Here is a 224,145-nt window from a genome sequence, read left to right on the forward strand (position 1 = left end):
CGCGCCGGCCGCCGATATCGGCCTCGACCTGGCGCCAGCCTGATTGGCGGCGCGACCGCGCGCGGCTATCGTGCCCGAAACCAAAGGGGATTCGGGCACATGCGACCACCGTCGATCATCTGGTTCGAACGGCTATTTCTTGCCGCGCTGCTGATCGGGCTCGTCAACTCGACGCTCGTCTATGGTCAGCTCGGCGCGGCGGGCGGGGCGCAGCCGCTCGGCGCCGGCGTGCTGATCTTCTCGATCGGCATCGGCCTCGTCATCAACGTCGCGCTCTGGTATTTCGTCGCCCGCCGCGCGAGCAATGCCGCGCGCTGGATCCTGGTCGTCCTGTTCGTCCTCGGGCTCGCTTCGTTGCTGTTCTCGGTGGCGATGGGGACCTTCCCGCCCGGCGCGGCTGGGGCGCTCGGCGCGCTCGGCTGGGTGCTCCAGACCGCGTCGATCGTGATGCTGTTCCGCCGAGATGCCGCCGCCTGGTTCCGCGGCTCGCGGGTCGACGATCTCGACGAGACCTTCCGGTGAAGCTTGCCGTGCTCGCCGCCGCCGCGGCGGCGCTGGTCGTGCCCGCCGCCGCCTCGGCCCAGGCGTATCGCTGCGCGATCCCGGGCGACCTCCCCGACCCGCGCGTCGAGGGACCGACCGCGCGCGAGCCCCGCCGCGTGGTGCCGATCGGCAGCTATACGCTCGCGCTCAGCTGGAGCCCGCAATTCTGCAAAGGCGCCGGCGACCGTGCTTCCGCCCGGCTGCAATGCGGCGGCGGCAACGGGTTCGGCTTCACGCTCCACGGCCTGTGGCCCGACGGGCGTGGGCGCGAATGGCCGCAATATTGCCGCGCCGCCCCCGCGCTGCCCGCGGCGGTGATCCGCCGCAACCTGTGCGCGACCCCATCGGTCCAGCTGCTCCAGCACGAATATGCCAAGCATGGCACGTGCATGGGCATCGCGCCCGCCGCCTATTTCGATCGCTCGACCCGGCTCTATGGCCGCGTCCGCTATCCCGACATGGACGCACTCTCACGCCGCCGCGGGCTGACGACGAGCCAGTTCGAACAGGCGTTCGCGCGCGCCAATCCCGGCCTCACCCCCGCGATGCTGCGCGTCACCGCCGATCGTCAGGGCTGGCTGGACGAGGTGTGGCTCTGCATGGACACGCGGTTCCGCTACACCACCTGTCCCACGCACCAGCGCGGCCGCGCCGCCGGTCAGCCGCTCCGCATCTGGCGCGGGCGCTGATCGATACACCAGCGTGTGTAATTGTTTGTTTCCATAGCGGAACGCCTGGAACGGCTATTCGGATTCGCGCGTACCACCGTTGATCCACATCAACAGGAGGAAACCATGCGGAAACTTCTCGCCACCACCATGCTCGTCGCCGCCGCCACCAGCATCAGCGCCTGCTCGACATTGCGCGGCGCGGCGATCGGCGGCGCGGGCGGCGCCGGTGTCGCGGCGGCGACCGGCGGCGACGTCAGGAAGGGCGCGGCGGTCGGCGGCGTCGGCGGCGCGGTCGTGGGCACCGTCGTCGACTAAGCGACGCCATTCGGGTCGGGCGAAGTCAGGAGCTCAGTCTCGACTTCGCCCGACATGAGGGATCAATCCCCCGTCAGGATCCGGTCGACCAGCTGCTTCACGGTGGGCACGAAGCCGTTCGAATAGAACGGGTCCTGCTTGAACTTGTACGCGGCGTGTCCCGCGAACATCAGATTCTCGTCGACCGGCCCGCCGTGGGCGATGTCCTGAAGCGTCTTCTGGATGCAGAAGCTGCGCGGATCGGCCAGCCGGCCGGTCGAGTTCGTCTCCGTATCCGCCCAGCTCGAAAACGCGCACTGGCTGAGGCAGCCCATGCAGTCGGCCTGATCCTTGCGGATCACCTGTTTCTCAGGGGGCGTCACGAACACCAGCGTGTTGTCGGGCGTCTTCAGCGCCTCGGTAAAGCCGAGCCCGAACCACTCGCGCGCGCGCAGCAGGTCGCCGCGCGTCACCCAGAAATTCTTGCCCTTCACCCCGACGTCGAGCTGGAAGACATGGTCCCCCGCTTCCTGCGTCGAGAAGGGGATCTGCCGCTCCGACCGCGCTTCCAGGCTGCGGAGGAACGGGTTGCGCACCGCCGACGAATAGAAGCCGGTCGGCGAGAAGCGATGGAGCAGCACGTCGCCGGGCTCCAGCTGCGTCAGCCGCGCCTTCCACTCCTCGGGGATCGGGCTTTCCTGCGTCAGCAGCGGCCGGGTGCCGAACTGAAACGCGATCGCGCCGAGCTCGGGATTGTCGATCCAATCGTTCCAGTCGCGCAGGTGCCAGACGCCGCCCGCCATCACGATCGGCACCTCGTCGGAAATGCCGCCCTCGCGCATCACGTCGCGCAGCGCCTTGACGCGCGGATAGGGGTCCTGCGGCGCCAGCGGATCCTCGGCATTGGACAGGCCGTTATGCCCGCCCGCCAGCCACGGATCCTCATAGACGACCGCCGCCAGCCACTCCGACGCCTTGGAATAGGCGCGCTTCCACAGCGCCCGGAACGCCCGGCCCGAGCTCACGATCGGCAGATAGTTGACGCCGTAGGAGGCGGCGATCTCGCTGAGCTTATAGGGCATACCCGCGCCGCAGGTGACGCCCGCCACCATGCCGCGCGTCCGCTCCAGCACGCCATGCAGCACCCGCTGCGCGCCGCCCATCTCCCATAGTACGTTGATGTTGATCGCGCCCTTGCCGCCGGCGATCTCCCACGCGCGCTTGACCTGCTGGACCGCGCCCTCGATCGCATACTCGACCAGTTCGTCGTGCCGCTGGCGCCGCGTCAGCGCATGATAGATCTGCGGGATGATCTTGCCTTCGGCGTCATAGCTGTCGGCGTTGACCGCACTGACCGTGCCGATGCCGCCCGCCGCGGCCCAGGCGCCGGCGGATGCGTGGTTGGTCGCGGCGACGCCCTTGCCCCCCTCGATCAGCGGCCAGACTTCCTGGCCGTTATAACGGATGGGTGACAGACCCTTGAACAAGACTTCCTCCGGACAGACTGCAAGCGGTGCGCGCTAGCGGCATTCGTCGCCAAGCGCGAGCATGGATTATGCGTGTAGCACACCCGGTCGTTTCATCGCACCCTCATAAAGGGTTGCGTACGCCTCGATCATGACGCCCTCGTCGAACGTCGCGGCGGCGCGCGCACGATTGGCCGCGCCGACCGCGCCGCGCAGCTTGGCATCGGCGACCAGGGGCGCCAGCCGATCGCGAAGCTCGATCTCCGTCCGCCAGTCGGCCAGATAGGGCAGGTTCTCCGGCGCGACCATCGACGCGATGTCGCCCACGCGCGGCGCGACGACCGGTAGTCCCGCCGCCATCGCCTCCATGACGGAGATCGGCTGCTGCTCGCTCAAGGAGCTCAGCATGAAGATGTCGAACAGCCCGACATAGCGGTGCGGCTCCGCCAGAAAGCCCGGCAGGTGGACGCGGTCGCTCATGAACATCGCCGCCGCCTGGTTCTCGATCGCCTGACGCTCCGGCCCCTCGCCGACGATCACCAGCCGCACATTCTGCGGCACGCCGCCGACCGCGCGGACCATCAGCGGCAGGTCCTTGACCGCGCGCAGCCCCGCCATCGTCCCGATCACCGCCTCGCGACCCTTGGCGAAGCCCGGAATCGCCTTGGGATCGGGCCGCCCCGCATAGAGCGCGGTCGGGATGCCGTTGGAGATGCGGTGGACGCGGCCGCGCGGCTGCTTCCACACCTGAAGCGCCACCTTCTCCAGCCGCTCGGACGGCACCACCACCGCATGCGCCGCCCCCAGCGCCACCCGGCGGTAATAGTTGCGCATCCGGCTCAGCCGCTCGGCCTCGTCGGCGTTGAAGCCGTCTTCGTGGTGGACGATTGGCGGCGCACCCTTGGGAAACACCCGCGTCGCCATCACCCCGTCGACCGCACCCCAGTTATAGGTGAGCACCAAGTCGAAGCGGCGCAGGTACCGCGCGATCGCCTCGTACCGCGCGACCGACGGCTTGCCGGTCAGCGGCGGCGGGTTCTGCGCGATCTCATGGACGACGCCCTTGGCGATCGCCGACCGCGCGCCATACGCCCCCTCCACGCCCGAGACGATCGTGTGCCGCGCGCGCTTGCCGAACGCGTTCATCAGCCGCACCGCGCGCGCTTCCTTGCCCCCCAGGTCGAAGCTGGAATGAAGGTGCAGGATGTTGACGGTCACGGGTGGGTGACGCGCGCCAGCAGTCGATCGATCGCGGCGACCGCGTCGGGTTCGTCCAGCGTCGGCGCGTGCCCGGTGTTCGCCACCGTCACCAGTTCGCCCGCGTCCAGCCGCTCGGTCATGCGATCGGCAACGTCGGCGGCCAGGATGTCCGACCGATCGCCGCGCACGACCAACGTCGGCACCGTCTTCATCGCGTCGAGCGCCAGCCACATATCGACCCCCGCCTCGTTCCCCGGCACGCGGAACGGCTCGGCGATCTTCATGTCATAATCGAGCACGATCCGCCCCGCCGACGTCAGCCGGTGCAGCCGCTTGGCCATGCCCAACCACTCCTCGACACCGTACCCCGGATAGACGTCGCCATTCGCCTCCGCCATCGCGCGCGCCGCGTGCATCCAGGTCGGATATTGCGCGGGCTTGCCGACATAGCCGCGGATCCGCTCCAGCCCGCCCTTGCCGAGCTCCGGCCCCACATCGTTGAGCAGCGCCCCGGCGAGCGGCGGACGTCCCGTCGCCGCCAGGAGCATCGTCAGGATGCCCCCCAGCGAAGTGCCGAACGCGACGATCCGCTCGAGCTTCAGCTCGTCGACCAGCCGCTCGACATCCTGAAGATAGGCGAGCGGGACATAGGTCATCGGATCCTTGGCATAGCCGCTCTCACCGCGCCCGCGCAGCTCGACGACGATGACGCGCCAGTCCGGCGACAGCCGCTCGGCCACGGCCTCGAAATCGCGGGCGTTGCGCGTCAGCCCCGGCAGGCACAGGATCGGCGGCTTGTCCGCCGGTCCCGCATAGTCGCGATAATGCAGGCGGACGCCGTCGCCCGACCACCAATAGCCATCGGAAAACGCGTGCGGGTTGCGGGCGGTGGCCATCGCCACCCATATCGCCGCATGGCCGAACCGACGCAAGCGCCGACCCTTCCCCGCCCCGAACGCGTGATCGAGACGCTGGGCGACGCCTTTTACGACGCGGTCGATCCCGCACGCTTTCCGCAGACGATCCTGCGCTGGCGCAACGACCGCGCCGCTGCGGAGGTGGGGCTGGAGCACCTGACCGACGACGCCTGGATCGCGCATCTCGCCCGGTTCGATCCGCTGCCCGGCAGCCTCCCCCGCCCGCTTGCGCTCCGCTATCACGGCCACCAGTTCCGCGTGTACAATCCCGAGATCGGCGACGGCCGCGGCTTCCTCTACGCCCAGCTTCGCGATCGCGGCGGCCGCCTCATGGACCTCGGCACCAAAGGGTCGGGCCAAACGCCCTACAGCCGCTTCGGCGACGGCCGGCTGACGCTCAAGGGCGCGGTGCGTGAACTGCTCGCGACCGAGATGCTCCAGGCGCTGGGCGTCCCCACCAGCCGCACCTTCTCGATCGTCGAAACGGGCGAGAAGCTGGAGCGCAACGACGAACCCTCTCCCACCCGCGGCGCCGTCCTCGTCCGGCTCAGCCACGGCCACGTCCGCATCGGCACGTTCCAGCGCCTCGCCTATCTTCGCGATGCCGAAAGCATGGCCGCGCTCACCGACTATTGCCTGCGCGAGTTCTACGCCGAGGCGGGCGGCGACGATGCGCCGGAGCGGCTGCTCGCGCACGTCGTCGAGCGAACCGCGACGCTCGCCGCCAGCTACATGGCCGCGGGGTTCGTCCACGGCGTGCTCAACACCGACAACATCAACGTGACCGGCGAGAGCTTCGACTATGGCCCATGGCGGTTCGCGCCGACCTGGGACCCCGGCTTCACCGCCGCCTATTTCGACCATGCCGGCCTCTACGCCTTCGGTCGCCAGCCGGAGGCGATCCACTGGAACTGCATGCAACTTGCCGTGGCGCTCCGCACGCTCTCCGAAGCGCCGCCACTGATCGAGGCGCTGGAGCGGTTCGGCGACCTCTATCCGCCCGCCGTCGCCCGCGCGCTGCTTTGGCGGCTTGGCGTCACCCCGCGCGGCGAAGAGGACGCGGCCCTGATCGAGGCGCTCGAACGCGGCCTGCGGGAATGCAACACCGGCATCGACGACTTCTTCCACGACAGCTTCGGCGGCACGATTCCGCCAAGCTATGGCGACGCCTTCGCGGAGGCACGCGAGCGCCTCGTCGATTATGCGCCGCGCAAGGGCCGTAACCACCCGCACTGGTCCGGCCCGCCCGTCTCGATGCTGATCGACGAGGTCGAGACGCTCTGGTCCGCGATCGACCAGCGCGACGATTGGCAGCCCCTCTACGACAAGGTCGCCGCCATCCGCGCCATGGGAGACGCGCTCGCCTGAACCTCTGTTCGTACCCCGGCGAAGGCCGGGGTCCAGTTGCGACCGGCCAACGAGAGGCGCCACCGTCCCTCAGTTGGACCCCGGCCTTCGCCGGGGTACATCGAACGGCAATGTGTCGGTCACGGTGGGTGGCGTTTGCCCCTGCTTTGATGCAGAACCCGCCGCTTCCGGGGAGCGAGGCAGAAAGCGTCCAGTGTCAGCCAGCGAATTGATCTCGATCGAACCCGCGACCGGGGCCGTCCTTTGGCGGGGTGCGGCGGGCGATGCCGATGCGGAGGTCGCCGCCGCCCGCGCCGGCTGGGCGGGCTGGGCCGCGCGGCCGATGACCTATCGCGTCGAGACGATGCGCCGCTTCGCCAACGTCGTCCGCCAGCGCTATGACGCGTTCGCCGACCTGATCGCGCGCGAGACGGGCAAGCCGCTGTGGGAAGCGCGGACCGAGGTCGATACTGTGATCGGCAAGGTCGACATCTCGATCACCGCCTTTTCCGAACGGACCGGCCAGCGCCGGATCGAAGCGCCGATGAATTCGCGCCTCGCGCTCCGGCACAAGCCGCACGGCGTGCTCGCGGTGCTTGGCCCGTACAACTTCCCCGCGCACCTGCCGAACGGCCACATCGTCCCCGCTTTGCTCGCGGGCAACGCCGTCGTGTTCAAGCCTTCGGAAAAGACGCCCGCCGTCGGCCAGTTTCTCGTCGACTGCTATCGCGCCGCCGGCGTGCCGGAGGATTGCGTCCGCATTCTCCTGGGCGGCCCCGAGGCGGGCCGCGCACTCTCGCAGCACCCCGGCATCGACGGCCTGCTCTTCACCGGATCGGCGCGCACCGGCCTCGCGCTCAACCGCCAATTCGCCGAAACGCCGGAGAAGATCCTCGCGCTCGAAATGGGCGGCAACAACCCGATCGTCGTTTGGGGTGCGCCCGACCTCTATTCGGCGGCAGTCCTCGTCGTGCAATCGGCCTTCACCAGCGCCGGCCAGCGCTGCACCGCCGCGCGCCGCCTGATCGTCGAGGCCCGCCTGTTCGAGCCGCTGGTCGACGAAGTGACCAAGCTCGCCGGCCGCCTCATCCTCGGTGAGCCGCACGCCGACCCGGCCCCGTTCATGGGGCCGGTGATCGACAACGACACCGCCGACATGCTGACGGAAAGCTTCCTCGCGCTGATGAGCCAGGGCGGCCGCCCGATCCGCTACATGGAGCGCCCGGTCGACGGTCGCCCCTTCCTCACCCCCGGCATCGTCGACATGACCGACGCGCGCGAGAAGCCCGATGTCGAGCTGTTCGGTCCCGTGCTCCAGGTGATCCGCGCCGACACCTTCGAAGGCGCGCTCGCCGAGGCGAACGCCACCCGCTACGGCCTGTCCGCCAGCCTCGTCAGTCAGGACCCGCGCCTCTACGACCAGTTCTGGGCAGGCATCCGCGCGGGCATCGTCAACTGGAACAAGCCGACCAACGGCGCCAGTTCGTCGGCGCCGTTCGGCGGCGTCGGCTGGTCCGGCAACCACCGCCCCAGCGCCTATTACGCCGCCGATTACTGCGCCTTCCCGGTGGTCTCCAGCGAGGCGGAGTCTGCCCGCGCCTCGATCGGCGTGGGGTTGCGGGAGGGCTAGAGGATCAGGGCGCCCGGAGGCATGTCGCCGCCACCGGGAACGCCGATCGTCATGTCGGCATACCGGTCGCCATCCATGTCAATCTCGACCGACTTCACCTTCCGCCCGTCACCGATATCGAGATACAGCGTCAGAACCTCGCCGCGCCCGCCGGTGAACGCGTTGCCCTGGACGAAGCGAAACGCCTGGTCGCCGGCAATGTCGGGCCGCGCGTCGATCGCCGAAAGGTCGATCCGGTCACCCTCCGCATAGGAGAAGTCGAGGATGTTCTCGACCGCGCCATATGCGTCCTTGGGGATCTCCTGATAGACGAAGCGATCGGCGCCCTCGCCGCCGGTAAGGTAGTCGGCCCCCGGCCCGCCGATCAGCACATCGTTGCCCTTGCCGCCATACAGCTCGTCCTGTCCGACCCCGCCGACCAGTCGATCGTTGCCGTCCTGCCCGTGCAGGTCGTCATTGCCCTCGTTGCCATAGATGATGTCGTTGCCCGCGCGCCCGAACGCCAAATCGTCGCCGCGAAACAGGTTGATGACGTCGTTGCCGAGCGTACCTTCGCGGCGATCATTGCCGCTGGTACCGTTGATCTGGGCCATGGACGGTGTCCTTTGTCGTCATTGCTGCCGCGTTCTACTATCGCTCGACCCGGTTGTTGCCCGATCTTCGATGATTGGTGCCGCCCGGACGGCAGACGGAAGATGCCTCAACTCGCTTCGCGCCGGCCTTGTCTGAACCCGGGGCGAACGGCAGGGACCGCGCCTACCACCGCAAAAGCTCCACTACCCCGCACCCAAGCATCCGTCGGTTGTGACCCGGCCGCCCCCGGCCCACATCGGCGGCCATGGCAAGCCTTCTCGATCCCGATGCGCGCGGGCGCGTCATCCTCGTCGGTGCCGGCCCCGGCGATCCCGGCCTCCTGACCGTCCGCGCGGTCGAGGCGCTCAGGATCGCCGACGTGATCGTCCATGACGGGCTGATCGACCCGCGCGTCCTCGATCTCGCTCCCGCGACCGCGCAGCGCATCTCGGTCGCCAAGAAGCGCGCTCGCCACACCGTGCCGCAGGAGGGGATCAACGCCCTGATCGTCGCGCATGTGAAGGCCGGCTCCATCGTCGTGCGGCTGAAGGGCGGCGACCCCTTCATCTTCGGCCGCGGCGGCGAAGAGGTCGAGGCGGTCCGCGCCGCCGGCCTCGCGGTCGAGGTGATCCCCGGCGTCTCCGCGGCGCTCGGCTGCGCGGCCGAAGCGATGCTGCCGCTCACCCACCGCGATCATTCGAGCGCGGTCAGTTTCGTCGCGGGCCAGTGCAAGGGGCTGTCCGAACAGGACTGGTCGGGCCTTGCCGGCCGCGGCCGCACGCTCGTCATCTACATGGGCGTCGCCACCGCCGCCGCCATCGCCGAAAAGCTGATGATGGACGGCGTCGCCCCCGACATGCCCGTCGCCGTGCTCGAAAAGGGCACGCAGCCCGGCCACCGCGCGCTCAAGACGCTGCTCGCGGACCTCGGCGCGATGGTGGAGCGCGAGCGCGTCGAGAGCCCCGCGATCATCGTCGTCGGCGAGGTCGTCGAACTCTCGGATGCCGAGGACAAGCTGGCGCGCTGGGCGCGCGTCGCAGAAGGAATGGCGGCATGAAGATCCTGACCGGCAACGACCTCGTCACCGGCGACGTCGTCTGGTGGACGGGCAGCGACTGGTCGCGCCATGTCGAGGACGCGGCCGACGTCGGCGAAGCCGGCGAGCGCATCGGTCGCGAGGAGGAGGCGACGCGCCGCGTCAACGTCCCCTACGTCATCGACGCGACCGCCACGCCCGCAGGACCCCGCCCCGCGCACATCAAGGACCGCATCCGCGCGCTCGGTCCCACCGTGCGTACCGACCTGACGCTCAAGCCCGCCGATCCGGGCGCGGGAAGCTGGGTGATATGACCTTTCCGTTCGTGTCGAGCGAAGTCGAGACACATCGCCGAGCGCAGCGAGGTGCCTCGCTACGCTCGGCAGTCGTCCTCGACTGCGCTCGGACCGAACGGCGCTGGAGCTGATTTAATGTACCGCTACGACCAATATGACCAGGCCATCGTCGACGCCCGCGTCGCGGAGTTCCGCGACCAGGTCGAGCGCCGCCTGTCGGGCGCGCTGAGCGAGGATCAGTTCAAGCCGCTCAGGCTGATGAACGGCCTCTATCTTCAGCTTCACGCCTATATGCTGCGCGTCGCCATCCCCTATGGCACGCTCAATGCCGCGCAGCTTCGCGTGCTCGCCGACATCGCGCGTCGCTACGACCGCGGCTATGGCCATTTCACCACGCGCCAGAACCTCCAGTACAACTGGATCCAGCTGAAGGACGCGCCGGAGATCCTCGCCGAGCTCGCCAAGGTCGAGATGCACGCCATCCAGACCAGCGGCAATTGCATCCGCAATATCAGTTCCGACCAATATGCCGGCGCCGCCGCGGACGAGATCACCGACCCGCGCCCCTGGGCCGAGCTGCTTCGCCAATGGAGCACCTTCCACCCCGAATTCAGCTACCTGCCGCGCAAGTTCAAGATCGCTGTCATCGCCGCGCCCGAGGATCGCGCGGCGATGCGCCTCCACGACATCGGCATCGAGATCGTGTCGAAGGATAGCGAGCAGGGTGCGCGCATCTTCGTCGGCGGCGGCATGGGTCGCACGCCGATGATCGCCCACGAAGTGCGCGAGTTCGTCGCCATCGACGACCTGCTGAGCTATCTCGAGGCGTGCCTGCGCGTCTACAATCGTTACGGCCGGCGCGACAACATCTACAAGGCGCGGATCAAGATCCTGCTGCACGAGATCGGCGTCGACGAATATCGCCGCCAGGTCGAGGAGGAGTTCGTTGCGGTCAAAGAGCTCGGCCTCGACCCGCCAAAGGCTGAGTTCGACCGCATCGCCGCCTTCTTCGCCGATCCGCCGTTCCAGGCGGATGCGCCCGACGCCGTCGATCGCAGCGATCCCGACTTCGCTTTGTGGCTCGACCAGAACGTCGCCGCGCACAAGGCGCCGGGCTATGCGATCGCGACGATCAGCCTGAAGCCCGCGGGCGGCATCCCCGGCGACGCCACTGCCGAGCAGATGGACCTGATCGCCGACTTGGCCGAGCGCTACAGTTTCGATGAGCTTCGCGTCACCCACGCGCAGAACCTCGTCCTGCCGCACGTCCGCAAGGCCGATCTCTACACGCTTTGGCAGGCGCTGGACGCGGCCGGGCTGGGCGAGGCGAACCTCGACCTGATCGGCGACATCATCGCCTGCCCCGGCCTCGATTATTGCAGCCTCGCCAACGCGCGTTCGATCCCGCTGGCGCAGAAGATCTCGAGCCGCTTCGCCGATCCACAGCGCCAGCGCGACCTGGGCGAGCTCAAGCTCAAGATCTCGGGCTGCATCAACGCGTGCGGCCACCACCATGCTGGCCACATCGGCATCCTGGGCGTCGACCGTAAGGGAACGGAGAACTACCAGCTCCTCCTCGGCGGATCGGGCGCGGAGGACGTCAGCCTGGGCCGCATCACCGGCCCCGGCTTCGACGAGGACGGCGTTGTCGACGCGATCGAGCGCGTGACCGACCTCTACAAGGCGCGCCGGGAACCCGGCGAGCGCTTCGTCGACACCTATCGCCGGATCGGCATGGAGCCGTTCAAGGAGGTCATCTATGTCCGGTCGTGACACCGTCTGGCCCGCCAACCCGCACGCGCTCTATCGTGAGCACGGCTATTCGCCCGCGGTCCGCGCAAACGGTTTCCTGTTCGCGTCAGGCCAGGTCGGCGCGCGCGCCGACGGCACCCCGCCCGAGGATCTGGGCGAGGAAGTCACGCTCGCCTTCGACAATCTCGCCGCCATCCTGGAGGCGGCGGGCGCGAGCTTCGACGACGTGGTCGACATTACTTTGTTCATGATCGATCCCGACGCGGCGATCCCGTTCGTCCTCGAACAGGTCGCCGCGCGCTTCGGTGACGGCCCCCGCCCCGCGCTGACCGCGCCGGGCTCGACCTGGCTCGCGGGGTTCCGGTTCGAGATCAAGGCGATCGTCAAGCTGCCGGAGAGCGCGGCATGACGGGCTCCCCCCTCCGCTTCCGCGACGAGCCCGCGCATGACGAGCCGGCGGTGACGCTCGACGCCTTCCTCGGCCAGTCCAACGCCACCGCCGTCCGCATCGAGGCGGGCGAGGATGCGCGCGTGCTGCTCCCGCATCTCGACCGCCTGGCGCTGGTCGAGGTGAGCTTTCCCGCGTTTCGTGACGGGCGCGGCTATTCCGCCGCGTCGATCCTGCGCGAGGCGGGCTATACCGGCGAGCTTCGCGCCGAGGGCGACGTGCTGGTCGACCAAATCCCGCTGATGCGTCGCTGCGGCTTCGACAGCTTCGCGCCGGCCAAGCCCGTCGACGAGAGCGCGCTCGCCCGCGCGCTCGATCGCCACGAACATGTCTATCAGGGCGCGGCCGACCGCCGCACGCCCGTCTGGAGGCTCCGCCATGGCTGACGCCGCCCTTCGCCGCATCGACCGTATCGACGTGGCCCCGCGCTTCACCGCCGCCGATGCGCTGCGGCTCAACAACCTGTTCCGCGGCCGCGACACCGCCGAGATGCTGCGCGTCGTGCTGGGCGAGCAGATGGTCGGCGACGTCGCCGTCGTCTCCTCCTTCGGCGCGGAATCGGCGGTGCTGCTGCACCTCGTCGCACAGGCCGACCGCTCGACGCCGGTCCTGTTCCTCGACACCGGCAAGCATTTCGCCGAGACGCTGGCCTATCGCGACGACCTCGTCGCACGGCTCGGCCTCACTGACCTGCGCATCCTGACGCCCGATGCCGAGATGCTGGAAAAGCGCGACGGCACCGGCCTTCGCTGGTCCTACGACCCCGATGGCTGCTGCGAGATCCGAAAGGTCGCGCCGCTCGACAAGGCGATGGTCGGCTTCGACGCGAGCATCACCGGCCGCAAGGCGTTTCAGGCGGCGACCCGCGCCAACCTGCCGCGGTTTGAGCTCGACGGGGATCGCCTCAAGATCAACCCGCTCATCACCTGGACGCGCGAGGATCTGGAGGCGTATTTTGCCCGGCACGACCTCCCCGCGCACCCGCTGGTGGCCCAGGGCTATCCCTCGATCGGCTGCGCCCCCTGCACCAGCCGCGTCGCGCCCGGCGAAGACCCGCGCTCGGGGCGCTGGAAGGGCTGGGACAAGACCGAATGCGGCATCCACGTCGACCCGAACGACGGCGACCCCGACCAGCCGAGCTTCTGAAGTTCCGTCATCCCGGACCTGATCCGGGATCCCACTTCTTCTCCGTCACCGCAAGAAAGCCCACCCTCAACCGTCACCCCGGACTTGTTCCGGGGTCCACCGTTCCGCGTACTCAGCAGCGGCTTGGTTGGCGGACAGGTGGACCCCGGAACATGTCCGGGGTGACGAGTAATCGGGATCGCGCCGGCTAAGCCGCCGCCTCCAGCGGCACCTCGCGCAGGTGGCGCACGAACCGATCCGCCGACCCGCGCAGTTCGTGCGCGTTGCGCGACAAGGCCCGCGTCGATCCCCGCAGGTCCGCGGCCAGCGATCCCGCCGTCGCCACCCGCTCCGCCAGCGCCTCGATCCGCTGCTCGATCAGGTCGGCGTTGCTCGCCGCCCGCGCCACGCTGTCCTCGATCGCGGTGGCGAGCCTGCGCTGGTCCGCCGCCTCCGCCGCGATCCCGTGCGCGGCGTCCGACACCTCCAGCACCGCCTCGCACATCAGTTCGGCATCGCTGCCGGAGGCGACCGCCGTCCGGCGCACGTCGTTGAGGATGTCGACGATCCGCCCGCTCGCGCGCTCGGTCTCGGCCGCCAGGCCCTTCACCTCGCCCGCGACCACGGCAAAGCCGCGCCCGGCGTCACCCGCCCGCGCCGCCTCGATCGTCGCATTGAGCGCCAGCAAGTTGGTCTTGGCCGCGATCGCGCGGATCTGGTCGATGAAGCCGCCGATCTCCTGCGCGCAGTCTGTGAGCGCCGCGATCGTCGCGCTGCTCTGCTCGCTCTTGGAGCGCCCCACCTCGGTCAGTTCGCGCTGCTGCTCGGCCGCCGCCGCGATCGATCCGATCGAATGGCCGAGCGTCGCGATCGCCCCCGCCACGCGCCGGATCTGACCCGTCGCGTCGACCGCGTTCGCCGCGACCTCGCCCGCCTCGCGCCCTGCCGCCCCGAACATCGTGTCGAGGTACGCGGCCGATGAATCGAGGCCGCTCGCCGCCCCCTCGATCGCGACCGCGATCCCCGCCACCGACCGCTCGAAATCGGCGGCGAAGGCGAGGAGTTCGTCGCGGCGCTCGGCGGCATGGCGCTGCTCGACCTCGCGGCGCTCCGCCCGCGCGCGTTCGGCCTGCGCCTCGGCGGCGCGTGCGAGCTTGAGCGCCGCTTCCGCCCGCGCCCGCTCCGCCTCGGCTGCGGCGGCGAGCCGGCCGCTGTCGGCGACGGCGCGATCCTGATCGTCGACCAGCTTGGCCAGCCGCGTGGTGATATAGGCGAGCACCGCGAACTGCATGATGACCGCCGCAGCGTGGAACAGCACGCGGCCCAGATTGCCCTCGCCCGCGAACACGAAATCGGGCGCGATCCATTCGAGCGCCAGGTGATGGAGCGCGATCAGCCCCGACGCCAGCGCGATCGGCCGCCAGTCGCACAGCACCGTCAGCAGCGCGAGCGCCACGAAGAAATACATGTGCGCGTCCATCTGCCACTCATGGCCGGCCAGCGCATAGACGAGGAGCGCGGGCATCGCCGCCGCGAGCGTTCCCGCCAGCAGCCGCGCCTGCCCATCGTGGCGCCCGGTCGCCGCCGCCCAGCTCGGCAGCAGGTTGACGAGCGCGCCGACCGCGAACACCGTCAGCGCCGGCTGTCCCGCGATGAACGCGACCAGCGTCACCGCCAGGACGCTCGCCCAGCCGAGCATCGCGATCATCAAGAGCCCGCGTCGGCGAAGCGCCGACACGCTGCACGGATCGTTGGCGGCGGCGATCATGCGCGTCGCTCCAGCTTGCCGCAAAGGACCGGGCGCGCGGCCACGACCAACGCGTCGGCCGCCAGCACCGCCCCCGCGATCGCCTCGCGCCGGCCGGTCACCACCAGGCTTCCGGGCAACCGGCCTGCCCCCAGCAACCGCGCGCCCGCCCCCGTCGCGGCATTGAGCGCGGCGACGCTCGCGCCCGGTGCCGGCACCAGCAGCATCGCGCCCTCCGCCGGCGGCGCCAGCCACAATGTCGCGGCACCGCCGATCACGGCCAGGGATTGAACCACCGCGATCGGCGGCCGGGGCGGGCAGAAGCGCTTAACCATGCGTTGCCGTTACCGCCGCAATGGTGAAGACGACGTTAGAGATGGCACTGGACCTTGATCGGTACGAAGCCAGTCAAATGCCGTGCTCCCGCGAAGGCGGGAGCCCAGAGCCACCAACGCCGTCGCCCGCCGCCGTAGGCTTCCGCCTTCGCGGGAGCACGGACGCCGTAGCTCGTACCCCGGCGAAGGCCAGGGTCCAGTTGGGAAGGCTGCTGTGAGGACACGCAGCGTCCTACCGGCCAAGTCCCCCACCTGGACCCCGGCCTTCGCCGGGGTACGACCGAGAGAAACGCCACCACTCCGTCACCCCGGACTTGATCCGGGGTCCCGCTTCTTGCCCGCGGGCTGGCGAGAGAAGCGTAATCCCGGATCAGGTCCGGGATGACGAGAAAGAAGCCCCTACTCCAGCGGCCCCGAATATTGCGGCCCCGCATAATCGCTGAACCGCGTGATCTCCGGCTCGAACTTCAGCGTCACCTTGCCCGTGGCACCGTGACGCTGCTTGGCGATGATGAGCTCGGCCAGGCCGAACACGCGCTCCATGTCCTGGTGCCACTTCTGGTGGTCCTCGAACACCTTGGAATCATCGCCCTCGACGGGCCGCTTCGGCTCCTTGGCGGCGACGTAATAGTCCTCGCGGTACACGAACCAGACCATGTCGGCGTCCTGCTCGATCGAGCCGGATTCGCGAAGGTCGGACAGCTGCGGCCGTTTGTCCTCGCGGCTTTCGACCTGTCGGCTGAGCTGCGACAGCGCCATCACCGCCACGTCCATGTCCTTGGCCAACGTCTTCAACCCGCGGCTGATCTCGGAGATTTCCTGCACGCGATTGTCGCTCGACCGCGCGCCCGATCCCGACAGGAGCTGGAGATAGTCGACGACGATGAACTTGAGGTCGTCGCCCAGCGTCCGCTTCAACCGCCGCACGCGCGTGTGCAGCGCGCTGATCGAGATGCCCGCGGTATCGTCGATATAGAGCGGCAGGTTCTGAAGGTCGGTGGCCGCGTCGGCCAACTGGCGGAACTCCTGCTTGCTGATCCGGCCCATGCGCAGCGCTTCGGAAGAGATGCGCGACTGTTCGGCCAGGATACGCGTGGCCAGCTGGTCGGCCGACATTTCCAGGCTGAAGAACGCGACCTTGCCGCCGATCGATTCCTTGGGGCTCAGGCCCAGCGCCATGTCGTCGTTCCACCGGCGCGCGGTGTTGAACGCGATGTTGGTGGCCAGCGACGTCTTGCCCATGCCGGGACGGCCGGCGAGGATGATGAGGTCGGAATGGTGAAGGCCGCCGATCCGCTGGTTGATGCTCTCGAACCCGGTGGTCGATCCCGACAGGCCGCCGCCCGCGTTCAGCGCCTTGGCCGCCATGTCGACTGCGGCGGTCGCCGCCTGCGCGAAGGACTTGATCGACTTGGTGGTGGTGCCGCCAGCGGCGACCGCGAACAGCGCCTCTTCCGCCGCCTCGATCTGGGCCGACGGATCGATCTTCTCCGACGTATCCATCGCCTTGTCGACCAGCTCGCGGCCCACCTCGATCAGCGTGCGAAGCTGGGCGAGGTCATAGATCTGCCGCGCGAACTGGCGCGCACCGATCAGGCCCGCGCCCGATCCCGTCAGCTGCGCCAGATACGCCGGCCCGCCCAGCGCCGCCATGCCTGTGTCGGTCTCGAACATCGGCTTCAGCGTCAGCGGGTTGGCGAGCAGATCCTCGCCGCGCAGCTTGGTGATCGCGCCGAAGATGCGCGCATGGACCGGCTCGTGGAAATGATCGGGCTTCAGCATGTCGACGATGTCGTCGGCCAGCCGGTTGTCGATCATCATCGCGCCGAGCAGCGCCGCCTCGGCCTCGACATTCTGGGGCAGGCGGATGGGCGCGGCGGGCGCGGCAGGAATCAGTTGGGTGGCCATTCCGCCTCATCCCGGATCGGACGGGCGCACGCAACCGCCCGCCCCTGTGGAAAACGGGAGCCGTTGTAATCGCGGGCCGAACGCGGCAAGCGGGCGAGCATGGCCGACACGCGCATCATCGACGTGACGCTGGACGAACGCACGATCCTGTGGCGGTCGGCCGATATCGAGCAGGAACGGCGGATCGCCATCTTCGACCTGCTCGAAGGCAATCATTTCCGTCCCTTGCGCGATCATGCCGACGGCTATGCCGGCCCGTACAAGCTGGCGCTCAGCGTTGAGGAAGGGCGCCTCGCGCTGGCACTGGCGCGGGAGGACGGGACGCCGCTCGAGACATTGGTGCTCGCGCTCGGTCGCTTTCGCCGGCCGATCAAGGACTATTTCGCGATCTGCGACAGCTATTACCAGGCGATCCGCAGCGCGACTGCCGCCCAGATCGAGACCGTCGACATGGCGCGCCGCGGCATCCACAACGAGGCCGCCGAACTCCTTCGCGAGCGGCTGGACGGCAAGATCGAGATCGATTTCGACACCGCGCGGCGGTTGTTCACGCTCATCTGCGTGCTGCACATCAAGGGATAATCGGGAGCTTTCATGTGGGGTTTGGGGCGCTGGGTCGGCGCCGTCATCGTTCTTGGCCTGCTCGCGCTCGTGGGCTGGCGGTTCGCGGCGCAATGGGCGCCATCGGCCGAGGATTTCCCGATCCAGGGCGTCGACGTCAGCGCGGCGACCCGTGCGGTCGACTGGGGCACGGCCAAGGCGCAGGGCGTCGACTTCGCCTATGCGCTGGCGACGACGGGCGACAAGGGACGCGATCCGTCGTTCGAGGGGCATTGGGCGGCGCTGGCGGAAACGGGCATCCGCCGCGGGGCGATGCACGGCTACAGTCTCTGCCGCCTGGCCGCCGATCAGGCCGATCACTTCAACGCGGTCGTGCCGCGCATGCCCGACGCGCTGCCAGCGGTCGTCGCGTTCGACTTCGCCCCCGACTGCACGGACCGCCCCGCGCGTGACGTGCTGCTGCGCGAGGTCGCGATCTTCCTCGAACGGGTGGAGCGGCACACCGGCGAGCGCGTGCTCATCCGGGTCGCCCCCGATTTCGAGAAGCAGTACCGGCTGAGCGACGGCGTCGCCCGCACCTTCTGGGCGACGGGCAACTGGTTCGCGCCCGACTATCTGGCACGTCCCTGGCGGATGTGGCAGGCGAACGCGGCAAGGCGGGTCGAGGGGTTCGAGGCGCCGGTGGGCTGGGACGTGGTGGCACGGTGAGCATGATCGACGAAGCCGCACTGATCGCCGCCGCCCGCGCCGCCGCCGTCAACGCCCACGCCCCCTATTCGCGCTTCCGCGTCGGCGCCGCGCTGCTCCTGACCGATGGCACGGTCGTGACCGGCGCCAATGTCGAGAATGCGAGCTACGGCCTGTCGCTCTGTGCGGAGACCGTGGCGGTCGCGACCGCCAGCGCGGCCGGGCGCCTCAGGGACATCGTCGCCGTCGCGGTGATCGGCGGCATGGACCGCGACGGCCGCGCGACCGGCACCGATCCCGTCCGACCCTGCGGCCGTTGCCGCCAGGTGCTGAACGAGGCCGCCGGGATGGGCCGCCGCGACCTCACCGTGCTGTGCGCAGGCGCGGAGGGCGACGCGGTCGAGCGCCACCGCCTCTCCGACCTTCTCCCCCACGCCTTTGGCCCCAGTGACTTAGGCATTGATCCTTAACGAGTGAGCGCTACCATCCCCGGCAAAAGGGGATGAGGATGCGTGAAGACACCGCCGCGGCGACGCGTGCGATCGTGGGGCATGTCGGGCGCAAGGGCGTGCGGTTCGCATTGGTCGACGGCGCCGGCCGGATCGAGCCGGGCAGCATCCGCTTCCACGAGGCCGCCGCGACGCCCAGCATCGCCGGCGCGATCACCGGCTTCCAGCGCGAGATGCAGCTGCCCCCCGGCGCGATCCGCTCGGCGATCGCGGTCGCCGGCCTCGTCCGCGGCGATTCGATCTCGGTCACGCGGACGCGCTGGTTCGTGTCGCGCTCCGGGCTGCACGCGATGCTCGGCCACCCGCCGATCATCCTCAACGATTTCGAGGCGGAGGCCTGGGCGCTCGCCGCGCGAGAGGGCGGCGGCCAATTCGCCACCACCCACTGCATCGCCGGCGCGACCTCCGGCCTGGGCGTCGCGGTGCTGCGCCGCGATCCCGTGCGCGGCGTCACCGTGCTCGCGACCGAGGCGGGGCACGCCGCCTTCGCCCCCCCGGACCAGGCGCTGGCCGAGCATGTCGCCGCGCTCTTCCCCGGCCGGCTGTCGGTCACCGCGGAGGAGTTCGTCTCCGCCTCCGGCCTCGTCACGCTCTATACGCACCTGGCGCGCGCCGCCGGCGTTTCTCCCCGCTTCACCACGCCCGAAGCAGTCACCGCCGGCGCGATCCGCGATGCGCAGGCAGAGGCGGCGTGCGAGGCGATCGCCGCCGCCTTCGCCGCGCATCTCGGCAACCTCGTCCTCAGCTATGGCGCGTGGGACGGCGTGATCGTCAGCGGCGGGCTGGGCGCGGCGCTCCGCCCGATGTTCGCCCGCGCGCGCGTCACCGCCGCGTTCCAGGGCACGCACCGCTTCGCCCGCCAGCTGGCCCAGGTGCCGATCCGCTTCGACACCGTGCCGCAGGGCGAGCTCCTGGGCGCCGCCGAGGCCCTGCGCGCCGCGGCCTGACGCTTTGCCGCGCTCCCGCCGCCGCGGGAGCCTCCCCTCAATGCCCCTTGCGCGGCACCAGCTTGAGCAGCCCCACCACGACCAGCCCGACCGCGATCCCGACCACGCCCGAGCCGAGCGCCGTCACCAGCCAGCTCACGAACCCGCCCTCGCCGCCGACCGCGACCGCCGCGCCGTGGATGACATGCTCCGGCCCCGCGATGCCGAAGCCCGCCAGCCCGTGGACGATGATCCCGCCGCCGACCCACAGCATCGCCGCCGTCCCGACCCAGGCGAGCACTTTCAGCAGCACCGGCATCGCCTTGAGCAGCCCGCGGCCCAGCCCCACCGCGCGCCCCGACTTGACCAGCGCCAGGCCGATATCGTCCATCTTCACGATGATCGCGACCGCGCCATAGACGGCGATCGTGATCCCCACGCCCACCACCGCCAGCACGACCGCCTGCATCCACAGGCTCTGCTGCGGCAGCTCGGCCAGCGCGATCGCCATGATCTCGGCCGACAGGATCAGGTCGGTGCGGATCGCCCCCGACACCTGCCGCGCCTCCAGCTCGGCCGGATCGGTGATCGCCGCCGCATCGTCGGCATGCGCGTCGCCGGTGAACTTGTGGAGAAGCTTCTCGACCCCCTCATAGGAGAGGAAGGCGCCGCCCAGCATCAGGATCGGCGTGATCGCCCATGGGAGCAGCGCCGACAGGATCAGCGCCGCAGGCAACAGGATGAGGAGCTTGTTGCGAAGCGACCCCACGCCGATCTTGGCGATGATCGGCAGCTCGCGCTCGGGCGCCAGCCCCACGACATAGCCCGGCGTCACCGCCGCATCGTCGATGACCACGCCCGCCGCCTTGGTCCCCGCCCGAGCCGCCGCCACCCCGACATCGTCCACCGAGGCGGCGGCCAGCTTGGCGATAGCGGCGATGTCGTCGAGTAGCGCGATTAAGCCGCCGGCCATAAGGTTCCTATTTCAATCAAGCTAGGTGTCAAACATTCTCTACTCGGCTTCTGATCTTGGAGTAACCTTCTTTCTACGAGAGCGCGGCTTTGCCGTCTGAGGCCTACTTTCGCGTTCTTCGTCGGCGTTCGCCTTTTCCACCAGCTTTAACAACTTCTCAATGTCCTGGCGCGTCAAGGTTGAGTCCTCCCCCTCCTGACGGCCCTCAACATCTGTTGTTTGTGGGATCGGATTAGCATCAGGTTCGCTTGGCTCATCCTTCGCATCGCGGACCATAGCTGCGGGGTTGGACGTCAATAACTTATGCTGCGGCCGCATGGTTAACGCAGGACTTTCTTGCTGAACTTTCATCTCAGGAATGTAAGCTCCAGTATTTGCAAACCTTTCAAGTCCAACAAAAATTCCGTGCTTCATCCGTGCGGAACTTTCCGCATCAAGCTGACCATCAGCCTCCATTTTGGATATCTTTTGAATAACCCCCAGTGTCTCGCCTGTCACCTGAAGGTTTTTGATCGTTACATTATGCTTATGAAACCAAATAGTGTTATAAACCCATTGAAGCGTTTCTCTAAGTTCGAGCATAAGCTTAGCCACGCCCAAAAAGTCAAAAGACTTTTCGCTGCCGGAATCAAGACCTACGACGGCGATAGAGTTCTCGGAAACACCCTCAATTTTCGCGAGAACTTGGTAAATGGTACTTATAGATGATAATAGTTCGATAACCCTCTCTGGAGTAGACAGCGCGTCACCTTCGTCGGTTAAAATAACCGTTTGCAGCTCCAGACCGTCACTGCGCCCTCCCCCCGATGATTTTATGTCTTCATAATCTCTCTCAAGAAGACTTAACACCCTAGGTAGAAAGGTCATCGTTTGCCTTATTTTGCCTACATTACTGAAGACAAAACTAGGATCAAAAGATTGCAAATGAGGCTGCCAGGTTGAAGGGCTAGATAGGCTTTCCAATCCCATGATTGCCAAAATAGTCTTTTCGGCTGCGCCATATTCAGCGCTGCGATGAAAATAGTCTGCCAGGATAGAGATACTGACGAAATCAATTTTTGTTTCTGACTTGGTGTTACGCTGGTAGTTTTCTACCGCCTCTTCGAAGCTGGCCGCTAACCCGCTTTCCTCGAGGTCCAAAACTATCCTCTCGAGAGCACGTTGCAATACCTCACGCCTCATCCCATTGCCCCTAAGTCGCCGCAAAATTCGCTGTTACAAGTGCTTAAACACCGGCACAAAAGCAACATACCGCATCGAATTTGAATTGCTTTTGAGGTTCCCGAGTAACTCACCCCCGCTTCCCCGCCTTCTCCCACTCGACCACCAGATCCAGCGGCGCGATCGTCGGCCCCGCCCCCTCCGGCCGGCCCACTATCTTGTCGAGCGCCATGCCCAGTTTCCACTCGACATGGCTCCGCAGGATCGCGTCGGCCTGGCGCGCACGATCCTCGACATATTGCGCGGCGCGGACTTCGGCGGGCTTGTTGAGGCGGCTATAGCGGCCCAGGCTGTCATATTTGATCGCACGCGGTTCGGGATCGCGGATGCGCTTGTCGTGCAGGTACAACAGCGCCATCGCCTGATAGGTCGTCATCGCCGGCATCGCCGGCCGCTCGTTATGCGACCATTCGGCATGCTCATGGTCCCATGGCTGAAACCCCTCGATCAGCGCCGCCTCCAGCCGTTCATAGCCCTCCTTCTCCGCCGCCTCCCATTCGCGGGCAAAGCCGGGGTCGCAGCGTCTGCGGCGATAGAAGGGGGCTTCCGCCGCGCCCGCCGCCGCCGCCGACAGCCGGACATTGCACGTCGCGGCCAGCGCCAGCAGGAACGCCTGCTCGGCCGCGCGCGTCAGCTTGCCGGCTTGCGACGCGCGCAGTTGCAGTTTGCCGTTGGCGAGGGACACGATGACCGGCTCGCCGCCCTGCGTCCGGTGCTCGCGGGCGGCGCGGGCGGCGCGGCCGCTCGGCGGCTTCGCCTCCGGCCGGTGCGGGCCCTGGCGGTTCAGCCGCGCCTGTGCCGCCACCAGCGCCGCATCCCACTTGGTCGCGAACACCGGATGCTCTCGCCGCCGACGGTGCATCGTGGCATCGGCGATGCCCACGGCGCGCGCCGCCAGCCGGACATTGCCGCCCTTGGCCAGTTCGGTCAGGAACCGCCGGTTCTGTGCCGCCTGCTCGGCGGTGAACAATCGTGCCATGTTCCGCATCTGTTCACATGAAATCCTACATTGCAAGTGGGATCGCTTTGCGCTAGGCGCGCGGCTTCCTTCGAGACATCGCAGGGAGTTGCGGGAGGCGCCGGTTCCGGCCGCGCCGTTCGACCGCTCAACTTGATCCGCTCTCGGCCTCGGCCGCGGCGGGAACAGAGTGAGAGACATGGCAAAGAAGATCACCGGCTATATCAAGCTGCAGGTGCCGGCCGGCAAGGCCAACCCGTCGCCGCCGATCGGCCCGGCGCTGGGTCAGCGCGGCGTCAACATCATGGAATTCTGCAAGGCGTTCAACGCCTCGACGGGCGACCAGGAAGTCGGCACGCCGCTTCCCACCGTCATCACCGTCTATGCGGACCGTTCCTTCTCGTTCGAGACCAAGACGCCGCCGGCGACCTATCTCATCAAGAAGGCCGCGGGCCTGAAGTCGGGCTCGAAGGAGCCGGGCAAGGTGTCGGCGGGAACGATCAAGCGCTCGGCGCTGTCGGAGATCGCGACCGCGAAGATGAAGGATCTGAACGCGAACGACATCGACGCCGCGACCAAGATCATCGAAGGTTCGGCCCGCGCGATGGGCCTCGAAGTGGTGGAGGGCTGATCTGATGGCCAAGCTGACCAAGAAGGCAAAGGCCCTCGCGACCGCCGTCGACCGCGAGAAGCTGTACGGCATCGACGAGGCGATCGGCCTCGCCCGCACCCACGCCACCTCGAAGTTCGACGAGACGATCGAGGTCGCGCTGAACCTCGGCGTCGACCCCCGCCACGCCGACCAGATGGTCCGCGGCGTCGTCACCCTGCCCAAGGGCACCGGCAAGACGGTCCGCGTCGGCGTGTTCGCCAAGGGTGCGAAGGCCGATGAGGCGCGGGAAGCCGGCGCCGACGTCGTCGGGGCCGAGGACCTGATGGAGATCGTTCAGGGCGGCAAGATCGACTTCGATCGCTGCATCGCGACCCCGGACATGATGGGTGTCGTCGGTCGCCTGGGTAAGATCCTGGGCCCCAAGGGCCTGATGCCCAACCCCAAGCTCGGCACCGTGACGATGAACGTCGCCGCGGCGGTCGAGGCGGCCAAGGGCGGCCAGGTCGAGTACCGCGTCGAGAAGGCGGGCATCATCCATTCGGGCATCGGCAAGGCGTCGTTCGCCGCCGAGGACCTTCGCGCGAACTTCGATGCGCTGGTCGACGCGGTGGTCAAGGCCAAGCCGTCGGGCGCCAAGGGCAAGTATCTGCGCAAGATCGCGGTCAGCTCCTCGATGGGTCCGGGCATCAAGGTCGATGTCGCCGAGGTCTCGGCCGCTTAAGCACGGTTCGACCGATGTAGGACAGGGCCGGGAGAGCAATCTCCCGGCCCTTTCTTTATGTATGGGTGCGGCAAGGCCTGCGTCCAGCGCACGTCCTTCGACAAGCTCAGGACAAACGGATCATGTTCGGCGAGCAAACCGAGCTATTGGCCTTCGCATTGTGCGCTAAACCCGTTCGTGCTGAGCCTGTCGAAGCACGTGCGCCGCCCCCTCCCCGTTCGTGCCGAGTAGAGACTGAGTAGCGCCCGCCAGGGCGCTTATCGAAAGCTCATATCGAGGTACCGTCGCACAAGGTCTCCCTCGATAAGCGACTTCGATACGCCGGCTTGCGCCGGCTACTCAGCCGCTACTCGGGACGAACGGAGTTGGTGCGGTCGAGCGTGAGCCGCGCCCCATCCGCCACCGCCCGGAACGCCGCCAGATCCCGCTCGAAATACAGGATCGCCGGCGCCTCATACGTCAAAAGGTAAAGCCGCCCCGCGACCACCGCCCCCCGCGCCTCGCCTCGCCGGCGAACCTCGTCGCCCGGCAGCGTGTAGCGATAGCGCATCACGAACCCCTCGCGCCCCGCGAGCCGCGCTGGCGCGAGCGCATTCATCTCGAACAGCGTCGTCCCCGTCGCCACCCGATAGCTCCGCTCGACCAGCTCCGCGATGTCACTCGCCAGCATGGTCGCGGCGAACCGCGGCAAGGGCGCCTCACGCTTGTCGACTTCGCGGAACAACGGCTCGCCATCCTCGATCCCGCCATAGAAGGTGAGGTCGTTGAGCAGCGGCCCGTCCAGCGTCCAGCTTTCCGCCCGCTTGCCCGGCCTCAGCCCCGCATTGCGGTTCCAGGCGCGGTCCGGCGTGACTGTCAGCCCCGACCGCGCCACCGCGATCGGCCGCCCTGCCGGCACGAGCACATAGTCCGAGCACCCCGCCAGCATCAGCGCCAGCGCCAGCGCGCGCCTCATGGCGCGACCATCGCGCGCAGCATCGCCGCGTCGGCAGCATCGGGCCGCTCCGCCAGATAACGCGACAGCGCCGCGCGCCCGGCCGCCCGATCGCCCTTGCGGATCAGCGCCAGGCCCATGCCACGGCTCGCCTCCGCCAGCGGCAGCGCCGCGCGATAGGCCGCCACCGCACCGTCCAGATCACCCGCCGCTCGCGCCATCTCACCTTTGCCCAGGGCGATCCAATCGGCCGGGCCGCCACTCCGCGCCATCCGGTCGAGCAGCCACCGCGTGCCGCCCGGATCGTTGAGCCGCAGCTGATCCTCGATCAGCCAGCGCCAATGCGGCCCGAGCGCGCGCGAGTAACTCGCCGCCCCATCCGAACCGACGCCGCTACCCGCCAGCCCGGCCAGGACCGCTTCACGCTCGGCGCTGGCAGGATGGCTCGCGAACAACCCGCCGTCCCCGCGCGGTCGCCGCCCGCGCGCCGTTGCCGCGGCGAGGCGCTCGGCCCGCACCGCCGCCCAGATCGCCGACGCTGCGCGCGGATCATAGCCGGCGCCCCGCAGCATCCCGATCGACGCCGCGTCCGCCTCCCGCTCCATCTCACGCGAATAGGCCGAGAGCGACGCGACCAGTCCGACCTGCGCCGCCGAGTAGCCGAGATTGCCGGTCAGCAACCCGACCGGCAGGCCAAGCAGCGCCCAGCCATCGGACTTCCGCCGATAGTCGCGGAATGCCCGGAGCGAGTGCCGCGCGCGATAGTGCGCGATCTCGTGCGCCAGCACCGCCGCCAGCTCCGCCTCGTTCGCGGTGCGCAGGAACAGCCCGCTCCACACGATCATCGCGCCGTTCGGCGCCATCGACGCGTTGAGGTACGGCGTGCGCACGACATAGACGCGGATCGCGCCGCAGTCCGGTCCCGCCAGCCGACACGTCAGCGCGCGGACATACTCGTTGAGTGCCGGATCGGCGACGATGAACGGCGACGTCCGCAACGTCCGCTCCGCCTCGTCCGTCTGCATCCTGAGGCCGGCCTCGTCGGCGGGCATTGCCTGTGCGAGCATCAGCGCGGCGGCGATCGCCTTCATCGCCGCCCCCGCATCGTCGACAGCAGCCGCTCGACCAGCGCCTTCGCGCCTTCCGCGGTCGCCGGATCGCCGACGCCGCCGGTCATGACGTTGAACCAGACGACGTTGCCGCTCTTCAGGTCGACGAGCGAGGCATACGCGATGTGCTCGCCGCCGCCCGGCAACAGGCACAGGCCGACGACGCAGCCGACCGCGCCCGCCACGGCCATCGCCTTGCGAGCATCGTCCGAGCGGTAGCTTCGCACGCTCAGGAACAGCGCGTGATCGCCCTGCGCGCCGATCGCCCCCCGCAGTCCCGGTCCCAGCGTCCAGTCGAAACGGCGCTTCTTGGTCGGCAGCGGCACCTCACCATATTTATGGAGCGCGATCGCGGTGGCGACCGTGCGGTGCAGCGCCTCGTAATCGGCAGGCACCGGCTCGGGGAGCGGCACCGCGCGATCGCCCTGCGCCCTGAGATAAGCCGCCAGCGCCGCCGACAGTGCCGCGCGCGCCGCCGCGGTGCGCTCGGCATCGTGCTGCGCGACGCCGCCCATGCTGATCCGGCCAAGCTCGACATCGCCGCGCGGCACGACGATCGCCACCGGGCCGGTCAGCCGGTAGCCCGGCGCCGCCATGTCCTGCGTCGCCGTACAGCCGGCCAGCGCCACCGCCAAAAGGAATGCCATGCCCCGCATCGCGCGCGACCATGGCGCAAAAAGCTTAATGCCGCGCGACCCTATCGCGCTCCGGCGCGTTCATGGTGTGAAAGGAGCCTTTGCCATGACCGATCGCGATCGCGACGCCAATCCCGACAGCCCGCCCACCGGCGAGCCCACCGACCTCGAACGCGCCGTCAACGAGGACCGCGGCGGCCGCGACATCGAGAATGTTCGCGAAGACGATGAGACGCCACTCGAACCCACCGTCTCGCCCGACAGCGCCGGCGGCGCCGGCGGCGTGGTCCGCAACCAGGACGACACGGCGCAGTGAACCATCGTCATCCCGGACTTGATCCGAGATCCCGCTTCTTCTGACTTGGCATTTGGAGAGAAGAAGCGGGACGCCGGATCAGGTCCGAAGTGACGCTTTCAACCTCAAGCTACTTGTACCCCGGCGAAGGCCGGGGCCCAGTTGGGAAAGCCAGACCGGCGTAGCCCAACGCTTGTCATCAGCGGCTCGCAACTGGACCCCGGCCTTCGCCGGGGTACAAGCTTACGGTGCTGGCCTCGTCATAGCACAGTCTCACCCGTCCAGCGCCTTTTTCAGCAGTTCGTTGACGACGCCCGGGTTGGCCTTGCCCGCCATCGCCTTCATCGTCTGGCCGACGAAGAAGCCGAACAGCTTGTCCTTGCCGCCGCGATAATCGGCGACCTTGTCCTCGTTCGCCGCCAGCACCTTGGCGATCTCGGCCTCGATCGCGCCGGTGTCGCTGGTCTGCTTGAGGCCGCGCGCCTCAACGATCGCCTCGGCACCTTCGCCCGTCTCCAGCATGATCTCGAACACCTGCTTGCCCAGCGTGTTCGAGATGGTGCCGTTGGCGATCAGCGCGAGCAATTCGGCACTCTGGGCAGGCGACACCGGCGAGTTGGCGATGCTCCTGCCCAGCCGGTTCAGCGCGCCGAAAAGGTCCGATATAAGCCAATTCGCTGCCTGCTTAGCCGCCGCCTGAACATCGTCGGGGACATTTTCGGTCCACGTCGTCGCCATTTCGGGCACGAACGCCCCGATCGTCTTGCGGTAGACCATGAGCTTTACGAGAAGCGCTTCGAACCACTGAGCCGTCTCGACTTCGGCCGTCAGCACTGCCGCATTGTAGGGCGAAAGCCCAAGCGCACCCTCGTACCGCGCGCGCTTGGCGTCGGGCAGCTCGGGCAGGCTCGCCCGGCATTCCTCGAGGAACGCGTCGTCGAGCTCCAGCGGCAGCAGGTCGGGATCGGGGAAATAGCGGTAATCGTGCGCATCTTCCTTCGACCGCATCGAGCGGGTGACGCCCTTGTCTGGGTCGAACAGCCGCGTTTCCTGGACGATGCGCCCGCCGCTTTCCAGCACGTCGACCTGGCGCTGCGCCTCATACTCGATCGTCGCCATGACGAAGCGCACCGAGTTGACGTTCTTCGTCTCCGTCCGGGTGCCGAACGCGTCGCCCGGCTTGCGCACGCTGACATTGACGTCGGCGCGCATCGATCCTTCTTCCATATTGCCGTCGCACGACCCGACATAGCGCAGGATGGTGCGCAGCTTGCGGACATACGCCCCCGCCTCAGCCGGCGAGCGCATGTCGGGCTTCGACACGATCTCCATCAGCGCCACGCCGGACCGATTGAGGTCGACATAGGAGCGCGTCGGGTGCTGGTCGTGCATCAGCTTGCCGGCATCCTGCTCGACATGGATGCGCTCGACGCCGATCGCCTTCGTGCCCGCGTCGGGGTTCTTCTCGTCGACCGCGATCTCGATCCGCCCCTCGCCCACCAGCGGGTGATAGAGCTGGCTGATCTGATATCCCTGCGGCAGGTCGGCGTAGAAGTAATTCTTGCGGTCGAACCGCGACCAGCGATTGATCTCGGCGTCGATCGCCATGCCCGTGCGCACCGCCTGGCGAATGCACTCGCGGTTCGGCACCGGCAGCATTCCCGGCATCGCCGCATCGACCAGGCTGACCTGCGTGTTGGGCTCCGCCCCGAACGCCGTCGCCGCGCCTGAGAAGAGCTTGGCGTTCGACGTCACCTGGGCATGGACCTCCAGCCCGATCACGACTTCCCAGTCGCCGGTTGCGCCGTGAATGCGGTAGGTCGATTCCATCTTCACCAAATCCGTTCGTGTCGAGCGAAGTCGAGACACGTTGCCACTGCCGACCGCTTCTCGACGATGCTCGAAGCGAACGGACGCGAGATCACCACCACTTGTCGGCCCGAGCGACGAACCCCGCGCGCTGCTCGATCGCGAGCCCGGCGTTCAGCACACCCTGCTCGTCCAGCGGCCTGCCGATCACCTGCAGGCCCAACGGCAGCCCGCTCGCGTCCGACCCACCCGGCACGCTCATCGCGGGCAGCCCGGCCAGCGACGCCGGCACCGTGAACACGTCGTTCAGGTACATCGCCAGCGGATCGGCCTGCTTCTCGCCGAGCGCGAACGCCGCCGACGGCGCGGTCGGCGTCAAGAGCACGTCGCACTGCGCCCAGGCCCGCTCGAAATCCTGCGCGATCAGCGCACGGACCTTCTGAGCCTGCGTGTAATAAGCGTCGTAGAAACCGGCCGACAGCACATAGGTGCCGATTAGAATCCGCCGCTTGACCTCGTCGCCAAAGCCCGCCGCGCGGGTTGCGGCGTACATGTCCTGAAGGTTGGCGCCCTCTGGCAGTTCGCGCTGGCCGTACCGCACGCCGTCATAGCGCGCGAGGTTGGACGACGCCTCGGCTGGCGCGACGATGTAATAGGCCGGCAGCGCGTATTTGGTGTGCGGGAGCGAGACCTCGACGATCTCCGCGCCGGCATCGCGCATCCATTCGATGCCCTGCGTCCACAGCGCCTCGATCTCGGCGGGCATGCCGTCGACGCGATACTCCTTGGGAATGCCGACGCGCTTGCCGCTCATGTCGGGCGAAAGCCCCGCTTCCCATGCCGGCACGGGCAGGTCGAGCGAAGTCGCGTCTTTCGCGTCGAAGCCCGACATCGCCTCCAGCATGATCGCACAGTCGCGCACGTCGCGCGCCATCGGCCCCGCCTGGTCGAGCGACGAGGCGAAAGCGACCGTGCCCCAGCGCGAGCAGCGGCCATAGGTCGGCTTGATGCCCGAGATGCCAACGAACGCCGCCGGCTGGCGGATCGAGCCGCCGGTGTCGGTGCCGGTCGCCGCCGGGCACAGTCGCGCCGCGATCGCCGACGCGCTGCCGCCCGACGATCCGCCAGGAGTCAGCGCGGCATTGCCGCCATCCCGGCGCCGCCAGGGAGAAATGACGTTGCCGAACGCGCTCGTCTCGTTCGACGATCCCATCGCGAACTGGTCGAGGTTGAGCTTGCCCAGCATCCCCGCGCCCGCGTCCCACAGCTTCTGCGAGACGGTGGATTCGTAGGTGGGGGTGAACCCTTCGAGGATGTGGCTGGCCGCGGTGGTCTGCACGCCCTTCGTCGCGAACAAGTCCTTCATGCCGATCGGCACGCCCGCCAGCGGCTTGGCCGTCTCGCCCGCGGCGCGCGCCCGGTCGGCGGCATCGGCGGCGGCAAGCGCGTGGTCGGGGGTGTCGACGATGAACGCGTTGAGCACCTTGGCCCCCGCCACCGCCGCGTTGAACGCCTCGGCCGCCTCGCGCGCGGTGAAGTCGCCCGCACGAAACCCGTCGCGAAGGGCGGCGACGCCCAGATCGGTCAACTCGGTCATTCGATCACCTTCGGCACCGCGAAGAAGCCATGCTCCGCCTGCGGCGCGTTTGCCAGCACCGCTTCGCGAACGCCGCCGTCGGTGACGACATCGTCGCGCAGCCGCAGCGTATTGGGGATGACCGCGGTCATTGGCGCGACGCCGCTGGTATCGACCTCGCCCAATTGCTCGATCCAGCCCAAGATGTTGCCGAGCTCGGGTGCGAGGCGGTCGGCCTCGGCATCGGTGATCGCGATCCGGGCAAGCCCCGCGATGCGTTTGACGGTGTTTGTGTCGACGGACATGAAGGCGCGGCTAGCATCCGGGTTGCCCCTCATCAAGCACCGCCACGGTTGCAGCTTTCGCAAACAAGCGGCATCGGATCGGAATTGCCGCTCGGCGGTTCATGCTGCATTGCACAATGGAGGCCCAAGCTGGCCCGTAAATTCCTCTATCTGGTTGCTGTCCTGATCGTGCTCGCCATCGCCGCCACCTTTGCCTATCGCCTGTTCGGCGTGCAGCTACTGCGCCAGACGATGGTGCCGACGACTGCGTTCCAGGCGCTGCCCGCGACCGCCAGCGATGCCTATGCCAAGGCCGACATGTGGATCGCGCGGCCCGACAAGCCCGGCAATCCTGCGCTCTGGACGCCGCCGGGCGTGCAGCCGGGTGCGAACCCGCGCGCGGCGGTGTTCTTCATCCACCCGACCTCGTACCTCGATCGCGCGCAGTGGAACGCGCCGCTCGACAACCGCGACGCGAACAATCGCGCCGCGCTGTTCCTTCGTGGCCAGGCGTCCGCCTTCAACGAGGTCGGGGCGATCTGGGCACCGCGCTATCGCCAGGCGACGTTCGGCGCGTTCCTCACCAATGCCGATGCCGCGAACAAGGCGCTCGACCTCGCCTATGGCGACGTGCTCGCCGCCTTCGATCGCTTCGTGGCGGAGGCGGGCGATCGCCCGATCATCCTCGCCGGCCACAGCCAGGGCGCGCTTCACCTCACCCGCCTGCTCAAGGATCGCATCGCCGGCAAGCCGCTCGCCCGCCGGATCGTCGCGGCCTATGTCGTCGGCTGGCCCGTCTCGCGCACCGCCGACCTGCCGGAGATGGGCCTGCCGGAATGCCGCACCGCCGATCAGGCAGGCTGCATCCTCTCCTGGCAGAGCTTCGCCGAGCCCGCCGACCCGTCGCTGATCCTCGACACCTTCGATGCGACGACGGGCTTCAACGGCACGCGCCGCGCGGGCACGCCGATGGTCTGCACCAATCCGCTGACCGGCAACGCCGGCGACGCCGCGCCCGCCAGCGCCAATCTCGGCACGCTGTTCCCGTCCGCCGACCTCACCAGCGCGACCCTTGAAAAGGGCCGCGTGCCGGCACGGTGCGAGGGGCGCGGTCTCCTGATGATCGGCAGCGGCCCGGACCTCGGCAATTACGTGCTGCCGGGCAACAACTATCACGTGTTCGACTACAGCCTGTTCTGGGGCAACGTCCGCGCCGACGCCGCCCGCCGCCTTCAGGCGTTCGGCGCTTGATCGCGACGCTTGCGGCCGATTTCGCCGACGCGCTGCCGGATGGCGGGCGGCTGATCGGGCTCGACGTCGGCACCAAGACGATCGGCACCGCACTCTGCGACGCAGGCTGGAGCTTCGCCAGCGCCGCCCCCCTCGTCCGCAGAACCAAGTTCACCGCAGACAAGGCCGCGCTCGTAGAGCTCGTCGCGAGGCAGTCGGTCAAGGGCATCGTCATCGGCCTCCCCCTCAACATGGACGGCACCGACAGCCCGCGCACCCAGTCCACGCGGGCGTTCGCGCGCAACCTTCTCGATCTCGGCCTGCCGATCCTCCTCTGGGACGAGCGCTGGTCGACCGTCGCGGTCGAGCGGCTGATGATCGAACAGGATCTCAGCCGCGCCAAGCGCGCCGAACGCGTCGATTCGCTCGCGGCGGCGCACATCCTCCAGGCCGCGATCGACGCCCTCGCAAACGTGCCCCACCCATAAAGCCCCTCTCGCTTGCGGGAGGGGTTGGGGAGGGTCTTCCTCCTTCTTCAGTCCGCAGGCTTGGCAAGCTCCGCACGCAAAACCGCGATAACGCCCTCAAGATTCTGAAGAACATCGTTGTTCCAGAAGCGGATGACGCGAAAGCCTCGCGCTTTTAGGAACTCTGTTCGGCGCCTATCCACTTCAGGATCATGCTGCCCTCCATCAATCTCGACGACCAGCATTGCTTCGAGACACGCGAAGTCGACGACATACGGCGCCAGCGTATGCTGGAAGCGAAACTTGAACCCGTCGGCCTGGCGATTCCGCACCGCTTGCCAGAAACGATGCTCGGCCTCGGTCCGCTCGCGGCGTAGCCGGGCCGCATGCGGGCTGATCTGGCGGCGGACCAAAGCCATCGTTCGACTATGCCCTTCGCGTAGCAGAAGAAGAAGGCCCTCTCCCAACCCTCTCCCGCAAGCGGGAGAGGGCTAAACGCGGCTTGCCAACGCCATCGCCACCGCGCGCCACACCTCCGGGTTGAACTGCACCCAGATGTGGCTCGATCGCACCTCGACCGCGTCGCAATCCTCGCCGCGGCAGATCGCGCCGCCGACCAGGCCGTCGCTCGCGCTCCAGATCGCGGTGATCGGCACCGGCAGCGGCCGCGCCGCTTCCTCGACCAGCGCGCGCACCGCCGGATCCTCGACCCGCGCGCCCGACAGCGCCTGATAGGCGCGCCACACCCGCGTCGCGGTGGGCGGGCCGGCAAAGGGCGAGCTGATCGTCACCACCCGCGCCACCAGATCGGGCATCCGCTGCGCCGCGATCCGCGCCATCAGCCCGCCCAGACTGACACCCACCAGCGTCACCGGCGCCCCATGCCGCACCGCCATCGCCTCGACCCGCGCGAACAGCCGCGCGCCGTCATGCCCGATCGCCCGCTGCCCCAGATTGCGCCCCAACCCCCAGCCCTCGACCGCATAGCCAAGCGAGGCGAGGTACCGCCATAGCGCCACGTTCGATCGGTCGGAGTTGAACAGCCCCGGCAACAGCATCACCGGCTGCCCGCGCCCGCGCGGCGCCTGCCTCAAGCTGGGATACGCCGCCGCCAGCCGTGCGACGCCGGCCGCACCGCGCGGCACCTCGGTCAGCGTATAGCGCCAAGGCGGCGGCGTCAGAGCCACCGCATCACCCCGCCCGGAAACGGCGTCCACCGTCCCATCCTGACCCCCGCCGCGCGCAGAGCCTCGCCCGTCCAGGCGTTGCACGTGCGGATCGCGCTGTAATGTCCTCGCGCCGGATAGAACGCGTCCCAGCCGCCATAGCCATGCACCGCCGTCCCCTCTCCCACGCTCGCGCGGACGAAGCCGACCAGCCGCGCGACCTGATCGGGCCGAAGCAGCACCCGACGTACCGAAGCACCCCCACGCGGCGGCGGCACATGCTCGACATGCAGCACCGTCGCGTCGCTTCCCACCGCCGCCGCCGCAACGGTCGAGAGGCTGAGGTCACTCCAGGTCGGGGTGCCCAGATAGAAGGCCCGGTCGCCCCATCCGATCGCCAGCCAGCCATGCCGGGCATAGCGCGGATCGGCCAGGTCCTCGCCCGCGAACCGCGCCAGCAGGTCGGCCGGCAGCACCGCCTTCGGCAACACAATGCCCGTGTGGATGCCGTTATCCTCGACATAGACGGCGATGCCCTCCACCGCCCGCGCCTCCGCCCCCGGCGCCGCGATCGCACCGCCGACCCAGCCCGCGACCAGATAGCTTTGCGCCACGATGGCGACGAGCAGCAGCAGTCCGGCGAGCGTGCCGAGGAGCTTTCCTTTCAAGCTGTTCAGTTTGCGCGGCATGCGCTTATATTTCCCTCATGACCGCCGAAACCCACATCCACGCCGCACCGCCAGAGGGCGCCGCCGCCGACTGGACCATCTCACAAAACTGGGACGCGTTCACCGCCGAAGAACATGGCGTCTGGGACACGCTGTTCGAGCGGCAGGCAAAGCTGCTGCCCGGCCGCGCGTCGAGCGCCTATCTTCGCGGGCTGGAGGCGCTGCGCCTGTCCGAAAGCGGCATTCCCAATTTCGAGGATCTGTCCGAACGGCTGATGAAGCTCACCGGGTGGCAGGTCGTGGCCGTGCCCGGCCTCGTCCCCGACGATGTGTTCTTCGAACACATGGCCAATCGCCGCTTCGTCTCTGGCAACTTCATCCGCCGACGCGACCAGCTCGACTACCTTCAGGAGCCCGACGTCTTCCACGACGTGTTCGGTCATGTGCCGATGCTCGCCGATCCGGTGTTCGCCGACTATCTCGCCGCCTATGGCCGTGGTGGCCTTCGCGCGCTGGAGCTCGGCGCGCTGCCGCAGCTCGCGCGCCTCTACTGGTACACGGTCGAGTTCGGGCTGGTGCAGGAAGAGGACGGCCTGCGCATCTTTGGCGCGGGCATCGTCTCATCCTCGGCCGAAAGCATCTTCGCGCTCGACGATCCCAGCCCCCACCGCATCGGCTTCGACCTGGAGCGGGTGATGCGCACCGAATATCGCATCGACGATTTCCAGCAGAACTACTTCGTCGTGCCAAGCTTCGAGGAACTGCGGCGCGTGACCGTCGAGACCGACTTCGCGCCGCTCTACGACCGTATCCTGCCACTCCCCTCGATCCCGGTCGCCAAGCTCATCGACAGCGACCACGTCATTCACCGCGGCACCCAGGCCTATGCGGGGGCTCAAGCGGCGGCCGACTGACGCGGGGCGGCGGGCAGCGTCAGGATCGCGCGCGCGCCCTGCCCCGGCCCGTCGCTCTCCAGCGCCAGCGTCCCGCCCATCGCGTTGGCGGCGTTGGCGCACCAGTGGAGCCCCAGCCCGCCCGCCTTGTCCGACCGTGTCGAAAAGCCGCGCTGGAACAACTGACGCGCGCTTTCGCGATCGAACCCCTCACCCGTATCGGCGATGGTCATCACGATCCGCTCGCCGCCATCCTCGATCGAGACTGTGATCCGCCCCTCGCGGCCGCCCGCGACGATCGCCTCGACCGCGTTGACCAGCAGGTTGCCGATGATCTGGCTCAGCACCACGCGATTGGCGATCGCCCAATGCGCCTGTGTCGGCAGCTCGACCGCGGTCGGCATCTCGCCGGCAAATTGCGCGATTGCCGCGGTCTGGGTCACCAGTTCGGTCAACTCGCATGGTGCCAGATGCGGCCGTTCCTGTGCCTCCGATTGCTGCCGCCCGATGATCGCCAGCGCATGCCGCATCGAGTCGCGCCCGACCTCCAGCCGCGCCAACCGCTCCTCCCGCGCCTGATCCTCGCTTGCGAGCGCCGCGGCGACGAACGCGGACAGCTTGCGTCGCCTTGCGACCGGGATCGCGTCGCCCGCCAGCTCCGCCAGCGCCCGCCGGACCAGCGCGCGATCGACCGACGCCGGCTGTGCCAGCCCCTGCGACAGGATCGTGCTGATCGGCGTCAGCGCGTTGCGGACATTGTGGATCATCGCCGCCGCGCTTTCCGACTGGCCCAGGCGATAGGATTGCGCCTCGACCCGCTCGCGAAGATCGGCAAGCTGGCCGATCATCGCGTTGAAGCTGCGCGTCACCCCGCCGATCTCGTCCGCGCGCGGTTCGCCTGGCAGCGGTGTCATCGTCCCCGACGCGCGCACCGCCTGGATATGCGCCTCCAGCCGGCTGAGCGGCTGCAGCACCAGCGCGGTGATCGACCGCCGCAGCACCGCCAGCACGATCAGCAGCAGGAGGGTCGACCCGCCCACCGCCAGCAACAGCATCCGCTGCCCCAGGTTCGACAGGTCGCGCGGAACGCCCAAGCGCAGATGGCCCATAACCCGCCCGTCGCTGTCGATCAGTGGCAGTGCGGCGTCCAGCCGCCCTTCGGACCGCTGCAGCGAGGGGAGCGCGCCGGTCCGTCGATCATAGCCGATGGTCAGCCCCGTCTCTCGCGCGATCGTCGCCGCGGGCAGGATGCGGACCGCGATCATCCGGTCGCCGCGCGCGACGATGGCGACCCGGTTGCCCCACGCCACGAAACGCAGCGTCGTCATCGCCGGGGATGGCAGCGGCAGCGGTGCCACGCCCTTCCGCCAGATCGTCGCGTGGGTGGCAGTGTCGATCAGCGCGTCGACACCGTGCGATCCGGGCGCGTCCCCCGGGCCCGCGGCCCAGGCGGCGCCGATCGTGCGCCCGCCTAGTTCGGACAGCGTCGCCGCCACCCGCCCGCGCTGCGCAATCGCGGCTTCCTCTTCCAACCGGTCGAAGCTCGGCGTGATGATGAGCGCCAGCAGCAGCGTGATCGCCACCGACCCGAGCAGGCCGACGCCCGTCAGGATGGTGACGAGCTGCGCCCCGAGCGATTCGCCGATCCAACGTCCACGCGCGACCCGCGCGAGCATTATCCGTAGGTTCCGCTTCCGGGCAGCGTCTCCGCCACGGGATCGCTCTCCCCGAAGAAGCGAGAGGTCGCGATCTCCAGCGACCGCGCCGCCTCGACCGGCCGCGACAGATGATATCCCTGCAAATGACTGGCGCCCGCGACGCGCAGCGCCTGCACCTGGGCGTCGGTCTCGACGCCCTCCGCCACGACCTCCAGGCCGAGCGCGCGGCCCAGATGCACGATCGAATGGACGATCGCCGCCGACTCGCGCTCGCGACCCATGCCGTCGATGAAGCTCTTGTCGATCTTCAGGCAATCGAGCGCGAACTTGCGGATGTTGTAGAGGCTGGAATAGCCCGTCCCGAAATCGTCGAGAGCGATGCGGAAGCCCATCTGGCGGAGGCGATACAGCGTCTCTGCCGCGCGTTCGGCGTCGTCGAAGATCGCCGTCTCAGTGATCTCGATCTGAAGGCGCGAGGGCGAAATGCCGGCTCTGTCGACCCGCTCGACGATATGGCCGACGAAATTGGGACGGCGGAACTGGCGCGGGCTGAAATTGACCGAGACATACTGCCCCGGCCACTTCTCCAGCATCGTCAGCGCCTCGGCCAGCACCCAGTCGCCGAGCTCGTGGATCAGGTTCGATTCCTCGGCAATCGGGATGAACATCGCCGGGCTGATCGTGCCGTATTCGGCGCTTTCCCAGCGCATCAGCGCCTCGAACGCGACGACCTCCAGCGTGTCGCGGGAAACGATCGGCTGATAGACGAGCCGCAACTCGCCCTGCTCGATCGCGCGCGACAGGCCGCTTTCGATCGCACGGCGGAAACGAATCGATTCGTCCATGCTCTCGTCGAACACGCGCACGCCGCCGCGGGCGTTCTTCTTGGCGTCGTTGAGCGCCAGGTCGGCGCGGCGCATGACGTCGATCGGATCGGCATGGCTCTCGGCCTCGACCACCACCAGGCCGACCGAGGCACTGCCCTGCACCGAATGGCCGAAGATGCGGAAATTGGCGGAACAGGCGTGGATCATCCGCTCCGCTTCCATCACCGCGGCGTCGATGCCGCCGGTCGGATAGAGCATCGCGAACTCGTCGCCGCCCAGCCGCGCGACCATGCCGCCATCGGGCACCTGCTGCTGGAGGATGTCGCAGACGCGGCGGATCAGCTCGTCGCCGGCCAGATGGCCGAACGTGTCGTTGACCAGCTTGAAGCGGTCGAGGTCGAGCATCGCCATCGCGAAACACTCGTCGGCGCGCACCCAGCCCGACAGCGAGCGGATGAAGGCGAGCCGGTTGGGCGCGTCCGTCAGCGAATCGTGGTTGGCAAGGTGCAGCGCCTTCATCTCGTTGGCGGCCAGCTCGTGCGTCTGCTCCTCGAGGATCAGCACCTTTTCCGCCAGCGCGGCGCGCGTCTCGGCAAGCTCGCGGTCGACGTGCCAGCGCTGGGTCAGCGCGGTCGCGGTCTGGACGATCTCCTCGACCTCGAACGGCTTGGCGATGAAGAACAGCTTGTCGACCGATCCCGCGACGCGCCCGATCTCGATCGGGGCGTAGTCGGAATAGCCTGTCACGATAACGAGGTTGATGTCGGGATCGATCGCGCGGATGCGCCGCGCGGTTTCGCGTCCGTCGATGCCGGGGGGCATCCGCACGTCGATGAAGGCGACGGCGAAGCGATCCTCGCCCGCCGCGGCGACCAGGTCGACCGCTTCCTGTCCCTGATGCGCGTGAACCAGGTCGAAGACGGGTGCCGCCGGCTCCGCGCCATCGTGCGTGCCGAACAGCTCACTCGCCATCTGGCGAAGCGTGCCGTCACCCTCGCCGGCCGACAGGCACTGGCGATAGCTGTCGTGCATTCCCGCTTCGTCGTCGACAATCAGAATGCGCACCCGCCGCTCCCCCTATGCTCGAACTTGCACGGGGGTAAGCGGACAGGGTTAACGGATGCCTACTGCGGCGCTTGTCCGTTGAACAACTTGCGCAAAAAGACGGTTTCGACTTCGCGGCGAAGGTCGTTGTTCTCCTTCTTCTGGAAACCATGGCCCTCGTCGCTGAACAGGACGTACCAGGTATCGACGCCCTGCCCGCGCAACTTGGCGACGACCTGATCGCTTTCGAACTGCGGCACGCGCGGGTCCTGCGCACCCTGCATGACCAGCATCGGCTTGGTGATCCTGGGCAGGTTCGCCATCGGCGCGATGCGCGCGAACACCTTGGCCATCGCGGGATCGCGCTCGTCGCCATATTCGGCGCGGCGATTGTCGCGGCGATACGCCTCGGTCCGCTCCAGGAAGGTGCGGAAGTCGCTGATCCCGTATCGCTCGACCCCGCCGACCAGCCGCTCGCTGTAATGCGTCATGACGGCCAGGCTCATATAGCCGCCATAGGACTGGCCATAGACCGCAACCTTGCCCGCATCGAGGCTCGGCTGAGCCCTGATCCAGTCGAGCAGCGCGCCGATGTCCTTGACCGAATCCTCGCGCTTCTCGGCATTGTCGAGGTTGAGGTAGCGCTTGCCGTATCCGTCGGAACCGCGGACGTTGGGCAGGATCACCGTCGCGCCCAGCACATCGGCGAAGTATTGCGCGCCGTAATTCCAGATCGGCCGCGTCTGCGCTTCCGGCCCGCCATGGATGTCGATGATGACGGGCGTCCGCGTGCCCGCGGCGACGTTCTTGGGGCGATAGACGAAGGCGGGGACCGACAGACCGTCGAACGACTTGAAACGGATCAGTTCGGGCTCGGCAAGCGCTGCGGGATCGAGGTCGCCAAGCTCGCTGAACGTCCAGCGTGCGATCGGTCCGCCCGCCACCGCGTCGAAGCTCCAGACGTCGCCCGCCGATGTGGCGCTCGTCAGCCCCACCGCGATCCGGCGATCGTCGGGCGCGAACTTGAGCGCGGTGACGACGCCCTTCGGCAGCTCGGGCTGCGGCAACGCGCGGCGCGTGACGCGGTCCTGCACGACGACGCGGCTGAACCCGTCCTCGTTGACGGCATAGGCGAGGATCCGACCGTCGCCCGAGAGGTCATAGCTTTCGACGTCCCACTTGAGGCCGGGCGCCAGCACCCGCTCCGCGCCGGTCGCCAGGTCGATCTCGACCAGCCGGCGCACGTCGCTGTCGCGATCCGAAATGGCGATCAGACTCTTGCCTCCGGGTAGGAAGCGCGGATCCTCGTAGCGGGCGGTGGGCGCCTTGGGCGCGATCCGCGTCGCCTGTCCGCTCGCCAGGTCGAGGAGGAAAAGCTGGCTCTCCCGGTTCGAGATCGAGCGCTGGAAAACGAGCTTCGACTTGTCCTCACTGAGGTCAGCAGGGGCCACCGCGCCCTCTGCCTTGTAGAGCTCGCGCCGGGCGCCCGGCTGGTTCGGATCGGCGGCCAGGATCGTGTAGCCCGCCGCGCCCTTGGTCGCGCGTGCCCACACCGCCAGGCTGCCGTCCTTCGACAGCACCAGCGACCCGTTGCGCGTCCCTGGCTCGGTCAGCAGCGCCTCCGGCCCGGTCAGCCCCTTGACCGCGAGCTGGAACCACTCGTCGCCGTCCGTATCGCGCGTCAGGATGAAGCGGCGGTCGGCGCCGGGCAGCGCGGTCGCACCGGCGACCGGGCTGTCATAATAGGTCAGCTGCCGCCGCGTCGCGCCCGCCGCCGCCACCTGATGCAACTGCGCGGTGCTCCCGAACCGCGTGGTGATGAGCATCGTGCCGTCGGGCAGCCAGTCCTGGAACTCCGCCGACCGGCTGTTCTGGTACCGCTGCACCGCCGCGCGCACGTCGTCGGGGATTTCGGGCACGTTCTGAAGCGTCGCGGTCCCCACCTGCCGCGTCTGGACCCCCGCGGGCGGCTGCGCCTGCTGGGCGGCGAGCGGCGAGGCGAGCATCGTGGCGGCAAGGAACAACGGCATCAGACGCATCGGCAACCCTTCGGCTTTGAGGATGCGCAGGGTTGTAGGAGGCCGGGCCACGGCGCCGCAAGCTTGCTTTTGTCGGCGATGTCCGGCCCTTGTGGGCAGTCGGGAAGCCGGAGAGGATCGAGATGAAACTAGCGGCCATGTCTGTCCTTGCGGCCTTGGCCGTTGCGGGCGCCGAGGAGCGAACGCTCGTCAATCCGATCCTGCCGTCCGGCGCGGATCCGTGGGTCGTCGAGGCGAATGGCACCTTCTACTTCATGGCGACGCGCGGCGATCGGCTGGCGATCCGGGCGACGCGCGACCTCGCCCGGCTGGCCGCCGCGCCAGAGCAGGTGGTTTGGCGTGCGCCGGCGAGCGGGCCCAACAGCGCCTCGATCTGGGCGCCCGAGCTGCATCGCATCGATGGCCGCTGGTTCATCTACTATACCGCCAGCGACAAGGCGGCCGACGACGATGCGCACCGCGGCATCTGGGTGCTGGAGAACCGCTCGCCCGATCCGCTGAAGGGGCAGTGGATCGACCGCGGGCGCATCAACACACAGCGTGCCGGCATCGACGGGACCATTTTCGTCGCGAACGGCCGGCGATACTTCGCCTATTCGCCCTATGTCGGTCCCGACAGCGTCATCGCGATCGCGCGCATGGCCAACCCCTGGACGCTGGCCGGGCCGGAAGCGATCATCGCGCGTCCGGACCAGCCCTGGGAGCGGCAGGGCGGCCGTCAGATCCTGGAGGGCCCGGCCTTTCTCGCCGCCCCGGATGGCACGCTGCACCTGGCCTATTCCGGCAGTGCCTGCTGGTCGGACGACTATGCGCTGGGGCTGCTGACCGCAAAGCGCGGCAGCGATCCGATGAAGCCAGATAGCTGGCGAAAGGCGCCGCGACCCGTCCTCGCCAAGTCACCCGCCACGAACGTCTGGGCGCCCGGGCACAACGGCTTCTTCACGGCGCGCGGGCGCAGCTGGATCATCTATCACGCCAATGCCGCCGCCGATCAGGGCTGCGGCGCGCGCCGCGCCCCGCACGTCCAGGAGATCCGCTGGACCGCCGACGGCAAGCCGGTCTTTCCGGTGCCCTCCAGCGGTCCCGCACCTGCGCCCTGAGCGTCGTTCAGTCCGCCCGCGCGCTCGTCATCGGCGGCACCACACCCTTCGGCGCGGCCGTCAGTCGCCGGATCAGATCGACCTCGGCCTGGCGATAGGGCTTGCCGTCGGCGCGGAACACCTCGTGGAACCAGATCGTCGGCTCGGCCAGGACATAGGGCTTTTGCCAGCTGTCCCACGGGTATCGCGTCTGCGTCTTACCATCGACGAAGCCCCAGTTCATCATCGCGACGTTGTATCGCTTGCCGATCGGCAGCGACCCGTCGAACGTCGACCCGTTACCGCGCGCCATGTATTCGGTACACAGGATCGGGCGGTTGTACGGCAGGAGCTGGCGGATGCGCCGCTCGAACGTCTCCGGCCAGTTATAGTCGTGGAAGGTGATGACGTCCGACTGGCCGAGCTGCAGCCGCTCCATCGGCGACGCCTTGCCGCCCGGCGTCCAGTCCTCGCCGATCCACACGCCGGAGGTGATGGGCTGCGTCGGGTTCGCGTCGCGCGCCCATTCGAACACCTGCGCCAGCAGCGCACGGACCAGCGGCTCCTTGCCCTCCTGCCCCTTATACTGGTCCGCGCCGTTGTCGGGCTCGTTCCACAGGTCCCAGCCGAGCACGCGCTCGTCGCGCGCGAACGCGCCGATCACGCCCTGGACATACGCCTTGTAGGCCGGATAGCGGCTCTTGTCGCGAAGCCCCGCCATGCCCGGACCCTGCACCCAGCCCGAATTGTGGACGCCGGGGATCGGCGGATGCTGCGGCCCGAGCTTCGGATTGGGGTCCCAGCAGCTGTCGAACAGGACGAACAGCGGCTTGATCTTGTGCCGCGCGGCGATCGTCAGGAACTCGTCGATCCGCCGCTTGAACCCCTCGGCATCCTGCGCCCAGAGCTGGTCGTGGAGGAACACGCGCATCGTGTTCATGCCGATCCCCTCGGCCAGGGCGAACTCCCGATCGATCTCGGCAGGGTTCCAGGTGTCCGCCTGCCACATCTCCAGCTGGTTGATCGCGCTGGCGGGCGCGTAGTTCGCGCCGACCAGCCAGGGCTGGCGATCGTACCACGCCTTGGCCTGTGCCGGAGTCCAGCGGTCGCGCGCCTCTGCGGGCATGGCGAGGATGGTGAGCGAGGCGAGCAGCCCCGCGACGATGCGCTTCATCTGTTTCTCCCTGGTCGCGCGTTCAGCGTTCGACGAACAGCCGATAGGTCATGACGTTGCGATAGGTCTGTCCGGGTGTCAGCCGGACCGACGGAAAGCCCCTCTGGTTGGGCGCATCGGGAAAGATTTGCGGCTCCATGACGATCGCGTCCCCCATGCGCAGGATCGCGTTCTTCTTGGCCTTGATCGTCCCGTCGAAGAAATTGCCGGAATAGAATTGCAGCCCGGGCTGGTTCGACCACAGCTCGAACCCGCGGCCGGAGCCCGGATCGACGACGCGCGCCATCAGATGCTCGCCCGGCGTCACGCGATCGCCGATCACCCAATTGTGATCGTAGCCGCCGCCATATTCGATCTGCGGATCGCTCGCGTCGCGGACCCGGTCGCCGACCGCGCGGGGACGGCGAAAGTCGAAGGCGGTACCCGCCACCGACTTGTGCCCGCCGGTCGGGATCGACGTCGCATCGGTCGGCGTGAAGCGATCGGCGGGGATCGTCACGACATGCCCCATCGCGCTGCGCGGGCTGCCGACGCCGGCCAGGTTCCAATAGGCGTGGTTCGACAGGTTGACCACGGTCGGCCTGTCGGTGGTCGCGCGATATTCGATCGTCAGGCGATTGTCCTCGCCCAGCGAATAGGTGGCATAGGTCGTCAGCGTGCCCGGATAGCCCATGTCGCCGTCCGGACTGACATAGCGCAGCGTCACCGACGCCGTCGGCCCGCTCTTCACCTCGGCCACGTCCCACAGCACCTTGTCGAAGCCCTTGGTGCCGCCGTGCAGCGAGTTGGGCCCGTTGTTGACGGGCACCGAGTATCGCTTGCCGTCCAGCGTAAAGCGCCCCCGGGCGATGCGATTGGCGACGCGCCCGACCGTGGCGCCGAAGAATTCGGGCTTGGCCAGATAACCGTCGATCGTGTCGTAGCCGATCTGCACGTCCTCGATCGTGCCCTTGCGATCAGGCATCCTCAGCGCCTGGATCGAGGCGCCGAGCGCGATGATCGTGGCCGAAACGCCCTTGCCGTTCGACAGCGTGACCGCGGCGACGGGGCGGCCGTCGGGCATCGCGCCGAACGTCGACCGCTTCGCCTCACCCGCGAACGCGGGATGCGCGACTAGCGCCCATGCCGCCACGCCGATCGCCCAGTGCGTGCGCCTCATCCTGCTCCCCTCACCTTATCCCGACCTCGTAGCCGGTACGGAATCGGATCGTAGCGCGTGGGTTTTTGGTTACACAAGCCGGCTAGATCGAATAAATAAGATAAAAGCATATTGTCGCCGCTTCGAGCTTCAAATATGTCTGAGTTATCCAGGTGGAAAACCGCCGGGCGGCACGAAGGGGAGAGATGATGAAGGCCAAGACGTTCATGCTGGCGACGGCGTCGCTGATCGCCGTTGCGGGTACCCCTGCGCTCGCGCAGAGCGGTGCGCAGGAAACGCCCAAGCCGGAGACCGCGTCCGACCAGAGCGCCAATCCCGCTTCGCCCGCACCCTCCGTTCAGGAAGGCGCGGCAGAGGATGGCGAGATCGTCGTCACCGGCCTTCGCCGCAGCCTCGAATCGGCTCAGGCGGTGAAGCGCAACTCCGACGGGATCGTCGATGCGATTGTCGCCGAGGATATCGGCAAGCTGCCCGACACCTTCGCCTCCGCCGCCCTTGCGCGCGTGACCGGCGTTCAGGTGACGCGTGGCGGCGGCGAGGCGGCGGGCGTGCAGGTGCGCGGCCTTCCCGACATCAGCACCACCTATAACGGGCGCGAGATCTTCACCGCCGAAGGGCGCTTCGTGCAGATCCAGGATTTCCCCGCCGGCACCGTCGCCGCGCTCGAAGTCTACAAGTCCGGCACCGCGAACCTGATCGAGGGCGGCATCGGTGGCCAGATCAACGTGCGCGGCCGTCGCCCGTTCGACTTCAACGGGTTCGAACTGTCGGGCTCGCTCAACGGCGTCGCCTGGCATCAGTCGGGCGACCTGTCCTGGAACGGCAACCTGCTGATCAGCAACCGCTGGGACACCGGGATCGGCGAGATGGGCCTGCTGGTGAACGCCAGCTATGTCGGCATCAACTTCCTCGATTCGACGCGCGAGCAGTCGCTCGTCATCGGTACGACCAATGAGGGCAATGCGCCCGGCGCCGCCAACGTCCGTTTCCCCGACGCGCAGGGCCTGTTCTATGGCTATGGCGACCGCTTCCGCCCGTCGGCCAACGCGGCCTTTCAGTGGAAGCCGACGCCCGAGCTCGAAATCTATGTCGACGGGCTGTTCCAGGGCTATCGCGGCAAGGACGAGAACCGGTTCCTGTTCTTTCCGATCTTCGGCGGTCCCGATTTTCGCCTCAGCAACGTGACGACGCGGCCGGGTACCAACATCGCCCAGAGCGCGACGGTGACGGGCGCCAATGCGCCCGACGGCTATTATGGCGCGGCGCAGGGCCACACCGACACCTATCAGGTCGGCGGCGGCGCGACGTGGAAGAAGGGCGGGCTGCAATTGTCGGCGGACGTCGCCTATACCGACAGCAAGTACACATTCGACCTCAACAACATCGACCACGCCTTCCGCACGTCGCCAGTGCGCGACGTGATCTTCGAAGTTGACGGCAACGACGGCGGCCCCAGCCTCAGCTTCCGCGATTTCGACGTGACGGACCCGAACAATTTCCTCAGCCGCGGCTTCTTCCAGGAAAACCTGGTCGTGACCGGCAAGGACATTCAGGCGCGCGCTGACGCGCAGTATGATTTCGACGGCGGCTTCATCAAGCGCATCCAGGCAGGCGTGCGCTACAACGACCGCGACGCGACGCGCGACCGCGGCTCGCTCTACATCTTCAACCTGCCGGCCGGCATCCCGCTGACCGCGCTACCCGTCGACATCCAGTCGACGCGGCCGGGCTTCGACTACAACAACGCCTTCCCGATCCGGACCTTCGCGGCGATCCCGGCGGACAGCATCCGCGACAATCTGGCCGCGCTCCGCGCCTTTTATGGCGCGCCGGAGGGCCAGCCGCCGTTCAACCCCACCGAAAACTTCGTCGCCAACGAACGGTCCTATGCCGCCTATGCGCAGGTGAAGTACGGCTTCGATCTCAGCAGCGACATCAGCCTCGACGGCCTGATCGGTCTGCGCGCGGTCAAGACCGAGACGACGATCAGCGGCTTCGTTCAGAACAATACCGACAACCCGCCGACCTTCTCGCCGATCACGGCCGAGAACGACTATACCGACTATCTTCCGAACGCGAGCGCGCGCTTCAACATCGGCGGTGAGGTGCAGTTTCGCCTCAACTATACGCAGACGCGCACGCGGCCGAACTTCTTCGACCTCAACCCGACGCTCACCGTCGGCCCGCCGCCGACGATCGACCCCAACAACCCGCCCAACCCCAACGATCCCAACAGCAACCTGCGCTTCATCAGCGGCGGCAATCCCAATCTTCGTCCGCTGACGTCGGACAATTACGACATCAGCCTCGAATGGTATTTCTCGCGGTCGGGGTCGCTGACGGGCGCGCTGTTCCGGCGCGATGCGAACGGCTTCATCAGCCGCATCCAGCTTGCGCCGGTCGATGTCGGCTATGGGCCTTCGCGCCTCGACCTGCCCGAAAATACCGGCAGCACGCGCTTCCAGGGTGCCGAGATCGGGTTCACCAGCTTCCTCGACATCGAGGGCATTCCCGATTGGGCGCGCGGCTTCGGCATTCAGGCGAACGCGACGTACATCGATTCGAAGGGCGACCTGAACACCACGCTCGCCAGCGCGCCGAACATCGACGGGCGCCAGGTGCGCTTCAACGGCGTTTCGGAATGGGCGGGCAACCTCGTCGGCCTGTACGAGAAGCCCTTCTTCTCGGCTCGCCTCGCCTACAACTACCGCTCCGACTTCGTGCAATTCTACAGCCAGGAGCCGCTCGACGTCGGGGCCGACGGCAGCCCGCGCACGCGCGGCGTGATCGAGCGCGGGCGCGGCCAGCTCGACTTCTCGACGACCGTGACGCCGATCCCCAACGTCACGTTCGCCTTCGACGTGGTCAACCTGCTCGGCAATCCGCTCCGCCGCTATCGCGAGTTCAACGACGCGGGCGACGACTATACCCGGCAGGTTCTGTATCTCGAGCGGACCTATTCGTTCGGCGTGAGGTTCCGGTTCTGATGATGAAGAAGCTCGTGCTCGCCTCCGTCGTGATGCTCCTGGGGGCCGCCGCGCCGGCGCCCCAGGGCAACCCGCAGTTCCAGGGCGCCGATCCGCACGCGCTGATGATCGGCGGCGAATTGTGGGTCTTTCCCACCGGCGGCCCGGTCGGCGCGTGGGATGCCGACCGCTTCCACGCCTTCTCCTCGCGCGATCTGAAAAGCTGGCGCGACCGGGGCGAGCTTCTCAACCGCAAGTCGATCCGCTGGGTCCGCGACGACGGCGCGCCCGAGCGGTTCCTCTGGGCGCCTGGCGTCGCTCAGGCCAACGGCAAATGGTACCTCTACTACTCGCTCGGCCCCAACACGCCCAAGTTCAGCCATATCGGCGTCGCCGTCTCCGACCGGCCCGAAGGACCCTATCGCGACAGCGGCAAGCCGCTGCTGACCGGACGCCAGGGGTTCGAGGCGATCGATCCGATGGTCTATGTCGATCCGAAGACCGGCACGCCCTATTTCTATGCCGGCGGCAGCGCGGGCTCGACGCTGCGCGTGTTCGAGCTCAATCGCGACATGGTCTCGATCAAGCGCGAGATCGCCGTCGCCAACCCGCCCCAATTCACCGAGGGCGCGTTCATGCACGAGCGCGGCGGCACCTATTATCTTTCCTACAGCCACGGCCGCTTCAACGGCGCGAGCTATTCGGTACACTACGCCACCGGCCCGTCGCCGACCGGACCCTTCACCTATCGCGGCGCGATCCTGACCAGCGATGCGACGCACAAGGGGCCGGGCCATCACAGCTTCGTGACCACGCCAAAGGGCGAGACGCTGATCGTCTATCATCGGTGGGAGAATCCGCCCGGGCCTGAACCCTTCAAGGGCGAGCGCCAGATCGCGATCGATCGCGTCACCTATGCGCCCGACGGCAGCATCCGGCCGATCCGGATGACCGACGGCGCGGCGGCACCGACCCTGCCCGCGCGGCGTTAACCCCTTCGACCGGGCGGGCCCCTTCCCCCTAAACCCGCCTCAGCCTCGACCGGCCCGGCAGTTTCGCGCTGCCGGGTCTTTTTCGTTTCAGGCAAGCGGGCCGTTGGCGACCGGCGGATCGAACAGCGGCACCCCCTTGGCATCATAGCGGACCGGCTGGACCCGCGTGTGCCGGTTGGGGTCGAACAGCGGATCGCCCGTGATCTTCTCATAATCGCGCGCGTGGAAGACGAGCATGTCGCGCCCGCGCTCGTCGACGGTGAAGCTGTTGTGGCCGGGACCGTAGATCCGGTGCACGGGCGAGGTCTTCATCACCGGCACCGGCGACTTGGTCCAGGCCGCCGGGTCCATGATGTCGGCATCGTCGCGCGCCGTCAGCATCCCCAGGCAATAGCGCGCATCGGTCGCGCTTGCCGAATAGGTCACGAACAGGCGCCCGTTGCGCACGAGCAGCGCCGGCGCCTCCGCCACCTTGAACCCCTGCACCTCCCAGGGCAGCTCCGGAACCGTCAGCCGCGCGGGCTTGGCGGCGAGCGTCAGCGGCGTCGCCAGCGGCGCGAGATAGAGGTTGGAGTTCGTCTCGATCCCCGGCTCGCGCTGTGCCCAGGCAAGATAGCGGGTGCCGCGGTGGACGAAGCTCGTCGAATCGAGGTTGAAGCTGTCCCACGGCGTCTGCAGCTGGCCCAGCACCGACCAGCCGCCCGTCATCGGGTCGGGTCCGTCGCAGACAACGGCATAGGTGCGGATGCGGAACACGTCCTCGCCCCCGCCGCTTGGTCCCGCGGCGAAGTACATGATCCAGCGCCCGTCGATCCTGTGCAGCTCGGGCGCCCAGAGGAAGCCCGACATCGGCCCCTTCGCCTCGTGCCGCCACAACACCTTCTCCGGCGCGGTGGTCAGCCCGCCGATCGTGCGCGACCTGCGCAGGACCAGCCGGTCATATTCGGGCACCGACCCGGTCATGTAGTACCAGCCGTCGTCGTGCCGAAAGACCTGCGCATCGGCTCGGTTCCTGACGAGCGGATTGACGATGCGGGCTTGCCGCTTCTGCGCGAATGCCGCGGATGCGGCGGTCGCGGCGATGCCGCCGATCATCAGGCGGCGCGAGATCGTGATCGTCATGGCTTCTCTCCCACGCCGGCGATCGCCGGCCATCCATCCGCGCTCCAGCGAAGCGCCGCCACGCGCAGCGTCGGCGCGCCTTTGTTGTCCCGGTCATAGGCGTGATAGACGAGGCGATCGACGCCGTCCCTGCCGCGATGATGGCCCGCATGGCCGGGACCGCGAAACCGGCCCTTCTCCTCCAGATCCGCGCGCAGCAGGACCGTACCGCCGCCCTCCAGCATCGAGCTGCCGTCCTTGCCCCGGTACGGCCCGGTGATCGCCTTCGATCGGCCGATCACGGTGTAGTAGGTGCTGCTGACGCCCTTGCAGCAATAGTCGTAGCTCGCGACCAGATAGTACCAGCCGCCGCGCTCGAAGAGGTAAGGCGCCTCGATCGCCGAGGGCGCGCCCGCCGGGACCGGACGGCTGGCGAGCGCCAGCGGCCTTCGCGACGGATCGAGTGGCTTGCCCGTGCGGCGATCGAGCTCGACCAGCTTTAGCCCGCTCCAGAAGCTGCCGAACGCCAGCCAGTGCCGCCCGTCTCGATCGGCGATGAACGCCGGATCGATCGCGTTGTAATCGTCGCCCGGTCGCGACGCGAGCACCAGCCCCTCGTCACGCCAGCCATAACCACGCTTGGCAGGATCGAGCGTCGTGCTTGTCGCCAGCCCGATCGCCGAGCGGTTCGATCCGAAGGTCGAGACCGAGTAATAAAGCCGATATCGCCCGTTCACGAACGAGATATCGGGCGCCCAGAGATTGCGCGCGCCGGGGACCGCCTGCGTCGCCCATTCGGGCAGGCTGGCGAAGGGCGGCGTTCCTGTGCGCCACTGCGCCAGGTCGCTCGACACGCGCTCGGCGAGCAGGCCTTGCCCCTCCTTGCCGATCCCCGTCGAGAAGACGTGCCACTCGCCGTCCTCCTGGATCAGCACCGGATCGTGGACGGGTCGGACGTCGCTCTCGACCACCGGTGTCTGCGCCGCGCTGGCGGATGCCAGCAACACGCCGAGGCAAAGGCATCCGGCAGTTTGGCGTGATCGATGCGGCGACGGTCGGGATGAACGAACTCGCTTCGACACCATGACCTCCCCAACGCCGCCTTTGATTACTCCTACTGTTTGCAAGTTTGCCGCACGCGCAAGGGTGCGGTTTGAGCGTTATCGCTACCATCGCATTTATCCGAACGTTGGTCCGAAACAGCGCACAGGAGCCCAAGAAATATCGAGACGACGAACCGGCCGGCGCGCTTGCGCCGGCTCGGTGTGGCCGTGTTAAAGGACATTGAAAAGCTGACAGATGCAGCCGCTTCACAAGGTGGTAGCGAGGAAAACGGCTTCCGGCGCAAATGACCTATTAGTTGACACTCCGCGTCCGGAAGGATGGGATCAGGGTCTTTCGACCGGTGCAATCATTATCTGACAGCTCCGCGTGCGTTCGAGTGCCCGGATTCATATTGTCGCCTGTGCGCGCTTCAGCTTTTTACCCAGCGGTGGAGCCGGAGGTTTCACCTCGCCCTGAACCTTCGTAGTACCGCTTCCATTCAGACCTGACCAGATCCCGGTCGATGAAGAGCCGCCGGCCTAGCAGCTTGCTGAGGCTGATGACCTCGCCGCGGCGGTCGGCTTCCTCGAACATCCAGCGGAGCTTGCGCGGCGTGAACGTCGCGTGTGTCTCGGCTTCCTCAATCAGCGCGGCGCGTGTGCGTGGGAGCGGGTAAGTCTTGAGCATCGACTGCAGCCCGGGAACACCTCGCGTCAGCATGCCCTGGGTAAAGCCCTTGCGTCGGGCAAGTGCCTTGAAGTCGGTCTCCGGCGACCAGCCGTCTCGATGGTCCTGGCTGCCGAGCATCGAGTGACCGTAGGTGGTGATGTCGCGGTATCGCATCATCGCCTCGCCGCTGAATGGGAAGGCGATCGCCTGCGCGTCGCCCCTGTGATCGGAGGCTGGCCTGTAGGTCATGTCGCGACCCCAGGTGACGTCGACATCGCTGGCGAGCAGGATTCCGCCATGTTCGAGGCAGATGAGACTGGTGACAAGCTGATGCCTACGAAGCCAGATCGGTGTTCCGTAGAGCCGCCGGCTCACGTCGTCGCATTCGGGGCAGTAGCGCAGGCGGTCAGGCCAGGGCAGAACCGCACGCGTGCCCTTCAACGTCCGCTGGATATTCTCCCCCGCAACCATCCGCCTTGCCAGTTCGTCATACTCCCCTCGCTCCCGAAGGGCCGTGTGGAAAGGCAGCAGGGTGTGATCCCTGACTATTTCGCTGACGGTGAGCGGAAGATCCGCACCGACAGTATCAGCAAGGCGCCCAATCTGCAGCGGCAAGTCGTAGGAAAACTTGATCGACTTCGTGCCGAACAGGTTCTCGTTCACGCGCCCCGTCCGGAGGCGACCCCAGCGCCCGTATCTCGCTACGATCGAATAGAGCAGCTCGTCCGGGTGGAACTGTGGGAGGAAGGCCAGCGGCAAGGCATCTCATCGCGAATCGGGGCGCACCATCCTTGACCACCGATCCTGAATTTTTCGTCCAGCCAAAACGCCGTCCGTTCCGCTACTCCTTCGACTGAACGGCCCTTCCAACCACAGAGTTACTTTTCATGCGGTGCCCACCTTCCGTGCGATGACGTTCCCGACCAGACGGACGGCCGCGTTCCGGGCGGACAGGGCCACGACGACATAGGCGAGCAGCATGCCGCCGCCGAGCATCAGGATGCGATCGAGGCCGTCGGGTGTCCATGCGAGCAGCACCGGCGTGACCAGCGCGAGGAGCGCCAGGAGGACGGCGCAATCACGAAGGATTAGAAAGCGCCGGTGGTTGTCGGCGATCGCGGGGTCGCTCTCGGTCGCCTTCAACCACTTATACCAGAGCGCGTTCTGCTCGGTCGGGTTCATCGGCGTGGAGGGAAGGAGGACAGCAAGGTCCGTCGGGTCCACGCGGGCGTCCTTAGGGGCGATGACGGTGAAAGCCCGGCAGCCTGGAGGCCGGTCGCGCAGCCGCCAGAAGACGAGCACCTCCTTCACTGATCGCGGAAACAGTTCCTGCAGGACGATCATCACGATCCCGGCCAGGCCGGCAAAGCCCGCGTGCTGCAGCAGGGTCTGGGCCTGCGTCACGCGATCGAGGCCTAGCAGCCCGGCCGCGGTGGCGTAGGCCACCACGATGGGGACGAGGTATTTCGTGTTGATGCCGGTCTTGAGCAGGTCAGCCATCACGGTAGCCTCAGATGCGCTTGGATGTCGTCCTGCGCGACGATGATCATCAGCGTGGGCCGCAGGTCCGGTGCGTCCTTCTCAGCGTGTGCGGTCATGGCGCGATCATCGCGGCCCGACATGTGCGCCGATCCGTCCGGGTGGCTGTGCCATGTGCCGCACAGATAGACGCGGCCGCGGGCAAGGCGGGTCAGTCGCCGCTCGGCGAGGGTGCCGCCCGCCTTGCCGAGCTCGAGCCTGGTCTCGGTCGCCGCCGACCCCGGCGGAAGGGATGAGGCGTGAATGACCGTGATCACCCGGCGCGTCGGATCCCAGCTGCCGTAGAGGTAGCCACCGGTCTCGGCCGGAAGCGCGGCCGTGCGCTCGGCTTCCAAGGCTGCGATCGCGGAAGCGGAGACGCGAATCTGCCAGTCGTCCGCGCTGGCGGGTCGCAGGACCGTGAACGGCGCGATCGGGACCCAACGCGCACCTTTCGGCCGTAGTCGTTCATCGAGCGGGTTTAGCAGGACGCCGGCTTCGCTCCTGTCGCCGAGGATGGCGGTGCAGGCCACCGAGGCCTGCTGCTCGACCGCATGCTTGGGCAGATGCACGGTCATGGACGTGCAGCCGAAGCCGTAGAGCAGCGGATCGGGGCCGAGCGGATGCCGATCCTCGTAGTTGAGCCAGGCCGCAACGTCGGGGTTGTCGGGCGCAAGCCCGATCGTCGCAAGCATCATGTCCGACAGTGTGGGCCCGCCGGGCGGCGAGACGAACGTCATTCCGAGGCGCCCCTCATGGTACATCTCGGTCCGGACGATGGTAGCCTCGGTCGAGCCCCTCAGTTCGTCCATTCGGAGCCGGACCTGTTCGTCCGCAGTGGCGTCGATGACGAGCCGGCCGCCGGTTCGGGCCTTGAGGACGTCGATTTCGACGGTCGCGATGTCGTCCTTCACCGCCTCGGACCTGCCCTCGTCGTGCCAGAGTGCGTCCGTCAGCCTCTTCGCCTGGTCGGCCTTGTTCGCGTACACGTCTCTGGTGCGAGCGGAATGGCGGGCGAGGTTGTGGGGGTGGATGCGATCCTTGTCCCACACGAACACGTCCTCCATTCCGGAGCGGGCGAGGTTGTCGTGTATCGCGCTGCCCAGCGCGCCGTGCCCAAGCAGCGCGACCGGCGGCAGCGGGTCGACACCGGCCACCCAGCGCATGAGCGATGGTCGTGGCGGATAGTCGCCGACGATCGTCTCGATGCGGGTGTCGGCGTCGAGGATGTCCTTGTTGAGATCCTGCGAGATCAGGAAGGCCCGCAGTTCGAGGCTCCGGGCCGCGGGGTCGTCGGAATAGCCGAAGAGGGCGCTCATGATTGGCGCCGGTCGCCACACTCCTATGATGACCACCATCGCCTTCCCGCCGAGTGGCGGCCGGTGGCACCGAAAGTCCACGTCGTTTTTCCGCAGTTCCAGGATTGCGGAGACGAAGGCAGCGTCAACGCCGATCGCCTTCATGCCCTCCAGCAGCTCGCCGCCGGTCCGCCAATTCTCGAACAGCGCGTCACGTTCGACGGCCAAGGGTTCGCGCCATACGAAGACCCATGGGATCGCGTGCCGCTCACCGCCGAAATTCCCGTTGTGATGGCCAATCGCCTTGGTGACGTCATCAGGCTGGAGGATCTGCGAGAAGACCGACACCTGCTTGCGGTCATCGTCATCGAAGCTGATCGCGACGCCCATCGCGCTGCCCGCATCGGGATAGGCGAACGCATGCTCTTGGAACGTGCGTGGCTCGAGCTGGCCCATCCGCAGCTTCTGGCCGACACCGAACGGGACAGGCTCCCATCCGTCCATCATCAGGGTGCCCGTCTTCGCGTCGCGCAGGAAGTCGCGCAGGCGGGTCATGATCGCCTCTATGCCGGCGCGCTCGTAGATCGGCTGGATGCCGCCGAGCGCCAGGCAGGGGGCCGCTCGGCACCCCGGCTCGCCCGAGCAGAGATGGCCGATCTTGCGCGGGAAGTCCTCGCGGTCGCAGAGCACGTTGTAGGGTGCCGTGCGACCGAAGGCGCGGCCCTCGCGATAGACGAAGTGGATGCGCTCCACCTCGCGCACGTCGGTCGCCGGTTCCTCAACCGTCGGCTCGGTCATGATGTCGAAGGTCAGAATCTCACCTTCGTCCAGGCGGCGCAGTTCGATGGACGATGCGACGACACCGGCGGACTGCGAAATGCGCGCGATCTCCAGCAGCTGGCTTAGGTCTGGCTCAGCGACGATCTCGCCATCGACCGGTTCGTCGCTGCCGTCAGCCATAGGAGCCGCCACCTCCGACCGCCGCGCCGCCGCCGCCGAGACCGACGGCCGCCGGCACCTTCGCGGGCGCGAGCGTCGGGCCGCCGCTGGTCAGGTTGAAGACGACATGGGCCGGAAGGTCCGAAGCTCCGTTGCCTCCGGTGCAGCGGAAGCGGCCTTCGACAGAACCCGTGACCTCGCCGGCATTGGCGAGGATCCGGAGATAGCGGCGCTTCGCGTGCCAAGACGGCGGCGTGTCGCCGCCCCGCACGACGCGCCGGCTGCTCGACACGACGTATCCGTTGCCACGCTGCTCGCCGAGCGCCTTCAACGCCTCGGCCGACTCGGTGAACTCCTCGTCCTTGCAGCCGCCGTTGAGCACCCGCCCGATCGATCGCCGCGAGCAGTGATGAGGAGCCACCAGGACGTGCCAAGCGAGATGGTCGGGGTTCTTGCGGTGAACATCCTTTTCCAATCTCTCGAGCACCTCGACCGAGGTGTCGCCGCAGGTCAGGATCAGGTTCTCGCCTCCGAACCGCCGGATGGTCCATTGGATGACCAGGCTGGTCGGGTTCGAGGAAGCCGGAGGGCAGCCCTCCGCGGTCTTCGGAATGTCCCACTCGGCAGGCGTCGGCGCCAGCAGGCGCCACTCGAAGTCGGTGGCGATGGCGCCGGTGGTGAACCGGCTGGTGTCCATCACCTTGAGCCGGTTATGCCCAGCCTGCCCTTCACGCTTTACGGCCAGCTGCTGCTTGCCAAGCTGGGCGCGTTCGCCGCGATGGTGGGGCTGGCATCCTTGAACAGGTTTCGGCTGACCCCGGCCCTTGGCTCGGTCGCGTCATCGGGGGCGGCGCGACGTGAGATCGGCGCGTTGCGGCTGAGCTTGGCGTTCGAGGCCGCGCTGGGGATCGCGGTGCTGGCGCTCGTCGCGTGGCTTGGCACGCTGGAACCGGTCGCGGCGGCTGGATGACGGTGCGGGCAGCTGCGCGTCGGCTGCCCGCACGGTCCTCACATTCCGCTCATGCCGGTCAGCATCCAGACCGCCATCGCGATCATGCCGAGGTTCTCGGTCAGGCTGACGAAGCCGAGCGGCACGTTCGAGCTGCCACCGACGCACGCGCACTTGAGCTCGCGCTTGTCGATGTAGACCGCCTTGAAGACGGAGACGGCGCCGACCGTGCCGATGAACAGCGCGATCGGGATCGAAAGCCAGTTCAGTGCGCCGGCCACCATGAGGACGCCGGCCAAGCCCTCGGCGAAGGGGTAGACGTAGCCGTAGCGGACCCAGCGCTTGGCGAGCAGGTCGTAGTTGAGGAACATGGTCGAGAACTTCTCGACGTCCTGCAGCTTGAGCAGCGCCAGGACGGCCATGCTGAACCCGCCGAACCATTGCAGCGCGTGGAGCGTGAACGGAGTGCCGAACGCCGCATGGCTGGCCGCCAGAGCGAGCAGTGCGGTCATGGCGAAGAGCGCGATCACCGGGCGGTAGCTGGTGGCACCGGGCTCGGCGACGTGCAGGCCGAAATGCCGTCGCAGGTCGTCGTATCCGCCGACGCGCTCGCCGCCGATGAACACCTGCGGCGTCGTCTTCACGTCGTGCGCGGTCTTGAAGGCGTCGGTCTCGGCGCGGGTGGTGAGATGATGGTCCTCGACCTCGAAGCCCTTGCGCCGGAGCAGGTCCAGCGCCTTGAGGCCATAGGGGCAGGTATGGGTGGGCATCACCATGCGGTGAAGGACGGCGGTGGGACGTTGGGACACGGGGTGCTCCTGTTTGCGGTTCAACTGCACCCGGCCCATATAGGGTCCGTAGTATGGTCCGGAGTCAATAGCCCATGTCGAGGATGACGATCGCACGATTGGCGGAGGCTGGCGGGGTGGGCGTCGAGACGGTGCGTTACTATCAGCGCCGGGGTTTGCTCAGCGAACCCAAGCGGCCGGGCGGCAGCGGGTTCCGCAGCTACGGCGAGCCCGACGTCCGTCGTCTGCGCTTCATCCGGTCGGCGCAGGGTGCTGGGTTCACGCTGGACGAGATCGGCGAACTGCTCGAGCTGGACGCCGTCGATGACCGCGTGCGGGCGCGCGAGCTGGCGAGGTCGCGCGTGGCGGCGCTGGATGCGAGGATCGCAGAGCTGCAGGACGCGCGGTCGGCGCTCGTTCGGCTGGCCGACGCGTGTGGCAGCGGGTCGGCAGGGGCCTGCCCCATCATCACCGCCTTCGAGCCCTGATCACCCGCGCCGCGGAAACGACCGCCACGGCCGCTGCGACGGCGTGAGGGTCAGTCCCAGCACCTGCGCCCGGCCTCGCAGGCCGTCGATCGTCCTTCCCATCTCCCGGGCGATCTGCGCCGTCTGCTGGCGCGCCTCGAGGCGGACGCGGAGTTCGGCGTCGTCCTCGTCCGTCCACCGGCGTGGCCCCCGCGGCGCCGCCGGCGGCTTCCCGTCGTCAGCTATGGAGATGCCCGCTCTCCTCGCACGCCTCGCCCGGTCCCTCGGTCTGGATCGTCGCGTGCTCGATCCCGAACCGCTCGTGAATCAGGTCCGCCACGGCCTTGCGGACGGTGTCGGCATCCGCGCCCGGTGCCAGCGTGACGTGCATCGTGCAGCTGACGTCCTCGTTCGACATCGACCAGACGTGCAGGTCGTGGAGCCCCGCGACGCCGGGGACGGCCGAGACCGCCGCCCGCACCTCGACGAGCCGCAGGCTCGACGGCACGCCCTCGAGCAGCACGTTCGTCGTGTCGCGCAGCAGGACCCACGTCCGCGGCAGCACCCACAGGCCGATCGCCACGGCGACGATCGGATCGATCCAAGTCCAGCCGGTGAAGCGGATCGCCAGCGCGCCGACGATGACGCCGACCGACCCGATCATGTCCGCCCACACCTCGAGATAGGCGCCCTTCACGTTGAAGCTGCCGTCCTTGCCGGCGGTCAGCAGCCGCATCGAGATCAGGTTCACGACGAGGCCGACCGCCGCGACGATCAGCATGCCCCACGATTGCACCGGCTCGGGATCGGTGAAGCGCTGGACCGCCTCGACGAACACGTAGATCGCGATGCCGAACAGCAGGATCGCGTTGAACGCGGCGGCCAGGATCTCGAACCGGCGGTAGCCGAACGTGCGGCGATCGTCGGGCGCACGCTGCCCGATCCGGATGGCCATGAGCGCGATCACCAGCGCGGCGACGTCGGTGAGCATGTGGGCTGCGTCGGACAGCAGCGCGAGGCTGTTGAACACGAAGCCGCCGATGACCTCCGCCACCAGATAGGTGGACGTGAGCGCGAGCGCCCAGCCGAGCATCTTCGCGTTCGCGCCGGCGGTGTGGTCGTGGGAATGGCCCCCGGGGCCGTGGTCATGCGCCATGCGTCTGCACTCCTTCGATGTCGGTGGTTGCGTCCGTCGCGCTCGCCTCGATCCTTCGCTGGCCGAAGCGGGCGTAGAGCGTCGGCAGCACGAACAGCGTCAGCAGCGTGGCCGAGATCAGCCCGCCGATGACGACCGTCGCCAGCGGCTTCTGCACCTCGGCCCCCGCGCCATGGCCCAGCGCCATCGGCACGAAGCCGAGCGAGGCGACGAGCGCCGTCATCGCGACGGGCCGCAGGCGCGCCAGCGCGCCCTCGCGGGCGGCCGCGGCCCGGTCGAGGCCTCGCGCCAGCAGGTCCTGGATCGCGGACAGCATCACCAGTCCGTTGAGCACCGCGACGCCCGACAGCGCGATGAAGCCGACGGCGGCCGAGATCGAGAACGGCATGCCCCTTAGCAGCAGCGCGAGGATGCCCCCGACCAGGGCCAGCGGCACGCCGGTGAAGACGATCAGCGCGTCGCGGACCGAGCCGAGCGCCCCGTAGAGCAGCAGCATGATGACCGCGAAGCAGATCGGCACCACGACCATCAGCCGGTCACGCGCCGACGCCAGGTTCTCGAACTGGCCGCCCCATTCGAGGTAGGTGCCTGGCGGCATCTTCACCCGGGCGCCGATCGCCGCCTGCGCGTCCGCCACGACGCCTGCGACGTCCCGGCCGCGCACGTTCGCCTGCACGACGACGCGGCGCTTGCCGTTCTCGCGGCTGATCTGGTTCGGGCCGTCGACGATCTCGATGTTGGCCACGGTGGAGAGCGGCACGAACCCGCCCTCGGCCGTGGGCACGGGCACCTGCGCGATGGCGGTGAGGTCGGAGCGTGCCGCCTCAGGCAGGCGGATCACGACCGGGAACCGCCGGTCGCCCTCGAAGATCATGCCGGCCTCGCGCCCGCCGATCGCGGCGGCGACCGTGTCCTGCACGTCGCCGGCAGTCACCCCGACCCGCGACATCGCGGTGCGGTTCGGCCGGATGTCGAGCATCGGCAGCCCCTCCGTCTGCTCGACCCGCACGTCCGTCGCGCCCTGCGTCCGGCGCAGCACGCCGGCGATCGCCTCGGCGGTCGCGTTCATCTGCGCGAAGTCGTCGCCGAACACCTTGACCGCGACGTCGCCGCGCACGCCCGCGATGAGCTCGTTGAAGCGCATCTGGATGGGCTGGGTGATCTCGTAGTTGTTGCCCGGCAGGGTCGAGAGGCGCTTCTCGAGCCGCTCGACGAACTCGGCCTTGCCGAGGTTCGGGTCGGGCCACTGCTCCCTCGGCTTCAGGATCACGAAGGTGTCGGTGATGTTCGCAGGCATCGGGTCCGATGCGATCTCGGACGTGCCGGTCCGGGAGAACGCGAACTGGACCTCCGGCTCCTTGGCGATCGCCTTCTCGACCTGCGCCTGCATCGCCTGGCTCTGGTCGACCGACGTGCCGGGGATGCGGATCGCCTGGACCAGCACGTTGCCCTCGTCGAGCTGCGGCAGGAACTCCTGTCCGAGCGTCGTGAAGGCGACGGCCGACAGCGCGAGTGCGCCCACCGCGATGCCGAGCGTGGCGTTGGGGCGGCGCAGGGCGGTGTCGAGTCCCGGCTCGTACCGCCGGCGGAGCGCGGATATGATCCGCCCCTCCCTTTCCTCCACCCGCTTGCTCAGCCAGATCGCGATCGCGGCGGGCACGAAGGTCAGCGACAGGACGAACGCGAAGACCAGCGCGATGATCACCGTTAGCGCCATGGGTTCGAACATCTTGCCCTCGACGCCCGTGAAGGTGAGCAGCGGCGCGTAGACGAGGATGATGATCGCCTGCCCGTAGACGGACGGGCGGATCATCTCGCGGGCGGACGCCGCGACGATGGCGAGCCGTTCCTTCAGCGGCAGCGCGTCGTCGCGTCCGTGCTGCGCCTCGGCCAGCCGCCGCAGCGAGTTCTCGACGATGATCACGGCGCCGTCGACGATCAGCCCGAAGTCGAGCGCCCCCAGGCTCATCAGGTTGGCGGACACGCCGGCCTGCAGCATGCCGATGCTGGTCAGCAGCATGGTGATGGGGATCACCATCGCGGCGATCAGCGCCGCGCGGAAATTGCCCAGCAGAGCGAACAGCACGACGATCACAAGCAGCGCGCCCTCGGCGAGGTTGCGCGCCACGGTGGCGATGGTCGAGTTGACCAGGTCGGTGCGGTTCAGCACCGGCTTGACCACCACGTCGACCGGCAGCGACGGTCCGATCTCCTCCAGGCGCTTCGAAACGCCGGTGGAGACCGTGCGGCTGTTCTCGCCGATCCGCATGACGGCGGTGCCGACGACCACCTCGCGCCCGTTCTCGGACGCCGAGCCCATCCGCAGGCCCTGTCCCGTCCTGACCTCCGCCACCTGGCTCAGCACGATCGCCACGCCCTCGCGGGTGGCGATCACCGTCCGGGCGAGCTCGTCCGCGGTGCGGACGCGGCCATCGGCGCGCACCGACAGTCCCTCGCCGTTGCGATTGACCACGCCAGCACCGGCGCTGGTGTTGTTGCGCTCGAGCGCGGTGGCGAGGTCCTGCAGCGTGATCTTCATCGCGGCCATGCGCTGCACGTCGGGGACGACCAGATATTCCTTGGTGTAGCCGCCCAGCGAGTCGATGCCGGCGAGGCCGGCGGTGCCCTTCAGCTGCGGCGCGACGATCCAGTCCTGCACGGTGCGCAGGTAGGTCGCCTTGTCAGCCTCGCTGACGAGGTGGTCGCCTTCCGGGCTGATGTAGCTGCCGTCGGGCTGCAGCCCGGGCTCGCCGCTCTTGTGGTTGACCTTGTCGAGCTCGCGGTATTCGACGGTCCACATGAAGATGTCGCCGAGGCCGGTGGCGATCGGGCCCATCTCGGGGTTCACGCCCTCTGGCAGGTCCTCCTCGGCCGTGCGCAGGCGCTCGGACACCTGCTGGCGCGCGAAGTAGATGTCGGTGCCCTCGTCGAACACCGCCGTGATCTGGGCGAACCCGTTGCGGCTGAGCGAGCGGGTGTATTCGAGGCCGGGGATGCCGGCGAGCGCGGTCTCTACCGTGAAGGCGACCTGCTTCTCGACCTGGTCGGGTGAGAGCGCTGGTGCGACGACGTTGATCTGGACCTGGTTGTTGGTGATGTCGGGGACGGCATCGATCGGCAGCCGCTGGAGCGCGAGCATGCCGGCGATGGCGGCGACGGCGGTGAGCAGCAGGACGAACCAGCGCCGCTCCACCGAGAAGGTGACGATGCGGGCGATCATGGCTCAGTCCTCATGGCTCGCCTCGCCCTTTCCGAGCTCGGCCTTGAGGGTGAAGGAGTTGGTGGACGCGATGCGTTCGTCACCGTTGAGACCGGCCGTGACTATGACCTGGCCGCCGTTGCGACGGCCGAGCGTCACCGGCACCGCCTTGAAGCCGGTCGCGGTGCGCACGAAGACGTGCGGCTTGTCCTCGATCATCTGGACGGCGGCCGACGGCACGGCGACGGTCCGGTCGCCGCCTGCCGGCACGATGACGGACGCGTTGACGGTCTCGCCCACGCGCCAGGTGTTGCCGCCGTTGTCGAGCGTGGCGATGACCGGCACCAGCCGGGTGGTCTCGTCGAGGACCGGCGACACGAACGTGACCCGTGCGGCCTGCCGACGCCCGGGACCTGTGACCTCGACCTGCGCGCCGGGCTGCACGCGCCCGGCATCCGCCGGCAGCAGCGACATCGCGACCGATACCTTCGACAGGTTGGCGATGCGGAACAGCTCCGCGTCCGCCGCCACGGTCTGGCCGAGGGTGGCCGACCGGGCGATGACCTGCCCGGAGATGGGCGAGCGCACGGTGACGCGGTTGAGCGCCCCTCCGCCGCCGCCGGTTGCGGCGAGCTGCTGCTGCGCGAGGCGGAGCGCGATGTTGGCCTCGGTCGCCGCCGTGCGGGCGGCAATCAGGTCCTGCTCGGGCGAGACGCGCTCGGCGAACAGACGCTGCTCGCGCCGGAGGTTGGACTGTGCCAGTGCCGCCCGGGCGCGCGCCGCCTCGATCTCGCCCTTCAGCGATGCCGCCTCGCGGCTCTCGATCACGGCGAGCACGTCGCCGCGTCCGACGGATTGCCCAAGGTTCCTGGTCAGCGATACGAGCCGCCCGCCGATCGCGGCGGACGCGACCTGCACGCCCTGCGGATCGCCCTCGATCGTGGCGCTCACCTCGATGGCGCCGGCGACGCCGCCGACCGTCGGCCGGACGACCTCGATGCCCGCGTCGGTGATCTGCTGCTGGGTGAGCGTGACCACGCCCTCCTCGGCGTGGCCTTCCTCGGCCGCGTGCTCGCCGGCGGCGTTCTCCGCCGGCGCTTCGGTGCCGCCGCCGCAGCCGGCGAGCGTCAGTGCTAGGGTCGCGGGGACGAGCGCCCGCAGGATGGTCTTCTTCATGGCTGGACTTCCGTGTTGGCTGGCGCGCGGGCGGTGAGCCGCTCCAGGCGCGCCTCGGCGTCGTGATAGGCGGCGAGCGCGTCGATGGCGGCCGAGCGGGTCTGGGCGAGCGTGCGCTCCGCCTCGAGCAGGTCGAGCTGGCCGAACTTGCCCTCGCGGTAACCGATGCGGGCGATGCGGGCGGCCTCCTGAGCCGCCGCGAGCGCCGGGCCGTTTGCCGCTCGCGCGTTCGCCTCCGCGTTGGCGAGGTCGGTCTCCGCCGTGGCGATCGCCCGCTGCGCGTCGAACAGCGCGACCCGCCGCAGCGCCTCGGCCTGGTCCCGTTCTGCGCGGGCGGCGTCGACGCCGGCGCGGCCGTTGTTGAACAACGGGATCGGCACGCTGACGCCGAATACCGCCGCCACGTCGTTGGTGGCCTCCAGCCGGCGGGCACCTGCGCTCAGCGTGAGGTCCGGGACCCGCTGGCTGCGCGCCAACCGCACCTGCGCATTGGCGGTCGCGACCTCCGCCTCCGCCGCGGCCAGGGCAAGCGTCCCTTCCGGACTGATGGGAAGCCGCGGGCCGAGGCCGGCGGCGACCCTGTCGAACCAGCCGAGATCGAGGGCGCCGGGGTCGCGCCCGATCAGCCGTGCCAGGTTGGCGCGCGCGAGTGTCACCGCCCGCTCGGCCTGGGCGAGCGCGGTGTCCGCGTTGATGCGAGCGACGTCGGCGCGCTGCTCCTCCAGTGGGGAGGCCCGGCCGGCGCGGACGCGCACGTTCGCCGCCCTCAGTCCCTCGGTGGCGATGCGCCGCTGGTCGCGCGCGATCAGCAGCCGGCGTTCGGACGCCACCGCCTCGTTGTAGGCCTGGGTGACGCGGAGCCTGAGATCGACACGGGCCGTCACCACCGCCAGTCGGGCACGGGCGGTCTGCGTGTCCGCCACTGCGATCCGCGCGGAGCGCTTGCCGCCGAGCTCCAGCGGCAGCGACATGCCGACGGTCGTCTCGGCGCCGCGGATGCCGCTGTATGCGCCCGTGCCGACGACGTTCTCGACCTCCACGTTGACCGAGGGGTTGGGCCGCTGCCCGGCGACGCGGCGCTGGGCCTCGGCGGCCCTGACCCCGGCGTCCGCTGCCCCGATCCCCGGCGCATTGGCGCCTGCGAGGTCGAGCGCCTGTTCAAGCGTGAGCCCATCCTGCGCGGCTGCCGGTGGACTGGTCTGCGCCTGCGCGGACGATGCGCAGACGGATGCGGCCAGCGCGGCCGCGATGATGCGATGCATGTGTTGCTCCTGACGTGGGATGACGGCCGCCGGGTTCCGGCGGCGCGGCGCACGTCAGGCGATCGGCGGTCTCAGCGTGGAGTCGGCCTGGACCATCGCGAGTTCGGCGCTGTCGCCGGCCATGTGCTCGCCCGCGCTCGCTCGCGGGGCGGCGTGCGCCACCCGGTCGAGCGGGGCGGCGACGTGGTGGCCGTGGCAGCCACCGTGGTGATGCGGGTAGCCCTTCTCGGAATCGGCGGGCACCTGGTCGGCATCGCCATCGACGTGACCGGCGACCGCGGCCGCTTCGACACCCGGGATGCACATCTGCTCGTTCGCGTGCGCGGCCACGCCCAGCCCCATGGAGGCTAGGAGCGCGAGGCCGATCAGGAAGCGCAGCATGCGTGACACGAGGGACCGCATAGCATCGTCTGACCGGCGTGTCAGCGACGGAGCGGTCACGGTTTCGGCTCCGCTTCGATCGTGGCACGCAGGTCTGCGGGGATCGGCATGGGCTGGAACGCGCTGACGTTGGAGCGGCCCGTGTTGCCGACCGGTATCCGACCCGTCAGCGAGCCGATCGGCGCCAGGGCCAGCCGCAGCGTCTGGCCCGCGACTTCGCGCAGGTCGCGCTGGCGAACGGCATAGCCGAGCATGGTCCAGTGCACCCGCAGGTGCAGCGGAAGATCGGGTTGCGAAAGGATGTGGGCACGTTCCAGCGCCCACCAGGCGGCGCCGATGTCGCCGATGGCGGCCGAGGCGTCGTGTCGCTCGAGTTCAAGCCCGACGAGTTCGCGCAGTCTCGACTTGACGAGGTCCGTCATCATGCTGCTCCCCTCTGTAGGATCTGGGCGCGACGCTCGCGGCTCAGCTCGGCGCGCGCCTGCCGGATGATCTGGACGCCGCCCGAGATGCCGAGCGTGGCCATGGTCCCGGCGACGAGCAGGTCCGGCCAGGCAGTGCCGGTGCCGAACACGCCGGCGGCGGCGAGGACGACGGCGACGTTGCCGATGGCGTCGTTGCGCGAGCAGATCCAGACGGAGCGCATGTTCGCGTCGCCCGTCCGGTAGCGGTAGAGCATCATCGCGACGGCGGCGTTGGCGACTAGGGCGGCCACGCCGACCACGCCCATCACCTCGGCCTCGGGCGTGCCGCCGTGCCCGACCGCCCAGGCCGTCGTGGCGAACACGTACATGCCGAGCAGCGCCAGTGTGCCGCCCTTCAGCAGGGCCGCGCGGGCTCGCCAGGCGAGCGCCATGCCCGCGACCCCGAGGCTGATCGCATAGTTCGCGGCGTCGCCCAGGAAGTCGAGCGCGTCCGCCTGCAGCGCCTTCGAGCCGCCCGCGACGCCCGCCGCCATCTCGGCGACGAACATGGTCGCGTTCACGGCGAGCGCGATCCAGAGCGCGCGGCGCCACGACGGGCTGTTGTTGGGGTCGGGCTTCCCCGACGCGCAGCTGCTGCAGGCCATTTCCACCTCGTGCGACTCGACGTGGATGGGTATATGGACCCTGTAGCAACTATAGACTCAAGGGGTTTCGTGGCCGACCTGACGATCGGACGACTGGCCGCCGCGACCGGCGTGAAGGTGGAGACGATTCGCTACTACGAGCGGGCGGGCCTGATCGCACCGCCGGCCAGGACGGGCGGCAACTACCGCTCGTACTCAACGGGCGATCTCGACAGGCTGCGCTTCATCCGGAAGACGCGGGACCTAGGCTTCACGCTCGAGGAGATCAGGGCGATGCTGGACCTGGCGCGCCAACGGGACCGTTCGTGCGACACAATCGATGCCATCGCGTCGAAGCACCTGGCCGACGTGGATCGCAAGATCGCCGACCTGCGCGGCCTGCGACGCGAGCTCTCCGCCATCATCTCGAACTGCGCGGGTGGCACGGTGGGCGACTGCCGCATCCTGGAGGCGTTCGGCGACGAGAGACTTCGCGACAACGCAAGCTAGCTCATCGTTCGTCGGATCAGATGCACCGGCACGACATCCTTGCCGGGTGCGCGACGCCGCCGCTATGCCATGTCGATGGGATTCCACCGCGAGATTCTGGCGCTCGAAGACGAGGACTTGGAACGGTTCGTCCGCGACTGGATCGCGCGGAAGACGTCGGACTATGTCGAGGTCCAACGGTTCTCCGGCGCGGGCGATCTGGGTCGCGACATCGTGGGCTTCCTGACCGATCGACGTCACGAGGGGCCATGGCACAACTATCAGTGCAAGCAGTATGGGCGGACCTTGGCGACGTCGTCAGCGCTGCTCGAGCTGGGCAAGATCCTGTATCATAGCGATAGCGGCGAATTCACGCCGCCGACCGCCTACTTCTTCGTCGCCCCACGCGGGATGGGCCGGGATCTGGAGAAACTGGTCTTCAATCCATCCGAGTTGCGCACGGCGCTGATCGACCGCTGGAACGCGGTTTGCGCCAAGAAGATCGTGACCGGGCAGACCATCGCGCTGGAGGGGTCGCTGCTGGCGCTCGTCAACGCGTTCGACTTCGGCCAGGTCAAGCGGCTGACGGTCGACGACATCCTGGGCGACGAGACTGCGGCGCCCGTGCTGGCGAAGTGGTTCGGCGCAGACCCCGGCCCCGCGCCCCGCGGTATCGTGCCGTTGGACGTGGACGTCCGCGAACAGCTGTATCTCGGCCAGCTCATCGACGCGTATGGCGAGCGCGCCGGATCGCCGTTCGACGATCACGTCGCCGTGGGGGATCATCCCGAATTCGGCGAGCACCTGCAGGATCAGCGCAAGCGGTTCTTCGAAGCCGACGCCTTCAACCGGTTCTACAGGGACAACACGCTGGAGGAGGATCTCGAGGCCCTTCACGACGATGTCTATCACGGCGTCAGCGGCCATTATCGCGGCAATCATGGCGACACGCTCGGGCGGATCGACGCCGTGATGTCGCAGGCGGCCGCCGTGACGCCCGGCGGACTGCTCGCGCGGCACGCGCGGGTCCCGGTGAAGCAGGGCTTCTGCCATCACTTCGCCAACGACGGGAAGTTCGTGTGGAAGAGGTGATCGACCGGTCCGAGGTGATCGGGCTTTTCAACAGCAAGCTCGAGACGGGCACCCGTGCGGTCATCGTGCTGGATGCGGCCTATCCACGGACGCTCGACCTCGCCCGGCTGACCTGGTTCGACCACCTGGTCGTTCACACGGGAGACGCGGGCGGGCCGCCGAGCCTGCACCCTCCGTTGCCTGAGCGGACCGGGGAGCTGCTCGTCCGCCGAAGGCTTGTCGAGGACAGTCTCACGCTCATGCGGCGCGTCCACCTCGTCGACGCTGTCGCAGACGAACATGGCGTCTCGTTCCGCGCGAGCGACGAGGCGGCGCCGTTCGTCAGCCTGATGCGCACCGAATACGCCCAAGCCTTGAAGACTTGCGCGAAGTGGCTCGTCGACCACTTCGCCGATCTGTCCGCCGAGGAATTGGCGCGGCAGGTGGAGCATCGGCTGGACAGGTGGTCGGTCGAGTTCAGCTCGGACGGCGCCCAACCTGGCGGTGGATCCTGATGACGATCGTGATCCGCAAGATCGCCTTCTCGGGTCCGGGCATCGTCTCCGAACTCGACTTCGCCGATGGGCTCAACCTCGTCTACGGCGCTTCGAACACGGGCAAGTCCTTCGCCACCAAGGCGATTGACTACATGCTGGGCGGCTCGCGGCTGCTGCCGGACATCAGCGAGCGACGCCCGTATGAGCGAGTCTGGCTAGGCCTGTCGACACCAGACGGCGACGAGATGCTGTCGCGCGCACTGGCTGGCGGGAACTTCGCCGTCCGCCCAGGCCTGGTCGTTCCGCAGGATGGTGCGGACGATGTCCGCGTCCTCGGCGCCAAGCACGATCACACTGACGACGCGAACCTATCGCAGTTCCTGTTGGGTCAGGTCGGTCTGCGCGGGAAGCGGATCGCGGTCGACGCGAACGGGAAGAAGCGGTCGCTCAGCTTCCGCGACATATCGCGCTTCTGCATCGTCGACGAGACGACAATCCAGAGCGAGGGTTCGCCCATACAGACCGGAAGCCCCGTGACCCAGACGGCGGAGCGCAGTGCCTACAAGCTGCTGCTGACTGGGATCGACGACAGCGCGATCGTCGAGGTGGTGGACAGCCGCACTTTCAAGTCATCCACCTCGGCACAGATCGAGATGCTGGACGACATGCTCGCGGCCGTCGACTCGGAGATCGAGAACGGGTTCGCCGACGCTGGCGAACTGAAGGACCAGAACGACCGTCTTGAGGCGTCCTTTGCCGCTGCCCAGGCCGATCTCGACGCGGCGCAGGGCTCGATCCGGGAATTGCTCGAACGCAAGCGGCGTCTGGGGTTGGAGGTCTCTATGGCCACGGCCCGCCTCGACGACATCGACCTGAGCCTTGAGCGGTTCGCGCAGCTCGATTCGGTCTATGTGTCCGACATCCAGCGCCTTGAGGCGCTGGACGAGGCGGGATTCCTGCTGACGCTTGGCGGCGGGCGGGACTGCCCCCTGTGCGGGGCTGCGCCCGACAGCCAGCATCATCATGAGGAGGTCGGCGACGTCGAGCGAGTGCGCGCCGCGGCAGCCGCCGAAGCCGCGAAGATCGTCAGGCAGCGCGCCGATCTGGCAAGCACCATGGCTCAACTGATCTCGGATCGACGAAGGCTTGTTGACCATCTGCCTACCGTTCAGGGAAGCCTCCAGGAAACTGAGGCGCAGCTGGAGCGTCTGACGCCGGGCGCCACCGAGGCGCGGCGCGCCATCTCCGAGATCATGGAGGTCCGGGATCAAGTCAGGCGCGGCCTAGCGCTGATCGATCAGCGGACGTCGCTTCTGGAACGTCGCGCCGAGATCGCGGCACGCAGGCCCGCTGCTAAGGCGGATCGTCCGCGGATCGGCGTCGATGGTCCCACGGCGCACGAGTTCGCCCAGGTAGTGAGCCAGGTCCTCACCGCGTGGAACTTCCCAGGCGAGCGCCATGTGTCGTTCGATGAGCCCAGCTACGATCTGCGTATCGACGGGAAGCTGCGCGGTCATAACGGCAAGGGCGTCCGTGCCATCACGCACGCCGCGTTCAAGGTCGCGTTGCTGATATTCTGCAAGGACCGCGGACTGCCGCATCCCGGCTTCCTGGTGCTCGATACGCCGCTGCTCACCTACCGCGATCCGATCGGCGACGACGCGTTGACGGAGGACGAGCGTGCGCTGGTCGCCTCGTCGCTGAAGCAGCACTTCTTCAGCCATCTCGCGTCGTTGAAGGACGTGGGTCAGTTCATCGTCGTCGAGAACGTGGATCCGCCGGCTGGCCTTGAAGCGGACGCTAACGTCATCGTGTTCCGAGGTGGGTCGAGCGGACGCGCGGGCCTGCTCTAGCAGTGCTTGCTACAAGACCGCCCGGGGTTCGGCGGCGATCGCCACCGCCGAGTGATCCTCGGCCTCGACGCGCCGGCCCGCCGACTTCCGCTCCGAATATCGGTCGACGAGCTGGGCCGAATGGGGCCGCATGAGGACGGTGAACCGCACCAGCTCCTCCATCACGTCGACGATGCGGTCGTAGTAGCTGGATGGCCGCATGCGCCCGGCCTCGTCGAACTCCTTGTAGGCCATGGCGACCGACGACTGGTTGGGGATCGTGAACATCCGCATCCACCGCCCGAGCAGGCGGAGCGTGTTGACGGCGTTGAACGACTGCGAGCCGCCTGAGACCTGCATGACCGCGAGCGTGCGGCCCTGCGTCGGGCGCATGCCCTTCATCTCCAGCGGCAGGTGGTCGATCTGCGCCTTCATGATCCCGGTGATCTGGCCGTGGCGCTCGGGGCTGCACCACACCATGCCCTCGGACCAGAACGCATGCTCGCGCAGCTCGTGCACGGCTGGGTGATCGTCGCCCTCCGCCTGATCGGGCAGAGGAAGGTCGAACGGGTCGAAGATGCGGGTCTCCGCGCCGAACAGTTGCAGAAGGCGGGCGGCTTCCTCGACTGCGAGCCGTGAGAAGGACCGCTCGCGCAGCGAGCCGTAGAGCAGCAGGATGCGGGGCGGCGGCATGTCGTCGCCAAGGCCTTGCGCCGGGTGGCGGAGGACATACTCCTGATCGAGGGCAGGCAGCAGGTCCGCGTCTGACAGTCGGCGCAGCCGGTTCATGCGAGATCCTTGACGAGATACGTGGCACTTGCCGGGCAGAGCGACGCGAACTGGGCGCTTGACGCGATCGCCGGCGGTGCCTGGCCGCGATCCGCATCGATGTAGCCGAGGCTGCGGAAGAACGGTGCGGCGCCCGTTGTCAGCAGGTGGAGGCGCTCGACCGCGTCTTCGCAGACCTGCTCCAGGCGCCGAACGAGTTCGCGCCCATGACCCTGGCCTCTGCGGCTCCGCATCACCACCAGCGACCTGAGCAGCCGGTCGGGACCTTCTCCCTCCAACCCCACGTAGCCGATGGGACCATCATCGTCGGAAAGACGGAAGAACAGTCTGCCGGCCTGGTCGAGGTCATCGACGGGAAGGCCGGCAACCTCCAACTGGAGGCGCAGGACGTCGCGGCCGCCGGGCGGAACGTCGGTGAACACCATGCCTGTCATGCGTGCGCACCGGACTCGTACCATCCGCGTGTCCGCTTCACGATCGACACCACCGAGAGCATCACGGGCACCTCCACCAGCACGCCCACGACTGTGGCCAGCGCGGCGCCGCTGTTCAGGCCGAAGAGGCTGATCGCCGCCGCAACCGCGAGCTCGAAGAAGTTGGACGCGCCGATCAACGCGGCGGGTGCGGCAACGCACCAGGCGACCCCGAACCGGCGGGACAGCCAATAGGCGAGGCCGGCGTTGAGGTAGACTTGGATCAGGATGGGCACGGCGAGCAGCGCGATCACGGCGGGTTGCGCCAGGATCTGCTCGCCCTGGAAGCCGAACAGCAGCACCAGGGTTGTGAGCAGGGCGAGAAGCGAAACCGGACCAAGCCGCGCGAGCGCTCGATCCAGGGATTCCTGGCCACCGCTGGTCAGCACGGCGCGTCGGACGATCTGCGCCACGACCACCGGCACGACGATGTAGAGCGCGACGGAGATGAGCAGCGTGTCCCAAGGGACGGTGATCGCGGCGACGCCGAGCAGCAGCGACACCAGCGGCGCGAACAGGAACACCATCAGGATGTCGTTCAGCGCGACCTGGCTAAGCGTGTAGGTGGGCTCACCGTCGCACAGGTTCGACCAGACGAAGACCATCGCCGTGCACGGCGCGGCGGCGAGCAGTATAAGGCCGGCGATGTAGGATGGACCTTGCCCCGCCGGCAGCAGGTCGGCGAACAGCCATCCGATGAAGAAGGCGCCCAGCGCCGCCATGCTGAACGGCTTGACGGCCCAATTGATGAAAAGGGTGACGCCGACGCCGCGCCAGTGCTGGCGCACCGACCCGAGCGAGCCGAAGTCGATCTTGAGCAGCATGGGAATGATCATCAGCCAGATGAGCACGGCGACGACGAGGTTCACCCGCGCGACTTCGGCAGCGGCGATCGCCGCGAAGGCGCCGGGCAGCAGATGCCCGAGGCCGATGCCGGCCACGATGCAGAGCGCCACCCAGAGCGTCAGGTATCGCTCGAATGTGCTCATGCCGGGCTGTTGAACCTCTGAAGCCAGCGACGTCATCAGGCGACGCGCTGGCCGGCGGAGTCGACGACCTGCTCGCCGTCCTCCTTCGCGAAGGCGCCCCGCTGCGGCTCGGGCAGAAGGTCTAGCACGGCTTCGGACGGCCGACAGAGACGAACGCCGAGCGGCGTGACGACGAGCGGCCGGTTGATCAGCACGGGGTGCTCCATCATGGCGTCGATCAGCTCCTCGTCGCTGATGCTCTCATCGCCCAGGCCGAGTTCGGCATAGGGGGTGCCCTTCTCGCGCAGCAGCTGACGCGGCGTCAGGCCGGCGCGGCCGATCAGGTCAACGAGCAGCGCGCGGGCAGGCGGTGTCTTCAGATACTCGACGACATGCGGCTCGATGCCGGCGTTTCGGATCATGGCGAGCGTGTTGCGGGACGTGCCGCAGTCGGGGTTGTGGTAGATGACGACGTCGGTCACGCGGATCTCCAGGTCAGCAGCAGGCGAGTTCGGTAAGGAGCGGCTCGCACAGTTCGGCTCGCCCCTGGCAGCAGTCCTTGGCGAGAAAGAGCATCAGCGCGCGCAGCGCGGCGATGTCGGCGCGCTGGACGAAGTTGCGCCCGCGCTTCTCGGATGTGACGAGGCCTGCCTTGGCGAGAACCGCGAGGTGGGTCGAAAAGGTGCTTTGCGTCAGTCCGGTGCGTGTCACCAGCTGGCCGGTCGTCAGGCCATCCGGCTCATGCGCGACGAGAATCCTGAATGCCTCAAGCCGTGTCGGGTGGGCCAGCGCGGCTAAAGCAGCGAGGGCTTCATGATTGGTCATTCATCGGGATTACCCGATGATACTGCTCTGATCAAGAAGGATCGGTTTTCACCGATTGATCACTGCGCCTGCTCCTCTACACGCCGCGCGAACGAGCGGCCGTGAGCCGACCGTCAGCCTTATCGCGCCCGCAGTCCTTCTTGCGGCGCAATACTGGAAGCTGCTCGATGACCAGCATCGGGGAGGCGCTGGAACGGGTGGCGAAGGTGCTGGAGGGTAGCGGGGCGAGCCAGACCAACGCATGGCCGAACACCCGGTGATGGAACCTGTCGCGAACGCCTGCGAGCAGCCGGCCCTTCCTCCCACCTAGATGCGGCGGTGCGTCGCCGCCGTGAGCGGCTAGGTTCACGCCGAGGCGGATGGTCGAGACTTCGCCAGCTTCGGTTTTCGGCAGGCGTTGAGGTCTCCTTCGAGATCGTCGCAGATGGCCGCGCAGCCATCGCAGCAGTCCTTGATGAGGAAGACGGTGAGCTGCCTGATCGCGTCAGGCAGCGCCCGGTAGAAGATGTTGCGTCCGGCTCGCCGGGACGTCGCCAGCCCGGCGTGCGACAGGATCGTCAGGTGGCTGCTCATCGTGTTTGACGGGGTGCCGGTCCGCTCGGCGAGGTCGCCGGCGGTCATCCCTTCCTCCCCTGCCCGCGCCAGCAGCGAGAACACGGCTAGCCGGGTCGGTTGGGCCAGCGCGCTCATTACGGTGATCGCCTTCATCTTTTCCATTCCTCCAGACTAGACGAACCATCGTCAGCCGCAACGCCCGATGCTTGGCCGCCTCGAGGTGTGATTCAGATCGGGACAGCACAGCCGCATATTTCGATATATCTCGAAAGGTTGAACTGTTATGACCCTGTAGTTACTTCAGGGTTGCGCAGGTCCCGCCGCCGGGCCGCGTCCCGGTGCAGCAGCTGGCGGCATGGAGATGACGAATGGAAGCGACATTCACGGGCCGTGGTTACCGCGCCGCCGTCCCCGCCGCGCCCTTCTCCTATGAGGACCCGCTCGACCCCGACTCCCCCGCAGACATCGCAACCCGCACGACGCGGCGCGCGCTAATCCGGCTGGCGCTCGTGGCGGCCGAGACCGGGGCACGGTTCCAGCGTGATGGCGTCGCCCACGACCCGATGAGCTGGCTCCTGGCACCTCGTGCCCTGTTCCACGGGGCAAGCGCGATCGATGCGTGCCTGCACCGGGAGGGCTGTCTGCGCGGCCTGCTCGTGCACGCACTGTCGCTCGGGCTCGACGCCGACCCACACGCGGTGGATGCCCTCGCTCCCGCCGATGATTGCGGCGCGAGGCGCCCGCAAATGCCGGACGACGACGATGCCGGCGATAGCGGCGAGGATGGGGACAAGGCCAGTGTGGCGCGGCTGTTCACCGCCACGGTGGTGGCGAACCGCGGTGCGGAGACGGTGCAGGCGTTCCACGCGTCGATCGCCACCGGCGAGGCCGAGGTGGCTGAGCGCCTGCACCAGCGCCTGGGCCCTGACGCCATCGAAGCGCGCATCGCCGCAGGCTTCGACGCCACCGATCCGCTCGTCGAGGCGCTGCTGTCGCCGGCGATCAGCGACACGCTGACGCTGATCGCCGCCGATCCGATCTCGCCGCTCGCCGCCGGCCTCGACCTCAACGTCGAGCAGCGGTTCGTCGGCTGATGCTCCCGGGCACCGCAAAGACCAGCGAAGGGGAGCTCCGCATGCTGAAGCAGCATTCAGACGCCGAACTTGATGTGGCCGGCGAGTTTCGCCTGCTTCGCCGTCTCGATGTGCGTGAGGGCGAGACTGGCGTCGGCGGTCGCGTCAACACCACGATCGGCGTGGTCGTCGACGTCGAGACCAGCGGCCTCGGCGCTGACGACGTCATTGTCGAGCTCGCGCTGCGCCGGTTTCGGTGCGACCCCGATGGGCTGATCGTGAAGATCGATCGCAGCTACTCGTGGCTCGAGGATCCCGGTCGCGAGCTGCCCGCGGACATCGTCAGGCTGACCGGCATCACCGACGCCGATCTCGCCGGCCAGGCGATCGACGACGACGCGGTGGTGCGCCTGCTCTCTTCGGCCGACTTCGTCTGCGCGCATAATGCCGCCTTCGATCGCGGTCACATCGAGCGCCGCCTGCCCGCGGCCGCCGGCCTGAACTGGGCGTGCTCATGCGCGGACATCGATTGGCGAGCGAGCGGATTCGATGGTCGCTCGCTTGGCTGGCTGCTCGCGCAGGCCGGGTTCTTCCACGGAGCGCACCGCGCCCGCGACGACGTCGACGCGGTCATTGCCCTGCTGGCGCACCAGCTGCCAAGCGGGGGGACAGCGCTGTCTGAGATGCTGGCCACCGCCCGTTCGCCCAGCTGGCGCTTCCGGGCCATCGGCGCCGCCTTCGAGCTGAAGGACGTGCTGCGGGGGCGTGGTTACCGCTGGGACGGCGAGCGAGAGCCGAAGTGCTGGTGGCGCGACGTGCCGGACGCGCGCCGCACCGAAGAGGAGTGGTGGCTGGCGGGCCACATCTACTCGGTTGACGCGAGGCCGAAGGCGCTCGGCCCGATGATCGAGAAGGTGACGTGGCGCGAGCGGTATGCGCCCGCCCCCCGCCCCGCCGGACGGCCCTGACATCACGCACAACCCCGAGACCCAACTTCGAAGGAGAAGACGATGGCAAGGAAGCCGAGCAAGTCGAAGTCGATCGTGCCCAGCCGCGGGCGGAAGGCGACGGCAGCGAAACCCGAGAGCATCGGCACGGGCACGGCGCTCGCGCCGATCCTCGGTTCTGAGCGGGCGGTCACGAAGCTGCCGGGGACCGGCGGCTCCATCGCCCGCGAAGAGGGAACCGTGCTCGTCACGGGCCGCGCCTATGCCACTCGCGACCGGACGGTTCTCGCGGACGAGATCTTCTACGTGCACGGCGCGAAGCCCAGCGGCGATGGCCCGTGGCTCGGCGAGGCCGACAAGGTGGCATGGCGGGACGAGGCAAGCGGCTACGACTGCATCATGCTGCGCGACACCGATGGCGCCTTCCTGTCGGGCTTTGTGGGCGTCCCGGGCGATCACCCGCTTTGGGGTTGGGACCATGAGGCCATCTCGCCCGAACTCGGCATCGAGGTGCATGGCGGCCTGACCTATTCGGAGATCTGCCAGGATGGCCCGAGTCCCCAGCGGCGTATCGTGGCGGAGGCGCGGCGGATCTGCCACGTGTCGCTGGAGCCTCTGCGGTATGAGCCGCTGAAGCACGCGACCGACTACCGGGCGGCCGATGCGCATGCGTGGTGGTTCGGTTTCAGCTGCAACCACCTCTACGATGTCGTTCCAGGCAGCCGCACTCACGGCAATCGCTTCATGGCGGCCGAGACCAGCGCCGAGTACCGCGACGACGCCTACGTCGTCCGCGAGGTAGTCAACCTCGCCGCCCAGCTGCGCGCGATTGCCGATGGCGAGCCGGTGCCCCCGCGCGAGGGGCCCCCGCTTCCCGCGATCGGCCTTGATCCCCAGAGGGGCGGCTGAGCATGGCGGGATCGGCTCGCCATGTTGGCGATCTGCCTTGGGGCTGGTGGCTGCGCGCCGGCGAGAGCGCGCTGGAGGATGAGGACGGCCGCACGTGGCGCACCGTGCGCGACGCGTTCTGGCAGGGCCGCCTCGGCTTCCCCGACATCCATTTCGCGGAAGAGCAGCACGAGCTGCTCCTCCGCGTCCTCACCGGGATCGACGCCCGGTGGCTCGCGGGCGACGAACGGAAGCACGACCTGTTCGCCGGCGACATGATGACCTGGCGCTTTTACCAGTGCTGGCTTTCGTCAATCGGAATGCTGGAGACCGGTGGTCGTGTGAGCGCGCTGGAGGCGCCGCTCAGCGCCGAGGGCCGCTCGGTGATGCTCATGCTGCAGGCGACCCGCCAGCCGGAATGGGAGGACGTCCCACTGGCCGATGTCGTCGATGCAATCGCGTCCGCGGGGGCCGATGCCGCTAGCGAGGCGCGTGAGCGCGCGTTGCGCGCATTCGAGCGGAAAATCGGGCTGCGGCGGCACGTCTTCGCGCGCGAGCGCGTCGGGCGCCAACATCTGATCACGCTGACGGGGATCAGCACCTCGGCGCGCATGCCCGCCAGATGCGCCGCCGGTCACGCACGCGCCGTCCGACGCCGAGGGGGAGGTGCTTCTCCGCCTTGCGCGCGCTAGCGCCGCGCTTCTCGACCGCGGCGACGTCGGACCCGTCGATTTTGATGAGGTGACCGCCTTCTATCGCGGCGAGCTTCGACTTCGGGGTCTGATGCGGTCGCGTCTGAAGGTAGACCAAGTCGCTCTTGGGGAAGCGTTCGCTGCCCGGTTCGGCACGATTCTCGGCCGCTTCCCCGGGCTCGCGAAGGCTGGCCGGGGACAGGGAGAATGGCTCGCCACGCTGGCCCGGCGTCAGCGCAAGGCGGCACATCCGCTGGAGCATCTGCTGATGCGGGATCTGCTCGGCTCCCGGGAGAGGCAGGCCGATCCATGCGGACCAGGGCCCTGGCTGTGCCGCAACCCGCTTGCGGATCATCATGGTCAGCTGGTGGTCAACGATCTCAGGATCTATCGCAACAGGCAGGCGTCGGTCGCTGTCTTTTCGTGTGGCTGCGGCTATCGCTACACCCGATCGATCAGCGCCGCCGGCGAACTCGGCCGATGCCGCTTCAAGGAGTTCGGGCCGCTGCTGCGCCCGGCACTCGCCGATCTCGTGGCGGCAGGGGCGACGTTAAGGAGCGTGGCGAACCGACTCGGTGTTGATCCGAAGACTGTGGCCTCGCTCGCCGCAGAGTTGTCGATCGACACTACGTGGAGCATCCGGCCGTCGACGCGGGCGAACCGACCGCTTGCCGCTGCGGCGTCGCCTCCCGCCAAGTCACGCTCCACGCGGCGAACGAAGCCCGGTCCTCGCCGCGACTGGCGACGGCTCGACGATGACCTTGCTGAACGCGTCGGACGCGCTGCGGCCAGGGTCCGTTCGTTCGCGCCGCCCGCGCAGGTAACGGCAGCGTCGCTCGAGCGTGAGCTGCTCGGCCGCCGCGGCTGGATCGGCAAGCGGCGTGACAAGCTGCCGCGCACCATTGCCGCGATCGATGGGCATGCCGAGGCGCTCGGCGCTTTCCAGCTCCGCCGCGTCGACTACTCAATTGCGCGGATGGTCGCCGACCGTCAGCCATTGAAGCCTTGGGCGGTGATGCGAAGCGCGGGTGTCAGATCTGACATGCTCGTTATGATCCAACAGCGCATCGCCGCATACGATCAGTTGGATGCCGCTCGACAGTCAGCCTAGGCACCGACTCCGCACTGGCGACTTCATCAAAGCCAGCCTCTGCCAATGCCGTTCAGGTGTCACACAATAATTAGCTTTGTCAGCTAATGATTATACTGTCAGGCAATCATTAACCCTCGACAGGCCGATCGAAGTGAGAAGCGCCGCTACTCGACGGTGACGCTCTTCGCCAGGTTGCGCGGCTGATCGACGTCGGTGCCCTTCGCCACCGCCACGTGATAGGCGAGGAGTTGGACCGGCACCGCATAGACGATCGGCGCGATCAGCGGGTGGACCTTGGGCATGGTGATCGTCGCGATACAGCCCTCGCTCGCCGCCTCGATCCCGTCATAGTCGGAGATCAGCACGACCTTGCCGCCGCGCGCCTGAACCTCCTGCATGTTCGAGACGGTCTTCTCGAACAGCGGCCCCGACGGCGCGATGACGATGACGGGCACGGCGTCGTCGATCAGCGCGATCGGCCCATGCTTCATCTCGCCCGCCGCGTAACCTTCGGCGTGGATGTAGCTGATTTCCTTGAGCTTCAGCGCGCCTTCCAGTGCCAGCGGATAGTCGGTACCGCGGCCGAGATACAGCACGTCGCGCGCGCCCGCGATCAGCGGCGCCATCGCCTCGATCGCCTCGTCATAGGCGAGCGCGCCGTTGATCGACGCCGGCGCCTCGGCCAGGTGGCGCACCAGCGCGCGCTCGTCCTCGGTCGACAGGCGGCCCTTGGCCTTGGCAAGGTTGGCGGCGAGCGCCGACAGCACCGCCAGCTGACAGGTGAACGCCTTGGTCGAGGCGACGCCGATCTCGGGCCCGGCATGGGTGGGGAGCAGCAGGTCCGCCTCGCGCGCCATCGTGCTGGTGGGCACGTTGACCACCGCGGCGATCGTCTGCCCCTCCTGTTTGGCATGGCGCAGCGCCGCCAGCGTGTCGGCGGTCTCGCCCGACTGGCTGATGACGATCATCAGCCCGCCCGGCTCCATCACCGGCGCGCGATAGCGGAACTCGGACGCGACATCGATGTCGACGGGCACGCGCGCGAACTGCTCGAACCAGTATTTGGCGACCATGCCGGCATAGAAGCTCGTGCCGCACGCGACGATCGTCACGCGCTTGATCCCCGACAGGTCGAATTCGGGGATCGGAAGGACGATCTGCCCCTCCAGCCGCTGAAGGTACGAGCGCAGCGTCTGGGCGACGACGATCGGCTGCTCGAAGATCTCCTTCTGCATGAAGTGGCGGTGATTGCCCTTGTCGATCAGCGCGCCGGTGACGCCGCTGATCGTGACCGGCCGTTCGACGGGCGTGTTGTCGCTGTCATAGACCTGAGCGCCGTCGCGCCCGATCACCACCCAGTCGCCCTCGTCCAGGTAGGCGATCCGCTGCGTCAGCGGCGCCAGTGCCAGCGCGTCGGAGCCGAGGAACGTCTCGCCATCGCCATGCCCGACGACCAGCGGCGACCCGAGCCGCGCGCCGATCAGAAGTTCGGGATGATCGCGGAACAGGATCGCCAGCGCAAACGCCCCGTGCAACCGCGGGAGCACCTCGCGGACCGCTGCGACGGGGTCGCCGGTCCGCTCCAGCGCCTGGTCGATCAGGTGCGCGACGACTTCAGTGTCGGTCTGGCTGTTAAACGAGCGGCCAGCCGCGATCAGCTCGTCGCGCAGCGGCTTGAAGTTCTCGATGATGCCGTTGTGGACGACGCTGACCGCGCCCGCGACATGCGGGTGCGCATTGTCCTCGGTCGGCGCGCCATGCGTCGCCCAGCGGGTGTGAGCGATGCCGACATGACCGGGCAGCGGTTCCTCGGCCAGCCGCTTGCCGAGATTGGCAAGCTTGCCCTGCGCGCGCCGGCGCTCGATCACGCCATCGTGCAGCGTCGCGATGCCCGCCGAGTCATAGCCGCGATATTCGAGCCGCTTGAGCCCGTCGAACAACCGGTCGGCGACGTCCGTCGTGCCGAGAATCCCTACGATGCCGCACATGTTACTTCGCCGCCTTTCGCGCCTTCATCATCGAACGGAACCGGGCCGCCCATCCCTCGCGCACTTCCTGCCGCCCGCGCGCCAGTGCCAGCGCATCGGCGGGCACGTCGGCGGTCACCACCGAGCCTGCGCCGACGATCGCGCCGTCGCCGATCGTCACCGGCGCGACGAGCGCGCTGTTCGATCCCACGAACGCGCCCGCGCCGATCACCGTCCGGTACTTGCCGAAGCCGTCATAATTGCAGGTGATCGTCCCCGCGCCCAGATTGGCGTCGGGCCCCACATCGGCGTCGCCGATATAGGACAGGTGGTTCGCCTTGGCGCCTTCGCCCAGCACCGCCTTCTTGAGCTCGACGAAATTGCCGACCTTGGCGCCCTGACGGATGTCTGCACCGGGACGTAGGCGGGCATAGGGGCCGATCTCCGCCCCGCTCGCGACCTGCGCGCCCTCCAGGTGCGAGAAGCCGTGGATCGTCACGTCATCGGCGACCGTCACGCCCGGCCCGAACCAGACGTTGGGCTCGACCGTCACGTCGCGGCCGAGCACCGTGTCGTGCGAGAACCACACCGTCTCCGGCGCGATCAGCGTCGCGCCACCGACCATCGCCTGCGCGCGCCGGGCGGCCTGCCACTTGGCCTCCAGCCACGCGAGTTCGGTCCGGCTGTTGACGCCGTCGACCTCATCCGCAACCGTCTCGATCACCGCAGAAGCGCGCCCGTCGGTCGCCGCCAGCATGACGATGTCGGGCAGGTAATATTCCCCCGCCGCATTGTCGTTGCCGACCCGCGACAAAAGGCCGAACAGGTCCTCGCCCCGCACCGCCATGAGCCCCGAATTGCACAGGTCGACTGCGCGCTCCTCCGGCGAGGCGTCCTTGAACTCGACCATGCGCAGGATGCGGTCGCCCTCGACGATCACGCGGCCATAGGCGCCCGGATCGGCGGGCCTAAAGCCGAGCACGACGCACGCCGGCGCATCGGCGGCGTTGAGGCGATCGAGCATCGCGCGCATCGTCTCGGCCCGGACCAGCGGCACGTCGCCATAGAGGATCAGAACGTCGCCCGCGAAGCCCGCCAGCGCTGCTCCGGCCTGTGCGACGGCATGGCCGGTGCCGAGCTGCTCGGCCTGATGCGCGGTCGCCACCCCAAGCGGTGCTACCGCCGCCTCCACCTGCTCGCGGCGGTCGCCGACGACGACGACTTGCCGCTCGGCGCCGAGCGCCGCGACGCTGCCCAGCAGATGGTGCAGCATCGGCTTGCCGGCGATCGGATGCAGCACCTTGTGCAGGTCTGACTTCATGCGCGTCCCCCGCCCGGCGGCGAGGACGATGGCGGCGATCGGCCGCGCTGATCTGGATTGTTCGGTCATTGCGGCGACCGGTGCCACGAAAGCCTTGCCATTTCCATAGCCGAGGCGGCATCGCGGCTTCATGGCCACTTTTCCCTTCGACATCGTCGGCTTCGACCTCGACGGTACGCTATTCGACACGTCCGCCGACCTCACCCGCGCGGTCAACCACGCGCTGTCGCTCGCCGGCCGCCCGCCGCTCCATGTCGACACGGTCAAGCCGATGATCGGCCGCGGCGCCCGCCACATGCTCGCCGAGGGGCTGAAGGCCTCGGGCGGTTGCGACGAAGCCACGCTTTCCCAACTGCATCCAGAGCTGCTCACCTTCTACGAGGCAAACATCTCAGCGGGCACGGTCCCCTATCCCGGCATGCTCGCCGCGCTCGACGATCTCAAGGCCAGGGGCGTGCGCGTCGGCATCGTCACCAACAAGCTCCACGCCCTCGCCGACAAGCTGCTGCGCGAGATCGGCCTTCTAGATCGGTTCGAGCTGCTGCTCGGTGGCGATTCGCTCGGGCGGGGCAACGCCAAGCCCAGCCCCGCGCTGATCCACGCGATGGTCGAGCGGATGGGCGGCGGCCGCGCGGCGTTCGTTGGCGATTCAATCTACGACATCGGCGCCGCGCATGCGGCGGGCATCCCCGCGGTCGCGGTCAGCTTCGGCTTTCTGATGCAGCCGGTCGAGGAACTCGGCGCCGATGCGGTGATCGACCATTTCAACGAGCTCGTCCCCGCGCTCGAGCGGCTGGGATGATCCGCGCCTTCGAGGCCGCCGACCTGCCCGGCGTCGAGGCGCTGTGGCACGCCTGCTTCCCCGACGACCCGCCGCGCATCGCCGCCGCGCTGTCGATCCCCGAGAAGCTGCGGGTCGAGCCCGGCTCGGTGCTCATCGCTAAAGAGGACGACCTGATCGTCGGCAGCATCATGCACGGCTATGACGGTCATCGCGGCTGGTTGTGGAGCGTTGCCGTCGCATCGACGCATCGCGGCCGCGGCATCGGCGCCGCCCTGGTCCGCGCCGCCGAAGCCGCGCTCGCTGCGCGTGGCTGTCCCATGATCAACCTCCAGATCCGCGAAGGCAATGCGGCGGTCACCACCTTCTACGAACGCCTGGGCTACGCGGTCGAACCGCGCGTCAGCATGGGCAAGCTGCTCTAGCCGGGCGGCCGGTACCCCTTGCGCCACTTGGTCCACAGGTGTCGTGCCAGCATCGCTGGCGGCATGCGGAGCAGGTGTCCGCGTAAATAGAAGCCGAACTCCGTGGCCTTAAGCCGCTGCCGCCCCCAGCTGTCGCGCCCGAGAAGCCGCCGCGCGAACAGCCGGTCGGCCAGCGTCAGCGGCGCGCCCGCGCCGTACAGCCACTGGCTGAGCCGCAGCGACCGGTCGACCGCGGACAGCAACCCGTGAAGCTTTGCGCGCGCCCGCAGCCGATCGACGAAGCCCGGCTCGTCGAACTCCTCGATCAGGCAATGGACGTCCCACAGGTTGCGGAGCCCTCCCGCCAGCTCGCCATCGGCGAACAGGTGTGCGGCGGCGTGGACGATCACGTCCTCGCGCCCCAGCATCGACAGCCCGCCGCCGATCTCGACCGCACCTGCAACCAGCGCCGCCGCATCCGGCCGCGGCCGCGCGGTCAGCGGCAGGATCGTGTGGTGAACATCGATCATCTTGTCGCGGTCGCGGTGGATCAGCGGCGGCAGCTCGTGCATCCAGCGCCGGTAATAGGCGTCGTCATAGGGATCGGGCTTTACCCACTCCCATCCCGCGCCGATCAGCGCCGCCTCAGCATCGTCGATCCGGTCCTGCGGCACGAGGATGTCGAGGTCGCCGATATGCCGCCCCTGCCCCGCCTTCAGCCCCGCGGCGACGAACGCGGTGCCCTTCAGCAGGATCACCGGCATCCCGAGCGGCGCCAGCGCCCGCCGCGCCATCTCCGCCTCCCACAGGGCGGCGATGCGCCCCTGCTCGGCGGAAACTCGCGCATCCTCCAGGATGCGCGCCGCGGCGTCCGGCATCGGCAGCCCGGCCAGCCGGTGCGCCAGCGTCCCGATCATCTGCTCGCCCCGCGCCGCGGAGATCAGCGCGGTCCAGCCGCTCGCGTTGAACTCGGCCGTGCTGGCAGGGTCGCGCAGCGCCGCGACGAGCAGCCGCGCGGTCACGCCAGCGCCTCGACCTGCGCGATCGCCGTCGCCGCATCGGGATAGTCGATCGCCGTCGCCGGCACGCCGCCGACCAGCCGGGTCAGCGCGTCGAAGCCGCGTTCACCCAGCGCCACATAGTTGGTCGACGCCTGGGTCAGCCGCACGAACGTCTCGGCGGGGGGCACCTCGCGCACCGCCGCCTCGAACCCGAAGCGAGGAAAGATGATGTGTGCCGCCACCGCCGGCTCCGCCATCGCCGCGATCGACCGCGCATCAGGGACGAGGTGGCGGATATCGCCCTTGGGCGTTGCCAGTTGCGGCGGGCCGAAGCGCGCATCGGGCAGCGCCGCCTGCATGACGCCCACGCTCTCGTTCTTCAGGCTGATGAGCCGCGGAAACCCATGGATCAGCCCGGTCGCCGGATCGACCAGCGCGAACTCGTCACCCATCAGCCGCCAGCCACGCGCCATCAACAGCGCCGCCAGCGTCGACTTGCCCGCGCCGCTCTCCCCAGTCATCAAGATCGCCCGCCCGTCCCGCTCGACGCACGAGGCGTGGAGCAACAGGTAGCGGCGCTGCGCCAGCGCCATCTGGAGGTTCATCCCCATCTCGGCCGCAAGCAGCCCGAGCGCGAGCGGCAACGGCGCGGCGTCGGGGATGGTGAAGTCGCCGCCGATCATCACCGCCGGCCGGACGAACCGCCGCCACGGCCGCGCCGCGAACAGCCGCACGGTGAAATCGGGAATGTCGTCGTCGGGCTTCGGATAATCCCGGTAAAGGTCTTCGAGCTCGGCGATCGGCTGACGCCAGTCGCTGCCCACGCGAAAGCCCGCGGGGCCGATGCGAACCGAGAAGACGTGCCTCATGCCCGAGCGACTAACCCGACCGCCACCAGTTCCTCAAGCCGATCGGTCAGCGCCGCGACGTCGGGGTCGACCAGCGCATAGTCGCGCTCGAGCCGCGACAGCAGCGCGGCGGATTCGAGCGCCTCGTCGCCCAGCGCCTCGATCAGCTCGGGCACGGGTGCCTCGACCAGATGCGTCTGGCCGGACGGGCGATGATAGATGGCGGTGAGGACGTCGAGTGGCACGATGCGCAGGCTCGCCCGGTCGGCGGCGCGGTATCGCATTACGGGCGCCGTCAGGCGCGCGGCATCTGGAGCGATGCGAAGCAGGTGAAGCCGCTCGTCCCCTGCTGCAACCGGCGAATGTAATTGGTGTAAGCGCGGCTGCGCTGATAATCGGCGCCGGGCAGCGTCCCGCCGCGAAGCGCGCGCTTGACCTCTTCGCCGGTGAAGGGACGGCCAGCGGGCGGGAAGGCGCCCTGCGTGCCGGCGGGAACCAGCTTGCCGTCTGCGGCGACATACTGTCCGGCCCGCGCGGGATCGGGCACCGGGATCTGGCAGTTCGAGATCGACGCCGCGGTCTGCGCCAGCGCCGGGCGGATCGACAGCACCGCCGACGCGCCGACCGCCCCCAGCATCAGCGCGCGCCGGCCCATCTCGGGACCGGGCTGCGCCGCCGGCTCGGCCGGCTGCAATTCGGGCGTGTCGTCGCTCATGCTCGCACTCATCCTCGCGCACGCTAGATTGCGCAATGGTTAAAGTGCCGCAGAAAGCGTGCAATTCGGGACATGTGCTCATTCCTCCCCTGCAAGGGGAGGGGGACCAGCGAAGCTGGTGGAGGGGTGTGGTCGCTATCGGCATGTCAGCGATCGAAGCGACCCCGAACTCATCGCCTGTCGCGAATACCCCTCCACCAGCCTTCGGCTGGTTCCCCTCCCCTCCAGCGGAAGATTTTAGGGCGCTTCATCCCATCTGCGACTCCGCCTATGTCCGGGGACAATGCCCGTCCGCCTCCTCCTCGCTGCGCTCGCGCTTGCGCTCGCCGGTCCTGCCGCGCCGCCGCCGCCCGTGCCGGCCGACCCGCCGCTCTGGGTCGTGCGCGATGCCGACACGACGATCTACCTGTTCGGCAGCGTGCACTGGCTGAAGCCCGATATCGGCTGGTTCGACGACGAGGTGCGCCGTGCCTTCGATGCGGCCGACACGCTCGTCCTGGAAACGCCGCCCGTCGAGGCCGCAGAGGCGCAGCGGACGCAGGATGCGATCGGCAAGACGGCGAGCGGCCCTACCCTGCCCGACCGCCTGCCCGCCGCCTATCGCCCGAAACTCGCCGCCGCGCTGGCCGAGCTCGGCTATCCGGCGGGGGCGTTCGATCGGGTGAAGCCGTGGCTCGCCGCGACGACGCTGTCGATCCTGCCGCTCAAACGCCGCGGCTATGACGCGGGCGCCGGGGTCGAGGCGGTGCTCACCGCCGCGGCGCGCCGATCGGACAAGCCGATCCTCGGCCTCGAACCGCGGGTCCAGCAGCTCGGCTATTTCGACGCGCTGCCCGACGCGGCACAGATGGCGATGCTGACGCGCCAGCTCGACAACATGGACAAGACCGGCGACTCGACCGACGCGGTGCTCGCCGCCTGGACGAAGGGCGATGCCGCCGCGCTCGGCCGCATCGTCGACGCCGATCAGCGCGCGAGTTCGGCCGCGTTCGGCAAGGCGATCCTCTCCGATCGCAACCGCCGCTGGGCCGCGTGGATCGCCAGGCGGCTGGAGCAGCCCGGCACCATGTTCATGGCGGTCGGCGTCGGCCACCTGACCGGCAGCGACACCGTGCAGCGCGCGCTGTCCGAACGCGGGCTCGCCGCGCGGCGGATCAGACCTGGGGCTTCCAGGTAAAGACGCGGTAGACGTAGAGCAGGACGACCGCGACGATCAGCACGATCGCGACCGGGCCGTAATAATGCTCGAACTGGCCGAACTCGTTCTTGAGGATGTATCCCGCGCCGATCAGCACCGCGTTCCAGATGCCTGAGCCCAGCGTCGTCCAGAACAGGAACTGGACCTGGCTCATCTTGAGCATGCCCGACGGCAGCGAGATCATCGTGCGCACGGTCGGCAGGAACCGCGCCCAGAACACGATCGCCTTGTCATAGCGGGTGAAGATGCCGACGATCTTCTCGACCTCCGGCCAGTCGAGCGTCAGCCAGCGGCCGAACCGGTCGATCAGCGGCTTGAACCGCGCATAGCCGACGACGCGACCGATCCAGTACCACACCCAGTTGCCGAGCACCGCACCGATGGTCCCCGCCGCCACCGCTTCGGCGAAACCGAGCTTGCCGTCGGCGACCGCCATGCCGGTCAGTCCCATGATGACCTCCGACGGGATCGGCGGGAACACATTCTCCAGGAACATCGCGATTGCGATCCCCAGATAGCCCCAGGCGCCGACGAGTTCGATCAGGCGGTCGGTCATTCACGGTCCCTTGCTGCGTTGCGGCGCCCTCTAAGCGGGCGGTGGGGTTGTGGCAAATGGGCTCGCCGCCAACCACCCTCGTCACCCCGGACTTGTTCCGGGGTCCACCGTGCCGCAAACCAAGCGGCCGCTGAGGACGCGGTAAGGTGGACCCCGGAACAGGTCCGGGGTGACGAAAAGATGCTAAGCCCGCACCTTCAATCGCGCATCGATCGCGTCCCAGATCGCGCCAGCCGTATCCGTCCCATTGAACCGGTCGATCGCGACGATCCCCGTCGGCGACGTCACGTTGATCTCCGTCAGCCACTCGCCGCCGATCACGTCGATGCCGACGAAGATCAGGCCGCGGGCCTTGAGCTCAGGCCCCAATGCCGCACAGATCTCCCGCTCGCGCGGCGTCAGGTCCGCCGCCTCGGCCCGCCCGCCGACAGCCAGGTTGGAGCGGATCTCGCCCTCCCCAGGCAACCGGTTGATCGCGCCCGCGACCTCGCCGTCGACGAGGACGATGCGCTTGTCGCCCTTCGCGACGCCGGGCAGGAACGCCTGCACCATGTGCGGCTCGCGCCAGGTCATGTTGAACACCTCGATCAGCGAGGAGAGGTTCTGCCCCCCTTCGTCGATCTTGAAGATCGCCTTGCCGCCATTGCCGTGCAGCGGCTTGACCACCACCGATCCGTGCGTGGCCAGGAACGCCCGCGCCTCGTCCAGCTCGCGCGTGACCAGCGTCGGCGGCATGAAGCGGGCATAGTCGAGCACCCAGACCTTTTCGGGCGCATTGCGGACGCTGGTCGGATCGTTGACGATCAGCGTGCGGTCCTTGATCCGCTCGAGCAGATGCGTCGCGGTGATGTAGCCAAGGTCGAAGGGCGGGTCCTGTCGCATCAGCACGACATCGGCTTCGTCGCCCAGATCGAGCGGCACCGGCTCGCCCAATGTGAAATGGTCGCCCTTGACCGGCCGCACCTCGACCGGCCGCGCATTGACCCACAGCCGCCCGTCCGACCAGTTGAGCTGGTCGGCGGTGTAGTGGAACAGCCGGTGCCCGCGCGCCTGCCCCGCCAGCATCAGCGCAAAGGTCGAATCGCCCGCGATGTTGATGCCGGCGATCGGGTCCATCTGCACGGCGACGTTGAGGGGCATGCGGATCTCCTGCTCGGCTGTGGTGGCCAGCGTGCGGGTGCAAGTGCCTTAGAGCGGGCGGTTCGACAAGGTCGGAGCGATCTGCGCTTCGACCCTGGCGATCCATCAATCCCGTTCGTGCTGAGCCTGTCGAAGCACGTGCCAGAAACGCTGGTGCCGGCGGCACGTCCTTCGACAAGCTCCGGACGAACGGGGAACTAAGTGTTTCTCGACTTCGCTCGAAACGAACGCTGGTCTTTTGGCCTTGTCCTTACCTCTCCCGTTCGCTTCGAGCGTAGTCGAGAAGCCGCCAAGCAGCGCCAAAGTCCGCGGATGCGGACCAAGCATGCTCACCCCATCCAAGCATTCTCGATATGCCGCGGCAGGCACCCCGGCGCGAGAAGCACCACATCGATCCGGATCGCCTCGCCGGCCAGCGCATACTCGCCCGCCAGCACCTCCGCCGCCGCCGCGACGCGCGCCAGGCGCCGCTCGTCGATCGCATGATCGAGTTCCGCCGCCGTCGCCCGCGCCTTGACCTCGACGAATGCGACGCAGCCCGGACGGCGCGCGATCAGGTCGACCTCCCCCGCCTTCGTCCGCACACGCTGTGCGACGATCGTCCAGCCCTTGAGCCGGAGGTACCACGCCGCCTGTTCCTCGCCGCGCCGTCCGCGCGCCTCGGCGGCGTGGCGGTCTCTCACCGGTCCTTGAGCTCCATCGCCCGCGTATAGAGCGCCTTGCGATCGAGCCCCAATCGCTTGGCGACCTCTCCCGCCGCCTTCGCGGGCGGCAGCCGGGTCAGCGCCTCGGCCAACGCCGCGTCGCCGTCGTCTGCGCTGGCGGGGGCCGGCGGTTCGGGCGGTGCGACGACGACCACGATCTCGCCCTTGGGCGGCGCGTCGGCATAGCGCTCGACCAGCGCCGACAGACGTCCCGTCACGCATTCCTCGAACCGCTTGGTGATCTCGCGCGCCACGCCCGCCTCGCGGTCGCCCAGCCCCTCGGCGAGCGCCGCCAGGCATGCCGACAGCCGCGGCCCCGATTCGTACAGCACCAGTGTCGCGCGGACCGCCGCCACCTCGGCAATCGCCTCCGCCCGCGCATGCGCCTTGGACGGAAGGAACCCCATGAACAGGAAGCGGTCGGTCGGTAGGCCCGCCAGCGTCAGCGCCGCCACCGCCGCGCACGGCCCGGGCACCGTCACCACCGCATGCCCCGCCGCGCGTGCGTCGCGCACCAGCTTGTAGCCGGGATCGGAGATCAGCGGCGTGCCCGCGTCGCTGACCAGCGCCACCACCTCGGTGGCCATCCGCGCGATCAGGCCGGGGCGGACCGCATCGGCATTGTGGTCGTGATAGGGCAGCATCGACCGCTTGACCCCGATATGCCGCAAAAGTCCGGCGGTTACGCGGCTATCCTCGACAGCGACGACGTCGGCATGCGACAGCACCGCCGCCGCGCGCGGCGACAGGTCGCCGAGATTGCCGATCGGGGTGGCGACGATATAGAGGCCGGGCAGGAGTTCGGCGTTCATCAGGGGAGAGCCATGGCAGAGGCGCACGCGAGACCGCAACCGGGAATGCACCTCCGGCGACTGGCCATATTGGCCATCGGCCTGGCGATCAGCGCCTGCTCGACGATCGTGCCCCGCGGTGCGCCTCCTGGAGAGGCGCCGCCGCCGACCACGCGGCCCACCACGGGACCGGCGCCGGTCGGACCCGGGCTCCCTCAGGATCAGGCACGCCACCGAGTCGCGCTGCTCGTGCCGCTGACCGGCCCCAATGCGCGCGTCGGCCAGAGCCTCGCCAACGCGACGCAACTCGCGCAGCTGGATACGCGCAGCGAGGTGGTGCGCATCACCAACTACGACACCGCGCGCGGTGCCGCCGCCGCGGCGCAGGCCGCGATCCGCGACGGCAATCGCCTGATCCTCGGCCCGCTGCTGGCCGAGGACGTTCGCGCGGTCGCGCCGATCGCGCGGCGCGCGGGCGTGCCGGTGCTCAGCTTCTCCAACGACACCGGCGTCGCAGGCGATGGCGTGTTCATCATGGGCTACACCCCCGCCCAGTCGATCGAGCGCGTCGTCGATCATGCGCGGCGCAGCGGCGTCAGCGACTTTGCCGGCCTCGTCCCCACCGGCCTCTATGGCGAGCGCGCCTCGACCAGCTTCCTGCGCGCGGTCGAGGCGGCGGGCGGGCGCGTCGTCGCGCTCCAGACCTATGACCGGGCGCCGCGTTCGGTCGCGGCCGCGGCGGGTCGCCTGACCGCCGGATATCAGGCGGTGCTGATCGCCGACGGCGCGACCACCGCGGCGGGCGCCGTTCCGGTCCTCCGGCGGGGCACCGGGAAGAGCGCGCGCGTGCTCGGCACCGAGCTGTGGAACACCGATTCGAACGTCGGCAGCAACGCCGCCTTGTCGGGCGCGTGGTACGCGAGCGTGTCGAACAACCTTTATACGCAATATGCCGGCAAGTACCGGGCGCGCTTCGGCGCGGCGCCCTATCGCCTGTCCTCGATGGGCTACGACGCGGTGCTGCTGACCGTCCGGATCGCCCGCGACTGGCGCGTGGGCAGCCCATTCCCGGCGACCCGCCTGACCGACCGCGACGGCTTCGCTGGGCTCGACGGCGCCTTCCGCTTCGACCGCGAAGGCATCGCTGAGCGCGCGCTGGAGGTAAAGGAAGTCCGCGGCGGCTCGACCGTGACGGTCAGCCCCGCCCCGCGCACCTTCCGCTGACCGCGCAGGAGCGGCGCGCAGCCCATCGCTTTTCCGTCACCCCGGGCTCGACCCGGGGTCCCGCTTCTACCTTCCGCCCGGTCGAAAAAAGCAGGACCCCGGATCAAGTCCGGGGTGACGAGGTGTTTGGAGGGGTGCTCAGGGCCGCACCTGCTGGATGATCTTGGCGCGCAGCGTCTCGAGCTGTTCGGGCGTGTCGATGTCGATCAGCTCCGCCGGGTTCGTGACAACATGCTTTCCCTGCATCACCAGTCGCCGCCCGCCCTCGTCGCCGGTCAGCGCCTCCAGCGCATCGAAATGCGCCGCGCCGAACAGCGCCGGCGGCGTGGGATGCTCGCCGTTGCTCGACGCGACGATCGTGTCCTCGCCCTCGGCGGCGTCGAACAGGCGATAGATGTGCGTGGCCGTCACGCGCGGCATGTCGGCCAGCGCGATCAGCACCGCCTTTGCCCCCACCTCCCTCACCGGCGACAGGCAGAGCGCGAGCGAGCGCCCCTGCCCGTCCTCGGCATGCGGGTTGTGGACGACGCGATAGCCGCGCGCGGCGTAGTCGAGCCGGGTTCCGGACACGACCGCGATCCGCGCCGCGAACGGCACCGCCTCCAGCGCAGTGACGACGTGCATCCCGATCGGCTCGGCAAGATAGGGCTGCTCGAGCTTGTCGACATCGCCGAAGCGCTGCGACCGACCCGCCGCCAGCAGCACCAGCGCGGTATTCTCCGGCGCGATCATGCCTCCGCTCCCCGCCATGCGCGGACCATCGCCGCGGCGACCGACAGCGCGATCTCCGCCGGCCCGACCGCGCCGATCGCCAGCCCGGCGGGACCGTCGATCCGCCCCAGCGCCGCCGGATCGACACCCGCCGCCGTCAGCCGCTCCAGCCGCGCCGCATGGCTGCGCTTGCTCCCCAGCGCAGCGACATAGCCAGTCGGCCGCGCGAGCGCCGCGGCGAGCGCGGGATCGTCGATCTTGGGATCATGGCTCAGCGTCACCACCGCGCTCGTCCGCCCCGGCGCCAGCGCCTCGATCGCCTCGTCCGGCCAGCGATCGTCCAGCGTCACGCCGGGGAACCGCTCCTCCGTCAGGAACCGCGCACGCGGGTCGACGACCACCGCCTCGATCCCCAGCGGCTTTGCCAAGCCCACCAGCGCCTGGGCGATCTGGACCGCGCCGACGATGATGAGCCGGCGCGGCGGATCGTACCGGTTGACGAACGCCGCACCCTCGACCGGCCGCAGCGACGACTGGCCGCCGTCGAGGTCGGTGTTCACGACGACGCTGTCGCCGCCCGCCCGCGCCTCGGCGATGCGCTCGAACAGTTCGGGGTCGAAGCCGTGCGCCGCGACGGGCTGCACCAGCACCGCGATCTCGCCGCCGCAGGGCAACCCGACTTCCCACGCTGCGGCATCGGCGACGCCGTAGCGCTTGAGAACCGCCGGCGCGCCGCCGATCACCTCGGCCGCGGTCGCCAGGATGTCGTTCTCCACGCAGCCGCCCGACACCGATCCCTCGAACCGGCCATCGGCGTGGACGAGCATGTGGCTGCCCCGCGGCCGCGGCGCCGAGCCCCAGGTCGACACCACCGTCGCCAGCGCCATCGGGCTGCCCGCCCACTCGCGCGCCTTTGCCAGCACGCCGTCATTGTCGTTCAAGCGCACAACCCTTTCATGTCACCGCGGCGTCATCGCGCCCTCACATAGGCATGGCCGAACCCCGTTGCTAATACCCGATCCCATGAAGAGGCTGCCCGATGCTCCTGATGTTGTTCGCGCTGGCGGTTGCCGGACCGATGGCTGACCCCGGCCCGCGCCCGATCGTGATCGCGCACCGCGGCGCCTCGGGCGAGCGGCCAGAACACACGATCGCCGCATACGAGCGCGCGATCGAGGTGGGTGCCGACTTCATCGAACCCGATCTCGTCCTCACCAAGGACAATGTCTTCGTCGCCCGGCACGAGAACGACATCACCAACACCACCGATGTCGCCGCGCATCCCGAGTTCGCTGGTCGCAAGACCGTGAAGACGATCGACGGCGAGCGGCACGAGGGCTGGTTTACCGAGGATTTCACCCTCGCCGAACTCAAGACGCTGCGCGCCAAAGAACGCCTGCCGCAGCTTCGGCCACAGAACGCCGCCTATGACGGCCGTTTCGAGGTGCCGACGCTGGCCGAGGTGATCGCCCTCGCCAAGAAGCGCTCGGCCAAAACGGGTCGCACGATCGGCATCTATCCAGAGACCAAGCACCCGACCTATTTCGCCTCCATCGGCAAGCCGATGGAACAGCGGCTCGCCGATCAACTCCGCGCCGCGGGGTGGAACAGCACCGATGCGCCCGTCTTCATCCAGTCGTTTGAAGTGAACAACCTCAAGGCGCTGCGCCGGATGACCCGCGTGCGCCTGATCCAGCTCGTCGCCAGCGACGGGGGTCCGGCCGACCGCGCGCAGCCGAGCTATGCGGCGATGCTGACGCCGGAGGGGCTGCGCGCCGTCGCGACCTATGCCGACGGTCTCGGCCCCGAGAAGAAGCTGGTGGTCGCCGACGATGGCGTTGCGACGGCTTTGGTCCGCCACGCGCATGCCGCGGGGCTCAAGGTGCATCCCTGGACGCTGCGTGCCGAGAATTATTTCCTGCCGCCCGCCGACCGCATCGGAACCGATCCGCGCGCGCACGGGCGTCTACGCGACGAGATCGCGCGCCAGCTTGCCGCGGGGATCGATGGATTCTTCACCGACTTCCCCTATGATGGCGTCGCGGCGCGTGATGCGTTCGCGGGGTCGGGGAAGTAGTTGATATGCGTATCGGTTTGGCGCTCGCGGCGCTGTCGTTGCCGCTCCTGAGCGGCGGATGCATCGCCAAGACGGCGTGGGATGTGGCGACGTTGCCGGTCAAGGCGACCGGCCAGGCGGTCGACTGGGCGACGACCAGCCAGGAAGAAGCCGACCGAAATTACGGCCGCAAGATGCGCAAGAAGGAAGCCGCCGAAGGCCGTCGCCTCCGCGAGGAAGAACGCCGCCGCAAGCGCGAGGAGAGGAAGTGGCGCGAGGACGATTGATCGTACTTCGCCCGTCATCCCGGACTTGATCCTGCTAGTCGTCACCCCGGACTTGTTCCGGGGTCCACCTCTCCACTCAGGCTGAGGCGGGTTGCCGGTTTGGCCGGTTCAGCACGCCCCAACGAACGCCGAGGTTCGCGGCCCGGTGGACCCCGGAACGAGTCCGGGGTGACGTAAAGCGTGGATGAGCCACCACCCCCTTGCCCTCGCCGGCCCGCCCCGATAACCCGCGCCCTCGATGCCCGCTTCCGACCACCGCCCCGCCACGCTGCTGCCCGGCGGCGCCGTGTTTCCGCATCGGCATCTGACCGGCATCGCCGGGCTTCAGCCGCACGAGATCACCTTTTTCCTCGACGAAGCCGAGCAGTGGATCGAGGCGAACCGCAGCCGCGCCAAGAGCGACCGGCGGCTGGAGGGCGTGACCCAGATCAACGCCTTCTTCGAGAACTCGACCCGCACGCTCCTGTCGTTCGAGATCGCCGGCAAGCGCCTCGGCGCCGACGTCGTCAACATGACCGTCGCCGCCTCCAGCGTGAAGAAGGGCGAGACGTTGATCGACACCGCGGTCACCTTGAACGCCATGCGTGCCGATGTGATCGTCATCCGCCACATGGCCTCGGGTGCGGTGGGGTTGATCGCCGACAAGGTCGACTGTCCCGTCCTCAATGCCGGGGACGGGTCGCACGAGCATCCGACACAGGCGCTGCTCGACGCGCTGACCATCCGTCGCCGCCGCGGACAGCTGCAGGGCCAGCGTGTCGTCATCTGCGGCGACATCCTGCACAGCCGCGTCGCGCGGTCGAACATCCTCGCGCTCACCGCACTCGCCGCAGAAGTCCGCGTCGTCGCACCGACGACGCTGATGCCGCCTGCGATCGAGGCGATGCACGTCACGCCCTTCACCGACTTCGACGCCGCGCTGGAGGGGGCCGACGTCGTCATGATGCTCCGGCTCCAGAACGAGCGGATGTCGGGCGCCTACATCCCCTCGACCCGCGAATATCACCGCCGCTACGGCCTGACGCCCGAGCGGCTTGCGCGCGCCAAGCCCGATGCGCTCGTCATGCATCCGGGGCCGATGAATCGCGGGGTCGAGATCACCTCGTCGGTCGCCGACCTGCCCGGCCGCTCGGCGATCACCGAACAGGTCGAGATGGGCGTGGCGGTCCGCATGGCGTGCCTGGACGTACTGACGCGGCGTGCACGCGGCGTGGAGGGCTGGGCATGACGACGCTCTATCGCAACGCGCGCCTGATCTGTCCCGAGCGCGGCGAGAGCACGGGCGACCTTCTCGTCGTCGGCGATCGGATCGCGGGGGTCGGCACCGTCGAAGCACCCGCCGGCGCCGCGATCGTCGATTGCCGCGGCAAGTGCCTGGCCCCCGCAATCGTCGACCTCGGCGTCTTCGCGATCGACAAGGCGGCGTGCATAGCCGGCGGCATCGTTCGCGTCGGGCTGATGCCCGACCAGTCGCCGATCCTCGACGATCCGGGCATCGTCCAGCGCGCGGCGGCGGTCGGCAAGCCCGAGCTGTGGGTCCATCCCATTGCCGCCGCCACGCGCGAGCTGAAGGGCGTCGACCTCGCCGAAATGGCGATCAATGCGGAGGCGGGTGCGCGCGCCGTCGCCACCGGCCGCCGCTGGATCGCCGATGCCGGCGTGATGGCGCGCGTGCTGGGCTATGCCCGCGACCTGGGCCTCACCGTCGTCGCCCACGCCGAGGATGCGGGGCTCGCCGCCGACGCCGTCGCGACCGCAGGCGAGACCGCGACGCGCCTCGGCCTCCCCGCCGCGCCCGCCATCGCGGAGGCGCTGGCGATCGCCCGCGACCTGATGCTCGCCGAACAAAGCGGCGCGTCGATCCACTTTCGCCAGGTCACGACCGCGGCCGGCTTCGACCTGATCCGCGCCGCGAAGGCGCGCGGTGTTCGTGCCACCTGTGGCATTACACCCGCGCATCTGTTGCTGTCGGACAAGGCGATCAGCGATTTCCGCACCTTCACCCGCCTCTCGCCGCCGCTTCGCGACGAGGCGGATCGCGCGGCTGCGCTGAAGGCGCTGGGTGACGGGACGATCGACGTGCTCTGCTCGGGCCACGATCCGCGCGGGCCGGAGGAAAAGCGGCTGCCGTTCACCGATGCCGCCCCCGGCATGTCGGGGGCCGAGACGCTGCTGGCGCTCTCGATCAATGCCGCGCGCACGGCGGGGCTCGCGCTCCCGCGGCTGTTCGAGCTGCTGTCGCGGACCCCGGCTCGGCTGATGGCGCTGGACGCCGGCACGCTCACGGTGGGGGCGCCTGCGGACTTGGTGCTGTTCGATGCCGACGCGCCCTGGCAGATCGTCGGCGAGGCGATGGTCGCGCGTGCCGGCAACACGCCGTTCGACGGTCTGCCGGTCGAAGGCCGCGTGCTGCGCACGATCAAGGGCGGCGTCTGGCTGACCGCCTGACGCCGCCCTCCTCTCCTACTCGTTGATCCTCAGCGCGAGGCGACCTGCGGCCCGCGCGCCCAGCTTGCCACCTGCTCGCCGAGCGCTGCGCGCACGAAGCAGCGGCTGCCCTTGGCGCGGACGGTGCGGCACAGCGCATCGGCATCGCCGCGCGTGTAGCCGCCGACCGACAGGCGGTAATAGCTTTCCGACCCCACGGTCGCCGACATGCCGCGCGGCGTCTGCCTGGCGAGTGCGGGCACGGTCCGGCTGAGCCGGCCCCAGGCATCGCGCGCGACCCCGGCATTCTCAAACGCACCGAGCTGGACGAAGTAGTTGCCCTGCGCCGGCGCCCGGAACGCGGCCTTGACGGGTGCGGGCGTCGCAGCGGCGGTGCGGACCTGGCGCATCGGCGAGGCGGGGATCGCCTGAACGATCTCACGACGCTCGGCAAAGACGATGCCGCTCGCGCGCGGTCCCGGCACCGGCTCGGCCGATGCCACCGGCGTGGCTTCGACGGGCGCTTCGGCGACGACCGGCGCGGGCTCGATCGCCGGCGCGAACGCCTCGACCGGCGTCGGCGCGGAGGCGACCGCCACCGCTTCGTTGCGGCCGCGCAGCGCGAGCTGCACAGGCATGCCGCCATCGGCGACTGCGGTCACGCCCAAGAGGCTCGCGACCTGATCCGACTTGCTCGCGGGCCGCGCGAACTGTGCCCATTGCATGATGCGCTGGTCCGCCTCGGCGGGCGGCAGGTCGATCGCGGCGATCGTGCGTGCTTCCTGCCACTTGCCGGCCAGCGCCAGCGAGAGCGCGAGATTCTGGCGGACCTTCGAAGTCGCTGCCGGATCGCGTGCGGCCTCGGCCAGCACCGCGACGGCGGCCATCGGGTCGCCAGCCAATGCAATCGCGAGGCCGCGATCGGCCGGCTGGATCTCGTTGCCGCTGGCGTCAAGCAGCGCGCGCGCGCCCTGCCAGTCGCCCAGCGCCACCTTGGCCAGCGCCAGGTTCAGCGCGCTGCGACCATCCTTATCGCCCAGCGCGCGCGCATCCTCGAACGCCTGCGCTGCAGACGCGAAGCGGCCCGCGACGATGTACGCGCGGCCCAGGAGCGACCGGTGCGCACCATTGTCGGGCGCCAGCAGCACCGCCTGCTCCGCGCGGCCGACCGCCTCGTCGTGGCGGTTCTGGCGGATCGCCTTCTCGGCGAGCTTCGCCTGCTTGTCGGCGGCGCGCGCCTGTGCGGCGGCGTCGCGGTCACCCGCCATCGCCGCCGAGCTGTGCAGCGCCATGCCGCCCAGCGTCCCGCCGATCGCGGTCACCGCGGCCATCCCCAATCCGATCCGCTTGCCCCAATGCATCGTAAATCCCCCCGGTTCAGCGATTGCCGTTGCCGGGGCGGAGCTGCGCGGACAGCGCCTCGACCTCGGCCAGTTTGGTCACATATTCGTCGAGTGCCTGCGTCACGATCGCCTGGGCCGAGCGGCCCTCGATCGCGCTCGCCAGGCGAAGCTTCAGGTGCCGGTCGGCGTCCAGGCGCAGCGTGAACGCCGCCTTGCCCTTGCGCGTCGCCACCGCCGCTCCGATCGCGGCAAGCTCGGCGGTCGCAACGACCGGCGGCGCCACTTCACGCGACAGCGCCTCGCGCTGCACGACCACGGCGGGCGTCGGTGCTTCGACCGGCACCGGCGTTTCGGGCGTCAGCGGCTGGACCGGCGCCGCGGCGCGACCCTCACCCAGGTCGTTCCAGCCCAGATCCTCCAGCGACATGTCGGACCCGACAAAGCCCTGGGGCCGCATCGCCGGCCGTGCCTGACCCTTGCGGGCGAGCAGGCCGGAGGAAAGCGAGGCGAGCGGTTTGGAGTTGCCGAACATAGCCATGATCCTCAGCTCACCACGCGGCGGCCGAAGCCGGCCATCGGCCGCGCGGCAAAGCTCGCGCCGTTGATGACGGGCGCGGCGAAGACCGTGCGGCGGAAATTCTTCTCGAGCCGGTCGGAGATGTAGGTCCACAGCGCCTCGACCTCGGCGGCCGAGCGGCTCTTGGCATCGACCTCCATCACCGTGCGCCCGTCGATCATCGACGCGGCGAAGTCGGTGCGGTGATGGATCGTGATCGGCGCGACGGTGCCATGCTGCGACAGCGCGACCGCCGCCTCGCTGGTGATGCGCGCCTTGGGCGTGGCGGCGTTGACGACGAAGATCAGCGGCTTGCCCGCGCGGTCGCACAGGTCGACGGTGGCGCCGACGGCGCGCAGGTCGTGCGGGCTCGGCCGCGTCGGGATGACGATCAGCTCGGCCACCTGGATCACGCTCTGGATCGCCATGGTGATCGCGGGCGGCGTGTCGATGACCGCCAGCTTGAAGCCCTGCTGGCGCAGCACCTCCAGATCGGCGGCGAGGCGCGCAACCGTGGTCTGGGCAAAGGCGGGATAGTCCGCCTCGCGCTCGTTCCACCAGTCGGCCAGGCTGCCCTGCGGATCGATGTCGATCAGAACGACCGGACCCGCGCCGGAGCGCTGCGCCTGCACGGCGAGATGGCCCGACAACGTGGTCTTGCCGGATCCGCCCTTTTGCGACGCCATCGCCAGAACGCGCATGTGTTCCCCTGAAATTGCCCGCTATTCCACGGCGGGGATGCCACCGGATGGGATAAGAACGGGTTAACGGGGCGCCGTTTTGGCGGGATGGCGCGGGTTAAAGACTAGGAAAGCTTTGCCAACGATGGTTGATGGACGTTATTCATGTGCCGTCCAGGGTGGGGTGTTTTCCATGCGCATGCCGTTGTTTGTCGCCGCCATGATGTCAGGGGCGATCGCCGTCGCTGCTCCGATCCAGACGCAGGCGCCCGCCGCGGCGGTGAAGACCGGGGTCGATTCCTGGTCGCGCGGTGAATACAAGAAGGCCGTAGAACTGTGGCGCGGCCCCGCGGTCGCGGGCGACGCCGATGCTCAGTTCAACCTGGGTCAGGCCTACAAGCTCGGCCGCGGCGTTCCCACCGATCTTGCCATGGCCGAGGAATGGTATCGCAAGGCGGCGCTCCAGGGTCATCGCCAGGCCGAGGACAACTACGGCCTTGCGCTGTTCCAGAACAACAAGCGGTCCGAAGCGGTGAAGTGGCTGGAGAAGTCCGTCGCCCGCGGCGAACCGCGCACGCAGTTCGTGCTCGGCACGATGCTCTTCAACGGCGACGTCGTTCAAAAGGACTGGGTTCGCGCCTATGCGCTGATGGTGCGCGCCAACGCGACCGGCCTGCCCCAGGCGGGCGCAACGCTGGCGCAGATGGATCGCTATATCGGGCTTCAGGAGCGGCAGCAGGGCCTCGCGCTCGCCCGCCGCTACGAAACCGAAGCGGGCCGTGCGCCGATCGCGGTGGCTGAAGCGGACCAGCCGGCACGCGGCACGGTCGCGACAGCCGAGCCTCCGCCCTCGCGCACCACCCCGCCGCCGGCGGCGACCACGCCGCGTCCCGCGCCCGTTCGCGCCGCGCCTGTCGCGGCAGCGCCGAAGCCGGCTACGCCCAAGCTGACTCCTGCGCCCGCCGCCGCGCGCAAGGACGGCGGCTGGCGCATTCAGCTCGGCGCGTTCCGCGAGCCCGGCAACGCGCGCGATCAATGGTCGAAGGTCGCCGGCAGCCTCTCCGGCGCGCAACCCTATTATGTAAAGGCGGGCACCGTCACCCGCCTGCTCGCCGGCCCCTATGGCTCCAGCGCCGAAGCGGCGCGAGCTTGCGCGGTCGCAAAGCGCAGCGGCGTCGCCTGCCTGCCGGTGCGAGGCTGAACTCGTGCTCCCGCCTGCGCGGGAGCACGGAGCCTCAGCCCTCCACCCACTCCGCGCGCTTGATCCCCTGCGCATAGAGCAGCGCGGTCAGGTCGCCATGATCCACCCGCGCGCCCGCTGCCGTGGCGACGATCGGCTTGGCGTGGTAAGCCACCCCCAGCCCCGCCGCGCGGATCATCGGCAGGTCGTTGGCGCCGTCGCCCACCGCCATCGTCTCCGCCAGATCGAGCCCGCGCTCCGCCGCCACCGCTCGCAATGTCGCTTCCTTGGTGGCGGAATCGACGATCGGCCTGGCGACCGCGCCCGTCAGGCGGCCGTCCTCGATCAACAGCGTGTTCGCGATCACCTGGTCGAAGCCGATCTCCGCGCCGACCGGCTCGGCGAAGCGCGTGAACCCGCCCGAGACCAGCACCGCATGCCCGCCCCGCGCGCGCATCGTCCGGATCAGCGTCCGCGCGCCCGGCATCAACGTCACCCGCTCCGCCAGGCACCGCTCGATCGCGCTTTCCTCAAGCCCCTTGAGCAAGGCGACCCGGGCATCGAGCGCCGCGGCAAAGTCGAGCTCGCCGCGCATCGCCCGCTCGGTCACTTCGGCGATCTGCGGCTTGATCCCGGCATAGTCGGCAAGCTCGTCGATGCATTCGACCGGGATCATCGTCGAATCCATGTCGGCGACGATCAGCCGCTTCTCGCGATGGGCGGCGGGCTGAACGAAAACGTCGACGCCCTCGAACACGCCCTCGAGCGCCTGACGCGCGGCAGCCATGTCGCCGGTGAACGGGATGTCGGCGGCGATGCAGTCGTCGAGCCAGACCGCTTCTTCGCACGTCAGGCCTGCGTCGCCGAGACGTGCCAGCGCCGCCAGGAGCATGTCGCTGTCCAGCCAGGTGCCGATCAGCGTTGCGATAGCGTCCATTCTTATCCTCGTTCGTGCTGAGCCCCTCGACGACGCTCGGGACATGCTTGTCGAAGCACCGCCCTTTCTCCAGAGGAAGAAAGGCCCTTCGACAAGCTCAGGGCGAACGGTGGGGACGATGACCGGCAATCCCAAGCTCGCGCTCATTGCAGGGCCCACGGCCAGCGGCAAGTCCGCGCTCGCGATCGCGCTGGCGAGGGCATCGAACGGCACCGTCATCAACGCCGATTCCGCACAGGTCTATCGCGACCTGCGCATCCTTTCCGCCCGCCCCTCGCCGGGGGAGGAGGCGCAGGCGCCGCATCGCCTGTTCGGCTATATCGACGGTGCCGAGAGTTGCTCCGCCGCCCGCTGGGCCGCCGATGCGCGGACGGAGATAGACGCGGCGCACGCTGACGGACGCGTGCCGATCCTCGTCGGCGGCACCGGGCTTTATCTGCGCACGCTGCTCGACGGCATCGCGCCGGTGCCGCCGATCGACCCGGCGATCCGCGCCGAGGTTCGCGCGCTGCCCGTCGCCGAGGCTCACGCCGCGCTCAGCCGAGAGGACCCGGAGGCGGCCGCCCGCCTCGCTGCGGCCGATACAACCCGCGTCGCCCGCGCTTTGGAGGTCGTTCGCTCGACCGGGTGCCCGCTCTGGCGGTGGCAGGCGGCGCGAGAGGGCGGCATCGCCGAGCGGGTCACGCTTCGCCCGCTCATCCTGCTGCCCGATCGCGAGTGGCTGTTCGCGCGCTGCGATGCCCGTCTGGCGACGATGTTCGAGGACGGCGGTGTCGAGGAAGTTCGAGCGCTTCTCGCCCGCGACGACCTGTCCGCGGACGCGCCGATCCGCCGCGCGATCGGCGTGCCCGAGATCGCCGCCTGGTTGGCCGGCGAGACGGATCGCGACACCGCGCTGGAGCGCGCGCGGCTGGCGACTCGCCAATATGCCAAGCGCCAGTTCACCTGGTTCAGGAACCAGCCGCCGGCAGATTGGCCTCGCGCAGCAGGGATGCCGACACCTAATTTGTTAGATTATTTCTCATTTGATGGTTGACGCGTATTTTTCATGCGGCTAGCAGCGCCGCTCCCGCGATGCTATCGCGGCGCAGCATATTGGAAGGAGCAAGGGCCGTGACCGAGAAGAGTGGAGCCGATATCCTTGTCGAGGCGCTGACCGACCTCGGCGTGGAAGTCGTCTTCGGCTATCCGGGCGGGGCGGTGCTTCCGATTTACGACGCGCTGTTCAAGAACGGCCGCGCGAAGGGCGAGCGCGCCATCCGCCACATCCTCGTGCGGCATGAGCAAGCCGCGACCCACGCCGCGGAGGGGTATGCGCGCGCCACGGGCAAGCCCGGCGTGGTGCTCGTGACGTCAGGACCCGGCGCGACCAACGCCGTCACCGGCATCACCGACGCGCTGCTCGACTCGATCCCGATGGTCGTCATCACCGGTCAGGTGCCGACGACGCTGATCGGCTCCGACGCGTTCCAGGAGGCCGACACCGTCGGCATCACGCGCCACTGCACCAAGCACAACTACCTGGTGAAGGACCCCGCGCGGCTGGGCGACGTAGTGCATGAGGCGTTCCACATCGCCACCTCCGGCCGCCCCGGCCCGGTGGTGATCGACATTCCCAAAGACGTGCAGGTCGCGACCGCCAAGTATCGCAAGCCCGGCCCGATCCAGCACAAGACCTATCGCCCGCAGGTGAAGGCCGAGCGTTCGCTGATCGAGGCGGCGGTGGACATGATCGCCGCGGCAGAGCGACCGATCCTCTACACCGGCGGCGGCATCATCAATGCGGGGCCGGGCGCGTCGCAGATGCTGCGCGAACTCGCCCGCATCACCGGCGCGCCCGTCACCTCGACGCTGATGGGCTTGGGCGCCCTTCCCGCCTCCAGCCCGCAATGGCTGGGGATGCTGGGGATGCACGGCACGTACGAGGCCAATCACGCGATGAACCAGGCCGACCTGGTCGTCGCGATCGGCGCGCGCTTCGACGATCGCGTGACCGGCCGCCTCGATGCGTTCGCGCCCAACAGCCGCAAGATCCACATCGACATCGACCGGTCGAGCATCAACAAGATCGTCCGCGTCGACCTGTCGATCGTCGCCGATGCCGGCCGCGCGCTGGAGGACATGGTGCATGTCTGGAAGGCGCGTCAGTATGCCAAGCCCGACCTGTCCGAATGGTGGCGGCGCATCGACGGCTGGCGCGCGGTCCGCTGCCTCGACTTTCCCGAGAATGGCGAAGCGATCATGCCGCAGCGCGCCGTCCGCGCGCTCTATGAAGCGACGAAGCATCGCGCGCCGATCATCACGACCGAGGTCGGCCAGCACCAGATGTGGGCTGCTCAGCATTTCGGGTTCGAGGCGCCGAACAAATGGCTGACCTCCGGCGGGCTCGGCACGATGGGCTATGGCCTGCCCGCCGCGATCGGCGCGCAGATCGGCAATCCGGGCGCGCTCGTCATCGACATCGCCGGCGAAGCGTCGATCCAGATGAACATCCAGGAGCTGGCGACCGCGACCCAGTACCGGCTGCCGGTCAAGATCTTCATCCTCAACAACGAATATATGGGGATGGTCCGCCAGTGGCAGGAGCTCACCTATGAGAGCCGCTATGCCGAAAGCTATTCGGACAGCCTGCCCGACTTCGTGAAGCTGGGCGAAGCCTATGGCTGGAAGGGGATCCGGATCGAGCGGCCCGATCAGCTCGACGCCGGGATCGCCGAGATGCTCGCGCATGACGGCCCCGTGATCGTCGACTGCATGGTGGCAAAGCTCGCCAACTGCTTTCCGATGATCCCGTCGGGTGCGGCGCACACCGACATGATCCTCCAGGCCAACGAAGTGTCGGGCACCATGGACGACGAGGCCAAGGCGCTGGTTTGATCGACTTCTCCCCTCCCGCTTGCGGGAGGGGTCGGGGGTGGGCCTGTTTCTGCGGCACCGCTTCCGACATCCCCACCCCCTGCCCCTCCCGCAAGCGGGAGGGGGGAGTTCGAAGATGCACATCCGCGAGGAACAACGCGAACGCCACACGCTGGCCGTTCTGGTCGACAACGAACCCGGCATCCTGGCGCGGATCGCCGGGCTGTTCTCGGGCCGCGGCTACAATATCGAGAGCCTGACCGTGACCGACGTGTCGGAGGACGAGGCGGTCAGCCGCATCACCATCGTCACCTCGGCCAGCCCCACCACGCTGGAGCAGGTGATCGCCCAGCTCGACCGGCTGGTACCCGTCCACAAGGTCGTCGACCTCACGGCCGCGGGCCCGCATGTCGAGCGCGAACTGGCGCTGGTGAAGGTCAAGGGCACCGGCGATCACCGGATCGAGGCGCTGCGCCTGGCCGACGTGTACCGCGCCCGCGTCGTCGACGCGACCACGACCAGCTTCGTGTTCGAAGTCACCGGCGGCACCGAGAAGATCGACAAGTTCGTCGAGCTGATGCGCGAGGTCGGCCTGATCGAGGTCGCGCGCACCGGCATCGTCGCCATCGCCCGCGGGATCGAGGCGGCCTGATTTGAAGCGCCCTCTCCCCCGCTTGCGGGGGAGAGGGTTGCGAAGACTTGGCGGCTTTGCCGCCTAGTCGCAGCTGGGAGAGGGGGAAGCGCGCCGATGGCGCGCGCGAGGCAGCGCCTCGCATCACCCCTCTCCAACTTCGGCTAAGCGGCGTCGCCGCTAAGCCTTCGTATCCTCTCCCCTCGCCGGGGAGAGGGAAAGGGAAACGGAGAAAAAGAATGCGTGTCTATTACGATCGCGACGCCGACCTGAACCTCGTCACGGGCAAGAAGATCGCCATCCTGGGCTATGGCTCGCAGGGCCACGCCCATGCGCAGAACCTGCGCGATTCGGGCGTCGCCGAGGTCGCGATCGCGCTTCGTCCCGGCTCCGCCTCGGCCGCGAAGGCCGAAGCGGCTGGCTTCAAGGTGCAGCCCAACAAGGAAGCGGCGCAGTGGGCCGACATCCTGATGATCCTCGCCCCCGACGAGCATCAGGCCGCGATCTATGAGAACGACATTAAGGGCAACATGAAGCCCGGCAGCGCGCTCGCCTTCGCGCACGGCCTCAACGTCCATTTCGGCCTGATCGAGCCGCCGGCGGACATCGACGTCATCATGATCGCGCCCAAGGGGCCCGGCCATACCGTCCGTAGCGAGTATCTCCGCGGTGGCGGCGTCCCCTGCCTGATCGCCATCCATCAGGACGCCAGCGGCAACGCGCACGACGTCGCGCTCGCTTATGCCAGCGGCGTCGGCGGCGGCCGCTCGGGCATCATCGAGACCAACTTCCGCGAGGAGTGCGAGACCGACCTGTTCGGCGAGCAGGCGGTCCTGTGCGGTGGCACCACCGCGCTGGTCCAGGCCGGGTTCGAGACGCTGGTCGAGGCGGGCTATGCCCCCGAAATGGCCTATTTCGAGTGCCTGCACGAGCTCAAGCTGATCGTCGACCTGATGTATGAGGGCGGCATCGCCAACATGCGCTACTCGATCTCGAACACCGCCGAGTTCGGCGACATCAAGACCGGCCCGCGCATCATCACCGAAGAGACCAAGAAGGAAATGAAGCGCGTGCTCGCCGACATTCAGTCGGGCCGCTTCGTCCGCGACTTCGTGCTCGACAACCGCGCCGGCCAGCCCGAGCTGAAGGCCAGCCGCGGCGCCGCCAAGCGCCACCAGATCGAGCAGGTCGGCAGCGAGCTGCGCGCGATGATGCCGTGGATCGGCGCCAACAAGCTGGTCGACCAGACCAAGAACTGATCGAACGGCGAACGGTGCGATCGGGAAACGCACCGTTCGCCGTCTTGGCGTTTGACTTCCCCGCCCTGCCGGACGACCAACGGCGCGTCCACAAACGGGGAAGTCACATGCGCAAGACGCTCGCCATTCTCGCCATCGCCATTGCCGCACCGCTCGCGGCCCAGTCGGCCGCGCCGCAGCTTCCGGGTCAGAAGGATGCGTCGCGCATCACCGGCGGCACCTATCAGGCCGACAGCGGCCACTCGCTCATCGAGTGGGAAGTCAACCATTTCGGCTTCAACGACTATTTCGGCCTGTTCGGCGACGTCGCCGGCACGCTGGTGTTGGACCCGAAGAACCCCGCCTCGGCCAAGGTCGACGTGACCATCCCCGTGTCGAAGGTCGTGACCGCCAGCCAGGGCCTGACCTCCCATCTGCTGCGTCCGGGCAAGGACGGCGGCAAGCCCGACTTCTTCGGCGCCAGCCCCGCCGCGGCGCGCTTCGTATCGCAGCATATCGTCGTGAAGGGCACCGAGGCGACGATCCACGGGAACCTGACGCTCAACGGCGTGACCAAGCCGGTCACGGTCGAGGCCGAGTTCGTCGGCGCGGGTGCCAATCCGATGAGCAAGAAGGAAACCGTCGGCTTCCACGGCGAAGCGACGATCAAGCGCAGCGACTTCGGCGTGATGGGCGCGCTGCCCGTCGTGTCGGACGAGGTCAGCCTCGACATCACCATAGCCTTCGAAAAGGCGTGACCCGGGCGCGCGCCGCGCAGCTTAGGGTCTGTACTCGATCAGCACAGGGTCGTGACGGAGCGGATTTTGGCGCAGGGCTAGGAGCAAGGAGGGAGCGATGCCAAAGCATCGTGACCGACGCGCGACGCCGCCCTGCGCCAAAATCCGCCCGCCGCGAAGCGGTCGCCCGTGGAAAACCATCGAGCGTCGTCGCTTGCTTGCGGGTAGCGCAGCTACCCGGCTGCGCCGTGCTCCTCGTCGATGGTCTTCCACGGGCGATCACGATCCCTGTGCTGATCGAGTACAGACCCTAAGCTGCGCGGCGCGCCTCGACGAACCCGGCGAACGTCGCGCGCACCGCGGGCGACGCCGCCGCGGTCAGCGCTTCGACACGGGCGAGCAATGCGTCGCCGTCATGACCGGGCGCGGCATGTGCCATCTCCCATGCGCCGAACTCGCGTTCAGTGACCGCCCGCCGCGACAGCACGACGACGGCGCGGTGGCGCGGGTCGCGCTCGATCCGCTTGAACGCCGCCTCGACATTCGTCGTCTCGCCCTCCAGCACCTGAAGGAAGCGGCGCTGGTCGGCATAGAGCATGCCCGTCAGCCCCTGCGCACGGTTGTTCCGGCGCGACACCTCCAGGATCGAGGCGATATCGCCCGCCGCAGCCCCGCGCGCCGCGCTGCTGACATAGACCAGTTGCTGCATCACTCGCACCTTCACGAACGCCCCCCGGCGCAAAGAACGGCGTAGTCGCAAAATCTTACCGAATGATGCGCGCCCTTGCTTCCCGTCACCCCGGCCGTGAGCCGGGGTGACGGGAGACGAGACACTGGACGCCCCGCCCCCGTCATGGCATGCCGCGCGCGATGTTCGACGCGCGCACCCTGGCCCTGCGACTAGCCCGCCCTTAGGGGCGGCGACGCATTGCGTGCCCCTAAGGGTGAACTCGGCCACCATTTCCTCATGCGGCGCATCGCGGCCTTTGCCCTGCGCCAGCGCGTGAAAGGCGAACCCATGTTGCGCGACCCGTCGACCAAATACCGTCCCTTCCCTGCCGTCCCCCTTCCCGACCGCCAATGGCCGTCGCGAACGATCGACCGCGCGCCGATCTGGCTGTCGACCGACATGCGCGACGGCAATCAGGCGCTGATCGATCCGATGGATGCCGAGAAGAAGCAGCGCTTCTTCGACCTGCTCGTCCAGGTCGGCCTCAAGGAGATCGAGGTCGGCTTCCCCAGCGCCGGCGCGACCGAGTTCGACTTCATCTCGGGGCTCGTCCGGTCGGGCCGCATTCCCGACGATGTGACGGTGCAGGTTCTCACGCAATCGCGCCGCGACCTGATCGAGAAGAGCTTCGAGAGCCTGGAGGGCGCGCCGACCGCGATCGTCCACCTCTACAACGCCGTCAGCCCCGCCTGGCGCCGCATCGTCTTCGGCATGACCCAGGACGAAGTGCGCGAGATCGCGATCACCGGTGCCAAGATCCTGCGCGACGAGGCCGGCAAGCGGCCCGGCACGCACTGGCGCTTCGAATACAGCCCCGAAACCTTCTCGACCGCCGAGCTCGACTTCAGCCTGGAGGTGTGCGCGGCGGTGATGGACGTGCTGCGCCCCACCGCCGAAGACCCAATCATCTTCAACCTGCCCGCCACGGTCGAGGCGGCGACGCCCAACGTCTATGCCGACCAGATCGAATATTTCTGCCGCAACGTCCCCAACCGCGACGCGGTGCTCGTCTCGCTCCACACGCACAACGATCGCGGGACCGGCGTGGCAGCGTCGGAGCTCGGCCTGCTCGCCGGCGCCGACCGGGTTGAGGGCTGCCTGTTCGGCAATGGCGAGCGGACGGGCAATGTCGATCTCGTGACGCTGGGGCTCAACCTCTACACGCAGGGGGTCGATCCCGGCCTCGACTTCTCCGACATCGACCGCGTCATCAAAACGGTCGAATATTGCAACGCGCTCCCCGTCCACCCGCGCCACCCCTATGCCGGCGACCTCGTCTTCACCGCGTTTTCGGGCAGCCATCAGGACGCCATCAAGAAAGGCTTCGCGGCCCAGGCGGCACGCAACGACGACTATTGGGAAGTACCCTACCTCCCGATCGACCCTGCGGACCTGGGTCGCAGCTATGAAGCGGTGATCCGCGTCAACTCGCAGTCGGGCAAGGGCGGCGTCGCCTGGGTGCTGGAGCAGGACAAGGGGCTGAAGCTTCCCAAGCGGCTCCAGGCCGATTTCAGCCGCCACGTCCAGGCGCTCGCCGACGAGACCAGCCGCGAACTCGACGCCGCCGACATCTGGCAGGCGTTCGCCCGCACCTATCGCCTCGACGGCGAGCAGCATTTCGCGCTCCAGGCCTATGAGGAAACGCGTGCGCCCAATGGCGACCGCATCTTCGCGGGCCATGTCGATGCCGGCGGCGAGGCACGTTCGGTCAGCGGGCGCGGCAATGGCCTGATCTCGAGCGTGCTCGCCGCGCTCGAGGGTGGGTTCGGCATTGCGCTGTCGGTGGTCGACTATTCCGAGCACGCGATCGGCACCGGCTCCGACGCCCGCGCCGCCGCCTATGTCGAATGCCGCGACGCCGAGGGGCGGACGCACTGGGGCGTCGGCATCGACGAGGATGTGGCGACCGCGAGCGTACGAGCGGTGCTGTCGGCGGCGAACGGGACGCGTGTACATCCTCTCCCTTGAGGGGAGAGGATAGCGAAGCTTGCCGCGTCAGCGGCTAGCGCAGCTTGGAGAGGGTGAGCGGCGCGAGAGCGCCGCGCGACCGCGGGGCGGTCGCTCACCCTCACCCAGCTTCGACTAGGCGGCAGAGCCGCCAAGTCTGCGCAACCCTCGCCCTTCAAGGGAGAGGGCAGGAAGGTTCCCCCTTCCCGCCTAATCGGATCGCTTATGGGCAGCCTCCACCGACGCTGCCAAACCCGCACCCCACGCAATCACAGCGACAGGAGTGTGCGATGGTGAACGCGATTGATGGTGGCGGCTACTCGTCGGTCAGGCCTATGCCCCCCGCCGCCGCCCCCGCCGCCCGATCCGTGGTCGAGGCGCGGATCGAGGAAACCGCGCTGTTCGCGCAGGAATATCACGGCGACCCCACCTATCCCATTTCCGAAACGATGGCCGACCCGTCGCTCAGCCAGGCGCAGAAGGACGAGTTCCTCGCCCGCGTGACCGACCTCGCGACGGGAACCGACGGCGGCTATTCCACCGATCTCGGCACGCTCGACGACCGAGCGCGTCAGGAACTGGTCACCTCCTTGGAGGAGATCGGCGTGGCCTATACCGGTTCGGCCACACCCGAACTGCGCGATCAGGTGACCGCCGCGATGGGCCGCAACATCGATTCCGGCCGCATCACTGCCGACCAGATCTCGGCGCTGGTGGATCCTTCGGTCAATCCTGCCTCCGACGGTGTGCGCCAGCTGCTGACGACCGCGACCGACGGCGCCGTGCTTCAGAACGTCGCCTATGACCTTTACGGCGCGTCGCTGCGGCTCGGCACCGATCTCGACAGCCAGGATGGTGCCGCGGGCCAGCTTTCGCTCGTCGCCGCGGCCGACATCGCCGGCATGGCGGCCGAGCATGGCTACAGCGCCGCCGCCAATGGCGTTACCGCGCATCTCGCCGACAACCCCGACCTGCTTGAGACGATCGATCGCCTGCCGATGAACGTCTATGGCACCACCCCGCCGGGTCGCGGCGGCTTCGACGCGGTCGCGTCGGCGCTTGCGGGCACCAACAACCTGTTCGCGCAGGACAAGTTCGACACCGTTTTCAGCGCCATGGTGGACAAGGCGGGCGCCGACGGCACGATCAGCACCGGCGAGGGCCTGAACGCACTCGGCGACTATTTCGCGCGTCATACCGGGCGGCTGAACACCGAGGCGGGTTATGCCGGCGGCTGGAATGAAGCGGCCGAGGATGCCAAGCCGCCGACGCCCTATGACGGCCTGTCTGAACGCTTCGTGCGCAACGTCATGCTGGGCGAGGACTTCAGCAACACCGCGGTCAACGACGCGATCGCGGACGAGCTGTCGCGGTCGGGCGCGGTGGTCGGCGCGCCGGACGGCCAATATGCCCCGAACGAGGCGGAGCGGACCGAGGCCGCGCTCCAGTTCGGCACACTCATCGGCTCGCTACAGGGCGCGGCCAACGCCTATGTCGCCGCGGAGAAGAGCGGCGCGGAGGAGACCGCCGGCAATGTCCGCCTCGTCACCGACCTCATCACCGACAAGGCGCTGAGCAAGACCGGCCCGCTTGGCCAGGCGTTCGGCGGCGAACTGATCGACCGAATCGAGTCGGCCTATGTCGACTCGGCGACGACAGCGGCGTCCGACGATGTCGACGCGCAGATCGGCAATCTCAACGAACTGAGCCAGGTCATCAACGACGCGATGGTGGCCGAGCTGCGGGAAAACTTCCCCGCGAATACGGCGAACGAGACGGGCGTGAACGGCCCGGGCATCGTCATCGACTATGAATCGACCGTGGACATCCACCGGACCAACCCGGCGGAGTGACCGGCCGACCAGTCCGTCCCGAGCCGACGCTCGGGACGGACAGGATCAGGCGCCCTTTCGCATCAGCGCCAGCACTTCCTTGCGGCTGCGTTCGTCGTCGCGGAACACCCCCATCATCCGGCTGGTCGTCATGACCACGCCCGGCGTGCGCACGCCGCGCGACGTCATACAGCCATGCGTCGCCTCGATCACCACCGCCACGCCGCGCGGCTTGAGGTGTGTCCAGATGCAGTCGGCGACCTCGGCGGTCAGCCGCTCCTGAACCTGCAGTCGCCGTGCATAGCCGTGCAGCACGCGCGCGAGCTTCGAGATGCCGACAACATGGTCCTGCGGCAGATAGGCGATGTGCGCGCGGCCGATGATCGGCGCCATGTGATGCTCGCAATGCGACTGGAACGGGATGTCGCGCAGCAGCACGATCTCGTCATAGCCGCCCACCTCCTCGAACACGCGCTCCAGGTGCCGGGCGGGATCGTCGCCATAGCCGGCGCAATACTCCCGCCACGCCTTCGCCACCCGCCGCGGCGTGTCGATCAGGCCCTCGCGGGTCGGGTCGTCGCCCGACCAGCGGATCAGCGTGCGGATCGCGTCGGTCACCTCGGTCGGGATCTCAACCTCTGGCAGGCCGGCGATCAGGTCGCCGTCACCGGCAGCATCGGGTTCGTGGGTCATGCTGATCCTTTAGAAGCGCGGCGCCGCAAACGCTACGGCGGCTGTGTCACCGGCAGGGCACAGGCCGGACCCGAACTTGGAAAGATGCGGGTCGTCCGCGAATTTGCGTAACGGCGCCATTGACCCACGTGAAATCCACGCATTACGCTCCGCTCTCAATACCGACGAAGAACCGACCGGCCAAAGCCGGGGGTCGTCGCAAGAGGGGATCAAGATGAAGGCTCGACTGCTCGCCGCCAGTGCGATCGCCATGCTGACCACGGCGCCCGCCTTCGCACAGACCGTCCAGTCCAGCGACCAGGCCGCGAGCGACGCGACCGGCGCCGGCTCGGTCAACCAGTCGGGCGCCAACGACTATCAGTCGGCCAACGATATCGTCATCACCGCCACGCGCCGCAACGAGACGGTACAGGACGTTCCCGTCGCCGTTACCGCGGTCGGCAGCGAGCTGCTCGACAATGCCGGCGTCGTCGACATCCGTGGGCTGGAACAGCTCGCTCCCTCGCTCCAGACGTCGACCGGCCAGTCCTCGGCAACGGGCACCACCATCTATATCCGCGGCATCACGACGGGCGGCGACAATCCCGGGTTCGAGCCCGCGGTCGGCGTGTTCATCGACGGCGTGTTCCGCGCGCGTGCCGGCATCGCCGTCGCCGAGCTGCCCGAGCTGGAGCGGGTCGAGATCCTGCGCGGGCCGCAGGGCACGCTGTTCGGCCGCAACACCTCCGCCGGCGCGCTCAGCATCTTTACCGCCCAGCCGCAGTTCGACCTCAAAGGCTATGTCGAGGGGAGCTACGGCAACTACAACGCCTATGAGGTGAAGGGGGGGCTGACCGGCCCGGTTTCGGACAAGCTCGCGCTGCGTCTGGATGGCGGATATCGCAAGCGCGACGGCTTCATCCGCGACGTCAACAGCGACCGCGCGATCAACGACGTCAATCGCTGGTATGCGCGTGGTCAGGCGCTGTTCGACGGCGGCGCGACCACCTTTCGCCTGATCGGCGACTATTACGAAACGGACGAGAATTGCTGCGGCGCGATCAGCGTCGTGCGCGGCCAGACCGCCGGCGCGATCCAGGCGATCGCCGCGGCGCAGGGCCTGACCGGCCTCTACACCGGCGACCCGTCGGAGCGCCGGCAGGCGATCAGCCCCAACCGCGATTATTCGGAGCGGGTGCGCGACTGGGGCATCTCCGGCGAGCTCAACACCGAGATCGGCGACGCCAAGTTCACCTCGATCACGGCCTATCGCCAGTGGCGCGCGCTTCGGAACCAGGACATCGATTTCTCGGGCATCGATCGCGCCTATCGCGAGGGGTACCGCACCCAGCTCAAGGACTTCACGCAGGAGCTTCGCCTGCAAGGGTCGGCGTTCGGCGGCAAGCTCGACTGGCTGATCGGCGGCTTCTACCTCAATGAATCGAACAGGCTGCGCGACACCGTGCGGGTCGGCAACGAGGCCAATCGCTATGTCGACACGCTGCTCGGCGGCGTGCTCGCCGCGCCGCCGACGGCGGGCGGCATCGGTCGGCGCGCTCAGTTCTTCGGCACCGCGCCCATCCCCACCTTCGGCCAGCTCGCCGCCTCGTTCCAGGGCGGGCCGGCGATCCCGGCGGGTTCGGTCCCGCTGTTCAGCCAGCTCCTCCTTCTGCAAAGCCCGCAGCTTCTTGCTGCGGCGCAGGCGAACCCGGCGCTGTTCGCCTATTTCAACACGCCGCTCGTCGGCAACGCGGCGGGCCAGGGCAACAACGACGACAATTTCGAGGTAAAGACAAACGCCTTCGCGATCTTCACCCACAACATCATCAACGTGACCGACAAGCTGTCGATCACGCTGGGCGCGCGGTACAATTACGAGAAGAAGGAGCTGACCGCCTCGATCAACAACGACCTCGCGGCTTGCGGTTTCTATTCGAGTGCCGACCCGCGCGCGGTGACGCTGCGCAACGCGATCCGCCAGGCGAGCCCGGCGCTGTTCACCAACCTGTTCCTGCTGAGCTGCAACCCGGCGGTGAACCCCGAGTTCAACGGCAACTATACCGACGATCGCGACGAGAGCCGCGTCACCGGCACCGCCAAGATCGCGTACAAGTTCAACCCCGACATACTCGGCTATGCAAGCTATGATCGCGGCTACAAGTCGGGCGGCTACAACCTGGACCAGGCGACGTTCGACTCCGTCGTGCTGGGCGGCAACGGCGCGCAAGGGTCCGACCTCGCGTTCGGCGGCGAGACGGTCGACGCGTTTGAGATCGGCCTCAAGACCAGCCTGACGCGCCAGTTCACCTTCAACGTCGCCGCCTTCTACCAGAAGTTCTACGACCTCCAGTCGCTCGTCTTTGCCGGCAACAACTTCGTCGTCCAGAACGTGCCGAAGACGATCAGCAAGGGCGTCGAGCTCGAATCGATCGTCCAGCCGGTGCGCGAGCTCGTGATGCGGCTGGGCTACAGCTATATCGACGCCGCCTATGCCGACAGCAACGACTTCACCGGCACGCCGCTTCAGGGTCAGGAGGGGCTCCAGATCCAGAACCAGCCGAGGCACACCGTCAGCATCGCGACCACCTGGACGCCGGCGCTGACCGACCGGCTCAACGCGCTGTTCCATGTCGACATGCGCTACAACAGCGAGGTCAGCATCCCGTCCGGGCCGCCGAACCCGGTCACCGGCCGCACCGCGATCTACAACCAGGGCTATCCGCTCATCTCCGCGCGCGTCGGTGTCCAGACCGAGGATCGGACCAAGAGCCTGGAATTCTTCGTCGAGAACCTGACCAACCAGTTCTACTACATCACCGGTTTCGCGGTGCCGGAGCAGACGGGCACCTATGCCGGCTACCCCGGCATGCCGCGCTTCTACGGCGTGCGCGCGCGGGTCGGCTTCTGAGCTTTCCTGTTGCGTGCACGCAACAAGCCCTGTGGATCGGTCGGTTCGCCGCGGCTCGGCATGTCGAAAACCGCTTGATCTTGGGCCGGAAGGTCGGAACAGTCATGACAGATACGACCGCACTGTCGCGGGACGTAGCGTGAATGGGGGGCGTATGGCCAAGGAAGCGACTGCAGCTAAGGGTGGAGCACGCGGCGGGATTGCCACGCCGGTGACGCCGTCGCCCGAGCTGGCCGAGATCGTGGGCAAGGGCCCGCTGCCGCGCAGCGAGGTCGTCAGCAAGATCTGGGAATATATCAAGAAGCATGACCTGCAGAACCCGCAGGACAAGCGCGAAATCCTGGCGGACGACAAGCTCGAGAAGATCTTCGGCAAGAAGAAGGCGAGCATGTTCGAGATGAACAAGCATCTGAGCGCGCACCTGAAGTAATCGGGCGCCGCCGACGCGGAATTCGGAAGGCCCGGCGACCCGATGCGGTCGCCGGGCCGTCTTGCGTTCGGGCACCTTCGACCCGATTTCAGGGACATGGCCAGCCTCCCCCGCCCGATCGCCGATGCCGCCCGTGCCGCGCTGATCGGCCGCGTCCGCGCCACCTTCAACGACCAGAGCCGCGGCGAGAAGCCGGTGCAGCGCAGCCCCGACGCGCTGTTCCCGGCGTACAGCGTGATCGCGCGCGTCCATGGCGACGTCACGACGATGATGGTCGGCGGCATCGCCGCGCTTTTGATGCAAATGCTGCACCCGGCCGCGCTGGCGGGCGTGTGGGACCATTCGAACTTTCGGGACGACATGCTGGGACGGCTCCGCCGGACCGCGCGGTTCATCGCGCTGACCACCTATGCCGATCGGGAGGCGGCAGAGGCGGCGATCGATCGTGTCCGCCGCATCCACGCGGCCGTCACGGGCACGCTACCCGATGGCAGTCCCTATCGCGCCGACGATCCCGCCAGCCTCGCCTGGGTCCATGCGTGTGAGGCGCAATGCTTCCTCGATGCGTGGATCGCGCATGGCGAGCCCGGCATGAGCCGCGCCGACCAGGACCGCTATTTCCTGGAAGCGGCGCATGTCGCACGTGCGCTCGGCGCGGACCCGGTCGCGACGACGCGGGCGGAGAACGACGCGATCCTCGTGGCGATGCGGCCGGTTCTGCGCGTCGACCATCGGACGCGCGACGTCGCGCGCCGCGTCATCAACGCTCCCACAAGCTCGATCGGTGAGCGGCAGGTGCAGAAGCTCGCGGTCCAGGCGGCGATCGACTTGATGCCCGACTGGGCGCGCGCGATGCATGGGCTCAAGCGGTCGGGGATCGCGCGGCCGCTGGTCGCGGGCGGCGTTGATGCGGTCGCAGGTGCGCTGCGATGGGCATTTCGTACTCGAACTGCCTGAACCATCCGCTAGACAGGCCGTTCTTCCGAAAAGGTTATGAGAAGGAACGGTCGATGAAGCAGCGCGACGACGCCCCCGAGATCGAGCCGTTCAAGGGGCCTGCCGGCGGCTGGGGTTCGGTCCGCAGCCTGGCCGAGATCCTGCCGCGCGAGCGCGTCGGTCCGACCGCCGTCGCGCAGCTTGCCCGCCAGAACAAGCCGGAGGGCTTCGCCTGCGTCAGCTGCGCCTGGGCCAAGCCCGCCAAGCCGCTGCCGTTCGAATTCTGCGAAGAGGGCGGCAAGGCGACCGCCTGGGAGCTGACCAGCCTTCGCACCACGCCCGAATTCTTTCGCGAGCATACGCTGACCGATCTGCGCGGCTGGACCGATTACGAGCTGGAGCAGAATGGCCGCCTGACGCACCCGCTCCGCTACGATGCGGCGACCGACAAATATGTCGGCTGCAGCTGGGACGAGGCGTTCGACAGCATCGCCGCCGAGTTGAAGGCGATCGAGCCGAAGGCGGCGGTCTTCTACGCCTCCGGGCGGGCAAGCCTCGAGACCTCGTACATGTGGGCGCTGATGGCGCGAATGTACGGCAACCAGAACCTGCCCGACAGCTCCAACATGTGCCACGAGTCGACTTCGGTCGGCCTCAAGGCGGCAATCGGCGAACCGGTCGGCACGTGCCGGCTGGAGGATTTCGAGCATACCGACGCGATCTTCTTCTTCGGTCAGAATGTCGGCTCCAACGCGCCGCGCATGCTCCATCCCTTGCGCGATGCGCGCAAGCGCGGGTGCGAGATCGTCGTATTCAACCCGCTGCGCGAGCGCGGGCTGGAGCGCTTCACCGACCCGCAGAACCCGCGCGAGATGCTGATGCGCGACGAGACGCGCATCGCCACGCAGTACCATCAGGTCCGCGCCGGCGGCGACATCGCCGCGATGACCGGCATGTGCAAGTTCCTGGTCGAATGGGACGACGCGGCTAAGGCGAGCGGCGGCGAGGCGGTGCTCGACTGGCCGTTCCTCGACCAGCATTGCCACGGTGTCGACACCTTCCTCGACGCAATGCGCGCGGCGAGCTGGGACGACATCGTCGCCGAAAGCGGCCTTGACAAATGGGCGATCGAGCAGGCCGCCCGCGTCTATGCGCGGGCAAAGGCGGTGATGGGCATCTATGGCATGGGCCTGACCCAGCATGTGAAGGGCGTCGACAACGTCCGCATGATCGTCAACCTGCTCCTGCTGCGCGGCAATATCGGCAAGCCGGGCGCCGGCCCCTCGCCCGTGCGCGGCCATTCGAACGTCCAGGGTCAGCGGACGGTCGGGATCACCGAGAAGACCGAGCTTGCCCCGGTCGAGAAGCTCAAGGAGATCTACGGCTTCGATCCCCCGACGGAGAAGGGGCTCGACACGATCGAGACCTGTCGCGGGATCATCGACGGATCGGTGCGCGCGTTCCTGGGCCTGGGCGGCAACTTCATCCGTGCGGTCGCCGATACCGGCCCGATCGAGGCGGCGTGGCACAAGCTTCGCCTCTCGGTCCAGATCGCGACCAAGCTCAACCGAAACCACCTGTTCACGGGCGAGGTCACCTACCTTCTCCCCTGCCTCGGCCGGATCGAGCGCGACGAGCAGGCGAGCGGGCCGCAGTCGGTGACGATCGAGGACTCGACGAGCTGCATCCACGGCTCGATCGGCCGGGTCGATCCCGCGAGCGAGCATCTGATGAGTGAGCCCGCGATCGTCGGCGCCATCGCGGAGCGGCTGTTGCCGCCGAACCCGGCGGCGCCCTGGTCCGAGTGGGTCGGCGATTATTCAAAGGTGCGCGACGCGATCGAGGCGACCTATCCGGAGAAGTTCAAGGACTTCAACGCGCGGATGTGGACGCCGGGCGGCTTCTGGAAGGGCAACAAGGCGGCCGAGCGCGTCTGGCAGACCGAAACCGGCAAGGCCGAGTTCCACGTCCCCGAAACGCTGAGCGCCACCGGCTTCGACGATGCCGACGGCCGCTTCCGGCTGATGACGCTGCGGTCGAACGACCAGTTCAACACTACCGTCTATGGCTATCACGACCGGTTCCGCGGCATCAAAGGCACGCGCGACGTGCTGCTGATGAACCAGGAGGACATCCGCGCCAACGGATTGAAAGAAGGCCAGCGCGTAGCGCTGTCGACCGACGTCGAGGATGGGATCGAGCGGCGTCTGGATGGCCTGCTGGTCACCCCGTACGACATCCCGCGCGGCTGCCTTGGCGCCTATTACCCGGAAGCCAACGTGCTCATCCCGCTGGAGCACCATGCCGACGAGAGCCACGTGCTTGCGGCCAAGTCGGTGCCGGTGCGGATCGTGGCATAGTCGTCATCCCAGCGCAGGCTGGGTTCTCTTGCCGCCGGAGCGCGCTATCGAAAGAGATCCCAGCCGTCGCTGGGATGACGGCCCTCTTTCCGTTCGTGCTGAGTAGAGACCGAGCGTAGTCGAGGGCTCGTATCGAAGCATCGTTTTCGCAGGATGACCTGTCCTTCGATACGCCGCTTCGACACTCTCAGCAGCTACTCAGGACGAACGGAGTGCGGGGCTTCAGCGCGCCGCCGCCAACGCCTCTGCCAGCGGATCGATCTGCGCTTCCGGAATGCGTCGCGCGATGACCGGCATCGTCGCATGCGGCTTGCGTGCGTCGACGATCTTCTCGTCGCCGCGCCAGTTGGTCAGCCGGTCGGCGATGTACGTCGCCTTCTGACCGGCGATCAGCGGATACGCTCGACCGGGCGCATGACAGCTCGCGCACGCCGGCAACTGATCGTCGCGCCGCCCCGCCGTCAGCAGCGGATGGGTCGAGGGGAGCGCGCGATCGCGCAGCCCCGGCATCGCCGCATAATGCCCGGCGAGCAATCGCATCTCCTTCGGACTCAGCGCCGCCGCTGCGGTCGCCATGATCGCGCTCGCACGGTGCCCCGCGGCATAGCGGCGCAACGCGCCCTCCAGATACGCGGCCTTTTGCCCGGCCAGCACGGGAACGTCCGGCCCGCGACCGAGCCCATCATTGCCGTGGCATCCGGCGCAGCTTTCGACCAGCCCCGGACGCAGACCCGCGACCTGCGGGCCCGCCGCAGCCTCGGTCAGCGTGCGATACTGCGCCGGCGTCATCGTCGACAGCCGCCGCACGAACGCCACCATGCGCTTGACCTCGTCCGGCCGCCCCGCCGCGCCCCAGGCGGGCATGCCCGAATATTTGACACCGTGCTCCAGGATCCAGAACAGCTGCCGGTCGGTCCATTGCGTGGCATTGATCGCCAGGTCGGGCGCGGGCGGCATCGCCCTTTGCATCACCGGGTTGGGCCGCTGCCCCGGCGCGCCGTGACAGCTGGCACACGCCTGCTTGAAGTGCCCCCCCGCGCTGACCAGGCCGGTGTTGTCGCGCACGTCTTCGGGCGTCTGCCAATAGCTGTACGTCTTGACCGAGTTGCGCATCACCCAGTGGAGGAACCATTCGGTCGCCTTCCAATGGCCCGACGATGCCGCGACCTGGAACAGCCCGGACCAGGCGAACAGCATGCCCGCCGCAAACAGCGCCGCCAGCACTGCGACGACACGCTTCCACGTGATGCGGATCGTCATGCCGACGCCTCCCGCCCGCTCAGCACCTTGGCAAGCAGCGCCAGGCCGCCCAGCAGATAGCTGGCCGCACCGATCGTCAGCATCACCACCCCGCCCAGCTGCTGGTCGGCGAGCGGATCTAGGCCATGGTCCATCATCGCCATCTCGCCATAAAGCGGCCGCGGCGCGAGGCCGATCAGCGCGCCCAGCAGCGTCATGTGCATCGAGGTGAGCAGCAGCGCGCCGATCCCGCTCGCGCGATTGGGCGCGGCAAAGGCGGCGCTCCACAGCGCTAACCCCGCGCCCAGGTACATCGCCTGCTCCGTCAGCATCGCCGCCCGGGTCGCCATCACCGCTTCACGCGCGGCGGGCAGGTGCCAGCTCCAGACAATGACGAGCTCGGCCAGCATCGCCGCCATCGGCGTCACCACCCGCGGCCAGCGCCGCGCAGGATCGGCGCGCGTCCCCGACAGCCCCGCGGCGATCAGCGGCGCGGCGACCGCGACGGCGAGCATGTGGCCGGCCATGTGCCCGGTCATGCCCAGGCCCCCCGACGACAGCCACCAACCGATCGGCAGCATCAGCGCACCCGCGCCCAAGAGCCAGCGCCTCATCGGCAATCCCCCAGGAACACGACCGGCAGCGCGGTGAAGATCACCGCGAAGAAGCTCAGCCCGGCGAGCAGCAGCGTCGATTTGGCGAGGAAGCGGAGCCGATCGATGTCGGTCGAATCCTCGTGCGGTGCCGAACCGCCGGGCAGCCGGGTCTGTACCCAGGCGATCCAGCCGGACCCCAGGATGACGAGCAGCGCCACCACCGTGCCCGCGACGAACAGCGTGGGAAAGGTCGCGAACTCGCCCACCTTGGCGCAGTTGATCGCTGCCCACAGATAGGAGAACAGAAAGTGCGCGGCCCAGGTCGCCGGCGGGATGATGAGCGTCCACAGGGTGACGCGCAGCCGCTGGGCCCATCCGGGCAGCCCGCGCTTCACGACACCTCCGGGAACAGGCCGATCGTGGCATAGGTGACGATCGCGGTCAGCGCGAAGAAGTGCATGTACACGGTGATGTTGCGCACCTCCGCATCGTATTTGGGCGTCATCCGCCCGGCAATGCTGCGCGCCAGCGTATAGAGCTGCATGATGCCGGCGACGCCCGAATGCGCGGCGGTCCAGATCGCCAGCGTCCAGACGATCGCGGGATAGACATGGCTCTCCGGCGCCATACCCGACAGCCACGGTCCGGCAAGCCCAGCATAGATGCCATAGGCGCTGAACGCCGCCCCTACCGCCAGCAGCGCCCGCGCCGCGCCGACCGCGCCGGCGGCGTTGAGCTGCCGTGCGGCGACCGTCGATGCCCAGCTCATCAGTGCGACCGCCAGCGCGACCATCGGCCAGAACACGCCGGGTGCCGCGGCCAAGTCGTCCGGCGGGAAGTCCGCATGCCGCGTCCAGAAGAAGTAATAGCCGAACACCAGGCCCGAGAACGCGGTCGCGTCCGCCATCATGGTGATGAACATCGCCCACCAGCCCGGCGACGCCGCGCCGGAGATATAGAGCGGCAGCTTCATCCCGTGCCCGATCGGCTTGCATTCCTTTTCCGGGATCTCCGCCGTCCCCGTCCACAGCCACCACAGCACCATGAACAGCGTCGCGAAGGCGCACAGCAGCGCGATGAAATAGAGGTGGAAGGTGGTGAGGATGAACACGCCGCCCAGCGCCGCAGCGGTCATCATCGGCTTGAAGCTCGGCGTGCCCAGCCGGATCACGGATAGCGGCCGGGCGTCGAGCACGGTGGTGATGATCGTCTCGCGCCTGCCCTCTTCCGCATCGGGCAGGAAGAAGCGGCCCTCGTCGACCTTCTTGACGAAATCCTTCTGGTCCCAGAGCGGATAGCGGCTGGAGACGAGCGGGATCGACCGCACGCCCCAGTTGGTGTCGCCATTGGGATCCTCCAGCCACTCGAGCGTCCCGGCGCCCCATGGATTGCGGATCCCCTTCGGCCGCCGCGGCGACAGCGCGAGGTCCACGCAGATCACCGCCACGCCCGCCGCGAACAGATAGGCGCCCAGCGTCGAGGCAAGGTTGAGGCCGCCGATGCCGAGTTCCGCCGGATAGGTGAAGACGCGCCGCGGCATCCCCTCCAGCCCCGAAAAGTGCATCGGGAAGAAGGTGAGGTTGGCGCCCAGGAACAGCATCCAGAACGCCGTGCGCCCCAGCTTGTCGGACAGCTTCTTGCCGGTGATGAGCGGCCAATAGTAATAAAGCCCGGCGAACAACGGCATCAGCGTGCCGCCGATCAGCACGTAATGAAGGTGCGCGACGACGAAATAGGTGTCGTGCGCCTGCCAGTCGAACGGCGCCACCGCGACCATCACGCCAGTCAGCCCGCCGATCACGAAGATGGCAAGGCTTCCCGTCGCATAGAGAAGCGGCGTCGACCAGGTGACGCGGCCCGCCCAAAGCGTCGCGATGAACACGAAGATCTGCACGCCGGTCGGGATCACCACCGCCTCCGACGCGGCGGAGAAAAAGGCCAGGCTGATCTTGGGCAGCCCCGTGGTGAACATGTGGTGGACCCACAGGCCGAAGCTCAGGAACGCCGTCCCCACCGCCGCCAGCACGATCCAAGGATAGCCGAGCAGATGCCGCCGCGCGAAGGTCGGGATCATCATCGCGAACAGCGCGATCGACGGCAGGAAGATGATGTAAACCTCCGGATGCCCGAAGATCCAGAACAGGTGCTGCCACAGGAGCGGGTCGCCGCCGCGGGTCGAGTCGAAAAACGGCCAGTTCAGCAGCCGCTCCATCTCGAACAGGATGTCGCCGGCGATCAGTGGCGGGAACGCGAACAGGATCATCACCGCGACGACCAGGATGTACCAGGCGTAAAGCGGCATCAGGTTGAGCCGCATCCCCGGCGGGCGGCACTTGAGCACGCCGACGATCAGCTCGACCGCGGCGGCCACCGACGACACCTCGATGAAGGAGAGGCCGAGCATCCAGATGTCGGCACCCAGCCCCGACAGGTCGGTGCGCGTGGTGAGCGGCGGGTACATGAACCAACCGCCGTCGGGCGCCTCGTTGAAGAAGATCGACCCGCCGACGAACACGCCGCCCAGGAGGAACGACCAGTATCCGAACGCCGACAGCCGCGGAAACGGCAGGTCGCGCGCGCCGAGCAGCTGCGGCAGGATGAGGATCGACACCGCCTCGAACATCGGCACGGCGAACAGGAACATCATCATCGAGCCGTGAAGCGTGAACAGCTGGTTGAAGCTGTTGGCGCTGACCAGGTCGTTGTCGGGCACCGCCAATTGCGTGCGCATGATGAGCGCCAGCACGCCCGCGAACAGCATGAAGGCGAACGCGGTCAGCGTGTACCACACGCCCACCCGATTGTTGTTGGTGTCGGTCCAGCGCAGGAACAGTCCCTGCGGCGGCGCCCATACCGCTGCCAGCCGCTCGGCCTGTGCGCGCCGCAGCTCGGGATCGTCCTGGGCGTGCAGGCTCATTTGAGGCCCTTCAGATAGGCGGCGATGGCTTGGGCCTCTTGATCGGAGAGTTGCGGATAGGCGGGCATCCGAACGCCTGGCTTGGCCTCTTGCGGTGCGCGGATGAAGGCGGCGGTGCGCTCGACCGTCGGCGGCAGGATGCCCGCGCCCAGCGTCAGGCGATCGCCATAGCGGCTGAGGTCGGGGCCGATCCGCGCATCGTGCGGCGTCCCGCGAACCGCGTGGCAGCCGCCGCATCCATTCGCCTCGAACAGCTGCGCGCCGACACCCTGCCCCGCGGTCGCTGCGGGGCGCGCCTGATCGGCGAGCCATGTGTCGAACGCGGCGGGCTCCATCGCGACGACGTCGAACGCCATCAGGGCGTGGCTGAGCCCGCAGAACTCAGTGCAGACCCCGCGATAGCGCCCCGCCTTGTCCGCGCGCACCACCAGGCTGTTGGTGCGGCCGGGGATCATGTCCATCTTGCCGGCAAGGCCGGGGATCCAGAAGCTGTGGATGACGTCGCGGCCGGTCAGCTCGAACGCCACGGTGCGGCCGACCGGCACGCGAACCTCGTTGGCGGAGACGAGCACGCCGCCGCCCGGCCGCTCATAGCCGACGCGCCACCAGAACTGCTCGCCCTCGACATGGACGGTGAGGTCGCTGGGCGCGACCACGCGCGGGCGCATGGCGGGCAACGCGAAGATCAGCAGCACGGCGAGGATGATGATCGGCCCGACCCCGCCCAGCCACAGCACCATCCGCATGCCCTGCTTGTGGCTGAGCTGCCCTTCCGGCGCGCGCACGGCCCGCCAGTAGATGCCGACCATGAACAACGCGATCGCGACCGCACCGACGACCAGCGCGATGGTGATGGTACGGATCTGGGTGGCTTCGGCGCCGAAGGTGGCGAGGGCGGATTGGTGGCGATTGCACGCGGAAAGCAGCAACGCTGCGCCTGCTATGGCTCCCGCCCGCCTCATTCGCCCCTTTTCCCCCGTCATGGTCCCCATCAACGGAAACCTTCAGCGCCTTGGTGGTTCCCTCTTTTTCGTTTCGCGTACGGAGCGCGCATGACCGAGTGGATCACCGACCTCATCGAGCAAAGTGGCTATCCGGGCATCATGCTGTTGATGTTCCTGGAGAATCTCTTCCCGCCGCTACCGTCTGAGGTCATCATGCCGATGGCGGGCTTCACCGCCAGCAAGGGCGAATTGAGCATCGTCGGCGTGCTGATCGCCGGCACCGCCGGTACGGTCGCGGGCGCGATCTTCTGGTACACGGTCGCGCGTTGGCTCGGCGAGGAGCGGCTCAAGAACTGGGCCGATCGCCACGGCCGCTGGATCACGCTCCACCCGCGCGAGATAGACCGCATCGACGACTGGTTCGATCGCCACAGCCGCTGGGCGGTGCCCCTCGGCCACCTCGTGCCCGGCATCCGCACGCTGATCTCGATCCCGGCGGGCCTGTTCGGGATGAAGCCGCCGACGTTCGTCCTGCTGACGACGCTCGGCGCGGGCGCATGGACAAGCGCGCTGGGCCTTGCCGGCTATATCCTCGGCGCCAAGTTCGACAGTGTCGAGCGCTACATGGGCCCGGCGAGCACCGCGATCATGGCGGGGATCGCGCTTTACTATCTGTACCGCGTCGTCACCTTCCGCCGCGGCGAGGCGGCCTGACGAAGCGTTACGCCGCCTCCGGCTCCTCGGCCGCATCCAGACCGTAGGCGGTGTGAAGGACACGTACCGCGAGCTCGGTATAATCCTCCTCGATCAGCACGCTGACCTTGATCTCGCTGGTCGTGATGGCGAGGATGTTGATGCCCCGCGCGCCCAATGTGTTGAACATCGTTGCGGCGACGCCTGCATGGCTGCGCATGCCGACGCCAACCACCGTCACCTTGGCAACGCGCGTGTCGTGGATCAGCTTGGTATAGCCGATCACCGCCCGCTCCTTCTCCAGCATGTCGATCGCGCGGGCGAGGTCGGCCTTGGGCACGGTAAACGTCACGTCGGTCGAGCCGGTGGCGTGGGCGATGTTCTGGACGATCATGTCGACATTGATGCCGCCGGTCGCCAGCGGGCCGAAGATCGCCGCAACCGCGCCGGGACGGTCGGGCACCTCGACGAGCGTCACCTTCGCCTCGTTCTTGTCGTGGGCGATGCCGGTGATGAGCTGGCGTTCCATGTCGTCGATCTCCTCCTCGCCCACGATCAGCGTGCCGGGGCGCACCACTCCATCCTCACCGACGAAGGACGAGAGCACCTGAACGCGCACCCCTTCCTTCATCGCCAGCCCGACCGACCGCGTCTGGAGCACCTTGGCCCCGACGCTCGCCAGTTCGAGCATTTCCTCGTACGTGACCTTCGCCAGCTTGCGTGCGCGGGGCACGATGCGCGGGTCGGTCGTGTAGACGCCATCGACGTCGGTATAGATGTCGCAGCGGTCCGCCTTCATCGCCGCGGCCATCGCCACCGCCGACGTGTCCGACCCGCCGCGGCCGAGCGTCGTCACGCGATTGCCCTCGGTCGAGCCCTGGAAGCCGGGGATCACCGCGACCTCACCCGCCGCGAGGCTCTTGTCGAGCTCGGTCGTGTCGACATCCTCGATCCGGGCCGAGGCATGGACGTCGCTGGTCCGGATCGGGAGCTGCCAGCCGAGCCAGCTCCTCGCCGGCACGCCCGCCGCCTGGAGCGCGATCGCGAGCAGCCCGCTCGTCACCTGTTCGCCCGAGGAGACGACGACGTCATATTCGCGCGGATCGTAGAGCGCCGAGGCCTCGCGGCAGAAGCCGACGAGCCGGTCGGTGTCGCCCGCCATCGCCGAGACGACGACGGCGATCTGGTTGCCCGCCTCCCACTCGCGCTTGACGAGTTTCGCGACGGTCCGGATGCGCTCGATGCCAGCCATCGAAGTGCCGCCGAACTTCATCACGATGCGCGCCATGGTGCCCTTATCCCCCCTTGGGTCCGCTGGGGGCGGCTGATAGGGGGACGCCATGGCAAAGGCAACGACGATCGATCCGAAGGAGGCCGCGCATTTCGGCGGGCTCGCCGCCGAATGGTGGGATCCGCGCGGCAGCTCGGCAATGCTGCACCGGCTGAACCCGGTGCGGCTGCGCTATATCCGCGCCGCGATTGACGCGCATTGGGATGGCGACGCGGCGACGTTCGATCCGTTGGCGGGCAAGACCGCGCTCGACGTCGGTTGCGGCGCCGGGCTGCTGTGCGAGCCGCTGGCGCGGTTGGGCGCGCGGGTGACGGGCATCGACGCCGCGCCGGAGAACGCCGCCGCCGCCGCCGCGCATGCCGCCGCGGGCGGGCTCGACATCCACTATCTGGCGGGCGAGCTCGACACGCTGGCGGACAAGCGCTTCGACCTCGTCACCGCCATGGAAGTGATCGAGCATGTCACCGATCCGGCGGGGTTCGTCGCGGGGCTGGTCGAGGCGCTGGCGCCCGGGGGCCTGCTCATCCTCTCGACGCCGAACCGCACGTCACTGTCCAAGCTCGCGCTGGTCGGCGTGGCCGAAGCGACGGGGATGATCCCGCGCGGCACCCACGACTGGGACAAGTTCCTAACGCCGGAGGATCTCACCGCGCTGCTGAAGGATGCCGGAATGCGCGTGACCGACGTCACCGGCCTCGCCTTCTCGCCCGCAAAGGGGTTCGTGCTCGGCGAGGATAGGCGGCTCAACTATCTGGTGACGGCGGTGCGAGCCTGATCCCCGGTCCCGCCAGCGATCAGAACAACCGACCCCCGTTCGTCACGTCCTTCGACGGCGCCACCAGCACCACCTTCCCGGCATCGTCCGGGAAGCCGAGCGTCAGCACCTCCGACATCATCGGCCCGATCTGCCGCGGCGGGAAGTTGACCACCGCCGCCACCTGTCGCCCGACGAGTTCCTCCAGCGCGTAATGCTCGGTGATCTGCGCCGAGGATCGCTTGATCCCGATCGTCGGACCGAAATCGATCGTCAGCTTGTAGGCGGGCTTGCGCGCCTCCGGAAACGGCTCGGCCGCGACGATCGTCCCCACGCGGATATCGACCGCGAGAAAGTCGTCGAAGGTAATGGCCGCGGCGGCCGGCGCGGTCGCGTCGTGGGTCATGTGCATGGACGTCCGCTTACCGGCGTCCGCCCCTGCCCTGCAACCGTCAGTCCGCGACGCTCGCCAGCGCCGCCGGATCGAAGCCGCTGGCATCGGCGACATCGAAATAGCGTGTGAGCAGGTCGCGCTCGATGCCTGTCAGGTGCGGGTTCCAGACGTCGAGGATCAACACCACGCGCGGCTGGTCGCTGTCGTTCCACGCCTCGTGCTCGATCGTGTCGTCAAAGGCGAACGCCTCACCCTCGCGCCATTCGCGGGTCTCGCCGCCGACGCGAAAGCCGCAGCTGGGCGGTACGATCAGCGGCAGGTGCACGATCGCGCGCGCGTTGCTGACGCCGGTATGCGCAGGGAGACGCGTGTGAGGCTTGAGGATCGAGAAGAACACATTGGGCGTCCGCCGCCCCATCTGCGCGAGCGGTACGGTCTCCTCGAGCGCCCCCGTCGTCGCCGGGCAGCGCCGACAGTGATCGTCGTCGCGCGCTCCGAAGCGCCACAGATAGAAGACGCTCCAGTCGAACGATCGATCGAGCGGCGACCATTTGTTTTCCGGCGTGCCGCGATCCTGCGCGACATAGGGGACGATGCCCACGACGCCGTCGCGCAGCAGCGCCTCCGCCTCGGCGCGGATCGCGGGCGTGTGCGCCTCGAGCGCTGCCATCCACGGGAAAAGCTCGCGATCAAAGAACTCGTCGGCGGGAAGAAACGGGAAGTGAAGCCCGTGGCACTCGTTCTGGTAGATCTGCCGCCGCCCGAACATGCGGTCGATACAGGCATCGAACCGCCGCCGGTCGCGGCGCGGCAGCGGCTCGCGTACGTCGGCGATCCCGGCCTCGATCGTCGAGGCGATCTGCGCGCCCTTTGCGGAGACATAATCGCGCGCGTGGTCGAGCACCGCGCGAAAGCCGGGGGCGGGATTGTCGATCCCGCGCGCCAGGTCGAGCACGTTCGACCAGCGCAGGATCGCCAGCGCCGTCTCGCTGCGCCGCTCGTGAAGTTCGGCCAGGCGCACCAGGCCGCCGAGATGACGCTGGTCGCAGTCGAGCACACGCATGAGCGCATCGCGCTCACCGGCATCGTCGCCGCGGCGGCGACGCGCTGTCGCGACGTTCATCCAGAGCTCCGGCGCGCCCTGATCGACCGCGGCAGCGTGGAGGAAGTGCGCTTCGGCGTCGTCGAAGCGACCCTCCTCAAGCGCCATCATGCCAAGGCGATTTCGAACCTGTGGCTGGGTCGGATCGACGGAAAGCGCCGCTTCCAGCGCGCGTCGAGCCGCCGCCCGGTCACCCCGCGCGGCGGCTGCATTGCTTTCTTCGATTGACCGGCGGACCGCCCCCGCAGCTTCGCTCATGCAACATAGGTTGCAAACCTAGGCGAGGCAGGCAAGCGGTCGCTCGAACCTTATCCTAATTGGTCACGAAGCCGCCGGCATTGCGCTGGATGATGTCCTCCGACCCCAAACGCGCGGCGTTGGCAAGGTTGTTCCATTCGGCCGCCGTCCGGCACTCGCGCTTGCCCTTCACCAGCGAGCCGGTGTCGACCAGCTTGCGGCAAATGCGACGCTCCTTGGCCGGCGGCGCCGCGGCATCGACGGGCGCGGTTTGCGGCGCGAGCAGAGCAGCAGCGATCAACAGCATGGACATGACACCGAAACCTTTCACCCCAAATATGACAAGTCAGGCATGGACTTGCGGCCGGATGCCGCGCGTGCAGCATAAATGAAGCCAGCGCCCGAGTCGAACGAATAGCTTGGCTCGCATCGCCCCGATATAGCGGCGGTCATGCAATCCTCTTCCGATCTTCATGCGGTCGTTCGCAACACCGACTGGCTCGCACATCGCTTCGATCCCGAGCACGACCTGATCCACTATCTTCCGGCCTCAAGGGAGCGGCGTCGGGCAGCGGTGTTTCTGACCGACGAGTATCTCGCTGCGGCCGGCAAGCCGGTCCCGTTGCCGCGGCAGGCAGCGGTAGCCGTCGCCTCGACAGAGGCACCGCAACGCTACGTCTTCCACTCCGCCTTCTGCTGCTCGACGCTGATCGCCAACGCGTTCGAGCGCCCTGGCCTTGCAATGGCGCTCAAGGAGCCCGTGCTGCTCAACGATCTGAGTGGGTGGCGGCGCCGCGGTGCGGCGATGCGCGATGTTGGGCTGCGGCTCGCCGACGCGCTGACTCTGCTCGGCGCCAACGTGCCAGCGGGAGAGGCGTTGCTGATCAAGCCGTCGAATGTCGTGAACGCCTTTGCACCGGCGATGATGGCGATCCGACCCGAAGCTCGGGCGCTCCTCGTCCATGCGCCGCTCGACACGTTCGTTGCCTCGATCGCGTCGAAGGGGATGTGGGGCCGGCTCTGGGTGCGAGACCTGTGGGGGAAGCTGGACGCCGACGGTCTGTGCCAGCTGGGCTTCGATCTCGGCGCGGCGATGGGGTGGACCGATCTTCAGGTCGCGGCGATGGGCTGGCTCGCACAGCACCGCCTGTTCGCGCAAATGACGGAGCGGTTCGGCGCACGCGTAGCGACGATCGACAGCGTGGCGCTGCTGGCTGACCCCGCGCGCTTCGTCTCGGCGCTCGCGCGTCACTTCGACCTGTCGATGGAACCTCAGACGGCCGCCGACATCGCTGCCGGTCCCGATTTCACGCGTAATGCCAAGACCGGCGAGCGCTTCGGCCGGACCGAGCGCGAGGCGATCCACGCCGCTGCGCGCGCCGCCAATGCGGACGAGGTCGAGAAGGTCGTCGCCTGGACCCACGCGGTGGCTGAGGCAAACGCCATTCCGCTCAGCCTACCGGCGCCGCTCCCCACATAAGAAAAGAGGCGAGGCCTTTCGGCCCCGCCTCCCCTCTTTCGTCGATCGTCCAGCGATCAGAAGCGCACGCGCGCCGCTGCCGCGAAGCGGCGACCAATCGCGTCGTAGCTCGACGGATAGGTGTTACCACTGTTGTACGTGGTCGAACCGATCGTGTTGCCGACCAGGGGCGGCTCCTTGTCGAACAGGTTCTGCACGGTGAAGGTGAACGTGAAGTTCTCCGTCGCGTTGAAGCGCATCGTCAGGTCGAAATAGTCGTACGGCTTGATCGTGTTGAAGTCGTACGTACCCGCCGGCGCCGTGATCGGACCGCTATACGCCTCGTCCTCGGTGCCACGGAACTCATAGTTCACGCGGTCCAGGTGACGCCACAGCAGCGAGACATCGACGTCGTCGAACGTCAGCGTGGTGCGCTGCGACCAGGTGAACTCCGGCAGGATCGAGCCGCAGTTGACCGAGTAGATGCCAACGCAGTCGCGGTTCTCGGACGTCGGGGTCGCCTGGAACTCGTTCCGGTTCGTCCAGTTGCCGTTGAAGCTCAACGACAGGCCGGCAAAGCCGAAATCACGCGTGTAGTTGACGACGAGGTCGATACCATCGGTCTTGATCTTGCCGAGGTTCGACAGACCGATCGGCAGGCCGAGCGTGGTCGTCGGATCGCCCGAGAGCGAGCCGTCCTGCGGATTACGACGGATCGCCAAGCAAGCCGGGTTCGTCACGCTGAGCGCGTCGAAGCAGGCGTTGATGACGTCGCCCGGCGTCGGCTGGCTGACCGCACCGTCGATCTCGATGTGGTAGTAATCGACCGATGCCGAGAAGCCGCGCAGGAAGCTCGGCTGGAAGACGCCGCCGACCGACCAGCTGTTCGAGGTTTCGGGCAGCAGGTTGATGTTGCCACCACCCGTCGTCTGCGCCTGACCCGAGGTCGGCACCGCGATCTGACCGATCGAACCGACCGGCGCACCCTGCGCAAGGCAGACGTCACGCAGAACACCGGTGGGGATCGGTCGGCCGGGGATCAGCTCACCCGCATCGTTCAGGTTGGCGCAGGGATCATCCGACAGGTTGGTCAGCGTGGTGTTCACTGGGCTGAACAGCTCGCTGATGTTCGGCGCACGGACGGCGCGCGAATAGTTGCCGCGAACCTTGAAGCCCTGAGCCGGCTCCCAAGCACCCGCCACCTTCCACGTGGTGGTGTCGTACGACGGGTTGCCCGGCGCATCGACGGTGTAGCTCGAATAGCGGATACCGCCTTCGACCTGCAGGCTGTGGAAGAACGGACGATCGGCCACGAGCGGGACGATGACTTCGCCGATCGCTTCGTAGACGTCATAGCCGCCGCGGATCGACGGCGTTGCGCCGCCGGCACCGCCGAGGTCACCCGACTCTGCAAGCGAATCGGCGCCCTGCTGCGCGGTGTACTTGCGGTACTCGCCGCCGACCGCGAAGCTGATCGCCTCCGATGCGAACGGCGAGGTGACGCCGAAGTCGCCGCTGACCGTGCCGCGGACCTGCGCGAGCGTGGTGCGGACGAACGAGCTGCTGGCGGCCGTCAGGAAGTCGACGCCCTCCGCCGTGATCGAACCAGCCGGGCCGAAGAAGTTGACGGGAACGCAGCCGTTCGCGTCGTTCTGACAGGTCGCGGTGCCGTCAGCCGCACGATTGACGAGCAGCGACTGTGCGACACGCGAGTTCAGCGTATAGCCCGAGATCTGCTGGATGTTCTCGCTCTCGCCATACGAACCGAACAGGTCGTAGCCGATGTTGCCGACGATGTTGCCGCGGACACCCGCGCGATAGTCGAAGAAGGTCGTCGTGTACTCGGAGATACGCGGACCCGCCTCAACCGCGCGGCGGAAAATCTGGACGTTGTTGACCTGGCGATAGTTGGGATCGCCAGGACCAGTCGCGGTAGCAGCAGCGTCACACACCGCCTGCGAGAAGCGCGGAGTGTAGCCGACACCAGGATTGGTATCGAAAGCGCAGAACGCGTTGCGCTGAGCAGCCGACAGGAACGGGTTGTTCAGGCTGATCGAGACTTCGTTGCCGAAGGCACCCGACGGCGCGATGATCGTGCTGACCGAGTTCTTTGAGAAGATCGCGCGGTTATAGACTTCGACCGACTCCGAAATTTCGTAGTTCGCCGCCGCATAGACGTTGTAACGCTCGAACGGCGTCTGGAAGATGTTGTCAGGGTTGAAGTTGAACGGCGTGAACGCAGCCGTCGAGTTGAAGCCAGTGCCCGCGGCATTGACCTGACGCGTGCCCTGAACGGCCGGGCCGCCCGTGAACGAGTCGGCGCCCAGCGGGTTCACGCCCGAGAAGCGCGTCGGGGTCGAGGTGCCCGAACCGCCCAGCGCGCCCGAGAACGAGTCGACCTGCGAACGCGAGATTTCGCGATCGCCCTGGAAGACGGGATCGGCCTGCTGATAGCCGACGCTGAGGACGGCGTTACCGCGGCCATCGGCGAAGTTTGCACCGACGGTCAGGTCGGCACGGAAGATCGCGCCGTCACCGCGCTCGCTGATCTGGTTCGACAGGTTGAGGTCGATACCGGCGAAGTCGGTGCGCGTGATGAAGTTGACGACACCCGAGATCGCGTCGGCACCATAGGTGGTCGAGGCGCCGCCCGTCAGCACGTCGACGCGCTGCACCAGCGCCACCGGGATGTTGTTGAGATCGAACACGCCGCCCAGCGTCGCGGGGACGAGGCGGACGCCGTCGACCAGGACGAGGTTGCGGTTGGTGCCGAGGCCGCGAAGGTCGACGAAAGACGCACCGCCGTTGCCGTTGTTGACCGCCGAACCGATCGACGGGACGACGCCCGGCAGTTCGCGGAGCAGCTGCTCGGCCGTATTGGTCTGGCGCAGGTCGATTTCGTCCGCGCCGACGACGGTGACGGGATTCGACGCGACGAGGTTGGGGTTGCGGATCAGCGAGCCGGTGATGACGATGTCGTCACCCGTGTTCGGCTGGTCCTGGGGGTTGGTCACCGGGCTGGCGGTGGTCGCCTGCTCCGTGACGGTCTCGGTCGTCTGCGGCGCGGCCTGGCCAAAGGCCGGCGCGGCGGCGACGGTCGAGCCGATGATCAGCGTCGAGGCGAGCAGCCTCTGGCGAGTCAGCTTCTTCATAGAGTGCAACTTCCCTTTTTATCCCTGCGCCGCGTTCCGGCACGGCACGGTTTGCCGGTCCCTGAAACCGACATGACACAAATCCTACGTTTAGGGTCGTTCCACGAGCAACGAGATTTCGCACCAGTGTTCGGATTCGCAATCAACGGTGTCATTATAGTCACAGTTCTGTCACTCGCGCCGATCCGCTAAGCGGACTCCAGAGGGACAAAAGCCGGTAGGGGAAGAACCAAATGCGAACGGCGTTGATTTTGGGCATCACCATGGCCGTGGCGGCCCCTGTTCTCGCACAGGAACAGCGCGGCGAGGCCCGCGGCGATGCGCTGGCCGGCGAACTTGCCCGCTGCCGTTCGATCGGCGGCGATGCCGAGCGGCTCGCCTGCTTCGACAAGGCGGCGGCCGAACTGATCGCCGCGCGCGACTCCGGTCAGGTCGTAGTGCTGGATCGCGAAGGCATGCGCCGCGCCAAGCGCCGCGTGTTCGGCTTCCAGCTTCCGCGGCTCGGCCTGTTCGGCGACGGTGACGAGGCCGACGGAAAGGGCGAGCCGGAGGTAAAGGAGATCGAATCGACGCTCTCCCGCGTCACGGCGATCGGCGGCGGGCTCTACATTCTGGGCCTCGCCGACGGGACGCAGTGGCAGACGACCGAGGGCCGCACCAACTTCTCGCCGCGCAAGGACCAGCCGATCAAGATTGAGGCCGGCATCCTCGGCAGCTACAACGCCAAGATCACCGGACAGGGTCGCGGCGTGAAGGTGAAGCGCGTTCGATAAGAGGGCTGTTCGGGCTGAGCCTGTCTCAGTGCCGCTCTTCCTCCACCGAGATCGGTGAAGAAGGACGACACTGTGACGAGCTCAATGCGAACGAAGGCTGGCGATCACCCCGCCAGCTGCCGCTCCAGCTCACCGAGCACGCGGTAGCACGGCAGCACCTGCGCGACGCTCGAGTTCGGTTCGCGGCCCTCGCGGATCGCCGCGACGAACTCGCGGTCCTGGAGCTCGATGCCGTTGGTCGACGCCGCGAGCCGGCTGACGTCGATCGGCTCTTCCTTGCCCGTCACCAGGTCGTCGTAACGCGCGATGTAAGTCGCGCTGTCGCCGATATAGCGGAAGAAGGTGCCGAGCGGCCCGTCATTGTTGAAGCTCAAGGACAGCGTGCAAATCGCGCCGCTCTCCGCCTTCAGCTGGATCGACATGTCCATCGCGATGCCGAGTTCGGGGTGGATCGGCCCCTGCATCGCGTGCGCGGCGACGATCGGGCCCGCCTGATAGGCGAACAGATCGACGGTGTGCGCGGCGTGGTGCCAGAGGAGGTGATCGGTCCACGACCGCGCCTCGCCCTTGGCGTTGATGTTGCGGCGGCGGAAGAAATAGGTCTGGACGTCCATCTGCTGGACGTTGAACTCGCCCGCCCTGATCCGGTCGTGGACATATTGGTGCGACGGATTGAAGCGGCGGGTGTGTCCGACCATGCAGACGAGGCCCGTCTCCGCCTGCTTGGCCATCACCGCCTCGGCATCGGCCCAGCTGTCGGCGAGCGGGATCTCGACCTCGACATGCTTCCCGGCGTTCATGCACTGGATCGCCTGGGCGGCGTGCATCTGCGTCGGCGTGGCGAGGATCACCGCGTCGAGGCCGGGCTGCTCCAGCGCCTCGGCCAAGTCGGTGCAGGCGTGGCCAACGCCGTATTTGGCGGCGACCGCCTGCGTCGGCTCCAGATTGCGGCCGACGATCGAGACGACCTCGACATCGTCGATCTGGCGAAGGGCATCGAGGTGCTTTTCGCCAAAGGCGCCAGCACCGGCGAGAGCGATTTTCATGATCAAATCTCCCTCTCCCCATGGGGGAGAGGGCCGGGGAGAGGGGCAGTCTCCGTCCCGGCCCACAGCATCAAATGTTGAGGACTGCCCCCTCTCCCAACCCTCTCCCCTGAAGGGGAGAGGGCTAAACTTACTCCGCCGCGATCGCGTGACCTGCGTCGCTGCCGGTCATGTCGAAGCCCTCGCCATTGTCCGGGCGAAGCACCGCATGGCCGATCGCGGTGTTCGAGCAGGGAACGTGATAGTGGCGGTGCAACAACCGCGTATTCCGACCCAGCGCCCCGCGCATCACCAGCCACATAACCATCTCGATCCCTTCGGAGCCGGTCTCGCGCAGGTACTCGATGTGCGGGATGCGGCGCAGGTGATCGCTGTCGCCGACCAGGCCGTCGAGGAAGCGGTTGTCCCACTCCTTGTTGATGAGGCCCGCGCGCGGCCCTTGCAGCTGGTGGCTCATGCCGCCGGTGCCCCAGACCTGGACGTTAAGGTCGCCCTCGAAGCTCTCGACCGCGCGGCGGATCGCCTCGCCCAGCGCCCAGCAGCGGTTACCCGACGGCGGCGGATAGGTGACGACGTTGACCGCGAGCGGGATTACCTTGACCGGCCACTTGTCCGTCTTGCCGTACATCATCGTCAGCGGGACGGTCAGGCCGTGGTCGACGTCCATCTCGTTGATGATCGTCATGTCGAATTCGTCGAGGATCAGGCTCTGCGCGATGTGCCAGGCAAGGTCCGGATGCCCCTCGACCTCCGGCACCGCGCGCGGGCCCCAGCCCTCGTCCGCGGGCTTGTAGCGCTCGCCGCAACCGATCGCGAAGGTCGGGATGATCTTCATGTCGAACGCGGAGGCATGGTCGTTATAGACCAGGATGACGACGTCGGGCTTTTCCGACTTCTCCCATTCGCGCGTCCATTCGTAGCCGTCGAAGATCGGCCCGAAATAATCGTCGGCATCCTTGTTGAAGTCGCTCGCGACGCCCAGCAGGGGCACGTGGCTCGAAGCGACGCCTGCGGTGATCCGTGCCATGTCAGCGCTGCTCCTTAATCGAACGCACACCCTCGGGCGAACGGCCGCCCGCCAGCATCATCTGCGTATATTGGTCGAAATCCATGTCGGTCATCGTCGCGACGGCCTTGGCGAAGGGCAGGCCGTCGGTCGAGAACAGCTTGGACAGGAAATAGACGTTGCCGCCGAGGTCCAGGCAGCGATTGTAATCGCGCGCCAGCAGCGCCTGCTTCTGCTCCTCGTCGAGCGGCCACTCGTCCATGTACGCGCGCTCGTCGGCCTTGAACCGCTCGCGGTTCTCGGCCTTCATCAGGCTCATCGCGAACTGGTTCATGTGATAGCCTTGGCGCGCCCGCTTGGCGGTGAAGACGCGGGTGCCGGGAATATCGTCGAACTCGGCCAGATAGGCGTGGATGTCACGCGGCTCGGTCACTGGGTCCTCTCCTCTTTTCGTTCAGGCCGCTTCGGCACGTTTGCGGCCGAGCAGGGTATCGAGTTTGGCGTCCAAACCATCGGGCACCGGCTCGCCGGGTCGAGCGAGCGCGTCCTGTCGCTCGACGGTGCCGCGCGTCATCGCGCTGCCGGTGCCGAGCGCGTCGAGCGTCTTGACGACTTCGCGCATCTCCTCGGCGCGGCGGCGACCGTGGAGCATAATGCGGTCCAGATTATAGTCGGCGGTCGCGGCCCAGCCCTTGGGCGGCGGGCTGGCGTCGAGCGAGGCGATCACTTCGTCCAGCACGCCCGCACTCGCCGCGGCGAGCACGCATTCGGCGGTGAGTGCCTCGATCCCCTTGACGATCACCGATCGGATCATCTTGACCGAAGACGCCGCCCCGACCGGCGCATCGAGCACGCGAACGTCGGTGAAGCCCGCGCTACGCAGCGCCTCCGCGCCGGCAGGCGCGTGCGCGCCGCTCAGCAGCAGCGGCACCGCCAGGCGCTTGGGGAAGACGGGTGCGAGCACGGCGACGTCGACATAGCGCCCCCCTGCCCGCTCGATCGCCGCCTCGGCCGCGCGCTTGGTGTCAGGAGCGACGCTGTTCATGTCGCAGAAGAGCTGACCGGGCACGATCGCCCCGGCGGCAGCCCGCACCGCGTCCATCGCACTGCCCGCCGTGACGAGCGAGAGGATGACACCGGCGCCCTCGACCGCCGCGGTGACGTCGACGGCAGGCTCGACGCCGTGCGCCATCATCCGCGCGCGCATCGCCTCGGCTGCGGCGGGATCGTCGAGCTTCAGGTCATAGGCGGCAGCGGCGAGCTGCCATGCGCCCGCAAAAGCGCCAGCGGCTTCGCCGAACCCGATCGTGGCAATGCGATCAACCATCGCCGCCACCGTGCCGACCGTTTGCGCCGCCTACAAATCGAAAGCCGCCGGCGGCTATTCGATTTGCGGAAGCACGTGTGCAATCGACGATGCGTTACTCCGCCGCTTCCGCAAAGCGAGCTGGGGCCGCGGCGCGAACGCCTTCCTCGACATGCTCCTCGAACTGCGCGAAATTCTCGACGAACAGGTCGACGAGGCGCGCGGCCGCGGCGTCATATTCGGCCGGGTTGGCCCAGGTCGTGCGCGGATCCAGGATCGCCGCATCGACGCCTGGCACCGCGACCGGCACCTGGAAGCCAAAATTGGGATCGGTCCGAAACTCGGCATCGTTGAGGCTGCCGTCGAGCGCGGCGTTGAGCAGCGCGCGCGTCGCCTTGATCGGCATCCGCTTGCCGACGCCGTACTTGCCGCCGGTCCAGCCGGTGTTGACCAGCCAGCAATCGACCCCGCCCCGGGCGATCCGTTCCTTGAGGAGGTTGCCATAGATCGAGGGATGGCGCGGCATGAACGGCGCGCCGAAACAGGTCGAGAAGGTCGCCTCCGGCTCGGTCACGCCGATCTCGGTCCCCGCCACCTTGGCGGTGTAGCCCGACAGGAAGTGGTACATCGCCTGCTCGGGCGTCAGCTTGGCGATCGGCGGCAGCACGCCGAACGCGTCGGCGGTCAGCATGACGATGTTGCGCGGCACCGGCCCCAGATTGTCGGCGCTGGCATTGGGAATGAAGTCGATCGGATAGGCGCCGCGGCTGTTCTCGGCCAGGCTGTTGTCGTCGAGGTCGAGGTCGCGCGTGTCGGCGTCCATGACGACGTTCTCGAGCACGGTGCCGAACCGCTTGGTGGTGGCATAGATTTCCGGCTCGGCCTCGGCCGACAGACGGATCATCTTAGCATAGCAGCCGCCCTCGAAGTTGAAGACGTTGGTGTCCGACCAGCCATGCTCGTCGTCGCCAATCAGCGTGCGGCTGGCATCCGCCGACAGCGTCGTCTTGCCCGTTCCCGACAGGCCGAAGAACACCGCGGTGCCGCCATCGGCGCCGATGTTGGCCGAGCAGTGCATCGGCATCACGCCCTTTTCGGGCAGCAGATAGTTGAGGAGGCCGAACACCGACTTCTTCATCTCGCCGGCATAGCGCGTGCCGCCGATCAGGATCATCTTCTCAGTGATGCTGACCGCGATCACCGTCTCGCTGCGGCAGCCATGCCGCTCGGGATCGGCGCGGAAGTCGGGCAGGTCGATGATCGTAAAATCGGGGACGAAGTCGGCGAGCGCCTGCGCCTCGGGCCGGACGAGCATCGTGCGGATGAACAGATTGTGCCAGGCGAGCGTGTTGATGACGCGCACGTTCACGCGGTGCTCGGGCTGCGATCCGCCATACAGGTCCTGGACGAACAGCGTGCTCTCGCGCGACACCTCCTCGAGGAAGTCGGCCTTGAGCGCCGCGAACGCCTCTGGCGTCATCGGCTTGTTCGACTTGCCCCACCAGACGGTTGCATCGGTTTCGGCATCGCGGACGGTGAACTTGTCCTGCGCCGACCGGCCGGTGTGGCGACCGGTGGTAACGACGAGCGGGCCATCCTTGGCCAGCCGGCCTTCGCCGCGCGCGACGGCGTGCTCGACCAGCGGCGCCGTATCCAGGTTCCAGTGCAGCGTCGCCGTGGTGGCGATCCCCTGGGCATCCAGCCCATGGCGCGGTGTCCGCTCGGTCAATTCGTCTCTCCCGTGGCGCCATGCTGCGCCGCCGCATACGTATGCAGTCGCCAATGCGCATATGCGCGCCGCGGTGAGTCGTCAAATCGGCGGATCAGGATTTGGCGGGGGTGCGCCGCTCGGCGAGGAACTTCTGCATCTCGCCCTGCATCACCGAAAACCAGTCGAGCGCGTCGGCGAAATTGGCCTCAGTCATCCCGCCGACGCTGGTCACGTCCATGTAGAGCGACAGGTCGCCATCCTTGTCGATCGCCGCCTTGATGAACCGCTTCTTCGCGTTCCATTCGTTGGCGAGCGCGGGCGTGAAGTTCGCTTCCTTCTTGAACCAGGTGAAGAACTGGAACGAGGTGCACTCGGTCGGGCCCTTGCAGCCATAGAATTCGACGGTGAAGCTGTCGCCGTTCGCCCCGCTCTTGATGAGCGGCTCGCCCTTGTCGTTCTTGGCAAGCTCGGCCTTGTAGCCGGCGGCCTGCATCGCCTTGGCGATCACCGTCGGGTTGGTCGCGTCGATCACCGTCTCGGGCGCGGCCACCATCGCCGCCGTCGCCAGCATCCATCCGAGCATCTTCGCATCCCCCGTCGGTCGTCCCCGCCCGGACCTTAGCCGACGTCGCGGCCCGAGCAACAATGTTCTTTTTTTGTTCGCGCGCCGGCGGTATGAAATCCGACATGCCAGCGACTCGTCCCACCCGCGGCGCGACGCTCAACGGACCGAGCCGCCGCTTCAACCTGCCCGGGCGGGAGGCGGACGGCGACTGGCTGGACGAGCGCGAGGCCGTCGATGGCGAACTGTCCCCTGCCCGCACCACCGTCACGATCGAACATCCGCGCACGATCCTGGCGCGCAACAGCTCGCCCGATGTGCCGTTCGACCGATCGGTGAACCCCTATCGCGGCTGTGAGCATGGCTGCATCTACTGCTTCGCGCGGCCGACGCATGCATTTCACGACCTGTCGCCCGGCATCGATTTCGAGACGCGGCTGTTCGCCAAGCCGGATGCCGCCACGCTGCTGCGTGCCGAGCTGTCGAAGCCCGGCTATGTCGCCCGGCCGATCGCGTTCGGGACCAACACCGATCCCTATCAGCCGATCGAGCGCGATTGGGGGATCACGCGCGCCTGTATCGAGGTGCTGGCGGAGACCAACCATCCGCTGACGATCACGACCAAGTCGGACCGCATCCTGCGCGACCTGGACCTGATCGCGCCGATGGCCGCGAAGGGGCTGGCGGCGGCGATGATCTCGGTCACCACGCTCGATCCGCGCACCGCAATGACGCTGGAGCCGCGCGCGACCGCGCCCGAACGGCGGCTGCGCGCGATCGCGGCGCTGGCCGCGGCGGGGGTGCCGACCTTCGTCTCGATCTCGCCCGTTATCCCCGCAATCACCGATCACGAGATGGAGCACATCCTCGAGCGGGCAGCGGAAGCGGGCGCGCGTGCCGCCTTCTACATCCCCGTCCGCCTGCCGCACGAGGTCGCGCCGCTGTTCCGCGCCTGGCTCGACACGCATTACCCCGATCGCGCGGGCAAGGTGATGGCAATCATCCAGTCGCTGCGCGGTGGCGGGCGCGACAACGATCCCGGCTTTTTCACGCGCATGCAGGGACAGGGGCCATGGGCCGACCTCCTCCGCACGCGGTTCCACAAGGCGTGCCGCAAATACGGGCTCAACGGCGAGCGGATGAAGCTGCGCAGCGACCTGTTCCGCCGTCCGCCAGGCGCGCAGGGCGAGCTGTTCTAACTCGATCGCCGCTGGTCTAGGCTGCGCCGATGCTCCGCTTCCTCGCTCTGCTGACCCTCCTGGTCGCAGTCCCCGCCACCGCGCAGCCGCCGCAGCCGCTCCGGGTCATGACGTTCAACGTCCGTTATCCCTCGGACGATGACGGCCTCGACCGCTGGAACACGCGTGCCGCGCGGCTGGTCGCGGCCTGGCGGCGCGTCGGCGCCGACATCGTCGGGACGCAGGAGCTGTTCCAGCATCAGGGCGAGGCGATCGTCGCGGCGGACCGACGCTATGCCTGGTTCGGGCGCGACCGCCGCGGCGGCCATGCCGACGAGCATATGGGTGTCTTCTATCGCCGCGACCGATTGAAGCTGATGGCGAGCGGCGACTTCTGGCTGTCCGACACGCCCGACGTTTCGGGTAGCATCAGCTTGGGCCATCCCTTTCCGCGCATGGTCACCTGGGGGCGCTTTCAGCGGGTCGGCGACGGGCGGCGGTTCACGCTCCTCAACACGCACTTCCCGTACCGCGAGGAAGACGGCGCGGCCCGCGCCAAGGCGGCGGAAAAGGTCGCGGCCTTCGTCGCCGCCCTGCCCCCCGGCGAGCCGGTGGTCTTGACCGGCGACTTCAACGACGTGCCCGGCAGCGCCGCGTACCGCGTCCTCACCCGCACGCTCGGCGACGCCTGGACGGCGCTGGGCGCGCCGGAAGCAGGCGCCGGCACCTTCCACGGCTTCACCGGCAAGGCCGACAAGCGCATCGACTGGGTGCTGACGCGCGGCTTCCGCGTGCGCAGCGTCGCGATCGAGCGGCAGCGGGTCGGCGGGCGTTACCCGTCCGACCATTTCCCCGTCGTCGCGACGCTCGCCTTCACGCGGCCTTGAGGCTGTAGCCCCTGAATCGCTCGCGGATCGCGGTCTTCAAGAGCTTGCCCGTGGCGGTATGCGGCAGTTCCTCGACGAAATGGACTTCGTCGGGCAGCCACCATTTGGCGACATGGTTCGACAGATGCGCCAGCACCGCGTCCGCGGTCACCTCGGCGCCGGGCTTCACCACCACGAGCAGGATCGGCCGCTCTTCCCAGCGCGGATGATGGACGCCGATCGCCGCCGCCTCGGCCACGCCGGGACAGCCGACCGCTGCATTTTCCAGATCGACGGAGCTGATCCACTCGCCGCCCGACTTGATGACGTCCTTGGCGCGGTCGGTGATCTGCATGGTGCCGTCGGGATGGATCACCGCGACGTCGCCCGTGTCGAAATAGCCGTCGGCATCGGTGCAGGGCAGGTCTTCCTCGAAATACTGATCGACGACCCACGGCCCCTTCACCATCAGCCGGCCCGAGCTGACGCCGTCGCGGGGCAGGACGTTGCCCTCGTCGTCGACGATGCGCATGTCGATGCCGAACGGCGCACGGCCCTGGCGGCTGACCTGGTCCACCTGTTGCTCGAAGCTCAGCTCGTCCCAGTCGGGGCTGCGCGCGCCGACGGTGCCGATCGGCGATGTCTCGGTCATGCCCCAGGCGTGATTGACGCGGATGCCCATCTTCATCAGCCGCTCGATCATCGAGCGCGGCGCTGCCGATCCGCCGATCGTGACGAGCTCCAAATGCTCGGGCGCCTTGCCACTGGCATCCATGTGCTGGAACATCGCGAACCAGACGGTCGGCACGCCCGCCGAGTGCGTCACCTTCTCGCGGTTCATCAGCTCGCACAGCACCGCGGGATCGTTGACGCACGAAAAGACGAACTTGAGGCCCACCATCGGCGCGGAGAAGGGGATGCCCCATCCGACCGCGTGGAACATCGGCACGATCGGCATCGCCACCGCCCGCGTCGACAGGTCGAATACAGAGGGCTGCACTTCCGACATCGCGTGGATCAGCGACGACCGGTGCGAATAGAGCACGCCCTTCGGATTGCCCGTCGTACCGCTGGTGTAGCACAGCATGCACGGATCACGCTCGGGCCCCTCGACCCAGGCATAGTCGCCGTCCTCGCGGCCGATCCAGTCCTCGAACCCTTCCTCGCCCGGCGCGGGGTCGAAGCAGATGTAATGCTCGATCGTCGTCCAGTGCGGCTTGAGCTTGTCGACGATCGGCTGGAATGCGCGATCGTAGAGCAGCACGCGGTCCTCGGCATGATTGGCGATGAAGGCGAGCTGATCGGGGAATAGCCGCGGGTTGATCGTGTGGAGGATGCCGCCCATTCCCATGACGCCGTACCAGGCGACCAGATGCCGCCCATGGTTCATCGCCATCGTCGCGACGCGGTCGCCGGGCTGCAGGCCGAGCCGCTCCAGCGCCTGGCCCAGCCGCCGCGCATCACGCCCAACAGTGGCCCAGTCCGTCCGCGTCTCGCTGCCGTCGGCCCAGCGGGTGACGATCTCGCGGGTCGGATATTCGCGCTCGGCATGCTCGACCAGCCGCGGCACGCGCAGCTCGAACTCCTGCATCGATCCCAGCATCCGCCTCTCCATTTCCATCTTTGGGTATGGAGAATAGCGGCGGCGCGCCCCGCGTCCAGTGACGAAGTTTTGCTAGCCGGCCAGCTGAAGTCGAGGCGCCATCAGCTCGGCTTCTCGAACACCGGGAATGGCCTGAACCGCCTCCACACGCTCGCCGTCGAGCAGGAAGTCCTCGCCCAGCGACACCTCCGCCTCGCCCCCTTCGATCGGGGTGACCAGGCGCACACGCGCGCGCCCGCCGCGCTCGTCGCGCAGCAGCCGGGCGAGCGGTGCGATCGCCTCGATATCGTCGATCCAGACCGTGAGCACGAGCCGGGCATTGTTCGACAGCGTCTCGAACGCCTGGAGCGACTTGACCGTGACGCGCGGCGTGTCCTCGCCCGCGCGGCGATCGAGTTCGACCTGCATCAGCCCGCACCCGCCCGCGCGCGCCGCATCCTCCAGCGCCTCGGCGGCCATGTCGTCGAAGCAGGTCGCGACGACCTGGCCGCTGGCGTCCGAAAGCGTCGCCATCAGATAGCGATTGCCGCGTGCCGAAGTACGCCAACGCGCATCCTCGACCAGCGCAGCGATCGTCGCGCCGCCGCGCGCGCCTTCGGCGACCTGCACGCCGGCCAGCGCCGCGATCGGGCGGGCAGCATGGACCTTGGCGAGGTGCGCATAGCGGTCGAGCGGATGCGCGGAGAAATAAAAGCCGAACGCCTCCTTCTCGGCATTGATGCGCTCGGCGAGCGTCCAGGTGGCGCTGGCGGGAAGACGGATCGGCGGCTCGCTCGCCTCGCCCTCGCCGAACAGCCCGCCCTGCCCGCTCGCGCGCCCGGCATGGATGCGCTGCGCGGTGGCGAGGATCGTCTCGGCCGCGGCATGCACGCCCGGCCGGTTGTCGTTCATCGCATCGAACGCGCCGGCCGCCGCCAGCGTCTCGACCTGCCGCTTGTTGAGGAGGCGCGGATCGACGCGGCGCGCGAAGTCGTCGAGCGACTTGAACGCCCCCTTCGCCTTCCGCTCGGCAACGACCTGCTCCATCGCGCGCTCACCCACGCCCTTGAGCGCGCCGAGCGCATAGCGAACCGCAAGGCCATCCTCATGCGGCTGGACGTCGAACTCCGCCTCGCTCGCATTCAGGTCGGCGGGCAGGCAGGCGAAGCCCAGCCGCTTCATGTCGTCGACGAAGATCGCCAGCTTGTCGGTCAGCGCCAGGTCGAAGCACATCGAGGCGGCAAAGAACTCGTGCGGATGATGCGCCTTCAGCCACGCGGTCTGATAGGCGAGCAGCGCATAGGCGGCGGCGTGCGACTTGTTGAAGCCATAGCCGGCGAACTTGTCGATCAAATCGAACAGCTCGTTGGCCTTGGCCGCGGGGATCTGATTGTGCTCGGCGCAGCCGGTGACGAAGATCGCGCGCTGCGCGTCCATCTCCGCCTTCACCTTCTTGCCCATCGCGCGGCGGAGCAGATCAGCGCCGCCCAGCGAATAGCCGGCCAGGATCTGCGCGGCCTGCATCACCTGTTCCTGATAGACGAAGATGCCGTAGGTTTCCGCGAGGATCCCCTCGAGCAGCGGGTGCGGGTAGGTCACCGCTTCCCGCCCGTTCTTGCGCGCGCCGAAACTCGGAATGTTGTCCATCGGGCCCGGCCGATAGAGCGACACGAGCGCGATGATATCGCCGAAATTCGATGGCCGGACGGCGGACAGCGTGCGCCTCATCCCCTCCGATTCCAGCTGGAACACGCCCACCGTATCGCCGCGCTGGAGCAGGGCGTAGGTCGCCTCGTCGTTCCAGGCGAGGCCGTCGAGATCGATCGTGACGCCCCGCTTGGCGAGCAGGTCCACCGCCTTGCGCAGCACGCTCAGCGTCTTGAGGCCGAGGAAGTCGAACTTCACCAGGCCCGCGCCCTCGACATATTTCATGTCGAACTGCGTGACGGGCATGTCGGACCGCGGATCGCGATACAGCGGGACGAGCTCGGCGAGCGGCCGGTCGCCGATGACCACGCCCGCCGCGTGGGTCGAGCTGTGGCGCGGCAACCCCTCCAGGTTCATCGCCAGGTCGAGCAGCCGGCGAACGTCGTCCTCGCGCTCATAGGCCTGCGCGAGCTCGCTGACGCCGTTCAGCGCACGCTTGAGGTCCCAGGGGTCGGTGGGGTGGTTGGGGACGAGCTTGGCAAGGCGATCGACCTGGCCATAGCTCATCTGGAGCACGCGGCCGGTATCCTTCAGCACCGCGCGCGCCTTCAGCTTACCGAAGGTGATGATCTGCGCGACGGTGTCGTGGCCGTACTTGGCCTGAACGTATCGGATCACCTCGCCGCGGCGGGTTTCGCAGAAGTCGATGTCGAAGTCGGGCATCGACACGCGTTCCGGGTTGAGGAAGCGCTCGAACAGCAGGCCCAGCTTGATCGGGTCGAGGTCGGTGATGGTGAGCGCCCAGGCGACGGCGGAGCCCGCACCCGAACCACGGCCCGGACCCACCGGAATATCGTGGTCCTTGGCCCATTTGATGAAGTCGGCGACGATCAGGAAGTAGCCCGGGAATCCCATCGCGATGATGATGTCGAGTTCGTAGTCGAGCCGCGTCCAATATTCCTCGAACCGCGCGGCACGGGTGGGGTCATCCACCTCCACTCCGTTCGTTTCGAGCGAAGTCGAGAAACCGGAACCACCCGCATGGCCAGCCTGCTTCTCGTCTTCGCTCGGAGCGGACGGGGCATGGTCCGCCGCTTGCAGTTGCGAGGTGACTTCGCTCGAAACCAGGGCCGGCTGCGTGATCGCGGCCGCCTCGAGCTCCAGGATGCGCTCAAGCCGTGCCTTCAACCCCGCGTGCGCGCTCTCGCGCAGCATACGCGCCTCGCCCTCGCGGTCGCCGGCCAGGCTGGGGAGGATCGGCTTGCGCTTGGGCGCGGCGACGGCGCAGCGCTGCGCGACGACCAGCGTGTTGGCGATCGCCTCGGGCAAGTCGTCGAAGTCGGCCTTCATCACCGGGGCGGGCTTGATCCACGCCTCGGGCGAGGAACGCTTGCGGTCCTCCGACATGACATAGCTCGAATGCGCGATGCACAGCATGGCGTCGTGCGCGGCGTGGAAGTCGGCCTCGGCAAAGCAGCTCGGGTTGGTCGCGACGAGCGGCAGGTCGTTGGCATAGGCGAGGTCGATCAGCGCCGCCTCGGCCGCAACCTCGACCGCGTCGCCGCGGCGGCTGAGCTCGATGAACAGCCGGTCGGGAAACAGGTCCTGGAGCCGGTCGAGATAGGCAGCGGCATCCCCCGCCTGTTCCTCGGCCAGCAGCCGCGTCAGCCCGCCCTCGCCGCCCGCGGTCAGGCAGAGCAGGCCGTCGCTCCGCCCCGCCAGCGCCTCAAGCGGCACGTGTGCATCGAGCTCCACCGGACGGCCGAGATGCGCCTCCGACACCAGCGCGCATAGATTGTCGTAACCGCGCTCGTCCTGCGCATAGAGCGACAGCCAGTCGAGGATCGGCGCGCGCCCGTCGGGCGTCCCCGGCCGCGCGACGCACAGCATCGTGCCGACGATCGGCTGCACCCCCTCGGCTTTGCACGCGTCGGAGAACGCCATCGCCGCATAAAGCCCGTTGCGATCGGTCAGCGCCACCGCCGGAAAGCCGAGCTTGCGCGCCTGCTTGGCAATCGCCTTCGGCTCGATCGCGCCGTCGAGCATCGTGTAGCAGGAGAAGACGCGAAGCGGGACGTAAGCGGCGTGGGACATGGGCGGAGGCTAGGCTTTTGCGAAACGTCGGGGAAGGCGTCGGGGCGGGTTATCCACAGCATTGGCCCCACAATCCGTCGTCATCCCGGACTTGATCCGGGATCCCGCTTCCTTCGCCCGGCCCGGAAAAGAAGCGGTACCCCGGCTCAGAGGCCGGGGTTACGTGATGGAGGAGGGCGCTCGCCCTACCCCCAACCGTCACCCCGGACTTGTTCCGGGGTCCACCTGACCGCGAAGGCGAAGCTCGCCAACAAGCCGAAACGCCCGCCGCCCGGTGGACCCCGGAACAAGTCCGGGGTGACGACCATCGAACCCGTTCGTCCTGAGTAGCTGCTGAGCGAAGCCGAAGCAGCGTATCGAAGGACCACCGCCGATGCTTCGATACGAAGCTCGAGCGGTTCAGGCGACCGGCGCGCCGTACAGGTCATGCTCGTCGGCATCCTCCACCCGCACGCGGATCACGTCGCCGACCTCGCGGCCGATCACGTCGCGCAGGAAGACCTCGCCGTCGATTTCCGGCGCATCCGCCTTCGACCGGCCGGTCGCGCCGCCATCGGCATCGACCGCGTCCAGGATCACGTCGATCTCGCGCCCGACCTTGGCCTGGAGCTTGGCCGCGGAGATCGCCGCGGTCCGCTCCATGATGCGGGCATAGCGTTCTTCCTTGACCGCCTCGGGCACCGGATCGGGCAGCGCGTTCGCCGCGGCGCCCTCGACGGGCTCGAAGCGGAAGGCGCCGACGCGGTCGAGCTGCGCCTCGTCCAGCCAGTCTAGCAAATATTCGAAATCCTCGTCGGTCTCGCCGGGGAAGCCGACGACGAAGGTCGAGCGGATCGTGATGTCCGGCGCTATCGCGCGCCAGCCGCGCAGCCGCTCCAGCACCTTGGCCTCGTTGGCCGGGCGCTTCATGCGCTTCAGCACGTTGGGCGCCGCATGCTGAAACGGAATGTCGAGATAGGGGAGGATCAGCCCCTCGGCCATCAGCGGGATGACCTGATCGACATGCGGATAGGGATAGACATAGTGGAGCCGCACCCAGACTTCGTTTTCTGGCGTGCCGAGCTGCCCCAGCTCGCGCGCCAGATCGGTCATGTGCGGCACGACCTCCCGCCCCTTCCACATCCGCGGTTCGCGGCGGATGTCGATGCCATAGGCGGAGGTATCCTGGCTGATGACCAGCAGCTCGCGCGTTCCCGCCGCGACCAGCTTCTCGGCCTCGCGCAGGATCGCGTCGGGGCGCCGGCTGACGAGATCGCCGCGCAGCGCCGGGATGATGCAGAAGCTGCACCGGTGGTTGCAGCCCTCCGAGATCTTCAGATAGCTGTAGTGGCGCGGCGTGAGCTTGAGGCCGGCCTCCGGCACGAGGTCGACGAACGGCGACGGGATCGGCGGCGCGGCGTCATGCACCGCCTCGACCACCTGCTCATATTCGTGCGCACCGGTGATCGCGAGCACCTGGGGAAAGCGCGCGCGGATCGCCTCGGCCTCCTTGCCCATGCAGCCCGTCACGATGACGCGCCCGTTTTCAGAGATCGCCTCGCCGATCGCCTCCAGTGATTCTTCCTTGGCGCTATCGAGGAAGCCGCAGGTGTTGACGAGCACGACATCGGCGCCGGCATAGTCCGGCGACATCCGATATCCCTCGGATCGCAATTTGGTCAGGATACGCTCGCTGTCGACCAGGTTCTTGGGACAGCCGAGCGACACCATCCCCACCTTGGGGGATTCGGGAAGTCGCGTTGCCATGATCGGGCGCGCAGATAAGGTCTTTGGGGCGAAAAAGCGAGAGGTGCTGGCGCCGCCCTGTGCAACTGCCTAGCTTCGGGCGTGATGACCGACCTCAAGGCGACCCTTTCCCCCGATCGCGGCCAGCCCGCCCGCACCCTCCACCTCGTCGATACCGCCGGTCATGACGAGTGGTTGCGCCATCAGCCGCCGCGCCACCGCGCCGCGCTGATCGCGCAGCGCTTCAAGCCGAACGCGGGCTCGCTGGCGATCCTGCCAGGCGAGGCGGCCGAGGCGTGGTCGGCGGTGATCGGCGTGGCCAGGGCGGGCGCGCTCACCCCCTGGTGCCTGGCGCGGGCGGCGGAGGCGCTGCCCGAGGGCGTGTACCGGCTGGACGGACAGGAACCCGGCGCGGCGATGCTCGGTTGGGCGCTCGCGCAGCACCGCTTCGACCGATATCGCAAGGAGGAGGCGACGTGTGCGCGCACGCTGCTGACCGGCGAGCCCAGCCGCATCGATCCGGTGCTGGCCGAGGCCGCCGCGACGGCGCGCGTCCGCGAGCTCGTCAACACCAGCGCCGGTGATCTCGGCCCGGCCGAGCTGGAGTCGGCGGTGGCGGAGGTGGGCGCGGCACACGGCGCGCGGCTGACCGTCACCAAGGGCGCGGAGCTGGAGCGCGGCTATCCGATGATCCATGCGGTTGGCGCCGCGGCGATCGCGGCACGCGCGCCGCGGCTGATCGAACTCGACTGGGGCCGCGACGATCATCCGCGCGTCGCGATCGTCGGCAAGGGCGTCTGCTTCGACACTGGCGGGCTCGACCTCAAGCCATCCGCGGCAATGCGGCTGATGAAGAAGGACATGGGCGGCGCGGCGCATGCGCTGGCGCTGGCGGAGCTCATCATGGCGGCGCGGCTGCCGGTGCGGCTTCACCTCCTCATCCCCGCCGTCGAGAATGCCGTGTCGGGCGCGGCCTTCCGCCCCGGCGATGTGCTGCGCACGCGCAAGGGCGTGACGGTGGAGAACACCAACACCGATGCCGAGGGGCGCCTGATCCTCGCCGATGCGCTGACGCGGGCGGGCGAGGCGAAGCCGGGGCTGATCCTCGACTTCGCGACGCTGACCGGCGCGGCGCGCGTCGCGCTCGGCCCCGACCTGCCGCCGCTGTTCGCCAACAACGAGGGGTTGGCGGGCGACCTTCTCGCCGCGGGCGAACGGCTCGACGACCCCCTGTGGCGGATGCCGCTGTGGGACGGGTATGACGACATGCTCAAGTCCGACATCGCCGACATGGTCAATGCGCCGGAGGGCGCCTTTGCCGGCGCGATCACCGCCGCCCTGTTCCTGCGCCGCTTCGTGCCGGCCGAGACGCCGTGGGCGCACCTCGACGTGTTCGCCTGGCGGCCCGCGGGCAAGCCGGGACGACCAAAGGGCGGCGATGCCTTCGGCCTGCGCGCGGCGTGGGCGATGCTCAAGGAGCGCTACGCATGAGCCACTGGCTGCTGATCTACGACTTCGCCCCCGACTATCTGGAGCGTCGCGGCGCGTTCCGGAGCGAGCATCTCGCGCTCGGCTGGACGATGGCGGATGCGGGCGAGCTGATCCTGGGCGGCGCGGTCGGCGATCCGCCCGAATCGGGGCTGATCCTGTTCAACGATCGCGATGCCGCCGAGCGGTTCGCGGCGGGCGATCCCTATGTGGCGAACGGCATCGTCCGAAGCTGGCGAGTCGCGCCGTGGACGACCGTCATCGGCGAGAACAGCGCGACGCCGATCCGGGAGTAGCGCTCCTAAGCGCGTCGCCCCGCGAAAAAACCGCGCAGCAACGCCGCCGCCTCGCCTTCGCCGATCCCGGCATAGACGTCCGGCCGATGGTGGCAGGTCGGCTGGCCGAAGAACCGCGGCCCATGCGCGACCGCCCCACCCTTCGGATCGTCCGCCCCGTAATAGAGCCGCCGGATCCGCGCATGCGCAATCGCCCCTGCGCACATCGCGCAGGGCTCCAGCGTCACCCACAGGTCGCAATCCTCCAGCCGGTCGCGCCCGAGCGCCGCGGCGGCTGCGCGGATCGCGACGATCTCGGCATGGGCGGTGGGGTCGGACAGCGCGCGCGGCGCATTGGCACCGACCGCGATCACCTCGCCGCCCCGGACCACGACAGCGCCCACCGGCACCTCCCCCGCTTGCGCCGCAGCGGCCGCCGCATCGAGTGCGGCGCGCATCGGGGCCGGTAGGGGGAAGGCGTCGGCGATGGATCTTACTGCTTGGTGCCGTCGGCCTTCTGGACCTCCAGCGTCGGTACTTCGACCGTCTTGTTGGTGGTGCCGAGCTCGACGCGGCCGACATCGGCCTTGAACTCTGGCGCCTGGACGACGGCGGGACGCGTCTGGTCGATGCTGACCATGCCGAGCGACATGAGCACGACCAGTGCCAGCGCGGCGAGGCCCAGCAGGACGAGGATGGTCTTCATGGCGTCTTCCCCTTATGATCGATTGGTACGTCGTCGCAACAACGCGGCGTCGCCGCATGGGTTGCGCGTCGGCGGTTGACGGCGGGAAGCCAAGCGGGTAGTGGCGCGGCCTTTCCGGGGCGACCCGGACCCAGGCCGAAACTCAGGATTGATCATCATGTCGCGCATTTGCGAGCTGACCGGCAAGGGCCGGCAGGTGGGACACAATGTGTCGCACGCCAACAACAAGACCAAGCGGACCTTCCTGCCCAACCTGCAGAACGTCACGCTGATCTCGGACGCGCTCGAGAAGAGCGTCAAGCTGCGCGTTTCGACGCACGGCCTGCGTTCGGTCGAGCATGTCGGCGGCCTGGACAACTGGCTGACCAAGACCAGCGACACCGACCTGTCGCTGCGCGCGCGTCGCCTGAAGCGCGAAGTCGCCAAGAAGCTGGCGGGCGCTGCCGCCGCCTGATCCCGTTCGGGATTGCGAGTTGCAAGGGCGCTGCTCCTGATGGGAGCGGCGCCCTTTCGCGCGTCTTTCAAAGCCGTATCCTGCTCCGTTCGCCCTGAGCCTGTCGAAGGGCGTGCCCTAGACACGTGCTTCGACAAGCTCAGCACGAACGGGTGGAGTTGGAGCGCGCCCCTACGCTCAGTCCTCCAGCGCGAACTTCAGCAATAGCGTTCGCTGCAGGATGAACTGGTTGTCGTCGCTGACGAGCCACAGGATCGTGCGCCCACCCTCGCGCGTGACCGCCACCCCTTCGAAATTGTCGTGCAGCGCCGGCGCCTCCAGCCGCGCGATCTCGCGCCCGCTGACCTCGGCGCCGGGTCGGATCGCACCGCGGTCGATCACCACCAGCACGTTCCAGAAGCCGTTCGGCAGCCCCACGCCGCGATTGAGCACGACAAGGCGTCCGTCGGGCAGCTCGGCGGCATCGACCGGGTGGGTGCCGGCGGGCGGGCGATAGCTGAAGGCGAACTGGCGCGTCGCGGGCTCGACCGGGTCGCCCATGAAGACGATGCCGTGTCGCAGCCCCGCCTTCCCGTCGCCGCGCGTCTCCGCGATCGTGACGAAGCGCCCGTCGGAGAGCCGCGCCAGGCTCTCCGGCCCGCCATTCTCCTCCCAGCGCCGCATCGCCTCGGGCCGGACATGGCCGGTCGCATGGGCCAGATCGGGCTGGTAGCGCCAGATCGCATTGGCGCGCTCGAACCCCACCCAGTAGCGGCCGGTCTTCGGATCGCGCGCAAGCGACTCGCTGTCGCGGTCCAGCTTGGACCAGCCATGCCCCGGCCCTTCGATCAGCGACGAATACCGGACCCGCGCCAGCCGCTCACCGCCCAGCCAGTCGAACGACACCACGCTGCCGCCGTCGCTGACCATCGTCACACGCCGGCCGACCACCGACAGTGCGGACCAGCCGCCGATGCCGCGGCCCTGCTCGTGCAGGACCACGCCCTCCAGATAGGTCAGCTTGCCCAGATGCCGACGGCCGGGATCATCGGCGAACAATGCGACCGATTCGGCGCGCATCGTGTTCGACAGCGGCGGCTGGAGCGGCAGCGGCAGCTTCGCATCGCCCGAATAATCCTGAACGAAGACAAGGCACATCAGCACCGAGAGCATTTTCCGCATCGTCCCCGGCGCTAGCGGGCGCGGTGGCCCGGCTCAACCGCGCGCTTAGCTGAACATTGGCTAACGGGCGCATTCAGCCACGGCTCAATGCGAATCACCCATAAGCGGATCAACGATAGCGGACCCGATTCGCCCGCCATCGGTTCGGATTGACGAACAGGGACAAGGAGAACGACCATGTTCAAGCAGCTGATGCTCGCCGCGACCGCCGTGACGATGGGGACCACCGCGCTGGTCGTCCCGACGGCGCCCGCCCAGGCGCAGGGCTATTACGGCCAGGATTACGGCTATGCCGGTCAGCGTTATCGCGACCGCGGCTATTACGGCGATCGCCGCTACGATCGTGGCTATGACCGCCGCTATTACGGCAACGATCGCCGCTATTATCGCAACCGCGCGCGGGAGCGCTGCAACGACGGCGATGGCGGCACGATCGTCGGCGCAATCGCGGGTGGCCTGCTCGGCAACCAGATCGCCGGCCGCGGTGACCGCACGCTCGGCACGATCCTCGGCGGCGGCGTCGGCGCCCTTGCCGGCCGCGCGATCGATCGGTCGGACCGGCCGGGTTACTGCCGCCGCTGATCCATATTCTCTCCAGTGGCGTAGCTGAGAGAGTCCCTCGCGTAGCGTATCGAGGGAGGGAGGCCGGTTCCTTTGGGAGCCGGCCTCCTGACGTTTCTGATTGCTAGATCCTCCCCTGGAAGGGGAGGTGGCAGGCCGCAGGCCTGACGGAGGGGTAGGTCTGGGGCGTGAGGCCGCGCCGACTTATCGGGTGTCGCGGCTTGCTGGGCAGCGCCGGCGGCGAAGCCGCCGTCGTCGGTCGGGCCTTGGAGGCCCGCCGGCCGTGCCGGGCGATGCGAACTGCCGTTGGCGGTCGCATCGGCGGCGACGTGGCGCCGCCTTCGCCCGTCAGTACATATGCTGCCCGCCGTTGATGCTCAGCGTCGATCCGGTGACAAAGCCGGCCTCCTCCGCGCACAGGAACGCGACGCCGCGTGCGATCTCCTGCGCCTGGCCCAGCCGGCCGACCGGCACGCGGGCGACGATCTTCTCGAGCACGTCGGCGGGCACCGCGGCGACCATGTCCGTGTCGATATAACCCGGCGCGATCGCGTTGACCGTCACGCCGAAGCGCGCGCCTTCCTGCGCCAGCGCCTTGGTAAAGCCATGGATGCCCGACTTGGCCGCGGCGTAGTTGACCTGGCCGTATTGGCCCGCCTGGCCATTGATCGATCCGATGTTGACGATGCGGCCCCATTTGCGGTCGCGCATGCCGGGGAACACCGCCTTGGCCATGTTGAAGCAACCGCCAAGGTTGGTGTCCATGACCTCCTTCCACATCTGGTACGTCATCTTCAGGATCGTGCCGTCGCGGGTGATGCCGGCATTGTTGACGACGATGTCGACCGGGCCGAGCTCGTCCGCAACCTTCGCCACGCCCGCCTGACAGGCGTCGTAATCGGCGACGTCCCATTTGTAGGCGGCGATGCCCGCGCGCTCGCTGAACGCCTGGGCGCGCTCGTCATTGCCGGCGTAATTGGCGGCAACGGTGACGCCTGCCTCCTTCAATGCAAGGCTGATCGCCTCACCGATCCCGCGCGTACCCCCGGTAACGATCGCGACGCGTGCCATGCATCTCTCTCCTGTTCGTACAGCGGACCGACTGCCGGTCTCGCTTGACCACGATCAGGCCTAGCCGCCGGGGACCCACCCGGCAAGCTCGCGCGCGATCACACTTTTCAGCATTCGCATGCCGTTTTCGGACGCATTGAGGCACGGGAGATAGGCAAAGTGTGTACCTCCCGCTTCCTCGAAGCTTTCGCGTCCGCGGATCGCCAGTTCCTCCAGCGTCTCCAGGCAGTCGGCGGAAAATCCCGGTGCGAAAATCGCGACGCGGCGTGTGCCCTTGGTCGCCAGCTCGACCAAAACCTCGTCGGTCGCCGGCCCCAGCCACTTGGCCGGACCGAAGCGGGACTGGAAGCTGACGATCAGGTCACGCCCCATCGCTTCGGACAACAGCCGCGCGGTTTTCTGGCAATGGCAATGATAAGGATCGCCCAGCATCAGCGTCCGCTGCGGCATGCCGTGAAAGCTCGCGACCAGCGCCTCGGGCTCGAAGTCGAGCGCGGCCACCGCCGCTTCGATGCTCTCGCGCAGCGCGTCGATATAGGTGGGGTCGTCGTAATAGGGCGGCAGCGTCCGCACCGCCGGCTGCCACCGCATCGTCGCCAGATGCGCAAACGCCTTATCGTTGGCGGTCGCGGTCGTCGCCGCACAATATTGCGGGTAGAGCGGCGCGATCAGGATGCGTTCGCACCCGGCATCCTTCATCGCCTGAAACCGGTCGGCGATGGCGGGGCGACCGTACCGCATGGCATAGTCGACGAGGACTCCCGGCCCGAACGCCCCCTCCAGCGCCGCCGCCTGTGCCCGCGTGATCGCGGCGAGCGGCGAGCCGTCCTCGGTCCAGACCTGCTGATAGGCATGCGCCGACTTCTTGGGCCGGGTCGTCAGCACGAAGCCGCGCAGGATCGGCTGCCAGATGAGGCGCGGGATCTCGACCACGCGCGGATCGGACAGGAACTCGGCAAGGTAACGCCGGACCGACGCGACGTCGGAAGCATCGGGCGTCCCCAGGTTGACGAGCAGCACGCCGACCTTGCGGGCGGGGATCGCGGGATGATCGGCGGGGATCGGCATCAGGGGTTCGCCGGATCGAGCGGGAGGCGGCGTAAACGCAGGCCACTGGCGGCCGCGACGGCATTTGCGATCGCGGGCGCGACCGGCGGGACGGCGAGCTCCGACACGCCGCCGGGTTCGGCTTCGCTCCGGATCAGCTCGACGGTGATGTCGGGAAGGTCATCGATCATGGGCAAGCGCAAATCGGCAAGCGTGCGCGCCTCTGCAACCCCATCCTTGTACCGCGTCGCACAACCAAGCGCCTGGGCGAGCCCGAAGACGAGCCCGCCCTCGACCAGTTGCAGCACGATGTCGGGGTGGACCACGCGTCCGCAATCAACCGCCGCGACCAGACGCGAGCAGCGGACGCGGTCGCCCTCCAACGCTGCTTCCGCCAGCACGGCGATATACGAGCCGCGGAACGCGTGCGCGGCGATCCCCTGCCCGCTCCCCATCATGCCCCCCTGCCACCCGCCGATCGAGGCGACGGTGTTGAGGCAATTGGCGAGCCGCGGCTGCTGGCCGAGCATGCGGATCCGAAAATAGCTCGCATCGAACTCGGCGCGGCGCGCGAGTTCGTCGACGAAGCTTTCGGCAAAGAAGCACGTATAGCCATGCGCACCGCCGCGCAGGTGACCGACCGGCGTGCCGATCCCGGCGGCGTGATGGTCGACGCCCCAATTCGCGATGCCATAGGGCGGCTCGGCACCGGCGACCGCCGCGGCGTCACCGGGCCGTGCCGGCAGTGCGAGCGACAGGTCGGCGATCGTCTCCCCAGTCATCAGCCTTCCGGCCAGCTCGCGTCCGACGCTCGGCGCGGCGATCGCGGCATGCCACGCGATCACCCGCCCGTCGCGCTCCATCCGTGCGGTCATCGCTGCGCGCGCGGGCGGGCGAAAGCGATCGCGGATCACGTCCTCGCCCCGACTGTAGCTCAATTGCACGGGTCGCCCCGCCGCGCGCGCGAGCCATGCGGCCTGCTCGGCGACCAACGTCTCCAGCCCTGCGCCGAACGATCCGCCGGCCTGCATCGGGATCACCGTCACCGCATCCTCGCCGATGCCGAGCGCGCGTGCCGCCGCGGCTCGCGCCGCCGCCGGCGCCAGCGTGCCGATCCAGAGGCGCAGCCGCCCGTCCTCGAACAGCGCGGTGGCGGCGGTCGGTTCGAGCGATGCATGGATGCCGGGCGCGGCGGCATAATGAGCGCGGAACAGCCGCCGGCCGGTCAGCATCGCGTCGATCTCGCCCGCGCCGGCGACCCGCCCGCCCGGCTCGGCCAGCGCCGCCGACAGGGCTGCGTCGATGCGCTCGTCGCTGACGGGGTCGCGCGTCTCGAACCGGGGCCGCGTCGCGTCGAGCGCGCGGCGGGCGGCAAAGCTGTCGGTCGCGAGCGCGGCGACCCAGCGCTCGGTGGTGACGATCTTGACCACGCCCGGTACCGCATCGGCCGCGCGTACGTCGGCGCTCAGCAACCGCGTGTCGCCGAGCGGCCCCTGACGGATCGCCGCGAACAGCATGCCCGGCAGCCGCACGTCGCCCGCGAAATTGGCGCTGCCGTCCAGCTTGGCCGGCGTGTCGAGCCGCGTCACCGCGGTACCGGTCAGCCGGTTCTCCTCGTCGCTGCGCAACACCGGCCGCTCGGGGAGCGAGCGCCCCGCCGCTTCCGCCGCCAGCTCGCCGAAGCGCGCGCGACGGTCGCCGGCCACGACGAAGCCCTCGCGGACCGCGCACTGCGTCGCCACGATCCCCCAGCGGCCGGCCGCCGTCTCGATCAGCATCGTCCGCGCCGCCGCCGCCGCCTCGCGCAGCGGCACCTCGAACTGGCGGAGCGACGACGATCCGCCGGTCAGCATCCGCCGCGCACCCTGCTCGCCCGCCAGAGCCGGGATCGTCGGCACGCGCGCATCGATGCCGCCGAACAGTTCGGCCGCGGCGAGCGGATTGGCATAGGCCGGCCCCACCGGCGCAGGCTCGACGCCCACCGTCCGCCAATCGGCGCCGAGCTCGTCGGCCACCACCTGTGCCAGTGTCGTGAACACGCCCTGCCCGTGCTCGGCAACCGGGATCGCGACGGTCAGCCGGCCATCCTCGGCGATGCGCAGCCACGCGCCAAAACCGTGCTCGTCCGCGCGCGCAGGCGCCGGGATCGCGAACTGCCGCGGCCACAAGCCCCAGGCGACGATCAGGCCCAAGCCTGCGCCGCCGCCCGCCAGCAGCGTGCGCCTGCTCACCCCCCCGATGCCGCGCCCTGCCGCCATCCCGCCGCTCTATCGACTCGCCCGCCGCCGCGCCACGGGGATTGTGTCGCGACCCCGCCCGCGCCATGCGACGCGGATGGACGACGCCCTGCCCCCCGCCGCGCAGCTCGCGCAACAGCTCATCGCCGCCGAAAGCGTGACGCCGGCGCGCGGCGCCGTGTTCGACGTGATGGAGGCGATGCTGCGGCCCTTGGGGTTCGAGGTCGACCGCTTCGTCACGGGTGAGGCACCTGACGGTCCCGTCGAGAACCTGCTCGCCGTTCGCGGCAGCGGTGGGCCGCATTTCGCGTTTGCCGGCCATGTCGATGTCGTCCCCGCAGGCATCGGCTGGAGCGCGGGCGCGTTCGAGCCGGTGATCCGCGGCGACCTGCTCCACGGGCGCGGCGCGGTCGACATGAAGGGCGCGATCGCCGCCTTCGTGGCCGCCGCCGACATGGCGCAGCCGCGCGGCACGCTCAGCCTCATCATCACCGGGGACGAGGAAGGGCCGGCGATCCACGGCACCCGCGCGCTGATCGAGCGGATGAACGCGCGGGGCATCCGCCCCGACCTGTGTCTTGTCGGGGAGCCGACCTCCACGCACCGGCTGGGCGACACGATCAAGATCGGGCGGCGCGGATCGGTCAACATCTGGATCGACGTGCCGGGTCAGGCGGGCCACGTCGCCTATCCGCACCTCGCCGACAATCCGATCCCGCGGCTGGTGGCCGCGCTTGCCGAAATCGACGCGCTGGTGCTGGACGAGGGTACCGACTGGTTTCAGCCCTCGAACATCGAGATCACCGACCTGTCGGTGGGCAACCCAGCCACGAACGTCATTCCCCCCGCGGCCGGCGCGCGCCTGAGCATCCGCTTCAACGACCGCCATCGCGGTGCCGAGCTGGGCGAGCGCATCGCGGGACTCGTCCACCGTTATGCGCCCGATGCGGTGGTCCGCCCCATTGTCTCCGGCGAAGCGTTCCTGACCGAGCCGGGGCCACTCTCCACGCTCGTCTCCGATGCGATCGAGGCGCGGCTGGGACTCCGGCCCGAGCTGTCGACCAGCGGCGGCACGTCGGACGCGCGCTTTCTGTCGGCGCTATGTCCGGTGGTCGAGTTCGGCCTCCTCAACGCGACGATGCACAAGGCCGACGAGGCGGTGTCGATCGCGGACCTGGCGGCGCTGACCGACATCTATCGCGACATCATCGCGCGGGCGCTGGCTTAGCCCCTCTAATCCCGTTCGTCCTGAGCCTGTCGAAGCACGTGCCGCGAACGCATTGCCTGTGACACGTCCTTCGACAAGCTCAGGACGAACGGTGTGGAACGTATCGACCCCAAAACCTCCGTTCGTGCTGAGCCTGTCGAAGGGCTCAGGAAGAACTTGGGATGGTCGCGCCTACCGCACCCGGCGCAGCACGATATACAGCGCCCCCGCCCCGCCATGCCGCGGATGCGCGGGCCGGACCGCGGCGATGCGGTCGGCGTGGCGAGAGGCGGCGATCCAGTCGCCCACCGCCGCGCGGATCGCACCGCGCGAATAGGGCCGCTCCGCCTCCGGCCGGGGCGGCTTGCCCGTCACGAGCAAGAGCACCCGGTCACCCCGCGCGATCGCCCGCGCGAGCCCTTGATCCAGCAACGCGTGCGCACCCGCGAGATTATGGCCGTGCAGGTCGATGCTGCTCTCCGGGCTTACCAGGCCGCGAGACAGCCGCTTGTCCCACCCGGCGTCGAGCGTCACGCCGGGCACGACCGGTCGGCGCGGCGGCAGCCTGGGGGGCGCGACCGCCGGTGCCGGCTTTGCCGCGGCGACCGGTACGACCGCCGACACCGGCACCGCCGGCCGGCTCCGCCCCGGCAGCGGCTGCACCGACGCCATCACCCGCGCCCACAGCGCGGATTCTTCAGGGGCGAGCCGGCGTCCGGCCATTCGCCGCCAGCCGCGAGAGCGTGCCACGCGGCACCAGGAGGAACGCCGTGCCGCGAGCGGTCAGACCGCCGGCGAACCCGCGCGCATCCTCGCCCGCACCCCAGAAGGTGTCGAAGCGATTGGTGCCCTTGATCGCGCCGCCGGTGTCCTGCGCGATCCACAGCCCACTCGCCTCCGCGCGATCGAGCGACAGGAACACCGGCGCGCCCAGCGGCACGAAGCGCGGATCGGCGGCGACACTCCCCTTGGCGGTCACCGGCACGCCCATCGCGCCGAGCGGCCCCGGCCCGGTCAGCTCGCGGAAGAAGACATAGCTCTTGTTCTCGCGCATGATCGCGCGGCCTTGCTCGGGATTGGCACGAAGATAGGCCATGATCCCCTGCATCGACGCCTGCCCCGGCTGGACGAGCCCGCGGTCGCGCATCAGCGCGCCGATGCCGGTATAGGCGCGGCCGTTCTGGCTGGCATAGCCGATGCGCATCACCCCGCCGTCGGGCAGCCGCAGGCGGCCGGAGCCTTGGACCTGGAGGAAGAACAGCTCGATCGGATCGGCCGCCCAGCCGATCACCGGCGCCTTGCCGTCCAGCGCCCCCTGCTCGATCGCGGTGCGGTCGGGATAGGGGACGAAGCGATTACCCTCCACCCGCCCGCGGATCTTGCGGCCGGACAGGTCGGTGGCGAACGGCGTCAGGTCGACCTCGACCAGGTCGCTCGGCACGCCATAGATCGGCGTCTCGTACCCGCTGCGCCGCGTGCGGCTGCCCGCGATCTCGGGCTCGTAATAGCCGGTGGCGAAGGCGCGGCCATCGGCGACCTGCACCGTCTCGAAATTGCTGCGGAAGAAGCCGAGCGCGTCGCCGCCGCCCGTTGCCGCGGCACAGGCGGGCGCCCAGTCGGGACCGCGCGTCAACCCGGTCGCATCGGTGCGCTTCTGCACGGAGGCACAGCTCAGCCGGAACGCCGCGCGCGCGCGCTCGGCCGCGGCGGCATCGATCGGGAGCGAGGCGATGGCGGGGCCCGCGACCCAGCCCGCCGCGACGACGCTGGTCGCGTCCGCAGGTGCGGCTTCCGCCGGGATCGCGGGCATCGGCGTGGCCGGCGTGCCCAGGCGAACGCCGGGCGTATATCGGGTGGGCGACGGTGTCGGTGCAGGTGATGAGGGTCGCGATGCGGTGCGCGCCGGCGGCGGTGCGCCGCGCTCGACGCCAGCAGGCACGATCGCGTTCGAACAGGCAGCCGCCATCAGCGGCAATGCCGCGACGCCGATGCGCCGCATCCCCCCAGCGCGCATCGATTCCCCTTACGCTTCGTCTGTCTCGGCCAGCTTCCAGTTCGGATCGTCGCTGCGCAGGCGGCGCGTGAACGTCCAGACGTCGTGCGTCTGCACCGCGTCGGTCAGCGAGCCCGCGACGACATTGCCCTCGCCGTCCCGCGTCACCGCGGCGATGTCGGCATCGAAGCGGACCGTGATGCGCGCGAGCTGTCCCTCAAGCGAGGCGTCGGAAATGACTGCGCGCTCGATCGAAACCAGGCGATTGTCGAGCGTGTGGCCCGCAGCCTCCCGCTCATCGATGGAGGAGACGAACGCGGCCTTGACGTCGGGCTCGGTCAGCCAGTCCAGCGTCTCGCGGTCGCCCTTCCAGAATGCCTCCAGCACCATGCGGTACGCGCCCTTGGCACCCTCCAGGAACTGGACCACGTCGAAATTGCTGTCGGCGTTGACCAGCGCCCGTACGCCCTGCTCCGCCTTGCCCTCGATCGAGCGGCTGGCGGGCTCGCGAGGCTCCGGCACCGCGTCGATCGTGCGCGGCTGCGGCCGGACGATGGCGCCGCCATCCTCCGCGGGCTTCGGCATGGGCTGTTGATGGCCCGTGCGCTTGCCCAGGACCGAATAGAGCCGCAGCGCGAGGAAGCCCGCGATCATGGCCAGGACGATGACGTAGAGAAGCACCGGACCTCCGATTGGTTGACGGCCAACATAGGCGCGTGCGGCGCACGATTCAAATATCGAGCGTGCCCGGTTCAACCCATCGTTGAACTGGTCCGTTCCCGCTGCTACTCGCCGCGCTTCCTGAGCAGCGGCGCCCGATGCCGCGCCGGTTTCTCGACGAGGACGACATGGACGGACAAGACCAGCCCTTCGACGCGGGCGCGCCCCTTCCCAATGGCGAGGATAACGCGCCCAGCGCCAACGTCCTGTCGCAATATGTGAAGGACCTCTCCTTCGAGAACCCGAACGCGCCCGCCATCTATCAGTCGCAGGGTGCGCCCAAGCTGGACGTCCAGTTCAACATCGGCGCCAGCCAGGTTGGCGAGGACGTGCACGAGGTCGTGCTGAAGGTCGAGGCGCGCGGCGAGATCGACGGCCGCGTCATGTATCTGTGCGAGCTGAGCTATGCCGGCCTGTTCGGGCTGAACAACCTGCCCGCCGAGCATCTCCAGCCGTTCCTCCTGGGCGAAGCACCGCGCGTGCTGTTCCCGTTCGCCCGCCGCGTGCTCGCCGATGCGGTCCGCGACGGCGGCTTCCCGCCGCTCCTCCTCGAGCCCATCGACTTCGCCGCGCTCTATTTCGCGCAGGCGCAGGCCGCGGCCGAGCAGGGCCAGATCAGCGGCGACATCGGCAACGCCTGACTATCCTGAGGCGCGCGGACGCGTGACCCAATGAACCTCGTCCGCGCGCTGGGGTCGGTCGGCGGCCTGACGCTGGCCAGCCGCGTGCTCGCGCTCGTCCGCGACACGCTCCAGGCCGCCTATATCGGCGCGAGCTTCGCGTCCGATGCCTTCTTCGTCGCCTTTCGCCTGCCCAACATGTTCCGCGCATTGTTCGCGGAAGGGGCGTTCGCCGCGGCGTTCATCCCGCTGTTCAACCAGAAGGTGGGCGAGGACGGCGACCTTGCCCCCGCGATCGCCTTTGCCGAGCGGGCGCTCGCCTGGCTGTTCCCGATCCTGGCTCTGATGACGGTGCTGATGCTCGCCGCCGCCTGGCCGCTGACCTGGGTGCTGGCGGGCGGGTTCGAGCGGCAGCAGCCCTCGGCCAGCGACTTCGCGTTCGCGGTGACGCTGTCGCGGATCACCATCCCCTATCTCTTCCTGATCTCGCTCGCCTCGCTCTTGGGCGGCATCCTCAATTCGCTCGACCGCTTCTGGGTCAACGCCGCCGCGCCGATCCTGCTTAACGTGTCGATGGTGAGCGCCTTGTGGTTCCTCCACGGCGATCCTTACGAGACCGCGCGCGTGCAGGCTTGGGCGGTGACCGTCGGCGGCGCGTTGCAGCTCGGCTGGCTGGTACTCGCCTGTCGCTCGGCGGGGGTGAAGCTGCGGCTGCGCTTTCCCAAGCTGGACGACGACGTCAAGCGGCTGCTCAAGCTGATCGTCCCCGCCGCCGCCGGCGCGGGCGCCGCGCAGATCAACCTCGCCATCTCGACCGCGCTTGCCGGCTGGCTGCTGGCCGAAGGGTCGATCTCGGCGATCAACTATGCCGACCGCGTCAACCAATTGCCGCTCGGCATGATCGGCATCGGGCTGGGCACCATCCTCCTGCCCACGATCACGCGCCTCCTACGCAAGGGTGACGATGCTCAAGCGATGGACACGCAAAATCGAGGGATCGAGCTGGCGCTGTTCCTCACCCTCCCCGCCGCCGCCGCGTTCATCTTCGCGGCCGAGCCGATCGTGCGCGGCCTGTTCGAGCGCGGCCAGTTCGATCCCGCCGACACGCTCCGGACGAGCTGGGTGCTGTCGGCCTTTTCGATCGGGCTGCCGTCCTATGTCCTGGTCAAGGTGCTGACGCCGGGCTTCTACGCACGCGCCGACACGCGGACGCCCGTGCGCCTCGCGATGATCTCGATCGCGGTGAACATCGCCGGCAACCTGGTGCTGATCCCAACCGTGGGCATCATCGGATCCGCGCTGTCGACGGCGCTGTCGTCCAGCCTGAACGTCGCGATGCTGTATACGACGCTCAAGAAGCGCGGGCATTTCGCCGCCGACGCGCAGCTTCGCCGCCGCATCCCGCGGCTGGCGATCGCGGCGCTGGTGATGGGCGGCGCGCTCTATGCGATCAAGCCGTGGTTCGCGCCCTACACGCAAGGATCGCTGCTGGTGACGCTGCCGGTCCTCGCCGTCCTCGTCGGGATCGGCGTCGCCATCTATGCGGCGGCGAGCTTCGCGACGGGCGCGTTCCGCCCCGCCGACATCAAGGCGCTGCTGCGCCGCCGTTCGACCAACTAGGACCCGTTTTCATGCGCATCGTCTCCGGCATCCAGACCACCGGCAATCTGCACCTCGGCAATTATCTGGGCGCGATCCGCAACTGGGTGGCGATGCAGGACGCGATGGCACCGGGCGACGACTGCCTGTTCTTCCTGGCCGACCTCCACGCGCTGACGGTGCATCAGGAGCCCGCCAGCCTCGCTTCCGCGACGATCGAGATGGCCGCGACGCTGATGGCCGCGGGCATCGACACCGACCGGGCGATCCTGTTCAACCAGGCCCGCGTGCCGGCGCATTCGGAGCTTGCCTGGTTACTCGGCGGCACCGCGCGGATGGGCTGGCTCAACCGCATGACGCAGTGGAAGGACAAGGCGGGCAAGAACCGCGAGGGCGCGAGCGTCGGGCTGTTCACCTATCCCGTGCTCCAGGCCGCCGACGTGCTCGTCTATCAGGCGACCCACGTGCCCGTCGGCGAGGACCAGAAGCAGCATCTGGAGCTTGCCCGCGACATCGCGACCAAGTTCAACCTCGACTTCGGGACCGAGCTGTTCCCGCTCCCAGAGCCGATCATCCCGGCCGAGGCGCCGCGGATCATGTCGCTGCGCGACGGCAGCGCCAAGATGTCGAAGTCCGACCCCAGCGACATGAGCCGCATCAACCTGACCGACGACGACGACGCGATCTCGTCCAAGGTGAAGAAGGCGCGCACCGACCCCGAGCCGTTGCCGGAGGCGATGGCGGCACTCGCCGAGCGGCCCGAGGCGCGGAACCTGGTGACGATCTATGCCGCGCTCGACGGCCGCACGCCGGCCGAGGTGCTCGCCGAGTTCGCAGGCCAGGGCTTCGGCGCGTTCAAGCCGCGGCTGGCGGATCTGACGGTCGCCAAGCTCGGCCCCATCCGCGACCGCCTCAACGCGCTCCTCGCCGATCGCGGCGAAGTGGCCGCACAGCTGCGCAAGGGCGCGGCCAAGGCACAGGCGCTCGCCGCGCCGACGCTCCGCGCGGCGCAGGACGCGATGGGCTTGCAGGTGGATTGAGGCCTCGGCCTCCGGCTTCTTTTTTCCTGTTCCCCGGCGAAGGCCGGGGCCCAGGTGGAAGACGATCGTGACTAGGCGCGGCCTTTCGTCGCGAGGGCTTTCCCAACTGGGCCCCGGCCTTCGCCGGGGAAACAGAAGAGAGCGAACGTCGCGGATATTACGGCGTCTGTCGATCCAACTTGCGGATGTACGCCGCGCGCTGCTGCGGATCGCGCATCGCCTCGAGCTGATCGACGGCCTCCGGGTTGGCCGCGAGGATCGCCTTGAGCCGGGCGAGGCGGCGCTGCTGCCACTCTTTGGGGTCGGCCCCGCGAGCGCCCAGGATATTCGACGTCTCCCTGAACTCACCGGTGCCGGGACCGACCGCGTTGATGCCGGAGATCCCCGGTCCAGTTTGCGCAAAGGCCGCGCCGCCGATCAGGGCCGCTCCCAGGATTGCCGCACGAACGATCATCGACGCCTCCTTTTAATCAACGCGTTACAAGCTCTTCCAGCAAAGCTGTCTGAAGCCTGAACGAAGCCGACGTCGATCGGGATCCGTCGTCAGCCCTCCAGCTGTCGCAGCAGCCCGCGAACGGCGGTGTCGATCTCGCGGTCCTTGTCGCGCAGTTCCTCGATGCGGCGGACGGCGTGGATGACGGTCGAATGGTCGCGGTTGCCGAACTTGCGGCCGATCTCGGGCAGGCTGCGCGTCGTCAGCTTCTTGGCCAGGTACATTGCGATCTGGCGCGGGCGGGCGATCGCCACCGCGCGGCGCTCGGAAACGAGGTCGAGCTGCTTGACCTCGAAATGCGCGGACACCGCCTTCTGGATCTCGTCGATGGTGATGCGCTTCTGCGGACCCTTCAGCACCTCACCGAGCGTCTGGAGCGCGAAGTCCATCGTCACCTCCTCACCGATCAGCTGCGCATAGGCGACGAGGCGGTTGAGCGCGCCTTCCAGCTCGCGGATGTTGGCGGTGATCCGCATCGCCAAGAGCTCGAGCACTTCGTCAGGCACGCTTACCTGCGGCATGTCGGCAAGCTTGGCGGCCAGGATCGCACGGCGCAGCGCATATTCGGGCGGACGGATGTCGGCGACCAGGCCGGAGGCGAGCCGCCCGACCAGCTTCGAATCGATCCCCTCCAGCATCCGCGGGCTCCGATCGGCACAGATCACCAGCCGCTTGCCCATCGTCATGAACTCGTTGACGGTGTGGAAGCATTCCTCCTGCGTAGCATCCTTGCCGGCGATGAACTGGAGGTCGTCGATGACGAGCAGGTCGACGCTGCGCAGCCGCGCCTTGAACGCGAAGGTATCGCGCTCGCGCACCGCCTTCACGAACTCGAACATGAATCGCTCGGCCGGCATGTAGATCGCCGAGGCCGAGGGATGCGTCGCCAGGAACGCGTGGCCGATCGCATGGGCCAGGTGCGTCTTGCCCTGCCCGGTCGCGCCGTGGAGGTAGAGCGGGCTGAACCGCACCGGCCCTTCGGCAGCGACGAGCCGCGCGGCGTTGAACGCGACCTGGTTCGTGGCGTCCGCGACGAACCGGTCGAAGGTGAAGCGCTGGTCGAACGCGAATCGCTCGCCGTCACGCGCGGGGCGCGCGGGCGCGGCCGCGATCGGCCGCTCGGCGCTCAGCACGCGCGGCGGCGTAGGCGCGGGGGCGGTCGCCGTCGCCGGCGATTCGTCGTTGGCGCTCGCGGGCGTCAGCGCCGCGGTCGAGGTCTCGACGATGACGCTGCGGACGCTGGGCAGCACCTGACGGAACTCCAGCCGCAGGCGGTCGCCGAAATGGCTCTTCACGTAATTGGTCATGAATGGCGACGGCAGGCCGATGCGCACCGTCTCCGCATCCGACCCCGTCGCCAGCACGGCAGGCTTCAGCCACTGGTCGAACACCTTGGCGCCCGACTGGCTGCGCAGGTTGCGCCGCACCAGGTCCCAGGCGTCGGCGATCGCCGGCATGGATCGAAGCGGTTCGTTGCCGTGCACGCGCGCAAATCTCCCTCGTTCCGCAAGGCGAGGTGCCTTGCAGCCCAGTTACAAAACCAGCGATCGGTTGCCCCCAACCAGGTTCGCCGAACCCAGAGGCCCGCTTTTCGGCACAGGCCGAAGCGCGTCCGACGACGCAGCGGGACGACCGTTCTGGAAGCGTCGCGCGCGCCGATCAAGCGTCCGGGGTCAACAAAATGAAATATAAAAGGCTTGACGCGCATCCCCGCGGGCTCGCGCAGAAATGCCCTTCAAGGCGCTGTTTTCGTTAAGAAAAATGAAGTTACTCGGCCATTCGGCATCGCCCGACTCGCGGACTTTCCTAGGCTTTCACCGAACGTTCCAAATCGGCCCGTTCGGACACGCAAAAAGCCCCGCCGGCACATGCCGACGGGGCCGTAAGCCGCCGTTGAAGGACGATCAGGCCAGCGCGGAGAGGCGCTTGGTCAGGCGCGAGAACTTGCGCGCCGCCGTGTTCTTGTGGACGACGCCCTTAGCGACGCCGCGCGCCAGCTCGGGCTGCATCGCGGCAACCGCGGCGGTCGCCGCAGCCTTGTCGCCCGACGCCAGCGCCGCTTCCGCCTTCTTCACGAAGGTGCGGATGCGGCTGACCCGCGCGCCGTTCACTTCCGCGCGGCGCTCGTTGCGCCGGATACGCTTCTTCGCTTGCGGCGTATTCGCCATGCCCGTCCTCGAAACCTGTGATGTGGGAGAGCGCCACTGTCGAGGCACTCGGGAAAGCGCGCCCCTTAGCGGCGATGCGCCGGAGCGTCAACGATTATCGCTGGCAGGTCGGGCACCAGAAGGTCGATCGACCGCCCTCCGCGCGCCGGTGAACCGCACCGCCGCAGCCACCGCACGCCTCCCCCTCACGACTATAGACCCGCCACTGCTTGGAGAAATAGCCGAGCTCGCCATCGGGCCGGGCATAGTCGCGCAGCGTCGAGCCCCCCGCCTCGATCGCTGCGAGCAACACCTCGCGCACCGAATCGGCCAGCACCGCCAGCCGCTTCGCGCCGATCCGCCCGCCCGCGCGCGACGGCGCGATGCCCGCCATGTGCAGCGCCTCGCAGACATAGATGTTGCCCAGCCCCGCGACGACGCGCTGGTCGAGCAGCAGCGCCTTGGCCGGCGCGATCCGGTCCTTGAAGGCGGCGGCAAGGTGCCGGCCGTCGAACCCATCGCCCAGCGGCTCCGGGCCGAGCGCCGCGAACGGCCCCCATCCGGGCAGCGCCTCGGTGGGCACGAGATCGACCGACCCGAATCGCCGCGGGTCGTTGAGCGCCAGCGTGCGCCCCTCGCCGGTCTCGATCAGCAGGTGGTCGTGCGTCAGCGCCTCGGTCGGGTCGACGCGCCACCGGCCCGACATGCCGAGATGAAACACCATCGTGTCGCCGCGGTCAGTATGGATCAGTCCGTATTTGGCACGCCGCCCCAGGCCGGTGACACGCGCGCCCGTCATCCGCTGGCCCAGGTCCACCGGCAGCGCGCGGCGCAGGTCCGGGCGATTGGCGACGATCCGTGCGATCCGGCGCCCGGCGAGTACCGGCGTCAGGCCGCGCACCGTCGTCTCGACTTCGGGAAGCTCGGGCATACAGGCTTTGGAGCTAGGTTGGCGCGATGCGGCCTGCAAGGCTTGGCAGCGCCCCGCTTTCCCGCCATGGACCTGACCCATGACCGACACCGTCTCCTTCGGCTACGAAGACGTCGCCCCGGCCGAAAAGACCGCTCGCGTGGGCGAAGTCTTCAAGAGCGTCGCCAGCCGCTACGACCTGATGAACGATGCGATGTCGGGTGGCATGCACCGCGTGTGGAAGGACGTGTTCGTCCGCCGGGTAAAGCCGCGCGGCGGCGAGCACATCCTCGACATGGCGGGCGGCACCGGCGACATTGCGTTCCGCATGGCGCCGACGGGCGCGGCGATCACCGTGGCCGACATCAACCCGGCGATGCTCGAGGTCGGGATGGAGCGCGCGGCCAAGCGCGGCATCGACGGCCTCGTCTGGACCGAGGCCAATGCCGAGACGCTCGTCTTTCCCGATCGCTTCTTCGATGCCTACACCATCGCCTTCGGCATCCGGAACGTCACCGACATTTCGAAGGCGCTTCGTGAGGCGCACCGCGTGCTCCGCCGCGGCGGACGCTTCTTCTGCCTCGAATTCTCGACGACGCTCTGGCCGGGGTTCGCCGAGGTCTATGACGCCTATTCCCACCGGCTCGTGCCCAAGCTGGGTCAGGCGCTGGCGGGCGACGCCGAAAGCTATCGCTACCTGATCGAATCGATCCGCCGCTTCCCCGACATGGCCCGGTTCGAGGGTATGATTGCCGAGGCAGGATTCGTGCGCACCAGGGTCGAGCCGATGCTCGGCGGGCTGGTCGCGATTCACAGCGGGTGGAAGATCTGATGGCGAAAACACCTCCCCGGAACGGGGAGGGGGACCGCTCGCGCAGCGAGTGGTGGAGGGGGGCCACCGCGAACGGCCCGCTTGCCGCATACCCCTCCACCATGCTTCGCATGGTCCCCCTCCCCGTCCCGGGGAGGTGCTTGAGAGCAGTTGGGGCGACAGCCGCATGACCGCGCCCGCCGTCCATCTCTGGCGCCTGATCAAATGGGGTCGCACGCTCGCGCGTCACGGCGCGCTGACGGAGATCGAGCGCAGCCCCAACACGCCGCTTGCCGTTCGCCGCGTCGCGCGGATCGCGCGGATCGGCGCGCGCGTGCCCAGGCGGCCCGCCTATGCCGACGCGTTTCAGGCGATCGGCCCCGCCGCGATCAAGCTCGGCCAGACGCTCGCCACCCGCCCCGACCTCGTCGGGGACGAGGCGACGCACGACCTTCTCCGGCTTCAGGACGCGCTGCCGCCCGTCCCGTTCGAGGATGTCTGCGCGGTCATGCTGGCAAGCTTCGGCAAGCCGCTGGAAACGCTGTTCGCCGAGATCGAGCCCGTGCCGATCGGCGCCGCCTCGATCGCGCAGGTCCACCGCGCGACCACCACCGACGGTCGCCGCGTTGCGATCAAGGTGATCCGCCCCGGTGTCGAGGCCGAGTTCACGCGCGCCATCGACACCTATGAATGGGCAGCAGCCCAGGTCGAGCAGATGGGCGGCGAGGCCGCGCGCCTGCGCCCCCGCCTCGTCATCGACACGTTCAAGCGCTGGACGCTACGCGAGCTCGACCTCAGGCGCGAGGCCGCCTCGGCATCTGAACTCGCGCAGGGGATGGCCGCCGAGCCCGACTTCGTCGTCCCCGCGATCGACTGGCAGCGGACGACGGGCAAGGTGCTGACGCTCGAATGGGTCGACGGCATCAAGCTGTCGAACCGGGAGGCGCTGATCGCTGCGGGCCACGACCTGCCCGCACTCGCCGCCAAGCTCGTCCGCGCCTTCCTGCGACAGGCGATCGCCGACGGATTCTTCCACGCCGACATGCACCAGGGGAACCTGTTCGCGCTCCCCGGCGGTCGGATCGCCGCGATCGATTTCGGCATCATGGGCCGCATCGACCGCCGCGCGCGGGTGTGGCTGGCGGAAATCCTCTACGGCCTCATCACCGGCAATTACCGCCGCGTCGCCGAGATCCATTTTGAGGCGGGGTATGTCCCCGCGCACCACAATGTCGCCGAGTTCGCGACGGCGCTGCGCGCCGTGGGTGAGCCCGTCCGCGGCCTCGCGACCAAGGACATGTCGGTCGGCATGATGCTGGACAGCCTGTTCAACATCACCCGCGACTTCGACATGCAGACGCAGCCCCACCTGCTATTGCTCCAGAAGACGATGGTGATGGTCGAGGGGGTGGCGACCAGCCTCGATCCCGACGTCAATCTCTGGGACGTCGGCGCGCCGTTCATCAGCGAATGGCTGCGCACCGAGCTCGGGCCGGAGGCGGCGGTCGCCGATCGCCTGGTCGAGGACGTGCGCACCCTCGCCCGCCTCCCCCAGCTGATCCGCAACATTGAGCGGCGCTATCCCAATCCGGGCGGCGCGCCCCCGGCCCCGCCGCTCAAGGAGATCGAGGTGATCCGCGTCGGCGGCGGCTGGCGCTATGCCGCGATGGCGATCGCCGGTGCGGGCGCCGGGATCGCCGCGACGCTGCTGCTGACGTGAGGGCATTGCCGCCGCTGTGGCTGGCGCAATCGAGCCGCTATGCCGGCATCGCCCGCCGGCGCGCGCGGCTGACGCTCGCCCTGCTCGCGCTGCTCGTCCTCGTGTCGTTCACGGCATTGCTGCTCGGATCGCCCGAAGGGTCGGCTGGCGATGCGGGGGCGGGCGACCTTGTGCTCTATGAGGGGATCGTCGCGGGGATGCGCTCGGGCGGCGGCTATTACGAGGTCGCCGCCGATCAATTGCGCGCGCTCGACTATCCGCTCCGCCCCTTCCTCACCTTCCGCCTGCCGACGCTCGCGGTGGTACAGGCCGCGCTCCCGCCATTCGGCGTCCTGGCGCTGATGCTGTCACTGTCGATCGCCGCGGGGTTCGCGTGGCTCGCGCGGCTGATGGCGGGCGGGCTTGCGCGGCCGGCGGCACTGGTCGCGGCGGCGGTGCTGCTCGCCGGCGGGCTCGTCGCCTTCGTTCAGTGGCCGCTCTGGCCGTTTCACGAATTCTGGGCCGCGCCGCTCGTCGCGCTGTCGCTCGCGGCGCGGCGACCGGGGCTGTGGCTCACCGCCGCCGCGCTCGGCCTGGCCGCCACGCTGATCCGCGAGACCGCGGCGCTCTACCTCGTCGTCATGGCCGGTTGCGCCTGGTTCGAGGGACAGCGGCGGGAGGCGTTCGGTTGGGGCGCGGCGCTTGGCGTGTTCGCGATCGTGCTCGCCGCGCATGCCTGGGCCGCGAGCCACTCTGCCGGGCCGCTCGATGCGCAGTCGCCGGGTTGGGCCGGCCTCAACGGTCCCGGCCTGTTCGTGCGCGCGATCTGGGACTCGAGCGCGCTCCAGATCCTGCCGCTTGGCCTCGCCGCGCCGATCGTCGCGCTCGCCGCGTTCGGCTGGAGCGCGTGGAACGACCCCACCGGCCTTCGCGTCACCGCGACGATCGCCGCCTATGCATTGGTGATGAGCCTCTTCGCGCGGCTCGACACCTTCTACTGGGGGCTGATGGCGACGCCGCTGATCCTCGTCGGGTTGGCGTTCCTGCCAGACGGGCTGCGCGACCTGACCGCCGCCGCGATGGACACGCGGCGCGTGCGGGTGCAGAGGATCACGCGATGAAGCGCATCCTGCTGATCGTAGGCGGCGGTATCGCCGCGTACAAATCATGCGAGCTGATCCGCCTCTGCCGCCGCGCCGGCATCGAGGTGACGTGCGTCCTGACGGAGGGCGGCACGCATTTCGTGACGCCGATGACGCTCGCGGCCCTTAGCGAGCGGCAAGTCTACACGACGCTCTGGGACCTCAAGGACGAGGCCGAGATGGGACATATCCAGCTCAGCCGACAGGCCGACCTAGTCGTCGTCGCACCCGCCACCGCCGACCTCCTCGCGCGGATGGCCGCCGGGGTCGCCGACGACCTTGCGACGACCCTGCTGCTCGCCACCGACAAGCCCGTACTCGCCGCGCCCGCGATGAACGTGCGCATGTGGCAGCACGCCGCGACGCGCCGCAACGTCGCGACCCTCCGCGCCGACGGCGTCACCGTGCTGGAGCCGGACGAAGGCGCGATGGCGTGCGGCGAATACGGGCCGGGCCGCCTGCCCGAGCCGCCCGCGATCCTCGCCGCGATCGAGGCGGCGCTGGCGCCCGATCGCCGGCTGGAGGGACGCCATATCCTCGTCACCGCCGGGCCGACGCACGAGCCGATCGATCCCGTGCGCTACATCGCCAACCGCTCGTCCGGAAAGCAGGGCTATGCGATCGCCGCCGCCTGCGCCGCGATGGGCGCGCGGGTGACGCTGGTGAGCGGCCCCGTCGCCCTCCCCGCCCCCGCCGGCACGACCCGCATCGAGGTCGAGACCGCACGCGAGATGGCCGCGGCGGTCGAGGCGGCGCTTCCCGCCGATGTCGCGATCATGGTCGCCGCCGTTGCCGACTGGCGCGTCGAGGGCGCCGCCGACCAGAAGCTTAAAAAGAGCCAGGGTGCGCCCGCGCTGTCGCTGGTCGCCAATCCCGACATCCTCGCGAACGTCGCGAGTTCGCCCGCCCGCCCCCGCCTCGTCATCGGCTTCGCGGCCGAGACTGAGCGCGTGGTCGAGCACGCCACCGCCAAGCGCACCGCCAAGCGCGCCGACTGGATCGTCGCCAACGACGTGTCGGGCGACGTGATGGGCGGCGATGCGAACGCCGTCCACCTCGTCACCGATATCGGCGTCGAGACGTGGCCCGCCGCTTCGAAGGCGGCGGTGGCGCGCCGTCTTGCCGAAAGGATCGCCGATGCGCTTTAGCCTGCCCATCGCCGCCGCGCTGCTGCTCGCCGGCTGCGCCTCGACGCGCGAGGCCGCCGGGCCCGCGGCGCCGTCGCTGGCGACCGCCACCTATGGCAAGCTGCGAGCGAGCCAGGTCCAGAACCTCGTCGTCATCCTCCACGACGATCTCGCGCCTGCCGACCCCGTCGATTACGCTGCCTTTGCCGAGCGCGCCGCCGGCGCCGTGCCCGCGGGCGCCGCCGTGGTGCTGCTGCGCCCGGGCTATGCCGACGTCGCCGGCCGCGCCAGCCCCGGGCCGCGCGCGCGCGGGATCGGCGACGGTTATTCGGCCGAGCAGGTCCGCCTCGTCGCGCAAAGCGTCGACGCGCTTCGCAACCGGTACCGCAATGCGCGCGCGATCGTCGTCGGCGATGGCGGCGGCGCGGCGCTCGCGGCCAATCTCGCCGCCAGCCAGCCGAACCTCGTCGATGCGCTGCTCCTCGTCGGCTGTCCCTGCGCGCTGCCCGAATGGCGCCGGCACATGGCACGACAGGATCGTGCGTTCGCCGACAATGTCGACAGCCTCGACCCGCTCCAGACCGTCGGCGGCATCGGCCTCAACGCCCGGGTCGGGATCGTTTCGGGCGGCGAGAAGGCCCGCGTACCGGCCAGGATCGCGCGCCTCTATGCCGAGGCGCTGGCGCTGCGCGGGATCGCCGTCGAGTATCGACAGGTCGACGCCGACGGACAGGCGCTGCTAGCCAACGACGAGATAACGCAGGTGCTTGCGCGGCTTGCCGACAACGCGGCAAGGAGGGAGCCGAGGACATGAGCACCGCCCCGATCTCGATCGCGCTCCAGCGACTGCCGCATGGCGAGGGCCTGCCGCTGCCCGCCTACGCGACGCCGGGCGCCGCCGGGCTGGACGTGATCGCGGCCGAGGACGTGACGCTCGCGCCCGGCGCACGCCACGCCGTCGCCACGGGCTTCGCGATCGCGATCCCGCCGGGGTATGAGGTACAGGTCCGCCCCCGCTCGGGCCTCGCGCTCAAGCACGGCATCACGTGCCTCAACACGCCGGGCACGATCGACAGCGACTATCGCGGCGAGGTGAAGGTCATTCTCGCCAATCTCGGCGCCGACTCGTTCGAGGTGAAGCGCGGCGAACGCATCGCTCAGCTCGTCCCCGCCGCAGTGCAGCCCGCGACCTTTGTCGAGGTCGTGGCGCTCGACGATACCGCCCGCGGTGCCGGCGGCTTCGGATCGACAGGGCGCTGATGCCGGCGATGCCGCTCCTGGCAGTCGCCGGCGCGGCGCTGGCCCAGGTGATCCCGCCGCCCGTCCCGCTGCCGTCCGGGTCGGGTCAGGTGATCGCGTGGGACTCGCTGCCCCCCGTCCCGTACCGCGAGCCGCCGGTGATCCTGCCGGAGATGATGGCCTTCGTCGCGGGCGAGGTGACCGCCGGCCGCTGTCGCCTGAGCGGTGCGACCGCGCGGACGGGCGACGTCACCGTCGACGTGGCAATGCTCGTGACGCCGGAGACGGGCCCCCGCCTGACCATTCCTCGCGCGATCGACTGCCCGACGGTCGAGCAATATGCCGCGGGCCTCGTTCTCGGCTTCGCGCGCGGCAATTTGCCGGCGCGCGCGATGGTGCCGCAATGGTATCGCGCGACGCTCCGCTTCAAATGGCCGGCCTGACCGACGCCCAGCTCGACCGCTATGCCCGCCACATCGTGCTGCACGAGATCGGCGGCGGCGGTCAGGCGCGGCTCCTGTCCGCGCACGTCGTCGTGATCGGCGCCGGCGGGATCGGGTCGCCCGCGATCCAGTATCTTGCAGCGGCCGGTGTCGGCCGGCTGACGATCGTCGACGACGACCATGTCGAGCTTTCGAACCTTCAGCGCCAGACGCTGTTCGATCCCGCCGATCTCGGCGCGCCAAAGGCGGAGCGCGCCGCCGCCACGGCGATGCGCCTCAACCCCGATGTCGTCGCCGAGGCCCGCACGACTCGGATCGATTTGGCCAACGCCGCCGCGCTGATCACTGGCGCCGACGTCGTGCTCGACGGTTGCGACAATTTTGCCACCCGTCTCGCGGTCGCCTCCGCGGCGCTAGACACACGCATCCCGCTGGTGTCCGCGGCGGTGACGCAGTTCGACGGCCAGCTCGCGATCTATCGCGGGTGGGAGCCGGACAAGCCCTGCTACGCCTGTGTCGTCGGCGACGATCCCGAGCGGCCGGGCGTCACCTGTGCCGAGGTCGGCGTGCTCGGCGCGATGGCGGGTGTCGTCGGCAGCATGGCCGCGCTGGAGGCGATTCGCGCGATCGTCCCGTTCGGCGATGACATGGCCGGGCGGTTGCTCGTCGCCGACGCGCTGTCGATGCGCTTTCGCACGCTGGCGGTGCCCAAGGATCCCGGCTGCCGCGTCTGCGGTTAACGCGCGCGAACCAGGATCGAACGCCAGTCGCCGTCGATCGGCTTGTTGCGCGCGGCAAGGATCGCCGGCGAGCCGCTCGCGCTCGCCCGCGGCGCCTCGGTCGCCATCGTCGCCACCCGATCGCGCCAGCCCGGATGCGTCGCCGACCGCAATCCCCCGGCATAGCGCGGCCCGATCCGCTTCCAAACCTGTGCCGCAAGCGCCGGATCGTACCCCGCCCGCGCCAGCAGATGGACGGCGAGGATGTCGGCCTCGACCTCGCTCTGCCGGAACAGCGACGCGTTGCGCCCGAAGTTCGACAGCAGCCCGCGCCGCACCCCCGCCTCGTCCAGCCGACGGCGATGCTCCAGCACATTGTGCGACAGCTCGTGCGCGACGAGCACCGCGACCGCATCGTCGTCGAGTTCGGTCAGAAAACGCGAGCTGATCTGGACGAGCACGCCGTCGGCGCTCGCCTGATTGTCGTCGGCGTCGCGCTGCTCGAATCGGGCTCGGCATGCCGGCCGCGCCTTGAGCGTCGTCGTCCGGTTCGCAGAGTCTCGGCGGAGCGTCAGCGTGACCGGCGCGCCGGGCGGACGCATCGCCACGGCGCGATCGAACGCCGCCAGCCGGGCGGTGGCAGCCGTGTCGGACGAAAGCGTCGGCAGCTCCGCAATCGCTTCCCCCTCCAGCGCGATCAGCGAATCGTCGCGGCGCACGCTGGCCGCGCCTGTGCCGCCCGGCACGATCCCGGCCACGCCAAGTGGACCGTCAAATCGGAAATGCGTGATCGCTGCCGCCCTCGCAGGCCCGAGATATTGATCGGGGCCATGCAGCGCGAGGCCGAGCGCCGGCTGCTGGCGTCGGCACCAGGGCGCCGCCGCCACGGCCAGCCGCTCGCCGATCGTCTGGAGTCGGGTGTCGGCCGTGCGCAGCGCCTCGAAAGTCGGCGCGTAATCCTCGGCGCCGACGGCAGCCATCGGCCCCAGCAGCAGCGCAGCCATGAGGACGATCGTCTTTTGTGCGCGCCGATTGAATCTCATCCGCATGGGCTCTTCCTTATCGCGGCTGAATAACGATCGATACTTCTTCGAAATGCCCGTACCGGACAGACAGGAACCTCAACGCGTCAGGCGGTTTATAAGCGCCGTCTTCCCGATGCTTGGCGGGTTGTCGTATCGGATGTGATACGCTAAGGCGATGCTGCATCACGGCATGAACGCTATTTCGGCGGACTATGCGCGTGGGCAGCCGACGTACGCGACGTTGATTAAAGGGAGTGTTTCAAATGCGTTTGGCCAAGATCCTTGCTACTGCGGCCATGGTCTCGATGACCGCCGCGCCGGCGCTTGCCGCGAACGGGGCTGCGAAGCTTTCGGTTGCGCAGGCGAAGACCGTCCGCGCTTCGACGAAGTCGGACGACGCCAACAAGGCGATCGGCGCGGGCGCCATCGTCGGTGTCGTCGCTGCTGCGGCGATTATCGGCGGCATCATCATCGCCACCGACGGCGACGACGATTCGGACAGCAACTAAGCTCGTCCGGCGCAAGCCAAAAACAGAAGCGGCGGTCCTCACGGGCCGCCGTTTTTGTTTGAGCGCTCGCGTTGGTCGGTTAATGCAATGGTCGATATTGCCGGGCGATTGAAATGGCCGCGCTGATCGTGATTATTGCGGGAACGGACCAAGATCGAACCGCCACGGCTTTTTCATTGGCTGGATCGAATGCTGCCCTCGGCAGCTTTACGCAATTGCACCTCGATGCCGGGGCAACGCCAATGCTGGCGGTTCCAGCGGTGCTTGACGCCTTGATCGAGCTGCGAACGCTGGGCGTAGTCGTTTCGATCTGCCCGACCGGCCTCGCCGATCTGTACGCTGTAGCCTCGCCCCTCCCTGACGCCGAAAGCATCGGGCTCGTCACCCTCCTTGCCGAACTGCCCGACGACGCGCGGCTCGTCGTCGTCTGACCAACGCGATCTTAACCGTTGCGCCGGTATGGAGCGATCATGCGCATGCTCCTGCCCGGGTTTTGTCTTTTGCTCGCCGCGTGCGGGGGTAACCAGCCGACCAACGAGGCGGACCTCGCCGCGCTCGATGCGGAGCTGACGGAGGGTCAGTCGGCGAACGGTGCCGATCCGCAGGTGATGGCCGCGTTGCAGGACCAGATCATGGTCGACCCGCAGCTCGCGGCCAAGAGCAACGCCGACGCCGTTCGCCCTGCCCCGCAACCCTATGCCGCACCGGTGCCGCACCCCGGCATCGCCGCCGGCAGCGCCGCGCGGGACGAGCCGCTGATGAAGGCGCCCGCGCCAAAGCCGTTCGCCGACGCCACCGCGCGTCAGGCGATCACGCTCGGCGCGCTCGCCCGCGCGAAGGGCGGCAAGTCGGCCGCCGCCTGTACGCAGCGGCTCGCCTATTCCGCCGCGTGGGCCGACCGACTGCCCGCCGAGCTGCCGCTCCACCCCGATGCCCGGGTCAGCGAGGCGGCGGGGGTCGAGGGCGATGGCTGCTCGATGCGCGTCGTCAGCTTCTATGTCGGTAAGCCTGCCGCGGGGCTGATCGACTGGTACTATACCCGCGCCGTCAGGGCCGGCTTCTCGGCCGAGCATCAGGCGGACGGCGCGACGCACATGATCGGCGGCACGCGCCGCGACGGGCTTGCGACCGTGATCTTCCTCACCGATCGCGGCGACGGCGGCACCGACATCGACCTGATCGTCGGGCGCTGAGTTCCCAAGCGGGCGCGCCCGCGCTAACGGGGCACATGGCATATCTATTGGTGATGCTGGGCGGCGCGGCCGGCTCGGCGGCGCGGCTGGCGGTGGGGCACGCGGCAACTCTGGTGTTCGGACCCGGCTGGCCCTGGGGCACGCTGATCGTGAACCTCGTCGGCGGATTGTCGATGGGCCTGCTCGCGGGCGGCCTGGCACAGATGGGCGATGACGGGGAGCCGTGGCGGCTGCTGGTCGGCGTCGGCGTCCTGGGCGGCTTCACGACCTTTTCGGCATTCACGCTCGAGCTCGTGAACATGGTCCAGCGCGGCGACTGGGTCCTCGGCCTCGGCTACATGCTCGCCTCGGTGCTCGGCGCGTCGATCGCGCTGGTCGCGGGGCTCGCCGCCGCGAGGGCGCTGGCATGAGCGACGATAAGGGCCAGGTCCGCCAGTTCACCGTCGATGCCGAGGATGACGGCATCCGCCTCGACCGCTGGTTCAAGCGGCATCTGCCGGAGGCGAGCTTCAACCTCGTCTCGCGCTGGGCGCGAACGGGGCAGCTTCGCGTCGATGGCGCGCGCGCCGATCCGGGCGATCGCCTCGCGACCGGCCAGGCGATCCGCGTCCCCCCGGCCGAGCCGGTCGCGGCGACGACGCGCCCGGTGCGCGAGCGGCGCCCGCTGACCGCCGAACAGATCGCGTCGGCCGAGGCGATGGTGATCCATCGCGACGCCCAGGCGCTGGTGCTCAACAAGCCACCCGGCCTCGCGACACAGGGCGGGACGAAGACGCACGACCATGTCGACGGCCTGCTCGACGCGCTGTCGTTCGAGCGCGACGATCGGCCCAAGCTGGTCCACCGCCTCGACAAGGACACGTCCGGTGCGCTGCTGGTGGCGCGCAGCGCACGCGCGGCGGCGTTCTTCTCCAAGCGCTTCTCGGGCCGGTCGGCCAAGAAGATCTATTGGGCGCTGGTCGTCGGTGTGCCGGAGATTGCCGACGGCCTGGTCGACCTGCCGATCGCCAAGCAGCCGGGTACCGGCGGCGAGAAGATGCATGTCGACGAGGAGAACGGCCAGCCCGCGGTCAGCCGCTATCGCGTGATCGAGCGCGCGGGCAACCGCGCCGCTTGGGTCGAGCTCCAGCCGCAGACCGGCCGCACGCACCAGCTTCGCGTCCACATGGCGGCAATCGGGCACCCCATCGTTGGCGACGGCAAATATGGCGGGCAGGAAAGCTTTCTGACCGGCGGGGTCAGCCGCAAGATGCACCTCCATGCGCGCCGCATCCGCATTGACCATCCCGATGGGGGCAAGCTGGAGGTGACGGCCGAGCTGCCGTCGCACTTCGCCGATTCGATGGCGATGCTCGGCTTCGACCTGGCGCTGGGCGACGTCCGCGTCGACGACAGCCCGCCGCCCGCCACGCGGGAGGTCAAGAAGGCCAAGGCACGCGCCCATGCCAAGCAGGTGCGCAAGGAACGTCGCGGCGAACGGCGCGGTCGGGGGCGCGGTTGACCCGGCGCCTCGCGGTCTTCGACTGCGACGGCACGCTGGTCGACAGCCAGGCGAACATCTGCCTGGCGATGGAGCGCTGCTTCGCCGGCCACGGCATCCCCGCGCCCGCCCGCGCCGACATCCGCCGCATCGTTGGACTGAGCCTGGTCGAGGCGATCGCCGCGCTGCTCCCCGATGCGGAGCCCGCGCAGCACCGTGACATGGCCGAGGATTATAAGCGCGCGTTCCAGGCGCTGCGCGGCAATGGCGGCCTGCTGAACGAGCCGCTATTCGACGGCATTGCCGAGGCGATCGACGCGTTCGAGGCGGCGGGCTGGCGGCTGGGTGTCGCGACGGGCAAGTCCGATCGCGGGCTGTCGCTGGTGCTCGCGCATCACGGCCTCTCCCGCCGCTTCGTCACGCTCCAGACCGCCGATCGCCACCCGTCCAAGCCGCACCCCGCCATGCTCCACGCGGCGATGGCGGAGGTTGGCGCGACGCCGGAAACGACGGTGATGATCGGCGATACGAGCTTCGACATGGCGATGGGGCTGGCCGCCGGAACGCGGCCGATCGGCGTCGCCTGGGGCTATCATGCGGCCGACGAATTGCGCGACGCGGGCGCGCTCGCCGTCGCCGACCACGCCAGCGAACTGGTACGGCTGGCACAGGGCACCTATTAGAAGATCATGGCCAAACCCCCTTCCGCAAAGCCGCCGCGCGATCCGGCGATGGGCCGCTATTATCTGATGACGCTGGCGCGGATCGTGCCGGTGGGCGGTGCGCTCCTCGGCCTTGTCATCATGGGTCGATCGAACCAGTTGCCGCAGCAGATTCTGGGCTTCGCGATCGTGCTCGCCGCCTTGTGGGTGATGGCGGTGGTGCCGCGCGCACTCGCCCGCCGCTGGCGGACGCCGCCCGCGCCATGAAGCGCTTCTGGAGCGAAGTCGCGATCGAGGCGGCCGATGGCGGGCATCAGGTCATGCTCGACGCCAGGCCCATCCGCACGCCCGGCCGCACGCCGCTGATCCTGCCGAGCCGCACACTCGCCGACGCGATCGCCGGGGAGTGGCGGGCGGTCGAGGGCGAAATCGACCCGCGCGCGATGCCGCTCACCGGCCTCGCCAACGCCGCAATCGATCGCGTGGCGCCCGATCCCGCGACCTTTGCCACGGGCATCGCACACTATGGCGAGAGCGACCTCACCTGCTACCGCGCCGAAGCCCCGCAGGCGCTGGTCGAGCGTCAGGCGGCCGCCTGGGACCCGCTGCTCGACTGGGCGCGCGGTCGCTACGACGTGCATTTCGAGGTGACGGCGGGCGTGATGCACGTCGCGCAGCCGCCCGCCACGCTGGCGCGGCTTACCCACGCGGTCGCGGCGCGCGATCCGTTCGAACTCGCACCGCTGTCGATCGTGACGTCGATCACCGGATCGCTGGTGATGGCGCTGGCGCTCGCGGAACGGGCGTTCGATGCCGAGGCGATCTGGACGGCAAGCCAGGTCGATGAGGCATGGCAGGTCGAGCAATGGGGCGAAGACGAACTCGCCACCCAGGCCGAGGCGGGGCGCAAGGCCGAGTTCGATGGCGCGGTGCGGTTCCTGGAAGCGCTGGCCTGACCTGAATTTGGCCCTGACTCCAGATCGACGAGGGCATGAAATCTAGGCCGTTCGTGCTGAGCCTGTCGAAGCACGTGTCCCAGGCACGCCCTTCGACAAGCTCAAGGCGAACGGAGAAGGGTCTAATTCGAACTTTCTGGTGGAACCCCCGTTTCGCCGCACCCAAACAATCCTGAATTGCTCGCCCGCGCCTTCTCCGCGAAAGCCGCCTGATGATCCGTCTGTTCCGCCCCCTGCTCGCCGGTGCCACGCTGACCGAGCGGCTGATCGCCTGTGCGGGCGCGGCGATCGGGATCGCACTGACCATCGTGGTCTGCACGCAGCTGCCGCTTGGCGCCGCGGACCTGCCCGTGATCGTCGCGCCGCTCGGCGCCTCGGCAGTGCTGGTCTTTGCGGTGCCGGCCAGCCCGCTGGCTCAGCCCTGGCCGGTGGTGGGCGGCAACGTTATCTCGACGCTAGTGGGCGTCGCGATGTGGCGGCTGGTGCCCGATCCGGTGCTCGCCGCCGGGCTGGCGGTGGGCGGCGCGATCCTCGTCATGTCGCTGCTGCGCTGCCTGCATCCACCGGGCGGGGCGGCGGCGCTGACCGCGGTGATCGGCGGTCCGGCGATCCACGCCGCGGGCTATGGCTTCGCCTTTGCGCCGGTGGCGATCAATTCGATAGCGTTGGTCTCGATCGCGATGTTCGTCCACCGCGCGACCGCCCGCTCCTATCCGCACGTCCCCGCCGCCGCGTCGGCGATGCGCCCGGCACCGCCCGCGCCAGCGATCGAGGCGAGCGACATCGACGCCGCGCTTACGGACATGCACGAAAGCTTCGACATCGCGCGCGAGGATCTCGACCATCTGATCGCGCGCGCACAGGCGCACGCGGCGACGCGCGTCAGTTCTTGAGCATCGAGCGGATGAAGCCGATCAGCCCGGTCTGGCGCGACCGCTTGAGCCGCTCGGCCTTCAGGATCGTGCGCACGCACTCATAGCAATGCTCGACATCGTCGTTGACGAGCACATAGTCATAACCGTCCCAGTGGCTGACCTCGGCCGCGGCGCGTCCCATCCGGGCGTCGATCACGGCCTCGCTGTCGGTCGCGCGCGCGATCAGGCGGCGGTGCAGTTCCTCCATCGAGGGCGGCAGGATGAAGACGCGGACGACGTCGCCGCCGGCGATCTGGAACAGCTGCTGTGCGCCCTGCCAGTCGATGTCGAACAGCACGTCACGGCCGGAGGCGAGGATGTCCTCCACCTGCTCGCGCGGCGTGCCGTAGCGATGGTCGAAGACATGCGCCCATTCGAGGAACTCGTGGTTCGCGACCATGGCGCGAAACCGCTCGAGATCGACGAAGTGATAATCGCGCCCGTCGACTTCGCCTGGCCGCATCGGCCGCGTCGTCGCCGACACCGACATCTGCAGGTCGGCGTCCTCGGCCAGCAGCTTGCGCGCGATCGTCGACTTGCCCGCCCCGGAGGGCGAGGAAAGGACGAACAAAACCCCGCGGCGCTTCATGCCATGGGGATCGGAGTCGGTCGAATGCACCATGGTCGCCTTTGGCGGGCAGAGGCGAGCAAGGTCAAGTACCCCTGCCCGCCCCTCGCCTGTCAGACGACGCTCCGTCAGACGACGCGGCGACCCTTGCGCCGGTCGTACATCTTCTTACCGACATAGGCGGCGCCGAGTGCGGTGCCGAGCGGGCCCATGCGGCGTAGGACGCTACCCGCGGCATAGCCGACCGCCGCACCCTTCATGCCGCCGCGGCCATCCCGGCGATCGATCTCGCGCCCGACCAGCGCACCGATGATTTGCTTGATCATGCCTGTTGCTCCTTGCCCGTGATCGTGTCGAACGCCTGACCCAGTCCGCGCAGCACCGCCCAGCCGACGGCGTAGGTCAGCACGACGGGTACCGCGACCTTCAGGACGTTGGCGGTGATCGCGCCGATTACCGCGCCGTCGCCGACGCCGTCGTCACCGCTCATCCCGTCGATCGCCGCTCCGACGATCGCGCCGATAGTCGTCGCACCCATGGGAAACCCTCTTCGCGTTACGTGAGCGTTCTGAACGGCAGCGGCGCGGCGCGGTTCCGTCAGCGACCGACCATCGTCTCCGGCCGTACCACCCGGTCGAACGTCGCCTCGTCGACCAGGCCAAGCGCCAGTCCGGCTTCCTTGAGCGTCAGCCCTTCGACATGAGCATGCTTGGCGATCTTGGCGGCATTGTCATAGCCGATCTCGGGCGCCAGCGCGGTGACGAGCATCAACGATCGCTCGACCAGTTCGGCGATCCGCCGCTCGTTCGCCTCCAGTCCGTCGACGCAGCGCTCGGCGAAGCCCTCCATCCCGGTCGCGAGCAGGTCGATCGAGCGGAGCACGTTGGCACCGATCAGCGGCTTGAACACGTTGAGCTCCAGATGGCCCTGAAGCCCGCCAATCGTGATCGCCGCATGGTTGCCCATCACCTGCGCCGCGACCATCGTCAGCATCTCGCACTGCGTCGGATTGACCTTGCCGGGCATGATCGAACTGCCGGGCTCGTTGGCGGGCAGGTCGATCTCGCCCAGGCCGGAGCGCGGGCCGGAGCCCAGCAGGCGAATGTCGTTGGCGATCTTGGTCAGCGCGACCGCCAGCGTGTTGAGCGTGCCGGACAGGTGGACGAGCGGATCGTTCGATGCCAGCGCCTCGAACGCGTTCTCAGCCGGCGCAAAGGCGATGCCGGTCAACGCGCGCATCTCCGCACAGAAATCGCGCGCGAAGCCTTGCGGTGCGTTGAGGCCGGTGCCGACCGCGGTGCCGCCCTGCGCCAGCCGGTTGGTGCCATGCTCGATCGCCGGCTCGATCCGTCGCCCTGCCCGATAGAGCTGGTTGGCATAGCCCGAAAACTCCTGCCCCAGCGTCAGCGGCGTCGCGTCCTGAAGATGCGTGCGGCCGATCTTGACGATGTCATCCCACGCCGCCGCCTTCGCCTCGATCGCGCTGCGAAGGCGATCGAGCGCGGGGAACAGCCGCTGGTGCGCCGCCAGGCTCGCGGCGATGTGGAGCGCGGTCGGGAAGCTGTCGTTGGACGACTGGCCGCGGTTCACGTCGTCATTGGGGTGGACGGGCGACTTGCCGCCGCGCGCTCCCGTCAGCGCCTCATTGGCGCGGCCGGCAATCACCTCGTTGACGTTCATGTTGGTCTGGGTGCCGCTTCCCGTCTGCCAGATGACGAGCGGAAACTGGTCGTCCAGTGCGCCCCCCGCGACTTCGGCGGCTGCCGTCTCGATCGCGTCGGCCTTTTCCGCCGCCAGCCCGTGCCGCCGGTTCACCCGCGCCGCCGCCTGCTTCACCAGCGCGAGCGCGTGGACGATGCCGATCGGCATCCGCTCCATCGATCCGAAGGGGAAGTTCTCAATCGAACGCTGCGTTTGCGCCCCCCAATAGGCGGTAGCGGGCACCTCGATCGCACCGATCGAGTCGGTTTCGGTTCGTGTCTCGGTCATCGTCGCTCCTAAAGTCTGGGGCAAGGCACAATTGCGCCCAAAATGAACCGGATATGATTGTTGCTTCGCACCAACCGGCAAAGCGTTTGAAACGCAGGCCGATTTGCGCGAAAACGGACCGTTCGCGCTTGTGCGCCGCGTCGTGTCATGGTGAGGATGAACCGTTCATCCGATTTTCCGAACTTGGAGCCCGTGCTTGTTCGACACCACTCGTGAAGTCGTCGCCTATGGCCTGATCGCCGCGATCGTCGCGGTTGCCGTGCCATGGTTGGTGGTAACGCTGAACCAACGTCGCCGCGAAAAGCTGCGTCGACGCGGGATCAAGCGCTACGGCCACTAACCGCTAGCGCTTTGCCCGGCCCGCCAAACGGTGCATGGGCGCGCGATGGACATCCCGGGCATCTATCACGACTGGATCATCTGGATCGGCGACGGCACCGGTCTGCCCGACGCGATCCTCCACATTCATGCGGGTATGGCGATCCTGCTGATCGTCCGACTGGTGTCGAAGCGCTCGCTCGGCACCTTCATCCCGTTCTGGGCCGTGGTCGCAGCGGAGTTCGGCAACGAGCTGCTCGACTATCTCCACTACGGCCTGCGCGTCCACGACACGCTGACCGACATTGGCAACACCTTGTTCTGGCCGCTCGTCATCAGCCTCGGCGTACGCGTGCGGCCAATGGCACATCGCGACCGTCCACAGGACTGACCGTCACCCCCGCTCCGTCATCGCACTCTGGCGGCGAACCTCCGCCCCGTCTCTATTTCTTCCGCTTGAAGTCCACCGACACGACGTTCGATCCGTCGTCGACCGGCGCCGCGCGCGCCGCGTCGCCGTCGTTCTCGGCCGGCTCGTGCTCGGCGTCCTCGACGACGTCGGAGGCCTGGAAGCGGAGCTCGAAATTGACCGCGGGGTCGTGAAAGCCGGTGATCGCCGAGAAGGGAATGTCGAGGATCGACGGCACCTGGTTGAAGCTCAGGCCCACCGAAAAGCGGCTGTCGGTGACCTTGAGGTCCCAATAGCGGTGCTGGAGGACGATCGTCATTTCGTCCGGGAACCGGTCGATCAGCCGCTGCGGAATATCGACGCCGGGTGCCTGCGTTTTGAAGGTGATATAGAAATGGTGGGTGCCGGGCAGGCCCCCGGTCGACGCGACGGTGCCGAGCACGCGGCCCACCACGGCGCGCAGCGCCTCCTGCACGATTTCGTCGTACGGAATCAGGCTGTCGGGGATGGTGCCGGTCATGCCCCCTAGCTAGCGCCCCTGCCCCCGTGGTCAAGCGCGCGCGTGTGATTGCATGGCCGCGCGGAGCCGTTATGGGGAGCGGCCATGCGCACCGCCACAGTCACCCGCAACACCAGCGAGACGCGGATCGAGGCCGAGATCAATCTCGACGGCACCGGCCGGTACGAGGTCGAGACCGGCATCGGCTTCTTCGATCACATGCTTGAGCAGCTGTCGCGCCACTCGCTGATCGACATCCGCCTGAAATGTCAGGGCGATCTCCACATCGACCAGCATCACACCGTCGAGGATTCGGCGCTGGCGCTGGGCGAGGCGGTGGCCAAGGCGCTGGGCGACAAGCGCGGCATCCGCCGCTATGCCGACGCGCTGTCGCCGATGGACGAGACGCTGACGCGCGTGGCGCTGGACATCTCCGGGCGCCCCTGGCTCGTCTGGAAGACACAGTTCACGCAGACCCGGCTGGGCGAGATGGACACCGAGCTGTTCCAGCACTGGTTCCACAGCTTTGCGCAGACCGCCGGCCTGACGCTCCACGTCGAGACGCTGTACGGCGAGAACAACCACCACATCGCCGAGGCGGCATTCAAGGGCCTCGCCCGGGCGCTTCGCGAGGCGGTCGAGATCGACCCGCGCAAGGCCGACGCCATCCCCTCGACCAAGGGCGTGCTCTGATGATCCGACCCGCCACCCCGATGACGCTGGTGCTGCTCACCTATGTCGACATGGACGCGATCGAGCGGCTGCGTCCCGCGCATGTCGAGTGGATCCGCGAGGCGATCGACGCGGGCGTGATGATCCTGGCGGGGCGGCGCGACGATGCGACGGGCGGCGTCCTCCTGTTCCGCGGCCTGCCCGAGCATGTCGAGCCGGTCGCCAAGAGCGATCCGTTCGTGACCGGCGGCGGCGCGACGTTGGAACTGGTCGGCTTCCCGGCCAACCTGGCGGCGGATGCCCTGGCGGACGTGTTGGGGTGAGAGGCCGCCTCTTCCCCCCTTCCGCTTGCGAAAGGGGTCGGGGGTGGGCCTTCTCTGATGCCGCCGCCCCTGACCTTCCCACCCCCTGCCCCTCCCGCAAGCGGGAGGGGGGACGATGACCCTCGCCCTCATCGATTATGGCGCGGGCAATCTCCATTCCGTCCATAACGCGCTGAAGGCCGCCGGCGCGACCGATATCGCGATCACCGCCGATCCCGACGTCGTCGCCGCGGCCGACCGCATTGTCCTTCCCGGCGTCGGCGCCTTTGCCGCGTGCCGCGATGGCCTTCTCGCGCTCGACGGGATGGTCGAGGCGATGGCCGCGCGGGCGCTCAACGGCGGCGTGCCGTTCCTCGGCATCTGCGTCGGCATGCAGTTGATGGCGACGACCGGCGAGGAAATGGGCGTCCATGCCGGCCTCGGCTGGATCGAGGGGAGCGTCGCGCGGATCCCCGACGCGCCCGGCATCCGCGTGCCGCACATGGGCTGGAACGACGTCGTCCCTGCCCGCCCCCATCCGCTGATCGAGCCAGGCGAGGCCTATTTTCTTCACAGCTATGCGTTCAGCGGTGGCGACGTGCTCGCGACCACCGATCATGGCGGCCAGGTCACCGCGGCGATCGGGCGCGACAATTTTATCGGTATCCAGTTCCACCCCGAAAAGAGCCAGCGATACGGCATCGCGCTGCTCGAAAGGTTCCTCGAATGGCGGCCCTGACGATCTTCCCCGCGATCGACCTCAAGCAGGGGCAGGTCGTGCGGCTGGCCGAGGGCGATATGGACCGCGCCACCGTTTATGGCGACGATCCCGCGGCGCAGGCGCGGCTGTTCGCCGAGGCGGGCGCCGATCACCTCCACGTCGTCGATCTTGATGGCGCGTTCGCGGGCGCGTCGGTCAATGGCGAGGCGGTGCGGGCCGCGGTCGCCGCCTTTCCCGGCCGGGTTCAGGTGGGTGGCGGCATTCGCGACATCGCGGCGGTCGAGGGATGGCTGGCGCTCGGCGTCGCGCGCGTCGTCATCGGCACGGCGGCGCTCAACGATCCCGACTTCGTCAAGGCGGCGGCGCGCGCGCACCCCGGCGCGATCGTCGTCGCAGTCGATGCGCGCGGCGGCATGGTGGCGACGCATGGTTGGGCCGACGTTTCCGACGTCACGGTCGAGGATCTCGCGCGCCGGTTCGAGGATGCGGGCGTCGCCGCGCTTCTCTTCACCGACGTCGGCCGTGACGGGCTGCTCAAGGGCTGTAATGTCGAGGCGACGGTCGCGCTTGCCCGCGCGGTGTCGATCCCGGTCATCGCCTCGGGCGGGGTCGCGGGGATCGAGGACATCCACGCGCTCAAGCCGCATGTCGGCGATGGCGTCACCGGCGTCATCACCGGGCGCGCATTGTATGACGGTCGCCTCGATCTGGCCGAAGCGATCCGGGTCGCCGCCGCATGAGCGTGCGCGCGCGCGTCATTCCCTGCCTCGACGTCGCGGAAGGGCGCGTGGTGAAGGGCGTCAACTTCGTCGATTTGATCGATGCGGGCGATCCGGTCGAACAGGCGCGCGCATACGATGCGGCGGGCGCGGACGAGCTCTGCTTCCTGGACATCACCGCCAGCCATGAGGCGCGCGGCACGATCCTCGACGTCGTGCGGCGCACCGCCGAGGTGTGCTTCATGCCGCTGACCGTCGGCGGCGGGGTGCGGTCGGCGCAGGACGCGCGTGCGCTGCTGCTGGCGGGCGCCGACAAGGTGGCGGTCAATTCGGCGGCGGTCGCACGGCCCGAAGTGGTCGCCGACATCGCCGAGCGCTTCGGCAGCCAGTGCGTCGTCGCGTCGGTCGATGCGCGGCGGGTCGAGGATCGCTGGGAGGTGTTCACCCACGGCGGCCGCCGCGCGACCGGCATCGACGCGGTCGAGCATGCGCTGCGGCTGGTCCAGCTCGGTGCGGGCGAACTGCTCGTCACGTCAATGGACCGCGACGGGACCAAGAGCGGCTACGACCTCGACCTCATCCGCACGATCGCCGACCAGGTGCCGGTGCCCGTCGTGGCGAGCGGCGGCGTCGGGGGGCTGGACGATCTGGTCGCGGGCGTGCGCGACGGTCATGCCAGCGCCGTGCTCGCCGCCTCGATCTTCCACTTTGGCGAGGCGAGCATCGCCGACGCGCACCGCGCGCTGGCCGAGGCAGGCATCGCCGTCCGTTCGCCTGTCGGCTGAGCTTACAATCGCGAACAGGCCGTTGCGCTAAGTTCCTGCGATTGCGGCGATCGCCCATCCGGCATGACGATTGCTTAACGGCATCTTCGTCAACTCTGGGGGATTGTCCATGAAGCTCCGTCATCTCGCCATCGCCGCCGCGATGGGCCTCTCGTCTGCCGCCGCCATCGCTTACGACAAGCCGCCGACGGCGCCGCCGTCGTCCTCGTCGGGCGGCAGCGGCGGCAGCCAGCCGACGCCCGTGCCGGCGCCCGCCGCGCTCGGCCTGTTCGGCCTGGGCGTCGCCGGTCTCGCCATCGCGCGTCGTCGTCGCCGCTGACCGCTTCGCCCGCGCCGCCGGCCTCGTCCGGCGGCGCGGGCGTTGACAACCGACCCCGCGCGCGCCCAGCGAGGGCGCCATGACCGACACCGACACGCTCGACGCGCTCGAAGCCGTCATCCGCAGCCGCCGCGGCGGCGATGCCAAGGCGAGCTACGTCGCCGCCCTGTTCGAGAAGGGCCGTCCCAAGATCGCGCAGAAGGTCGGCGAGGAAGCGGTCGAGGCCGCGATCGCCGCGGTTCAGGGCGACCGCAACGCGCTGAAGGGCGAGGCGGCCGACCTCATCTTCCACCTCATTGTCCTGCTCGTCGATGCGGGCCTTCGCCTGGACGACGTCCGTGCCGAGCTCGCGCGGCGCGAGGGGCTTTCGGGCCTCGCCGAAAGGCCGCACGCACTGCGCCCCCGCCCGAGCCGGTACCCGCTCCGCCCCCCGCCGCCGCCGCCGGTCGCCGACACCAAGCCCGCCGGTCCCGCACCGCTGAAGCCCGACGAGGCGAACCCGGCCGCCCGCGCCCGCTGCCCCCCGCCACCGGAGCCTTCTGACATGCCGATCGACGCGACACAGCCCTATGACGACGGCAACATCTTCGCCCGGATCCTGCGCGGCGAGATCCCGGCGAACCGCGTGTACGAGGACGAGCACGCCCTTGCGTTCCACGACATCGCCCCCCAGGCGCCGGTGCATGTCCTCGTCATTCCCAAGGGGCCCTATGTCAGCTGGGACGATTTCAGCGCGCGGGCGAGCGATGCGGAGATCGCCGGCTTCATCCGCGCCATCGGCCATGTCGCGCGCGAGCACGTGGGGCGGGGCTATCGCCTGCTCGCCAACACCGGCGGCGATGCCGGACAGGAAGTGCCGCACCTACACATGCACGTCTTCGCGGGCGGGCCGCTCGGGCCAATGATCGCGCGTTAGGCAGCGAACAACGAGTTCACGCCGCGCGGCAAACGACCGCCGCGCCCGTACCCCAACGGACAAGCGCACTTTTGGCGGTTGCAAGCGGAACTTTTGCCATTAGGCTCGCGCCTTTCAGATCGCGGCCGGGAACAGGCCGCACCCTAGGGGACCCCTGTATGCTATTCGGGCGCGTGAAGCCTCTCGACGCCATTCTGGCGACCGCCGAAAAGAAATCACTGACACGGTCGCTCGGCGCCTTCCAATTGACGATGCTGGGCGTCGGCGCGGTCATCGGCACCGGCATCTTCGTGCTGACGGCGGAAGCGGCGCAGAAGGCCGGGCCGGGCATGATGATCTCCTTCGTCATCGCTGGCCTGGTCTGCGCGGTCGCCGCGCTCTGCTACGCCGAGATGGCGGCGATGGTCCCCGTTTCGGGCTCCGCCTATACCTATAGCTATGCGGTGATGGGCGAGCTGATCGCCTGGATGGTCGGCTGGGCGCTGATCCTCGAATATGCGGTCGCCGCGGGCGCCGTGTCGGTCGGATGGTCCGGCTACATGATCGGCTATATCGAACACAGTTTCGGGATCGACATCCCGAACACGCTGGTGCTCGGGCCGCTCGACGGCGGCGTCATCAACCTGCCGGCGATGGTGATCGCGGGGCTGGTCACCTGGCTCCTGGTGATCGGAACCAAGGAGTCGGCGACGATCAACGCCATCCTGGTCGGCATCAAGGTCATCGCGCTGACCCTGTTCATCATCCTCGCCATTCCGGTCATGCGGATGGAACAGTTCGAGCCCTTCTCGCCGCTAGGCTTCGGCGGCATTTCGGCCGCCGCCGCATCGATCTTCTTCGCCTATGTCGGATTCGACGCGGTCTCGACCGCGGCGGAGGAAACCAAGAATCCGCAGCGCAACATGCCGATCGGCCTGATCGGCAGCCTGGGCTTCTGCACCATCTTTTACATCCTCGTCTCCGCAGGCGTCATCGGCGCGCCGGGCATCAGCGCGCAGCCGGTGATGAGCGCGCTCGGCGGCATCCTCGAGCCCGGCAGCCCGGGCCTCGCCCAAGAGTGCGCCGCGCGCGCGGCGGAGGGCGCGAAGGACGTGGTCTGTTCGAAGGAAGCGCTGGCGTTCGTGCTGCGCGAGATCGGCTGGCCGCAGATCGGCAACCTGATCGGCCTGGCGGCGATCCTCGCCCTCCCCTCGGTCATCCTGATGATGATGTTCGGCCAGACCCGCATCTTCTTTACGATGAGCCGCGACGGCCTGCTGCCGGCGATGTTCAGCCGCATCCACCCCAAGTTCCACACGCCGCACGTCATCACCATCATCACCGGCATCGCGGTGTCGCTGTTCGCGGCGTTCTTCCCTGTCGGCGCGCTCGCCAACATCTCGAACTCGGGCACGCTGTTCGCCTTTGCGGCGGTGTCGTTCGCGGTGCTGGTGCTCCGCCGCACCGATCCGTCGCGCAAGCGGCCGTTCCGCACCCCAGCGGTGATGATCGTCGCGCCGCTGTCGATCCTCGGCTGCATCTATCTGTTCTGGAGCCTGGATGGGCACAGCAAGCTGTTGTTCGCGGTGTGGGCGGTGATCGGCATCGTCGTGTACTTCGCGTACAGCCGCTCGCGCAGCCATGTCGGTCGCGGCATCATCGACGTGCCGGAGGTCGACAACGACCTCCAGCCGCCGCCGCCGGGCGCCTACACGCCGCGCTGATCGTCCTTCGCGGGCAAGGAAAGGGCCCCCGCCGCAAACCCGCGGCGGGGGCCTTTCCTTTGGTCAGCCGATCAGAAGCGGGCGGTGATCTGCCCGCCATAGAAGCGCGGTTCCGCGGGAATGAAGGTCGGCGTGCCGAAGCTGCCGCCCGTATTGCCCGCGTCGAGCAGATAGTCCTTGTTCGTCGCGTTGCGGATGAACCCGGCCAGCTCGAACCGCTCGTCGGCGAAGCTCACCCCCGCGCGCGCATTGACCAACGTCACCGGCCCCTGCGACAGTGCGATGTTGTTCGGCACTTCGAAGAAGATGCGGCTGCGATAGGTGACGCTGGGCGTCGCGAACAGGCGCATGCCCCCGCCCAGCGGCGCGTCGATCGTGAAGCCGCCCGCGGCCTGCCACTCGGGCTGGAGCCGGAAGCGCGCGCCCGAGAATTGCGGGGCAAAGCTGTTATCCTCGTCGATGCCGCCATCGATATAGCCGACATTGCCGAACAGGCTGAACCAGCGGGTCGGCCGCACCGTCAGCTCGGCCTCGACGCCCAAATTGCTGGCGGTGCCCGCGCTCTGCGTGCGCGCGACGCCGTCGGCGCCGAGCACGCTCACCTGGAAACCGTCATACTTCTGGTAATAGACGCCGACCGAGCCCGAGGCGATGCCGACCGAACCCTTGAGCCCCGCCTCGTAGTTCCAGACATTCTCCTCGTTGACGAGCTGGAGGCGCGGGCTGACGAGGAAGCTGCCGGGGGCCACCGTCGTCCGCTGTGCGTCGAGCTGGACCACCGGCGAGCGGCGACCCTTAGACACCGTGCCGAACACGTTGATGGCGTCGGATAGGCGCAGCAGCGCATTGAAGCGCGGCAGCACCGCGGCGAAGCTCTTCTGCCGCCAGAAGGTCAGGCCCGCGGTGTCGATCTGGCCCGGGACCAGCGAAAAGGCGGTCGGGTTGAGCACCGGCCGCGGCACGCGCGTCGTGTACCCCGACTTGCGCTGCTCGATCAGCACGCGCGCACCCGCGGTCAGCTCGAGCTGCGGCACCGGGATCCAGGTGGTGTCGGCGAACATCGAGTACGCATCGTTCTGGCCGATGTTCTTGAACTCGGAGCTGTACGGGATCTGCGTGACACGGCCGCCGGTCGCGAGCGCCGTCACCCGCGCGGCCTCGACAACGCCGGCCGCATTGATGCAGCCGAGCGTCGGGACCGGACGGCCCTGCCCCAGCAGGGTCGCGGCGCACTGAAGGAACGTCCCCTCCTCGCTCGAGAAGGGCACGCGCTGGAAATTGTCCTCGACGAACACGTTCCAGCCGAACTGCGCGCGCCATTGGGGGTCGCTGTAGCTGAAGCGACCCTCGTGGCTCGCCTGCCAGCCGCGCGCATCCTCGGCGAACTCCAGGAACCAGGCGGCCGAGCCGTCGGCGTCGAACACCTCGTTGCTGTCGAACTTGCGATAGCCGTTTACGGTGGTGAAGTTCCAGCCGTCGGCAAAGTCCCACGACGCGGTCAGGTTGGCGTCATAGACGTCGCGCGTCAGGCCAAGCTGGTCGTCGCCCAGCACCTCGGCCGATAGCGGCGAGCCGCCGAGATTGGCCGCGCCGAACGGATTGCCCGGCCCCGCTTCGGTCGGCAGTCGACGCGAGATGAAGGGCGTGCCGCCGTTCCGCTGCCGGTCATAGGTGCCGATCAGGTCGATCGTGAGATCCTCGGTCGGCGTGAAGCGCAGCGAGGCGCGGACGCCCAGCTGATCCTGCGCGTAGAGCTCCTTTTCCTGGCGCGGCGACAGGTTCTCGACATAGCCGCCGCGGCGCTTCCATTCGAACGCGACTCGGCCCGCGACCTTATCGCTGCCGGCGTTGATGAAGCCGGAGACGAGCGCCTGGTCGAAATTACCGTAGCCGCCGGTGATCGCGCCGGAGAACCCTTCGCGCGGGCGCGTCGAAGTCAGGCTGATCGCGCCGATCGCGCTGGCGGTGCCGAACAGCGTCGCCTGCGGCCCCTTGATGACCTCGACCCGTTCGAGGTCGTAGATCGCCTGATAGCTGCCGCGCGAGCGCGAGATGTCGATGCCGTTGTAATAGAGCGTGACGCGCGGCCCCTGCTGCGCCGACCCCGAATCAGAGGTGATGCCGCGGATGACGATGCCGGGATTGTTGGCGCTCTGCTCCTGGATGTTGAGGCCGGGGATGTAGTTGGATAGCTCGTCCAGGTCGCCGACGCCGAGTTCGCGGATGCGCTCGCCGGAGACGGCCGAGATCGTGATCGGCACGTCCACCGCGCGCTGCTCGATCTTCTGCGCGGTGACGAGGATGTCGTTCGAGGCGTCGGCGCGGCTGTCCGGCGCGGCATCCGCATCCTGAACCGACGACTGGGCGAGCGCCGAGCTCGCGACCGAGGCGAGCAGCATCGCGGCTGCCGAAAGGCGCAATTTCATTGGAGACCCCCTGGTTGAACTGTTGTCGGGGGCGCGTTGCGCGCGCGGCATGAAGCCCGCGCTGCATTATAATGACGTGGGCGTGACGGGTTGGCGGAGGCGTGACTCGGGACTGTCACATCCCCCTTCGCGGTTCGCGCTGAGCCTGTCGAAGCACGTGTTCCAAAGCGCTTCGCCTGCGGCACGTCCTTCGACAAGCTCAGGACGAACGAATCTTGTTAGGCGGCGGTCTCGTCCAACGCCGCCCTCACCGCCCCCACCAACTCGGGCCGCACGATCTTCAGGTCGGGCAGGTACACATCGGCATTGTTGTACGTCAGCGGCGAACCATCCAGGCGCGAGCAGTGCAGCCCATGCGCCAGCGCCACCGCGACCGGCGCCATCGAATCCCACTCATATTGGCCGCCCGAGTGAAGGTAGAGGTCCGCCTCACCCGTCACCACCGCCATCGCCTTGGCGCCGGCCGAGCCCATCGGCACGAGCTCGGCGCCGATCGCCTCCGCCACGCGCAGCGCCTCGGCCGGCGGGCGGCTGCGGCTGACGACCATGCGCGGCGGTCGGCCGAGGGGGCCGAGCGGCTGCGGCCTGTCGGACCGCAGCACTCTCCCTGCCCCGGGAAGTGCCACCGCTCCGACGCTCGGCACGCCGTCGATCGACAGGCCGACATGCACCGCCCAGTCGGCGCGCGCCTCACCGTATTCGCGAGTGCCGTCGACGGGGTCGATGATCCAGACGCGCGACTTGGCGAGCCGGGTGCCGTCGCACTTCATCTCTTCGGATAGCAGCCCGTCGTCGGGGCGCGCCGCACGGACCGCGTGCACGAGGAACTCGTTGGCGGTACGGTCGCCCGCCGCGCCCAGCGCCGCGCCCGCGAACACGCCCGATGCCCGGACCTCGAGCAGCAGCCGCCCGGCGACGTCCGCCAGATGCGCGGCGAGTTCGCCGTCGGTCATCATGGGATCAGTTTCGCGACGATCAGGTCGGCGGCCTCCTCCGGAGAAAGCACGGTCGTATCGATGCGGATCTCGGGCGCGTCGGGCGCCTCATAGGGGCTGTCGATGCCGGTGAAGTTCTTCAGCGCCCCCGATCGCGCCTTGGCATAGAGGCCCTTCACGTCGCGCGCCTCCGCCTCGGCAAGCGGCGTGTCGATGTGGACCTCGACGAACTCGCCCGGCGCCATCATCGCGCGCACCATGTCGCGCTCGGCGCTGAAGGGCGAGATGAAGGCGGTGATGACGATCAACCCGGCATCGGTCATCAGCTTCGCCACCTCGCCGACGCGGCGAATATTCTCCACGCGATCGGCGTCGGTGAAGCCAAGATCCTTGTTGAGCCCGTGCCGCACATTGTCGCCATCGAGGAGGAAGGTGTGGCGGTTCATCCGCGCCAGCTTCTTCTCGACGAGGTTGGCGATCGTCGACTTGCCCGCGCCGGACAGGCCGGTGAACCACAGCACCGCCGGCTGCTGGTTCTTGAGCGCCACGCGGCTCTCGCGCGTCACCTCGGTCGCCTGCCAATGGACGTTCTGCGAGCGGCGGAGCGCGAAGTTGAGCATCCCCGCGGCAACGGTCGCGTTGGTCAGCTTGTCGATCAGGATGAAGCCGCCCAGCGTCTTCGAGTCCGCATAGGGCTCGAACACGATGCGGCGGTCGGTCGACACCGTCGCGACGCCGATCGCGTTAAGTTCCAGCGTCTTGGCAGCAAGGTGCTCCAAGGTATTGACGTTGACCTGGAATTTCGGCGCCTGCACCGTCGCGCTAACGGTCTGCGTGCCGAGCTTCAGCCAATAGGCGCGGCCGGGCAGCAGTTCCTCGTCGGCCATCCAGACGATCGTCGCCTCGAACTGGTCGGCGGTTTCCGGCGGCGCCTCGGCGGCGGCGATGACGTCGCCGCGCGAACAGTCGATCTCGTCGGCAAGCGTCAGCGTCACCGACTGGCCAGCGACCGCGACGTCGAGATCGCCGTCCAGCGTCACGATCCGCGCGATGGTCGACGTGCGACCCGAGGGCAGCACGCGAACCTTGTCGCCCGGCCGCACGGTGCCGCCGGCGATCAGCCCGGCAAAGCCGCGAAAGTCGAGGTCGGGGCGATTGACCCACTGCACCGGCATGCGGAACGGCCGCGCGGCATCGCGCTCACCGTCGATCTCGACGGTTTCCAGATGCTCGATCAGGCTGGGGCCGGTGTACCAGGGCGTGTTGTCGCTGGCGCCCGCGACATTGTCGCCTCTAAAGCCCGAAATCGGTATCGCGGTGAACGCGTCGATGCCGATCTGAGCGGCAAATGCGCCGTAATCCGCGACGATCGCGTCAAAGGTTGCCTGGTCATAACCGACCAGGTCCATCTTGTTCACCGCCAGCACGACATGGCGTATACCGACGAGCTGCGCTAGAAAACTGTGCCGCCGCGTCTGCGTCAGCACGCCCTTGCGCGCGTCGATCAGGATGACGGCGAGGTCGGCGGTCGACGCGCCCGTCACCATGTTGCGCGTGTATTGCTCATGTCCCGGCGTATCGGCGACGATGAACTTGCGCCGCTCGGTCGAGAAGAAGCGATAGGCGACGTCGATGGTAATGCCCTGCTCGCGCTCGGCAGCAAGCCCGTCGACGAGGAGCGCGAAGTCGATCTCCGTCCCCTGCGTGCCGACCCGTTTCGAATCCGCTTCGAGCGCGGCGAGCTGATCCTCGAAGATCGTGCGAGAATCGTAAAGCAAGCGCCCGATCAGCGTGGATTTTCCATCATCGACGCTGCCACAGGTGATGAAGCGCAGCAGCGACTTCGACTGGTGCTGGGCGAGATACGCCTCGATATCCTCGGCGATCAGCGCGTCGGGGGTGTAGATGTGAGATGTCATGAGGTTATCCCGTCACCCCAGCGAAGGCTGGGGTCGGTGGCCGTTCTGGTCGCGTTTGCGGCACGAGACCCCGGCCTGCGCCGGGGTTGACGCTTCGGAAACGCTTTGCATTTCCGTGGCGCATCAAAAATACCCCTCCTGCTTCTTCTTCTCCATGCCCGCGCCGCCGGCATCCTTGTCGATCGCGCGGCCCTGCCGCTCGCTGGTGGTGGTGAGCAGCGTCTCGCGGATCACGTCGGTAATGCTCGCCGCCTCGCTTTCCACCGCGCCGGTCAGCGGGTAGCAGCCGAGCGTGCGAAAGCGGATCGAGCGATCCACGGGCACCTCGCCATCGCGGAGCGGGAAGCGATCGTCGTCGACCATCAGCAGCATGCCGTCACGCTCGACGGTCGGGCGCGGCGCCGCATAATAGAGCGGCACGATCGGCACGTCGTTGAGCTGGATATACTGCCACACGTCGAGCTCGGTCCAGTTCGAGATCGGGAAGACGCGAATGCTCTCCCCCTTGGACTTCATCGCGTTATAGAGGTTCCACAGCTCAGGCCGTTGATTTTTCGGGTCCCAGCGGTGGTTGGCCGAGCGGAAGCTGAACACGCGCTCCTTGGCGCGGCTCTTCTCCTCGTCACGGCGCGCGCCGCCGAAGGCGACGTCGAAGCCGTATTTGTCGAGCGCCTGCTTCAACCCCTCGGTCTTCCAGAGGTCGGTGTGGATCGCGCCATGATCGAACGGATTGATCCCTCGCGCCTCCGCGTCCGGATTGCGGTGGACGATCAGCTCCATCCCGCTCTCGCGCGCCATGCGATCGCGAAGCTCGTACATCGCCCGGAATTTCCAGGTTGTGTCGACATGGAGCAGCGGGAACGGCGGCGGCGCGGGGTAAAAGGCCTTGCGCGCCAGATGCAGCATCACCGCCGAATCCTTGCCGACGGAATAGAGCATCACCGGCCGCTCGGCCTCGGCGGCCACTTCGCGAAGGATGTGGATGCTCTCGGCTTCGAGCCGCTGGAGATGGGTCAGGCTGTGGGGTTCGCGCGGCGACATGCCCGCGAGATAGGCGCGGGGTCGCAGCGGCGGGAGCAAGGAATTGTTGGGTCGGGCGAAGCGGGCTCGGCGGGCCGGCGCCTCAGGCCGCCGCCTTGCGCCCGTAGCGGCCCCAGGTGAAGCGCGACGACAGCGCAAAGTTCCAGACCGCGCCCACCACGATCCCCGCGATGGCTGACAGCGCCCAATAGCCCGATCGGACATCGTGGAGGAACGCCGCGACGCCGACATTGGCGACTGCGCCCACCGAGCAGACGACGCAGAACGACACCCAGCCGTTGACCAGCGCCTTCGCCCCCCTCAGCCGCCGATCGCGATAGGTGAGCGCGTTGTTGAGGAAGAAGTTGAACGTCATCGCGACCACGGTCGCGACGATCGTCCCGGCGATAAAGCTGGCTCCCAGCCCGACATAGAGCGCCGACAGCACGGTCATGTGCACCCCGGCCCCCAGCGCCCCGATCGCCGAGAACATCGCGAAACGGATGGGCACGATCTTGCCGAACATGCGGTCGTAAAGCGCGATCAGATATTCCATGGCGACCACGTGATCGAGCTTGCTCTCGCCTTCGGTCCGGATGCGAAAGACATAGGGCAACTCCTTGAACCGCAATGGCCGATCGCTCGCCGTCATGATGTCGAGCAGGATCTTGAAGCCGATCCCCGACAGCTTTGGCACCAGGTTACGCAACAGGTCTGTGCGGATCATGAAGAAGCCGCTCATCGGGTCGGACAGCTCGGCATTGAGGACGCGGCGTGACAGGCGGGTGGCGAATTCTGACTTCGCCACGCGGTCGCGGTCCCAGTCGCCGGTGCCGCCGCCCGGCACGAAGCGCGAGCCGATGACGAGGTCGAGCGACGGGTCGCCGGCCATCGCATCGGCCATGCCGGCCAGCAGCGCCTCGTCATGCTGCATGTCGCCGTCGATCACCGCGACCAGCGGCGCGGCGGTGGCGCACATCCCCTCGATGCACGCGGTCGAAAGCCCGCGCCGGCCGATCCGCTGGATGACGCGGACGCGCGGATCGACCTGGCCGAGCTCGCGCGCGATCTGCGCGGTGCCGTCCGGGCTGTCGTCATCGACGAAGATGACTTCCCAAGCGCGGCCCGCCAGCACCTGATCCAGCCGCGCGACCATCGTCGCCACGTTCCGCGCCTCGTTGAAGACGGGGACGACGACGGCGAGTTCGAGCATCAGAGGCCAGCGAGGATGCGGTCGGCCATTTCGCGGGTCGACAGGCTGCCGCCCAGGTCCGCCGTGCGTCCGCCGCCGGCGATCGCCGCCGCCACCGCCGCCTCGATACGGTCGGCCGCATCGGCCTCGCCCAGCGAGTGGCGGAGCAGCATCGCCGCCGACAGGATCGCCGCGCAAGGGTTGGCCTTGCCCTGGCCGGCGATATCCGGCGCCGAGCCGTGGATCGGCTCGTACAGGCCGTGCCCCGTGGCGCCGAGCGCGGCCGAGGGGAGCATGCCGATCGAGCCCGCGCACATCGACGCCTGGTCCGACAGGATGTCGCCGAACAGATTGCCGGTGACGATCACGTCGAACTGGCCGGGGTCGCGAACGAGCTGCATCGCGGCGTTGTCGACATACATGTGGGTCAGCGCGACGTCGGGGTAATCCGCCGCCACCTCGATCACCACGTCGCGCCACAATTGCGAGGTTTCGAGGACGTTGGCCTTGTCCACCGAGCAGAGGCGCGACTGGCGGGTGCGCGCGGTCTCGAACCCGACGCGGGCGATGCGCGCGACCTCTGCCTCGTCATAGCGCATCAGGTCGCGGCCCTCGCGCAGCCCCTCGGCACTGGTGCCGCGCGATTTCAGGCCGAAATAGACGTCGCCGGTCAGCTCGCGGATGATAACGAGGTCGATCGCGGCGGCGACCTCGGGCCGGAGCGCCGAGGCGTCCTCCAGCCCCTTGAACAGCTTGGCCGGACGCAGATTGGCGAACAGACCCAGTTCCTTGCGTAGCCCCAGGATCGCCTGCTCGGGGCGAAGCGCGCGTTCCAGGCTGTCGTAGCGGGTGTCGCCGACGGCACCGAACAGGATCGCGTCGGCGCGGCGCGCGAGCTCCAGCGTTGCAGGGGGCAGCGGATGGCCCGCCGCGTCATAGGCGGCGCCGCCGACGGGCGCTTCCTCAAAGGCGAGGTCCAGGCCCGTTGCTTCCAGCGCGCGGCGCGCCTCGGCGGCGACTTCGGGGCCGATGCCGTCCCCCGGCAACACGGCGATCAGATGCGGCATGAACCCTCCCTTTGACGCGAGCGCCAATGCCCTAGCCGGCTGCGCGCCGCAACCGGTCGATCAGTCGCGTCCGCGCTGCGAGCGTTTCGGCCGCCCGTCCGGTCATCAGGTCGCGTTCGAGGAAATGGCCGGTGATCGCCAGCGCGTCGAAGATCGCCTCCCACCCGGGCGCACCGCCGCCCTCGCGAAGGAAGGGCGGCAACGGGAACAGCCGCGCCTCGTACCCCGCCGCCGCGGCGCGCGCGACCGCACCGCCGCTCTTGGGGCTGACGAATCCGAGATCGTCGCGCGCGCCGGTCGAGACACATTCGTCGAGCGCGAGACCGAAGCCGAGCTCGGCGAGGAGGAGCAGTTCATAGCGAGCGACGAGCCCTGCCCAACCCCGCGCCGCCGGCGCGGCCTCGACCGCGGCGAGCACCGCATCGAGCGCGGCGTGGACGCGGGGGTAAGGCTGTCCCTCGGGCAGGGTCGCGACAGTGAGCGTCGTCAGCCACTCGATCGCAGCGGCGGGGAGCGCCTCTGCAAACAGCGGCGCACGGCTTTCCACCAGCTCGACGGTCAGCGCCGCAAGCTGCGTTTCGGCTCGCGCGCGCCAGTCGCCGCGGATGAGGTTGCCGGGCTGGAGCACGGGCCGGAGCGCGCGCGACCGCCCGCCCCTGACATAGCCGGGCTGCACGCCATCATCGGGCGTCAGCGCCCGCACCACCGCGCCATGCTCGCCATGCGGCCGCACCGACAGGACGATCGCGGTAGCGGCGATGTGCATGGGTCAGGCGCTCGCCCCGATACAGGAAGTGGCGCGCTTCTCCCCTCCCTGGAAGGGAGGGGGCGGGGGTGGGTCGGCCTGCGAGGGACGGTGAAGCCCATCACTGGCAGACCCACCCCAACCCCTCCCTTCCAGGGAGGGGCTAGAAGGTGCCGCTGGGGAACGAGCCATCACCGCAATCCCAGAAGCTTGTGCGTCTGGAGCGACAACCGCCACCGCGGTCGCTCCATCGCGAACGCGGTCGCCGCGTCCCAACTGGCACGACCCGCCGCGTCGTCCAGCGGCTGGACGAGGAAGTGACGAAAGTCCCAGCGCTCGATCTCGGCGACGTCGGTGCCCGGCTGCGGCCAGACCAGCTTCAGTTCGTCGCCGGTGCGCTGGACGACCTCGCTTCCCGCCTTGGGGCTGATGCAGACCCAATCGATGCCGGGGTGGACGGGCAAGGTGCCGTTGCTCTCGATCGCGATGGTGAAATGCGCGTCGTGCAGCGCATGGATCAGCGCGTCGTCGACCTGAAGCATCGGCTCGCCGCCGGTCAGCACGACGAAGCGCCCTTCTTCACCCTCGCCCCACGCCTCGACTACTGCCGCAGCGAGCGCCGCCGCATCGGCGAAGCGCGCGCCGCCGCCGCCGTCCATCCCGACGAAATCGGTATCGCAGAACTTACAGATCGCGCTCGCGCGGTCTTCCTCACGCCCCGACCAGAGGTTGCAGCCGGCAAAGCGCACGAACACCGCGCGGCGACCGGCATGGAATCCCTCGCCCTGAAGCGTCAGGAACAATTCCTTGACGGCGTAGCTCATGGCCGGACGGCGTAACGGGTCGGGTCGGGCAGCCCCGCTTCCTCGAACCCCTTGGAGCGTAGCCGGCAGCTGTCGCACAGCCCGCAATGCAGCCCGCCGGGCGCGGGGTCGTAGCAGGACCAGCTCATGCCGGCGTCCAAGCCTAGTCGCGCGGCCTCGGCGGCGATATCGGCCTTGGTCATGTGCTGGAGGGGGGCGTGGATCTTGAACGGCTCGCCCTCGACACCCGCCTTGGTCGCGATCTCGGCCAGGCCTTCGAACGCAGAGATGAACTCCGGGCGGCAATCGGGATAGCCCGAATAGTCGAGCGCGTTGACGCCGATGAACAGGTCGCGCGCCCCCGCCGCCTCGGCCCAGCCGAGCGCCAAGCTGAGGAAGATGGTGTTGCGCGCGGGCACATAGGTGACGGGAATGTCGGCGCCGACGCCGCCCTTCGGCACGTCGATGTCTGCGGTCAGCGCCGACCCGCCGAACGCCGAGAGGTCGAGCGGCAGGACGACGTGCCGCTCGGCACCCAGCGCGCGGGCAATGCGACGCGCGGCGGCAAGCTCGACCTGATGCCGCTGATTATAGTCGACCGACAGCGCCAGCAGCCGGAACCCCGCTTCCCGCGCCAGCGCCGCCGACACCATCGAATCGAGCCCCCCGGAGACGAGGGCAACGGCAATCGGCGCGGCGGACATGTTCGGTTCTCGAGACTGTGAAAGGGGGCGCCGCCTCTCCTGGCCTGCGCCACTCTTCTTTGGTGACGCCCTGCCCCCGTGTCTAGTCCTCCCCGATCGCGCTGTTGGCCCGCGTGTCGCGCATCCTGAGGTACACGATCAACGACACGCCGATCATCGCGGTCACGTACCAGTAGAAGCCCCGCTCCCAGCCATTGTCCTTGAACGACAGCGCGACGAACTCAGCCGTCCCGCCGAAGATGGTGTTGGCCAGCGCATAGGGAAGCGCGACGCCCAGCGCGCGGACATGCGCCGGGAACAGCTCGGCCTTCACCACCGCGTTGATCGAGGTATAGCCGGTGACGATCACCAGCGCCGCCATCACCAGCGCGCCCGCCGTCCAAACGTCGCGCGTCTGCTCCAGCGCGGCGAAGATCGGATAGGTGAACAGCACGCCGGCGATGCCGAAGCCGATCATCAGCGGCTTGCGCCCCACCCGGTCGGACAGCGCGCCCGCGAACGGCTGAAGGCACATGAAGACGAACAGGGTGACGGCGTTGATCTGGCTCGCAGCCTCTCGGCTGAACCCGCTGGTGTTGACCAGGAACTTCTGCATGTAGATCGAATAGGCATAGAAGGCGAGCGTACCGCCCGCGGTCAGCAGCATGACCAGCCCGAACTCACGCGGGTGGCGCTTCAGCAGCATCAGCGCGCCCGACTTCTCCGCGCCCGCGGCTTTCGCGTTCTTGTAGCTCTCGGTCTCGGCCAGGCCGCGGCGGATGCGGAACACGACGATCGCCAGCACCGCGCCGATCGCGAAGGGGATGCGCCATCCCCACGCCTCCAGCGCCGCCGGCGACATCGTCGCCTGAAGAATCAGGAGCAGCGAGATGGCAAGAAGCTGTCCCGAAATCAGCGTGACGTACTGGAACGAGGAGAAGAAGCCGCGCCGATCGCGCCCGGCCATCTCCGACAGGTACGTCGCCGACGCGCCATATTCGCCGCCGACCGACAGCCCCTGCATCAGTCGCGCGATGACCAACAGCGCTGGCGCCGCCAGCCCGATCGTCTCGTATCCCGGCGTCAGCGCGATGATGAGCGAGCCGGCGCACATCAGCGTCACCGACAGCGTCAGCCCCGCTTTCCGCCCATGCCGGTCGGCATAGATGCCCATGATCCACGCGCCGACCGGCCGCATGATGAAACCCACCGCGAACACCGCGGCGGCGCTCAGAAGCTGCGCGGTGCGATCCCCCTGCGGAAAGAAGTGCGGCGCGAAATAGAGGGTGAAGGCCGAATAGACATACCAGTCGAACCATTCGACCATGTTGCCCGTCGACCCGCCGATGATCGATTTCAGGCGGTGGCGGCGATCGTCGGTCGCATCGGTCATCACACTCTCCATCATCCTGATTAGAAGCGGAAGCTGATCCAGCCCGCAAGGAAGTCCGAGCTCGAATAGCCCGCCTTGGTCAGCGACGGTCCTGCGGCCAGATGCTCGTAGCGGGCGGTCAGCGAGAGCCGCGGCGCGATCGACCACACGGCCTGGAGCCGCGCGACGTCGGCGATCTTGGCGTCGGCGACGTTCTGCGTGCCCGCGAATGGCTGGCCGTTGGCGCGATAGACCGCGTCGCGCACGTCGTCGCGCCAGGCGAGTTGATACTCGGCGGTGACACGCAACTTCCTGGCCGGCGAGAAGGTGAAGTTCGGCGCCACCGTGATGAGGTTCGAAGGCGTTAGATAGAGCTGGTAGCTGTAATAGATGTTGTTGCCGAACGGCGCATAGGCATTGCGAAGCTTGCCCTCGCCATAGCCGCCCCCGCCGCTCGCATAATCGGCGTGGAAGCCGATCCGCGGCGCCGTCGCCTTGTCGCCAAGGCGATAGGTCTGCGCGAAGAAGGCGTGCCAGGCGTCGATGTCCTGGTCGATATACGTCCCCCATTGATGGTTGACCGACCAGTCGACGTTGACCCGACCGACATCGCCCCACAGCCGCGCACCGGCATAGAAACGCTCCGCCGGCCCGATCCGGCCGCCCCACGCGCCTACGTCATTGCGGCGGCGCCAGACAAAGGGATCGAAGTAGAGCGACGACTTGCCGAACCAGTTCTTCGGCAGCACGAACCCGGCGGTCACGCCCGAGAAGCGGCGGGCGGGATCGACGATGTCGTCCTCGGGGCCGAGATCGCCATATTGGGTGGGCTTGAGGTCGAACAGGTCGACGCGCACCTTCGACCCGCGCGCCCACAGCCGCAGGCCGTTCAGCGTATAGCGGATGGTGTTGTTATCGCGCTGGGAGACGAGCAGGTTCGGACCGTCGGTGAACTCCTGCCGGCCATAGCGTGCGCCGACATCGACGCCGCCGACCTCCGCCTTGGCCTCGGCGAAATATTGCTGGAACACGAACTCGTTATCCAGCGTCGCCGCGGGCACGCCCAGGTTGCGGCCCGAGATGCCGCCATGCGCGACCTCGCCGAAGAAGCGCAGGTGCGGCCCGACATGCAGGTCGGCGCCCAGGAACAGCCGGCGAATATCCTGTCGCTGATGGCTGGTCTCGCGAAGGTTCGGGTTGCTCGTCATGTTGACGCGCAGCCGCGCCTCGCCCGACAGTGTCAGATAGACGTCGCCGTCATCGTCGAGCGGTAGAAATTTCAGTCGGTCGAGCGGATCGTCGCGCTTCGTGGGGTCGCGCATCACCCGCCAATCCTCGGCCCAGCGGGAGAGGTTGTAGCCGTTCGTCGTCGCGCCGTCGCCTGTGGCGGCATTGGGATAGCTGCTGACGGTCGGATTGGCCGGGTTGCGGGTCTGCCCCGCTTCGCTCGGCGCCGTCTGAGCGACAGCGGGAACGCCGAGCAGCAGCGTCGCCAGTCCCGTGGCGCCGCGAAGGGCGCGCTTCATGCGGATCATGATCGCCGTCCTTATTCGGCCGGAACGGCGTCGGCGGGCATCTGGTCGACGCGCGGTGCCTTGCCGGAGAGCGCGAGCGCGAGTTGCTCGCGGTCGAGGCGGCCTTCCCAGCGCGAGACGACGACGGTGGCGACGGCGTTGCCGATGAAGTTGGTGAGGCTGCGGCACTCGGACATGAAGCGGTCGACGCCCAGGATCAGCGCCATGCCCGCGACCGGCACCGACGGGACGATCGACAGCGTGGCGGCCAGCGTGATGAACCCAGCGCCCGTCACCCCCGCCGCGCCCTTGGACGACAGCATCGCCACGGCGAGCAGCATCAGCTGCTGCCCCAGGGTGAGCTCGACCCCCACCGCCTGTGCGATGAACAGCGCCGCCAGCGTCATGTAGATGTTGGTGCCGTCCAGGTTGAAGCTGTAGCCGGTCGGCACGACGAGGCCGACGATCGACTTGGGACAGCCGGCGCGCTCCATCTTCTCGATGAGGCTGGGCAGCGCGCTCTCGGACGAGGAGGTGCCGAGGACGAGCAGCAGCTCGGCCTTGAGATAGGCGATCAGCTGGAAGATCGAGAAGCCCGCCCAGGCCGACACCGCACCCAGCACGACCACGACGAACAGGACGCTGGTGAGATAGAAGGTGCCGACCAACGCGGCGAGGTTGGCGAGCGTGCCGACGCCGTACTTGCCGATGGTGAACGCCATCGCGCCGAACGCGCCGATGGGGGCGGCCTTCATCAGGATCGCGACGACCTTGAACACGGCCAGCGACACGTCCTCGAGCGCGTGGAGCAGCTTCTCGCCGCGCTCCCCGATCATCGCGAGACCGATGCCGAACAGGATTGCGACGAACAACGTCTGCAGGATGTTGCCCGCGGCGAGGCCGCTGACGAAGCTGTCGGGGATGATGCCGAGGAGAAAGCCCGTCAGCGTCGTTTCATGCGCCTTGGCGGCATAGTCGGCGACCTTGCCCGCATCGAGCGTCGCCGGATCGATGTTGAGGCTGGCGCCGGGCTGGATGACGTTGCCGACGATCAGCCCGACGATCAGCGCCAGCGTCGAGAAGAACAGGAAGTACGCGAATGCCTTGCCCGCGACGCGGCCGACCGAGGCGAGGTCGCGCATGCCGGCGATGCCGGTGACGATCGTCAGGAAGATGACGGGGGCGATGATCATCTTGACCAGCTTGATGAACCCGTCGCCGATCGGCTTCAGCGCCTCGCCCGTCGCCGGGGCGAAATGGCCCAGGAGCACGCCGGCCGCGATCGCCACCAGCACCTGGACGTAGAGATGCGCGTACCACGGGCGCGGCGCCGTGACGGCGGGGGTGGTGTCGATCGGAACCATCTGACCTCTCCTTCCGCCACTGTCGGGCGGATCGATGAACGTCTTCAAGGTGCGACAGGTAGACATGCGGACCGAACAATTTTTAGCGATCGCCGCTTTTCGCCGGATTACTGCGGTTTTTGCGCCGATCACGATTGTGCCGACTGCATGCGGCATGCGAGAATCTGCATCCGGCCGGAAGGCCGAGTGCAAGGATTTGCACAGCTCCGCCGACGCGCTAGACCCGCGGCATGACTCGCGCCCGCTCAGGCATGATCTGGCTTGCCGCGATCCTGGCGACGGCATCGCTCGCCGCGCTCGCGGCGGGCTGGATCGCAGGCGAGCGATCGACGACAAGCCTGCTCGATGCGACCCAGGCCGATGCGCGGCTGCGCGCCGCGCTGCTCGACAGCGAGCTTGCCCGCTATCGCCTGATGCCGCTCGCGCTTTCCGACGATTCCGATGTCGTCGCCGCGCTCGCGGGCCGCGAGCCCGCACGCCATGCGCTCGACAACAAGCTGGAGGCGCTGGCGCGCGAGACCGGCGCATCGGTGATCTACGTCGTCGATCCCCGCGGGATCGCGATCGCCGCCAGCAACTGGCGCACGCCGGTCAGCTTCGTCGGCAACGATTATGGATTTCGGCGCTATGTCGCGGATGCGCAGCGATCGGGCGCCGCGACGCAATTCGCCCGCGGCACCGTCAGCGGCAAGCCCGGCCTTTTCTTCGCCCAGCGCACCGACGCCGGCGGCACCGTCGTCGTCAAGCTCGAGTTCGACCGTGTCCAGTCCGACTGGGCGCGGGCGGGCGGCGAAACCATCGTCCGCAACGCCGCGGGCATGGTCGTCGTCAGCAGCCGCCCTGAATGGGTGTTCCGGCGCACGCGAGACCTGTCGGCGACCGAACGCGCGGCCCTTGCCGCCGATAGCAGCCTGCCACCGGGTGCGCTCGCCCCCCTCCCCCCGACGCGAGGCAGCGTCGCGAGCACCGTTCCCACCGCGCAGCCCGGCTGGGCGCTGACGCTGCGCCGCCCCACCGCCGCCGCCGTTGCGCCCACCGTCCGCATCGCCGCGACCGGCGCGGCGCTGGCGGTCATCGCGATCGGCGCGCTCGCCTGGGGCCTGCGCCAGCGCGCCGCGCTCGCCCGCCGCCGTACCGCCGAGCTCGAGGATGCCGTCGCCGCCCGCACCGCCGCGCTGACGCGCGAGATGGAGGAGCGCGCGAGCAGCGAAGCGCGCGCCGCCGATCTGCGCGAAGGGCTGCGCCAGGCAAACCGCCTCGCCACGCTGGGCCAGGTCACCGCCAGCGTCGCGCACGAGACCGCGCAGCCCGTCGCGGCGATCCGCACCTATGCCCAGACGAGCGCGATGCTGCTCGATCGCGGTGACGAGGCGGCGGTTCGCGACAATCTCACCGCGATCGCGCGCCTCTCCGACCGCATCGGCACCGTGACCGAGCGGCTGCGTGGCTTCGCGCGGCGGCGTCCGGGCACGCTACGCCCGATCGCGCTGGTCGAGGTTGTCGAGGGCGCAGGCCTGATCCTCAAGGAACAGCTTCGCCGCATCACCTTCGACCAGCCGTCAATCGATCCGGCGCTGACGATCATCGGCGGGCGCGTCCGGCTGGAACAGGTGCTCGTCAACCTCATCCAGAATGCGCTGGAGGCGCTCCGCGACGCCCCCGATCCCCGCATCGTCCTCGCGGTCGAGCCGGGCGCGCGGGAGGTCGTGCTGAGCGTCACCGACAACGGACCCGGCGTGCCTGCCGACGTTGCCGAGCGGCTGTTCACGCCCTTCGTCACCAGCCGTGCGGAAGGTCTTGGCCTCGGCCTCGTCATCGCGCACGACATCATGGTCGAGCTGGGCGGCGCGCTGCGCCACGTGCCCACCGACCGGGGTGCGCGGTTCGAGATCGTAATGGTGCGCGCATGACCCTGGTCGCACTGGTGGACGACGACGAGGATCTGCGCCGCGCGACGACGCAGCTGCTGACGCTGGCCGGCCATCAGGTTCAGACCCATGAAGCGGCCGCACCCGCGCTGGCGGCGATCGGCGCGGACTTCGAAGGCGTCGTCGTCACCGACATCCGGATGCCGGGCATGTCGGGGCTCGAACTCTTCCGCGCGCTCCATGCCCGTGATGCCGAGCTGCCGGTGATCCTCGTCACCGGGCACGGCGATGTCGAGATGGCGGTCGGCGCGCTCCGCGAGGGCGCTTGGGACTTCCTGGCCAAGCCGTTCAGCCCCGACGCACTGCTCGCTGCGGTGACACGCGGTGCCGCGACGCGCGCGCTCGCGCTGGAGAACCGGCGCCTGCGGACGCTGGCGGAGGCGACCGCGGCCGACGAGCTAGTGGGCGAGAGCGCGGCGATCCGCCGCCTGCGCGCCAGCCTGCCCGCGCTCGCCGACGCCGATCTCGACATCGTGGTCGAAGGCGCAACGGGCACCGGCAAGCAGCTGCTCGCGCGGATCATCCACCGGTCTGGGCCCCGCGGGCGGCACCGCTTCGCCGTGATCGACTGCGCGGTCCTGTCGGAGAGCGCGCTGCCCGAGCTGTTTGGCGCGCAGGGGCCGATCGCCCGCGCCGATCGCGGCACGCTGTTCCTCGACAATCTCGACCGCGCGGCGGCGCCGCTCCAGCATCGCCTCGTCCAGCTGGCCGAGCGGCGGGCGGTGGCGCTGGACGCGCGCGATCCCGTCGGCGTCGATCTTCGCATCGTCGGCGCGATCGACGAGGGCGCGCAGGATCGGCTGCTGCCTGCGCTCTACCACCGGCTGGCCGCGGTGACACTGCGCCTACCGCCGCTAGCCGAGCGGCCGGAGGATGTGGCGCTGCTCGCCGCGCATTTCCTCACCGCCCATGCCGCGCGCCGCGGGATGGCGCCGCCGCCGCTCGGCACCGCCGCCGCGCTCGCTGCTCGCCGCGACTGGCCGGGCAATGTCCGCGAGCTGGAGGCGGCAACCGAGCGCCTGCTCCTCGGGCTGGACGAGGCGGCGGGGGAAACGGCGGACCTGCCCCTCCCCGACCGCGTCCGCGCCTTCGAACGCGCCGCCATCGAAGAAGCCGTGACGCGTACCGTCGGCGACGTCGCGCAGGCGATCCGGCTGCTCGGGATCCCGCGCGAGACCTTCTACTATCGGGTGAAGCGCCTGGGCATCGACCTCAAGCGGCTGCGCGGCGACGGGTGACTGTTTGGGACGGGTGAGTTGGTCGGGGAGACAGGATTCGAACCTGCGACATCTTGCTCCCAAAGCAAGCGCGCTACCGGGCTGCGCCACTCCCCGACCGAGTGGGTGCGCCTAGACGAACGTGGGGCGGGACGCAATCGCGGTGCCGCGGGCAGAGGCCGCGTCGTCGAACGCGGCTTTTCGCCGCGCCGGCCGCAGCGCCGCCAGGGCGGGCGCAAGCTTCACTTCCCGCCTGCGCGCGGCGCTGGTGGGCCCGGCAGGATTCGAACCCGCAACCTAGCCGTTATGAGCGGCCAGCTCTAACCGTTGAGCTACAGGCCCCCAGCCCCGCTCGCCTAGCGGAAGTCACGCCGCCTGGGCAAGGCGCGGCGCGGTTGCGGCGGCGACGAGTTCGGCCTCGCCCGCCGGCCGCACACCGCGAGCCTCGAGCCGATCGAGCACCGCGTCCCACCAGGCGTGGAAACGCGCCACGTCGGCGGCATCGCGAACATAGGGGGTCATCCCCGGAACGATCGTCGGCGAGTGGAAGGAGAAGTTGAGAAGCTCGACGCCGTCATCGACCGCGCGGTCGATCGCGCGCAGCGCCTCGGGCAGCGGCATCTCTTCGGGCGTCAGCGCGATCCGGTCGAGCAGGCCGAGGCGAGAAGCGACGCCGCGGCCGCGCGGCAGCCGGCCGAGCAAGTCGTAGAGCCCCGCCCCGCCCCCGCGCAGCGCGCCCAGCCACACCGTCGTCAGCGGCAGCTCCAGCAGCGCTTGGTCCGTGCCGGCGCGGAAGGCGTGGTTGCCGACATGGCGGAAATCGGGGCCGCCTTCGTGGAGATAGCAGAAGCCCGACCGCATCGAGCTGTCGATGACATAGCCGCGCTCGGCGAGCAGCGAGAGCGTCGCCGGGCCCATGCCATAACGACCGGCACGGAAGATGCGCGGCGCGCGGTCGAACGCCGTCTCGATCGCGGCGCCCAGCAGGTCGAGCTTGGCCCCTTCGAGTGCAGGCGGCAGGTTGCCGGCGAAGCTGTTGGTGCGGTTCACCAGCTCTTCGTGCGGCGGATTGACCCACGGATGAAGGTGCGCGCCGATCGCGCTGACGCCGTCCTCCAGAAGCGCGCGCAGCACCGCAATCGACGACGGCGTGGTCGCAACGGGGTGATCGACCAGATAGGTGATTGGCACGCCGCGCTCGGCGAAGCGGCGGTGGAGGTCAGGCAGCGCATCGATGGCGGTTACGCCGCGCGCCTCACGCGAGAAGGGCGCGTTCCAATCGAACTCCTCCTCGGTATCGACGAAGATCGAGAAGCGGGTGCCGAACTCCTGGGGCCAGGCGAAGCGGGGGCCGACGGGCGGGGCAGCGGCGGCGGGCAGCGATGCGGTCGACATGACCGCGGTTGCTACCGCGCCAGCGTCAAGATTTGGTTGCCGCGCGGGCGCCGTCCTGACCCGCGGCCGGCAACCGCACCTCGATCGCCTCTGTGCCGAAGACGATGTCGCCGCCAAGCTCTCTCGCGAGATTGTCGGCCAGGCGGAGCGCGAAGGCGGTGCCGAGCGGCAGCGCGGCGAACGCGGCGTCATCGTGGCTGACCTCGCCGCCGGCCTCTGCCTGTTCGGGCAAGTGGGCAGGACGGGTGATCGACAGAGTCGTGCGCTCGCCGGCCGGGGCCAGCGTCATGGCCAGCCGCTCGCCGCGAGTCGTCGCCGAGAGCAGCGTGGCGAGCAGGCGGCCGAACAGGCGCTCGATCGCGTGCCGGTCGCCCTGCACGCCCGCGTCCTGGTCGGGCAGCGCCAGCGTGGCGCCGCGAAGCTCGGCCAGCGGCGCGAGGTCGTGCGCAACGGAGCCGAGCACCGCGCGCAGCGACACGGCCTCTGGCCGGAGCGTCAGCGCATCGCTCTCGATCCGCGCGGCGAGATCGAGATCGTCGATCGCGCCGAGGAGATCGCGGGCATGGCGATGGATCGACTGCGCACGGTCGCGATAGGGGTCGGAGACCGGTCCCAGCATCTGGAGCGAGATCATCTCCGAGAAGCCGATGATCGCGTTGGTCGGCGTGCGCAGCTCGTGGACGAGCTGGCGCAGCGCGTCGGGCGCGGGTGCCGGGCGCGGCGTTGCCGTCTCGCCCGGATGCGGACGGCGGGCGGTACCGCGATAGCCGATGAAGCGGCCGGAGGCGGGATCGAACGCCGGCATTGCCGACATCAGCCACTCGCCCGCCGCCGCGCCATTGCCGCCGATGACGAGATGCGCGTCGCGGAAGCGTTCGCGCTGGCGGAACGCGCCGGCCGCGACGCCGTCGACACGGGCCATCCCGCCGCCGCCGGCGAGGCGAAGCGACAGGCCGATCAGCGCGGCGCGACCGGGGCCGTCCGCCCAGTGGATCAACCCCTCCGCATCGGTCTCGAACCGGATGCGCGAGGCGGGCGGCACCGGATCGGCGGCGGGGCGATCACGCTCGCGCGAGGCCTGGAACGCGTCGATGCGCGCAACCACGTCAGCGATGCGAAACGGCCCCTCCGGCACGGGCTCGGGTGCGGGCGGCGGTGCGGGCTCGGCCTCGCTGCGGCGCACCGCTTCGGCAACGACGGGCAGCGTGAACGCGGCCGAGCCGAGGCTGGTGAAGTTCGACGGGATCGGAAAGGCGCGGCGAACCGGTTCGGGCGCTGGGTCAGGCTCGACGACCGACAGTGCGGCCACCGGCGCTTCCACCACGACGGGCGCGTCATCCTGGATCACCCGCTCGTCGGCGAGGACGAAGTCGACCGGGCCGAAGCTGTCGAGCGCGCGCCGCACTTCGGCGTCGAGGTCGCGGCGGTGGCGCAGGATCGCGCGGGCGGGCGGCGCGATCTCGCCCAGCAGCGAGCGCCATTCGTCGGGAGCGAGCCGCGCGGTGCGAAGGACGGGCGCTGCGACCGCCAGCTCATCCCGCGCGAACAGGCGAACGAGTGCAAAGGGCGGATTCGCAAAGGCTAGACCCCGTGCCGCCGCCGTCCTATGCGACAGCTCGACCGCGGGTGCGATCGCCTCGAGCGTCTCGATCGCTCGCGCCTCTGCCGCCACCCGGCCCCGACCGATCAGGTCGACCAGCTGGCGATAGACCGACCGACGCGCCATGGGCGTCGAGAGGTCGGCGGCGAGCACGGTGTCGAGAGTATCGTCGAAGCGCAAACTGCCTGGTTCCTGGGTCGCCGGGGGGCGCCGTGAAGGATTCCTTAACGCTTCCGACTCGACGCAGGAACCATTGTTTCGGTCCCAAAATCGACGCGTCGCATTGTGGGACAATTGCGCGGCCAAGCAATTTTCTTCTAAGGAGCGGCCACGCGCCGCGCTGTTTGTACCAGATTTTCCGGAGCCTGCATGAGCCTCGACCGCATCGACCGCCAGATCCTCGCCCTGTTGCAGGAGGACGGGCGCATGACCAATGTCGAGCTCGCAGAGCGCGTCGGCCTGACCGCTCCGCCCTGCCTTCGCCGCGTGCGGGCGCTGGAGGAAGCCGGCGCGATCAAGGGCTATCACGCGGCGCTCGATCCGCTGACGCTCGGCTATGGCATCACCGTCTTCGCGCTGGTCAGCCTGAAGAGCCAGGCGGAGAGCGACCTGGCCGCATTCGAGCGGCATGTGGCGAACATCCCCGAAGTGCGTGAGTGCCACATGCTCAATGGCGAGATCGATTTCATCCTCAAGATCGTCGCCGCCGACCTGAAGGGCTTTCAGGAGATGCTGACGACGCAGCTCACCACGGCGGAGAATGTCGCGAGCGTGAAGACGTCGCTGACGATCCGCACCTCGAAGGCGCTGCCGGGCATCCCTGTCCCCGACGCCTAATCGTCCTTCAGGTCGGCCAGCGGGCCGCTCAGCACGGGGACGATCGACGAATAATCGTCGGTCCAGGCGGGCACGTCCTTGCGATAGCGCAGCGGCTCCCAATTGCCGCCTTCGCTGACCAGCACCGCAAGGCTGACGGGATCGCGGGTGAGCGCGATCCAGTCCGACATCGTCGCTTCCGAATTGTCGGCGACGGTCGGCGCATAGCGGAGCGCCGCGGCATACCAGCCGCGTCCGCGCGCGGTCGCGGTCACGACCGGCTCCAGGTCGAGGAAGCGGTTGGAAACGTGGACGAGGAGCAAGCCCTTCTTGCCCAGCACCCGGCCATAGTCGTCCAGCGCTTCGCGCGTCATCAGGTGCATCGGCACCGCGTCGGACGAGAACGCGTCGAGCGCGAGCAGGTCGAGGCTGTTGGCGGGCTGTGCCGCGATCGACAGCCGCGCGTCCCCAATGACGATGCGCGGATTGGGCAGGCAGCGGCCGAGGAAGCCGAACTTGCCGCTGTCCCGCGCGATCCGCACCACCGTCGGATCGATCTCGTAGAAGCGCCAGTCCTGGCCGGGCTGCGCATAGCAGGCGAGCGTTCCCGTCCCCAGCCCCACCGCGCCAACCCGGGCGTTGGGGCCGAAGAGCGAGGGCAGCACCTGCATCGCCTGTCCGATGCCCGATCCGGGGACGTAATAGCTGGTCGGCTCGCGCGCCTTGACCGGATCGTCGACGAACTGGACGCCGTGGAGCGTCGTGCCATGGGCCAGCGTGCGGGTGCCGTTCGCGGGATAGTCGCGGATCGTATAGACGCCGAAATAGCTGCGCGTGCGGGTGTCGCCTTCCCAGCTGATCTGGAGCGCGCGCCAGCCGCCGAACAGCAGGAGCGAGGCGACGAGCACCGCGACGAACGCCGGCCGCGCGCCGATCACCGCGATGCCGAGCGCGGCGAGGCCGAGAAACGCGGCGCTCTCGTGCCGCTTGCCCAGCAGCCCGCCCGGATCGTTGAGACCGACCAGCATGATCGCGATCGCCAGGGCGGTGACGATGCCGAGGACGAGCGGCCGCCGCCGCTCCCACGCGCCCGACAACAGCGGCAGCAACCAGGTCTGCGGCACCAGCAGTCCTGCGGCGACGATCAGGATCGGGTATTCGTACGTCCAGTCGAACACGACCGGCGCGATCAACCCCGCGAACACGCCGCCGAGCGCGCCGCCGACCGACATGGCGAGATAGAAGCCCGTCAGCCGGTCGGGCTCCGGTCGCAGGCGATAGAGCGCGGTGTGGAGCGCGACCGCGACCATGAACAACAGGCCGAGCGCGATGATCGCGTTGAGGTACGGATATTCGTGCGTCCCGCCGATCATCACGCCGCCGAAGACGAGAATCGTCACCGGCGCGAAGGTCGTCAGGAAGTCGGCGACCCGCCGCCCCGCGGCGAACGCGACGCTGAAGCTCAGGAGATAAAGGCCGAGCGGGAGGACCCAGAGCAGCGGGACCGCGACGATGTCGGTGGTGAGGAAGGTGGAGGTCGCGAGCATCAGCCCTGAGGGGACGAGCGACAGCGCGATCCAGTGGGCGACCCAGCCGCGGGTCGGCGCGGCGCTGGTCGGGCGCTCGCGCGCGGCGGCGGGGCCGCGCGGCAGGCCGAACGCGCAGCCGGCGACGAGCAGTGCGACCAGCGCGTAGCCGCCGCTCCAGAGCCAGCTTTGCGCCGACAGCGCCATGTTGGGCTCGACCAGCAATGGATAGGCGATCAGCCCGGCGAAGCTGCCGATGTTCGAGGCGGCATAGAGCGCATAGGGGTTCACCCCCGGCGCCGAGGCGGCGAACCAGCGCTGAAGCAACGGCGCCTGGGCCGAGACGGCGAGAAACAGCGGCCCGATCGACGCGAACAGCAGCCACGGCACCCAGAGCGCGGGCTCGTCACCGGCGGCGGGCTTGGCGTCGGTGAGGCCGATCGGCAGCCACAAGGCGGCGACCGCGAGCAGCGCCAGGTGGATGCCCGCCTGCCGCTTGACGCCGAACCGCCCCAGCCAGTGCGCATAGCCATAGCCGCCGAGCAGCAGCGCCTGATAGACAAGCATCGCCGAGTTCCAGACCGCGGGCGCGCCGCCCAGTCGCGGCAACGCCATCCGCGCGATCATCGGCTGGACGAGGAACAGGAGGAACGACCCCGACAGGATCGCGGCCACGAACAGGGGGCGGATGGGCCGGATCGCACGAACGGCACCGCCGCCCGCGCCGCCGTCCCCGTCGGGCTCGATACGCATGGCCCGGACCTTAGCGCGCGGGCCTGCGATTGGAAGCGACATCGAGGGCGTAGGCGAGCGCGACCGTCGCGGCGATGCCGATCGCGACCGCGGCGAGATAAGCGCCGTGGCCGCTCCCCAGCCGCAGCACCAGCGTGCCAAGGCCATAGGTGAGCAGCACGCCGCCCGCGAAGGTGTCGAGGCTGCGCCGACCGATGGCGGCGACGGCGGCGTACGGCTGGCGGCGAAGCCAGCCGCCGAGCAGCGTCAGCAGCGAAAGATAGAGAAGGAGGACGAGCACCGCGTGACCGACACGGAGCACCGTCAGGCCATGACGCGCGTCGAGCCAGGCGGGCTCGATCCCCATCGGCTTGACCACCGCGCCCGCCGCGAACAGCAGGACGAGCGGCAAGGCGACGAGCCGGTGCCGGTCGAGCCAGGCGAGCAGGGCCACGTGGATGCGCATCGACCCCAGCGCCATCGGCACGAAAAACATCATCTGCCACGCGAGCCGATCGGGCAGGCCGTCCTTCATCCCGCCCCCCGCGACGCGATCGATCGTCCAGACCTGTGCGCCGATCCAGATCGCGACCGACAGCGCGATCAGCAGCGCGTTCGACCTTCGCTGCACCGCGATCGCGATCGGCGCGGCGAGCATCAGCACGATGTAGAGCTGAAGGATGTCGAGCAGGCGCGGCGCCGACTGAAGCGTCAGGAACCGGACGCCCGCGCGGAGCGGATCGGTGACGAAGGCACCGAGGTTCCAGAAGGCGAGCTCCTCCGCCGGCATCAGCGCCGCGAGCGGCAGCACGCAGGCGAGCAGCGCGAGATTGTAGAGCCACAACCGCCCTGCCCGCTTCCACACCGCGAGCATCGGCGCCGGGCGGCTGAGATAGACGAGCCCGACCATATAGCCCGACAGCATCACGAACAGCTCGGCCGCGGTCGACCAGCCCAATCGCGTCGGTGTCGGGATTAGGCCTTCGCGCAGCCCGCCGAGTTCGGCGACCTGTCCCAGATGATTGATGAGGATGACGAGGATCGCCACCCCCCTGACGATATCGATGCGCGTCTCGCGCGCGGGCGCGTCAGCCGGGGCGGTCGATGGCATAGACGATGTGGATCGACAGCGGATCGTCGGGCGCGAGCGCGGGGTGCGAGAAGTCGAGATCGACCTGGCGCCGCATCCCCAGCCGCTCCATCAGCCCCCAGCTTCGGACGTTGGCGGGCACGGTGATCGCCGCGACCCGATCGATGCCGTTCGCCCACGCCCAGTCAAGGCTGGCCGCCGCCCCTTCGCGCGCGATGCCTTGCCCCCAGGCATGGCGGGCGAGGCGCCAGCCGATCTCGACCGCTTCCTCGATCGGCGTACCCTTGGCACCGGGCTTGAGGCCACAGAAGCCGAGAAACGCGCCGTCTTCGCATCGCTCGATCGCCCAGAAACAATAACCGAACTGCGCCTGAAACCGCTGCTGGCGCTCGATTGCCGCGCGGGTGCCGGCTTCATCGAGGAGCGGCCCTATGAACGCCATGACGTCGGGATCGCGACCCATCGCGGCGAAGGGCGCGACGTCGGTCTCGCGCCAAGGGCGCAGGATCAGGCGATCGGTCTCGATCACTGCGGGCGTGCGAGCGCGTAGGTGACGGTGCGGCGGCGCAGATCGTCGGCGGTGAACGCGGGATGGTCGAAGCTGAGCGCCGGCAAGTGCACCATGCCGAGCCGATCCATCAGCCGGCGGCTGGCACCGTTCAGCTCGGCCGTGATCGCGACGATTCGCGGCGGCGCAACCTCCGTCCAACCCCAACCGAGCGCCGCCCGCATCGCCTCGCCGGCGAGGCCCTGGCCCCAGAAGGGCGGCGCGAACATCCAGCCGGCCTCGACCTCGCCCTCGATCGGCGTGTCGGGCGCACCGGGCTTCAGGCCGGCGAACCCGGCGACCGCCCCGTGCTTCTCGACCAGCCAGAACCCGTATCCATGGTCCCAATAGTCGAGGTGCCGCGTCAGCGTCGCCTCGCTCGCGCGCCGATCCTTGACCGGGCCGAGATCGGCCATCACCGCCGGGTCGCCCCAGATCGCGGCGAGCGCTTCGATGTCGGTCGGCTCGGGCCGCCGCAGCACCAGGCGCTCGGTCCGGATCACGCGCCCAGCAGCCGCGCGGCGTGCGCGGCGTGATAGGTGAGCACGCCCGAGCAGCCCGCGCGCTTGAACGCCATCAGCGTCTCCAGCACCAGCGCGTCGCGATCGCCCGCGCCCGCCGCGGCGGCATGCTCGATCATCGCGTATTCGCCGGACACCTGGTACGCGAAGACGGGCACCTCGAACCGCTCCTTCACACGGCGGACGATGTCGAGATAGGGCAGCCCGGGCTTGACCATCACGCTGTCGGCGCCCTCGTCCAGGTCGGCGGCGACTTCGCGCAGCGCTTCCTCGGCATTGGCGGGGTCCATCTGGTAGGTCTTCTTGTCCCCCTTCAGCCGCCCGCGGCTGCCAACCGCATCGCGGAACGGGCCATAGAAGGCGCTGGCATACTTTGCCGCATAGGCCATGATCTGGACATTGTGGTGCCCGCCGCTTTCCAGCGCGGCGCGGATCAGGCCGACGCGGCCGTCCATCATGTCGCTGGGCGCGACGATGTCGGCGCCCGCCGCGGCCTGGACCAGCGCCTGCTCGGTCAACACCTCGGCGGTGGCGTCGTTGAGGACATAGCCGGCGGCGTCGACCAGCCCGTCATGGCCATGCGCGGTATAGGGGTCGAGCGCGACGTCGGTGAGGATGCCAATGCCGGGCACCGCATCCTTGATCGCGGCGATCGCGCGGCACATCAGATTGTCGGGATTGACCGCTTCTCGCCCATCGTCGCTGCGCAACCGCTCGGGCGTATTCGGAAAGAGCGCGAGCGCCGGAATGCCGAGCACCGCCGCCTCCCGCGCGCGCTCGACGATCTGCGCGACCGACCAGCGCGACACGCCCGGCAGGCTGGCGATCGGCTCCTCCTCCGCCCCCTCGGTCACGAACAGCGGCCAGATGAGGTCGGCGGGCGTCAGCACCGTTTCGGCGTGGAGCGCGCGGCTCCAGGGACTGACGCGCGTGCGGCGCAGGCGAAGCGCGGGATAGGTCGACATGGCCGCCTCTATCGGCCGCGGGCGTCAGCGCATCAAGGGGCGCGGTGCCGGAACCGGCGCACGATCAGCCAGCCGGCGACGCCGATGCCCGCGGCGAGTGCCACCCACTCGACCCCACGCACCAGCCGACCGAGCACCGCCTCGATCGTGTTGCCGAACAGAGTGCCCAGGCTGACGAAGATCGACGCCCACAGGATCGCGGCGCACGCGTTGAGGAGGAGGAAGCGGCTCGCCGGGATGGCGGAGGTACCGATCGCCAGCGGGCTGACGGTCCGCAGGCCATAGAGGAAGCGGAACGCGAAGACGAAGCCGGTCGGATGCCGCTCGAACGTCGTCATTGCCCTGGCAAAGGCGGGGCGTGCCATCAGCCGGGCGACGCGCGGATGATGGCGGAAGCGGCGGCCGGCCAGGAAAAAGCACTGGTCGGCGACGAACGACCCCGCCGCCGCCGCGGCGATCGCGGGGCCCACGCCGAACAATCCGTGATGTGCGGCCACGCCGCCGAGCACGACGACCGTCTCGCCCTCTACCCCCGCGCCGACGAATAGCGCGGGGAGGCCGAACCGGGCGATCAGCGCCTCGACGCTCATGTCAGTCGAGGTTGGGGCGCAGCCAGCGCTCGGCTTGGGTCAGATCGACGCCGCGGCGGCCGGCATAATCCTCGAGCTGGTCGCGGCCGACGCGGGCGACGCCGAAATAGCTCGCGTCCGGATGACCGAAGTAGAAGCCGGACACGGCGGCGGTCGGCAGCATCGCGAAGCTCTCCGTCAGCGTCAGGCCCGCGGTATTGCCGGCATCCAGCAGGTCGAACAGCATCGGCTTGGCCGAATGGTCGGGGCATGCAGGATAACCGGGTGCCGGGCGGATGCCGCGATACTGCTCGCGGATCAGCGCCTCGTTGTCGAGCTGCTCGCCCTCGGCATAGCCCCACAAAGTGGTGCGGACATGCTGGTGCAGCCGCTCCGCAAACGCCTCGGCAAAGCGGTCGGCGAGCGCCTTTAGGAGGATGTCCTGATAGTCGTCATGGCCCGCCTTGAACCGCGCGATATGCTCGTCGATGCCGTGGATGCCGACCGCGAACCCGCCGATCCAGTCGCCCGACGGGTCGACGAAGTCGGCGAGGCACATGTTCGGGCGCCCCTCACGCTTGGCGATCTGCTGGCGCAGGAAGGGGAAGCGAACCTCTTCGCCTCCCTCCCGCTCGCGGGAGGGGCTGGGGGTGGGCGTGACCGCGGGCGCTGCGCTCGGTGAGACCTCATGCCCATCCCCGACCCCTCCCGCGGGCGGGAGGGGGGAGATCACGACATCATCGCCATCCCGACGGCAGGGCCACAGCCCCACCACGCCCTTGGCGGTCAGCCACTTCTCCGCAACGATCGTATCGAGCATCGCCTGCGCGTCGTCATACAGCGCGCGGGCGCTTTCGCCCACCACGTCGTCGTCGAGGATTGCGGGGAAATTGCCCGCGAGTTCCCAGGAGCGGAAGAACGGCGTCCAGTCGATCACCTCGCGCAGGTCGGCGAGGCTCCAGTCGTCGAACACATGAAGCCCCGGCCGGCGCGGCGCGCCGGGCTTGATCGCGAAGTCCGCCTTGAAGCCGTTGGCGCGCGCCTTCTCGATCGGGATCAGGTCGGACTGGCCCTTGCCCTCGCGCGCGCGGCGGACGGTGTCGTATTCGTCGGCGACCTTCGTCACATAATCGTCGCGCTGGGTGTCGGAGACGAGCGTCGTCGCGACGCCTACCGCGCGGCTGGCGTCGAGGACGTGGACGACCGGCCCCTGATAGGCGGGCGCGATACGCAGCGCCGTGTGGACCTTCGACGTCGTCGCGCCGCCGATCAGCAGCGGCATCGCCATGCCCGCGCGCTGCATCTCCTCGGCGACGGTCACCATCTCGTCCAGGCTGGGGGTGATGAGGCCGGACAGGCCGATCATGTCGGCGTCGTTCTCGTTCGCCGCCTCGAGGATCTTGGTCCAGGGGACCATGACGCCCAGGTCCACGACCTCGAAGCCGTTGCACTGGAGGACGACGCCGACGATGTTCTTGCCAATGTCGTGGACGTCGCCTTTGACGGTGGCCATCACGACGCGGCCCTTGCCCTTGGCGCCCGGCTGCTTCTCGGCCTCGATAAAGGGAAGCAGGTGCGCGACCGCCTTCTTCATGACGCGAGCGGACTTCACCACCTGTGGCAGGAACATCTTGCCCGATCCGAACAGGTCGCCGACGACGTTCATGCCGTCCATCAGCGGCCCCTCGATCACCTCAATCGGGCGGCCGCCGCCTGCGGCGATCGCCTGGCGCATCTCCTCGGTATCCTCGACGACATGCGCGTCGATGCCCTTGACCAATGCGTATTCCAGCCGCTTGCGGGGCTCGAAGCCGCGCCATTCCTGCGCGGCCTTCTCCGCCACCGCATCCGTGCCGCGGAAGCGTTCGGCCAGCGCGACGAGGCGCTCGCCCGCCTGCGGATCGCGGTTGAGGATGACGTCCTCGCAGGCGGTGCGCAGTTCGGGGTCGATCGCGTCATAGACATCGAGCTGGCCGGCGTTGACGATCCCCATGTCCATGCCCGCGGGGATCGCGTGATAGAGGAACACGCTGTGCATTGCCCGCCGCACGGGCTCGTTGCCGCGGAAGCTGAAGGAGAGGTTCGAGAGCCCGCCCGAGATGTGGACGTGCGGGCAGCGCGCCTTGATCTCGCGGCACGCTTCGATGAAGTCGACGGCGTAGTTGTCATGCTCCTCGATTCCGGTCGCCACCGCGAACACGTTGGGATCGAAGATGATGTCCTCCGGCGGGAAGCCGATGCCGGTCAGGAGCTTGTAGGCGCGCTCGCAGATCTCGACCTTGCGGTCCTTCGTGTCGGCCTGCCCCACCTCGTCGAAGGCCATGACGACGACCGCGGCGCCGTAAGCCATGCACTTGCGCGCCTGGGCGAGGAAGCCGGCCTCGCCCTCCTTCATGCTGATCGAATTGACGATCGGCTTGCCGCTGACGCACTTCAGCCCCGCCTCGATCACGTCCCATTTGGAGCTGTCGACCATCACCGGCACGCGGGCGATGTCGGGCTCGGCCTGGATCAGCTTCAGGAACGTCGTCATCGCGTGGTGCGCGTCGAGCAGCCCCTCGTCCATGTTGACGTCGATGACCTGCGCGCCGTTCTCGACCTGGTCGCGCGCGACCTCGACCGCGGCGGCATAGTCGCCGGCCATGACCAGCTTCTTGAACTTGGCCGAGCCGGTGACGTTGGTGCGCTCGCCGACATTGACGAAGATGGGGGTGGGGTTGGTGGCCACAAGAATTCCGTTCGCTTCGAGCGAAGTCGAGAAGCGCTGGTGATGCGCCTGGCCCCGTTTCTCGACTTCGCTCGAAACGAACGGGGTGTGTTCAATTAACGCCGATTAGGCCGCCATCGTGAACGGCTCCAGGCCCGCGAGCCGCATCTGTACCGCCACTTCGGGCAGCGCACGCGGGGGCAGGCCCGCCACCGCCTCGCCGATCGCCTGGATATGCGCGGGGGTCGAGCCGCAGCAGCCGCCCAGGATGTTGACCTGGCCATGCTCGGCCCAGTCGCGCACCAGCCCCGCGGTCGTGACCGGCGCCTCGTCATAGGCGCCGAGCTCATTGGGCAGCCCGGCATTCGGATAGACCATGATGAGCGTATCGGCGAGCTTCGACAGCGTCGCCACGTGCGGGCGAAGCTGCTCTGCACCGAAGGAGCAATTAAGCCCGATCGTCACGGGCCGCGCATGGCGGATCGCGTGCCAGAACGCCTCGACCGTGTGGCCCGACAGATTTCGCCCGGAGAGGTCGGTCAGCGTCATCGACAGCATGATCGGCACCTCGCGCCCCAGCGCCTCGCCCGCCTCGATCACCGCCATCACGCCGGCCTTGGCATTGAGCGTGTCGAACACCGTCTCGATCAGGATGAAGTCCGATCCGCCCTCGATCAGCGCATCGACCTGCTCGCGATAGACGTCCTTCAGATAGTCGAAGTCGATCTCGCGAAAGCCGGGATCGTTGACGTCGGGCGACAGCGACAGCGTCTTGTTGGTCGGCCCGATCGCGCCGGCGACGAAGCGCGGGCGGCCGTCCATGGCCTCGAACGCGTCGGCACATTCGCGTGCGATCCGGGCGCTCGCCACGTTGATCTCGCGCACCAGATGCTCGGCGCCGTAGTCGGCCTGGCTGATGCGATTGGCCGAGAAGGTGTTGGTCGAGACGATGTCCGATCCCGCCTTCAGATAGCTTTCGGTGATGAGCCGCGGCACCTCCGGCTTGGTCAGCGCGAGGATGTCGTTGTTGCCCTTCTGGTCATGGGTGAGGCCCAGGTCGCCGGCATAATCGGCCTCGGCCAGCTTCCAGTTCTGGATCTCGGTACCGAACGCGCCGTCGGTCAGCAGGATGCGCTTGGCCGCTTCGGCAAACAGGCGGGTGCGGGCTGTTTCCATCTTCAATCTCCCCCCTCCCGCTTGCGGGAGGGGTCGGGGGTGGGCCTGTCAGCAATCGGAGCGCAGGCGGCCACGCCCACCCCCGGCCCCTCCCGCAAGCGGGAGGGGGGTAAGTTACGCCGCCGCGCGCGCCTCTTCCGCCTTGGGGCGAAGGCCCAGGAGGTGGCAGATCGCGTAGCTCAGTTCGGCGCGGTTGAGCGTGTAGAAGTGGTAGTGGCGCACCCCGCCCGCATAGAGCCGGCGGCACAGCTCGCCCGCGATCGTCGCCGCAACGAGCTGGCGCGCGGCCGGATGCGCGTCGAGCCCGTCGAACAGCCGCCCCATCCAGTCGGGGATCGCCGCGCCGCACAGCCCGGCGAACTTCTGCGTCTGCGCAAAGTTGGAGACGGGCAGGATGCCGGGCACGATTTCCGCCCCGATCCCCGCCGCCGCCGCGCGGTCACGGAAGCGGAAGAAGGTTTCGGGCTCGAAGAAGAACTGCGTCAGCGCGCGGGTGGCGCCGGCATCCAGCTTGCGCTTCAGATTGTCGATGTCTGACGCGGCGCTCGTCGCCTCCGGATGCGCCTCCGGATAGGCGGCGACCGAAATCTCGAACGGGTGCAGGCGCTTCAGCCCCGCGACGAGGTCGGCGGCGCTGGCATAGCCCTCGGGATGCGGCACGAAGCGGTCGCCCATCGTCGGCGGATCGCCGCGCAGCGCGACGACGTGGCGCACGCCCGCCG

General features: G+C 68.5%; 222 protein-coding genes, 2 tRNA genes and 3 pseudogenes (2 of these 227 only partly in view). 101 read left to right on the plus strand and 126 right to left on the minus strand.

Going from position 1 to position 224,145, the window contains the following annotated elements; all coding sequences use genetic code 11:
* From nadC to RS883_RS11890, 4 genes are all read left to right on the plus strand, one after another.
* Positions 1-43: the 3' end of a carboxylating nicotinate-nucleotide diphosphorylase gene (nadC, locus tag RS883_RS11875; protein WP_315760403.1), read on the plus strand. It extends 800 nt beyond the left edge of the window; only the last 43 of its 843 coding nucleotides appear in the window; the start codon falls outside the window, past its left edge; its stop codon occupies positions 41-43.
* 56 nt (positions 44-99) lie between these two features.
* Positions 100-522 (plus strand): hypothetical protein, encoded by a 423-nt coding sequence (locus tag RS883_RS11880; protein WP_315760404.1) that lies wholly within the window; start codon positions 100-102, stop codon positions 520-522.
* Positions 519-1,232, plus strand: coding sequence for a ribonuclease T2 (locus tag RS883_RS11885; RefSeq protein WP_315760405.1), 714 nt, complete (start codon positions 519-521; stop codon positions 1,230-1,232). Before RS883_RS11880 ends, RS883_RS11885 begins: the two co-directional genes overlap by 4 nt.
* 105 nt (positions 1,233-1,337) lie before the next feature.
* On the plus strand, positions 1,338-1,529 hold the full coding sequence (locus RS883_RS11890; protein WP_315760406.1) for a hypothetical protein: 192 nt from the start codon (positions 1,338-1,340) through the stop codon (positions 1,527-1,529).
* Positions 1,530-1,591: 62 nt separating this feature from the next.
* Here the strand turns inward: RS883_RS11890 and RS883_RS11895 are convergent, their stop codons facing one another.
* The 3 genes from RS883_RS11895 to RS883_RS11905 form a co-directional block, all read right to left on the minus strand.
* Complete coding sequence (locus tag RS883_RS11895; protein ID WP_315760407.1) at positions 1,592-2,995, minus strand: NAD(P)H-dependent flavin oxidoreductase; 1,404 nt, start codon at positions 2,993-2,995, stop codon at positions 1,592-1,594.
* 66 nt (positions 2,996-3,061) lie between these two features.
* The gene (locus RS883_RS11900; protein ID WP_315760408.1) at positions 3,062-4,192 is read right to left on the minus strand and encodes a glycosyltransferase; all 1,131 of its coding nucleotides are present in this window, start codon (positions 4,190-4,192) and stop codon (positions 3,062-3,064) included.
* Positions 4,189-5,070, minus strand: coding sequence for an alpha/beta hydrolase (locus RS883_RS11905; protein WP_315760409.1), 882 nt, complete (start codon positions 5,068-5,070; stop codon positions 4,189-4,191). The genes RS883_RS11900 and RS883_RS11905 overlap by 4 nt, the downstream gene beginning before the upstream one ends.
* A gap of 18 nt (positions 5,071-5,088) precedes the next feature.
* Between RS883_RS11905 and RS883_RS11910 the strand changes: the two genes are divergently transcribed.
* Positions 5,089-6,459: a protein adenylyltransferase SelO gene (locus RS883_RS11910; protein WP_315760410.1), complete on the plus strand. Its 1,371-nt coding sequence runs from the start codon at positions 5,089-5,091 to the stop codon at positions 6,457-6,459.
* Positions 6,460-6,652: 193 nt separating this feature from the next.
* Positions 6,653-8,068 carry a succinylglutamate-semialdehyde dehydrogenase gene (astD, locus tag RS883_RS11915; protein ID WP_315760411.1) on the plus strand — a complete coding sequence of 472 codons (1,416 nt, stop codon included), beginning with the start codon at positions 6,653-6,655 and terminating at the stop codon, positions 8,066-8,068.
* Here the strand turns inward: astD and RS883_RS11920 are convergent.
* Complete coding sequence (locus RS883_RS11920; protein WP_315760412.1) at positions 8,065-8,661, minus strand: calcium-binding protein; 597 nt, start codon at positions 8,659-8,661, stop codon at positions 8,065-8,067. The two genes, astD and RS883_RS11920, sit on opposite strands and share 4 nt — an antisense overlap.
* A gap of 245 nt (positions 8,662-8,906) precedes the next feature.
* On the opposite strand from RS883_RS11920, the gene cobA reads away from it, so the two are divergent.
* The 6 genes from cobA to RS883_RS11950 all read left to right on the plus strand — a co-directional run bounded on the left by cobA (position 8,907) and on the right by RS883_RS11950 (position 13,319).
* Positions 8,907-9,698: a uroporphyrinogen-III C-methyltransferase gene (gene cobA / locus RS883_RS11925; RefSeq protein ID WP_315760413.1), complete on the plus strand. Its 792-nt coding sequence runs from the start codon at positions 8,907-8,909 to the stop codon at positions 9,696-9,698.
* Positions 9,695-9,991: a DUF2849 domain-containing protein gene (locus RS883_RS11930; protein ID WP_315760414.1), complete on the plus strand. Its 297-nt coding sequence runs from the start codon at positions 9,695-9,697 to the stop codon at positions 9,989-9,991. The genes cobA and RS883_RS11930 overlap by 4 nt, the downstream gene beginning before the upstream one ends.
* Before the next feature lie 117 nt (positions 9,992-10,108).
* On the plus strand, positions 10,109-11,746 hold the full coding sequence (locus RS883_RS11935; RefSeq protein WP_315760415.1) for a nitrite/sulfite reductase: 1,638 nt from the start codon (positions 10,109-10,111) through the stop codon (positions 11,744-11,746).
* Positions 11,733-12,134, plus strand: a complete 402-nt coding sequence (locus RS883_RS11940) for a Rid family hydrolase (protein ID WP_315760416.1) — start codon at positions 11,733-11,735, stop codon at positions 12,132-12,134. Before RS883_RS11935 ends, RS883_RS11940 begins: the two co-directional genes overlap by 14 nt.
* Complete coding sequence (locus RS883_RS11945; RefSeq protein ID WP_315760417.1) at positions 12,131-12,559, plus strand: DUF934 domain-containing protein; 429 nt, start codon at positions 12,131-12,133, stop codon at positions 12,557-12,559. The genes RS883_RS11940 and RS883_RS11945 overlap by 4 nt, the downstream gene beginning before the upstream one ends.
* Positions 12,552-13,319, plus strand: a complete 768-nt coding sequence (locus tag RS883_RS11950) for a phosphoadenylyl-sulfate reductase (RefSeq protein ID WP_315760418.1) — start codon at positions 12,552-12,554, stop codon at positions 13,317-13,319. Before RS883_RS11945 ends, RS883_RS11950 begins: the two co-directional genes overlap by 8 nt.
* A 187-nt stretch (positions 13,320-13,506) precedes the next feature.
* On the opposite strand, the gene RS883_RS11955 is transcribed toward RS883_RS11950, so the two are convergent.
* The 3 genes from RS883_RS11955 to RS883_RS11965 form a co-directional block, all read right to left on the minus strand.
* Entirely contained in the window at positions 13,507-15,066 is a 1,560-nt protein-coding gene (locus RS883_RS11955; protein ID WP_315760419.1) for a methyl-accepting chemotaxis protein, read from the minus strand.
* The gene (locus tag RS883_RS11960) at positions 15,063-15,380 is read right to left on the minus strand and encodes a hypothetical protein (RefSeq protein WP_315760420.1); all 318 of its coding nucleotides are present in this window, start codon (positions 15,378-15,380) and stop codon (positions 15,063-15,065) included. The genes RS883_RS11955 and RS883_RS11960 overlap by 4 nt, the downstream gene beginning before the upstream one ends.
* A 399-nt stretch (positions 15,381-15,779) precedes the next feature.
* Positions 15,780-17,288: a replicative DNA helicase gene (locus tag RS883_RS11965; RefSeq protein ID WP_315760421.1), complete on the minus strand. Its 1,509-nt coding sequence runs from the start codon at positions 17,286-17,288 to the stop codon at positions 15,780-15,782.
* Positions 17,289-17,387: 99 nt separating this feature from the next.
* Between RS883_RS11965 and RS883_RS11970 the strand changes: the two genes are divergently transcribed.
* Genes RS883_RS11970 through RS883_RS11985 form a run of 4 tightly spaced genes read left to right on the plus strand, consistent with a single transcriptional unit; the run spans position 17,388 to position 19,992 of the window.
* On the plus strand, positions 17,388-17,870 hold the full coding sequence (locus tag RS883_RS11970; RefSeq protein ID WP_315760422.1) for a UPF0262 family protein: 483 nt from the start codon (positions 17,388-17,390) through the stop codon (positions 17,868-17,870).
* A 12-nt stretch (positions 17,871-17,882) separates the two neighbouring features.
* Positions 17,883-18,557: a GH25 family lysozyme gene (locus tag RS883_RS11975; RefSeq protein WP_315760423.1), complete on the plus strand. Its 675-nt coding sequence runs from the start codon at positions 17,883-17,885 to the stop codon at positions 18,555-18,557.
* 2 nt (positions 18,558-18,559) lie between these two features.
* The gene (locus RS883_RS11980; RefSeq protein WP_315760424.1) at positions 18,560-19,006 is read left to right on the plus strand and encodes a cytidine deaminase; all 447 of its coding nucleotides are present in this window, start codon (positions 18,560-18,562) and stop codon (positions 19,004-19,006) included.
* Positions 19,007-19,044: 38 nt separating this feature from the next.
* Entirely contained in the window at positions 19,045-19,992 is a 948-nt protein-coding gene (locus tag RS883_RS11985; RefSeq protein ID WP_315760425.1) for a glucokinase, read from the plus strand.
* Between the two features lie 37 nt (positions 19,993-20,029).
* Here RS883_RS11985 and RS883_RS11990 read toward each other — a convergent pair whose 3' ends face one another.
* The 3 genes from RS883_RS11990 to RS883_RS12000 form a co-directional block, all read right to left on the minus strand.
* On the minus strand, positions 20,030-20,944 hold the full coding sequence (locus tag RS883_RS11990; RefSeq protein WP_315760426.1) for a DUF808 domain-containing protein: 915 nt from the start codon (positions 20,942-20,944) through the stop codon (positions 20,030-20,032).
* Between the two features lie 39 nt (positions 20,945-20,983).
* Positions 20,984-22,084, minus strand: coding sequence for a hypothetical protein (locus tag RS883_RS11995; RefSeq protein ID WP_315760427.1), 1,101 nt, complete (start codon positions 22,082-22,084; stop codon positions 20,984-20,986).
* Positions 22,085-22,235: 151 nt separating this feature from the next.
* Positions 22,236-23,144 carry a hypothetical protein gene (locus tag RS883_RS12000; protein WP_315760428.1) on the minus strand — a complete coding sequence of 303 codons (909 nt, stop codon included), beginning with the start codon at positions 23,142-23,144 and terminating at the stop codon, positions 22,236-22,238.
* 178 nt (positions 23,145-23,322) lie between these two features.
* On the opposite strand from RS883_RS12000, the gene rplK reads away from it, so the two are divergent.
* A complete protein-coding gene (rplK, locus tag RS883_RS12005) occupies positions 23,323-23,754 on the plus strand; it encodes a 50S ribosomal protein L11 (protein WP_315760429.1) in 432 nt (143 codons plus the stop codon).
* 4 nt (positions 23,755-23,758) lie between these two features.
* Positions 23,759-24,457 carry a 50S ribosomal protein L1 gene (rplA, locus tag RS883_RS12010; RefSeq protein WP_315760430.1) on the plus strand — a complete coding sequence of 233 codons (699 nt, stop codon included), beginning with the start codon at positions 23,759-23,761 and terminating at the stop codon, positions 24,455-24,457.
* 346 nt (positions 24,458-24,803) lie between these two features.
* Here the strand turns inward: rplA and RS883_RS12015 are convergent, their stop codons facing one another.
* The 3 genes from RS883_RS12015 to RS883_RS12025 are packed head-to-tail and all read right to left on the minus strand — an operon-like array spanning position 24,804 to position 27,147.
* On the minus strand, positions 24,804-25,412 hold the full coding sequence (locus RS883_RS12015; RefSeq protein ID WP_315760431.1) for a hypothetical protein: 609 nt from the start codon (positions 25,410-25,412) through the stop codon (positions 24,804-24,806).
* Positions 25,409-26,482, minus strand: coding sequence for a M48 family metalloprotease (locus RS883_RS12020; protein WP_315760432.1), 1,074 nt, complete (start codon positions 26,480-26,482; stop codon positions 25,409-25,411). Before RS883_RS12020 ends, RS883_RS12015 begins: the two co-directional genes overlap by 4 nt.
* Positions 26,479-27,147 (minus strand): hypothetical protein, encoded by a 669-nt coding sequence (locus RS883_RS12025; protein ID WP_315760433.1) that lies wholly within the window; start codon positions 27,145-27,147, stop codon positions 26,479-26,481. Before RS883_RS12025 ends, RS883_RS12020 begins: the two co-directional genes overlap by 4 nt.
* A 94-nt stretch (positions 27,148-27,241) precedes the next feature.
* Here RS883_RS12025 and RS883_RS12030 point away from each other — a divergent pair, with 94 nt between their 5' ends.
* A complete protein-coding gene (locus RS883_RS12030; RefSeq protein ID WP_315760434.1) occupies positions 27,242-27,451 on the plus strand; it encodes a hypothetical protein in 210 nt (69 codons plus the stop codon).
* A 252-nt stretch (positions 27,452-27,703) separates the two neighbouring features.
* Here the strand turns inward: RS883_RS12030 and gatB are convergent, their stop codons facing one another.
* The 3 genes from gatB to gatC all read right to left on the minus strand — a co-directional run bounded on the left by gatB (position 27,704) and on the right by gatC (position 31,120).
* Complete coding sequence (gene gatB, locus RS883_RS12035) at positions 27,704-29,260, minus strand: Asp-tRNA(Asn)/Glu-tRNA(Gln) amidotransferase subunit GatB (protein WP_315760435.1); 1,557 nt, start codon at positions 29,258-29,260, stop codon at positions 27,704-27,706.
* Between the two features lie 91 nt (positions 29,261-29,351).
* A complete protein-coding gene (gene gatA / locus RS883_RS12040; RefSeq protein WP_315760436.1) occupies positions 29,352-30,836 on the minus strand; it encodes an Asp-tRNA(Asn)/Glu-tRNA(Gln) amidotransferase subunit GatA in 1,485 nt (494 codons plus the stop codon).
* Positions 30,833-31,120 carry an Asp-tRNA(Asn)/Glu-tRNA(Gln) amidotransferase subunit GatC gene (gene gatC, locus RS883_RS12045; RefSeq protein WP_315760437.1) on the minus strand — a complete coding sequence of 96 codons (288 nt, stop codon included), beginning with the start codon at positions 31,118-31,120 and terminating at the stop codon, positions 30,833-30,835. The genes gatA and gatC overlap by 4 nt, the downstream gene beginning before the upstream one ends.
* Before the next feature lie 129 nt (positions 31,121-31,249).
* Between gatC and RS883_RS12050 the strand changes: the two genes are divergently transcribed.
* Both RS883_RS12050 and ruvX read left to right on the plus strand, forming a co-directional pair.
* Positions 31,250-32,350, plus strand: coding sequence for a DUF3089 domain-containing protein (locus RS883_RS12050; RefSeq protein ID WP_315765102.1), 1,101 nt, complete (start codon positions 31,250-31,252; stop codon positions 32,348-32,350).
* Positions 32,347-32,817, plus strand: a complete 471-nt coding sequence (ruvX, locus tag RS883_RS12055; RefSeq protein ID WP_315760438.1) for a Holliday junction resolvase RuvX — start codon at positions 32,347-32,349, stop codon at positions 32,815-32,817. Before RS883_RS12050 ends, ruvX begins: the two co-directional genes overlap by 4 nt.
* Before the next feature lie 47 nt (positions 32,818-32,864).
* On the opposite strand, the gene RS883_RS12060 is transcribed toward ruvX, so the two are convergent.
* The 3 genes from RS883_RS12060 to RS883_RS12070 all read right to left on the minus strand — a co-directional run bounded on the left by RS883_RS12060 (position 32,865) and on the right by RS883_RS12070 (position 34,630).
* Positions 32,865-33,215: an endonuclease domain-containing protein gene (locus tag RS883_RS12060; RefSeq protein ID WP_315760439.1), complete on the minus strand. Its 351-nt coding sequence runs from the start codon at positions 33,213-33,215 to the stop codon at positions 32,865-32,867.
* A gap of 72 nt (positions 33,216-33,287) precedes the next feature.
* Positions 33,288-34,013: an esterase/lipase family protein gene (locus RS883_RS12065; protein ID WP_315760440.1), complete on the minus strand. Its 726-nt coding sequence runs from the start codon at positions 34,011-34,013 to the stop codon at positions 33,288-33,290.
* On the minus strand, positions 33,974-34,630 hold the full coding sequence (locus RS883_RS12070) for a TIGR02117 family protein (protein ID WP_315760441.1): 657 nt from the start codon (positions 34,628-34,630) through the stop codon (positions 33,974-33,976). The genes RS883_RS12065 and RS883_RS12070 overlap by 40 nt, the downstream gene beginning before the upstream one ends.
* A gap of 38 nt (positions 34,631-34,668) precedes the next feature.
* Between RS883_RS12070 and phhA the strand changes: the two genes are divergently transcribed.
* Positions 34,669-35,544 carry a phenylalanine 4-monooxygenase gene (phhA, locus tag RS883_RS12075; protein WP_315760442.1) on the plus strand — a complete coding sequence of 292 codons (876 nt, stop codon included), beginning with the start codon at positions 34,669-34,671 and terminating at the stop codon, positions 35,542-35,544.
* Here the strand turns inward: phhA and RS883_RS12080 are convergent.
* The 3 genes from RS883_RS12080 to RS883_RS12090 are packed head-to-tail and all read right to left on the minus strand — an operon-like array spanning position 35,526 to position 41,091.
* Complete coding sequence (locus RS883_RS12080; protein ID WP_315760443.1) at positions 35,526-37,199, minus strand: sensor histidine kinase; 1,674 nt, start codon at positions 37,197-37,199, stop codon at positions 35,526-35,528. The two genes, phhA and RS883_RS12080, sit on opposite strands and share 19 nt — an antisense overlap.
* On the minus strand, positions 37,199-39,073 hold the full coding sequence (locus RS883_RS12085) for a putative bifunctional diguanylate cyclase/phosphodiesterase (protein ID WP_315760444.1): 1,875 nt from the start codon (positions 39,071-39,073) through the stop codon (positions 37,199-37,201). Before RS883_RS12085 ends, RS883_RS12080 begins: the two co-directional genes overlap by 1 nt.
* A gap of 59 nt (positions 39,074-39,132) precedes the next feature.
* Entirely contained in the window at positions 39,133-41,091 is a 1,959-nt protein-coding gene (locus RS883_RS12090) for a S9 family peptidase (protein ID WP_315760445.1), read from the minus strand.
* Between the two features lie 137 nt (positions 41,092-41,228).
* Between RS883_RS12090 and RS883_RS12095 the strand changes: the two genes are divergently transcribed.
* Entirely contained in the window at positions 41,229-42,191 is a 963-nt protein-coding gene (locus RS883_RS12095) for a glycoside hydrolase family 43 protein (RefSeq protein ID WP_315760447.1), read from the plus strand.
* A 7-nt stretch (positions 42,192-42,198) separates the two neighbouring features.
* Here the strand turns inward: RS883_RS12095 and RS883_RS12100 are convergent, their stop codons facing one another.
* Both RS883_RS12100 and RS883_RS12105 read right to left on the minus strand, forming a co-directional pair.
* Positions 42,199-43,344 (minus strand): cellulase family glycosylhydrolase, encoded by a 1,146-nt coding sequence (locus tag RS883_RS12100; RefSeq protein WP_315760448.1) that lies wholly within the window; start codon positions 43,342-43,344, stop codon positions 42,199-42,201.
* A 22-nt stretch (positions 43,345-43,366) separates the two neighbouring features.
* Positions 43,367-44,503: an aldose epimerase family protein gene (locus tag RS883_RS12105; RefSeq protein WP_315760449.1), complete on the minus strand. Its 1,137-nt coding sequence runs from the start codon at positions 44,501-44,503 to the stop codon at positions 43,367-43,369.
* A 188-nt stretch (positions 44,504-44,691) separates the two neighbouring features.
* Between RS883_RS12105 and RS883_RS12110 the strand changes: the two genes are divergently transcribed.
* Together RS883_RS12110 and RS883_RS12115 are read left to right on the plus strand one after the other, a co-directional pair.
* Complete coding sequence (locus RS883_RS12110) at positions 44,692-47,490, plus strand: TonB-dependent receptor (RefSeq protein WP_315760450.1); 2,799 nt, start codon at positions 44,692-44,694, stop codon at positions 47,488-47,490.
* The gene (locus RS883_RS12115; RefSeq protein ID WP_315760451.1) at positions 47,490-48,461 is read left to right on the plus strand and encodes a family 43 glycosylhydrolase; all 972 of its coding nucleotides are present in this window, start codon (positions 47,490-47,492) and stop codon (positions 48,459-48,461) included. The genes RS883_RS12110 and RS883_RS12115 overlap by 1 nt, the downstream gene beginning before the upstream one ends.
* A gap of 93 nt (positions 48,462-48,554) precedes the next feature.
* Here RS883_RS12115 and RS883_RS12120 read toward each other — a convergent pair.
* The 6 genes and pseudogenes from RS883_RS12120 to RS883_RS12145 all read right to left on the minus strand — a co-directional run.
* Positions 48,555-49,583 (minus strand): annotated as a pseudogene (locus RS883_RS12120) (glycoside hydrolase family 43 protein); the annotation flags it as partial.
* Positions 49,580-50,647, minus strand: coding sequence for an arabinan endo-1,5-alpha-L-arabinosidase (locus tag RS883_RS12125; protein WP_409977345.1), 1,068 nt, complete (start codon positions 50,645-50,647; stop codon positions 49,580-49,582). The gene RS883_RS12125 and the pseudogene RS883_RS12120, both read right to left, overlap by 4 nt.
* 397 nt (positions 50,648-51,044) lie before the next feature.
* Positions 51,045-52,034 (minus strand): TniQ family protein, encoded by a 990-nt coding sequence (locus RS883_RS12130; RefSeq protein ID WP_315760453.1) that lies wholly within the window; start codon positions 52,032-52,034, stop codon positions 51,045-51,047.
* Between the two features lie 126 nt (positions 52,035-52,160).
* The gene (locus tag RS883_RS12135) at positions 52,161-52,775 is read right to left on the minus strand and encodes a hypothetical protein (RefSeq protein ID WP_315760454.1); all 615 of its coding nucleotides are present in this window, start codon (positions 52,773-52,775) and stop codon (positions 52,161-52,163) included.
* The gene (locus RS883_RS12140) at positions 52,775-55,051 is read right to left on the minus strand and encodes a ThiF family adenylyltransferase (protein ID WP_315760455.1); all 2,277 of its coding nucleotides are present in this window, start codon (positions 55,049-55,051) and stop codon (positions 52,775-52,777) included. The genes RS883_RS12135 and RS883_RS12140 overlap by 1 nt, the downstream gene beginning before the upstream one ends.
* Complete coding sequence (locus RS883_RS12145; protein ID WP_315760456.1) at positions 55,044-55,727, minus strand: hypothetical protein; 684 nt, start codon at positions 55,725-55,727, stop codon at positions 55,044-55,046. Before RS883_RS12145 ends, RS883_RS12140 begins: the two co-directional genes overlap by 8 nt.
* Positions 55,728-55,742: 15 nt before the next feature.
* On the opposite strand from RS883_RS12145, the gene RS883_RS12150 reads away from it, so the two are divergent.
* Positions 55,743-56,000, plus strand: a complete 258-nt coding sequence (locus tag RS883_RS12150) for a CopD family protein (protein WP_315760457.1) — start codon at positions 55,743-55,745, stop codon at positions 55,998-56,000.
* Between the two features lie 38 nt (positions 56,001-56,038).
* Here RS883_RS12150 and RS883_RS12155 read toward each other — a convergent pair whose 3' ends face one another.
* A complete protein-coding gene (locus RS883_RS12155; RefSeq protein ID WP_409977346.1) occupies positions 56,039-56,827 on the minus strand; it encodes a MauE/DoxX family redox-associated membrane protein in 789 nt (262 codons plus the stop codon).
* Positions 56,828-56,862: 35 nt separating this feature from the next.
* Here RS883_RS12155 and RS883_RS12160 point away from each other — a divergent pair, with 35 nt between their 5' ends.
* Positions 56,863-57,255 (plus strand): MerR family transcriptional regulator, encoded by a 393-nt coding sequence (locus RS883_RS12160; RefSeq protein WP_066686826.1) that lies wholly within the window; start codon positions 56,863-56,865, stop codon positions 57,253-57,255.
* A 217-nt stretch (positions 57,256-57,472) separates the two neighbouring features.
* Here the strand turns inward: RS883_RS12160 and RS883_RS12165 are convergent, their stop codons facing one another.
* From RS883_RS12165 to RS883_RS12195, 7 genes are read right to left on the minus strand one after another with little or no spacing between them, the layout of a single operon-like run.
* Positions 57,473-58,390, minus strand: a complete 918-nt coding sequence (locus RS883_RS12165) for a cation diffusion facilitator family transporter (protein ID WP_315760458.1) — start codon at positions 58,388-58,390, stop codon at positions 57,473-57,475.
* Positions 58,380-61,610: a CusA/CzcA family heavy metal efflux RND transporter gene (locus tag RS883_RS12170; RefSeq protein WP_315760459.1), complete on the minus strand. Its 3,231-nt coding sequence runs from the start codon at positions 61,608-61,610 to the stop codon at positions 58,380-58,382. Before RS883_RS12170 ends, RS883_RS12165 begins: the two co-directional genes overlap by 11 nt.
* A gap of 3 nt (positions 61,611-61,613) precedes the next feature.
* Positions 61,614-62,765: an efflux RND transporter periplasmic adaptor subunit gene (locus RS883_RS12175; protein ID WP_066686818.1), complete on the minus strand. Its 1,152-nt coding sequence runs from the start codon at positions 62,763-62,765 to the stop codon at positions 61,614-61,616.
* Positions 62,762-64,027: a TolC family protein gene (locus RS883_RS12180; protein WP_315760460.1), complete on the minus strand. Its 1,266-nt coding sequence runs from the start codon at positions 64,025-64,027 to the stop codon at positions 62,762-62,764. Before RS883_RS12180 ends, RS883_RS12175 begins: the two co-directional genes overlap by 4 nt.
* 54 nt (positions 64,028-64,081) lie before the next feature.
* Complete coding sequence (locus RS883_RS12185; RefSeq protein WP_126012581.1) at positions 64,082-64,408, minus strand: hypothetical protein; 327 nt, start codon at positions 64,406-64,408, stop codon at positions 64,082-64,084.
* 56 nt (positions 64,409-64,464) lie between these two features.
* Entirely contained in the window at positions 64,465-64,830 is a 366-nt protein-coding gene (locus tag RS883_RS12190) for a DUF3703 domain-containing protein (protein WP_315760461.1), read from the minus strand.
* Entirely contained in the window at positions 64,830-65,477 is a 648-nt protein-coding gene (locus RS883_RS12195) for a cation transporter (RefSeq protein ID WP_066686809.1), read from the minus strand. Before RS883_RS12195 ends, RS883_RS12190 begins: the two co-directional genes overlap by 1 nt.
* A gap of 69 nt (positions 65,478-65,546) precedes the next feature.
* Between RS883_RS12195 and RS883_RS12200 the strand changes: the two genes are divergently transcribed.
* The 4 genes from RS883_RS12200 to RS883_RS12215 all read left to right on the plus strand — a co-directional run bounded on the left by RS883_RS12200 (position 65,547) and on the right by RS883_RS12215 (position 69,366).
* The gene (locus RS883_RS12200; protein WP_425475056.1) at positions 65,547-65,966 is read left to right on the plus strand and encodes a MerR family transcriptional regulator; all 420 of its coding nucleotides are present in this window, start codon (positions 65,547-65,549) and stop codon (positions 65,964-65,966) included.
* 69 nt (positions 65,967-66,035) lie between these two features.
* Positions 66,036-67,037 carry an ABC-three component system protein gene (locus tag RS883_RS12205; protein ID WP_164523809.1) on the plus strand — a complete coding sequence of 334 codons (1,002 nt, stop codon included), beginning with the start codon at positions 66,036-66,038 and terminating at the stop codon, positions 67,035-67,037.
* The gene (locus RS883_RS12210) at positions 67,025-67,531 is read left to right on the plus strand and encodes an ABC-three component system middle component 2 (RefSeq protein ID WP_206432935.1); all 507 of its coding nucleotides are present in this window, start codon (positions 67,025-67,027) and stop codon (positions 67,529-67,531) included. Before RS883_RS12205 ends, RS883_RS12210 begins: the two co-directional genes overlap by 13 nt.
* Positions 67,531-69,366, plus strand: coding sequence for a hypothetical protein (locus RS883_RS12215; RefSeq protein WP_315760462.1), 1,836 nt, complete (start codon positions 67,531-67,533; stop codon positions 69,364-69,366). The genes RS883_RS12210 and RS883_RS12215 overlap by 1 nt, the downstream gene beginning before the upstream one ends.
* A gap of 9 nt (positions 69,367-69,375) precedes the next feature.
* Here RS883_RS12215 and arsH read toward each other — a convergent pair whose 3' ends face one another.
* From arsH to RS883_RS12245, 6 genes are all read right to left on the minus strand, one after another.
* Positions 69,376-70,134: an arsenical resistance protein ArsH gene (arsH, locus tag RS883_RS12220; protein ID WP_315760463.1), complete on the minus strand. Its 759-nt coding sequence runs from the start codon at positions 70,132-70,134 to the stop codon at positions 69,376-69,378.
* Positions 70,131-70,568 (minus strand): arsenic resistance N-acetyltransferase ArsN2, encoded by a 438-nt coding sequence (gene arsN2, locus RS883_RS12225; protein ID WP_315760464.1) that lies wholly within the window; start codon positions 70,566-70,568, stop codon positions 70,131-70,133. Before arsN2 ends, arsH begins: the two co-directional genes overlap by 4 nt.
* On the minus strand, positions 70,565-71,632 hold the full coding sequence (gene arsB / locus RS883_RS12230) for an ACR3 family arsenite efflux transporter (protein WP_315760465.1): 1,068 nt from the start codon (positions 71,630-71,632) through the stop codon (positions 70,565-70,567). The genes arsN2 and arsB overlap by 4 nt, the downstream gene beginning before the upstream one ends.
* A complete protein-coding gene (locus tag RS883_RS12235) occupies positions 71,632-71,997 on the minus strand; it encodes an ArsC/Spx/MgsR family protein (protein ID WP_315765111.1) in 366 nt (121 codons plus the stop codon). Before RS883_RS12235 ends, arsB begins: the two co-directional genes overlap by 1 nt.
* 73 nt (positions 71,998-72,070) lie before the next feature.
* Positions 72,071-72,400, minus strand: coding sequence for a metalloregulator ArsR/SmtB family transcription factor (locus RS883_RS12240; protein ID WP_315760466.1), 330 nt, complete (start codon positions 72,398-72,400; stop codon positions 72,071-72,073).
* 345 nt (positions 72,401-72,745) lie between these two features.
* Positions 72,746-73,108, minus strand: a complete 363-nt coding sequence (locus RS883_RS12245; protein WP_315760467.1) for a metalloregulator ArsR/SmtB family transcription factor — start codon at positions 73,106-73,108, stop codon at positions 72,746-72,748.
* A gap of 215 nt (positions 73,109-73,323) precedes the next feature.
* Here RS883_RS12245 and RS883_RS12250 point away from each other — a divergent pair, with 215 nt between their 5' ends.
* From RS883_RS12250 to RS883_RS12270, 5 genes are read left to right on the plus strand one after another with little or no spacing between them, the layout of a single operon-like run.
* Positions 73,324-74,049 (plus strand): hypothetical protein, encoded by a 726-nt coding sequence (locus RS883_RS12250; protein WP_315760468.1) that lies wholly within the window; start codon positions 73,324-73,326, stop codon positions 74,047-74,049.
* A 41-nt stretch (positions 74,050-74,090) separates the two neighbouring features.
* A complete protein-coding gene (locus RS883_RS12255) occupies positions 74,091-74,996 on the plus strand; it encodes a 3'-5' exonuclease (RefSeq protein WP_315760469.1) in 906 nt (301 codons plus the stop codon).
* A 42-nt stretch (positions 74,997-75,038) separates the two neighbouring features.
* Positions 75,039-75,884 (plus strand): hypothetical protein, encoded by an 846-nt coding sequence (locus RS883_RS12260; protein ID WP_315760470.1) that lies wholly within the window; start codon positions 75,039-75,041, stop codon positions 75,882-75,884.
* Between the two features lie 2 nt (positions 75,885-75,886).
* Positions 75,887-76,555: a hypothetical protein gene (locus RS883_RS12265; RefSeq protein ID WP_315760471.1), complete on the plus strand. Its 669-nt coding sequence runs from the start codon at positions 75,887-75,889 to the stop codon at positions 76,553-76,555.
* Positions 76,530-77,666 carry a TnsD family Tn7-like transposition protein gene (locus RS883_RS12270; RefSeq protein ID WP_315760472.1) on the plus strand — a complete coding sequence of 379 codons (1,137 nt, stop codon included), beginning with the start codon at positions 76,530-76,532 and terminating at the stop codon, positions 77,664-77,666. Before RS883_RS12265 ends, RS883_RS12270 begins: the two co-directional genes overlap by 26 nt.
* A 146-nt stretch (positions 77,667-77,812) precedes the next feature.
* Here the strand turns inward: RS883_RS12270 and glmS are convergent, their stop codons facing one another.
* Both glmS and glmU read right to left on the minus strand, forming a co-directional pair.
* Positions 77,813-79,636, minus strand: a complete 1,824-nt coding sequence (glmS, locus tag RS883_RS12275) for a glutamine--fructose-6-phosphate transaminase (isomerizing) (RefSeq protein ID WP_315760473.1) — start codon at positions 79,634-79,636, stop codon at positions 77,813-77,815.
* Between the two features lies 1 nt (position 79,637).
* A complete protein-coding gene (gene glmU, locus RS883_RS12280; protein WP_315765114.1) occupies positions 79,638-81,005 on the minus strand; it encodes a bifunctional UDP-N-acetylglucosamine diphosphorylase/glucosamine-1-phosphate N-acetyltransferase GlmU in 1,368 nt (455 codons plus the stop codon).
* Between the two features lie 61 nt (positions 81,006-81,066).
* Here glmU and RS883_RS12285 point away from each other — a divergent pair, with 61 nt between their 5' ends.
* Positions 81,067-81,738: an HAD-IA family hydrolase gene (locus RS883_RS12285; RefSeq protein ID WP_315760474.1), complete on the plus strand. Its 672-nt coding sequence runs from the start codon at positions 81,067-81,069 to the stop codon at positions 81,736-81,738.
* On the plus strand, positions 81,735-82,142 hold the full coding sequence (locus RS883_RS12290; RefSeq protein WP_315760475.1) for a GNAT family acetyltransferase: 408 nt from the start codon (positions 81,735-81,737) through the stop codon (positions 82,140-82,142). Before RS883_RS12285 ends, RS883_RS12290 begins: the two co-directional genes overlap by 4 nt.
* Here RS883_RS12290 and RS883_RS12295 read toward each other — a convergent pair.
* From RS883_RS12295 to RS883_RS12310, 4 genes are read right to left on the minus strand one after another with little or no spacing between them, the layout of a single operon-like run.
* The gene (locus RS883_RS12295) at positions 82,139-83,143 is read right to left on the minus strand and encodes a nucleotidyltransferase family protein (protein ID WP_315760476.1); all 1,005 of its coding nucleotides are present in this window, start codon (positions 83,141-83,143) and stop codon (positions 82,139-82,141) included. The genes RS883_RS12290 and RS883_RS12295 overlap by 4 nt on opposite strands.
* Positions 83,140-83,991 (minus strand): HprK-related kinase A, encoded by an 852-nt coding sequence (locus RS883_RS12300; protein WP_315760477.1) that lies wholly within the window; start codon positions 83,989-83,991, stop codon positions 83,140-83,142. The genes RS883_RS12295 and RS883_RS12300 overlap by 4 nt, the downstream gene beginning before the upstream one ends.
* Positions 83,988-84,254: an HPr-rel-A system PqqD family peptide chaperone gene (locus RS883_RS12305; protein ID WP_315760478.1), complete on the minus strand. Its 267-nt coding sequence runs from the start codon at positions 84,252-84,254 to the stop codon at positions 83,988-83,990. Before RS883_RS12305 ends, RS883_RS12300 begins: the two co-directional genes overlap by 4 nt.
* Before the next feature lie 11 nt (positions 84,255-84,265).
* Positions 84,266-84,685, minus strand: coding sequence for a hypothetical protein (locus RS883_RS12310; RefSeq protein ID WP_409977347.1), 420 nt, complete (start codon positions 84,683-84,685; stop codon positions 84,266-84,268).
* A 283-nt stretch (positions 84,686-84,968) separates the two neighbouring features.
* Here RS883_RS12310 and RS883_RS12315 point away from each other — a divergent pair, with 283 nt between their 5' ends.
* On the plus strand, positions 84,969-85,862 hold the full coding sequence (locus tag RS883_RS12315; protein ID WP_315760479.1) for a TraB/GumN family protein: 894 nt from the start codon (positions 84,969-84,971) through the stop codon (positions 85,860-85,862).
* Here the strand turns inward: RS883_RS12315 and RS883_RS12320 are convergent.
* The 4 genes from RS883_RS12320 to rsmI all read right to left on the minus strand — a co-directional run bounded on the left by RS883_RS12320 (position 85,840) and on the right by rsmI (position 89,095).
* On the minus strand, positions 85,840-86,439 hold the full coding sequence (locus tag RS883_RS12320; RefSeq protein WP_315760480.1) for a DedA family protein: 600 nt from the start codon (positions 86,437-86,439) through the stop codon (positions 85,840-85,842). The genes RS883_RS12315 and RS883_RS12320 overlap by 23 nt on opposite strands.
* 183 nt (positions 86,440-86,622) lie before the next feature.
* On the minus strand, positions 86,623-87,579 hold the full coding sequence (gshB, locus tag RS883_RS12325; protein ID WP_315760481.1) for a glutathione synthase: 957 nt from the start codon (positions 87,577-87,579) through the stop codon (positions 86,623-86,625).
* A 329-nt stretch (positions 87,580-87,908) separates the two neighbouring features.
* Positions 87,909-88,262, minus strand: a complete 354-nt coding sequence (locus RS883_RS12330; protein WP_315760482.1) for a YraN family protein — start codon at positions 88,260-88,262, stop codon at positions 87,909-87,911.
* Positions 88,259-89,095 (minus strand): 16S rRNA (cytidine(1402)-2'-O)-methyltransferase, encoded by an 837-nt coding sequence (gene rsmI / locus RS883_RS12335; protein ID WP_315760483.1) that lies wholly within the window; start codon positions 89,093-89,095, stop codon positions 88,259-88,261. Before rsmI ends, RS883_RS12330 begins: the two co-directional genes overlap by 4 nt.
* A 12-nt stretch (positions 89,096-89,107) precedes the next feature.
* On the opposite strand from rsmI, the gene RS883_RS12340 reads away from it, so the two are divergent.
* A complete protein-coding gene (locus RS883_RS12340) occupies positions 89,108-90,298 on the plus strand; it encodes a penicillin-binding protein activator (protein WP_315760484.1) in 1,191 nt (396 codons plus the stop codon).
* 138 nt (positions 90,299-90,436) lie between these two features.
* Here the strand turns inward: RS883_RS12340 and RS883_RS12345 are convergent, their stop codons facing one another.
* Positions 90,437-91,030, minus strand: a complete 594-nt coding sequence (locus RS883_RS12345; protein ID WP_315760485.1) for a nucleotidyltransferase family protein — start codon at positions 91,028-91,030, stop codon at positions 90,437-90,439.
* Entirely contained in the window at positions 91,027-91,950 is a 924-nt protein-coding gene (locus RS883_RS12350) for an XdhC family protein (protein ID WP_315760486.1), read from the minus strand. The genes RS883_RS12345 and RS883_RS12350 overlap by 4 nt, the downstream gene beginning before the upstream one ends.
* Positions 91,951-92,048: 98 nt before the next feature.
* Between RS883_RS12350 and RS883_RS12355 the strand changes: the two genes are divergently transcribed.
* The 4 genes from RS883_RS12355 (at position 92,049) to RS883_RS12370 (ending at position 95,800) form a co-directional block, all read left to right on the plus strand.
* Entirely contained in the window at positions 92,049-93,086 is a 1,038-nt protein-coding gene (locus RS883_RS12355; protein WP_315760487.1) for a glycerophosphodiester phosphodiesterase, read from the plus strand.
* Between the two features lie 5 nt (positions 93,087-93,091).
* Positions 93,092-93,352 carry a hypothetical protein gene (locus tag RS883_RS12360; protein WP_315760488.1) on the plus strand — a complete coding sequence of 87 codons (261 nt, stop codon included), beginning with the start codon at positions 93,092-93,094 and terminating at the stop codon, positions 93,350-93,352.
* A gap of 238 nt (positions 93,353-93,590) precedes the next feature.
* Positions 93,591-94,580: an aspartate carbamoyltransferase catalytic subunit gene (locus tag RS883_RS12365; RefSeq protein ID WP_315760489.1), complete on the plus strand. Its 990-nt coding sequence runs from the start codon at positions 93,591-93,593 to the stop codon at positions 94,578-94,580.
* Positions 94,577-95,800: a dihydroorotase gene (locus RS883_RS12370; protein ID WP_315760490.1), complete on the plus strand. Its 1,224-nt coding sequence runs from the start codon at positions 94,577-94,579 to the stop codon at positions 95,798-95,800. Before RS883_RS12365 ends, RS883_RS12370 begins: the two co-directional genes overlap by 4 nt.
* A gap of 29 nt (positions 95,801-95,829) precedes the next feature.
* On the opposite strand, the gene RS883_RS12375 is transcribed toward RS883_RS12370, so the two are convergent.
* From RS883_RS12375 to RS883_RS12385, 3 genes are read right to left on the minus strand one after another with little or no spacing between them, the layout of a single operon-like run.
* Complete coding sequence (locus tag RS883_RS12375) at positions 95,830-97,140, minus strand: SPOR domain-containing protein (RefSeq protein ID WP_315760491.1); 1,311 nt, start codon at positions 97,138-97,140, stop codon at positions 95,830-95,832.
* A 16-nt stretch (positions 97,141-97,156) separates the two neighbouring features.
* On the minus strand, positions 97,157-97,660 hold the full coding sequence (locus RS883_RS12380) for a hypothetical protein (protein WP_315760492.1): 504 nt from the start codon (positions 97,658-97,660) through the stop codon (positions 97,157-97,159).
* A gap of 5 nt (positions 97,661-97,665) precedes the next feature.
* Positions 97,666-98,379, minus strand: coding sequence for a ParA family protein (locus tag RS883_RS12385; RefSeq protein WP_315760493.1), 714 nt, complete (start codon positions 98,377-98,379; stop codon positions 97,666-97,668).
* A 202-nt stretch (positions 98,380-98,581) separates the two neighbouring features.
* Here RS883_RS12385 and RS883_RS12390 point away from each other — a divergent pair, with 202 nt between their 5' ends.
* Complete coding sequence (locus RS883_RS12390; protein WP_315760494.1) at positions 98,582-99,559, plus strand: SPOR domain-containing protein; 978 nt, start codon at positions 98,582-98,584, stop codon at positions 99,557-99,559.
* A 34-nt stretch (positions 99,560-99,593) separates the two neighbouring features.
* Here the strand turns inward: RS883_RS12390 and serB are convergent, their stop codons facing one another.
* The gene (serB, locus tag RS883_RS12395) at positions 99,594-100,475 is read right to left on the minus strand and encodes a phosphoserine phosphatase SerB (RefSeq protein ID WP_409977348.1); all 882 of its coding nucleotides are present in this window, start codon (positions 100,473-100,475) and stop codon (positions 99,594-99,596) included.
* A 118-nt stretch (positions 100,476-100,593) separates the two neighbouring features.
* Between serB and miaA the strand changes: the two genes are divergently transcribed.
* The 5 genes from miaA (at position 100,594) to RS883_RS12420 (ending at position 105,958) form a co-directional block, all read left to right on the plus strand.
* Positions 100,594-101,511 (plus strand): tRNA (adenosine(37)-N6)-dimethylallyltransferase MiaA, encoded by a 918-nt coding sequence (gene miaA / locus RS883_RS12400; RefSeq protein WP_315760495.1) that lies wholly within the window; start codon positions 100,594-100,596, stop codon positions 101,509-101,511.
* A 77-nt stretch (positions 101,512-101,588) separates the two neighbouring features.
* Positions 101,589-103,352, plus strand: coding sequence for an acetolactate synthase 3 large subunit (locus RS883_RS12405; RefSeq protein ID WP_315760496.1), 1,764 nt, complete (start codon positions 101,589-101,591; stop codon positions 103,350-103,352).
* Positions 103,353-103,467: 115 nt separating this feature from the next.
* The gene (ilvN, locus tag RS883_RS12410; RefSeq protein ID WP_315760497.1) at positions 103,468-103,983 is read left to right on the plus strand and encodes an acetolactate synthase small subunit; all 516 of its coding nucleotides are present in this window, start codon (positions 103,468-103,470) and stop codon (positions 103,981-103,983) included.
* A gap of 218 nt (positions 103,984-104,201) precedes the next feature.
* Positions 104,202-105,221 carry a ketol-acid reductoisomerase gene (gene ilvC / locus RS883_RS12415; RefSeq protein WP_315760498.1) on the plus strand — a complete coding sequence of 340 codons (1,020 nt, stop codon included), beginning with the start codon at positions 104,202-104,204 and terminating at the stop codon, positions 105,219-105,221.
* Between the two features lie 107 nt (positions 105,222-105,328).
* Positions 105,329-105,958, plus strand: a complete 630-nt coding sequence (locus tag RS883_RS12420) for a YceI family protein (protein WP_315760499.1) — start codon at positions 105,329-105,331, stop codon at positions 105,956-105,958.
* A gap of 289 nt (positions 105,959-106,247) precedes the next feature.
* On the opposite strand, the gene RS883_RS12425 is transcribed toward RS883_RS12420, so the two are convergent.
* The gene (locus RS883_RS12425) at positions 106,248-106,646 is read right to left on the minus strand and encodes a BLUF domain-containing protein (RefSeq protein ID WP_315760500.1); all 399 of its coding nucleotides are present in this window, start codon (positions 106,644-106,646) and stop codon (positions 106,248-106,250) included.
* A gap of 309 nt (positions 106,647-106,955) precedes the next feature.
* Here RS883_RS12425 and leuA point away from each other — a divergent pair, with 309 nt between their 5' ends.
* Together leuA and RS883_RS12435 are read left to right on the plus strand one after the other, a co-directional pair.
* The gene (leuA, locus tag RS883_RS12430; protein ID WP_315765120.1) at positions 106,956-108,635 is read left to right on the plus strand and encodes a 2-isopropylmalate synthase; all 1,680 of its coding nucleotides are present in this window, start codon (positions 106,956-106,958) and stop codon (positions 108,633-108,635) included.
* Between the two features lie 269 nt (positions 108,636-108,904).
* The gene (locus RS883_RS12435; protein WP_315760501.1) at positions 108,905-110,467 is read left to right on the plus strand and encodes a hypothetical protein; all 1,563 of its coding nucleotides are present in this window, start codon (positions 108,905-108,907) and stop codon (positions 110,465-110,467) included.
* Positions 110,468-110,512: 45 nt separating this feature from the next.
* Here the strand turns inward: RS883_RS12435 and folE are convergent, their stop codons facing one another.
* Complete coding sequence (gene folE, locus RS883_RS12440) at positions 110,513-111,139, minus strand: GTP cyclohydrolase I FolE (RefSeq protein WP_315760502.1); 627 nt, start codon at positions 111,137-111,139, stop codon at positions 110,513-110,515.
* A 214-nt stretch (positions 111,140-111,353) separates the two neighbouring features.
* On the opposite strand from folE, the gene RS883_RS12445 reads away from it, so the two are divergent.
* The 4 genes from RS883_RS12445 (at position 111,354) to RS883_RS12460 (ending at position 117,752) form a co-directional block, all read left to right on the plus strand.
* A complete protein-coding gene (locus RS883_RS12445; protein WP_315760503.1) occupies positions 111,354-114,026 on the plus strand; it encodes a TonB-dependent receptor in 2,673 nt (890 codons plus the stop codon).
* A gap of 154 nt (positions 114,027-114,180) precedes the next feature.
* Positions 114,181-114,456 carry an SWIB/MDM2 domain-containing protein gene (locus RS883_RS12450; protein WP_315760504.1) on the plus strand — a complete coding sequence of 92 codons (276 nt, stop codon included), beginning with the start codon at positions 114,181-114,183 and terminating at the stop codon, positions 114,454-114,456.
* 96 nt (positions 114,457-114,552) lie between these two features.
* A complete protein-coding gene (locus RS883_RS12455) occupies positions 114,553-115,413 on the plus strand; it encodes an oxygenase MpaB family protein (protein WP_315760505.1) in 861 nt (286 codons plus the stop codon).
* Between the two features lie 53 nt (positions 115,414-115,466).
* Complete coding sequence (locus tag RS883_RS12460; RefSeq protein ID WP_315760506.1) at positions 115,467-117,752, plus strand: FdhF/YdeP family oxidoreductase; 2,286 nt, start codon at positions 115,467-115,469, stop codon at positions 117,750-117,752.
* 222 nt (positions 117,753-117,974) lie between these two features.
* Here the strand turns inward: RS883_RS12460 and RS883_RS12465 are convergent, their stop codons facing one another.
* The 5 genes from RS883_RS12465 to coxB are packed head-to-tail and all read right to left on the minus strand — an operon-like array spanning position 117,975 to position 123,466.
* Positions 117,975-119,012, minus strand: coding sequence for a c-type cytochrome (locus RS883_RS12465; RefSeq protein ID WP_315760507.1), 1,038 nt, complete (start codon positions 119,010-119,012; stop codon positions 117,975-117,977).
* The gene (locus RS883_RS12470; RefSeq protein WP_315760508.1) at positions 119,009-119,605 is read right to left on the minus strand and encodes a cytochrome c oxidase assembly protein; all 597 of its coding nucleotides are present in this window, start codon (positions 119,603-119,605) and stop codon (positions 119,009-119,011) included. Before RS883_RS12470 ends, RS883_RS12465 begins: the two co-directional genes overlap by 4 nt.
* The gene (locus tag RS883_RS12475; protein ID WP_315760509.1) at positions 119,602-119,982 is read right to left on the minus strand and encodes a hypothetical protein; all 381 of its coding nucleotides are present in this window, start codon (positions 119,980-119,982) and stop codon (positions 119,602-119,604) included. Before RS883_RS12475 ends, RS883_RS12470 begins: the two co-directional genes overlap by 4 nt.
* Positions 119,979-122,504: a cbb3-type cytochrome c oxidase subunit I gene (locus RS883_RS12480; RefSeq protein WP_315760510.1), complete on the minus strand. Its 2,526-nt coding sequence runs from the start codon at positions 122,502-122,504 to the stop codon at positions 119,979-119,981. Before RS883_RS12480 ends, RS883_RS12475 begins: the two co-directional genes overlap by 4 nt.
* Positions 122,501-123,466 carry a cytochrome c oxidase subunit II gene (gene coxB / locus RS883_RS12485; protein ID WP_315760511.1) on the minus strand — a complete coding sequence of 322 codons (966 nt, stop codon included), beginning with the start codon at positions 123,464-123,466 and terminating at the stop codon, positions 122,501-122,503. Before coxB ends, RS883_RS12480 begins: the two co-directional genes overlap by 4 nt.
* A 90-nt stretch (positions 123,467-123,556) precedes the next feature.
* Between coxB and RS883_RS12490 the strand changes: the two genes are divergently transcribed.
* Positions 123,557-124,162, plus strand: coding sequence for a DedA family protein (locus tag RS883_RS12490; RefSeq protein ID WP_315760512.1), 606 nt, complete (start codon positions 123,557-123,559; stop codon positions 124,160-124,162).
* Positions 124,163-124,169: 7 nt separating this feature from the next.
* On the opposite strand, the gene RS883_RS12495 is transcribed toward RS883_RS12490, so the two are convergent.
* On the minus strand, positions 124,170-125,429 hold the full coding sequence (locus RS883_RS12495; protein ID WP_315760513.1) for an aspartate kinase: 1,260 nt from the start codon (positions 125,427-125,429) through the stop codon (positions 124,170-124,172).
* A 52-nt stretch (positions 125,430-125,481) separates the two neighbouring features.
* Here RS883_RS12495 and ubiG point away from each other — a divergent pair, with 52 nt between their 5' ends.
* Positions 125,482-126,207, plus strand: coding sequence for a bifunctional 2-polyprenyl-6-hydroxyphenol methylase/3-demethylubiquinol 3-O-methyltransferase UbiG (gene ubiG / locus RS883_RS12500; protein ID WP_315760514.1), 726 nt, complete (start codon positions 125,482-125,484; stop codon positions 126,205-126,207).
* A gap of 19 nt (positions 126,208-126,226) precedes the next feature.
* Here ubiG and RS883_RS12505 read toward each other — a convergent pair whose 3' ends face one another.
* From RS883_RS12505 to RS883_RS12520, 4 genes and pseudogenes are all read right to left on the minus strand, one after another.
* Positions 126,227-126,598, minus strand: coding sequence for a tRNA-binding protein (locus tag RS883_RS12505; protein ID WP_315760515.1), 372 nt, complete (start codon positions 126,596-126,598; stop codon positions 126,227-126,229).
* Between the two features lie 40 nt (positions 126,599-126,638).
* The gene (locus RS883_RS12510; protein WP_315765122.1) at positions 126,639-127,601 is read right to left on the minus strand and encodes an aspartyl/asparaginyl beta-hydroxylase domain-containing protein; all 963 of its coding nucleotides are present in this window, start codon (positions 127,599-127,601) and stop codon (positions 126,639-126,641) included.
* 87 nt (positions 127,602-127,688) lie between these two features.
* Positions 127,689-127,940 (minus strand): annotated as a pseudogene (locus RS883_RS12515) (tetratricopeptide repeat protein); the annotation flags it as partial.
* 55 nt (positions 127,941-127,995) lie between these two features.
* A complete protein-coding gene (locus RS883_RS12520) occupies positions 127,996-128,232 on the minus strand; it encodes a hypothetical protein (RefSeq protein ID WP_315760516.1) in 237 nt (78 codons plus the stop codon).
* Positions 128,233-128,370: 138 nt separating this feature from the next.
* Here RS883_RS12520 and RS883_RS12525 point away from each other — a divergent pair, with 138 nt between their 5' ends.
* On the plus strand, positions 128,371-129,399 hold the full coding sequence (locus RS883_RS12525) for a hypothetical protein (RefSeq protein WP_315760517.1): 1,029 nt from the start codon (positions 128,371-128,373) through the stop codon (positions 129,397-129,399).
* Between the two features lie 56 nt (positions 129,400-129,455).
* Here RS883_RS12525 and RS883_RS12530 read toward each other — a convergent pair whose 3' ends face one another.
* Positions 129,456-132,530, minus strand: a complete 3,075-nt coding sequence (locus RS883_RS12530) for a TonB-dependent receptor domain-containing protein (RefSeq protein ID WP_315760518.1) — start codon at positions 132,528-132,530, stop codon at positions 129,456-129,458.
* 269 nt (positions 132,531-132,799) lie between these two features.
* On the opposite strand from RS883_RS12530, the gene RS883_RS12535 reads away from it, so the two are divergent.
* Positions 132,800-133,303, plus strand: a complete 504-nt coding sequence (locus RS883_RS12535) for a hypothetical protein (protein ID WP_315760519.1) — start codon at positions 132,800-132,802, stop codon at positions 133,301-133,303.
* A 104-nt stretch (positions 133,304-133,407) separates the two neighbouring features.
* On the opposite strand, the gene RS883_RS12540 is transcribed toward RS883_RS12535, so the two are convergent.
* The 6 genes from RS883_RS12540 to RS883_RS12565 form a co-directional block, all read right to left on the minus strand.
* Positions 133,408-134,349, minus strand: coding sequence for a Gfo/Idh/MocA family oxidoreductase (locus tag RS883_RS12540; protein WP_315760520.1), 942 nt, complete (start codon positions 134,347-134,349; stop codon positions 133,408-133,410).
* Between the two features lie 130 nt (positions 134,350-134,479).
* On the minus strand, positions 134,480-135,376 hold the full coding sequence (locus tag RS883_RS12545) for a class III extradiol dioxygenase subunit beta (RefSeq protein ID WP_315760521.1): 897 nt from the start codon (positions 135,374-135,376) through the stop codon (positions 134,480-134,482).
* A 1-nt stretch (position 135,377) separates the two neighbouring features.
* Entirely contained in the window at positions 135,378-135,788 is a 411-nt protein-coding gene (gene ligA / locus RS883_RS12550) for a protocatechuate 4,5-dioxygenase subunit alpha (RefSeq protein ID WP_315760522.1), read from the minus strand.
* A gap of 21 nt (positions 135,789-135,809) precedes the next feature.
* Complete coding sequence (locus RS883_RS12555; RefSeq protein WP_315760523.1) at positions 135,810-136,682, minus strand: DUF1932 domain-containing protein; 873 nt, start codon at positions 136,680-136,682, stop codon at positions 135,810-135,812.
* 94 nt (positions 136,683-136,776) lie between these two features.
* Positions 136,777-138,390 carry a phosphoenolpyruvate carboxykinase gene (locus RS883_RS12560; protein WP_315760524.1) on the minus strand — a complete coding sequence of 538 codons (1,614 nt, stop codon included), beginning with the start codon at positions 138,388-138,390 and terminating at the stop codon, positions 136,777-136,779.
* Positions 138,391-138,484: 94 nt separating this feature from the next.
* A complete protein-coding gene (locus RS883_RS12565; RefSeq protein ID WP_315760525.1) occupies positions 138,485-138,955 on the minus strand; it encodes a YbjN domain-containing protein in 471 nt (156 codons plus the stop codon).
* Between the two features lie 104 nt (positions 138,956-139,059).
* Between RS883_RS12565 and RS883_RS12570 the strand changes: the two genes are divergently transcribed.
* Both RS883_RS12570 and RS883_RS12575 read left to right on the plus strand, forming a co-directional pair.
* Positions 139,060-140,133 carry a PA0069 family radical SAM protein gene (locus tag RS883_RS12570; RefSeq protein WP_315760526.1) on the plus strand — a complete coding sequence of 358 codons (1,074 nt, stop codon included), beginning with the start codon at positions 139,060-139,062 and terminating at the stop codon, positions 140,131-140,133.
* 29 nt (positions 140,134-140,162) lie between these two features.
* The gene (locus RS883_RS12575) at positions 140,163-140,999 is read left to right on the plus strand and encodes an endonuclease/exonuclease/phosphatase family protein (protein WP_315760527.1); all 837 of its coding nucleotides are present in this window, start codon (positions 140,163-140,165) and stop codon (positions 140,997-140,999) included.
* Here RS883_RS12575 and RS883_RS12580 read toward each other — a convergent pair.
* The 3 genes from RS883_RS12580 to rimO form a co-directional block, all read right to left on the minus strand.
* On the minus strand, positions 140,986-142,581 hold the full coding sequence (locus RS883_RS12580) for a long-chain fatty acid--CoA ligase (protein ID WP_315760528.1): 1,596 nt from the start codon (positions 142,579-142,581) through the stop codon (positions 140,986-140,988). The genes RS883_RS12575 and RS883_RS12580 overlap by 14 nt on opposite strands.
* Positions 142,582-142,653: 72 nt before the next feature.
* A complete protein-coding gene (dnaE, locus tag RS883_RS12585; RefSeq protein ID WP_315760529.1) occupies positions 142,654-146,301 on the minus strand; it encodes a DNA polymerase III subunit alpha in 3,648 nt (1,215 codons plus the stop codon).
* A gap of 399 nt (positions 146,302-146,700) precedes the next feature.
* Entirely contained in the window at positions 146,701-148,047 is a 1,347-nt protein-coding gene (rimO, locus tag RS883_RS12590) for a 30S ribosomal protein S12 methylthiotransferase RimO (protein ID WP_315760530.1), read from the minus strand.
* A gap of 84 nt (positions 148,048-148,131) precedes the next feature.
* On the opposite strand from rimO, the gene RS883_RS12595 reads away from it, so the two are divergent.
* Positions 148,132-149,517: a leucyl aminopeptidase family protein gene (locus RS883_RS12595; RefSeq protein WP_315760531.1), complete on the plus strand. Its 1,386-nt coding sequence runs from the start codon at positions 148,132-148,134 to the stop codon at positions 149,515-149,517.
* A complete protein-coding gene (locus RS883_RS12600; RefSeq protein ID WP_315760532.1) occupies positions 149,514-149,810 on the plus strand; it encodes a YciI-like protein in 297 nt (98 codons plus the stop codon). Before RS883_RS12595 ends, RS883_RS12600 begins: the two co-directional genes overlap by 4 nt.
* 5 nt (positions 149,811-149,815) lie before the next feature.
* Here RS883_RS12600 and RS883_RS12605 read toward each other — a convergent pair whose 3' ends face one another.
* Positions 149,816-150,247 (minus strand): nucleoside deaminase, encoded by a 432-nt coding sequence (locus RS883_RS12605; RefSeq protein WP_315760533.1) that lies wholly within the window; start codon positions 150,245-150,247, stop codon positions 149,816-149,818.
* Between the two features lie 35 nt (positions 150,248-150,282).
* Positions 150,283-150,495, minus strand: a complete 213-nt coding sequence (locus RS883_RS12610; RefSeq protein ID WP_315760534.1) for a hypothetical protein — start codon at positions 150,493-150,495, stop codon at positions 150,283-150,285.
* Between the two features lie 157 nt (positions 150,496-150,652).
* On the opposite strand from RS883_RS12610, the gene rpmB reads away from it, so the two are divergent.
* Positions 150,653-150,949, plus strand: coding sequence for a 50S ribosomal protein L28 (gene rpmB / locus RS883_RS12615; RefSeq protein WP_315760535.1), 297 nt, complete (start codon positions 150,653-150,655; stop codon positions 150,947-150,949).
* Positions 150,950-151,126: 177 nt separating this feature from the next.
* On the opposite strand, the gene RS883_RS12620 is transcribed toward rpmB, so the two are convergent.
* Positions 151,127-152,110 carry an esterase-like activity of phytase family protein gene (locus RS883_RS12620; protein ID WP_315760536.1) on the minus strand — a complete coding sequence of 328 codons (984 nt, stop codon included), beginning with the start codon at positions 152,108-152,110 and terminating at the stop codon, positions 151,127-151,129.
* Between the two features lie 177 nt (positions 152,111-152,287).
* Between RS883_RS12620 and RS883_RS12625 the strand changes: the two genes are divergently transcribed.
* A complete protein-coding gene (locus RS883_RS12625; RefSeq protein WP_315760537.1) occupies positions 152,288-152,692 on the plus strand; it encodes a glycine zipper 2TM domain-containing protein in 405 nt (134 codons plus the stop codon).
* Positions 152,693-153,019: 327 nt separating this feature from the next.
* Here RS883_RS12625 and phbB read toward each other — a convergent pair whose 3' ends face one another.
* Genes phbB through RS883_RS12640 form a run of 3 tightly spaced genes read right to left on the minus strand, consistent with a single transcriptional unit; the run spans position 153,020 to position 157,020 of the window.
* A complete protein-coding gene (phbB, locus tag RS883_RS12630; RefSeq protein WP_315760538.1) occupies positions 153,020-153,742 on the minus strand; it encodes an acetoacetyl-CoA reductase in 723 nt (240 codons plus the stop codon).
* A 60-nt stretch (positions 153,743-153,802) separates the two neighbouring features.
* Entirely contained in the window at positions 153,803-154,810 is a 1,008-nt protein-coding gene (hemH, locus tag RS883_RS12635) for a ferrochelatase (protein ID WP_315760539.1), read from the minus strand.
* Positions 154,810-157,020 (minus strand): molybdopterin cofactor-binding domain-containing protein, encoded by a 2,211-nt coding sequence (locus RS883_RS12640; RefSeq protein ID WP_315760540.1) that lies wholly within the window; start codon positions 157,018-157,020, stop codon positions 154,810-154,812. Before RS883_RS12640 ends, hemH begins: the two co-directional genes overlap by 1 nt.
* Before the next feature lie 103 nt (positions 157,021-157,123).
* Between RS883_RS12640 and dapE the strand changes: the two genes are divergently transcribed.
* Positions 157,124-158,254, plus strand: coding sequence for a succinyl-diaminopimelate desuccinylase (gene dapE / locus RS883_RS12645; RefSeq protein ID WP_315760541.1), 1,131 nt, complete (start codon positions 157,124-157,126; stop codon positions 158,252-158,254).
* A gap of 171 nt (positions 158,255-158,425) precedes the next feature.
* Here the strand turns inward: dapE and RS883_RS12650 are convergent, their stop codons facing one another.
* From RS883_RS12650 to RS883_RS12660, 3 genes are read right to left on the minus strand one after another with little or no spacing between them, the layout of a single operon-like run.
* Positions 158,426-158,905, minus strand: a complete 480-nt coding sequence (locus RS883_RS12650) for a Smr/MutS family protein (RefSeq protein WP_315760542.1) — start codon at positions 158,903-158,905, stop codon at positions 158,426-158,428.
* 25 nt (positions 158,906-158,930) lie between these two features.
* Positions 158,931-160,247 carry a murein transglycosylase A gene (locus tag RS883_RS12655; protein WP_315760543.1) on the minus strand — a complete coding sequence of 439 codons (1,317 nt, stop codon included), beginning with the start codon at positions 160,245-160,247 and terminating at the stop codon, positions 158,931-158,933.
* Positions 160,248-160,256: 9 nt separating this feature from the next.
* Positions 160,257-160,880, minus strand: a complete 624-nt coding sequence (locus RS883_RS12660) for a Tim44/TimA family putative adaptor protein (RefSeq protein ID WP_315765124.1) — start codon at positions 160,878-160,880, stop codon at positions 160,257-160,259.
* A gap of 194 nt (positions 160,881-161,074) precedes the next feature.
* On the opposite strand from RS883_RS12660, the gene secB reads away from it, so the two are divergent.
* The 3 genes from secB to trpS are packed head-to-tail and all read left to right on the plus strand — an operon-like array spanning position 161,075 to position 164,205.
* Positions 161,075-161,587 carry a protein-export chaperone SecB gene (gene secB, locus RS883_RS12665; RefSeq protein WP_315765126.1) on the plus strand — a complete coding sequence of 171 codons (513 nt, stop codon included), beginning with the start codon at positions 161,075-161,077 and terminating at the stop codon, positions 161,585-161,587.
* 30 nt (positions 161,588-161,617) lie between these two features.
* Positions 161,618-163,186, plus strand: a complete 1,569-nt coding sequence (gene murJ / locus RS883_RS12670) for a murein biosynthesis integral membrane protein MurJ (RefSeq protein ID WP_315760544.1) — start codon at positions 161,618-161,620, stop codon at positions 163,184-163,186.
* 11 nt (positions 163,187-163,197) lie between these two features.
* Positions 163,198-164,205: a tryptophan--tRNA ligase gene (gene trpS / locus RS883_RS12675; protein ID WP_315760545.1), complete on the plus strand. Its 1,008-nt coding sequence runs from the start codon at positions 163,198-163,200 to the stop codon at positions 164,203-164,205.
* A 157-nt stretch (positions 164,206-164,362) separates the two neighbouring features.
* Here the strand turns inward: trpS and RS883_RS12680 are convergent, their stop codons facing one another.
* The 4 genes from RS883_RS12680 to mutM form a co-directional block, all read right to left on the minus strand.
* Positions 164,363-164,659 (minus strand): hypothetical protein, encoded by a 297-nt coding sequence (locus RS883_RS12680; RefSeq protein ID WP_315760546.1) that lies wholly within the window; start codon positions 164,657-164,659, stop codon positions 164,363-164,365.
* A gap of 89 nt (positions 164,660-164,748) precedes the next feature.
* A complete protein-coding gene (gene dnaA / locus RS883_RS12685; RefSeq protein WP_315760547.1) occupies positions 164,749-166,155 on the minus strand; it encodes a chromosomal replication initiator protein DnaA in 1,407 nt (468 codons plus the stop codon).
* A gap of 447 nt (positions 166,156-166,602) precedes the next feature.
* A complete protein-coding gene (gene rpsT, locus RS883_RS12690) occupies positions 166,603-166,866 on the minus strand; it encodes a 30S ribosomal protein S20 (RefSeq protein WP_315760548.1) in 264 nt (87 codons plus the stop codon).
* Positions 166,867-166,960: 94 nt separating this feature from the next.
* Positions 166,961-167,776, minus strand: coding sequence for a bifunctional DNA-formamidopyrimidine glycosylase/DNA-(apurinic or apyrimidinic site) lyase (gene mutM / locus RS883_RS12695; protein ID WP_315760549.1), 816 nt, complete (start codon positions 167,774-167,776; stop codon positions 166,961-166,963).
* 79 nt (positions 167,777-167,855) lie between these two features.
* On the opposite strand from mutM, the gene RS883_RS12700 reads away from it, so the two are divergent.
* The 8 genes from RS883_RS12700 to RS883_RS12735 all read left to right on the plus strand — a co-directional run bounded on the left by RS883_RS12700 (position 167,856) and on the right by RS883_RS12735 (position 174,956).
* A complete protein-coding gene (locus RS883_RS12700; protein ID WP_315760550.1) occupies positions 167,856-168,587 on the plus strand; it encodes a class I SAM-dependent methyltransferase in 732 nt (243 codons plus the stop codon).
* A gap of 166 nt (positions 168,588-168,753) precedes the next feature.
* Positions 168,754-170,286: a 2-polyprenylphenol 6-hydroxylase gene (ubiB, locus tag RS883_RS12705; RefSeq protein WP_315760551.1), complete on the plus strand. Its 1,533-nt coding sequence runs from the start codon at positions 168,754-168,756 to the stop codon at positions 170,284-170,286.
* A complete protein-coding gene (locus tag RS883_RS12710; RefSeq protein ID WP_315760552.1) occupies positions 170,283-171,386 on the plus strand; it encodes a hypothetical protein in 1,104 nt (367 codons plus the stop codon). The genes ubiB and RS883_RS12710 overlap by 4 nt, the downstream gene beginning before the upstream one ends.
* The gene (gene coaBC, locus RS883_RS12715; RefSeq protein WP_315760553.1) at positions 171,383-172,555 is read left to right on the plus strand and encodes a bifunctional phosphopantothenoylcysteine decarboxylase/phosphopantothenate--cysteine ligase CoaBC; all 1,173 of its coding nucleotides are present in this window, start codon (positions 171,383-171,385) and stop codon (positions 172,553-172,555) included. The genes RS883_RS12710 and coaBC overlap by 4 nt, the downstream gene beginning before the upstream one ends.
* Complete coding sequence (locus RS883_RS12720) at positions 172,545-173,348, plus strand: hypothetical protein (protein WP_315760554.1); 804 nt, start codon at positions 172,545-172,547, stop codon at positions 173,346-173,348. The genes coaBC and RS883_RS12720 overlap by 11 nt, the downstream gene beginning before the upstream one ends.
* Positions 173,345-173,794, plus strand: a complete 450-nt coding sequence (dut, locus tag RS883_RS12725) for a dUTP diphosphatase (protein WP_315760555.1) — start codon at positions 173,345-173,347, stop codon at positions 173,792-173,794. Before RS883_RS12720 ends, dut begins: the two co-directional genes overlap by 4 nt.
* Before the next feature lie 8 nt (positions 173,795-173,802).
* Positions 173,803-174,216, plus strand: a complete 414-nt coding sequence (locus RS883_RS12730; RefSeq protein WP_315760556.1) for a hypothetical protein — start codon at positions 173,803-173,805, stop codon at positions 174,214-174,216.
* The gene (locus RS883_RS12735; protein ID WP_315760557.1) at positions 174,204-174,956 is read left to right on the plus strand and encodes a HesA/MoeB/ThiF family protein; all 753 of its coding nucleotides are present in this window, start codon (positions 174,204-174,206) and stop codon (positions 174,954-174,956) included. Before RS883_RS12730 ends, RS883_RS12735 begins: the two co-directional genes overlap by 13 nt.
* Here the strand turns inward: RS883_RS12735 and RS883_RS12740 are convergent.
* Entirely contained in the window at positions 174,953-175,978 is a 1,026-nt protein-coding gene (locus RS883_RS12740; protein ID WP_315760558.1) for a M48 family metallopeptidase, read from the minus strand. The genes RS883_RS12735 and RS883_RS12740 overlap by 4 nt on opposite strands.
* 245 nt (positions 175,979-176,223) lie before the next feature.
* On the opposite strand from RS883_RS12740, the gene RS883_RS12745 reads away from it, so the two are divergent.
* The 9 genes from RS883_RS12745 to RS883_RS12785 all read left to right on the plus strand — a co-directional run bounded on the left by RS883_RS12745 (position 176,224) and on the right by RS883_RS12785 (position 181,653).
* Complete coding sequence (locus tag RS883_RS12745; protein ID WP_315760559.1) at positions 176,224-176,469, plus strand: hypothetical protein; 246 nt, start codon at positions 176,224-176,226, stop codon at positions 176,467-176,469.
* Between the two features lie 113 nt (positions 176,470-176,582).
* Positions 176,583-176,900 (plus strand): hypothetical protein, encoded by a 318-nt coding sequence (locus RS883_RS12750; protein ID WP_315760560.1) that lies wholly within the window; start codon positions 176,583-176,585, stop codon positions 176,898-176,900.
* A gap of 39 nt (positions 176,901-176,939) precedes the next feature.
* The gene (locus RS883_RS12755; protein WP_315760561.1) at positions 176,940-177,662 is read left to right on the plus strand and encodes a hypothetical protein; all 723 of its coding nucleotides are present in this window, start codon (positions 176,940-176,942) and stop codon (positions 177,660-177,662) included.
* Positions 177,663-177,697: 35 nt separating this feature from the next.
* Positions 177,698-178,072 carry a CrcB family protein gene (locus RS883_RS12760; RefSeq protein ID WP_315760562.1) on the plus strand — a complete coding sequence of 125 codons (375 nt, stop codon included), beginning with the start codon at positions 177,698-177,700 and terminating at the stop codon, positions 178,070-178,072.
* Positions 178,069-179,163 (plus strand): RluA family pseudouridine synthase, encoded by a 1,095-nt coding sequence (locus RS883_RS12765; protein ID WP_409977349.1) that lies wholly within the window; start codon positions 178,069-178,071, stop codon positions 179,161-179,163. The genes RS883_RS12760 and RS883_RS12765 overlap by 4 nt, the downstream gene beginning before the upstream one ends.
* On the plus strand, positions 179,160-179,825 hold the full coding sequence (locus tag RS883_RS12770; RefSeq protein ID WP_315760563.1) for an HAD-IA family hydrolase: 666 nt from the start codon (positions 179,160-179,162) through the stop codon (positions 179,823-179,825). Before RS883_RS12765 ends, RS883_RS12770 begins: the two co-directional genes overlap by 4 nt.
* Positions 179,826-179,831: 6 nt before the next feature.
* Entirely contained in the window at positions 179,832-180,071 is a 240-nt protein-coding gene (locus RS883_RS12775; protein ID WP_315760564.1) for a hypothetical protein, read from the plus strand.
* Positions 180,068-180,760: an ATP12 family chaperone protein gene (locus tag RS883_RS12780; RefSeq protein ID WP_315760565.1), complete on the plus strand. Its 693-nt coding sequence runs from the start codon at positions 180,068-180,070 to the stop codon at positions 180,758-180,760. Before RS883_RS12775 ends, RS883_RS12780 begins: the two co-directional genes overlap by 4 nt.
* Positions 180,761-180,975: 215 nt before the next feature.
* Positions 180,976-181,653, plus strand: coding sequence for an HPP family protein (locus tag RS883_RS12785; protein ID WP_315765131.1), 678 nt, complete (start codon positions 180,976-180,978; stop codon positions 181,651-181,653).
* Here the strand turns inward: RS883_RS12785 and gmk are convergent.
* From gmk to fumC, 4 genes are all read right to left on the minus strand, one after another.
* Positions 181,643-182,296: a guanylate kinase gene (gmk, locus tag RS883_RS12790; protein ID WP_315760566.1), complete on the minus strand. Its 654-nt coding sequence runs from the start codon at positions 182,294-182,296 to the stop codon at positions 181,643-181,645. The genes RS883_RS12785 and gmk overlap by 11 nt on opposite strands.
* A 74-nt stretch (positions 182,297-182,370) precedes the next feature.
* Entirely contained in the window at positions 182,371-182,568 is a 198-nt protein-coding gene (locus RS883_RS12795; RefSeq protein ID WP_315760567.1) for a hypothetical protein, read from the minus strand.
* Positions 182,565-182,780: a hypothetical protein gene (locus RS883_RS12800; RefSeq protein ID WP_315760568.1), complete on the minus strand. Its 216-nt coding sequence runs from the start codon at positions 182,778-182,780 to the stop codon at positions 182,565-182,567. The genes RS883_RS12795 and RS883_RS12800 overlap by 4 nt, the downstream gene beginning before the upstream one ends.
* 59 nt (positions 182,781-182,839) lie before the next feature.
* On the minus strand, positions 182,840-184,231 hold the full coding sequence (fumC, locus tag RS883_RS12805) for a class II fumarate hydratase (protein WP_315760569.1): 1,392 nt from the start codon (positions 184,229-184,231) through the stop codon (positions 182,840-182,842).
* Positions 184,232-184,427: 196 nt separating this feature from the next.
* Here fumC and RS883_RS12810 point away from each other — a divergent pair, with 196 nt between their 5' ends.
* Positions 184,428-184,571: a hypothetical protein gene (locus RS883_RS12810; RefSeq protein ID WP_315760570.1), complete on the plus strand. Its 144-nt coding sequence runs from the start codon at positions 184,428-184,430 to the stop codon at positions 184,569-184,571.
* Between the two features lie 45 nt (positions 184,572-184,616).
* Entirely contained in the window at positions 184,617-184,940 is a 324-nt protein-coding gene (locus tag RS883_RS12815; RefSeq protein ID WP_315760571.1) for a hypothetical protein, read from the plus strand.
* Between the two features lie 52 nt (positions 184,941-184,992).
* Here the strand turns inward: RS883_RS12815 and RS883_RS12820 are convergent, their stop codons facing one another.
* Positions 184,993-185,478, minus strand: a complete 486-nt coding sequence (locus RS883_RS12820) for an SspB family protein (RefSeq protein ID WP_315760572.1) — start codon at positions 185,476-185,478, stop codon at positions 184,993-184,995.
* A gap of 84 nt (positions 185,479-185,562) precedes the next feature.
* On the opposite strand from RS883_RS12820, the gene hisB reads away from it, so the two are divergent.
* From hisB to RS883_RS12865, 9 genes and pseudogenes are all read left to right on the plus strand, one after another.
* Positions 185,563-186,150 (plus strand): imidazoleglycerol-phosphate dehydratase HisB, encoded by a 588-nt coding sequence (gene hisB, locus RS883_RS12825; RefSeq protein WP_315760573.1) that lies wholly within the window; start codon positions 185,563-185,565, stop codon positions 186,148-186,150.
* The gene (locus RS883_RS12830; protein ID WP_315760574.1) at positions 186,150-186,452 is read left to right on the plus strand and encodes a hypothetical protein; all 303 of its coding nucleotides are present in this window, start codon (positions 186,150-186,152) and stop codon (positions 186,450-186,452) included. The genes hisB and RS883_RS12830 overlap by 1 nt, the downstream gene beginning before the upstream one ends.
* A gap of 115 nt (positions 186,453-186,567) precedes the next feature.
* Positions 186,568-187,170: an imidazole glycerol phosphate synthase subunit HisH gene (gene hisH, locus RS883_RS12835; RefSeq protein WP_315760575.1), complete on the plus strand. Its 603-nt coding sequence runs from the start codon at positions 186,568-186,570 to the stop codon at positions 187,168-187,170.
* A complete protein-coding gene (gene hisA / locus RS883_RS12840; protein WP_315760576.1) occupies positions 187,158-187,892 on the plus strand; it encodes a 1-(5-phosphoribosyl)-5-[(5-phosphoribosylamino)methylideneamino]imidazole-4-carboxamide isomerase in 735 nt (244 codons plus the stop codon). The genes hisH and hisA overlap by 13 nt, the downstream gene beginning before the upstream one ends.
* Positions 187,889-188,656, plus strand: a complete 768-nt coding sequence (gene hisF / locus RS883_RS12845; protein WP_315760577.1) for an imidazole glycerol phosphate synthase subunit HisF — start codon at positions 187,889-187,891, stop codon at positions 188,654-188,656. Before hisA ends, hisF begins: the two co-directional genes overlap by 4 nt.
* A 109-nt stretch (positions 188,657-188,765) precedes the next feature.
* Positions 188,766-188,975, plus strand: a complete 210-nt coding sequence (locus tag RS883_RS12850) for a PEP-CTERM sorting domain-containing protein (protein ID WP_315760578.1) — start codon at positions 188,766-188,768, stop codon at positions 188,973-188,975.
* A gap of 79 nt (positions 188,976-189,054) precedes the next feature.
* Positions 189,055-189,381: pseudogene (locus RS883_RS12855) on the plus strand (phosphoribosyl-ATP diphosphatase); the annotation flags it as partial.
* Positions 189,382-189,519: 138 nt separating this feature from the next.
* The gene (locus tag RS883_RS12860; protein WP_315765133.1) at positions 189,520-189,891 is read left to right on the plus strand and encodes a histidine triad nucleotide-binding protein; all 372 of its coding nucleotides are present in this window, start codon (positions 189,520-189,522) and stop codon (positions 189,889-189,891) included.
* Positions 189,892-190,049: 158 nt separating this feature from the next.
* The gene (locus RS883_RS12865; protein WP_315760579.1) at positions 190,050-191,594 is read left to right on the plus strand and encodes an amino acid permease; all 1,545 of its coding nucleotides are present in this window, start codon (positions 190,050-190,052) and stop codon (positions 191,592-191,594) included.
* A 71-nt stretch (positions 191,595-191,665) separates the two neighbouring features.
* Here RS883_RS12865 and RS883_RS12870 read toward each other — a convergent pair whose 3' ends face one another.
* The 12 genes from RS883_RS12870 to RS883_RS12925 all read right to left on the minus strand — a co-directional run bounded on the left by RS883_RS12870 (position 191,666) and on the right by RS883_RS12925 (position 206,634).
* Complete coding sequence (locus RS883_RS12870; RefSeq protein WP_315760580.1) at positions 191,666-194,020, minus strand: TonB-dependent receptor; 2,355 nt, start codon at positions 194,018-194,020, stop codon at positions 191,666-191,668.
* A gap of 218 nt (positions 194,021-194,238) precedes the next feature.
* Positions 194,239-194,973, minus strand: a complete 735-nt coding sequence (locus RS883_RS12875; protein WP_315760581.1) for a 3'(2'),5'-bisphosphate nucleotidase CysQ — start codon at positions 194,971-194,973, stop codon at positions 194,239-194,241.
* The gene (gene cysN, locus RS883_RS12880; protein WP_315760582.1) at positions 194,973-196,874 is read right to left on the minus strand and encodes a sulfate adenylyltransferase subunit CysN; all 1,902 of its coding nucleotides are present in this window, start codon (positions 196,872-196,874) and stop codon (positions 194,973-194,975) included. The genes RS883_RS12875 and cysN overlap by 1 nt, the downstream gene beginning before the upstream one ends.
* Before the next feature lie 123 nt (positions 196,875-196,997).
* A complete protein-coding gene (cysD, locus tag RS883_RS12885) occupies positions 196,998-197,915 on the minus strand; it encodes a sulfate adenylyltransferase subunit CysD (protein WP_315760583.1) in 918 nt (305 codons plus the stop codon).
* A gap of 82 nt (positions 197,916-197,997) precedes the next feature.
* Entirely contained in the window at positions 197,998-199,107 is a 1,110-nt protein-coding gene (locus tag RS883_RS12890; protein ID WP_315760584.1) for a glycosyltransferase family 2 protein, read from the minus strand.
* Positions 199,107-200,153, minus strand: coding sequence for a 3-isopropylmalate dehydrogenase (gene leuB / locus RS883_RS12895; RefSeq protein WP_315760585.1), 1,047 nt, complete (start codon positions 200,151-200,153; stop codon positions 199,107-199,109). Before leuB ends, RS883_RS12890 begins: the two co-directional genes overlap by 1 nt.
* A gap of 31 nt (positions 200,154-200,184) precedes the next feature.
* On the minus strand, positions 200,185-200,919 hold the full coding sequence (gene recO, locus RS883_RS12900; protein WP_315760586.1) for a DNA repair protein RecO: 735 nt from the start codon (positions 200,917-200,919) through the stop codon (positions 200,185-200,187).
* A 170-nt stretch (positions 200,920-201,089) separates the two neighbouring features.
* On the minus strand, positions 201,090-201,722 hold the full coding sequence (queE, locus tag RS883_RS12905; protein WP_315760587.1) for a 7-carboxy-7-deazaguanine synthase: 633 nt from the start codon (positions 201,720-201,722) through the stop codon (positions 201,090-201,092).
* Entirely contained in the window at positions 201,719-202,405 is a 687-nt protein-coding gene (queC, locus tag RS883_RS12910; protein WP_315760588.1) for a 7-cyano-7-deazaguanine synthase QueC, read from the minus strand. Before queC ends, queE begins: the two co-directional genes overlap by 4 nt.
* An 82-nt stretch (positions 202,406-202,487) precedes the next feature.
* A complete protein-coding gene (locus tag RS883_RS12915; RefSeq protein ID WP_315760589.1) occupies positions 202,488-203,777 on the minus strand; it encodes an MFS transporter in 1,290 nt (429 codons plus the stop codon).
* 20 nt (positions 203,778-203,797) lie between these two features.
* Positions 203,798-205,282: an alginate export family protein gene (locus RS883_RS12920; RefSeq protein ID WP_409977416.1), complete on the minus strand. Its 1,485-nt coding sequence runs from the start codon at positions 205,280-205,282 to the stop codon at positions 203,798-203,800.
* 20 nt (positions 205,283-205,302) lie between these two features.
* Entirely contained in the window at positions 205,303-206,634 is a 1,332-nt protein-coding gene (locus tag RS883_RS12925; protein WP_315760591.1) for a dicarboxylate/amino acid:cation symporter, read from the minus strand.
* A gap of 230 nt (positions 206,635-206,864) precedes the next feature.
* Between RS883_RS12925 and RS883_RS12930 the strand changes: the two genes are divergently transcribed.
* The gene (locus tag RS883_RS12930) at positions 206,865-208,544 is read left to right on the plus strand and encodes a sensor histidine kinase (RefSeq protein WP_315760592.1); all 1,680 of its coding nucleotides are present in this window, start codon (positions 206,865-206,867) and stop codon (positions 208,542-208,544) included.
* Positions 208,541-209,800 carry a sigma-54 dependent transcriptional regulator gene (locus RS883_RS12935; protein WP_315760593.1) on the plus strand — a complete coding sequence of 420 codons (1,260 nt, stop codon included), beginning with the start codon at positions 208,541-208,543 and terminating at the stop codon, positions 209,798-209,800. The genes RS883_RS12930 and RS883_RS12935 overlap by 4 nt, the downstream gene beginning before the upstream one ends.
* A 19-nt stretch (positions 209,801-209,819) precedes the next feature.
* Here RS883_RS12935 and RS883_RS12940 read toward each other — a convergent pair.
* From RS883_RS12940 to RS883_RS12955, 4 genes are all read right to left on the minus strand, one after another.
* Positions 209,820-209,896: transfer RNA gene (locus tag RS883_RS12940), tRNA-Pro, on the minus strand.
* Between the two features lie 149 nt (positions 209,897-210,045).
* Positions 210,046-210,121, minus strand: a tRNA-Ile gene (locus RS883_RS12945).
* A gap of 24 nt (positions 210,122-210,145) precedes the next feature.
* Positions 210,146-211,174: a polysaccharide deacetylase family protein gene (locus RS883_RS12950; protein WP_315760594.1), complete on the minus strand. Its 1,029-nt coding sequence runs from the start codon at positions 211,172-211,174 to the stop codon at positions 210,146-210,148.
* Positions 211,175-211,199: 25 nt separating this feature from the next.
* Positions 211,200-212,954, minus strand: coding sequence for a HAMP domain-containing sensor histidine kinase (locus RS883_RS12955; protein WP_315760595.1), 1,755 nt, complete (start codon positions 212,952-212,954; stop codon positions 211,200-211,202).
* 189 nt (positions 212,955-213,143) lie between these two features.
* Here RS883_RS12955 and RS883_RS12960 point away from each other — a divergent pair, with 189 nt between their 5' ends.
* The gene (locus RS883_RS12960; protein WP_315760596.1) at positions 213,144-213,611 is read left to right on the plus strand and encodes an Lrp/AsnC family transcriptional regulator; all 468 of its coding nucleotides are present in this window, start codon (positions 213,144-213,146) and stop codon (positions 213,609-213,611) included.
* Here RS883_RS12960 and RS883_RS12965 read toward each other — a convergent pair.
* From RS883_RS12965 to metF, 9 genes are all read right to left on the minus strand, one after another.
* A complete protein-coding gene (locus RS883_RS12965) occupies positions 213,608-215,869 on the minus strand; it encodes a hypothetical protein (protein WP_315760597.1) in 2,262 nt (753 codons plus the stop codon). The two genes, RS883_RS12960 and RS883_RS12965, sit on opposite strands and share 4 nt — an antisense overlap.
* 10 nt (positions 215,870-215,879) lie before the next feature.
* Entirely contained in the window at positions 215,880-216,959 is a 1,080-nt protein-coding gene (opgC, locus tag RS883_RS12970) for an OpgC domain-containing protein (protein WP_315760598.1), read from the minus strand.
* Positions 216,937-217,467 (minus strand): GNAT family N-acetyltransferase, encoded by a 531-nt coding sequence (locus tag RS883_RS12975; protein WP_315760599.1) that lies wholly within the window; start codon positions 217,465-217,467, stop codon positions 216,937-216,939. Before RS883_RS12975 ends, opgC begins: the two co-directional genes overlap by 23 nt.
* Complete coding sequence (locus RS883_RS12980; RefSeq protein WP_315760600.1) at positions 217,464-217,988, minus strand: GNAT family N-acetyltransferase; 525 nt, start codon at positions 217,986-217,988, stop codon at positions 217,464-217,466. Before RS883_RS12980 ends, RS883_RS12975 begins: the two co-directional genes overlap by 4 nt.
* Positions 217,985-218,971 (minus strand): porphobilinogen synthase, encoded by a 987-nt coding sequence (hemB, locus tag RS883_RS12985; protein WP_315760601.1) that lies wholly within the window; start codon positions 218,969-218,971, stop codon positions 217,985-217,987. Before hemB ends, RS883_RS12980 begins: the two co-directional genes overlap by 4 nt.
* A gap of 32 nt (positions 218,972-219,003) precedes the next feature.
* Entirely contained in the window at positions 219,004-219,561 is a 558-nt protein-coding gene (locus RS883_RS12990; protein WP_315760602.1) for a DedA family protein, read from the minus strand.
* A gap of 1 nt (position 219,562) precedes the next feature.
* Entirely contained in the window at positions 219,563-222,268 is a 2,706-nt protein-coding gene (metH, locus tag RS883_RS12995; RefSeq protein ID WP_315760603.1) for a methionine synthase, read from the minus strand.
* Between the two features lie 105 nt (positions 222,269-222,373).
* Positions 222,374-223,423 (minus strand): homocysteine S-methyltransferase family protein, encoded by a 1,050-nt coding sequence (locus RS883_RS13000; protein ID WP_315760604.1) that lies wholly within the window; start codon positions 223,421-223,423, stop codon positions 222,374-222,376.
* Positions 223,424-223,537: 114 nt separating this feature from the next.
* A protein-coding gene (gene metF, locus RS883_RS13005; RefSeq protein ID WP_315760605.1) for a methylenetetrahydrofolate reductase [NAD(P)H] crosses the window boundary here: on the minus strand, positions 223,538-224,145 show its 3' portion. 334 nt of this gene lie beyond the right edge of the window; only the last 608 of its 942 coding nucleotides appear in the window; its start codon lies beyond the right edge, outside the window; its stop codon occupies positions 223,538-223,540.

Origin of the sequence: Sphingomonas sp. Y38-1Y (assembly GCF_032391395.1) — a bacterium.
GTDB lineage: Bacteria > Pseudomonadota > Alphaproteobacteria > Sphingomonadales > Sphingomonadaceae > Sphingomonas.

Coding starts and splice junctions, on each gene's coding strand:
- RS883_RS11880 (WP_315760404.1), top strand. CDS start 100: ATGCGACCACCGTCGATCATCTGGTTCGAACGGCTATTTCTTGCCGCG.
- RS883_RS11890 (WP_315760406.1), top strand. CDS start 1,338: ATGCGGAAACTTCTCGCCACCACCATGCTCGTCGCCGCCGCCACCAGC.
- RS883_RS11905 (WP_315760409.1), bottom strand. CDS start 5,070: ATGGCCACCGCCCGCAACCCGCACGCGTTTTCCGATGGCTATTGGTGG.
- RS883_RS11910 (WP_315760410.1), top strand. CDS start 5,089: ATGGCCGAACCGACGCAAGCGCCGACCCTTCCCCGCCCCGAACGCGTG.
- RS883_RS11920 (WP_315760412.1), bottom strand. CDS start 8,661: ATGGCCCAGATCAACGGTACCAGCGGCAATGATCGCCGCGAAGGTACG.
- cobA (WP_315760413.1), top strand. CDS start 8,907: ATGGCAAGCCTTCTCGATCCCGATGCGCGCGGGCGCGTCATCCTCGTC.
- RS883_RS11930 (WP_315760414.1), top strand. CDS start 9,695: ATGAAGATCCTGACCGGCAACGACCTCGTCACCGGCGACGTCGTCTGG.
- RS883_RS11935 (WP_315760415.1), top strand. CDS start 10,109: ATGTACCGCTACGACCAATATGACCAGGCCATCGTCGACGCCCGCGTC.
- RS883_RS11940 (WP_315760416.1), top strand. CDS start 11,733: ATGTCCGGTCGTGACACCGTCTGGCCCGCCAACCCGCACGCGCTCTAT.
- RS883_RS11945 (WP_315760417.1), top strand. CDS start 12,131: ATGACGGGCTCCCCCCTCCGCTTCCGCGACGAGCCCGCGCATGACGAG.
- RS883_RS11950 (WP_315760418.1), top strand. CDS start 12,552: ATGGCTGACGCCGCCCTTCGCCGCATCGACCGTATCGACGTGGCCCCG.
- RS883_RS11955 (WP_315760419.1), bottom strand. CDS start 15,066: ATGATCGCCGCCGCCAACGATCCGTGCAGCGTGTCGGCGCTTCGCCGA.
- RS883_RS11960 (WP_315760420.1), bottom strand. CDS start 15,380: ATGGTTAAGCGCTTCTGCCCGCCCCGGCCGCCGATCGCGGTGGTTCAA.
- RS883_RS11965 (WP_315760421.1), bottom strand. CDS start 17,288: ATGGCCACCCAACTGATTCCTGCCGCGCCCGCCGCGCCCATCCGCCTG.
- RS883_RS11970 (WP_315760422.1), top strand. CDS start 17,388: ATGGCCGACACGCGCATCATCGACGTGACGCTGGACGAACGCACGATC.
- RS883_RS11975 (WP_315760423.1), top strand. CDS start 17,883: ATGTGGGGTTTGGGGCGCTGGGTCGGCGCCGTCATCGTTCTTGGCCTG.
- RS883_RS11980 (WP_315760424.1), top strand. CDS start 18,560: ATGATCGACGAAGCCGCACTGATCGCCGCCGCCCGCGCCGCCGCCGTC.
- RS883_RS11985 (WP_315760425.1), top strand. CDS start 19,045: ATGCGTGAAGACACCGCCGCGGCGACGCGTGCGATCGTGGGGCATGTC.
- RS883_RS11990 (WP_315760426.1), bottom strand. CDS start 20,944: ATGGCCGGCGGCTTAATCGCGCTACTCGACGACATCGCCGCTATCGCC.
- RS883_RS12000 (WP_315760428.1), bottom strand. CDS start 23,144: ATGGCACGATTGTTCACCGCCGAGCAGGCGGCACAGAACCGGCGGTTC.
- rplK (WP_315760429.1), top strand. CDS start 23,323: ATGGCAAAGAAGATCACCGGCTATATCAAGCTGCAGGTGCCGGCCGGC.
- rplA (WP_315760430.1), top strand. CDS start 23,759: ATGGCCAAGCTGACCAAGAAGGCAAAGGCCCTCGCGACCGCCGTCGAC.
- RS883_RS12015 (WP_315760431.1), bottom strand. CDS start 25,412: ATGAGGCGCGCGCTGGCGCTGGCGCTGATGCTGGCGGGGTGCTCGGAC.
- RS883_RS12020 (WP_315760432.1), bottom strand. CDS start 26,482: ATGAAGGCGATCGCCGCCGCGCTGATGCTCGCACAGGCAATGCCCGCC.
- RS883_RS12025 (WP_315760433.1), bottom strand. CDS start 27,147: ATGGCATTCCTTTTGGCGGTGGCGCTGGCCGGCTGTACGGCGACGCAG.
- RS883_RS12030 (WP_315760434.1), top strand. CDS start 27,242: ATGACCGATCGCGATCGCGACGCCAATCCCGACAGCCCGCCCACCGGC.
- gatB (WP_315760435.1), bottom strand. CDS start 29,260: ATGGAATCGACCTACCGCATTCACGGCGCAACCGGCGACTGGGAAGTC.
- gatA (WP_315760436.1), bottom strand. CDS start 30,836: ATGACCGAGTTGACCGATCTGGGCGTCGCCGCCCTTCGCGACGGGTTT.
- gatC (WP_315760437.1), bottom strand. CDS start 31,120: ATGTCCGTCGACACAAACACCGTCAAACGCATCGCGGGGCTTGCCCGG.
- RS883_RS12060 (WP_315760439.1), bottom strand. CDS start 33,215: ATGGCTTTGGTCCGCCGCCAGATCAGCCCGCATGCGGCCCGGCTACGC.
- phhA (WP_315760442.1), top strand. CDS start 34,669: ATGACCGCCGAAACCCACATCCACGCCGCACCGCCAGAGGGCGCCGCC.
- RS883_RS12080 (WP_315760443.1), bottom strand. CDS start 37,199: ATGCTCGCGCGGGTCGCGCGTGGACGTTGGATCGGCGAATCGCTCGGG.
- RS883_RS12090 (WP_315760445.1), bottom strand. CDS start 41,091: ATGCGTCTGATGCCGTTGTTCCTTGCCGCCACGATGCTCGCCTCGCCG.
- RS883_RS12095 (WP_315760447.1), top strand. CDS start 41,229: ATGTCTGTCCTTGCGGCCTTGGCCGTTGCGGGCGCCGAGGAGCGAACG.
- RS883_RS12100 (WP_315760448.1), bottom strand. CDS start 43,344: ATGAAGCGCATCGTCGCGGGGCTGCTCGCCTCGCTCACCATCCTCGCC.
- RS883_RS12105 (WP_315760449.1), bottom strand. CDS start 44,503: ATGAGGCGCACGCACTGGGCGATCGGCGTGGCGGCATGGGCGCTAGTC.
- RS883_RS12110 (WP_315760450.1), top strand. CDS start 44,692: ATGAAGGCCAAGACGTTCATGCTGGCGACGGCGTCGCTGATCGCCGTT.
- RS883_RS12115 (WP_315760451.1), top strand. CDS start 47,490: ATGATGAAGAAGCTCGTGCTCGCCTCCGTCGTGATGCTCCTGGGGGCC.
- RS883_RS12125 (WP_409977345.1), bottom strand. CDS start 50,647: ATGGTGTCGAAGCGAGTTCGTTCATCCCGACCGTCGCCGCATCGATCA.
- RS883_RS12135 (WP_315760454.1), bottom strand. CDS start 52,775: ATGGCTGACCTGCTCAAGACCGGCATCAACACGAAATACCTCGTCCCC.
- RS883_RS12140 (WP_315760455.1), bottom strand. CDS start 55,051: ATGGCTGACGGCAGCGACGAACCGGTCGATGGCGAGATCGTCGCTGAG.
- RS883_RS12145 (WP_315760456.1), bottom strand. CDS start 55,727: ATGGACACCAGCCGGTTCACCACCGGCGCCATCGCCACCGACTTCGAG.
- RS883_RS12150 (WP_315760457.1), top strand. CDS start 55,743: ATGCCCAGCCTGCCCTTCACGCTTTACGGCCAGCTGCTGCTTGCCAAG.
- RS883_RS12155 (WP_409977346.1), bottom strand. CDS start 56,827: ATGGGCCGGGTGCAGTTGAACCGCAAACAGGAGCACCCCGTGTCCCAA.
- RS883_RS12160 (WP_066686826.1), top strand. CDS start 56,863: ATGTCGAGGATGACGATCGCACGATTGGCGGAGGCTGGCGGGGTGGGC.
- RS883_RS12165 (WP_315760458.1), bottom strand. CDS start 58,390: ATGGCGCATGACCACGGCCCCGGGGGCCATTCCCACGACCACACCGCC.
- RS883_RS12170 (WP_315760459.1), bottom strand. CDS start 61,610: ATGATCGCCCGCATCGTCACCTTCTCGGTGGAGCGGCGCTGGTTCGTC.
- RS883_RS12175 (WP_066686818.1), bottom strand. CDS start 62,765: ATGAAGAAGACCATCCTGCGGGCGCTCGTCCCCGCGACCCTAGCACTG.
- RS883_RS12180 (WP_315760460.1), bottom strand. CDS start 64,027: ATGCATCGCATCATCGCGGCCGCGCTGGCCGCATCCGTCTGCGCATCG.
- RS883_RS12185 (WP_126012581.1), bottom strand. CDS start 64,408: ATGCTGCGCTTCCTGATCGGCCTCGCGCTCCTAGCCTCCATGGGGCTG.
- RS883_RS12190 (WP_315760461.1), bottom strand. CDS start 64,830: ATGACGGACCTCGTCAAGTCGAGACTGCGCGAACTCGTCGGGCTTGAA.
- RS883_RS12195 (WP_066686809.1), bottom strand. CDS start 65,477: ATGGCCTGCAGCAGCTGCGCGTCGGGGAAGCCCGACCCCAACAACAGC.
- RS883_RS12205 (WP_164523809.1), top strand. CDS start 66,036: ATGTCGATGGGATTCCACCGCGAGATTCTGGCGCTCGAAGACGAGGAC.
- RS883_RS12215 (WP_315760462.1), top strand. CDS start 67,531: ATGACGATCGTGATCCGCAAGATCGCCTTCTCGGGTCCGGGCATCGTC.
- arsH (WP_315760463.1), bottom strand. CDS start 70,134: ATGAACCGGCTGCGCCGACTGTCAGACGCGGACCTGCTGCCTGCCCTC.
- arsN2 (WP_315760464.1), bottom strand. CDS start 70,568: ATGACAGGCATGGTGTTCACCGACGTTCCGCCCGGCGGCCGCGACGTC.
- arsB (WP_315760465.1), bottom strand. CDS start 71,632: ATGACGTCGCTGGCTTCAGAGGTTCAACAGCCCGGCATGAGCACATTC.
- RS883_RS12235 (WP_315765111.1), bottom strand. CDS start 71,997: ATGATCCGAAACGCCGGCATCGAGCCGCATGTCGTCGAGTATCTGAAG.
- RS883_RS12240 (WP_315760466.1), bottom strand. CDS start 72,400: ATGACCAATCATGAAGCCCTCGCTGCTTTAGCCGCGCTGGCCCACCCG.
- RS883_RS12245 (WP_315760467.1), bottom strand. CDS start 73,108: ATGAAGGCGATCACCGTAATGAGCGCGCTGGCCCAACCGACCCGGCTA.
- RS883_RS12250 (WP_315760468.1), top strand. CDS start 73,324: ATGGAAGCGACATTCACGGGCCGTGGTTACCGCGCCGCCGTCCCCGCC.
- RS883_RS12255 (WP_315760469.1), top strand. CDS start 74,091: ATGCTGAAGCAGCATTCAGACGCCGAACTTGATGTGGCCGGCGAGTTT.
- RS883_RS12260 (WP_315760470.1), top strand. CDS start 75,039: ATGGCAAGGAAGCCGAGCAAGTCGAAGTCGATCGTGCCCAGCCGCGGG.
- RS883_RS12265 (WP_315760471.1), top strand. CDS start 75,887: ATGGCGGGATCGGCTCGCCATGTTGGCGATCTGCCTTGGGGCTGGTGG.
- glmS (WP_315760473.1), bottom strand. CDS start 79,636: ATGTGCGGCATCGTAGGGATTCTCGGCACGACGGACGTCGCCGACCGG.
- glmU (WP_315765114.1), bottom strand. CDS start 81,005: ATGACCGAACAATCCAGATCAGCGCGGCCGATCGCCGCCATCGTCCTC.
- RS883_RS12285 (WP_315760474.1), top strand. CDS start 81,067: ATGGCCACTTTTCCCTTCGACATCGTCGGCTTCGACCTCGACGGTACG.
- RS883_RS12290 (WP_315760475.1), top strand. CDS start 81,735: ATGATCCGCGCCTTCGAGGCCGCCGACCTGCCCGGCGTCGAGGCGCTG.
- RS883_RS12300 (WP_315760477.1), bottom strand. CDS start 83,991: ATGAGGCACGTCTTCTCGGTTCGCATCGGCCCCGCGGGCTTTCGCGTG.
- RS883_RS12305 (WP_315760478.1), bottom strand. CDS start 84,254: ATGCGATACCGCGCCGCCGACCGGGCGAGCCTGCGCATCGTGCCACTC.
- RS883_RS12310 (WP_409977347.1), bottom strand. CDS start 84,685: ATGAGCGACGACACGCCCGAATTGCAGCCGGCCGAGCCGGCGGCGCAG.
- RS883_RS12315 (WP_315760479.1), top strand. CDS start 84,969: ATGCCCGTCCGCCTCCTCCTCGCTGCGCTCGCGCTTGCGCTCGCCGGT.
- RS883_RS12320 (WP_315760480.1), bottom strand. CDS start 86,439: ATGACCGACCGCCTGATCGAACTCGTCGGCGCCTGGGGCTATCTGGGG.
- gshB (WP_315760481.1), bottom strand. CDS start 87,579: ATGCCCCTCAACGTCGCCGTGCAGATGGACCCGATCGCCGGCATCAAC.
- rsmI (WP_315760483.1), bottom strand. CDS start 89,095: ATGAACGCCGAACTCCTGCCCGGCCTCTATATCGTCGCCACCCCGATC.
- RS883_RS12340 (WP_315760484.1), top strand. CDS start 89,108: ATGGCAGAGGCGCACGCGAGACCGCAACCGGGAATGCACCTCCGGCGA.
- RS883_RS12345 (WP_315760485.1), bottom strand. CDS start 91,030: ATGATCGCGCCGGAGAATACCGCGCTGGTGCTGCTGGCGGCGGGTCGG.
- RS883_RS12355 (WP_315760487.1), top strand. CDS start 92,049: ATGCTCCTGATGTTGTTCGCGCTGGCGGTTGCCGGACCGATGGCTGAC.
- RS883_RS12360 (WP_315760488.1), top strand. CDS start 93,092: ATGCGTATCGGTTTGGCGCTCGCGGCGCTGTCGTTGCCGCTCCTGAGC.
- RS883_RS12365 (WP_315760489.1), top strand. CDS start 93,591: ATGCCCGCTTCCGACCACCGCCCCGCCACGCTGCTGCCCGGCGGCGCC.
- RS883_RS12370 (WP_315760490.1), top strand. CDS start 94,577: ATGACGACGCTCTATCGCAACGCGCGCCTGATCTGTCCCGAGCGCGGC.
- RS883_RS12375 (WP_315760491.1), bottom strand. CDS start 97,140: ATGCATTGGGGCAAGCGGATCGGATTGGGGATGGCCGCGGTGACCGCG.
- RS883_RS12380 (WP_315760492.1), bottom strand. CDS start 97,660: ATGGCTATGTTCGGCAACTCCAAACCGCTCGCCTCGCTTTCCTCCGGC.
- RS883_RS12385 (WP_315760493.1), bottom strand. CDS start 98,379: ATGCGCGTTCTGGCGATGGCGTCGCAAAAGGGCGGATCCGGCAAGACC.
- RS883_RS12390 (WP_315760494.1), top strand. CDS start 98,582: ATGTCAGGGGCGATCGCCGTCGCTGCTCCGATCCAGACGCAGGCGCCC.
- serB (WP_409977348.1), bottom strand. CDS start 100,475: ATGGACGCTATCGCAACGCTGATCGGCACCTGGCTGGACAGCGACATG.
- miaA (WP_315760495.1), top strand. CDS start 100,594: ATGACCGGCAATCCCAAGCTCGCGCTCATTGCAGGGCCCACGGCCAGC.
- ilvN (WP_315760497.1), top strand. CDS start 103,468: ATGCACATCCGCGAGGAACAACGCGAACGCCACACGCTGGCCGTTCTG.
- ilvC (WP_315760498.1), top strand. CDS start 104,202: ATGCGTGTCTATTACGATCGCGACGCCGACCTGAACCTCGTCACGGGC.
- RS883_RS12420 (WP_315760499.1), top strand. CDS start 105,329: ATGCGCAAGACGCTCGCCATTCTCGCCATCGCCATTGCCGCACCGCTC.
- RS883_RS12425 (WP_315760500.1), bottom strand. CDS start 106,646: ATGCAGCAACTGGTCTATGTCAGCAGCGCGGCGCGCGGGGCTGCGGCG.
- leuA (WP_315765120.1), top strand. CDS start 106,956: ATGTTGCGCGACCCGTCGACCAAATACCGTCCCTTCCCTGCCGTCCCC.
- RS883_RS12435 (WP_315760501.1), top strand. CDS start 108,905: ATGGTGAACGCGATTGATGGTGGCGGCTACTCGTCGGTCAGGCCTATG.
- folE (WP_315760502.1), bottom strand. CDS start 111,139: ATGACCCACGAACCCGATGCTGCCGGTGACGGCGACCTGATCGCCGGC.
- RS883_RS12445 (WP_315760503.1), top strand. CDS start 111,354: ATGAAGGCTCGACTGCTCGCCGCCAGTGCGATCGCCATGCTGACCACG.
- RS883_RS12450 (WP_315760504.1), top strand. CDS start 114,181: ATGGCCAAGGAAGCGACTGCAGCTAAGGGTGGAGCACGCGGCGGGATT.
- RS883_RS12455 (WP_315760505.1), top strand. CDS start 114,553: ATGGCCAGCCTCCCCCGCCCGATCGCCGATGCCGCCCGTGCCGCGCTG.
- RS883_RS12460 (WP_315760506.1), top strand. CDS start 115,467: ATGAAGCAGCGCGACGACGCCCCCGAGATCGAGCCGTTCAAGGGGCCT.
- RS883_RS12465 (WP_315760507.1), bottom strand. CDS start 119,012: ATGACGATCCGCATCACGTGGAAGCGTGTCGTCGCAGTGCTGGCGGCG.
- RS883_RS12470 (WP_315760508.1), bottom strand. CDS start 119,605: ATGAGGCGCTGGCTCTTGGGCGCGGGTGCGCTGATGCTGCCGATCGGT.
- RS883_RS12480 (WP_315760510.1), bottom strand. CDS start 122,504: ATGAGCCTGCACGCCCAGGACGATCCCGAGCTGCGGCGCGCACAGGCC.
- coxB (WP_315760511.1), bottom strand. CDS start 123,466: ATGAGGCGGGCGGGAGCCATAGCAGGCGCAGCGTTGCTGCTTTCCGCG.
- RS883_RS12490 (WP_315760512.1), top strand. CDS start 123,557: ATGACCGAGTGGATCACCGACCTCATCGAGCAAAGTGGCTATCCGGGC.
- RS883_RS12495 (WP_315760513.1), bottom strand. CDS start 125,429: ATGGCGCGCATCGTGATGAAGTTCGGCGGCACTTCGATGGCTGGCATC.
- ubiG (WP_315760514.1), top strand. CDS start 125,482: ATGGCAAAGGCAACGACGATCGATCCGAAGGAGGCCGCGCATTTCGGC.
- RS883_RS12505 (WP_315760515.1), bottom strand. CDS start 126,598: ATGCACATGACCCACGACGCGACCGCGCCGGCCGCCGCGGCCATTACC.
- RS883_RS12520 (WP_315760516.1), bottom strand. CDS start 128,232: ATGTCCATGCTGTTGATCGCTGCTGCTCTGCTCGCGCCGCAAACCGCG.
- RS883_RS12525 (WP_315760517.1), top strand. CDS start 128,371: ATGCAATCCTCTTCCGATCTTCATGCGGTCGTTCGCAACACCGACTGG.
- RS883_RS12530 (WP_315760518.1), bottom strand. CDS start 132,530: ATGAAGAAGCTGACTCGCCAGAGGCTGCTCGCCTCGACGCTGATCATC.
- RS883_RS12540 (WP_315760520.1), bottom strand. CDS start 134,349: ATGAAAATCGCTCTCGCCGGTGCTGGCGCCTTTGGCGAAAAGCACCTC.
- RS883_RS12545 (WP_315760521.1), bottom strand. CDS start 135,376: ATGGCACGGATCACCGCAGGCGTCGCTTCGAGCCACGTGCCCCTGCTG.
- RS883_RS12555 (WP_315760523.1), bottom strand. CDS start 136,682: ATGGTTGATCGCATTGCCACGATCGGGTTCGGCGAAGCCGCTGGCGCT.
- RS883_RS12565 (WP_315760525.1), bottom strand. CDS start 138,955: ATGCTCGGATGGATGCTGGCGACGGCGGCGATGGTGGCCGCGCCCGAG.
- RS883_RS12570 (WP_315760526.1), top strand. CDS start 139,060: ATGCCAGCGACTCGTCCCACCCGCGGCGCGACGCTCAACGGACCGAGC.
- RS883_RS12575 (WP_315760527.1), top strand. CDS start 140,163: ATGCTCCGCTTCCTCGCTCTGCTGACCCTCCTGGTCGCAGTCCCCGCC.
- RS883_RS12580 (WP_315760528.1), bottom strand. CDS start 142,581: ATGCTGGGATCGATGCAGGAGTTCGAGCTGCGCGTGCCGCGGCTGGTC.
- dnaE (WP_315760529.1), bottom strand. CDS start 146,301: ATGTCCCACGCCGCTTACGTCCCGCTTCGCGTCTTCTCCTGCTACACG.
- rimO (WP_315760530.1), bottom strand. CDS start 148,047: ATGGCAACGCGACTTCCCGAATCCCCCAAGGTGGGGATGGTGTCGCTC.
- RS883_RS12595 (WP_315760531.1), top strand. CDS start 148,132: ATGACCGACCTCAAGGCGACCCTTTCCCCCGATCGCGGCCAGCCCGCC.
- RS883_RS12600 (WP_315760532.1), top strand. CDS start 149,514: ATGAGCCACTGGCTGCTGATCTACGACTTCGCCCCCGACTATCTGGAG.
- RS883_RS12605 (WP_315760533.1), bottom strand. CDS start 150,247: ATGCGCGCCGCACTCGATGCGGCGGCCGCTGCGGCGCAAGCGGGGGAG.
- RS883_RS12610 (WP_315760534.1), bottom strand. CDS start 150,495: ATGAAGACCATCCTCGTCCTGCTGGGCCTCGCCGCGCTGGCACTGGTC.
- rpmB (WP_315760535.1), top strand. CDS start 150,653: ATGTCGCGCATTTGCGAGCTGACCGGCAAGGGCCGGCAGGTGGGACAC.
- RS883_RS12620 (WP_315760536.1), bottom strand. CDS start 152,110: ATGCGGAAAATGCTCTCGGTGCTGATGTGCCTTGTCTTCGTTCAGGAT.
- RS883_RS12625 (WP_315760537.1), top strand. CDS start 152,288: ATGTTCAAGCAGCTGATGCTCGCCGCGACCGCCGTGACGATGGGGACC.
- phbB (WP_315760538.1), bottom strand. CDS start 153,742: ATGGCACGCGTCGCGATCGTTACCGGGGGTACGCGCGGGATCGGTGAG.
- hemH (WP_315760539.1), bottom strand. CDS start 154,810: ATGCCGATCCCCGCCGATCATCCCGCGATCCCCGCCCGCAAGGTCGGC.
- dapE (WP_315760541.1), top strand. CDS start 157,124: ATGGACGACGCCCTGCCCCCCGCCGCGCAGCTCGCGCAACAGCTCATC.
- RS883_RS12650 (WP_315760542.1), bottom strand. CDS start 158,905: ATGGCGTCGGTGCAGCCGCTGCCGGGGCGGAGCCGGCCGGCGGTGCCG.
- RS883_RS12655 (WP_315760543.1), bottom strand. CDS start 160,247: ATGCGCGCTGGGGGGATGCGGCGCATCGGCGTCGCGGCATTGCCGCTG.
- RS883_RS12660 (WP_315765124.1), bottom strand. CDS start 160,880: ATGATCGCGGGCTTCCTCGCGCTGCGGCTCTATTCGGTCCTGGGCAAG.
- secB (WP_315765126.1), top strand. CDS start 161,075: ATGGACGGACAAGACCAGCCCTTCGACGCGGGCGCGCCCCTTCCCAAT.
- murJ (WP_315760544.1), top strand. CDS start 161,618: ATGAACCTCGTCCGCGCGCTGGGGTCGGTCGGCGGCCTGACGCTGGCC.
- trpS (WP_315760545.1), top strand. CDS start 163,198: ATGCGCATCGTCTCCGGCATCCAGACCACCGGCAATCTGCACCTCGGC.
- RS883_RS12680 (WP_315760546.1), bottom strand. CDS start 164,659: ATGATCGTTCGTGCGGCAATCCTGGGAGCGGCCCTGATCGGCGGCGCG.
- dnaA (WP_315760547.1), bottom strand. CDS start 166,155: ATGCCGGCGATCGCCGACGCCTGGGACCTGGTGCGGCGCAACCTGCGC.
- rpsT (WP_315760548.1), bottom strand. CDS start 166,866: ATGGCGAATACGCCGCAAGCGAAGAAGCGTATCCGGCGCAACGAGCGC.
- mutM (WP_315760549.1), bottom strand. CDS start 167,776: ATGCCCGAGCTTCCCGAAGTCGAGACGACGGTGCGCGGCCTGACGCCG.
- RS883_RS12700 (WP_315760550.1), top strand. CDS start 167,856: ATGACCGACACCGTCTCCTTCGGCTACGAAGACGTCGCCCCGGCCGAA.
- ubiB (WP_315760551.1), top strand. CDS start 168,754: ATGACCGCGCCCGCCGTCCATCTCTGGCGCCTGATCAAATGGGGTCGC.
- coaBC (WP_315760553.1), top strand. CDS start 171,383: ATGAAGCGCATCCTGCTGATCGTAGGCGGCGGTATCGCCGCGTACAAA.
- RS883_RS12720 (WP_315760554.1), top strand. CDS start 172,545: ATGCGCTTTAGCCTGCCCATCGCCGCCGCGCTGCTGCTCGCCGGCTGC.
- dut (WP_315760555.1), top strand. CDS start 173,345: ATGAGCACCGCCCCGATCTCGATCGCGCTCCAGCGACTGCCGCATGGC.
- RS883_RS12730 (WP_315760556.1), top strand. CDS start 173,803: ATGCCGCTCCTGGCAGTCGCCGGCGCGGCGCTGGCCCAGGTGATCCCG.
- RS883_RS12735 (WP_315760557.1), top strand. CDS start 174,204: ATGGCCGGCCTGACCGACGCCCAGCTCGACCGCTATGCCCGCCACATC.
- RS883_RS12740 (WP_315760558.1), bottom strand. CDS start 175,978: ATGAGATTCAATCGGCGCGCACAAAAGACGATCGTCCTCATGGCTGCG.
- RS883_RS12745 (WP_315760559.1), top strand. CDS start 176,224: ATGCGTTTGGCCAAGATCCTTGCTACTGCGGCCATGGTCTCGATGACC.
- RS883_RS12750 (WP_315760560.1), top strand. CDS start 176,583: ATGGCCGCGCTGATCGTGATTATTGCGGGAACGGACCAAGATCGAACC.
- RS883_RS12755 (WP_315760561.1), top strand. CDS start 176,940: ATGCGCATGCTCCTGCCCGGGTTTTGTCTTTTGCTCGCCGCGTGCGGG.
- RS883_RS12760 (WP_315760562.1), top strand. CDS start 177,698: ATGGCATATCTATTGGTGATGCTGGGCGGCGCGGCCGGCTCGGCGGCG.
- RS883_RS12765 (WP_409977349.1), top strand. CDS start 178,069: ATGAGCGACGATAAGGGCCAGGTCCGCCAGTTCACCGTCGATGCCGAG.
- RS883_RS12775 (WP_315760564.1), top strand. CDS start 179,832: ATGGCCAAACCCCCTTCCGCAAAGCCGCCGCGCGATCCGGCGATGGGC.
- RS883_RS12780 (WP_315760565.1), top strand. CDS start 180,068: ATGAAGCGCTTCTGGAGCGAAGTCGCGATCGAGGCGGCCGATGGCGGG.
- gmk (WP_315760566.1), bottom strand. CDS start 182,296: ATGGTGCATTCGACCGACTCCGATCCCCATGGCATGAAGCGCCGCGGG.
- RS883_RS12795 (WP_315760567.1), bottom strand. CDS start 182,568: ATGATCAAGCAAATCATCGGTGCGCTGGTCGGGCGCGAGATCGATCGC.
- RS883_RS12800 (WP_315760568.1), bottom strand. CDS start 182,780: ATGGGTGCGACGACTATCGGCGCGATCGTCGGAGCGGCGATCGACGGG.
- fumC (WP_315760569.1), bottom strand. CDS start 184,231: ATGACCGAGACACGAACCGAAACCGACTCGATCGGTGCGATCGAGGTG.
- RS883_RS12815 (WP_315760571.1), top strand. CDS start 184,617: ATGGACATCCCGGGCATCTATCACGACTGGATCATCTGGATCGGCGAC.
- RS883_RS12820 (WP_315760572.1), bottom strand. CDS start 185,478: ATGACCGGCACCATCCCCGACAGCCTGATTCCGTACGACGAAATCGTG.
- hisB (WP_315760573.1), top strand. CDS start 185,563: ATGCGCACCGCCACAGTCACCCGCAACACCAGCGAGACGCGGATCGAG.
- RS883_RS12830 (WP_315760574.1), top strand. CDS start 186,150: ATGATCCGACCCGCCACCCCGATGACGCTGGTGCTGCTCACCTATGTC.
- hisH (WP_315760575.1), top strand. CDS start 186,568: ATGACCCTCGCCCTCATCGATTATGGCGCGGGCAATCTCCATTCCGTC.
- hisA (WP_315760576.1), top strand. CDS start 187,158: ATGGCGGCCCTGACGATCTTCCCCGCGATCGACCTCAAGCAGGGGCAG.
- hisF (WP_315760577.1), top strand. CDS start 187,889: ATGAGCGTGCGCGCGCGCGTCATTCCCTGCCTCGACGTCGCGGAAGGG.
- RS883_RS12850 (WP_315760578.1), top strand. CDS start 188,766: ATGAAGCTCCGTCATCTCGCCATCGCCGCCGCGATGGGCCTCTCGTCT.
- RS883_RS12860 (WP_315765133.1), top strand. CDS start 189,520: ATGCCGATCGACGCGACACAGCCCTATGACGACGGCAACATCTTCGCC.
- RS883_RS12865 (WP_315760579.1), top strand. CDS start 190,050: ATGCTATTCGGGCGCGTGAAGCCTCTCGACGCCATTCTGGCGACCGCC.
- RS883_RS12870 (WP_315760580.1), bottom strand. CDS start 194,020: ATGAAATTGCGCCTTTCGGCAGCCGCGATGCTGCTCGCCTCGGTCGCG.
- RS883_RS12875 (WP_315760581.1), bottom strand. CDS start 194,973: ATGACCGACGGCGAACTCGCCGCGCATCTGGCGGACGTCGCCGGGCGG.
- cysN (WP_315760582.1), bottom strand. CDS start 196,874: ATGACATCTCACATCTACACCCCCGACGCGCTGATCGCCGAGGATATC.
- cysD (WP_315760583.1), bottom strand. CDS start 197,915: ATGTCGCCGCGCGAACCCCACAGCCTGACCCATCTCCAGCGGCTCGAA.
- RS883_RS12890 (WP_315760584.1), bottom strand. CDS start 199,107: ATGCTCGAACTCGCCGTCGTCGTCCCCGTCTTCAACGAGGCGCGGAAC.
- leuB (WP_315760585.1), bottom strand. CDS start 200,153: ATGCCGCATCTGATCGCCGTGTTGCCGGGGGACGGCATCGGCCCCGAA.
- recO (WP_315760586.1), bottom strand. CDS start 200,919: ATGCACATCGCCGCTACCGCGATCGTCCTGTCGGTGCGGCCGCATGGC.
- queE (WP_315760587.1), bottom strand. CDS start 201,722: ATGAGCTACGCCGTCAAGGAATTGTTCCTGACGCTTCAGGGCGAGGGA.
- queC (WP_315760588.1), bottom strand. CDS start 202,405: ATGTCCGCCGCGCCGATTGCCGTTGCCCTCGTCTCCGGGGGGCTCGAT.
- RS883_RS12915 (WP_315760589.1), bottom strand. CDS start 203,777: ATGACCGATGCGACCGACGATCGCCGCCACCGCCTGAAATCGATCATC.
- RS883_RS12920 (WP_409977416.1), bottom strand. CDS start 205,282: ATGAAGCGCGCCCTTCGCGGCGCCACGGGACTGGCGACGCTGCTGCTC.
- RS883_RS12925 (WP_315760591.1), bottom strand. CDS start 206,634: ATGGTTCCGATCGACACCACCCCCGCCGTCACGGCGCCGCGCCCGTGG.
- RS883_RS12930 (WP_315760592.1), top strand. CDS start 206,865: ATGACTCGCGCCCGCTCAGGCATGATCTGGCTTGCCGCGATCCTGGCG.
- RS883_RS12935 (WP_315760593.1), top strand. CDS start 208,541: ATGACCCTGGTCGCACTGGTGGACGACGACGAGGATCTGCGCCGCGCG.
- RS883_RS12950 (WP_315760594.1), bottom strand. CDS start 211,174: ATGTCGACCGCATCGCTGCCCGCCGCCGCTGCCCCGCCCGTCGGCCCC.
- RS883_RS12960 (WP_315760596.1), top strand. CDS start 213,144: ATGAGCCTCGACCGCATCGACCGCCAGATCCTCGCCCTGTTGCAGGAG.
- RS883_RS12965 (WP_315760597.1), bottom strand. CDS start 215,869: ATGCGTATCGAGCCCGACGGGGACGGCGGCGCGGGCGGCGGTGCCGTT.
- opgC (WP_315760598.1), bottom strand. CDS start 216,959: ATGCCATCGACCGCCCCGGCTGACGCGCCCGCGCGCGAGACGCGCATC.
- hemB (WP_315760601.1), bottom strand. CDS start 218,971: ATGTCGACCTATCCCGCGCTTCGCCTGCGCCGCACGCGCGTCAGTCCC.
- RS883_RS12990 (WP_315760602.1), bottom strand. CDS start 219,561: ATGAGCGTCGAGGCGCTGATCGCCCGGTTCGGCCTCCCCGCGCTATTC.
- RS883_RS13000 (WP_315760604.1), bottom strand. CDS start 223,423: ATGGAAACAGCCCGCACCCGCCTGTTTGCCGAAGCGGCCAAGCGCATC.